The sequence below is a fragment of the Vibrio vulnificus CMCP6 genome, from assembly GCF_000039765.1.
Taxonomy (GTDB): domain Bacteria; phylum Pseudomonadota; class Gammaproteobacteria; order Enterobacterales; family Vibrionaceae; genus Vibrio; species Vibrio vulnificus_B.
The window spans coordinates 576,716-807,401 of the sequence record NC_004460.2 but is presented as its reverse complement, the minus strand read 5'-3'; the positions used below and the strand labels follow the sequence as shown (position 1 = coordinate 807,401).

General features: G+C 45.8%; 198 protein-coding genes and 17 pseudogenes (2 of these 215 cut by a window edge). 101 read left to right on the top strand and 114 right to left on the bottom strand.

What is annotated here, in order from left to right:
- Positions 1 to 735, top strand: partial view of an autoinducer 2-binding periplasmic protein LuxP gene (locus tag VV1_RS18620; RefSeq protein ID WP_011081680.1) — the 3' portion only. It extends 366 nt beyond the left edge of the window; 735 of the gene's 1,101 nt are visible here — the last part of the coding sequence; its start codon lies beyond the left edge, outside the window; its stop codon occupies positions 733 to 735.
- Entirely contained in the window at positions 732 to 3,305 is a 2,574-nt protein-coding gene (gene luxQ, locus VV1_RS18615; RefSeq protein WP_011081679.1) for a quorum-sensing autoinducer 2 sensor kinase/phosphatase LuxQ, read from the top strand. Before VV1_RS18620 ends, luxQ begins: the two co-directional genes overlap by 4 nt.
- On the opposite strand, the gene VV1_RS18610 is transcribed toward luxQ, so the two are convergent.
- Both VV1_RS18610 and VV1_RS18605 read right to left on the bottom strand, forming a co-directional pair.
- On the bottom strand, positions 3,302 to 3,961 hold the full coding sequence (locus VV1_RS18610) for a PilZ domain-containing protein (RefSeq protein ID WP_011081678.1): 660 nt from the start codon (positions 3,959 to 3,961) through the stop codon (positions 3,302 to 3,304). The two genes, luxQ and VV1_RS18610, sit on opposite strands and share 4 nt — an antisense overlap.
- Positions 3,962 to 4,102: 141 nt before the next feature.
- Entirely contained in the window at positions 4,103 to 5,077 is a 975-nt protein-coding gene (locus tag VV1_RS18605; RefSeq protein WP_011081677.1) for a DMT family transporter, read from the bottom strand.
- Between the two features lie 147 nt (positions 5,078 to 5,224).
- Between VV1_RS18605 and VV1_RS18600 the strand changes: the two genes are divergently transcribed.
- Positions 5,225 to 5,686, top strand: coding sequence for an Lrp/AsnC family transcriptional regulator (locus VV1_RS18600; protein WP_011081676.1), 462 nt, complete (start codon positions 5,225 to 5,227; stop codon positions 5,684 to 5,686).
- Positions 5,687 to 6,199: 513 nt separating this feature from the next.
- Here VV1_RS18600 and VV1_RS18590 read toward each other — a convergent pair.
- Positions 6,200 to 6,730, bottom strand: a complete 531-nt coding sequence (locus VV1_RS18590) for a hypothetical protein (RefSeq protein WP_224634645.1) — start codon at positions 6,728 to 6,730, stop codon at positions 6,200 to 6,202.
- Positions 6,731 to 6,918: 188 nt separating this feature from the next.
- Between VV1_RS18590 and VV1_RS18585 the strand changes: the two genes are divergently transcribed.
- From VV1_RS18585 to VV1_RS18545, 9 genes and pseudogenes are all read left to right on the top strand, one after another.
- On the top strand, positions 6,919 to 7,578 hold the full coding sequence (locus tag VV1_RS18585; RefSeq protein ID WP_011081674.1) for an SH3 domain-containing protein: 660 nt from the start codon (positions 6,919 to 6,921) through the stop codon (positions 7,576 to 7,578).
- A 135-nt stretch (positions 7,579 to 7,713) separates the two neighbouring features.
- Positions 7,714 to 8,190, top strand: coding sequence for a hypothetical protein (locus VV1_RS18580; protein WP_043921161.1), 477 nt, complete (start codon positions 7,714 to 7,716; stop codon positions 8,188 to 8,190).
- A gap of 69 nt (positions 8,191 to 8,259) precedes the next feature.
- A complete protein-coding gene (secD, locus tag VV1_RS18575; protein WP_011081672.1) occupies positions 8,260 to 10,104 on the top strand; it encodes a protein translocase subunit SecD in 1,845 nt (614 codons plus the stop codon).
- A gap of 2 nt (positions 10,105 to 10,106) precedes the next feature.
- Positions 10,107 to 11,007 (top strand): annotated as a pseudogene (gene secF, locus VV1_RS18570) (protein translocase subunit SecF).
- A 556-nt stretch (positions 11,008 to 11,563) separates the two neighbouring features.
- Positions 11,564 to 12,303: pseudogene (locus VV1_RS18565) on the top strand (SDR family oxidoreductase).
- Positions 12,304 to 12,315: 12 nt separating this feature from the next.
- Complete coding sequence (locus tag VV1_RS18560; RefSeq protein ID WP_011081669.1) at positions 12,316 to 13,524, top strand: acetyl-CoA C-acetyltransferase; 1,209 nt, start codon at positions 12,316 to 12,318, stop codon at positions 13,522 to 13,524.
- 40 nt (positions 13,525 to 13,564) lie between these two features.
- Positions 13,565 to 13,912, top strand: a complete 348-nt coding sequence (locus VV1_RS18555; protein ID WP_011081668.1) for a phasin family protein — start codon at positions 13,565 to 13,567, stop codon at positions 13,910 to 13,912.
- Positions 13,913 to 13,973: 61 nt separating this feature from the next.
- Positions 13,974 to 15,746, top strand: a complete 1,773-nt coding sequence (gene phaC / locus VV1_RS18550) for a class I poly(R)-hydroxyalkanoic acid synthase (RefSeq protein ID WP_011081667.1) — start codon at positions 13,974 to 13,976, stop codon at positions 15,744 to 15,746.
- Between the two features lie 442 nt (positions 15,747 to 16,188).
- Positions 16,189 to 17,853, top strand: coding sequence for an ABC transporter substrate-binding protein (locus VV1_RS18545; protein WP_011081666.1), 1,665 nt, complete (start codon positions 16,189 to 16,191; stop codon positions 17,851 to 17,853).
- Positions 17,854 to 17,995: 142 nt separating this feature from the next.
- Here the strand turns inward: VV1_RS18545 and nagA are convergent, their stop codons facing one another.
- The 3 genes from nagA to VV1_RS18530 are packed head-to-tail and all read right to left on the bottom strand — an operon-like array spanning position 17,996 to position 20,668.
- Positions 17,996 to 19,132, bottom strand: coding sequence for an N-acetylglucosamine-6-phosphate deacetylase (gene nagA / locus VV1_RS18540; RefSeq protein ID WP_011081665.1), 1,137 nt, complete (start codon positions 19,130 to 19,132; stop codon positions 17,996 to 17,998).
- Positions 19,129 to 20,010 (bottom strand): N-acetylmannosamine kinase, encoded by an 882-nt coding sequence (locus tag VV1_RS18535; RefSeq protein ID WP_011081664.1) that lies wholly within the window; start codon positions 20,008 to 20,010, stop codon positions 19,129 to 19,131. Before VV1_RS18535 ends, nagA begins: the two co-directional genes overlap by 4 nt.
- Complete coding sequence (locus VV1_RS18530) at positions 19,991 to 20,668, bottom strand: N-acetylmannosamine-6-phosphate 2-epimerase (protein WP_011081663.1); 678 nt, start codon at positions 20,666 to 20,668, stop codon at positions 19,991 to 19,993. Before VV1_RS18530 ends, VV1_RS18535 begins: the two co-directional genes overlap by 20 nt.
- Positions 20,669 to 20,942: 274 nt before the next feature.
- Here VV1_RS18530 and VV1_RS18525 point away from each other — a divergent pair.
- The 7 genes and pseudogenes from VV1_RS18525 to VV1_RS18495 all read left to right on the top strand — a co-directional run bounded on the left by VV1_RS18525 (position 20,943) and on the right by VV1_RS18495 (position 28,060).
- A pseudogene (locus VV1_RS18525) lies at positions 20,943 to 21,907 on the top strand (sialic acid TRAP transporter substrate-binding protein SiaP).
- A 62-nt stretch (positions 21,908 to 21,969) separates the two neighbouring features.
- The gene (locus VV1_RS18520) at positions 21,970 to 22,476 is read left to right on the top strand and encodes a TRAP transporter small permease (protein ID WP_043877565.1); all 507 of its coding nucleotides are present in this window, start codon (positions 21,970 to 21,972) and stop codon (positions 22,474 to 22,476) included.
- A 9-nt stretch (positions 22,477 to 22,485) separates the two neighbouring features.
- Complete coding sequence (gene siaM, locus VV1_RS18515; RefSeq protein ID WP_011081660.1) at positions 22,486 to 23,769, top strand: sialic acid TRAP transporter large permease SiaM; 1,284 nt, start codon at positions 22,486 to 22,488, stop codon at positions 23,767 to 23,769.
- Positions 23,770 to 23,806: 37 nt separating this feature from the next.
- Positions 23,807 to 24,703 (top strand): N-acetylneuraminate lyase, encoded by an 897-nt coding sequence (locus VV1_RS18510; RefSeq protein WP_043921160.1) that lies wholly within the window; start codon positions 23,807 to 23,809, stop codon positions 24,701 to 24,703.
- Positions 24,704 to 24,810: 107 nt separating this feature from the next.
- Positions 24,811 to 25,647 carry a MurR/RpiR family transcriptional regulator gene (locus tag VV1_RS18505; RefSeq protein ID WP_011081658.1) on the top strand — a complete coding sequence of 279 codons (837 nt, stop codon included), beginning with the start codon at positions 24,811 to 24,813 and terminating at the stop codon, positions 25,645 to 25,647.
- Between the two features lie 185 nt (positions 25,648 to 25,832).
- The gene (locus VV1_RS18500) at positions 25,833 to 26,987 is read left to right on the top strand and encodes an N-acetylneuraminate epimerase (protein WP_011081657.1); all 1,155 of its coding nucleotides are present in this window, start codon (positions 25,833 to 25,835) and stop codon (positions 26,985 to 26,987) included.
- Positions 26,988 to 26,998: 11 nt separating this feature from the next.
- Positions 26,999 to 28,060 carry a YjhT family mutarotase gene (locus VV1_RS18495; RefSeq protein WP_043921159.1) on the top strand — a complete coding sequence of 354 codons (1,062 nt, stop codon included), beginning with the start codon at positions 26,999 to 27,001 and terminating at the stop codon, positions 28,058 to 28,060.
- A gap of 135 nt (positions 28,061 to 28,195) precedes the next feature.
- On the opposite strand, the gene VV1_RS24080 is transcribed toward VV1_RS18495, so the two are convergent.
- The 6 genes from VV1_RS24080 to napF all read right to left on the bottom strand — a co-directional run bounded on the left by VV1_RS24080 (position 28,196) and on the right by napF (position 32,793).
- Positions 28,196 to 28,330 carry a TIGR02808 family protein gene (locus tag VV1_RS24080; protein WP_011152451.1) on the bottom strand — a complete coding sequence of 45 codons (135 nt, stop codon included), beginning with the start codon at positions 28,328 to 28,330 and terminating at the stop codon, positions 28,196 to 28,198.
- 11 nt (positions 28,331 to 28,341) lie between these two features.
- A complete protein-coding gene (locus VV1_RS18490) occupies positions 28,342 to 28,917 on the bottom strand; it encodes a cytochrome c3 family protein (protein WP_011081656.1) in 576 nt (191 codons plus the stop codon).
- A gap of 30 nt (positions 28,918 to 28,947) precedes the next feature.
- On the bottom strand, positions 28,948 to 29,421 hold the full coding sequence (locus tag VV1_RS18485; protein ID WP_039467535.1) for a nitrate reductase cytochrome c-type subunit: 474 nt from the start codon (positions 29,419 to 29,421) through the stop codon (positions 28,948 to 28,950).
- Positions 29,422 to 29,498: 77 nt separating this feature from the next.
- Positions 29,499 to 31,988: a periplasmic nitrate reductase subunit alpha gene (gene napA / locus VV1_RS18480; RefSeq protein ID WP_011081654.1), complete on the bottom strand. Its 2,490-nt coding sequence runs from the start codon at positions 31,986 to 31,988 to the stop codon at positions 29,499 to 29,501.
- The gene (locus VV1_RS18475) at positions 31,985 to 32,290 is read right to left on the bottom strand and encodes a chaperone NapD (protein WP_011081653.1); all 306 of its coding nucleotides are present in this window, start codon (positions 32,288 to 32,290) and stop codon (positions 31,985 to 31,987) included. Before VV1_RS18475 ends, napA begins: the two co-directional genes overlap by 4 nt.
- A gap of 20 nt (positions 32,291 to 32,310) precedes the next feature.
- A complete protein-coding gene (napF, locus tag VV1_RS24075) occupies positions 32,311 to 32,793 on the bottom strand; it encodes a ferredoxin-type protein NapF (protein ID WP_011081652.1) in 483 nt (160 codons plus the stop codon).
- Between the two features lie 250 nt (positions 32,794 to 33,043).
- Between napF and narQ the strand changes: the two genes are divergently transcribed.
- The 6 genes from narQ to VV1_RS18445 all read left to right on the top strand — a co-directional run bounded on the left by narQ (position 33,044) and on the right by VV1_RS18445 (position 39,105).
- Positions 33,044 to 34,759: a nitrate/nitrite two-component system sensor histidine kinase NarQ gene (gene narQ, locus VV1_RS18470; RefSeq protein WP_011081651.1), complete on the top strand. Its 1,716-nt coding sequence runs from the start codon at positions 33,044 to 33,046 to the stop codon at positions 34,757 to 34,759.
- Positions 34,756 to 35,388 (top strand): response regulator, encoded by a 633-nt coding sequence (locus VV1_RS18465; protein WP_011081650.1) that lies wholly within the window; start codon positions 34,756 to 34,758, stop codon positions 35,386 to 35,388. Before narQ ends, VV1_RS18465 begins: the two co-directional genes overlap by 4 nt.
- Positions 35,389 to 35,533: 145 nt before the next feature.
- Positions 35,534 to 35,779, top strand: coding sequence for a hypothetical protein (locus tag VV1_RS18460; RefSeq protein ID WP_011081649.1), 246 nt, complete (start codon positions 35,534 to 35,536; stop codon positions 35,777 to 35,779).
- Positions 35,780 to 36,061: 282 nt separating this feature from the next.
- Positions 36,062 to 37,066: a response regulator gene (locus tag VV1_RS18455; protein ID WP_011081648.1), complete on the top strand. Its 1,005-nt coding sequence runs from the start codon at positions 36,062 to 36,064 to the stop codon at positions 37,064 to 37,066.
- Positions 37,066 to 37,506, top strand: coding sequence for a PAS domain-containing protein (locus tag VV1_RS18450; protein WP_011081647.1), 441 nt, complete (start codon positions 37,066 to 37,068; stop codon positions 37,504 to 37,506). Before VV1_RS18455 ends, VV1_RS18450 begins: the two co-directional genes overlap by 1 nt.
- 102 nt (positions 37,507 to 37,608) lie before the next feature.
- Positions 37,609 to 39,105, top strand: coding sequence for a bifunctional ADP-dependent NAD(P)H-hydrate dehydratase/NAD(P)H-hydrate epimerase (locus VV1_RS18445; RefSeq protein WP_011081646.1), 1,497 nt, complete (start codon positions 37,609 to 37,611; stop codon positions 39,103 to 39,105).
- 194 nt (positions 39,106 to 39,299) lie between these two features.
- On the opposite strand, the gene VV1_RS18440 is transcribed toward VV1_RS18445, so the two are convergent.
- Positions 39,300 to 39,851: an outer membrane beta-barrel protein gene (locus VV1_RS18440; protein ID WP_011081645.1), complete on the bottom strand. Its 552-nt coding sequence runs from the start codon at positions 39,849 to 39,851 to the stop codon at positions 39,300 to 39,302.
- Between the two features lie 502 nt (positions 39,852 to 40,353).
- Here VV1_RS18440 and VV1_RS18435 point away from each other — a divergent pair.
- Complete coding sequence (locus VV1_RS18435) at positions 40,354 to 41,400, top strand: GMP reductase (protein WP_011081644.1); 1,047 nt, start codon at positions 40,354 to 40,356, stop codon at positions 41,398 to 41,400.
- A gap of 119 nt (positions 41,401 to 41,519) precedes the next feature.
- Here VV1_RS18435 and VV1_RS18430 read toward each other — a convergent pair whose 3' ends face one another.
- Positions 41,520 to 42,551 carry a phage integrase gene (locus tag VV1_RS18430; RefSeq protein WP_011081643.1) on the bottom strand — a complete coding sequence of 344 codons (1,032 nt, stop codon included), beginning with the start codon at positions 42,549 to 42,551 and terminating at the stop codon, positions 41,520 to 41,522.
- Between the two features lie 206 nt (positions 42,552 to 42,757).
- Here VV1_RS18430 and VV1_RS25330 point away from each other — a divergent pair.
- Positions 42,758 to 43,110, top strand: a pseudogene (locus VV1_RS25330) (DNA cytosine methyltransferase); the annotation flags it as partial.
- Positions 43,111 to 43,302: 192 nt separating this feature from the next.
- On the opposite strand, the gene VV1_RS18425 reads toward VV1_RS25330, so the two are convergent.
- Positions 43,303 to 43,911, bottom strand: coding sequence for a phage repressor protein CI (locus VV1_RS18425; RefSeq protein ID WP_011081642.1), 609 nt, complete (start codon positions 43,909 to 43,911; stop codon positions 43,303 to 43,305).
- Positions 43,912 to 44,003: 92 nt separating this feature from the next.
- On the opposite strand from VV1_RS18425, the gene VV1_RS18420 reads away from it, so the two are divergent.
- From VV1_RS18420 to VV1_RS18390, 7 genes and pseudogenes are all read left to right on the top strand, one after another.
- Complete coding sequence (locus tag VV1_RS18420) at positions 44,004 to 44,216, top strand: hypothetical protein (RefSeq protein ID WP_043921157.1); 213 nt, start codon at positions 44,004 to 44,006, stop codon at positions 44,214 to 44,216.
- A 112-nt stretch (positions 44,217 to 44,328) separates the two neighbouring features.
- Positions 44,329 to 44,844 (top strand): phage regulatory CII family protein, encoded by a 516-nt coding sequence (locus VV1_RS18415; RefSeq protein WP_011081640.1) that lies wholly within the window; start codon positions 44,329 to 44,331, stop codon positions 44,842 to 44,844.
- Between the two features lie 588 nt (positions 44,845 to 45,432).
- Positions 45,433 to 46,611, top strand: coding sequence for a replication initiation protein (locus VV1_RS18405; RefSeq protein WP_011081638.1), 1,179 nt, complete (start codon positions 45,433 to 45,435; stop codon positions 46,609 to 46,611).
- A 99-nt stretch (positions 46,612 to 46,710) separates the two neighbouring features.
- Positions 46,711 to 46,863 carry a hypothetical protein gene (locus VV1_RS24865; RefSeq protein WP_155393478.1) on the top strand — a complete coding sequence of 51 codons (153 nt, stop codon included), beginning with the start codon at positions 46,711 to 46,713 and terminating at the stop codon, positions 46,861 to 46,863.
- Positions 46,864 to 47,432: 569 nt separating this feature from the next.
- Positions 47,433 to 48,496: pseudogene (locus tag VV1_RS18400) on the top strand (HlyD family secretion protein).
- Complete coding sequence (locus tag VV1_RS18395) at positions 48,486 to 49,493, top strand: DUF2955 domain-containing protein (protein ID WP_011081636.1); 1,008 nt, start codon at positions 48,486 to 48,488, stop codon at positions 49,491 to 49,493. Before VV1_RS18400 ends, VV1_RS18395 begins: the two are co-directional and overlap by 11 nt.
- Before the next feature lie 60 nt (positions 49,494 to 49,553).
- Entirely contained in the window at positions 49,554 to 51,059 is a 1,506-nt protein-coding gene (locus VV1_RS18390) for a phospholipase D family protein (protein WP_011081635.1), read from the top strand.
- Between the two features lie 442 nt (positions 51,060 to 51,501).
- On the opposite strand, the gene VV1_RS18385 is transcribed toward VV1_RS18390, so the two are convergent.
- From VV1_RS18385 to VV1_RS18360, 9 genes and pseudogenes are all read right to left on the bottom strand, one after another.
- Positions 51,502 to 53,010, bottom strand: a complete 1,509-nt coding sequence (locus VV1_RS18385) for a serine hydrolase domain-containing protein (protein ID WP_011081634.1) — start codon at positions 53,008 to 53,010, stop codon at positions 51,502 to 51,504.
- A 40-nt stretch (positions 53,011 to 53,050) separates the two neighbouring features.
- Entirely contained in the window at positions 53,051 to 54,067 is a 1,017-nt protein-coding gene (gene bla / locus VV1_RS18380; RefSeq protein WP_223370901.1) for a class A beta-lactamase, read from the bottom strand.
- A gap of 129 nt (positions 54,068 to 54,196) precedes the next feature.
- On the bottom strand, positions 54,197 to 55,171 hold the full coding sequence (locus VV1_RS18375; RefSeq protein ID WP_043921155.1) for a CobW family GTP-binding protein: 975 nt from the start codon (positions 55,169 to 55,171) through the stop codon (positions 54,197 to 54,199).
- 68 nt (positions 55,172 to 55,239) lie between these two features.
- A complete protein-coding gene (locus VV1_RS18370) occupies positions 55,240 to 56,904 on the bottom strand; it encodes an amidohydrolase family protein (protein WP_011081631.1) in 1,665 nt (554 codons plus the stop codon).
- A gap of 118 nt (positions 56,905 to 57,022) precedes the next feature.
- Positions 57,023 to 57,132: pseudogene (locus VV1_RS24770) on the bottom strand (IS5/IS1182 family transposase); the annotation flags it as partial.
- 421 nt (positions 57,133 to 57,553) lie between these two features.
- Positions 57,554 to 57,982: an MlrC C-terminal domain-containing protein gene (locus tag VV1_RS18365; RefSeq protein ID WP_011081630.1), complete on the bottom strand. Its 429-nt coding sequence runs from the start codon at positions 57,980 to 57,982 to the stop codon at positions 57,554 to 57,556.
- Entirely contained in the window at positions 57,979 to 58,116 is a 138-nt protein-coding gene (locus VV1_RS25325; RefSeq protein WP_231894857.1) for a hypothetical protein, read from the bottom strand. Before VV1_RS25325 ends, VV1_RS18365 begins: the two co-directional genes overlap by 4 nt.
- 43 nt (positions 58,117 to 58,159) lie before the next feature.
- Positions 58,160 to 58,435, bottom strand: a pseudogene (locus VV1_RS25320) (IS630 family transposase); the annotation flags it as partial.
- A 205-nt stretch (positions 58,436 to 58,640) separates the two neighbouring features.
- Positions 58,641 to 59,723 carry an AI-2E family transporter gene (locus VV1_RS18360; RefSeq protein ID WP_011081628.1) on the bottom strand — a complete coding sequence of 361 codons (1,083 nt, stop codon included), beginning with the start codon at positions 59,721 to 59,723 and terminating at the stop codon, positions 58,641 to 58,643.
- Between the two features lie 433 nt (positions 59,724 to 60,156).
- Here VV1_RS18360 and VV1_RS24765 point away from each other — a divergent pair.
- Positions 60,157 to 60,489: pseudogene (locus tag VV1_RS24765) on the top strand (transposase); the annotation flags it as partial.
- 271 nt (positions 60,490 to 60,760) lie between these two features.
- Here the strand turns inward: VV1_RS24765 and VV1_RS18350 are convergent.
- The 8 genes and pseudogenes from VV1_RS18350 to VV1_RS18320 all read right to left on the bottom strand — a co-directional run bounded on the left by VV1_RS18350 (position 60,761) and on the right by VV1_RS18320 (position 67,308).
- The gene (locus tag VV1_RS18350; RefSeq protein WP_011081626.1) at positions 60,761 to 61,555 is read right to left on the bottom strand and encodes an SIR2 family NAD-dependent protein deacylase; all 795 of its coding nucleotides are present in this window, start codon (positions 61,553 to 61,555) and stop codon (positions 60,761 to 60,763) included.
- Positions 61,556 to 61,771: 216 nt separating this feature from the next.
- A pseudogene (locus VV1_RS24060) lies at positions 61,772 to 62,584 on the bottom strand (transposase); the annotation flags it as partial.
- Positions 62,536 to 62,730, bottom strand: coding sequence for a hypothetical protein (locus tag VV1_RS25560; RefSeq protein ID WP_131070551.1), 195 nt, complete (start codon positions 62,728 to 62,730; stop codon positions 62,536 to 62,538). The gene VV1_RS25560 and the pseudogene VV1_RS24060, both read right to left, overlap by 49 nt.
- A 48-nt stretch (positions 62,731 to 62,778) precedes the next feature.
- Positions 62,779 to 63,816, bottom strand: coding sequence for a sulfate/molybdate ABC transporter ATP-binding protein (locus tag VV1_RS18340; protein ID WP_011081624.1), 1,038 nt, complete (start codon positions 63,814 to 63,816; stop codon positions 62,779 to 62,781).
- A 21-nt stretch (positions 63,817 to 63,837) separates the two neighbouring features.
- The gene (cysW, locus tag VV1_RS18335) at positions 63,838 to 64,668 is read right to left on the bottom strand and encodes a sulfate ABC transporter permease subunit CysW (protein WP_197672412.1); all 831 of its coding nucleotides are present in this window, start codon (positions 64,666 to 64,668) and stop codon (positions 63,838 to 63,840) included.
- A gap of 41 nt (positions 64,669 to 64,709) precedes the next feature.
- Positions 64,710 to 65,558 (bottom strand): sulfate ABC transporter permease subunit CysT, encoded by an 849-nt coding sequence (cysT, locus tag VV1_RS18330; RefSeq protein ID WP_011081622.1) that lies wholly within the window; start codon positions 65,556 to 65,558, stop codon positions 64,710 to 64,712.
- Entirely contained in the window at positions 65,559 to 66,575 is a 1,017-nt protein-coding gene (locus VV1_RS18325) for a sulfate ABC transporter substrate-binding protein (RefSeq protein ID WP_011081621.1), read from the bottom strand.
- Positions 66,576 to 66,738: 163 nt separating this feature from the next.
- On the bottom strand, positions 66,739 to 67,308 hold the full coding sequence (locus VV1_RS18320) for an RBBP9/YdeN family alpha/beta hydrolase (RefSeq protein ID WP_043921154.1): 570 nt from the start codon (positions 67,306 to 67,308) through the stop codon (positions 66,739 to 66,741).
- A 230-nt stretch (positions 67,309 to 67,538) separates the two neighbouring features.
- Between VV1_RS18320 and VV1_RS18315 the strand changes: the two genes are divergently transcribed.
- Both VV1_RS18315 and VV1_RS24055 read left to right on the top strand, forming a co-directional pair.
- On the top strand, positions 67,539 to 68,519 hold the full coding sequence (locus tag VV1_RS18315; protein WP_052298477.1) for a sigma-54 interaction domain-containing protein: 981 nt from the start codon (positions 67,539 to 67,541) through the stop codon (positions 68,517 to 68,519).
- A gap of 704 nt (positions 68,520 to 69,223) precedes the next feature.
- A pseudogene (locus VV1_RS24055) lies at positions 69,224 to 69,638 on the top strand (DDE-type integrase/transposase/recombinase); the annotation flags it as partial.
- 78 nt (positions 69,639 to 69,716) lie between these two features.
- Here VV1_RS24055 and VV1_RS18305 read toward each other — a convergent pair.
- Positions 69,717 to 70,742, bottom strand: coding sequence for an aKG-HExxH-type peptide beta-hydroxylase (locus VV1_RS18305; RefSeq protein ID WP_011081617.1), 1,026 nt, complete (start codon positions 70,740 to 70,742; stop codon positions 69,717 to 69,719).
- The gene (locus VV1_RS18300) at positions 70,743 to 71,981 is read right to left on the bottom strand and encodes an MFS transporter (RefSeq protein ID WP_011081616.1); all 1,239 of its coding nucleotides are present in this window, start codon (positions 71,979 to 71,981) and stop codon (positions 70,743 to 70,745) included.
- A gap of 1,199 nt (positions 71,982 to 73,180) precedes the next feature.
- On the opposite strand from VV1_RS18300, the gene VV1_RS18295 reads away from it, so the two are divergent.
- From VV1_RS18295 to VV1_RS18285, 3 genes are all read left to right on the top strand, one after another.
- Positions 73,181 to 74,386, top strand: a complete 1,206-nt coding sequence (locus VV1_RS18295) for an N-acetyltransferase DgcN family protein (protein ID WP_043921153.1) — start codon at positions 73,181 to 73,183, stop codon at positions 74,384 to 74,386.
- A complete protein-coding gene (locus tag VV1_RS18290) occupies positions 74,383 to 75,465 on the top strand; it encodes an alanine/ornithine racemase family PLP-dependent enzyme (protein WP_011081614.1) in 1,083 nt (360 codons plus the stop codon). Before VV1_RS18295 ends, VV1_RS18290 begins: the two co-directional genes overlap by 4 nt.
- Positions 75,466 to 75,935: 470 nt before the next feature.
- The gene (locus VV1_RS18285) at positions 75,936 to 76,253 is read left to right on the top strand and encodes a DUF1840 domain-containing protein (protein ID WP_011081613.1); all 318 of its coding nucleotides are present in this window, start codon (positions 75,936 to 75,938) and stop codon (positions 76,251 to 76,253) included.
- An 82-nt stretch (positions 76,254 to 76,335) separates the two neighbouring features.
- On the opposite strand, the gene nhaA is transcribed toward VV1_RS18285, so the two are convergent.
- From nhaA to VV1_RS18260, 5 genes and pseudogenes are all read right to left on the bottom strand, one after another.
- Positions 76,336 to 77,679, bottom strand: a complete 1,344-nt coding sequence (nhaA, locus tag VV1_RS18280) for a Na+/H+ antiporter NhaA (RefSeq protein ID WP_011081612.1) — start codon at positions 77,677 to 77,679, stop codon at positions 76,336 to 76,338.
- A complete protein-coding gene (gene hflC, locus VV1_RS18275; protein WP_011081611.1) occupies positions 77,676 to 78,665 on the bottom strand; it encodes a protease modulator HflC in 990 nt (329 codons plus the stop codon). The genes nhaA and hflC overlap by 4 nt, the downstream gene beginning before the upstream one ends.
- Positions 78,662 to 79,720 carry an FtsH protease activity modulator HflK gene (gene hflK, locus VV1_RS18270; RefSeq protein ID WP_232475372.1) on the bottom strand — a complete coding sequence of 353 codons (1,059 nt, stop codon included), beginning with the start codon at positions 79,718 to 79,720 and terminating at the stop codon, positions 78,662 to 78,664. The genes hflC and hflK overlap by 4 nt, the downstream gene beginning before the upstream one ends.
- A gap of 470 nt (positions 79,721 to 80,190) precedes the next feature.
- Positions 80,191 to 81,375: an N-acetyltransferase DgcN family protein gene (locus VV1_RS18265; RefSeq protein WP_011081609.1), complete on the bottom strand. Its 1,185-nt coding sequence runs from the start codon at positions 81,373 to 81,375 to the stop codon at positions 80,191 to 80,193.
- Positions 81,376 to 81,855: 480 nt separating this feature from the next.
- Positions 81,856 to 82,454 (bottom strand): annotated as a pseudogene (locus VV1_RS18260) (tyrosine-type recombinase/integrase).
- A 596-nt stretch (positions 82,455 to 83,050) separates the two neighbouring features.
- Here VV1_RS18260 and VV1_RS18255 point away from each other — a divergent pair.
- The 5 genes from VV1_RS18255 to VV1_RS18235 all read left to right on the top strand — a co-directional run bounded on the left by VV1_RS18255 (position 83,051) and on the right by VV1_RS18235 (position 85,639).
- A complete protein-coding gene (locus VV1_RS18255) occupies positions 83,051 to 83,431 on the top strand; it encodes a hypothetical protein (RefSeq protein WP_011081607.1) in 381 nt (126 codons plus the stop codon).
- Positions 83,432 to 83,434: 3 nt separating this feature from the next.
- A complete protein-coding gene (locus VV1_RS18250) occupies positions 83,435 to 83,800 on the top strand; it encodes a DUF7659 family protein (RefSeq protein ID WP_011081606.1) in 366 nt (121 codons plus the stop codon).
- Positions 83,801 to 83,892: 92 nt separating this feature from the next.
- Positions 83,893 to 84,234, top strand: a complete 342-nt coding sequence (locus tag VV1_RS18245) for a hypothetical protein (RefSeq protein WP_043921152.1) — start codon at positions 83,893 to 83,895, stop codon at positions 84,232 to 84,234.
- Positions 84,235 to 84,286: 52 nt separating this feature from the next.
- Positions 84,287 to 84,730 carry a lytic transglycosylase domain-containing protein gene (locus tag VV1_RS18240; protein WP_043921151.1) on the top strand — a complete coding sequence of 148 codons (444 nt, stop codon included), beginning with the start codon at positions 84,287 to 84,289 and terminating at the stop codon, positions 84,728 to 84,730.
- Positions 84,731 to 85,279: 549 nt separating this feature from the next.
- Positions 85,280 to 85,639 carry a hypothetical protein gene (locus VV1_RS18235; RefSeq protein ID WP_043921251.1) on the top strand — a complete coding sequence of 120 codons (360 nt, stop codon included), beginning with the start codon at positions 85,280 to 85,282 and terminating at the stop codon, positions 85,637 to 85,639.
- 18 nt (positions 85,640 to 85,657) lie between these two features.
- Here VV1_RS18235 and traI read toward each other — a convergent pair whose 3' ends face one another.
- From traI to VV1_RS18215, 6 genes are all read right to left on the bottom strand, one after another.
- Complete coding sequence (gene traI, locus VV1_RS18230; RefSeq protein ID WP_011081603.1) at positions 85,658 to 91,444, bottom strand: conjugative transfer relaxase/helicase TraI; 5,787 nt, start codon at positions 91,442 to 91,444, stop codon at positions 85,658 to 85,660.
- Between the two features lie 103 nt (positions 91,445 to 91,547).
- Positions 91,548 to 91,697 (bottom strand): Hok/Gef family protein, encoded by a 150-nt coding sequence (locus VV1_RS24050; protein WP_118894345.1) that lies wholly within the window; start codon positions 91,695 to 91,697, stop codon positions 91,548 to 91,550.
- A gap of 201 nt (positions 91,698 to 91,898) precedes the next feature.
- Positions 91,899 to 92,249, bottom strand: coding sequence for an endonuclease (locus tag VV1_RS25315; RefSeq protein ID WP_011081601.1), 351 nt, complete (start codon positions 92,247 to 92,249; stop codon positions 91,899 to 91,901).
- A 90-nt stretch (positions 92,250 to 92,339) separates the two neighbouring features.
- Entirely contained in the window at positions 92,340 to 92,585 is a 246-nt protein-coding gene (locus VV1_RS25310) for a hypothetical protein (protein WP_232475371.1), read from the bottom strand.
- Positions 92,586 to 92,856: 271 nt separating this feature from the next.
- The gene (gene traD / locus VV1_RS18220; protein ID WP_011081599.1) at positions 92,857 to 94,950 is read right to left on the bottom strand and encodes a type IV conjugative transfer system coupling protein TraD; all 2,094 of its coding nucleotides are present in this window, start codon (positions 94,948 to 94,950) and stop codon (positions 92,857 to 92,859) included.
- 235 nt (positions 94,951 to 95,185) lie between these two features.
- Positions 95,186 to 98,995, bottom strand: a complete 3,810-nt coding sequence (locus tag VV1_RS18215; RefSeq protein ID WP_043921150.1) for an SIR2 family NAD-dependent protein deacylase — start codon at positions 98,993 to 98,995, stop codon at positions 95,186 to 95,188.
- A 592-nt stretch (positions 98,996 to 99,587) separates the two neighbouring features.
- On the opposite strand from VV1_RS18215, the gene VV1_RS18210 reads away from it, so the two are divergent.
- Both VV1_RS18210 and VV1_RS18205 read left to right on the top strand, forming a co-directional pair.
- Positions 99,588 to 100,853 carry an SMODS domain-containing nucleotidyltransferase gene (locus tag VV1_RS18210; protein ID WP_011081597.1) on the top strand — a complete coding sequence of 422 codons (1,266 nt, stop codon included), beginning with the start codon at positions 99,588 to 99,590 and terminating at the stop codon, positions 100,851 to 100,853.
- Between the two features lie 12 nt (positions 100,854 to 100,865).
- Positions 100,866 to 101,576, top strand: a complete 711-nt coding sequence (locus tag VV1_RS18205) for an SLATT domain-containing protein (RefSeq protein ID WP_011081596.1) — start codon at positions 100,866 to 100,868, stop codon at positions 101,574 to 101,576.
- Positions 101,577 to 101,932: 356 nt separating this feature from the next.
- On the opposite strand, the gene VV1_RS18200 is transcribed toward VV1_RS18205, so the two are convergent.
- Both VV1_RS18200 and VV1_RS24045 read right to left on the bottom strand, forming a co-directional pair.
- The gene (locus tag VV1_RS18200; protein ID WP_043921149.1) at positions 101,933 to 102,529 is read right to left on the bottom strand and encodes a tyrosine-type recombinase/integrase; all 597 of its coding nucleotides are present in this window, start codon (positions 102,527 to 102,529) and stop codon (positions 101,933 to 101,935) included.
- A gap of 139 nt (positions 102,530 to 102,668) precedes the next feature.
- Positions 102,669 to 102,991, bottom strand: a pseudogene (locus VV1_RS24045) (integrase core domain-containing protein); the annotation flags it as partial.
- Between the two features lie 499 nt (positions 102,992 to 103,490).
- Between VV1_RS24045 and VV1_RS18195 the strand changes: the two are divergent.
- The 3 genes from VV1_RS18195 to VV1_RS18185 all read left to right on the top strand — a co-directional run bounded on the left by VV1_RS18195 (position 103,491) and on the right by VV1_RS18185 (position 106,493).
- On the top strand, positions 103,491 to 104,222 hold the full coding sequence (locus VV1_RS18195; protein WP_043921148.1) for a GTPase: 732 nt from the start codon (positions 103,491 to 103,493) through the stop codon (positions 104,220 to 104,222).
- 45 nt (positions 104,223 to 104,267) lie between these two features.
- Positions 104,268 to 105,410: an MFS transporter gene (locus VV1_RS18190; protein ID WP_043921250.1), complete on the top strand. Its 1,143-nt coding sequence runs from the start codon at positions 104,268 to 104,270 to the stop codon at positions 105,408 to 105,410.
- A gap of 336 nt (positions 105,411 to 105,746) precedes the next feature.
- Positions 105,747 to 106,493 carry a KilA-N domain-containing protein gene (locus tag VV1_RS18185; RefSeq protein WP_043921147.1) on the top strand — a complete coding sequence of 249 codons (747 nt, stop codon included), beginning with the start codon at positions 105,747 to 105,749 and terminating at the stop codon, positions 106,491 to 106,493.
- A gap of 143 nt (positions 106,494 to 106,636) precedes the next feature.
- Here VV1_RS18185 and VV1_RS18180 read toward each other — a convergent pair whose 3' ends face one another.
- The 20 genes and pseudogenes from VV1_RS18180 to VV1_RS25555 form a co-directional block, all read right to left on the bottom strand.
- Positions 106,637 to 107,263 carry a hypothetical protein gene (locus VV1_RS18180; protein ID WP_043921146.1) on the bottom strand — a complete coding sequence of 209 codons (627 nt, stop codon included), beginning with the start codon at positions 107,261 to 107,263 and terminating at the stop codon, positions 106,637 to 106,639.
- An 80-nt stretch (positions 107,264 to 107,343) separates the two neighbouring features.
- On the bottom strand, positions 107,344 to 110,151 hold the full coding sequence (locus tag VV1_RS18175; RefSeq protein WP_011081590.1) for a conjugal transfer protein TraG N-terminal domain-containing protein: 2,808 nt from the start codon (positions 110,149 to 110,151) through the stop codon (positions 107,344 to 107,346).
- Positions 110,152 to 110,154: 3 nt separating this feature from the next.
- Positions 110,155 to 111,516, bottom strand: a complete 1,362-nt coding sequence (locus tag VV1_RS18170) for a conjugal transfer protein TraH (protein WP_043921249.1) — start codon at positions 111,514 to 111,516, stop codon at positions 110,155 to 110,157.
- Positions 111,517 to 111,799: 283 nt separating this feature from the next.
- Positions 111,800 to 112,213, bottom strand: coding sequence for a type-F conjugative transfer system pilin assembly thiol-disulfide isomerase TrbB (trbB, locus tag VV1_RS18165; protein WP_011081588.1), 414 nt, complete (start codon positions 112,211 to 112,213; stop codon positions 111,800 to 111,802).
- 21 nt (positions 112,214 to 112,234) lie between these two features.
- Positions 112,235 to 113,026 (bottom strand): type-F conjugative transfer system pilin assembly protein TraF, encoded by a 792-nt coding sequence (gene traF, locus VV1_RS18160; protein ID WP_144011167.1) that lies wholly within the window; start codon positions 113,024 to 113,026, stop codon positions 112,235 to 112,237.
- A 22-nt stretch (positions 113,027 to 113,048) separates the two neighbouring features.
- Entirely contained in the window at positions 113,049 to 114,794 is a 1,746-nt protein-coding gene (gene traN, locus VV1_RS18155) for a type-F conjugative transfer system mating-pair stabilization protein TraN (RefSeq protein ID WP_011081586.1), read from the bottom strand.
- Positions 114,791 to 115,498: a type-F conjugative transfer system pilin assembly protein TrbC gene (trbC, locus tag VV1_RS18150; RefSeq protein ID WP_011081585.1), complete on the bottom strand. Its 708-nt coding sequence runs from the start codon at positions 115,496 to 115,498 to the stop codon at positions 114,791 to 114,793. Before trbC ends, traN begins: the two co-directional genes overlap by 4 nt.
- Positions 115,499 to 115,799: 301 nt before the next feature.
- On the bottom strand, positions 115,800 to 115,982 hold the full coding sequence (locus VV1_RS18140; protein WP_011081583.1) for a hypothetical protein: 183 nt from the start codon (positions 115,980 to 115,982) through the stop codon (positions 115,800 to 115,802).
- Positions 115,983 to 116,386: 404 nt separating this feature from the next.
- Positions 116,387 to 117,367: a conjugal transfer pilus assembly protein TraU gene (traU, locus tag VV1_RS18135; protein ID WP_086016969.1), complete on the bottom strand. Its 981-nt coding sequence runs from the start codon at positions 117,365 to 117,367 to the stop codon at positions 116,387 to 116,389.
- A 23-nt stretch (positions 117,368 to 117,390) separates the two neighbouring features.
- Positions 117,391 to 118,071, bottom strand: a complete 681-nt coding sequence (gene traW, locus VV1_RS18130) for a type-F conjugative transfer system protein TraW (protein ID WP_011081581.1) — start codon at positions 118,069 to 118,071, stop codon at positions 117,391 to 117,393.
- Positions 118,068 to 118,412 (bottom strand): type-F conjugative transfer system protein TrbI, encoded by a 345-nt coding sequence (gene trbI / locus VV1_RS18125; RefSeq protein WP_011081580.1) that lies wholly within the window; start codon positions 118,410 to 118,412, stop codon positions 118,068 to 118,070. The genes traW and trbI overlap by 4 nt, the downstream gene beginning before the upstream one ends.
- Positions 118,409 to 120,708, bottom strand: a pseudogene (locus VV1_RS18120) (TraC family protein). The gene trbI and the pseudogene VV1_RS18120 overlap by 4 nt, the downstream one beginning before the upstream one ends.
- Positions 120,709 to 120,710: 2 nt before the next feature.
- A complete protein-coding gene (gene traV, locus VV1_RS18115; protein WP_043921145.1) occupies positions 120,711 to 121,097 on the bottom strand; it encodes a type IV conjugative transfer system lipoprotein TraV in 387 nt (128 codons plus the stop codon).
- Between the two features lie 12 nt (positions 121,098 to 121,109).
- A complete protein-coding gene (locus tag VV1_RS18110; protein ID WP_011081576.1) occupies positions 121,110 to 122,591 on the bottom strand; it encodes a TraB/TrbI/VirB10 family type IV secretion system protein in 1,482 nt (493 codons plus the stop codon).
- Positions 122,581 to 123,324, bottom strand: coding sequence for a type-F conjugative transfer system secretin TraK (gene traK, locus VV1_RS18105; protein ID WP_011081575.1), 744 nt, complete (start codon positions 123,322 to 123,324; stop codon positions 122,581 to 122,583). Before traK ends, VV1_RS18110 begins: the two co-directional genes overlap by 11 nt.
- The gene (gene traE / locus VV1_RS18100; protein WP_011081574.1) at positions 123,321 to 123,890 is read right to left on the bottom strand and encodes a type IV conjugative transfer system protein TraE; all 570 of its coding nucleotides are present in this window, start codon (positions 123,888 to 123,890) and stop codon (positions 123,321 to 123,323) included. The genes traK and traE overlap by 4 nt, the downstream gene beginning before the upstream one ends.
- A gap of 13 nt (positions 123,891 to 123,903) precedes the next feature.
- Entirely contained in the window at positions 123,904 to 124,206 is a 303-nt protein-coding gene (gene traL, locus VV1_RS18095; RefSeq protein ID WP_011081573.1) for a type IV conjugative transfer system protein TraL, read from the bottom strand.
- A gap of 17 nt (positions 124,207 to 124,223) precedes the next feature.
- On the bottom strand, positions 124,224 to 124,520 hold the full coding sequence (gene traA, locus VV1_RS18090; protein WP_011081572.1) for a type IV conjugative transfer system pilin TraA: 297 nt from the start codon (positions 124,518 to 124,520) through the stop codon (positions 124,224 to 124,226).
- An 84-nt stretch (positions 124,521 to 124,604) separates the two neighbouring features.
- Positions 124,605 to 124,982, bottom strand: coding sequence for a hypothetical protein (locus tag VV1_RS18085; protein WP_011081571.1), 378 nt, complete (start codon positions 124,980 to 124,982; stop codon positions 124,605 to 124,607).
- Between the two features lie 507 nt (positions 124,983 to 125,489).
- Positions 125,490 to 125,639 carry a DUF4760 domain-containing protein gene (locus VV1_RS25555; protein WP_418391213.1) on the bottom strand — a complete coding sequence of 50 codons (150 nt, stop codon included), beginning with the start codon at positions 125,637 to 125,639 and terminating at the stop codon, positions 125,490 to 125,492.
- A gap of 374 nt (positions 125,640 to 126,013) precedes the next feature.
- Between VV1_RS25555 and VV1_RS18080 the strand changes: the two are divergent.
- From VV1_RS18080 to VV1_RS18055, 6 genes and pseudogenes are all read left to right on the top strand, one after another.
- Positions 126,014 to 126,271, top strand: a pseudogene (locus VV1_RS18080) (IMP dehydrogenase); the annotation flags it as partial.
- A gap of 497 nt (positions 126,272 to 126,768) precedes the next feature.
- On the top strand, positions 126,769 to 127,737 hold the full coding sequence (locus VV1_RS18075) for a helix-turn-helix transcriptional regulator (RefSeq protein WP_015728136.1): 969 nt from the start codon (positions 126,769 to 126,771) through the stop codon (positions 127,735 to 127,737).
- 40 nt (positions 127,738 to 127,777) lie between these two features.
- Positions 127,778 to 128,938: a coiled-coil domain-containing protein gene (locus VV1_RS18070; protein WP_011081568.1), complete on the top strand. Its 1,161-nt coding sequence runs from the start codon at positions 127,778 to 127,780 to the stop codon at positions 128,936 to 128,938.
- A gap of 16 nt (positions 128,939 to 128,954) precedes the next feature.
- Positions 128,955 to 129,359, top strand: coding sequence for a TerB family tellurite resistance protein (locus VV1_RS18065; protein WP_011081567.1), 405 nt, complete (start codon positions 128,955 to 128,957; stop codon positions 129,357 to 129,359).
- A gap of 3 nt (positions 129,360 to 129,362) precedes the next feature.
- A complete protein-coding gene (locus VV1_RS18060; protein ID WP_015728135.1) occupies positions 129,363 to 130,286 on the top strand; it encodes a hypothetical protein in 924 nt (307 codons plus the stop codon).
- A gap of 10 nt (positions 130,287 to 130,296) precedes the next feature.
- The gene (locus VV1_RS18055; RefSeq protein WP_011081565.1) at positions 130,297 to 132,156 is read left to right on the top strand and encodes a DNA repair ATPase; all 1,860 of its coding nucleotides are present in this window, start codon (positions 130,297 to 130,299) and stop codon (positions 132,154 to 132,156) included.
- A 29-nt stretch (positions 132,157 to 132,185) separates the two neighbouring features.
- Here VV1_RS18055 and VV1_RS18050 read toward each other — a convergent pair whose 3' ends face one another.
- Positions 132,186 to 132,965 (bottom strand): ion transporter, encoded by a 780-nt coding sequence (locus tag VV1_RS18050; protein ID WP_011081564.1) that lies wholly within the window; start codon positions 132,963 to 132,965, stop codon positions 132,186 to 132,188.
- Between the two features lie 213 nt (positions 132,966 to 133,178).
- On the opposite strand from VV1_RS18050, the pseudogene VV1_RS25305 reads away from it, so the two are divergent.
- A pseudogene (locus tag VV1_RS25305) lies at positions 133,179 to 133,585 on the top strand (IS3 family transposase); the annotation flags it as partial.
- Positions 133,586 to 133,603: 18 nt separating this feature from the next.
- Here VV1_RS25305 and VV1_RS18045 read toward each other — a convergent pair.
- A pseudogene (locus VV1_RS18045) lies at positions 133,604 to 134,568 on the bottom strand (IS30 family transposase).
- Between the two features lie 80 nt (positions 134,569 to 134,648).
- On the opposite strand from VV1_RS18045, the pseudogene VV1_RS25300 reads away from it, so the two are divergent.
- A pseudogene (locus tag VV1_RS25300) lies at positions 134,649 to 135,041 on the top strand (hypothetical protein); the annotation flags it as partial.
- A 141-nt stretch (positions 135,042 to 135,182) separates the two neighbouring features.
- On the opposite strand, the gene VV1_RS18035 reads toward VV1_RS25300, so the two are convergent.
- The gene (locus VV1_RS18035; protein ID WP_011081560.1) at positions 135,183 to 135,704 is read right to left on the bottom strand and encodes an RNA methyltransferase; all 522 of its coding nucleotides are present in this window, start codon (positions 135,702 to 135,704) and stop codon (positions 135,183 to 135,185) included.
- Positions 135,705 to 135,967: 263 nt separating this feature from the next.
- Positions 135,968 to 136,375, bottom strand: a complete 408-nt coding sequence (gene rnk / locus VV1_RS18030) for a nucleoside diphosphate kinase regulator (RefSeq protein WP_011081559.1) — start codon at positions 136,373 to 136,375, stop codon at positions 135,968 to 135,970.
- Between the two features lie 404 nt (positions 136,376 to 136,779).
- On the opposite strand from rnk, the gene VV1_RS18025 reads away from it, so the two are divergent.
- Positions 136,780 to 137,211 carry a GNAT family N-acetyltransferase gene (locus VV1_RS18025; protein ID WP_011081558.1) on the top strand — a complete coding sequence of 144 codons (432 nt, stop codon included), beginning with the start codon at positions 136,780 to 136,782 and terminating at the stop codon, positions 137,209 to 137,211.
- Positions 137,212 to 137,272: 61 nt separating this feature from the next.
- Here VV1_RS18025 and VV1_RS18020 read toward each other — a convergent pair whose 3' ends face one another.
- The 3 genes from VV1_RS18020 to VV1_RS18010 all read right to left on the bottom strand — a co-directional run bounded on the left by VV1_RS18020 (position 137,273) and on the right by VV1_RS18010 (position 140,316).
- Positions 137,273 to 138,256, bottom strand: coding sequence for a hypothetical protein (locus tag VV1_RS18020; protein WP_011081557.1), 984 nt, complete (start codon positions 138,254 to 138,256; stop codon positions 137,273 to 137,275).
- Entirely contained in the window at positions 138,253 to 139,581 is a 1,329-nt protein-coding gene (locus VV1_RS18015) for a sphingomyelin phosphodiesterase (protein WP_011081556.1), read from the bottom strand. The genes VV1_RS18020 and VV1_RS18015 overlap by 4 nt, the downstream gene beginning before the upstream one ends.
- A 228-nt stretch (positions 139,582 to 139,809) precedes the next feature.
- Entirely contained in the window at positions 139,810 to 140,316 is a 507-nt protein-coding gene (locus VV1_RS18010) for a GNAT family N-acetyltransferase (RefSeq protein WP_011081555.1), read from the bottom strand.
- A gap of 189 nt (positions 140,317 to 140,505) precedes the next feature.
- Between VV1_RS18010 and VV1_RS18005 the strand changes: the two genes are divergently transcribed.
- Genes VV1_RS18005 through VV1_RS17995 form a run of 3 tightly spaced genes read left to right on the top strand, consistent with a single transcriptional unit; the run spans position 140,506 to position 141,946 of the window.
- Complete coding sequence (locus VV1_RS18005) at positions 140,506 to 140,868, top strand: YbbD-related protein (RefSeq protein ID WP_481924278.1); 363 nt, start codon at positions 140,506 to 140,508, stop codon at positions 140,866 to 140,868.
- A 10-nt stretch (positions 140,869 to 140,878) separates the two neighbouring features.
- Complete coding sequence (catB, locus tag VV1_RS18000) at positions 140,879 to 141,502, top strand: type B chloramphenicol O-acetyltransferase (protein WP_011081553.1); 624 nt, start codon at positions 140,879 to 140,881, stop codon at positions 141,500 to 141,502.
- A gap of 36 nt (positions 141,503 to 141,538) precedes the next feature.
- Positions 141,539 to 141,946 carry a ribosome recycling factor family protein gene (locus VV1_RS17995; protein ID WP_011081552.1) on the top strand — a complete coding sequence of 136 codons (408 nt, stop codon included), beginning with the start codon at positions 141,539 to 141,541 and terminating at the stop codon, positions 141,944 to 141,946.
- A 64-nt stretch (positions 141,947 to 142,010) separates the two neighbouring features.
- On the opposite strand, the gene VV1_RS17990 is transcribed toward VV1_RS17995, so the two are convergent.
- Positions 142,011 to 143,540, bottom strand: coding sequence for a DEAD/DEAH box helicase (locus VV1_RS17990; RefSeq protein ID WP_011081551.1), 1,530 nt, complete (start codon positions 143,538 to 143,540; stop codon positions 142,011 to 142,013).
- Positions 143,541 to 143,782: 242 nt separating this feature from the next.
- On the opposite strand from VV1_RS17990, the gene VV1_RS17985 reads away from it, so the two are divergent.
- Together VV1_RS17985 and VV1_RS17980 are read left to right on the top strand one after the other, a co-directional pair.
- A complete protein-coding gene (locus tag VV1_RS17985; protein WP_040110936.1) occupies positions 143,783 to 144,211 on the top strand; it encodes a VOC family protein in 429 nt (142 codons plus the stop codon).
- 29 nt (positions 144,212 to 144,240) lie between these two features.
- Positions 144,241 to 144,660, top strand: a complete 420-nt coding sequence (locus tag VV1_RS17980) for a VOC family protein (RefSeq protein WP_011081549.1) — start codon at positions 144,241 to 144,243, stop codon at positions 144,658 to 144,660.
- On the opposite strand, the gene VV1_RS17975 is transcribed toward VV1_RS17980, so the two are convergent.
- On the bottom strand, positions 144,648 to 145,064 hold the full coding sequence (locus VV1_RS17975; protein ID WP_011081548.1) for a MarR family winged helix-turn-helix transcriptional regulator: 417 nt from the start codon (positions 145,062 to 145,064) through the stop codon (positions 144,648 to 144,650). The genes VV1_RS17980 and VV1_RS17975 overlap by 13 nt on opposite strands.
- A complete protein-coding gene (gene dmeF, locus VV1_RS17970; protein WP_011081547.1) occupies positions 145,064 to 145,981 on the bottom strand; it encodes a CDF family Co(II)/Ni(II) efflux transporter DmeF in 918 nt (305 codons plus the stop codon). Before dmeF ends, VV1_RS17975 begins: the two co-directional genes overlap by 1 nt.
- A gap of 594 nt (positions 145,982 to 146,575) precedes the next feature.
- Here dmeF and VV1_RS17965 point away from each other — a divergent pair.
- Entirely contained in the window at positions 146,576 to 147,064 is a 489-nt protein-coding gene (locus tag VV1_RS17965; protein ID WP_011081546.1) for a hypothetical protein, read from the top strand.
- A gap of 123 nt (positions 147,065 to 147,187) precedes the next feature.
- Here VV1_RS17965 and VV1_RS17960 read toward each other — a convergent pair whose 3' ends face one another.
- Positions 147,188 to 148,207: an MBL fold metallo-hydrolase gene (locus VV1_RS17960; protein WP_043921245.1), complete on the bottom strand. Its 1,020-nt coding sequence runs from the start codon at positions 148,205 to 148,207 to the stop codon at positions 147,188 to 147,190.
- 192 nt (positions 148,208 to 148,399) lie between these two features.
- Between VV1_RS17960 and VV1_RS17955 the strand changes: the two genes are divergently transcribed.
- The gene (locus tag VV1_RS17955; protein WP_011081544.1) at positions 148,400 to 149,029 is read left to right on the top strand and encodes a TetR/AcrR family transcriptional regulator; all 630 of its coding nucleotides are present in this window, start codon (positions 148,400 to 148,402) and stop codon (positions 149,027 to 149,029) included.
- Between the two features lie 80 nt (positions 149,030 to 149,109).
- Here VV1_RS17955 and VV1_RS17950 read toward each other — a convergent pair whose 3' ends face one another.
- The 6 genes from VV1_RS17950 to VV1_RS17925 form a co-directional block, all read right to left on the bottom strand.
- Positions 149,110 to 150,051, bottom strand: coding sequence for a Gfo/Idh/MocA family protein (locus VV1_RS17950; protein WP_011081543.1), 942 nt, complete (start codon positions 150,049 to 150,051; stop codon positions 149,110 to 149,112).
- Positions 150,052 to 150,131: 80 nt separating this feature from the next.
- Positions 150,132 to 151,229, bottom strand: a complete 1,098-nt coding sequence (locus tag VV1_RS17945; RefSeq protein ID WP_011081542.1) for an ABC transporter permease — start codon at positions 151,227 to 151,229, stop codon at positions 150,132 to 150,134.
- Complete coding sequence (locus VV1_RS17940; RefSeq protein WP_011081541.1) at positions 151,226 to 152,152, bottom strand: ABC transporter ATP-binding protein; 927 nt, start codon at positions 152,150 to 152,152, stop codon at positions 151,226 to 151,228. Before VV1_RS17940 ends, VV1_RS17945 begins: the two co-directional genes overlap by 4 nt.
- Positions 152,153 to 152,155: 3 nt before the next feature.
- Positions 152,156 to 153,106 (bottom strand): HlyD family secretion protein, encoded by a 951-nt coding sequence (locus VV1_RS17935; protein WP_011081540.1) that lies wholly within the window; start codon positions 153,104 to 153,106, stop codon positions 152,156 to 152,158.
- Between the two features lie 245 nt (positions 153,107 to 153,351).
- Positions 153,352 to 154,215 carry a MurR/RpiR family transcriptional regulator gene (locus VV1_RS17930; RefSeq protein WP_011081539.1) on the bottom strand — a complete coding sequence of 288 codons (864 nt, stop codon included), beginning with the start codon at positions 154,213 to 154,215 and terminating at the stop codon, positions 153,352 to 153,354.
- Positions 154,216 to 154,311: 96 nt separating this feature from the next.
- A complete protein-coding gene (locus VV1_RS17925) occupies positions 154,312 to 155,577 on the bottom strand; it encodes an amino acid deaminase (RefSeq protein WP_011081538.1) in 1,266 nt (421 codons plus the stop codon).
- Between the two features lie 182 nt (positions 155,578 to 155,759).
- Between VV1_RS17925 and VV1_RS17920 the strand changes: the two genes are divergently transcribed.
- The 6 genes from VV1_RS17920 to VV1_RS17895 all read left to right on the top strand — a co-directional run bounded on the left by VV1_RS17920 (position 155,760) and on the right by VV1_RS17895 (position 163,427).
- Positions 155,760 to 157,193, top strand: a complete 1,434-nt coding sequence (locus VV1_RS17920; protein ID WP_011081537.1) for an N-acyl-D-amino-acid deacylase family protein — start codon at positions 155,760 to 155,762, stop codon at positions 157,191 to 157,193.
- Positions 157,194 to 157,268: 75 nt separating this feature from the next.
- Positions 157,269 to 157,661: a RidA family protein gene (locus VV1_RS17915; protein ID WP_011081536.1), complete on the top strand. Its 393-nt coding sequence runs from the start codon at positions 157,269 to 157,271 to the stop codon at positions 157,659 to 157,661.
- A 189-nt stretch (positions 157,662 to 157,850) separates the two neighbouring features.
- Positions 157,851 to 159,368 carry a sodium:solute symporter family protein gene (locus tag VV1_RS17910; protein ID WP_011081535.1) on the top strand — a complete coding sequence of 506 codons (1,518 nt, stop codon included), beginning with the start codon at positions 157,851 to 157,853 and terminating at the stop codon, positions 159,366 to 159,368.
- A gap of 79 nt (positions 159,369 to 159,447) precedes the next feature.
- Entirely contained in the window at positions 159,448 to 161,919 is a 2,472-nt protein-coding gene (locus tag VV1_RS17905) for a beta-N-acetylhexosaminidase (RefSeq protein WP_011081534.1), read from the top strand.
- 78 nt (positions 161,920 to 161,997) lie between these two features.
- On the top strand, positions 161,998 to 163,038 hold the full coding sequence (locus VV1_RS17900) for a lactonase family protein (protein ID WP_011081533.1): 1,041 nt from the start codon (positions 161,998 to 162,000) through the stop codon (positions 163,036 to 163,038).
- Between the two features lie 26 nt (positions 163,039 to 163,064).
- Positions 163,065 to 163,427: a RidA family protein gene (locus VV1_RS17895; RefSeq protein WP_011081532.1), complete on the top strand. Its 363-nt coding sequence runs from the start codon at positions 163,065 to 163,067 to the stop codon at positions 163,425 to 163,427.
- Between the two features lie 134 nt (positions 163,428 to 163,561).
- Here VV1_RS17895 and VV1_RS17890 read toward each other — a convergent pair whose 3' ends face one another.
- Both VV1_RS17890 and VV1_RS17885 read right to left on the bottom strand, forming a co-directional pair.
- Positions 163,562 to 165,403, bottom strand: coding sequence for a putative bifunctional diguanylate cyclase/phosphodiesterase (locus VV1_RS17890; protein WP_011081531.1), 1,842 nt, complete (start codon positions 165,401 to 165,403; stop codon positions 163,562 to 163,564).
- Positions 165,404 to 165,594: 191 nt separating this feature from the next.
- A complete protein-coding gene (locus VV1_RS17885) occupies positions 165,595 to 166,482 on the bottom strand; it encodes a LysR family transcriptional regulator (RefSeq protein WP_011081530.1) in 888 nt (295 codons plus the stop codon).
- Positions 166,483 to 166,585: 103 nt separating this feature from the next.
- On the opposite strand from VV1_RS17885, the gene VV1_RS17880 reads away from it, so the two are divergent.
- The 3 genes from VV1_RS17880 (at position 166,586) to VV1_RS25355 (ending at position 168,516) form a co-directional block, all read left to right on the top strand.
- The gene (locus VV1_RS17880; RefSeq protein WP_011081529.1) at positions 166,586 to 167,779 is read left to right on the top strand and encodes a multidrug effflux MFS transporter; all 1,194 of its coding nucleotides are present in this window, start codon (positions 166,586 to 166,588) and stop codon (positions 167,777 to 167,779) included.
- Between the two features lie 58 nt (positions 167,780 to 167,837).
- Positions 167,838 to 168,188, top strand: coding sequence for a hypothetical protein (locus tag VV1_RS17875; protein WP_011081528.1), 351 nt, complete (start codon positions 167,838 to 167,840; stop codon positions 168,186 to 168,188).
- 193 nt (positions 168,189 to 168,381) lie between these two features.
- Positions 168,382 to 168,516 (top strand): hypothetical protein, encoded by a 135-nt coding sequence (locus tag VV1_RS25355; protein ID WP_011081527.1) that lies wholly within the window; start codon positions 168,382 to 168,384, stop codon positions 168,514 to 168,516.
- 93 nt (positions 168,517 to 168,609) lie between these two features.
- On the opposite strand, the gene VV1_RS17870 is transcribed toward VV1_RS25355, so the two are convergent.
- The 5 genes from VV1_RS17870 to VV1_RS17850 form a co-directional block, all read right to left on the bottom strand.
- Entirely contained in the window at positions 168,610 to 169,215 is a 606-nt protein-coding gene (locus VV1_RS17870; protein WP_011081526.1) for a glutaredoxin domain-containing protein, read from the bottom strand.
- Positions 169,216 to 169,279: 64 nt separating this feature from the next.
- Positions 169,280 to 170,158 carry a DMT family transporter gene (locus VV1_RS17865; RefSeq protein WP_011081525.1) on the bottom strand — a complete coding sequence of 293 codons (879 nt, stop codon included), beginning with the start codon at positions 170,156 to 170,158 and terminating at the stop codon, positions 169,280 to 169,282.
- Positions 170,159 to 170,495: 337 nt separating this feature from the next.
- Positions 170,496 to 172,271, bottom strand: a complete 1,776-nt coding sequence (locus tag VV1_RS17860) for a putative bifunctional diguanylate cyclase/phosphodiesterase (protein WP_011081524.1) — start codon at positions 172,269 to 172,271, stop codon at positions 170,496 to 170,498.
- A 409-nt stretch (positions 172,272 to 172,680) separates the two neighbouring features.
- The gene (locus tag VV1_RS17855) at positions 172,681 to 173,658 is read right to left on the bottom strand and encodes a porin (protein WP_011081523.1); all 978 of its coding nucleotides are present in this window, start codon (positions 173,656 to 173,658) and stop codon (positions 172,681 to 172,683) included.
- Positions 173,659 to 173,810: 152 nt separating this feature from the next.
- Positions 173,811 to 174,302, bottom strand: coding sequence for a protein disulfide oxidoreductase (locus VV1_RS17850; protein ID WP_011081522.1), 492 nt, complete (start codon positions 174,300 to 174,302; stop codon positions 173,811 to 173,813).
- A gap of 466 nt (positions 174,303 to 174,768) precedes the next feature.
- On the opposite strand from VV1_RS17850, the gene VV1_RS17845 reads away from it, so the two are divergent.
- Complete coding sequence (locus VV1_RS17845; protein WP_011081521.1) at positions 174,769 to 175,815, top strand: porin; 1,047 nt, start codon at positions 174,769 to 174,771, stop codon at positions 175,813 to 175,815.
- Positions 175,816 to 175,921: 106 nt separating this feature from the next.
- Here VV1_RS17845 and ohr read toward each other — a convergent pair whose 3' ends face one another.
- Positions 175,922 to 176,344 carry an organic hydroperoxide reductase Ohr gene (ohr, locus tag VV1_RS17840; RefSeq protein ID WP_011081520.1) on the bottom strand — a complete coding sequence of 141 codons (423 nt, stop codon included), beginning with the start codon at positions 176,342 to 176,344 and terminating at the stop codon, positions 175,922 to 175,924.
- A gap of 114 nt (positions 176,345 to 176,458) precedes the next feature.
- On the opposite strand from ohr, the gene ohrR reads away from it, so the two are divergent.
- Both ohrR and VV1_RS17830 read left to right on the top strand, forming a co-directional pair.
- A complete protein-coding gene (gene ohrR, locus VV1_RS17835) occupies positions 176,459 to 176,917 on the top strand; it encodes a transcriptional regulator OhrR (protein ID WP_011081519.1) in 459 nt (152 codons plus the stop codon).
- Positions 176,918 to 177,019: 102 nt separating this feature from the next.
- Positions 177,020 to 177,634, top strand: coding sequence for a fumarylacetoacetate hydrolase family protein (locus VV1_RS17830; RefSeq protein WP_011081518.1), 615 nt, complete (start codon positions 177,020 to 177,022; stop codon positions 177,632 to 177,634).
- Between the two features lie 21 nt (positions 177,635 to 177,655).
- Here the strand turns inward: VV1_RS17830 and VV1_RS17825 are convergent, their stop codons facing one another.
- From VV1_RS17825 to VV1_RS17815, 3 genes are all read right to left on the bottom strand, one after another.
- Entirely contained in the window at positions 177,656 to 177,970 is a 315-nt protein-coding gene (locus VV1_RS17825; RefSeq protein ID WP_011081517.1) for an AzlD domain-containing protein, read from the bottom strand.
- On the bottom strand, positions 177,967 to 178,680 hold the full coding sequence (locus tag VV1_RS17820; RefSeq protein WP_011081516.1) for an AzlC family ABC transporter permease: 714 nt from the start codon (positions 178,678 to 178,680) through the stop codon (positions 177,967 to 177,969). The genes VV1_RS17825 and VV1_RS17820 overlap by 4 nt, the downstream gene beginning before the upstream one ends.
- Positions 178,681 to 178,749: 69 nt before the next feature.
- Positions 178,750 to 179,580, bottom strand: a complete 831-nt coding sequence (locus tag VV1_RS17815; RefSeq protein ID WP_011081515.1) for an AraC family transcriptional regulator — start codon at positions 179,578 to 179,580, stop codon at positions 178,750 to 178,752.
- A 230-nt stretch (positions 179,581 to 179,810) separates the two neighbouring features.
- On the opposite strand from VV1_RS17815, the gene VV1_RS17810 reads away from it, so the two are divergent.
- Positions 179,811 to 180,443 (top strand): LysE family translocator, encoded by a 633-nt coding sequence (locus VV1_RS17810; protein WP_011081514.1) that lies wholly within the window; start codon positions 179,811 to 179,813, stop codon positions 180,441 to 180,443.
- Positions 180,444 to 180,610: 167 nt separating this feature from the next.
- Positions 180,611 to 181,033, top strand: coding sequence for a GNAT family N-acetyltransferase (locus VV1_RS17805; protein ID WP_011081513.1), 423 nt, complete (start codon positions 180,611 to 180,613; stop codon positions 181,031 to 181,033).
- A gap of 59 nt (positions 181,034 to 181,092) precedes the next feature.
- Here the strand turns inward: VV1_RS17805 and VV1_RS17800 are convergent, their stop codons facing one another.
- Entirely contained in the window at positions 181,093 to 182,799 is a 1,707-nt protein-coding gene (locus tag VV1_RS17800) for a phospho-sugar mutase (protein WP_011081512.1), read from the bottom strand.
- A gap of 353 nt (positions 182,800 to 183,152) precedes the next feature.
- Between VV1_RS17800 and coxB the strand changes: the two genes are divergently transcribed.
- Genes coxB through VV1_RS17780 form a run of 4 tightly spaced genes read left to right on the top strand, consistent with a single transcriptional unit; the run spans position 183,153 to position 187,416 of the window.
- Complete coding sequence (coxB, locus tag VV1_RS17795) at positions 183,153 to 184,289, top strand: cytochrome c oxidase subunit II (protein ID WP_223370949.1); 1,137 nt, start codon at positions 183,153 to 183,155, stop codon at positions 184,287 to 184,289.
- The gene (gene ctaD / locus VV1_RS17790) at positions 184,286 to 185,917 is read left to right on the top strand and encodes a cytochrome c oxidase subunit I (RefSeq protein WP_011081510.1); all 1,632 of its coding nucleotides are present in this window, start codon (positions 184,286 to 184,288) and stop codon (positions 185,915 to 185,917) included. The genes coxB and ctaD overlap by 4 nt, the downstream gene beginning before the upstream one ends.
- A 6-nt stretch (positions 185,918 to 185,923) precedes the next feature.
- Entirely contained in the window at positions 185,924 to 186,535 is a 612-nt protein-coding gene (locus VV1_RS17785; RefSeq protein WP_011081509.1) for a cytochrome c oxidase assembly protein, read from the top strand.
- Entirely contained in the window at positions 186,532 to 187,416 is an 885-nt protein-coding gene (locus VV1_RS17780; protein ID WP_011081508.1) for a cytochrome c oxidase subunit 3, read from the top strand. The genes VV1_RS17785 and VV1_RS17780 overlap by 4 nt, the downstream gene beginning before the upstream one ends.
- Positions 187,417 to 187,426: 10 nt before the next feature.
- Here the strand turns inward: VV1_RS17780 and VV1_RS25005 are convergent, their stop codons facing one another.
- The gene (locus VV1_RS25005) at positions 187,427 to 187,651 is read right to left on the bottom strand and encodes a DUF2909 domain-containing protein (protein WP_015728103.1); all 225 of its coding nucleotides are present in this window, start codon (positions 187,649 to 187,651) and stop codon (positions 187,427 to 187,429) included.
- Between VV1_RS25005 and VV1_RS17770 the strand changes: the two genes are divergently transcribed.
- The 4 genes from VV1_RS17770 to cyoE are packed head-to-tail and all read left to right on the top strand — an operon-like array spanning position 187,602 to position 190,874.
- A complete protein-coding gene (locus VV1_RS17770; RefSeq protein WP_043921141.1) occupies positions 187,602 to 188,429 on the top strand; it encodes an SURF1 family protein in 828 nt (275 codons plus the stop codon). The two genes, VV1_RS25005 and VV1_RS17770, sit on opposite strands and share 50 nt — an antisense overlap.
- A complete protein-coding gene (locus tag VV1_RS17765; protein ID WP_011081506.1) occupies positions 188,410 to 188,943 on the top strand; it encodes a hypothetical protein in 534 nt (177 codons plus the stop codon). Before VV1_RS17770 ends, VV1_RS17765 begins: the two co-directional genes overlap by 20 nt.
- Before the next feature lie 13 nt (positions 188,944 to 188,956).
- On the top strand, positions 188,957 to 189,982 hold the full coding sequence (locus tag VV1_RS17760; RefSeq protein WP_043921140.1) for a COX15/CtaA family protein: 1,026 nt from the start codon (positions 188,957 to 188,959) through the stop codon (positions 189,980 to 189,982).
- Positions 189,975 to 190,874, top strand: coding sequence for a heme o synthase (gene cyoE / locus VV1_RS17755; RefSeq protein ID WP_011081504.1), 900 nt, complete (start codon positions 189,975 to 189,977; stop codon positions 190,872 to 190,874). The genes VV1_RS17760 and cyoE overlap by 8 nt, the downstream gene beginning before the upstream one ends.
- A 115-nt stretch (positions 190,875 to 190,989) precedes the next feature.
- On the opposite strand, the gene VV1_RS17750 is transcribed toward cyoE, so the two are convergent.
- Positions 190,990 to 192,063 (bottom strand): OmpA family protein, encoded by a 1,074-nt coding sequence (locus VV1_RS17750; RefSeq protein WP_011081503.1) that lies wholly within the window; start codon positions 192,061 to 192,063, stop codon positions 190,990 to 190,992.
- A 422-nt stretch (positions 192,064 to 192,485) separates the two neighbouring features.
- Between VV1_RS17750 and aroG the strand changes: the two genes are divergently transcribed.
- Together aroG and VV1_RS17740 are read left to right on the top strand one after the other, a co-directional pair.
- Positions 192,486 to 193,538 carry a 3-deoxy-7-phosphoheptulonate synthase AroG gene (gene aroG / locus VV1_RS17745; RefSeq protein ID WP_011081502.1) on the top strand — a complete coding sequence of 351 codons (1,053 nt, stop codon included), beginning with the start codon at positions 192,486 to 192,488 and terminating at the stop codon, positions 193,536 to 193,538.
- Positions 193,539 to 193,848: 310 nt separating this feature from the next.
- Complete coding sequence (locus VV1_RS17740; protein ID WP_011081501.1) at positions 193,849 to 195,411, top strand: methyl-accepting chemotaxis protein; 1,563 nt, start codon at positions 193,849 to 193,851, stop codon at positions 195,409 to 195,411.
- A gap of 49 nt (positions 195,412 to 195,460) precedes the next feature.
- Here the strand turns inward: VV1_RS17740 and VV1_RS17735 are convergent, their stop codons facing one another.
- The 4 genes from VV1_RS17735 to tal form a co-directional block, all read right to left on the bottom strand.
- Positions 195,461 to 197,854, bottom strand: a complete 2,394-nt coding sequence (locus tag VV1_RS17735; RefSeq protein WP_011081500.1) for a putative bifunctional diguanylate cyclase/phosphodiesterase — start codon at positions 197,852 to 197,854, stop codon at positions 195,461 to 195,463.
- Positions 197,851 to 198,459, bottom strand: a complete 609-nt coding sequence (locus VV1_RS17730) for a methylamine utilization protein (protein ID WP_080553533.1) — start codon at positions 198,457 to 198,459, stop codon at positions 197,851 to 197,853. The genes VV1_RS17735 and VV1_RS17730 overlap by 4 nt, the downstream gene beginning before the upstream one ends.
- A gap of 266 nt (positions 198,460 to 198,725) precedes the next feature.
- Positions 198,726 to 200,717 carry a transketolase gene (tkt, locus tag VV1_RS17725; RefSeq protein ID WP_011081498.1) on the bottom strand — a complete coding sequence of 664 codons (1,992 nt, stop codon included), beginning with the start codon at positions 200,715 to 200,717 and terminating at the stop codon, positions 198,726 to 198,728.
- Between the two features lie 81 nt (positions 200,718 to 200,798).
- A complete protein-coding gene (tal, locus tag VV1_RS17720) occupies positions 200,799 to 201,749 on the bottom strand; it encodes a transaldolase (protein ID WP_011081497.1) in 951 nt (316 codons plus the stop codon).
- Between the two features lie 463 nt (positions 201,750 to 202,212).
- On the opposite strand from tal, the gene VV1_RS17715 reads away from it, so the two are divergent.
- Together VV1_RS17715 and VV1_RS17710 are read left to right on the top strand one after the other, a co-directional pair.
- Positions 202,213 to 203,205 (top strand): sugar-binding transcriptional regulator, encoded by a 993-nt coding sequence (locus VV1_RS17715; RefSeq protein WP_011081496.1) that lies wholly within the window; start codon positions 202,213 to 202,215, stop codon positions 203,203 to 203,205.
- 141 nt (positions 203,206 to 203,346) lie between these two features.
- Positions 203,347 to 204,645 (top strand): glycoside hydrolase family 18 protein, encoded by a 1,299-nt coding sequence (locus VV1_RS17710; RefSeq protein WP_011081495.1) that lies wholly within the window; start codon positions 203,347 to 203,349, stop codon positions 204,643 to 204,645.
- A 77-nt stretch (positions 204,646 to 204,722) separates the two neighbouring features.
- Here VV1_RS17710 and VV1_RS17705 read toward each other — a convergent pair whose 3' ends face one another.
- The 5 genes from VV1_RS17705 to moeA form a co-directional block, all read right to left on the bottom strand.
- The gene (locus tag VV1_RS17705) at positions 204,723 to 206,999 is read right to left on the bottom strand and encodes a bifunctional diguanylate cyclase/phosphodiesterase (RefSeq protein ID WP_011081494.1); all 2,277 of its coding nucleotides are present in this window, start codon (positions 206,997 to 206,999) and stop codon (positions 204,723 to 204,725) included.
- Positions 207,000 to 207,028: 29 nt separating this feature from the next.
- Complete coding sequence (locus VV1_RS17700) at positions 207,029 to 207,859, bottom strand: sulfurtransferase (protein WP_011081493.1); 831 nt, start codon at positions 207,857 to 207,859, stop codon at positions 207,029 to 207,031.
- Between the two features lie 12 nt (positions 207,860 to 207,871).
- A complete protein-coding gene (locus VV1_RS24035; protein ID WP_011081492.1) occupies positions 207,872 to 208,183 on the bottom strand; it encodes a hypothetical protein in 312 nt (103 codons plus the stop codon).
- Positions 208,184 to 208,329: 146 nt separating this feature from the next.
- Positions 208,330 to 209,106, bottom strand: coding sequence for a molybdopterin-synthase adenylyltransferase MoeB (gene moeB / locus VV1_RS17695; RefSeq protein ID WP_011081491.1), 777 nt, complete (start codon positions 209,104 to 209,106; stop codon positions 208,330 to 208,332).
- 9 nt (positions 209,107 to 209,115) lie between these two features.
- Positions 209,116 to 210,351, bottom strand: a complete 1,236-nt coding sequence (gene moeA, locus VV1_RS17690; RefSeq protein WP_011081490.1) for a molybdopterin molybdotransferase MoeA — start codon at positions 210,349 to 210,351, stop codon at positions 209,116 to 209,118.
- 175 nt (positions 210,352 to 210,526) lie between these two features.
- Here moeA and folE point away from each other — a divergent pair, with 175 nt between their 5' ends.
- Together folE and VV1_RS17680 are read left to right on the top strand one after the other, a co-directional pair.
- Complete coding sequence (folE, locus tag VV1_RS17685; protein WP_011081489.1) at positions 210,527 to 211,180, top strand: GTP cyclohydrolase I FolE; 654 nt, start codon at positions 210,527 to 210,529, stop codon at positions 211,178 to 211,180.
- A 265-nt stretch (positions 211,181 to 211,445) separates the two neighbouring features.
- Complete coding sequence (locus VV1_RS17680) at positions 211,446 to 212,684, top strand: NRAMP family divalent metal transporter (RefSeq protein ID WP_011081488.1); 1,239 nt, start codon at positions 211,446 to 211,448, stop codon at positions 212,682 to 212,684.
- Between the two features lie 43 nt (positions 212,685 to 212,727).
- On the opposite strand, the gene VV1_RS17675 is transcribed toward VV1_RS17680, so the two are convergent.
- The 3 genes from VV1_RS17675 to VV1_RS17665 form a co-directional block, all read right to left on the bottom strand.
- Positions 212,728 to 213,687, bottom strand: coding sequence for a TDT family transporter (locus VV1_RS17675; RefSeq protein ID WP_086016902.1), 960 nt, complete (start codon positions 213,685 to 213,687; stop codon positions 212,728 to 212,730).
- Between the two features lie 288 nt (positions 213,688 to 213,975).
- The gene (gene clcA / locus VV1_RS17670; RefSeq protein WP_011081486.1) at positions 213,976 to 215,379 is read right to left on the bottom strand and encodes a H(+)/Cl(-) exchange transporter ClcA; all 1,404 of its coding nucleotides are present in this window, start codon (positions 215,377 to 215,379) and stop codon (positions 213,976 to 213,978) included.
- Positions 215,380 to 215,745: 366 nt separating this feature from the next.
- Positions 215,746 to 217,917 carry a vWA domain-containing protein gene (locus VV1_RS17665; RefSeq protein WP_015728089.1) on the bottom strand — a complete coding sequence of 724 codons (2,172 nt, stop codon included), beginning with the start codon at positions 217,915 to 217,917 and terminating at the stop codon, positions 215,746 to 215,748.
- Positions 217,918 to 218,089: 172 nt separating this feature from the next.
- Between VV1_RS17665 and VV1_RS17660 the strand changes: the two genes are divergently transcribed.
- A complete protein-coding gene (locus tag VV1_RS17660; protein WP_086016962.1) occupies positions 218,090 to 218,707 on the top strand; it encodes a hypothetical protein in 618 nt (205 codons plus the stop codon).
- On the opposite strand, the gene VV1_RS17655 is transcribed toward VV1_RS17660, so the two are convergent.
- Entirely contained in the window at positions 218,670 to 219,080 is a 411-nt protein-coding gene (locus VV1_RS17655; RefSeq protein ID WP_011081482.1) for a DNA-binding protein, read from the bottom strand. The genes VV1_RS17660 and VV1_RS17655 overlap by 38 nt on opposite strands.
- A 93-nt stretch (positions 219,081 to 219,173) precedes the next feature.
- On the opposite strand from VV1_RS17655, the gene VV1_RS17650 reads away from it, so the two are divergent.
- From VV1_RS17650 to pepT, 3 genes are all read left to right on the top strand, one after another.
- A complete protein-coding gene (locus tag VV1_RS17650; protein ID WP_011081481.1) occupies positions 219,174 to 220,082 on the top strand; it encodes an aldo/keto reductase in 909 nt (302 codons plus the stop codon).
- Between the two features lie 79 nt (positions 220,083 to 220,161).
- Positions 220,162 to 221,049 carry a DUF6279 family lipoprotein gene (locus tag VV1_RS17645; RefSeq protein WP_011081480.1) on the top strand — a complete coding sequence of 296 codons (888 nt, stop codon included), beginning with the start codon at positions 220,162 to 220,164 and terminating at the stop codon, positions 221,047 to 221,049.
- A gap of 224 nt (positions 221,050 to 221,273) precedes the next feature.
- The gene (gene pepT, locus VV1_RS17640) at positions 221,274 to 222,503 is read left to right on the top strand and encodes a peptidase T (RefSeq protein ID WP_011081479.1); all 1,230 of its coding nucleotides are present in this window, start codon (positions 221,274 to 221,276) and stop codon (positions 222,501 to 222,503) included.
- Between the two features lie 91 nt (positions 222,504 to 222,594).
- Here pepT and VV1_RS17635 read toward each other — a convergent pair whose 3' ends face one another.
- The gene (locus tag VV1_RS17635) at positions 222,595 to 223,053 is read right to left on the bottom strand and encodes a dCMP deaminase family protein (protein ID WP_011081478.1); all 459 of its coding nucleotides are present in this window, start codon (positions 223,051 to 223,053) and stop codon (positions 222,595 to 222,597) included.
- Positions 223,054 to 223,398: 345 nt separating this feature from the next.
- On the opposite strand from VV1_RS17635, the gene VV1_RS17630 reads away from it, so the two are divergent.
- Positions 223,399 to 224,526: an efflux RND transporter periplasmic adaptor subunit gene (locus tag VV1_RS17630; RefSeq protein WP_011081477.1), complete on the top strand. Its 1,128-nt coding sequence runs from the start codon at positions 223,399 to 223,401 to the stop codon at positions 224,524 to 224,526.
- Between the two features lie 9 nt (positions 224,527 to 224,535).
- Positions 224,536 to 227,688: a multidrug efflux RND transporter permease subunit VmeZ gene (gene vmeZ, locus VV1_RS17625; protein ID WP_011081476.1), complete on the top strand. Its 3,153-nt coding sequence runs from the start codon at positions 224,536 to 224,538 to the stop codon at positions 227,686 to 227,688.
- Positions 227,689 to 227,766: 78 nt separating this feature from the next.
- Here the strand turns inward: vmeZ and VV1_RS17620 are convergent, their stop codons facing one another.
- On the bottom strand, positions 227,767 to 229,455 hold the full coding sequence (locus VV1_RS17620; protein ID WP_011081475.1) for a methyl-accepting chemotaxis protein: 1,689 nt from the start codon (positions 229,453 to 229,455) through the stop codon (positions 227,767 to 227,769).
- A gap of 418 nt (positions 229,456 to 229,873) precedes the next feature.
- Between VV1_RS17620 and VV1_RS17615 the strand changes: the two genes are divergently transcribed.
- On the top strand, positions 229,874 to 230,476 hold the full coding sequence (locus VV1_RS17615; protein ID WP_011081474.1) for a beta-phosphoglucomutase family hydrolase: 603 nt from the start codon (positions 229,874 to 229,876) through the stop codon (positions 230,474 to 230,476).
- 75 nt (positions 230,477 to 230,551) lie between these two features.
- On the opposite strand, the gene bamJ is transcribed toward VV1_RS17615, so the two are convergent.
- Positions 230,552 to 230,686: the end of a BamJ family beta-barrel-assembly machinery protein gene (bamJ, locus tag VV1_RS17610; protein ID WP_011081473.1), read on the bottom strand. The gene runs 339 nt beyond the window's last position; 135 of the gene's 474 nt are visible here — the last part of the coding sequence; its start codon lies beyond the right edge, outside the window; it ends in the stop codon at positions 230,552 to 230,554.

The following is a 230,686-nucleotide window of genomic DNA, read 5'->3' as shown; positions in this document are numbered from 1 at the left end:
GCGTTAAAGAGCAAATCGGATTACCTCATTTTTACGCTCGACACGACGCGTCACCGCAAGTTCATTGAGCATGTATTAGACTCTTCCGAAACCAAGCTGATTCTGCAAAATATCACCACACCGGTTCAAGCTTGGGATAAAAGACAGCCATTTCTCTACGTCGGTTTTGACCATGCGGAAGGGAGCATTGCACTGGCCGATAAGTTTAAACAGCTTTACCCACAAGGTGCAAACTACTCAGTTCTTTACTTTTCTGAAGGTTACGTGAGTGATGCTCGTGGTGACACCTTTATACATCAGATGAATCACAGTGACCGATTTGCACTAAAAAGCTCTTTCTACACCAAAGCGACCAAAGCCTCAGGCTATGAGTCCGCAAAAAACAGTTTAGAGCGCTATCCTGATGTGGATTTTATCTACGCCTGTTCTACCGATGTGGCTCTGGGTGCCATTGATGCATTGAAAGAGTTGGGTCGCACAAACATCAAGATCAATGGATGGGGTGGTGGCTCTGCTGAGCTTGACGCGATCGCGGCAGGTGACCTTGATTTGACGGTTATGCGCATGAACGATGATACGGGAATCGCTATGGCTGAGGCGATCAAATGGGACATTGAAGGAAGAACTGTCCCGACTGTCTTTTCTGGTGACTTTGAAGTAGTGACAAAAGAAGACTCGCCAGAACACATCGAACTATTGAAAAAACGCGCGTTTAGATATTCAGATCAGCCATGACAAACGAACAGTTGCAACGCAAGCATCAATCTTTAGCGACGCTGATTACGCGCATCATTTTCTTGGTGCTCGGACTTATTACCATTGGTATCTTCATTCAGAGTTACTACTTCAGTAATAAAATCATCAAGCAGGAAGTGATGCTCACCAAACAGCAGACCTCCGCTTTGGTTAAGAGTCTGTTTAATAATCACCTCTCTATTTTGCAAATTCATCATGACAGCAACTCAAAAAATGAGGCGATACGACGTTTTTTCCTCGATGGGGACGACGAGAAGCTGGAATATTATTTCCTGAGTATGGATCAGGCTGATCCCACTCATACGCCAGAGTTTCGTTTTTTAACCACCGGAGAGGGGCTGCTGTGGGACGACGGCAATGCGCATTTTTACGGCGTTAATGAAGTGCTGCTGGAAAAAATTTCGCAAAGTGTTCTGTTTGGCAACAACTGGCATTTTATGTCATTGCATACCCTGATGGGGCTACGCAATATGCTGGTGAGACGCTCCCCTGTTATCGATACGACAACGGGCGAAGTGCTAGGTCAGTATTACATTTCAGTGGTATTGGACAATAATTTCCCATTGGTCGAAATGCTGGAGTCTGGCAGCAATAGTGACAATATTGTCATGCTCGTTGGGGATAAGGTGATTTCGCATTCTTTGAGTGGCAACGAACCGTATGATTTAGACAGCTTGCTTGCCATGCGTGATGAGCCGAGCGCATTTGATGATTGCTTGATTAGCCAAACGCCCATTGAGATCAATTCCACTGATACCCTCGTCAGTATTCTCGCGATCCAAGAAAATAGCCATGTCGCTTCGCTTCAAAGACAACACTATTTGGGGTTGGCTACTTCTGTCGTGCTGATGTTGATGCTTTCCTTAGCCATTCGCTCTTGGATCCAAAATCGAGTTGCCAATGCACTAGAGTCACTGATGGCTTACAGCCGTTTTGCTGGAACGGGTGAAAAGTATGAGCGCTTTAATGGTTCAGACATCTTAGAATTTGCGCATATTGGCCACACTTTGGAAAACACCTTTGAGCAGTTGGAGTCGCAACGTCGCTCGTTCCAAGATTTGTTCAATTTTGCCCTCTCTCCGATGATGGTTTGGTCGGAAAGTGGTCTTCTGATTCAGATGAATCCTGCTGCAATGAAAGAGTTAGGCATTGAACACGCTTCACCTCAGGATTTCTCTAATCCGTTATTTCAACTGTTTAAACTCAAGCTATCACCGCACTTGAAAATGGCCGCTCAAGGGGCAACGTTGACGGGCATTAATGTGCCGATCGGAGAGAAAATTTTTCGCTGGAACTTATCTCCCATTGTGGTGGAAAACGGCATCAGCGGCATCATTGTGCAAGGTCAAGATATTACAACCCTGATTGATGCGGAGAAGCAGAGTAACCTCGCTAGGCGTGAAGCAGAACAGTCTGCCAAAACCAGAGCCGATTTTCTCGCCAAGATGAGTCACGAAATTAGAACGCCACTCAACGGTATTCTAGGCATTGCTCAGCTCTTAAAACGTTCGGTGAACGACGCAGAGAACTTAAAACAAGTGGATGTGCTGTGTAATAGCGGAGAACATTTACTGGCAGTGTTAAATGATATTCTGGACTTTTCTAAGATTGAGCAAGGCAAGTTCAATATCAAAAAACGCGACTTTAACTTTTACGATACCCTCAATACTTTGGAGAATATCTATCGGCCAATTTGCCGTGAAAAAGGGGTGAGTTTCGAAATCCATAACCAGATCCCACTCGATTGCCAATTGCATACAGACCAAGTCAGGTTGAATCAAATTATGTTTAATCTGATCAGCAATGCAGTGAAATTTACTCCTGCTGGTCGAATTGAGGTTTCCTTTAAACTTGAGAAGTTTGCGCGTTCGGAGCACTCCATTTTATCGATACAAGTCAGTGATACGGGCATTGGTATTGACGAAAGTAAGTTAGAAAGTATTTTCGAACCATTTGTTCAGGCGGACTCACTGTCGACAAGGGAATATGGCGGTAGCGGGCTCGGATTGACTATTGTGAAGAACCTTGTCGAGATGCTGGAAGGCGAAATCTCGGTGCAGAGTGAGCTTTGCAAAGGCTCAACTTTCTACCTTTCTATTCCTGTAGAAAAAGGGGAGTGTGAGGAGCAGAAAACACCAACAAATCCTAAACCGGAGCAGTTGTTTGGTCAGGGACTAAAGGTTTTGTTGGTGGAAGATAATCATACGAATGCCTTTATTCTGAAAGCGTTTTGCCAGAAGTATCAAATGAGTGTCGAGTGGGTACAAGATGGCACCCAAGCTCTAGAGAAATTAAAGGAGCATGCATTCGATTTGATTCTAATGGATAACCAATTGCCTAAGATGGGGGGCATAGAGGCCACTCGCGAAATTCGGGAGACACTCAAGCTAGGAACGCCTATTTATGCCTGTACTGCCGATGCACAGGAAAGTACTAAACAAGAGTTTCTGTCGGCAGGGGCCAATCGAGTGATTGTGAAACCCATTAAAGAGCAAGAGTTGCACGATGAGTTATTACACTTCAAAGCACACTATTGGGTAGAACATTAGCCTAATAATCCGGCATGAAAAGAGAGTTCAAGTAGCTCTCTTTTCAGCTCTTGGCTAAGTAAAACCGACTTCTCAAACTTAATTCCGATTGACCAACCATTGGCAAGTTTACGAATGCTGGCCACTTTTGCTCCGTTGTCTGCTGAAAGAAAACGATTCAGGGTGGACTCAAGCTTCACGATGTCGCCTTTTTTAAATTCGGGTTCGACAAGCGTAAAGAAGGCACAACCAGAGAGTGAAAAATCACTCATACGGCCTTCATACAAGTTTCCATTGTGATTGAGGGTGCATGCCAGATCGATCTTATACCGTTCGTGTTCACGAATGGGTTTGGTTGCCAACGTGGCCGGAAAGCGGAGAAACAGCAAGAAGTCTGGTTTGCTGATGGTCGATAATACGCTGGTTTTAAAGGCAACCACATGGCCAAGTTCCGTATCCGCGATCCCGCGTAAAATCACATCGACGTTGTCGAGTTTGCGCAGGAGCAGTTCTTCCTTATCCGCTAAGTCGATGATCAAATACTGACCAGCTTTTAGGCCAACAAAAAACGCAGGCAAGGTTAATGAGTCTTGTGGGCCAAATTCAAAGGTCGCATTGAGTCGCATCCCCGGTTTTACAAACCGGTGGATATCATCCTTGGTGTAAGTCGAAGGCATCTTTCTTCACTTTCAAAATCAACTCCCTAAACTATAAACCTCGGGGCCTGATATACAAAGGGCATCACTGCGATGCGGGCGACTTTTGTCATGTTTCGTGAACTGTTACGAAGCCCAGAGTTGAGAGTTAAGAGTTAAGAGTTAAGGTACCGAGCTTTCACTTGATGGTTTGACTTGATGGTGTTGTGGTGGTCGGTAGTCCATTGATGAGTCATGCCGCATAAATACATTACTTGCAATGAGACTTCCGCAGCTGACCACGAACAGGGCAATCCAAGTTAGGGGATCTGGATACTCACCAAAAATAGGAATCGCCAAGAGAGTTGCTAATACCGGGGTCGCACTGCCAAATGCCGCACTGCGCTCTGCGCCGAGAATTTTAACGGCGTATAGGTAAGTGAACGCGGCTAACAAACCTGCTCCAATACCCTGAACAAGCAGATGTCCAAAGAGTTCATACCAAGGCCATTGGCGGATTGATGTGTTAAGGAGATAGCTATCCAGCATGCCCAAATTAACCAATATGGCTAGTAACAGCATCGAAGCGAAAGCGATCACACCAGATGCAACAAGAGGATTGAGGTTAGCGACTCGAGCGCAAATGGTAAATATTGCCCACATCAAACTGCCCACTAGGAACAATAAATGCCCTGTGGTTTCCTGACCGTTGGCGTTAAGTTGATTTTGATAAAGACCCAAATGAGGGACAAGAAATAAACCAATCCCAACGACCACCAAGCTAAGGCCAATAACACGGTGTTGGCTTAACGGTTGCTTAAAGAGCAAGACAGCAATGCCAGTAACAAATAGGGGAAGAGTGCCTGGCACGAGTGCGCTGCCGTGCGATACAGGAACGAACTGCATCGCAGTTCCTGCCACAAGCAAATAAGGCAAGCCGCTTCCTACAAACATGCCGAGCCAATAACGAAATGGCACAGAAGCGACGCTTCGCCTTGTTCTAACCACAATCGGCAACAGGCAAATCATAGGAACAACAAAGCGAGTAAATGCGATATCCGCAGGTTGCAATGCAGAGATTGCTCCACCTTTCAGAGAGAGAAAAAAGCCCGACCAAAGCAGTAAGGTGGCACCAATAGCCAGATACCCAAGCAACATAAAATACCTTGCGAAGAAATAAGTTAAATAAATGTTAATTATCAGCTATTGTTAGTAATGTTTTTTGGCAAAATATGTCTTTAGTTATTATATAAATGCCAAAAATTGCTAATTGTTCTTGGTCTAGTGATGATAAATGGCAAGGTAATGGATAGGATTGATAAACGAATTTTGGAATTGCTGCAAAAAAATGCCCAATTGACGGCTGCGGAAATTGCCGAGGAGGTGGGGCTCTCTCCCTCGCCTTGTGCACGTCGCATTAAGAGGCTAGAGAAAGATAAAATTATTCGTGGCTATCATGCTTCAGTGGCTCGTGAACGAGTTGGGATCGCTATGAGTGTGTTTGTCGAAGTAAGTTTAAACAATCACCAAGTCGCTTCGATTGACGATTTTGAGCAAGCTATTGTGGCCATGGATGAAGTGGTCAGTTGCCATGTAGTGTCTGGCGCGTATGATTATTTGCTGGAAGTGGTGGCGAGGGATCTGGAAGGTTATGAGCTTTTTACTCGTAAGCTACAACGTCTACAAAACGTTAAGGATATCCATACTCATTTGGCTATCCGCAAGGTAAAAGAGTCACAACGAGTGCCGATCTACTCATTAAGTTAACTGAGTTGATTGTCTCGCCACCGTGATGACGGCATCTCTCTGTTACACAAAGATAGATTGTGACATCGATTGAGCAATAAAAAACGGAGCCTTTTGGGCTCCGCTTTAGTAACTGTTTCTTAATAGCTGCGAATTTGAGAGATCTCGCAATTGCCGGTTTGTTGATCAATTCGGAATGAGAAAGCAGCTGAATGATATTCGCCCCCATCACTCCAAATGGTCTCGCCAAAGATCTTACATAACTCGAGATCGTTAATTGATCCATACTCTTTGACGTGCCTAACTACTGAAAGTAACTTGCTCTTTGTAACGTTTTGACTATCCATGTGACTCAACCACTTGAAAACCATGTCGTTTTGCATTTTCACCAGCCAATTGTTATGTTTTATGAAAATTTATGAATAGTAAATTACTCAAAAAATCGGCATAAGTAAAGAATTATTGTGAGCTGCGTCGCTATTTTTCATCTGTTTGCTTAAAATTTGCGCACATATGAGTCGGTGATCTTCTAAGTTACTTTGCCTGCTCAGCATAGAGTTGTGCGGTCTCTAGTTGGCGTGCTTCTTTCTCATAGATTTTTCCGAGTTGGGTGAATTTTTGTTCTAAATGAGAGAAATCGTTAGCCAGATCGTTGGATGAAGCACTATACCAAAGCGCGGAATTAAAGTTGGCGGTTCTCTTAGCTTGTTTACAGGCGTTAGCCATGGAGTACCACTGGCTTCCTATGCTTAGTGCTTGCGTTTTTTTCTCAATCAACTGATCTTTGAGAGAGCTGACGGCGTTGGCGTATTGCCGAGCACTACGTATCTGCTGCTCAAATTCGCGATAGTGGACTCTGTCCGCGTGGTTCCACAGTTGGACCAACTCATCTAAGGTAAATTGTTGTGAGAGTAGCCGACGTTGTTTATGGATGGCGAGTAACGTGTTGTATTGCGTGGCTCTTGTATTGTAATAGCCTTCAAGTTCGATTTGGTTGTCCTGCAATGTTTTCCAGCCATGCGGATTACACTGACTCGCTGCAGTGAGAGGGATAGAAAACACCATCAATGATAATGCAATCAGAGCGCACTTAACCATAATCGAGAGTAAATGGTGGGCTGTGCTATACAGTATATGTGATTTTGTGAGAACTATTGGTGTGCTTAATTAGAACGATACTCAAATAACTGGCAAAATAGACATCCGTTTAGCAAGCCCAAACCATTGAGTCATAAGAAGGGTGGTAAGAATCCATGAAGAAAATCATGATCATATTGATTGTTGTTTTACTGCTGATTGGTGGTGGGGCAGGTTACTACGTTTTCTTTATGCAGCCAGATGATGAAGAAAATGTTGAAACGGTAGAGGAGCCAATTGTCCCCGAAAAACCACAGCCAATCATGGAACTGCCAGCCCCCGAGCCTGAAATCACCGACTATTACGTTATTGAGCGCCGAATTGATGTGAGGAATAAACCGGAGCCGCAAGCGCTGATTATTGATGCGTTGTATAAAGGCGAGAAGATCACCATTCTTGAAAAGCAAAATGGCTGGGGAAGAATTTCCGACTATCTAGTTTACGAAGAGGGTGGTGAAGAAAGGGCAGAGTGGGTCGACATGACAAAGCTCTCTGACGCGAAACCGGTCATCGAAGAAATGGAGCGCTTAGAGATCTTAGATGGTTACCTTGTTAAGTCTGATGATTTAAAAGAACATCGCGATGTTTATCGAAAATACACTCAGATGTTGCTTAACGACGGTACCTGCAAACCCGAGGACTTTGAGGAGCTAGGTGGTTGGGTGCGATCGGTGACGTTTCAGAATAGGGATGTCTATTTCATCTACTGCGGGGGGTTAGCCCAAGAAAACAAGATTTATCTCGATGTACAAACGGGCGAGATTTTTTATCGATAATCAGCGTACCTTATTGGTCGGTCGGCTTTTATAGGGTTAACTTTTAGAACTTTTTAGTTGAGCTAAATCACATCCGGGCATACTATGCGAGAGCAGGCAAACTTGCCTGCTCTTTTTGATCTTCAGAGAAGAGTTATGCACAACAGCTTACTGCGATTATTTGCTTTACTGCTTACATTGGTGATGATGCCAGTGGAAGTGATTGCATCTATTGCAGAGAGCAATCAGCGTAATCATGCATCAAATGGTCAATTTACGGTGCTCAAACACCAAATCGGCCACACGACACAAGAAACAACGCAGAGCGAAGAATCAGACTCTTCACCACTGCCAGTATCAGAATCCCACTTCAAAACAGACGCTGCAGGTATTCTCAACGCAGGTCGCTGGAACGTCTCTCAGCGAGAAGAAAACGCATCCGACACAACGCCTTTGATGTTTGGCGATGGGCACGCAAGCCCAGATGCGCTACCAAACGTTCATGTCAATGTTTTCTGTGCCATTGCTCGTAAAGCACTTCAGACTCAGTATCACTACGTCGCCAATCATCGCTTAGCGGGTTGGAAAGAAACCAATGCCATGTATGTGGCACTCAATAGTCAGTTCTCGTAACTCAGTCCAACAAAAACACATTTTATTTTGACTGTATTAACTCTGTCTTTTGCGACGGAGGGGAACTCTATGACAAAAAAACATAAAGCAGCGCAGAAGTTGCTTAACCACTATTCCGCTTGGAAATACGTGGTGTTGATTACGACACTGGTTATTTTAACGTTAAGCGCAATTCCAACATGGTTTGGTGAACAGCCTTCTATCCAAATTTCTTATCAAAATAACGCCAAAGGGCCGACAACCGAGCATTACGACGTTGTACAGCTAAAAGGCTTGCTTGAGCATCAATCGGTTTCAGTCGACAAAGTGACAGAAAAAGAAGGCGTGACGACCTTAGTTTTCTCTGATGAAAATGCGCAAAGCCAAGCGAGAAAAATTTTAGACAACACTCTTGGTGATGATGCCAACATCAGCTTTTCTTATGTTTCTGTGGCACCGCAATGGCTTTCTGATATGGGATTCAACCCTATCAAGTTGGGCCTAGACTTACGCGGTGGTGTGCAATTTTTACTTAACGTCGATGTAGATAAAGCGTTCGATGAACAACGTGATGTTTTATCGGATGAAATTCGTGCAATGCTGCGCACGGAAAAACTTCGTGGCGTTCAGGTTCGCAATACAGACACTGCCCAACTGGCCGTACAAAGCGACAACGCGATGGCGTTGGAAAAAGTGAGCAACTATCTACGCAGCAACTATCCTAACTGGCAAGTTCGCACCCATTCCGACTCATTGGAAGTGAAGCCTTCGGATGCTTATGCTGCGGAGTTTCAAACCACAACCCTCCAGCAAAACTTGAAGATCATGCGTGGTCGAATTGAAGAGCTTGGTATTACTGAAGCGTTGGTTCAACGTCAAGGCGCTCACAGCATTCGTATTGAGTTACCCGGTGTGCAAGATCCAGCGCAAGCGAAGAACGTGATTGGTGCAACGGCGAGCCTAGCATTCTATTCCGTCAAATCACCAAGTGATGCCAGAAGTGGTGATGATTTGGTGCTGCAAGACGCCGATGGCCGCTCCGTCGTGCTTGAAAAGAGACCGGTGTTAACGGGTGAGCATATTGTCAATGCACGAGCTGGTGTCGACAAGATGGGCATGTCGGAAGTCAACATCTCTTTGGATCACGCTGGTGGCAAGAAGATGAGCGATTTTTCCGCCACTCACATTGGTAAGCCAATGGCTACCGTTTATCGTGAATACACCACTCAAGAAAATGGTGATATTGCTCGTAGTGAGCGCGTGATTAGCGTTGCCACCATTCAGTCACAATTAGGCAGCCAGTTCCGTATTACTGGTGCAGGCAGCATGGATGAAGCGCAACAACTTGCGTTATTGCTTCGTGCTGGTTCGTTGACTGCGCCAGTTTCGATTGTTGAAGAGCGCACCATTGGCGCCTCATTGGGGGCTGAAAACATCCAAAATGGCTTTGCGGCACTTGCTCTCGGTATGGGCTTAACACTGACGTTTATGGCGCTGTGGTATCGCCGTTTAGGCTGGGTTGCAAACGTTGCACTTGTTGCAAACATGCTTTGTTTGCTTGGCCTAATCGCCCTGCTACCGGGGGCCGTATTAACCTTACCTGGGATCGCAGGTCTGGTGTTGACCGTTGGTATGGCCGTGGATACGAACGTGATTATTTTTGAGCGAATCAAAGATAAGATGCGAGAAGGACGCAGTTTAGCGCAGGCCATCGATAGCGGCTTTGACAGCGCGTTTGCCACCATTCTCGATGCCAACATTACGACCATGATTACTGCTGTTGTGCTGTATGCCATCGGTAACGGACCGATCCAAGGTTTTGCCTTAACGTTAGGTCTAGGGCTTTTAACCAGTATGTTTACTGGAGTGTTTGCCTCTCGCGCCATGATCAATTTGGTGTGGGGTAAAGATAGTCGTCGTAATGTGAGGGTATAACCATGGTTGAATTTATGAAAAAACACATCCGCGCTATCCGCTACCTAACCAGCGTGATTTCCTTGGCGTTGATGGTGGTCTCTTTAGTGGCATTGGGCCTGCGTGGCTTAAATTTAGGTCTGGACTTTACTGGAGGGATGGTGACCGAAGTGAAGTTGGACGCAGGGTTAACCAATCACCAACTTCTGGATCAATTAAAACCCGTATTAGGTGAGTCAACAACGGTCACTAAATCGGGTGAAGAGGGGAGATGGATTATTCGTTACTCTCTTCCTGAAGGGGAAACTCAAGCACCAAACATTCAGCAAGTGTTAGATGGTGTGTCTCATCATGTCACCACCATCAGCAACAGCGTAGTCGGCTCGCAAGTTGGCCAAGATCTTGTTGATCAAGGTGGTATGGCGTTGTTGATCAGCATCTTGTGTATTCTCGGGTATCTTTGTTTCCGTTTTGAATGGCGCTTAGCGAGTGGTTCTCTACTCGCACTGCTTCACGATGTGGTGCTTGTGTTGGGTTTTTTTGCGATCACACAAATGGAGTTCAACCTAACGGTATTTGCCGCCATACTCGCTATCCTTGGTTATTCATTGAACGACTCAATTATCATTGCGGACCGGATACGAGAATTGCTGATTGCCAAACAGAATGAAACCACGGAAAACATTAACGACCAAGCGGTACTAGGAACCTTCTCGCGCACAATGGTGACATCGGGAACCACCTTAATTACGATTGCCGCACTATGGTTTATGGGCGGTAATGCATTGGAGGCTTCTCGACCGCGATGTTTATTGGTGTGCTATCGGGTACATGGTCATCTATCTCGATCGGTACCGTGTTGCCAGAATGGCTGCATTTAAAACCGGAGCACTATTTACCAGTACAGTGGACACTGCACCATAAAAGAGCAGCATCTTTATTCGAAGTTAATAATAACTTTGGAATAAACCAACAAGACTAAAAATAAAAGCCACAGATAATTGTGGCTTTTATTTTATGCGAGCAAAAAAATGGAAATATATATATGTTCCATTAGTATGAAAGAGAACTTAATTTTGTTGTTTATCATTAAATAGCACTGTGTTTATTGATTTATTTATACTTAAGTATAATGTCTGAGTTTCTGTTCATATCTGTTATGTAACACGCAAAAAGAGAAAATCCCTTTCCTAACAAATGCTTACAATTGCATATCTCAAAAGTGAGTCGTTGTAAGTTATTGTTTTAAAATACTTATCGTCGTCATTAACCTTTTTATAACATTTCATTCCTTATGGGATCTAGCTCAACCTTATGCGCAATTTTTCAAATTTTATTTGAAATGTCACATTTCTAAGTTAGCTTAAATATATAGATAAGTGTCAGTGAAGACACATTGAATAATATTTAATTTGTCAGTTGGTATTATTTGCCAATGGATGTGCGCTAAATTTTTTGCTGTTAAGAATGGAGTTCTTAGATGAAAAAAGTCGCTTTGATCACTGGATCAAAAGGCGGGATTGGTTCTGCAATTTCTTCCCAACTTGTTGAAAATGGTTACCGTTTATTGCTACTTATTACACGGGAAATCATCAATGTGCGTTAGATTGGTTTAATGAAAAAGGCTTTACAGAAGATCAGGTCCGCTTATTTGAACTGGATGTGACGAATACAGAAGAGTGTGCCGACCGCTTGAGTAAGTTACTGGAAGAAGAGGGGACGATCGACGTCGTCGTCAATAATGCCGGTATTACTCGTGATGGGGTGTTTAAGAAAATGACCCCGCAATCTTGGTTTGATGTCATTAATACTAACCTCAACAGTGTGTTCAACGTGACTCAACCGCTCTTTGCCGCCATGTGCGAAAAAGGGGGGGGTCGAGTGATCAATATTTCTTCTGTAAATGGCCTTAAAGGTCAGTTTGGTCAAGCTAACTATTCTGCGGCTAAAGCTGGCATGATCGGCTTTTCCAAAGCCCTCGCTTACGAAGGTGCCCGCAGTGGTGTGACGGTCAATGTCGTTGCTCCAGGTTACACCGCTACACCGATGGTCGAGCAAATGCGCGATGAAGTGCTCGAAGGCATCAAATCTCAAATTCCTATGCAAAGACTGGCAACACCAGAAGAAATCGCCAAAGCGGTTGCTTTCTTGGTGAGCGATGCAGGCGCATACATTACTGGTGAAACGCTGTCGGTAAACGGCGGCTTATACATGCATTAAAGGGATGTTGAGATGGAAAAAGTATTTATTGTTGCGGCCAAACGTACCCCGATTGGCGCTTTTGGCGGCTCGTTGAAAACGGTAGCAGCTGGAGAATTGGCATCTGTTGCCATCAAAGGTGCAATTGAACAAGCCAAAGTGGATGCTTCACTGATTGATGAAGTGATCGTGGGTAATGTGGTGAGTGCTGCGCAAGGTATGGGCATTGGCCGTCAAGCCGCAATCCTAGCAGGTATTCCAGCAGAAGTTCCGGCTTACACCCTCAATATGGTGTGTGGCAGTGGCATGAAAACCGTCATGGATGGCGTTTCTCATATTCGCAGTGGCGACGCAAAAGTGGTGGTTGCTGCTGGTGTCGAAGTGATGTCACAAATCCCATTTACAGTACCTGCAAACGTTCGTGATGGCAACAAGATGGGCCATATGGCACTGCAAGATTTGCTGATTGCTGATGGTTTGACTGATGTTTTCAATCAATACCATATGGGCGTTACAGCAGAAAATGTCGCGAAAGAAGTGGGCATTACTCGTGATCAGCAAGATGAATATGCATTGGCGAGTCAACAGAAAGCAGTAGCGGCGATAGAAGCTGGCAAATTTAAAGACGAAATTGTGCCCGTTGAAGTGACCGTACGTCGCCAAACAGTGACGTTTGATACCGATGAATATCCAAAAGCCAACGCAACGCTTGAAGCGCTAAAAGGGTTACGCCCTGCCTTTGATAAAGAAGGCACGGTCACTGCGGGCAATGCTTCTGGCATTAATGATGGGGCGAGTGCCGTCATTCTGGCATCCGAGCAAGCAGTGAAAGAATACGGTTTGCAACCTATCGCAGAAGTGGTGAGTTACGCACAGTCTGGCCTTGACCCAAAAATCATGGGCTTAGGTCCTGTTGAGGCGGTTAGCAAAGCGCTTGAAAAAGCACAACTGAATACAGCAGACATTGATGTGTATGAGTTGAATGAAGCCTTTGCCGCACAAGCACTAGGCGTGATTCATCAGCTTGCCGATAAACACCAAGTGCCAGTGACATCGATTCAAGACAAAGCGAACCCGAATGGTGGTGCAATCGCGTTAGGGCATCCACTAGGTGCGTCGGGTAACCGAATTCTCGTGACGTTAATTCATGAGCTTCAAAAACAAAACGGTCAGTATGGCGTTGCGTCACTATGTGTTGGTGGCGGTATGGGAACGGCAGTGATTGTGAAAGCAGTTAAGTAATACGGATTAAACAACATCTACAATTGTTAGGAGACACACAATGTATACGGATTTTTTCAAAACTTTCAGTGATCAAACAGAAAAAAATCTTCAGCCATACTTCAAGTTCAACAAGCTTGTGACAAAAAATGTTGAAGTACTGACAGAGCTTCAGCTAAACGCGATTCGCACATACAGCGAAATGGGTCTAGCGCAAATGAAAGCGGCATCTGAAGTGAAAGATGTGACGTCATTGGCTTCTTTTAACGGTCAACAACTGAATGTACTGACTAAGCTTTCTCAGCAGATGCTAGACGACAGCAATAAACTTCAAGCGATTGCTAAAGAGTTCAAAGACGACGTTGAGAAGCTAACTTCGGAAAACCTTAAGACTGTTACCCCAGCGTAACTAGTCCCACTATTACGCCGCCAGTTAGGCGGCGTTTTTTTCCGAATCAGGGAGTACCATTATGTTACAGCACTTCTTTTCGGACTATCTTGTTAAGCTCCAAGAGACCAATCAACAGTGGTGGCAGGATTTTGAAGTTGGCAAGGCAGCCGTCAATTCTCCTTTAAACAAGGCAATGCAAGAAGTGAACTTTGAGGATACCGCGAAATTCTTTGAAAAAGCGGCGAATCAACCACAAGCCATTCTGCAACTGCAAACGCAGTGGTGGGAGCAACAACTGCAAATTTGGCAGAATGTTGCACTATCTGGCAATACTCAAAGTATCATTGAAGCGGACAAAGGGGATAAGCGTTTCTCAAACGAAGCGTGGCAGTCCGAAGCTATGTATAGCTTTATCAAACAGTCTTACCTTTTATTCAGCAAGACCTATATGGATACCATTGACGCTATAGAAGGTCTGGATGAAAAAACCAAAGAGCGCATTAGCTTTTTCTCTCGTCAAGCCATTAACGCACTTTCTCCATCAAACTTCATCGCGACCAACCCAGAGTTGTTGAAATTGACGATCGAAAAAAATGGTGAAAACTTACTCGCGGGGATGGAACTGCTGAGAGAAGACGTTGAGTCGAGCGCAGACATTCTCAAAATTCGCATGACCAACAACAATGCATTTCGCATTGGTGAAGACATTGCGACAACGGCGGGTGACATCGTTTTCCAAAATGATCTGTTTGAATTGATTCAATATCGTCCGTTGACAGAGCAAGTGAACGCCACTCCGCTTTTGATCGTTCCTCCCTTCATTAATAAATACTATATCCTTGATCTCACGGCCAAAAACTCCATGGTTCGCTGGCTGCTAGAACAAGGCCACAGCGTGTTTATGATGTCGTGGAAAAACCCGGGTAAAGCGCAAGCCAATGTCGAGTTCGGGGATTATGTGACCGAAGGGGTCGTCAAGGCTGTGACTGCGATTGAAGAAATTACGGGTCAAGAGCAGATTAACGCAGCGGGTTACTGCATTGGTGGCACTGTATTGGCGTGTACGGTTGGTTACTATGCGGCGAAGCGCATGAAAAAGCGCATAAAGTCAGCGACCTTCTTTACAACGCTACTCGATTTCTCCCAACCAGGCGAAGTGGGTGCTTACATTAATGACACCATCATTAGTGCCATTGAGCTGCAAAATAACGCCAAAGGTTACATGGATGGTCGTTCGTTAAGTGTGACGTTCAGTCTGCTACGCGAAAACAGCCTCTACTGGAACTATTACGTCGACAACTACTTAAAAGGCAGCAGCCCTGTTGACTTTGATTTGTTGTATTGGAATAGCGACAGTACCAATGTGGCGGCGGCAACCCACAATTTTATGCTGCGTGAGCTGTATTTGAACAACAAACTTGTTCAAGACAAAGGCGTGAAAATTGGCGGTGTTTGGATTGATCTCGATAAGATCCGTATACCGAGTTACTTTATTTCAACCAAAGAAGACCATATCGCGTTGTGGCAAGGCACTTATCGAGGCGCGCTTAATATGGGCGGCAATAAAACCTTTGTACTAGGTGAATCGGGTCATATTGCGGGTATTGTTAACCCACCGGCAAAGAACAAGTACGGCTTCTGGGTGAACGACAATCTCGATGAGTCGGCCGACGAGTGGCTCTCCAATGCACAGCATAAAGAAGGCTCTTGGTGGACACACTGGGATCAGTGGTTAACGCAGTTTAATCCGGCTGAAAAAGTGCTTCCTTACCGTCAAGGCTCGGAAGCCAATCCGGTTATCGACATTGCTCCAGGACAGTATGTCAAGCAGGTACTACCGATTACAGAATAACCTTGGCTCCAACCTAAGCGCACTGCATGTAAAACCAGCAGTGCGCTTTTTCTGCTTGTCACCTTTGAAAGACACTCAAGCACTTTTGTGGTGGTTGATGACTCTACATTGATATGCACCTGCATAAAACGCGCACTATTTTCTATTAATTATTCCTATTTTCGTTGCTCCGAATGAGCGACACTGCACACGTGTTTACCTGATTTGGGTAAAACGGCTTTTCTTTTTGAACAAAGACGCTAGTCGATCAATGTTCTTACTGTAGGGGACAGCTATTATCTACCGTACCCACTTTCACAGAGGCTCCATCTAGTTAGAGTCTCTGTGCTATTTTAATAACTATAAATTACCCAATGTTTTGATGAGTCTGCATAAAGTGGGAGCAGACACTGACTGGCTTTATGGTCATCTTTCATCCATTGGCAAAACATAAAAAGCTATTGTGAGCGAAATAAATTTAAGACGATTTCATCAGCTGTTGTCGCGATATGAGTTGTACACCTGTCACTCTGTCAATATCGACGACTTGGAAAAAACACTGTCGACTTCAAGAAGAAACACCTCCATTGTGATGAAGAACCTTTCTGGATCGGGATGGATTGAGTGGCAACCTTCAGTCGGCCGCAGTCGCACAAGCCAACTAAAAGTGGTTTCTTCATTTGATGAGGCATTGTGTGATGTCATAGCAGAAGAGTTAAAGCATGGTCGATTTGCACTCATCACCCGTTTGCTTGAGATCTATGGTCAAGCCACGATTCGCGCTCTGACACAAGCGACAGAAAGACAAAATCAAACGAATGAAGAGAATAATCAATTATTGGTAACCCAATATCCTTGGGTTGATACGCTAGATCCACTTTGCACCATGCGTTTGGCGGAGCTACAGGTGATCAAAAGCGTATACGATACCTTGTTTAAACAAGATGAATACGGAGAATTGAAACCTTCACTTGCGCACGCTTGGCACATTGAAGGAAGAAAACTGCACATATGGTTAAGGCCCGATATTGTGCGTCATGATGGAAAAATACTTTCTGCGCAACACGTCGCGTGGAGCCTAGAGCGACTAAGTCATTCACAAGGGCCGGTATTGCATCTGTATGAAGAGATGGAACAGGTCTTGGTGAAAAGTGCGACACAAATTGAAATATCACTAAGGCATGCGAATCAACTTTTTCCTTATCTTCTTGCGATGCCTCACTCTGCCATTGTCTGTCCTGACTCTGTTAAGTGCGATCAGAGCCATTGCTATTTTGTTGGTACCGGACCGTTTCGTATCGAGCGTTGGAATCGCGACCGACTCATTTTGATGCGCCATAACGAATATTTTGCAGAAAAAGCGCTATTGCACAAAATAACGCTGTCCCACGCTCAAGAGTCTCTGTTCAACGCGATGAGTTTCAATAATGAAGAGGGTGATAAAGAGGTCACTCAAATTAGTGCTTTCTCGTACTTAACCTACCATCGTCGTCAACAAAGTGGCATCTCATCAGACACATGGCAACAGTTATATCATTTTCTTGAGCGAGCCAAAGTGTATTTTGATCGGCAAAACGCGGTTGATGGTATCGATTTCCAGCTGTCTGCTCGTCAATCACGGTTACAAAAGGCGGATTTGATCGCGCCTCCTTGTTTGTCTGGCAGATTAGTACTGGCAGAGCCCAAATGGACCATCCCATATCTCGCCGATATTGCTGCGTGGCTGCATGAGACGATTCGCTCAACCGGATTGGAACTAGACGTCGTTGAGCTAACAGAAATCAGTAGACCCGAAAGCGTACGCGACATCGCTGACGTATTGTTTATTGAGGAGGTGATTGAAGCGCCTCTTGAATACGGGTTGTACGAATGGTTGCTTATCGCATCGGGCCTTCGCTTTGCACTCAATCAAGAGCAGTGGCAATCGCACAAAGCAGAGATTGCGTTGGCCGTGGGGCAGACTGAACCTTTGCCTTTACTACAAACTATTGAGCGAGCGTTGTACCAAGACCACCGTTGTTTACCTTTGTTTGTCGGGCGAGAAGAGATCACTAAAGCCCAGCAAGTCCAAGGTATTCAAGTGCGTAAAACAGGGCTACAGCGATTTCTACAAACTATGGATTGGTGACAAACACTAGTGCATCGATAGGTTGCACCAAAGCGATGATTGGGGACACGAGTTCCGTTCTGCTCGTGGTCAAATGCTCAATACCGATGTCTCTGCGGTTTTCCTCAGCGGCAACGGTATTGGTTCATTTGGTGAATAGCAGTTATTGCTCAAAGAGCGTGCCATCAACCAATACGGCTTGCGTGCTGTAGTCATCACGTAAAATCGTGACGCTGGCACGGTAATCTGGACGAAGATACCCCAAGTCGGTTAAGCCGATGGCCTCTGCGGGATAGGTTGATGCCATGCGCAGCGCCTCTTCCTCAGCGACACCCCACTCAATCAGATTGATGACCGACTGATCCATGCCGATGTGAGCACCAGCCAAATTACCATTGCCGTTGACGAGTGCATTATCTACCACTTGAATGGTTTCGCCATTCAGTTCGAAGAAGTTCTTCTCACTGCCCACGGTCGCCATGGCATCGGTAACAAGCAGCAATTTTCCATGCGGTTTAATGCGTTGAGCAAGCAACACACTTTGTGGATGAACATGTATGCCATCGGCAATAATAGAGCACCATTGATTATCGGCCATGAGTGCCGTACCAACGACACCCGGTTCACGACCTTCAAAAGGGGACATCGCGTTGTAAAGGTGAGTAAAGCCGTGAAGGTACCGCAGTTTTGAGGTTAATTGCTCATACCGGGCGTTACTATGGCCACAGAAGAGAGCAATATCTTGTTGATGGAGCCACTGAAGGACCCCCGCTTCAATTTGTTCTGGTGCCAATGTGATGAGCACTTTCGCTTTCTCTGGCCAAGGAAAGGTTTCAAGCTCAGCAATTGTGGGGGCGTAAAAGAGCTCGTTATTGTGAGCCCCTTTTTTCTCGGAGTTTAGCCATGGCCCCTCAAGATGAACGCCAAGCACGCCTGGTATCTTGTCGTTGAGCGCCGCCTCCGCCGCTTTTAGTGCACGTTTGAGTTGTGCGGGCGTGTCGCTGATTAACGTCGGCAGTAAATGTGCAGTGCCATGCTTTCGGTGACCATGACAAATTTGTTCCATGGCAACGATGTCCGTTTGGGTATTAAACATCACGCCGCCACCGCCGTTGACTTGAAGATCAATAAAACCTGGTGTGAGAGTGGCATCAGGGTAATCGTAAGTGATGACGTCTAGGCTCAATTGATGGCGAGGCACCAAACCCATAATATGTTGTCCCTGCCAAACCAGAGCGGCGTCGTGATGAAAACGGACGCCATCAAATATTCGTTTGGCTGCAATAGCATGTATGGTCATGAAAGATTACTCTCCTCAAATTGAAAGGCAGCGCCAAGTAAGCATGCGTCGTAATCGCCAACTGCCGCTCTCACCTTAACCTGAAACACGAGAGGCTGTTTGTCGATAAACGCTTGTACACGAGCGAGGTAGCCGCGAGCAAGGCCCACACCGCCGCCGATGACCACCAAATCGAGATCCAGTGTGGCTTTTAAATTTAGGCAGAGCTGGGCGATGGCTTCGGCGCTTTGTTGAATGAGTGTGGAGGCTTGTTCATTGTGTTGAGCAAGCTGAAACAGTTCGATATTAGAAATCGCTTGGCCAAAAAGGGCTTGAGCGCCTGCGTTAATTGCATTTCCAGAGGCGATGGCCTCAACACAACCTCGCTGTTGGCAGCCACAAAGTGGGCCATTTGGATCAAGCACCGTATGGCCAATATGTCCGGCAAAATTTGACTTACCCTTATGCAGTTGTTGGTTAATCACCAAACCGCCTCCCACACCTGTCGAGACAGTGATATAGGCCATATTGCGAACATCCAGTTCAGGTGAAAGTTGCAAAAACTCATACCAGGCAGCCGCTTGAGCATCATTGAGCATTTTAACTGGCTTGCCACTTAATCTGTGTAGTTCGCTATGCAGAGGAAAAGGCGTAGGGAAGCTCAATGTGCCTGGATTAATGGCACTTATCCCTTGTTCGCTGACAAGCCCGGTAGTCGAAATACCGATGGCATCAACGTCGCTTAGCCATGCTTGGCAGTGGGCAAGAATCTCTTTCGCTAAGGTTGTTGCATCGTTGACAACAGGGGTCGGAAACTGTTTGCGATGCTGCAAATGCCCTTCGACCACGTTGCCTAAGGCGATTTTTGTACCGCCAATATCAATAGCTAATACTTTCATTATTCTGTCTTACCGCTTGTGTTGCAGAATTAAACCAGTGAGTAACCACTTCCATTCGTGTGATGGCCGAGCCCACCGTCACCGCGACAGCGCCATTTTCAATCGCTTTGGCGGCGAGTTGAGGCGTGTTGTAGCGACCTTCCGCCATGGTAAAAAATCCCGCCGAAGAAAACTGTTTCACCAGTTCCAAATCGGGTTCAGTCGGTTCAATTTCGCCCACGTAGCCAGACAAGGTTGAGCCAATAATATCGACCCCTATTTGCGCCGCCCATTGCCCATCCGCGAAGCAAGAGCAATCTGCCATCGCGAAACAACCACTGTTTTTGATTGCGTTGGCTATCGTTTCTCGGCTCTCTGGTCGCTGACGATCGGTCGCATCAAAGGCGATGATGGTTGCGCCAGCAGTCGCTAGAGCATCCACGTCACAGACGAAAGGTGTGATGCGCACAGGACTGTCCTGTAAATCACGTTTCACAATTCCAATTATTGGTACATTGGTCGCTTGAGAAACATGGCGTACGTTTTCAACGCCTTCAATACGCAGTGCCTTAGCTCCGGCTTGTTCTGCAGCAACTGCCATAGCAACGATGAACTCGGTTTTATCAAGAGGGCTACCGACAACAGGCTGAATTGAAACAACAGTCTGGCCGGAAAGCATAGTTCTTAACTTATTAATATTTAACTGCTTATCTCTCACGATGGGCCTCTTAGTATCGTATTGCGCTATGGAAAATCGCGTTTTGTGCACCCTTTCAAATAGCGTTAGTCCCCGTGCTAATTGATAGTTTTGACGAATTTCTGTTCGCGATCACATTTTGCAATAAGTTGGTTTGAAAATAATCTTCATCGCCATAATAATCCATAACGAAGATTTTTTTCAAACAAAATAAAAATATTTTTTAATGGTGAAACAAAGGGAAAAGGAACACGCGATGAAAACCATGAACCGAATTACACTCGCTTGCTGACTGTGGGATTGAGCCTTTCTGCGAATGCTGCAACGACGTTAAAAATGGGAATGCAAGCGTCGGTTGGCTCAGTGGAATACACCTCTGCCAAGCTGCTTGCCGACACAGTTGAAGAGATGAGTAAGGGTGAGTTGAAGCTAGCGTTATATCCAAGTGCGCAACTGGGCGACGACCGTGCCATGTTACAGCAGCTCTCTATGGGTGACTTAGACATCACTTACGCGGAATTTGGCCGTATGGGACTTTGGATCCCAAGAGCAGAAGCGGTGACCTTACCTTACGTTGCTCGTGATTATGACCATTTACGCCGCATGTTTGATTCCGAGTTTGGCCAAGGCATTCGTCAGGAAATGCTAACCAAGTTTAATTGGCGTGCGCTAGATACTTGGTACAACGGAACACGCGAAACCACCTCTAACCGTCCATTGAAGTCAATTTCAGATTTTAAAGGTCTGAAATTGCGCGTGCCGAATGCGAAACCAAATCTGAATTACGCTAAGTTGTCTGGGGCATCACCAACACCGATGGCATTTTCTGAAGTTTACCTCGCGCTACAAACCAATGCAGTTGACGGGCAAGAGAATCCATTGCCAACCATTAAGACAATGAAGTTCTACGAGGTGCAAAGCAACTTGGCGATCACCAATCACATCGTGAACGACCAGATGGTGCTGATTTCAGAAAGCACGTGGCAAAAGCTCTCTGAGCAGGAACGTGAAATTGTCGCTAACGCGGTGAAACAAACAGGGGAAGCGCATACCGCATCGGTGAAAAAGCAAGAAGCGGAGCTGATCTCTTTCTTTGAGGCGCAGGGTGTGAATGTCACCTACCCAGAACTTGCCCCGTTCCGTGAAGCCATGCAGCCGCTTTACTCAGAGTTTGAAAAGAAAATTGGTCAGCCGATCGTGTCTAAGTTGGCGGCAATGTAGTCACCGCTGGTTGAATCTTTGATGTTTAAACAGGCTGGCTACGGCCAGCCTTGGAGCCCAAGATGTTACGCAAGATCTTCGATAATTTAGAAGAGATCATCACAGTGCCACTTATGGCTGCTCTTCTTGTTGTGCTGACATGGCAAATTGCGACGCGCTGGTTACTTAACGATCCTTCACTATGGAGTGAAGAGTTAGCGCGAGTGCTGTTTATGTATATGTCGCTCATTGGCTGTGCCATCGCTATCAAACGTGGAACTCACGTCAATATCACGTTTTTCTCAGATAAGTTGCCAGAAAAAATACGCCTTTTGTTGGTGTTGTCCTTGGAAGCTGCGGTATTGGTTTCGATATTCGCCATCATTTATTTGGGCTATCAACACGTGGAAAGAACCGCCTTTTTTGAATTGATTACCTTAGGTGTGTCCAGCAAATGGATGAACTACAGTTTACCCCTTGGCGGGCTTTTCATGGTGATTCGTCAATTACAAAAAATGGTCGGTATTGTGACGGAATTTCGTCAGCAGTGCGGTGTCGTTACCGCGTCGAATCATGCAGAGCAAAGGTAAGGAGTGGTTATGGCTGGTTCAATTTTTGGTTGGCTAGGCTTGCTTTTTGCTGGCATGCCAGTTGGCTTTTCTCTGATTTTTGTGGCGTTGGTTTTTCTTATTGTTACCAACAGCACAGGTATTAACTTCGCAGCGCAGCAGATGCTGGGCGGCATTGATAATTTTACGTTATTGGCCGTACCATTCTTCGTCCTAACGGGCCATTTGATGAACAGTGCCGGTATTACTGAGCGAATTTTTAACTTTGCCAAATCCATGGTTGGCCATATCACAGGTAGTCTAGGGCATGTAAACATCATGGCGAGTTTACTATTTTCTGGTATGTCTGGCTCTGCGCTTGCCGATGCCGGAGGCTTGGGGCAGCTTGAAATCAAATCGATGCGTGACGCGAAATACGATGATGACTTTGCTGGTGGTCTCACGGCGGCCTCGTGCATCATTGGTCCGCTTGTTCCGCCTTCTGTGCCATTGGTGATTTATGGTGTAGTGTCCAACACATCGATTGGTGCGCTGTTTTTAGCCGGTGCAATACCAGGCATTTTGTGCTGCGTGGCTTTGATGGTGATGAGCTATTTCATCTGTAAGAAACGTGGCTACATGACCTTGCCCAAAGCGTCGAGAAAAGAGCAGTTCACATCGTTCAAAGAGGCATTTCTTTCTCTAATGACTCCGGTCATCATCATTGGCGGGATCTTTTCGGGTAAGTTCACCCCGACGGAAGCAGCAGTGGTTTCCTCTCTTTATGCGCTGTTCCTTGGTACCGTGGTGTACAAACAGCTGACCTTGACGGGGTTTGTGGAAATTCTTCGCGAAACCGTGAATACCACCGCCGTTGTTGCCTTGATGGTGATGGGGGTAACGGTGTTTGGCTGGATCGTGGCGCGTGAGCAATTGCCACAGATGCTTGCGGATTATTTCTTGTCAATCAGTGAAAACCCATTGGTACTACTGCTACTCATCAACTTGCTCTTACTGTTTTTGGGAACCTTCATTGAATCACTCGCGTTATTGCTATTGCTGGTTCCATTTTTAGTCCCAGTGGCATCGGCGGTCGGGATTGACCCTGTGCACTTTGGTGTTATGGCCATTTTGAACTTGATGATCGGCATTCTCACGCCACCAATGGGCATGGCTTTATATGTGGTATCACGTGTCGGAGACATTCCATTTCATACCTTAACTCGAGGCGTACTTCCTCTTCTGGTGCCATTGTTTATTGTGCTGGCGTTGGTGGCGGTATTCCCTCAAATCACCTTGCTATTGCCTGAGCTGCTTTTGGGTTACGGACAATAACGAACAAAAATAGTGGTTATTTTTTAGGACAAAGATGATGAACAAATTAAAAGGGCTGATCGCCGCTCCTCATACACCGTTTGATAACAATAATCAGGTGAACTATGCGGTGATCGATCAAATTGCTGCATTACTCATTGAACAAGGTGTTACTGGGGCTTACGTATGTGGCACCACCGGAGAAGGCATACATTGTTCAGTTGAAGAGCGAAAAGCGATTGCCGAGCGTTGGGTGAAAGCCGCAGATGGTAAGTTAGACATTATTCTTCATACGGGGGCTCTGAGTATCGTTGATACCCTTGAGCTTACGCGACACGCTGAAACACTGGATATTCTTGCCACTTCCGCGATCGGGCCTTGCTTTTTCAAACCGAGCAGCGTGGCTGATCTTGTCAATTACTGCGCGCAGATTGCGGAAGCGGCACCGTCAAAAGGCTTCTATTACTACCACTCAGGAATGTCTGGCGTGAATCTCGATCTGGAACAGTTCCTCATCCAAGGAGAGCAGCGCATTCCGAACTTATCTGGCGCCAAGTTTAATAACGTGGATCTTTATGAGTACCAACGCGCGCTGAGAGTATCCAATGGTAAGTTTGATATTCCATTCGGCGTTGATGAATTTTTGCCTGCAGGGCTTGCCGTAGGGGCTATTGGGGCGGTTGGCAGCACGTACAATTACGCTGCGCCACTGTATCTGAAGATCATTGAGGCGTTCAACCAAGGGAAACATAGTGAAGTTCAGGCGTTGATGGATAAAGTGATCGCATTGATCCGCGTCTTGGTTGAATACGGTGGCGTTGCGGCAGGGAAAGCCGCGATGCAATTACACGGCATTGATGCTGGTGATCCGCGTTTGCCAATTCGAGCGCTCACTGCGCAACAAAAAGCCGATGTCGTGGCGAAAATGCGCGATGCGGATTTTCTTAATCTGTAGTTTTCATAAAAAGAGGTGCCTCGCACCTCTTTTTTATGATTAAGGTATTAAAAACCAGTGGCTTTTGATACTTTTAAGCAGAAATTTGCGAATACAAAGGGGCTTATGTGGGTTCGCCGAAAAATTTATTAGTCCGACTTCGTTCCAACATGGAACCATTTAGTAAGAAACTGCGTGTTGTGGCGGACTACATTTTGGAAAATGCGCATGATGTGCAGTTTCAAACCATCACGGATCTTGCTCGCAACACACAAACCAGTGAAGCGACAGTCGTACGCTTATGTCGCGACATGGGCTACAAGGGCTATTCCGATTTTCGTATGGCGCTTGCCGTTGATTTGAGCCAAACCGAAAGTCGTCAGCAAAATCATATCGAAGGTGACATTTGCGATGTGTCTGCGCAAAGCGCGGTAGACAGCCTGCAAGACACAGCAAAACTTATCGATCGTAAATCATTGGCCCGCATTGTTGAACGGGTTCATCAAGCCGAGTTTATTGGGTGCATTGGTGTTGGAGCGTCGAGCATTGTTGGGCGTTACCTCGCCTATCGCCTTATACGTATCGGTAAGAAAGCGATCATGTTTGAAGATACCCATTTAGCCGCAATGAGTGCAAGCCGCTCAAGTCAAGGTGATCTGTGGTTTGCTGTTTCCAGTTCAGGTTCGACGAAAGAAGTCATTCATGCCGCTGGGCTTGCGTATAAGCGTGATATTCCCGTCGTTTCTCTGACAAACATCAATCACAGCCCGCTCTCTTCTCTCTCAACTGAAATGCTGGTGGCTGCAAGACCAGAAGGGCCACTAACAGGTGGTGCTTTTGCCTCGAAAGTCGGCGCGCTGCTCTTAGTGGACGTGTTGGTCAACTCTTTATTAGAGAGCTACCCGGAATACAAAGACTCGGTGCAAGAAACAGCAGAAGTAGTCATTCCTTTAATGGCAAATTAATAAACTTTATTTCCTTATCAAAGGCTTACTTATGAGTAAGCCTTTTTTGAATCTTTTCTTAACTTAATTAATAAAAAATATTTTTATTGAAAGTTTGATCAAAGAAATATTTTTTCATTAATCGATAATTAGGATAAATCTTAATCAATCAAGATTGGATTCACATCAATAAGGGAATAAAAACAATGATGAAAACAAAGTACTTACTGTTACCGCTGCTGGCTTCTTCCTCTTTACTCTCTCATATGGCGTTAGCGAACAATCACTGGCCAGATCTGCCCATAGGGGTAAAAAATGGGGTTAGCGCCCAAATAGGCAGCAAGGTTTATGTTGGTTTAGGTTCGGCAGAAAAATCCTTTTATGTTCTGGACACCCAAGCGCCGCAAAACGGTTGGACATTGCTTGCTGAGTTTATTGGTTCGGAACGCAGCGGCGCGACTGCAACTGTGGTTGGTGAAAACATTTTTGTTTTTGGTGGTTCGGGCAAAGCGTCTGATGACGCAAGTTCCCCCATTATTTTTGATACGGTTTATCGCTTTGATACCCAGACGAACCGCTGGCATCAAGTGAAAACTCAAACACCTGTTGGGCTACTTGGTGCTTCTTCTTATTCGCCTGATGGTAAACAGGTGCTGTTTTTCGGTGGTTACAGTAAACCGTTGTTTGATAAGTACCTTGCTGACATTACTCGAACGGATAAGAAAGCTCAGCCTGAACAATGGCAGAAAATTGTCGATGATTACATGGGGATGGAGCCGTTAGCGTATCAATGGAATCGCGATGTTCTGAGTTTTAATCCTACTAACGATAAATGGGACGTTGTGACTCGCTCTCCCTATCTTCCTAATTGTGGCAGTGCAACAGTCATTGACGGCCCGAGTATCACGCTCATTTCTGGCGAAATCAAACCAGGTTTGAGAACCGCGGAAGTAAAAACCTTTACTTACGGTGAATTGCAGCCATGGCAAAGTACCTATGCTCTGCCAGCGGCCAAGGGACAAGCGCAACAAGAAGGAATTGCAGGAGCATATTCTGGAGTGGTGAGTAACACCCTTCTCGTCGCGGGTGGTGCAAATTTTCATGGCGCGAAAGCACAGTTTGAATCGGGCCAGATGTTCGCGCACAACGGTTTGAGTAAAGCTTACAACAGCGAAATATACGCCAAGCAAAAAGGCGTTTGGCAACAAGTGGGTCAACTGCCTGAAGGATTGGCTTATGGCGCATCATTCAGTGTTAAAGGCGGTGTATTGATGGTGGGTGGAGAACGGGCCGATCGCACTGCGAGCACCAAAGTGTACCTTGTTGGCCTCAACAATAACCAAATAGACATCGTCGATTAGCAGGAAGGGTTATGCTCAATATTCGTGAAACATTTCCCGCTTTACCCATTGGCATCAAGAATGGCATTGCGGCAAGAGTCGGCGATCGTATTTTTATTGGCTTAGGCAGTGCTGGTCAGCAGTTGTTCTACTTAGAAGATTCAAAGCGAGAGCGGGGGTGGCAACTCGCCCCTGAATTTCCCGGTTGCCGGCGAAACGATGCGGTCTGCATTGCCGTTGCTGATGGTCTTTACGTTTTCTCGGGGGCAGGCCAACCAGAGGCTACTGTAACTACACAAGTACTGATGGATGGGTATTTCTTCAATGCTGAATTATGGTGTTGGCAAGCAATACAAACCCCTCCTCCTGTTGGACTTCTTGGTGCCAGTGGTTGCGAGTGGCAACAAGGCCAACTGGCGTTTTGGGGCGGCTATAACAAAGAGACGTTCGATTCTTTTGTGGCAGAACTGAGTGATGTCGCGCCCGGTAGCGACGCTCATCGTAGTTTGCTTGAGGCTTTTATGTCTCAGCCAGTCCACGCGTATGGCTGGAATCAGAGCATTATTGGTTTTGATTGTCAGACACATCAATGGCGAGAGCTGAGCATCAATCCATATTCTGCTAACTGCGGTGCGTCTATTCTTCATTATCAAGACAATTATTTATTGATTGAAGGTGAGATAAAACCGGGTCTTCGCAGCGTAACAACTAAGCAGTATCGCTTTTGCACCCATGGTGAAGTGGAATGTAACCGTTTCCCTTCGATCATTGATAAACAGGCATTGCACGAAGGTCTGGCGGGGGCTTTTGCTGGGACAAATCAGCGCCAACTTCTCGTGGCAGGCGGTGCCTATTTTGTCGGTAGCCAAGAAAACTATAAGAAAGGGCAGTGGTATAGCCATAAAGGGCTCATCAAACACTACAGTCGAGATATTTGGTGTTTTGATGGGGAAGGGTGGTCATGTGTTGGTCTGCTGCCTCAGGGGCTGGCTTATGGTTGCTCAGTGATGATGGAGAACACTCTTCTCTTGTTGGGAGGAGAAAACAGTCAAGGAGAAGCAACGAAGCAAGTTTATGCAATTGAACTCGAATAGAGGCAGTGATAAAGGCTGATAGAGAGAGCGAAAACACCGAATAGAAATGGTCTCAGATGCTAAAAAGAAAACCCCAGATGGGAAACCATCTGGGGTTTTGTCATCAACAAAATAGGCAAAAGAGTTGACGAATTCTTAGATGTCTTTGTCTTTACCCAAAGACAGTAACCAGAGTGAGACGGCAGCAACGCCAGCAAACCCAGTTAGAATAATGACAGGCATAGCGCTATAACCAAGAACATGCCAAATAACCGATTCCAGTGTACTCATGCTTGTTCTCCTTATTGCCAGCCTTCAACGCCGTGCATGTCAGGCAGTTTGTGAGCGATACCTTTGTGGCAGTCTACACAGGTTTTTTCGCCAGAAGCCAATGCCGTCGAGTGCTGTTTTGCACTGCGCGCACCTTGTTCAGAAAAGTCCATGTATTCAAACTCGTGACAGTTACGACATTCCAATGAGTCATTCTTTTTCAAGCGAGCCCATTCACGCTCAGCAAGGTGAGCACGACGCTCTTGGAATTTCTCAGGTGTATCGATAGTACCGATGAAGTGGGCAAACAACTCTTTTGATGCTTGCACTTTACGGACGATCTTATCTGTCCACTCATGAGGTACGTGACAGTCGGAACAAATCGCACGAACACCAGAACGGTTAGAGTAGTGAATCGTTTCCTGGATTTCCGCAACAATTGGAGCGTGACAACCAGAACAGAACTCTTCTGAGTTAGTCGCCTCCATACCCGTGTTGAATGCGCCCCAGAATAGAAGACCACCAGCAAATCCCATGAACAGCAAAATACCCGCTGCTGCTTTACTAGGAGTGCTTAGTCGCTTCCAAAACGCTTTAAGTAATTTCATAGATAGCCTCTTTGATTCTGTTGTTGGCTATTACTTGCGCAGTGAGTCAACGCGCTCGAAATCGTTCTCTACAAGCGGTTTAGCATTCGCTTGAGGAACGTGGCACTGCAAACAGAAGTAACGACGAGGTGATACGTCAGCCAATACAGCGTCTTCACGGTTTACAAAGTGAGTCACACTGATTTTGGTTGCGCCCATTTCTTTAGCGTTTTTCCAGCTATGACACGCCAAACATTTGTTCGCGTTGAGTGTTACTTCGTAGCCACGAATATTGTGTGGAATCAATGGTGGTTGATAGATGTAATCACTGTCTAGCGTTTGTTCACGAGGGAACTTCTTAAAATCATCTGCAGGACGTGTGTCTTCAAGGTTGGTTGCGCCACGTAGTGATTCTAAACCACCGATGCCGCCTGGGTTATCCAGCTCAGCTTGTGCAACACCTGCTACCAATGTCCCCAATGAAAGTGCACTTACAGATAACAGTGCCATTAATAGTTTTTTCATCATGTAATCTCCGCCTGATGGCTTAATTCTTTTCAAGCTGCCCTTAAGTCTAAGAGCAGCCTGTGCATTTCGGTCTGTTAAGCAACTTTAGTGATCTTAACTGGACACTTCTTGAAGTCTGTCTGTTTAGACAGCGGGTCAGTCGCATCAAGGATCAACTTGTTAATCAGAATTCGTGCATCAAAGAATGGTACGAATACCAAGCCTTGAGGTGGACGGTTACGGCCACGAGTTTCGACACGAACACGTACTTCACCACGTTTGTTCGAAATAAGAACCTCGTCACCACGGCGCAGACCGCGTGCTTTCGCATCTTCTGGGTGGATGTAACACACCGCGTCTGGAACCGCTTTGTAAAGCTCAGGAACACGACGAGTCATGGTGCCTGTGTGCCAGTGTTCAAGAACACGGCCAGTACATAGCCACATGTCGTATTCAGCATCTGGAGACTCAGGTGGCGCCTCGTAAGGGGCTGAGATGATCAGTGCTTTGCCATCAGGTTTGCCGTAGAAGTCCCATCCAGAGCCTTTCTTCGCATAGGGATCCGAGCCTTCTTTGTAACGCCAAAGTGTTTCTTTGCCGTCAACCACTGGCCAACGTAAACCGCGAACAGTGTGGTAAACATCGTATGGTGCTAGGTCGTGCCCATGGCCGCGGCCAAACTCAGCATACTCTTCGAACAGACCTTTCTGTACGTAGAAGCCAAAGTGGTGTGAATCATCGTTAAGCTGGCGAGCTTCTGACAATGGGAACTTATCCACTTGCCCGTTAGCGAACAGCATGTCGTACATGGTTTTACCACGGTACTGAGGCGCTTTCGCTAGAAGCTCTTCTGGCCACACTTCTTCCATCTTGAAGCGTTTAGAGAACTCCATCACTTGCCACAAGTCAGACTTCGCTTCACCGACTGTGCCAACTTGTTGGTACCACGCTTGAGTACGACGCTCTGCGTTACCGTAAGCGCCTTCTTTTTCGATCCACATTGCTGTAGGAAGGATTAAGTCAGCCGCTTGCGCTGTCGCCGTTGGGTATGGGTCAGACACGACGATGAAGTTTTCAGGGTTACGGTAACCTGGTAGACGTTCACCATTGATGTTCGGGCCAGCTTGCATGTTGTTGTTACACTGAACCCAGTAACAGTTCAGTACACCATCGTGCAGCATGCGGTCTTGAAGAACTGCGTGGAAGCCTGGTTTTGGTGGAATAGTGCCTTCAGGCAGTTTCCAAATTTTCTCAGCAATCGCACGGTGTTTCGGATTCGCAACGACCATGTCTGCAGGCAGACGGTGTGCAAATGTACCTACTTCACGAGCCGTACCACAAGCTGATGGCTGACCAGTCAACGAGAATGGGCTGTTACCCGGAGTGGAAATTTTTCCGGTTAGTAGGTGGATGTTGTAAACAAGGCTGTTCATCCACACACCACGAGTATGTTGGTTCATACCCATTGTCCAAAGTGACATCACTTTGGTGTTCGGATCCGCATACTGTTTTGCAAGTTCAATCAGTTTGTCTTGCGCAACGCCAGACATCTCTGATGCTTTTTCAACCGTGTATGGTGCAACCGATTTTTTGTACTCTTCAAACGAAATGGAGGTCATATTGCCCGAGTTCGGGTTTTTCGCTTGTTTCTGCAGCGGATCATCGTCACGCAAGCCGTAACCGATATCGGTAGTCGCTTGTTTGAAGTTGGTGTGTTTATTAACGAAATCCCAATTTACGGCATCGTTTTGGATGATGTAGTTTGCGATGAAGTTTGCGATCGCCAAATCAGATTGAGGCTTGAAAATGTAACCGCTGTCAGCCAGTTCAAAAGAACGGTGGTAGTAAGTAGAAAGTACGTTTACTTTAACATGCGGGTGGCTTAGTCGGCGGTCAGTGATACGAGTCCAAAGAACAGGGTGCATTTCTGCCATGTTTGAACCCCAAAGCACGAAAGAATCTGCGTGTTCGAAGTCATCGTAACAACCCATTGGTTCATCGATACCGAAGGTACGCATAAAACCAACTACCGCAGATGCCATACAGTGACGCGCGTTCGGGTCGATGTTGTTCGAGCGGAAACCCGCTTTCATCATTTTCGCCGCCGCGTAACCTTCCATTACCGTCCACTGGCCAGAACCAAACATACCGATGCTTGTTGGGCCTTTCTTCGCCAGAGAAGCTTTCCACTTCTCAGCCATGGTGTCGAATGCCACATCCCAAGACACTGGCGTGAAGTCACCTTCTTTGTCGTATTTGCCATCTTTCATACGTAAAAGTGGCTGAGTCAGACGGTCTTGACCGTACATGATCTTCGATAGGAAGTAACCTTTGATACAGTTCAAGCCTTTGTTTACCGGTGCTTCAGGGTCACCTTGTGTTGCAACGACTTTACCGTTCTGAGTACCTACGAGTACAGAACAGCCTGTACCACAGAAACGACAAGGAGCCTTGTCCCATGTGATTTTGGTTTGGTCTGAGCTTGCGATCAGGTTTGCTGCTGAAGCAGGCAGCGTAATGCCAGCTACTGCCGCCGCTGATGCAGCTGCGTTTGCTTTCACAAACGCACGTCTTGTCATTTTCATACTTCACCCTCGATTTGGGAATGTTGTGTTCCAGTGTCTTCGTCCGTGTCATCCAGATCGGTTTCAATTTGGTGATAAACCAGAACCGTGCTGAGAACGTTCGGTAAATTGTTGATGGTTTCAATGGTGTCGGTAACGAAACCTTGGTTTTCGGTTTCCAGAACCACGACGATTTTGCCTTCTGGGCTATCACCATAAATTTCCGCGTTCTCGATGGTTTCGATCTGCGTCTTTATCGTGCCTAAGTGCTCAGGGGCCACGTGTACCACTAAACTTGAAATATGCACTTCATTTAGTGCCATAATTCTCTCTCATTATTCTTTTATTCGTTTATGCTCACATTGATGGATGAAGAAGGGCAAACCGAAACACAAGCGCCACATCCACTACATTCATCAAGGTTTATCTGAGGTTGTGCGACCTTGCCGATTTCCAATTTGAATTGGATAGCCATGGGTTCACACATCTCGCCACAACTGCGACATTCCACGTTGTGGTACGACAAACAGGACTCATTTATTATTGCCTTTGCTTGCCAAGGTTGCGCATCTTTCGCTAAAAAAAGTGACTCGGGACAGACTTCTGCGCAACGGTAACAAAACGTACATTCATCAATAGAGAAATCGACGGTAGGAAAGCCTCCGTCGCCTTTAACAATGATTTGAGTTTCACATTGCTCAACGCATTTACCACATCGAGTGCATTGATCGGTAAACTGCATGCGATCAGCCAACCAGGGAAGACGAATTAAGCCGTCATCGACTTTTTTTCTGGAAAATAATCGTCTTCTTGAAAGGTCTACCACTGTACTATCCTGAGTTTAAGAAACATGACTTAATGTTAGTTCACATTTCTCATTAATAAACTGTCATTTAAGCGCACATAAATTGTAGTTTTTGACATATTTGTATAAATACCCCTTAGGGGGTAATTAAGAGGCAATGTTGTTTTAGATCAATAAATTCCGGCGAGAGTGATCACATATTGATATTGTTAACAGAAAAACGTGAAACGGAGAGGCTTCGCTGCCGTTTTGTTAGTGAAGAGGTTATAAATTGCTAAAAACGGTGAAAAAGTCAGTAACAAGCACGATTGCGAAGGCAATGGGCTTGATCTTGCTGTTATCTATTGCAACGACCAGTTTTGCAATTATCAACCTAGCTTCTAGCTTGAATGATGCCGAGGCAGTCAACGTGGCAGGCTCGATGCGCATGCAAAGCTACCGTTTAGCCCATGATATTCAAATCAATGCGCAGGATTATTCCTCTCACATCTATTTGTTTGAGCGTTCGATATACTCGCCTTCCATGAAAGCACTGCAAAATTGGACAGTGCCTGATGACATTACCCACGACTACTATCGTTTGATCATGCGTTGGCACGAATTAAAAGAAGTGCTGCAAAGTAAAGATAGAGAACGCTACTTGGTTTTGGTCGCTGGCTTTGTTTCACAAATTGACGCTTTTGTTTTTAAGCTGCAACATTTTTCCGAGCAAAAGCTGATCAAGCTCGCTTGGGTCGGTGGTTTAGGCTTGGGTGGGATTTTATTGGTGAGCATTTTTGTTGTTCACTTTGTGCGTCGTGAAGTGGTTACGCCACTCAAGGCGATGGTCACCGCCAGTGAGCAAATTCAATCGCGCTCGTTTGATGTTTCCCTCAATGTCACCAGTGATAATGAAATGGGTATCCTCACCAGAACCTTCAACAATATGGCGGCTGACCTGGGTAAACTCTACCGAGGTTTGGAACAAGCGGTGAATGAGAAGACGCACAAGCTGCAACACGCCAATCAGTCTCTTCAGGTGCTGTATCATTCCTCTCAAGAGCTGACGGCGTCACGCATCAGCCAAGAGAACTTCCAAGCGATTTTGAGACACATTGTGAGTATCGAAGGCATTGTGTCCGCCAAATTAGAGATTGAAGAGATCGGCGAGCGTAACTTGGTGCTCACTGAAGGCCCTAAATGCGTCGGGCGTTGTAATCAAAAAGCGTTAACGCTCGATGGGCAACACCTAGGGTATTTGCATTGGTGCAGCGGTTTGCCGTGCCCAGATCAAGCGTTGATCGACAACTTCGTGCAAATTCTATCGCGTGCGGTCTACTACAATCAGGCGCAAAGACAAGCGGAACAACTACTTTTGATGGAAGAACGAGCGACGATTGCGCGTGAGTTACATGATTCGTTGGCACAATCTCTTTCTTACCTCAAGATTCAGGTATCATTGCTCAAACGCAGTGTCGCGAAGTTGAACGATGAGCCTCAACTAGCGCGCACCAATCAAGTGATTGCAGAATTAGATACTGGACTGTCGTCGGCATATACCCAATTACGCGAACTGCTGACGACTTTCCGACTCACGATTAAAGAAGGCACCTTTGGTCAAGCGCTACAAGAAATGGTGGTGCAACTAGGGGATCAAACGGAAGCGGAGATTCATTTAACCAATGATCTTTCGTCGGTGGAACTGGACGCTCACCAACAAGTGCATTTGTTGCAACTGATTCGTGAAGCCACCATCAACGCCATTAAACACTCTAAAGCTGCCAACATTCGGATCGAATGTTGTGAAGAAGGGGAGTGGGTCACGGTATCCGTGAGTGATGATGGGGTAGGGTTTGATCAGTGTAACCAGAAATTGAATCACTACGGAATGTCCATCATGCAAGAGCGAGCAGCGCGTTTGAACGGATCGTTATCGGTCACCGCATCGCCACAGAATGGTTGTGCTGTAGTGTTAAAATATCAACGTATTAAGGAAACACGAATTTGACGGTGTGTAGAGTAATGTTGGTGGACGATCATCCCTTGATGCGTCGTGGTATTAACCAACTATTAAGCTTTGAAGAGCAATTTGAAGTGGTCGCAGAAGCCAGTAATGGCACTGAGGCCGTTGCTAAAGCGCATGAAAACGAATTAGACCTCATCTTGTTGGATCTCAACATGAAAGGTATGTCTGGTTTGGATACCTTAAAAGCATTGCGAGCTGATGGCTGTGAAGCCAGTATCGTTATCTTAACCGTATCAGATAGCCCCGCTGACATCGAAGCCATCGTAAAAGCAGGCGCGGATGGCTACCTTCTGAAAGATACTGAGCCCGATGAGCTGGTAGAGTTGCTTGAGAAAGCGCACTTGGGCGACAAAGCCTACAGCAGCGTTGTCGCGAAATATTTGCTGCAGCGTGAAGAGAACACCGATGTCTTTGATGAACTGACCGAGCGTGAGCGCCAAATTCTACAAGAAGTGGCGCGTGGTTTTCGCAACAAGCAGATCGCAGACCGATTGTTTATCTCTGAATCGACGGTCAAAGTGCACATGAAGAGCTTGTTGAAAAAACTCAAAGTGCCTTCGCGCACCGCGGCGACAGTGCTGTTTCTTGAACGCTATGGTGAACTAAAGTAACGCAACATGCTTGGTCGATGTTGACGTTTATTGGGCTTCATCTTGCTAATCAGGTTAACTAAGACTTAAGTCCAAGAGATCTCTTTGCCTCATACCGCTACTATGATACCAAGCAGTAACAATAGCGGTAGATGAGAGGGATCACATGGAAGCGGGTTTATACATGCTTGAAAAAGCCATACTGTTGCTAGGCATACTTTTCGTGCTAACAGGCGTTATTCAGTATGGAAAACGCAGCCAAGATTGGCGAGGAATTGCAACGATGTTCTACAAACGCATTCCGATGTCGATCAGTGAGTTTAAATGGTATCGCCTTGGCATTGGTTTGTGTCTGTTTGCAGTGGTAATGCGTTTTGGCCTAATGATCATTTTCCCTGTCTACACTCTTTAATACATTCTCAATCAAAAGCGCCTAATTCGTTGGGCGCTTTCTCTTTTTGTATGGAAAACGAACAAAAGTTAAACGCTTTTCCTTAACTAATTCTTATTTAAAAGATTTTTGTTACCGAGGCCATAGAAAATCGTTCCCACCCTAGAAGTTATTTCGTATTCTCGTTAAATAACGTTCATACTTATAGCGAACAACAATAATAAATACGTCAGTTTCCGTACGTCATTTAGTATCTATCTGTTAAACTTGTTGCAGTGGAATACCTGTCAAAAGGGTGGTTGAATGTCTTTTCCTGTACTCATCTGTGATGACTCAGCGCTTGCTCGAAAGCAAATGGCTCGCTCACTACCTGCTTCTTTGAATGCGGATATTACATTCGCAGTGCATGGTCTTAACGCATTAGAAGAACTGAGCCAAAAACAATTTAAATTAATGTTCCTTGATCTCACCATGCCAGAGCTGGATGGCTTTGGAACATTAGAAGAAATGCGAAACCGTGGTGACAATACGCCCGTTATCGTTGTCTCCGGCGATATCCAACCCAAAGCGAAAGAACGCGTTTTCGCACTGGGAGCTAAGGCATTTATTCAAAAGCCGATCGGCCAAGATGAACTGAAAGCGACACTCAAAGAGTTGGTGGAGCCAGCATCGGTGCCGCAAGTTGTCACGCCAAGAACCATCGAATTGCCGATTTTACGTCGCCGTGACATCTACATGGAAGTGGCGAACGTTTCCATTGGTCGCGCTGCAGATGCGTTGGCAAGGCACTTTGATGTGTTTGTAAACTTGCCGCTACCGAACGTGAATATCTTTGAGCTCAGCGAGCTGCACATGGCGCTGCGCGATTTGGCGGAAAGTGACAACGTTTCCGGCGTATGCCAAGGTTTCAGTGGTGAAGGGATTGCGGGAGAGGCACTCGTCTTGCTCAGCGATTCCAGTGTTGCCGACCTGAAAAAACTGATGAAAGTACCGGCAGACAGCGAAGAACTGGAAGAGCTCGAGCTTCTTATGGACGTTTCCAATATCTTAGTTGGCTCCTTCCTGAATGGCTTAGGGCAGCAAGCGGAAGTGCGTTTTTTCCAAAGCTCTCCTGTCTTGTTAGGTCAGCACATATCAATTGATTCTGTGATTGAAAATACTACCGGCTCATTTACTAAAACCATGACGTTTGAAGTGAGTTATACCATTGAAAATACGTCGATTCGTTGTGACTTGCTGTTTATGTTCGTTGATGAGTCACTGCCGTTGTTAGACAACAAACTCGCTTATCTGATGGAGGACTTCTAATGCTTAATCTTCCTGCAGAATTTGAACAGTTCCACTGGATGGTGGACATGGTGCAAAACGTCGACATGGGTTTGATCGTGTTGGATACCGATTACAATGTGCAAGTGTGGAATGGATTTATGACGCACCACAGTGGCAAACAAGCGCACGACGCCATTGGCAAATCGATCTTTGAACTCTTTCCAGAGATCCCCCAAGAATGGTTCAAATTAAAAACCAAGCCTGTGTACAACTTGGGCTGTCGTAGCTTTATCACCTGGCGTCAGCGCCCGTATTTGTTCCGCTGCCGCAACGTACGCCCAGTGACACAGCAAGCGGAGTTCATGTACCAAAACGTGACTCTCAACCCGATGCGCACACCCACGGGGCAAGTGAAATCACTGTTTCTCTCCATACAAGATGCCACCGCAGAAGCGATCATGGCGCAGCAACATCAATAGCATTTTGTCGAGCAATTTGTGCAAACTCTCTTTTAAGCCAAGGTTTTCCTTGGCTTTTTCGTCTATAGTCATCGTAGAGATTTCAGTAACGCGAAAAATAAGGTGTCTGCCATGGATTTACGCAAAGCACTGTATACCGCAAAGCAAGTAAGAGAAGGGGAAGTGGGCGCTGCCGCCAATGCGGGCGTGACACTCTATGAGCTGATGGAAAGAGCAGGGCGCGCTACATTTGCTGTGATCCTTAACTATTACCCTGCGGTATCACGCTTATGTGTGGTGTGTGGCAAGGGAAACAATGGCGGTGATGGCTATGTGGTTGCGCGATTAGCTCGTCAGCAAGGTTTGCATGTGGTACTTATTCAAAGTGGCAATGCAGAGAGTCTAAGCGGAGATGCCAAACAAGCGCAGCAAGCGTGGCGAGACGCTGGAGGAGAAATATCTGACACCGCCAGCCTCAACGCGGCACTTTCGGACTGCGATTTGGTGGTGGATGCTCTGCTGGGTACAGGCCTAGCAGGCGCTGTTCGTGAAAAGATGGCCAAGGTCATAGACACGGTCAACCTCGCGGGAAAACCGATTGTGTCAGTGGATATTCCGTCCGGACTTTGTGCTGATACTGGCCAAGCGCTTCCTGACGCTATTCATGCCGATCACACCGTCACCTTCATTGGCACCAAACAAGGGCTCGTCACGGGAAAAGCGAGAGCGTTTTGTGGTGCGATACATTTTGCTGACCTTGGCGTCGGTGCTGAATTTTCCAAATTAGTCCCGAGTTTCAAGATGACGATTGAGCGTGATGAGATTGCTCAATGGCGACTTACCAGAGACCGCTGCGCTCATAAAGGCGACCATGGACGTGTTGTGTTGCTCGGGGGTAACCGCGGCATGTCTGGGGCAATCTCATTAGCGGCAACCGCTTGCGCGCGCAGTGGCGCAGGTTTGGTGGCCGCGCTGACGCATCCAGAATCCGCCTTGCCGCTGCAAATTCATTGCCCTGAAGTGATGACGCTGGGCTATAACGAAGACAAGAGAGAGCTCGAAAAGAAACTCGATTGGGCCGATGTACTCGTGGTGGGGCCGGGTTTAGGAACCGATGAATGGGCAAAAAAACGTTGGAACGACATTGCCAATTTCCAAGGGCCAATGGTGTTAGATGCCGATGCTTTGAACTGGCTTGCGCGCTACCCAAACCACAATGATCGGCGCATTATTACCCCGCATCCGGGAGAAGCCGCAAGGTTGCTCGGCTGTAGCGTTAATGAAGTCGAAGCCGATCGATTTGCCGCGATTTCAGTATTGCAAAGCCAATACGGAGGAGTGGTGGTCCTTAAGGGGGCTGGCACTCTTATTTGTGATGGTACACAGACTTTCGCGTGTAGCGCTGGCAACCCTGGCATGGCTACGGGGGGAATGGGCGATGTGCTTTCCGGAGTGATCGGTGCGTTATTGGCACAGAAGCTGCCATTATTGAGAGCCGCATCGCTAGGCGTGCTTTTACACAGTTGTGCGGCGGATATTTGCGCGACGGAAAAAGGGGAGATAGGTTTACTGGCCTCCGATTTGTTCGACAAAATTCGTCAGTTGCTGAACGCTGATTGAACCTATCCCGCAACATTGTGACGACTTGCATTTTGGCAACTTATCTTTCACCGAGTTTGTCCAGTATCGAGTTCACCCCATTTGCCTCAGCGTTAAGGTGAGGCAGAGACAAATGAATATAGACTCAAACCACCACGATGGCGGTTTGAGCACATTGAACAGGCAGAAAGTTCTGCCGCTTGGACCGGAACCGCTTAGAACGAGAACTTCACGCCAGCACTCACTGAGGTAGCGTGCTCATCATTCGGCAGCATCTGATAAGTGACAGCGGCATCTAGCGTTAAACGTTGATCAAACGGAGAGGCTAAGCTCACGCCTGCACTTGCATAAGGTTTAAAGCTGTCATCCGTGGTGGTTTTTTCCGCAGACGTCACCGTGTCCCACTTCGTCAACTCTGACTCAATGTAACTTGCCCCAGCTTTTCCGTAGATACTGAGCGCGCCAAGGTGTTGATCGACCCTCAAGCCCACACCATACGCGTTATAGGTTTGTACAAAATCTTTCGAGTTGGCCGCCACACTGCTGTTTACCGTTTCTACCTTTTTATAACTCACGTCAGCGGAAAGAAAATCGGTAATGCGGTGGTTGTAGCCGACTTGGAAAAAGTAAGCGAGTTCTTCTTCGTTGCCATTGCTTACCATTGTTGCTCCCACGTTGGTGTACATGGAGCCCATTTCCCCTTTTGCGTATGCCGCAGCAGGAAGCGTAGTCACTAATGCAAGAGTGATTAAAGAGAGTTTTTTCATTATCGACACTGCCTTTGTTGTTCATTTGCCGAGCGGCAAAAGTGTTCCTTGTTTATTCCTTAATACCTTACTAAGCAAAAAACAGTCCGCTTTTCATACTAAAAGTTTAGGCGGGTTAACAAAAAAGTGAGAAGGTTGATAAGCAGCGATCACCTCGTTTAGGTCACATCTTGAGAAAAAAACGGATATGGGTGAACAAATAGCCAAAGCATTGCGCAAGCGTTTGCGAACGGTTTCTTAACTAACGGCATGAATTAAAAGATAAAAAAGAAATTAAGAGAGAAATCAGGGGGAGTGGGTATGGAATCTCTGCGATGGTAGCACAAAAAAATTTAAAAAATCAGACTTGTCGAAAAAAAATCGCGACCTATAATGCTGAAAACCGGAGCGTCTGCCAACGCTCCGGTTTTTTTGTGTCCGAAGAACAGTAACCTCGTCTGCCAACTTGGTTACTACGCACTCTGCGATGACACATACAAGTTATGAATCAAGGAATTACACAATGCGTATCGAACAAGAACTTAAGTTAGGTTTTAAAGATGTCCTGTTTCGCCCGAAACGTTCTACCCTGAAAAGCCGTTCTCAAGTAAATTTAACCCGCGAGTTTACATTCAAACATAGTGGTCGTCAATGGTCTGGCGTGCCTGTCATTGCTGCCAATATGGACTCTGTGGGCAGCTTCGAAATGGCGAAAGCACTTTCTCAGCACGGTGTAATGACCGCCATCCACAAACACTACACCGTTCAAGATTGGGCCGATTTCGTCAAAGACGCTGACAGCGAAACCTTGAACAAAGTAATGGTTTCAACCGGCACATCGGAAGCTGACTTCCAAAAAACCAAAGATGTCATGGCGCTTTCCGATGAGCTGATTTTCATCTGTATCGATATCGCCAACGGCTATTCAGAGCACCTAGTGCAATACGTTCAGCAAGTTCGCGCCGCGTTCCCAGACAAAGTGATCTCAGCCGGTAACGTCGTCACTGGCGATATGGTAGAAGAGCTGATCCTTGCTGGCGCAGACATCGTTAAAGTGGGTATCGGCCCAGGTTCAGTATGTACCACTCGCGTGAAAACGGGCGTTGGTTACCCTCAGCTTTCTGCCATTATTGAGTGTGCCGATGCCGCGCACGGTCTTGGTGGCCGTATTATCGGTGACGGTGGTTGTGCGTGTGCAGGTGATGTAGCGAAAGCCTTCGGCGGCGGTGCAGATTTCGTGATGTTAGGCGGCATGCTCGCTGGCCACGAAGAATCAGGCGGTGAAATCGTGCTAAAAGACGGCGAAAGTTACATGAAATTCTACGGCATGTCTTCAAAGAGCGCGATGGACAAGCATTCTGGTGGTGTTGCAGGCTATCGCGCTGCAGAAGGAAAAACCGTACTGTTGCCTTACCGTGGCAGTGTTCACGGCACCATTCAAGACATCCTTGGCGGCGTACGCTCAACCTGTACCTACGTAGGCGCAGCGGAGCTTCGCGAGCTAACAAAACGCACCACATTCATCCGCGTTCTTGAGCAAGAGAACAATGTGTTTGGTAAAGAGAAGTAAGACAACACTTCGGAAATAACGAATTATTAAGAGCCGCTTTTAGCGGCTCTTTTTTTGTCCTAAATTTGGCAAGTGGCGACAAAGTGGCGACAGCCGCAGAAAAAATTTTATGGCGATGACTATAAATTCGCGAGTGGGTTGCGAGTGATCGCCTCAGACAAGTGATCAGGTGCGAAGTGGGCATAACGCATTGTCATGCTTATATCGGCATGGCCAAGGATGTCTCTCAGGACAAGAATGTTGCCACCATTCATCATAAAGTGGCTGGCGAATGAATGGCGCAGAACGTGCGAAGCTTGACCTGATGGGAGGGTAATGCCAAGTTTATTCTTCAGAATGTAGCAGAAAGGCGTATAGCACTCTTCAAACAACTTGCCAGTAGTTGGCTTATGGATCTCGTTATATAGCTCTTCAGCGATGGGTACAGAGCGATTCTTCTTTGTTTTTGTGTTGGTATAAGTGACTTTGAATTTAGTGAGCTGAGAGCCGTTAAGTTGCGCTGCCTCATTCCAACGTGCTCCGGTGGCCAGGCAAAGTTTCACAATCTTGAGCATATCCTTACGATTGTGTTGTGCAACTAGCTCAAGCAACAGGGATATCTGTCCTTCGTGTAAGAAAGCCATGCTGCGTTCGTGATCTTTAAATGGTTTTACTTCTTCTACAGGATTGGCCAGTTTCCATTCACCCAGTTCCTTAAGTTTGCTGAATACCGCCTTAAATCTGGCGAGTTCAGAGTTGAGTGTCGCGATACTCGGTGCACCTTTTTGCCACCTGTGGTCGACAAAACTAATCTGACCATGCATACGCTGACTACGAAATTCCGAATACAACTTGGCATTGAGAAGGGGAGCGACTGGATTACCCATCGCATCTGACATCTTGAGTAGCTTGCTGTACACCACTGCACCATTAGCAAGTGTGACTCCGTAGCGTGTAAACCAAATCTCTATCAGTTGAGTAAGCCTACGGTGATCGGGTTTATCGCCTTCCCAGGGCTTGTCTTCGATCTCTCTAGTCACAAAGCGCTCAAAAGCGGCGGCTTCGCCTTTAGTCGCGAATCGCTTTCTAACTCTTTTGCCCTGGCGACCATTTAGGTAACACTCGCAGAACCAGGGTTTTTTAGACCCATCTTTTAAGTTGCGGATAGACATAGTTAGCTCGTTTTTCTGTATATAAATACAGTTTAAATGTGTTTGTATGTACTGCAATGTTTTATGTCGCGACTTTAAAACAATCCCTCCATCCCTCAAACCGTCTATCTAAAGTAGAGTCCTGTTTTAGCTGCCGTAGCTATAATGTATTATGGCGGGTTGGATACTGTTTAACGATAGAATTAACAATTAAGAAAGGCTCTTATTTGTCAGCTCAACAACGACCAATAATTTTCTTATTTTTCTCTGGTAGTGGATTTTTAGATTTAGGCTTCGAACGCTCAGGTTTTGATGTGCGTTTTATCAACGAATTCCATAGCCTTTTCTAGACGCATATAAGTACTCCAGAGAACAAATAGGCATTCCTGAGCCAAAATATGGTTACTACCATGGTTCAATAGATGATCTCGTAACTGGTGAAGAGGCCAAACATTTAACTGAACTGGTAACAAAAGCTAAGAAAGAAGCACTTACGGGTTTCATTGGTGGGTCACCATGCCCAGACTTGTCAGTTGCAGATAAAAACAAAGGATCTGACGGTGACAACGGCGTGCTAACAGGACCATCATCGATTAACCGAATCAAATGGTGGACTTCCAGGTATGGTCTACCTGAGGCTGTCAAAAAAGGCGCAGGCTTATTGCGACATTCAAATATACCGCTAGCTCGAAGTAGAATCCAGGCTTTCACTACAGGATCTGAATAGCCACCAAATCAGTAGACACTCTTTAACTTGATTTCATATTGCTTTTCATACTTTATCAACCACCAACACAACCCTACCAACAACCTTAACCTCATCCTCTTCAACTGTAAGAGTTGATCCATTAAAGCTAATCGCCAGTTTCTTACCTGGTAAACGCTGGATCTCGTTCAGCGATAGAAGGCCGTCCATATCGACTAGATAAGTTCCGCTTACAGCTTGATGTGTTTCTTTATCAATGATGTAAGTCTTTTCGCCATCGCGAATTGCCATAATGTTAGTGACTGAAGCGTCATCTAATATGGTTTTGTCGAAAATGAGAACTTCATGGGAAACTAGCTCGCCATTGAGAACTTTGTGCGAGTCGATTTCGAAAAGGAGGTTAGATTCAGTTCGCTCCGTTCGATTTGGGAAGGGTTCACCTTCACCAAGCGTCAACCAACGTACCGACACGCCTGTATACATATGAGCTCTAATCACTACTTCGAAAGGACATAGCTCGCGCTTATGCCATGTAGACATTGTTGAAGTAGGTATATTTAGGATGCTCGAAAGCTCACTTAAGTTCTTTGCATCCAGTGCCTTACACAATCTTTCTGTGACATGCTTTCCACCTTGATATTCAAAAGCGGATAGCTGAGCTTGTTTTTCTCGCATATACGATCAATAATCTCTCGCATACGAACTAGTTATGAGCTGCGGCTCGCTAGATCGTTTATTAACATTCAATCACTTACAAGGATACCACTATGCTTTCATATCAAGTAGTCCTAAATACCCCGTATATGACTTACGACCAGTATTCTCAGTTCTCTGGCATGCCCAAACGCACCATCATGGATTGGGTCTCAGACGGTCGCTTACCCATTAAAGAGAAAGCTAAAGCTAAAGAAACTCCTTTAATCAATATGGTCGAGTTACTTGAAATGGCAACAAGAGAAACGTTGCAACGAATGGGATAGGTCATCATGCGCTTATGTTCCTTAATTCCAACCAAGGGACATTGCCCATTGTGGCTCACATTCTTGGTTGGGTTTCGTTTTCATACCATTTTTCTTCAATCGAGTATTCGCTATGGACGACATTGACTTAAGGTGCGACTTTCTTGGTTCTAAACAAAAGGCATTTAACGAAGCGTGTTGTGCTTTTGCGAGAACGGAAAACATGGCTCAGCTAGCAGAACGTCTTGGAATGAATGCGACGATGCTTCGCAATAAACTCAACCCCGAGCAACCTCATGTTCTCAGCTGTACAGAGCTCATTACGATCTCAAAAATAAGTGGGAATCACTCCATTGTGAACGTGTTACTTATAGGACTGGGTGTAGTAACAGCTCATATTCCCCCTGACGAAACTGAAGCAACTTTGTTGCGACGGGCAGTGGATAACGCCATTTATTCCGGTGAGTTGTCTCGTATGGCGCTTGATTGTGTTGGTAAGCAAGAGTTGAGTCGAACGATGAAACATAAGATTGTTCAGACGGCACAGGCCAGTATCAGTAACCATGTTTTGATCATCAATAGCCTTGAAAAACTCAATCAAGATGTCTCTCCATGTATGGAGATTGAGTCTGTCGTCAGGGCAGGGTAAGCGTGTATTAATTTGGAGGAGCGATGTCCGTAGTTCATTACCATAAACCATGCCCAGATAAGTATTCTCGCTTGTTGACAGAGAACGACATACGCAGAGGACTTATAAATATCAGGCAAATTCGACATGAGCTCTATCGGCGTCAACTTTCCCCGTTATTACAAGAGCAGCAGAGCTTAATTCGCCAGTTACACCACACACTTCATTTGTTGGCGCAAGTGCGTCTGCGAATACGTTTACTTGGTGTCGAAAAGCGAATAGACAAGATCAGAGAACGTTGGCTTTAGGTTTTATACATTAGCCTGATTTGTGCCAATGGCTCCTCCTAACTTGGGAGGGGGCTAGACAAGGTAAACCCTGTGAACCATCAAGGATTTGAGGCCTTAAACCATAAGGCAACTCAAGAATGTACCCATTCTCTCAATTTAGTCTTAGAAAGTGACGCTGAAGAGGGCATTGCTATCAATGTTCGATCGAGAGATCTAATTAAACACAATTCAGCCAGCATGATGATATTCACCACGATGACGGTAGTGCTTGGCCTTGCACTCTCTGACGCACTCAGAAGCAAACTGTGTTGAATTTATTATGACGGTGATTCGTTCTGACCAGGCTCATATCACAGCCCAATTGCATTCGTTGAAAACACGCTTGATTGAGGAAGCGCCTTATTTTTCGAGGTGTAGTGATAATAAAACCGCTATGCTCGTTAGGCCACGTGATTACGCTGTAAAGTGGCCATACATGCAAGTTAATCGAAGAGATATGAAGGCTTGGATGGTGTTCGATATTGATCATGAACACCGTGTCTTGCCAAATCCCTACATCTGGCAAGATGAAGGGTTGCCACCGCCGAACTTGATTGTGCGCGATCGCACCAGCAACAAAGCCCATCTTTTTTATGCCATTGTGCCTGTTTGCACCAGTGATAACGCAAACGCCAAACCTATCGCTTATTACCAAGCCATTTATCGAGCGCTTGCATTAAGGCTAGAGGCTGATTTGAGCTACTGTGGTCCAGTGGCCAAAACGCCTTTTCATGCTGACTGGCTGACGACCGAACTCCACCGAAGTGTTTTTGAGCTTGGTGAGCTTGCAGATTTCCTTGAACTAGAGACAGATCGTTTGTGGCAACGAAAAGCACATGATACTTCCTACTCCCGAAACTGCACATTGTTTGAACACACCCGCCAGTACGCTTACAGCATTGTTGGCAAGGCACGAGAGCGGGGATGTTATATCGATTTTAAAGCACGGATCGAGGGGTTTGCACGCTACAAAAATGTTAGCGCTATGCCGGAAAGTCCACCGTTGCCAAGTAGTGAGGTTCAGGCACTAGTGAAAAGCGTATCTCGTTGGACTTGGGATAAGTATTTTGCCAGAGCAGACTGTCAGCGCGGCGTGATGAAACTGGATAGAGGCTTAAGTTTGCATGAAAGGCAGCGAAGAGCAGCCAAGAGAACGCACCGGATACGCCGAACGAATACAGCTCGTCGTATTGTCCATGCCTGTCAACGTCTACTACGGAGCAACCAACCACTTACGATTGGTAGCGTGGCTCGTATGGCTCACCTGTGTCGTCAGACAGTCAGTCGTTATGTTTATTTACTTGAACGAGTTAGGTCTGCACTTGCTATGAGCGAACGAAATGGGCCGATTTGTCATGTTAATGATGCTGTACATCAGATATCTGCTCCTGTTGAGCCGTACCTTGTGGGTTATGTGATGAAGCAAAAAAGCACCTTGTCTAAGCTGTCATTTCCTTGAACAAAAGCAGTTGCAACCAAAAGGTTGTGATGTTCTGCGCAACTACGTAGTTATAAAACGGTATCTAATGGTAAATTCAAACGTTGATTGGAGAGGTATATGTCATCTTTACAAGACAACCACCTAGTTGAAGTGATGAGTTTTATTATTGATTCTGTTGCCATGGAAACAAAAGCTACAGGTCGTGCTGAAATCGGTATTTATTTAATGAGCTTGGTGCTTGCGGAGTATCAGAGCGATGCGACTCAATAGCCCTGAAGCGACACTGTCTAAAGGGAACTCAGCATAGAGATAACTGACCTCGTTACGTAGCTTTAAGAAATTAGGCCCGTAATTGGTGAGCATAACTTTGCAATAGAAGCGGTGAGAGAAGGCTCTAGAAGTTGACTCAAAAGTGATCCAGCTTTGTTGGTGCTGATTCTATTGATGTTTAAGAGCCATATTTCTATCGCTCTTAAAATTTTAGCTTGAGAACCTACATAGGGTTTTCTGCTGGACTGGGAATAGAGCCAGATGTGCAAGTGACCCTTGAGAGGAACTTCCTATAACTTATTTGTGTATTATATATGTAATACATCTTTGTGTTTGTTATGAAAACTAACGCTATTAGTGCCGCAAATCCAAAAGGTGGGGTTGGGAAAACAACTTTAATCGACATGGCTGTTACTTCGGCTCTTAATGGCTGTACCTGTCGTGTGGTACAACAATGCAAGAAGGGAGGTGCATCCATCACATCAAAGCCGCTTGCTTGGCATGTATTAAATGTTCAATTAAATGGTATACTTTCGCAAATTAGCGTAACGCAAAATAGAGAATTACTGATGTCTGACACGCAATCATCATCGAGAAAACTAAGTATCTACATTATTACCACGATTTTAGTAATTTGGCTTTATAGTCTTTGGGCCGACAGGGTTACACCAATTACCAGCAGTGCACGGATCCATTCTTATCTTGTTCAGATCGCACCTGAGGTAACAGGCAATATCATTGACGTTTCAGTCAGTGACAATCAGATCGTGAATGCCGGCGACCTTTTGTTCCGAATCGATCCAAGAAACTACGACATTGCTCTTAGAGCGGCTCAAGCAGAGTTGGAGTTAGTCGGTCAAAGTATTGGCGCAAATACTGCGGCCGTAGAGGTTGCACAGGCTAGAGTTGTAGAAGCTCTGGCTGCGAGAAATAATGCTCGTGAGCAAGCAGCCAGAACGGAAACACTGGCTAAGCGGGGGGTCTTAAGTAAGGCAGATCTGGACAATGCACTAGAATCAAAAACTCGCGCGCAAGCTGGGCTGGAGGCCGCGGAAGCTGCATTAGTGCAAGCAAAACAAAACTTGGGGCCTGCTGGTAATAACAACCCGCAAATTCTCGCGGCGATGGCCAAACTTGAAAAAGCTCAGCTTGACCTTCAAAAAACCAATGTTACTGCGCCTTCAAAGGGAGTTGTGACTAATGTCCAACTCACGAACGGACAACGCGCTAATGCTGGCACGCCATTATTAACATTCATTGACCCTCGTGGCGTATGGATCTCGGCCCAGTTACGAGAAAACTCTCTTGAACATATTCGAGAAGGACAACGTGTCGATATTGTATTGGATGCGCTGCCAGGTCGTGTCTCTCCGGAAAAATTGACAGCATTGGCTGGGGGACAGGAGGCAGTAATAATGTAGATGCCACTACAGGTTTTTTAGTCGCAGATAACAAGGCAATCAGTGCCCAGCGTTACCCTGTTAATATTGTCTTTGATGACGTAGAGAGACTTTCAAACGTCCGATTTGGTTCTCAAGCTACCGTTGCAGTCTATACTGAGAAAAGCAAATTTGGTGAGTGGCTAGCAAGCATTTGGATGCATGTACTGAGTGTTTGGACTTATGTTTCGTAGCGCCGCGAATCCGGTGCTTCGTTTGGTTTTAGCACCATCAATACTGCTCTTTTATCTCTCAGCACATGGAGCGATTTTGCCCATACTTGCCCCAATTTTTGTGGTGATTTTTTTAACGATCATGCCATCAAAACCTCCCGTAGATATGCTGATTAAGCTTCTTGCGGTTATGGTATTTGTCAGCCTTGGTGTTGTATTGTTAGGGGAACAGCTCATCGATTCTCCAACGGGCTACGGGCTTTATTGCTGGGCGCTTTTATTCTGGAGTTTTTACCGAAGTCACGAAAATCCCAAAGACATTTTGGCCACATTTGTCTTATTGGTTGTGATTATGATGAGTGTCATCAATCTGCAATTCGGTATATCAAGTTTTGGCTTGCCAGCACTGATGCTTGAAGCGAGTGTCATCGCGTTGATCGTCACTTACTTTAGCTTTTTGCTGTTCCCAGGCGATGAAAAAGAAATAAAGACTGATGAAGAGGACCCCAAAGGAGCAAACTCCCACCTGGGGCTTATCTTTTTCAAAAGTATTGCAATGGCCTTAGTGATGGTTGCGCTTATCGCTTCAGGAAGCTCCCAATCCATATTAATTGGTATTACCATCAGTAGTATGATTAGGGTGCCATTTTCTGATGATCACCGCTTATTTAGTCGGAATCGTATCACGACCACCGCTATCGGTATACTCTTCACGCTCCCAATGGTTCTGCTTTCGATTGTTGGCTGGCCTACATGGGCACTGTTCGGCGCTACGTTGTTTTTAGGCTTGCAATTGGCTTGCTTCGCTATGCGCCAGCGATGCCGTATGAGTATCTATCAACTCCTGTTTACCAACTTTTTTGTTCTTGTCAGTCAGGTTTTAAATTATCAGGGAGATGACCCATTCTCCTCTCACTTGACGCGATTAATATCAATCGCAACAGCCATTTTGATTGGTTACTTGATACTTAACCTTACTCAGACTACTTCTCACTATGTGGTTGATAAAGTAGATTAATCGTCATTACTTGGGTTCAACTTTGACTAACTCGTTCTTAAGGAGTTTTTTTTGAAATGGATGCGTGTTCTAGTTGTTGCTAGCTGTTTTGGATTGCTTGCGTGTTCAGCTTCCAACCCATTAGTGACTGAAAAAAAGCTTAGCTACCACTCTGGCTATCAGGAAGGTAGCACTCTGGCCAAATATTATGAGCAGCTTCGCCCTGAAACGGTGAAAGACAATTTAACCGGCTTTCACTCTCTCAATAATGGCGATGACGCCCTACTCGCCCGAATCGCCTTGATTACAAGTGCTCAGCACTCGTTGGATTTGCAGTACTACCTGTTTGGAGATGATGAAACAAGCAAAATCATCACATGGCGGCTCTATGAAGCAGCGCAACGCGGCGTCAAAGTGAGACTTTTGCTTGACGATATGCAGCGTCGGGACGACCAGGTCATGGCGCTGTTGAATGACCATCCGAACATCGAAATACGTCTGTTCAATCCATACACCAACAGGTTTTTCCGGGGTTTATCTTTCCTCACCGATTTTTCTCGACTCAATCATCGTATGCACAATAAATCGATGACTGCCGATGGTGTGGCAGCTATTGTGGGTGGTCGGAACATCGGCAACGAATATTTTTCATTTTCCACCCAAGTTGAATTTGGCGATTTTGACGTGCTGCTTTTTGGTCCTGCGGTTGTTGAAACAGCAACTCAGTTTGATTTGTACTGGAACAGCGACCAAACACAATCTGTCAGTGCGCTTGTTTCGCTCTCTGATTACGAGACGCAATATGCCTTGGAAGACCTTGTTGATGTGAACGCATTAGAAGCGCCTTTTAGAGACGGTGAATATGACATCAGCCAACTAGAGCTATTTGAGCACCTAAAGCACGGTACGCTCAAGCTTTACTGGGGTGAAGCAGTACTCTGGTATGACTTACCAGACAAGGTAGAAACCCGTGATAGTCAGGTAGCGGAACAACTCGCCGAAAGACTAAACAATGTAACTGACTCCATCTTGATCATTTCTCCTTATTTTGTGCCCACTGAAGCAGGTACCCTAGGACTGAAAAGGTTGGCGGAGAGCGGAGTGAAAGTTACGATTGTCACTAACAGCTTGGCTTCAAATGATGTTTTCGCGGTTCATGGCTGGTATGCCAAATATCGAGAAGAATTGCTGGAAAGTGGCATTACCCTTTGGGAAATTAAAGCCAGTGCAGAAATCAAACGCCAATGGAGTTTGATCGGGAGTCAGCGAGCAAGCCTCCATGCCAAAGTCATCGTCATCGATGATGCTGATTTTATTGTTGGATCGATGAACTGGGATCCTCGCTCAGCCTATATCAATACTGAAATGGCAGTTCATATTACACATCCTGAATATGTTAAAAAGGCCACTGTTCAATTAAACAGTGCGTTGCCTAAAGACGCATATTACGTTGAGATTCGAGAGGGAAATTTACATTGGACAGATTTAGGGAATGGTAAAGTTTATGACAGCGAGCCAGAATCTAGTATCTGGAGAAGCATTGGAGCTTGGCTCTCTGGTGTTTTACCTATTGAAGGTATGCTTTAAATATAATCATTTCTTAAATATGGGTTGGTCCGTATTTTTACTCGTGCTGATAGAACGTTCGGTTCCAGCAAGAATTTTTCGTAGCTAGCCCTCTTCAGGCTGAAGTCATCAACGCCATTATTCCCACGGACTGCAAGTTTTTCATCAAGGGCCAATGGTTACTTGTCTAGCCCAATCATGATGGCGAACTTTCAGCTAATAAAAATCAGCCTTAGTTGAGATGCTTTTGACCGATCATCAACCAAGGCATCATGATTTTCTCATTGCCTTAAATGTCCTCTGCTCCTTCTGACTGATGCTTTGATATCTCAGGGCAATTTGTTTTTCTTCCATCAAAACACCCATGTCCTTATGGCGTGTTTTGATGCTTAAGGGTATTCATGCAGCTAATAGATGTCTGTCAGAAATCATTATCCGCGTGAATTAATATCTTTTGCTCATCCTACTTATCGAATACCGATCCAGATAGGTCGAACTCGTTAACCGCACCTTCACCGCGAATAAAGATTCTGTGGTTGAAGCGCACGTAGTTGAGTTCGCCAGATGGGTCTTTCAGCAATTCACCAAGTGCTCCCTTATTCGGACCTTCGGTGATGATAAAATAACCCTCGGCCGTGTTTTCTACATTGGCAGGGGCAGGATCCGCTCCTTTAGTCAATGCTGAAAACTGGACAAACACATATTTGTCGCCATCTTTACGGATCTCAATGTTTTGGGAATTACCCTTAAACACACCGACGAAGGGGTCGAGCACAGACGGAGTCGCACCAACGGAGACCGGAGAGTTGGATTCGATTTTCGTAAAGGCTTTGACCATTGCGTTAGCCACTTTTTTGTAAGCTTCAGCTCCGCGATCGCTGTGAACCAAAACCACTACGGCAAAGTCGTGATCCGGGATCAACTGCAGAAAAGAACGCGTACCGGGCCAATTCCCCCCATGGCTAGGGCTTGTGGTCCCATCGTAGTCGTGGACGAACCATGTCAGTCCGGTAAAGTCTCCGGTCGAAGCCTCGACCGCAGGTGCGTGGGCATAATCCAGCGCTTTTTTAGACAACAACTGCTTACCGGAGGCATCCTTACCGTCTAGCTGAAAGCGGGCGTATTTAAGCATGTCGGCCACCGTAGAGCGGAGTGCGCCGGAGGCTGCGGACTCTCTAATCAACGGAATGTAGTACGGCTTGAGTTCACTTATGCTGCCTTTCCCGTAGATCGGCGGATGGCCCCATGCGTAATCTTTAGCAGGAGGGGTAGCATCGTAGTTAAAGGATGACGAATTCATGCCGAGCGGAGTTAACAGATTCTCTTCGATCAGTGTCTCGATCGGCTTTCCACCGACATGAGACACTACATGTGTAGCGAAAGTGATACTGGTGTTGTTGTACATCCAGGTTTGATCGAACGGATAGATCTGCTGTGCGTAAGCCCCTTGAAGCATTACTTTCTCAGATATCGAACCACCTGGAGGAACACGAAGGAACCCATGGTCGCCATACCAGCCAGCACGATGATGGAATAGGTCAACAACCCGCGCTTTAGATGTCGCCTCGGGATCTGAAACCCTCCACCACGGCAGAATATCGACGACACGTGCGTTTAAATCCAGAATGCCCTGTTCGGATTGCTGCATGGCTAGGGTCGCAAGGAAGGTTTTGGTCACAGAGCCAATTTGAAATTGTGTATCAGGGGTAACGGCCTCGTTGGTGCCTACCTTGGTGATACCGAGTCCGGCACTGTAGGTGTTAGGTCCATGAATAACACCGACAGCAAGTCCCGGTATGTGCATTTCTTTGATCATTTTATTGACATCGGCAACGACGGCATTGAAGGTTGCTTGGCCTTCTTCCTGTGTCATTTTATTATTTTGATGTGCCAATGCCGGCTGCATTGTCAATAAAGACGAAACTATTACGGTAGGTAATAATTTCATTTTCTTCTTAATGGCTTGATCCATATTTATACCTTTTTAAGCACTAACAGTTGAATTTAATTCGTTACTTTAAATAATAAAAATCGTATAACGTTCGGGTAATTTCTGCAATAGCTAGATCACGATCAGCTTCCGATGTTGTGCTGCTCTTAGAATATACGACTATCGCAAAACGTCGACCATCGGGTAGCGTTACAAATCCCACGTCATTGGCGACACCGCCAATTGTCCCTGTCTTGTGGGCAACGAGGGTTCCTTTTGGTAGTAGACCTTTTAGCCTTCCAGCACCAGTGCGTGTACGTGACATGACATCAAGTAAAAATTCGCTGCTTTTCTCACTTAACACTTTACCGCTGTCAATTGCCAGAAGTAATTCCAACATGGCATTAGGCGAGCTTTGATCTCGTAGATCTTCTTGTTCGAACTTAAGGTTTCTAAGTGGTTGTTTTGACGCGAGCGATGGGTCTTGGGCAAGAGCCTTTGCAAGTACAGATGAATAGGCCTTGTCGGGTAAACCATAGAAGTCCCTTAAAATTTCACTGGTATACCGATCAACTCGTAAATCAGTAATACCAATATTTCGCATCACTTTAGTTACTGCTTCAGGCCCTCCTGCAAGTTTTAGACAAATATCTGTCGCTGTGTTGTCACTTAACGTTATCATTGGTTCGATTAAATTGGCGATAGATAACTTTATACCTGGGTGCACGAAGTTCACCGCGATAGCACCGTCACCTGTCACCATGGTTTCTTGTGGGACATCAATTAAATCGGAAAGCTTAAGCTCGCCTTTATCAATCCGCTCCAGTAAGGCGACAGCAATAGCAACCTTGTAGGTACTGGCCATCACAAACATTTCATCGCCGTTTACTGTTATTCTCTCCCCAGAGCCAATTTCTTGAGCAGCCACACCGATGCGGCCAACTAGCCTCTGTGAAATTGTCTCAAGTTTCTGCGAAACATCTTTAAAATTATGCACATTAGCAACTGCTGGCTGAATTGGAACTAATGACGAGATAAGTAAAGTAAAACAAAGCGCTATACTTCGATTCATAAACCTCTCCATGGTTAGTTTTTTCATTTATCATCTTAGTTATTACGATTTCTTGATTCAACTTCGATTTAGCTCTAATAGCTCTTTATCACACCATTTTTCATTGGTTACATTTGGTTACATTTAACTGCATTTATTGAGCCAATAAACTTATTGTTAGATCACAAGAGCGTCCAATTTCTTGCGCATAACATTCCTATCTAATCCCCCTTTAGGGCCGATGAAAACAAGTCGAGTCGCTCTTTTTTCACCCTCTTGCCATGGATCGCCAATCGTCACCTGTGCACGTTGTCCTGTGCATTGGAAAATACAACGGTGATCGGGTTTATCATCAAGGTTTAAGATGCCTTTCATGCGATATGCATCGATAGAAAACTGCTGCAACAGAGGGTACAAGGCTTGCAGTGAAAGGGGATGCTCTGTTTCAAAACTGAATGTTTCAAACTGATGGCTAACGTGATCACAATGGTCATCATGACAGTGATGGTGCTCGCCACCATGTTCTCTGTTATGGGATGAAACCTGAAGCCTCTCTGGTACTTCAAATAAAATAGGTAAATCGACTTTACCAAACTCAATTTCAACCAGCTTTGCAAATGGCGCTTGTACCTGACACCATTGTTTAACTTTTGCTAGCTCTTCTGGCTCTACTAGGTCGACTTTATTGACCAAAACAATATCAGCGACTTGAATTTGCTGTTCAGCTAATTCTGCCATCTGTTTTTCGAGCGTTAGTACATTTTTAGCGTCAATGGTGGTGATAATCGCATTGAGGGGCGCATGCTGTTGTAGTTCTGGATCTTCAAAATTCAGCGCCACTTCTTTTGGTTCTGAAATTCCAGAGGTTTCTACCACAATGTGATCTGGACGTTGTTCGAGTGCTAATAAACGCATCACAGAAACCACTAAACCTTCAGCGAGATTACAACAAACACAACCATTTTCTAGGCTGATCATATTGTCGCTTTCAGACTTTACCAGTTCAGCATCAACATTTATCGAACCAAAGTCATTGACGATAACGGCCATGCGCATTCCATTGGCATTGGTCAGAATATGATTGAGCAGGGTGGTTTTACCTGCCCCTAAAAATCCGGCTAAGATAGTGACTGGAATTGGCTTTTTACTCATCGACATTTCTCTATATCATTTCATGAAAAAGCTCGACTTGCGCCGAGCTTAATTATATTGAGAGTTAATTATGCAATAACAGGGTTGCGAATGGGTTCACCCGGATTTACGCCTAACTGTAATTCACCATTTGCAATGATGGGCGTACCGTTAACAATGACATGATGCATACCTTCAGACAGTGCATTAGGGGCTTCGAAAGTCGCAAGCACTTTGATATCTTCAAGTTTGAATATCACTAAATCTGCATCTTTACCTACTTGAACACGGCCTTTATTTTTCATTTGTGGGACGCTGTTTTCTATAATGCGACAAGCGTTTAAGCTACAACGCTCCATTGCCTCAATAAGCGTAACCGCTTTGTATTCGTTAACATATTTACTAATGAAACGGGTAAAACAAGCCAGTGATCTTGGGTGAGCGATGGCATCACTAGGGAGTGGCCAAATATCACCTTCGATGACCTGTCCTTTTGAGTCCATCCAAGGCATAGCATCTGAAGCAATAGCTGCACCGGGAAACAGAACTGAACGATCCATTTTTTGACGATCGGATGGATTATCATCAGGTTTTAAGAAATGCATTACTACCACTTTGCCTGGGTCATTTGCTTGAAGCTCTGTGATCTTTTCTTGTGTTAATGGTTTCCCATTGGCTTCCATGTAACTTGCACTTGGTACTCCCCAGCGCGCTAACCAATCATCACCACGGAAAACTTCTGCGCCAATCAGTGACGAACCGGCACCGTAAGGGTAAGCTTCGGCAGTTACATTCAAACCTCTATCAATCGCTGATTGCACTAAGTCCGCACAATCATCAATATCTTGCACAGAGGTACTATTCAGGTGACAAATGTGCATGTGTGCACCAGTCGTTGCAGATAAACTGATCAGTTCTTGATAAGCTTCAAAGCTGGATTTTGGTTCTGCACTGTTTAAGTAACGAACGTGCGTATAAGTTGGCATATTATAGCGTTTGGCGAGCTTCGCTAGCTCGTAGTACTCTTTATGGCCATAACCCGGAGCATAACCTGCGTTAATGCCAATGCCTAAACCTCCTTCTTTCAGACCCTGCTCGATATCATTGAGGATCTGTTTTAGCTCATCTGGTGTTGCTAATGTATTTTGCCAATTGTTGTATGAAAATGCTTTTTGGAACCAAACAATCGTACCATCAGCTGCTGGCATTGTTGGTTCTTTTGCCATAACTCGCGCGTAGGTCCAAGCAACCGAAGCGCCGTAGTTAAGAGGTCGACCTTCTTTTGCGGTATCATCGTAGAATTTAGAGATGGGTAATAAACCCGATTCCATTTCCAGTTGGGTGGTAACACCATCAAATGCTTGAGCGCGAGCCGCAGGAAGCTGTTGACCATGTGCATGTAAATCAACGAAGCCCGGAGCAACGACTAAACCTTCAGCATTAATTACTTTGGCACCTTTCAAGGTATTTGTTGAAATAGCAGCAATACGCTTACCTTTGATCCCCACGTTACGAATCGCATCTAAGCCCGTTTCAGGATCAACCACACGACCATTTTCGATAACAATATCAAAAGGGCCTTTTTCATTAGGCATTAGGGAAATATTCTGTACAGCCAGTTTGTCAGAAGCCGCATGTAGAACCGAAGCAAATGGAAGTGTTGCTGCGCCAAAGGCTAATTTAGTCAACGTAGAACGTTTTGTATGGTCTATCTCATGAGATTCAGACTTTTCAGTCAATATGTCATCCTTCATTTTTATTCCCTTATCTCATTAGCTAAAGTTGATTGAAATTATAGTGTATCTCGTGGTGTAAATGAGTTCTGTTAACTTAATCAAGACATTATTGACGAACGCTAAGTGTATCAGGCTAACCATTTTCCCCAAACGCAGTACCCTCTCTGGTGGGATGAGCCAAACGGGGCGTTTAAATCGTGTTTCATCGTGACAATACCTTGTGTCATATGCGCCATCACCAGATAATGGATCTTGGTGCAAATTGAGTATGTTGAAGAACATTTTCAAGCTGTGGCTGTCTAGTGTCGGAGTACAAAAGTCACTTGTTGTCTTTTTGAGATCCTGTTTGGGTCATTGTGTGCTGTTATAGCTGGTACGAAAGGGCTGTTTGACATTCGAGGCTACATCCTTGGCTACCACCATAGGCTTCAAGGGAATGATCTGTTTTAAAAAGGAGGGGGCCCCGTTGATGATGCATCGCTCGTATTATATCGGCGATTGAACCAGCTCAATTTCACGTACGTTTCGTTGATTGGATATCATCAATGCTATGTTGTTAATAGTGATATGTTGGAAGCTGTGTTGAGCGCTTGTTTTAACGCGTTGGCGAAAAACCCAGCACTCGTGAGATTGCCCTGATTATGGCTAAGTTAACAGCAGTACTCCGTCAAATATTAAACGTTGCGTTTTTATCTAAAGGGTACACAGGCGCTGTTAACTGAGTATGTTCGAAAATAGTCACATCGCGACTGGTGGCCCCTGGAACATCAACGATCAGTAACTTGTCGGTGAAGTTCTTATAGAAAGCTCTATAGTGCATGCCGCTTTTCACACCAATAACGTCATATTCTTGAATCGCGATACCATGTGGGCGTCCCTGTGTATCATCATACGTCTGGCATAGGCCTGATATAACAATGACATCCACCGTATTCTCCGCTTCAATGACCAACCTAACGGTAGGGCCAAGCTTAAATGGGGCGTTGCAAGCGGTCCCGCCGCGAACGATCTCATCGCCATCCGAAATGGACTTGACATAAGCTTTGGTTTTAATTGGTTCACCTGCCAATTTCTCAAACTTACCACCGAGGCTCACATTGGCATTTTGTGGTAGGCAACGGTAGGGTGCGATTCTCCTGCTAAGATTGCAGCACCACCACGGCCAGCGGTACTCATATCCATATGAGGATATTCTTTACAGGCGTTGAAGAAGTTCATGTTGTCCTTCATTTTTTCGGTGATCTTACCATGGAGGTCACCGGACCAAACGATCCCAACGTGAACGCTGATATCCCAGACTTTGAGGATTCAGTGCGATTAAAGCAGTCAATACAGCGGCAATTTGAAGAAATGGGAGCGTCGCGGCTCTACCTCGAGTTGAGCTTTCCAAGCCATCGATGCCGCATTTCGTGTACCAGTTAATCCAGCGTCCTATAGAAGAGCGAGCTGAAACCAGAATCTTCGAGACTGTGGTAACAGAATGTCCATGAGAAAGAAATAATATGGCATTCAAGCGTCGGTAATGGTCTTTATCCTTAGTCTTATGCATCTTTTAAGTGATACGACGTCGCTCAGCGCGGTCAGGTAAATTTAGAATCATGGGAACTCGGTAACGGTTGCGGGTTTGTATGTTTGGCTACTGATCAGATCGCTCAAACGGTACCGAGTTCCCTTCTTTTTACACACCAGTGATCTACATTTAGGAACAGCTATTTAGCGCCTTTATATTTCGATTTCGAATTTTCAACGATCTCTCAGACTTGCTTGCTTTCTGACTCTACCCATTGCATAAAAACTTGATATCCTGTAGCTAAAAATGCCGCACCAACGAACATACCCAGTATTCCTCCAGACATGACCCCACCTACAGCGCCAATGAGTATTATAGGCATTGGTACATCCAACCCTCTTCCAAGAATAATCGGTTTTAGGAAATTATCGATAAAGCTTGCAGCAATAATTAATACTGTGAAGATAGCATTGTGTGCTGTTCCACTATCTCCTGACCACAAGACTGCAACAGCGACCAGAGCCACTACGGTCACAGGGAGCTGAACGATAGCAAAAACTAAGGCGATTAATGTAAACAGAGAAGCCGCTGGAACGCCTGCTAACGCTACGATAGCACCAAATATCATTGCTGTTAAAAATGCGATTCCAATAATGCCAACAGCGACCTGCCTTAGAGTTGCTGTTGTTAATTTATGCAGTGAGGGTCCTTTGATCGGATCTGTAAAACTTATAAAAATCTTACGTATTGATGCTGATGCGGGTTCAGCCCAAGCTAACATTATCCCAGCAATGATCACAGCACCTATCAAGACAAATACGCTCTTAGCTGCGCCCGCCGCACTATCGAATACCCAACCGAAAATGCTTTTTATTTGAGGCTGATGCTTGTCTATGAAAACAGGCAGATTGACAGCGGCTTCATCCCAGGCTGCATATACTTTTTCCCCGACTAATGGCCATTCTTTTACGCTGTCAGTTGGCTTCGACACGGCTAGTGTGCCATTTCGATAAGAATCGAGAGCTTCTAACGTTTTAGACGCAAATGAGTTACCAACCATTGCGGTAGGCGTTCCAAGTACAAGCACGCCAATCACAGCGACTAAAGTAGCCGATCGGCTAGATCTTAAGCCCAGTTTACGTTCAATAGCCAACTTAAGAGGGTAAAGTGCAATAGCCAATACCAGAGCCCAAAGTAAAATAGGTAAAAAGGGTAAAAACGCCCACCAACAGACAATAACAATAAGCGTAATTGCTGCGAATCGTATCAATGAAGTACTAAATGCTTTCACTAATACCTTTTCTAAGTTCTCATTTGAATTATTCAAGTCTTTCCTCCTTTTCTATTCCTAGAACTAATTAAACGGTTTGTCTGCGTATGGACTTCGGCTAACACGTGATCTGAACCAGTAGTTAGACTGGACGCTTCATTAAACGAAATTGTGATTTTCAGCGTTAACTTGGCGTGGATGCCCAACAACTGTGCCTTCTTGTCCAATTGTAATCAACCTATATCACCTCAGCTTTTATCCGGTTTCCAATTTTTTATTGGTTCAACATATTCTCACTGGCTTCACGATTGTCATACTCCTGACTGAAACGCAATGGCGTTGATACTCTGTCGCCTACCTGCACATAAGGACATTTCACATGAAAATACTAGTATCGCGGAGCTTTTTTAAAGTTATTGTAGTGGTACGGTGAATTTGGCCACCTGATTAGAGGTGTTAAGATACACCTCATAAAATGACAGGTGAAACTATGACCAAGTGTATCAGACGTACTTTCAGTGCGGAGTTCAAACTCGAAGCAGCGCAACTTGTTCTCGACCAAAACTATACAGTTGTTGAAGCTGCAAAAGCCATGGGTGTGGGTAAATCGACAATGGATAGTGGGTAAGGCACCTCAAGTAAGAAATAAGAGGAATGACTCCTCAAGCCTCTCCAATGACACCAGAGCAAATTGAGATACGGGATCTGAAGAAGAAACTTACACGCCTTGAAGAACACAATAAAATATTAAAAAGGCTACTGCTCTCTTGATGTCGGATTCACTGAACAACTCTCGATGTATCACGGCCAACTCAGGTCCCATCAATATAATGGTGGTCTAACCCCTAATGAGTCTGAACGACGGTATTGGGCAAACTCTAAAACCGTGGCCAATTTTAGTTGACCACTACATAAATGGCTCTGCCCCGAAATGTTTTAGTTTTAGTCGAACCATCCCCCAACATGCCGAGCCGCATTTTTCCCTTAGAATATCTCATCTGAAATGCCCTCTAGTTTGTATAAACCAACTTGAACGGAGGGCTAAATGTACATCTCTGAAGTCTGGAAAATCGTTTTCTCATACTTCTCGAGTATTACACAAACTGTTTCAAAAACTCTTCAAGTGCTTTACCAGGATCATCAATTTCTGAATTAATCATATTGATTCCCCATTGTTCAAGCACTGCTTCCTGAACAGGATTTGGACGTGGAGAGAAGACGTAGGACTTAGGCTGAGCTCCTCCACAGTAGTTACCTTTCCATAGCTTCGATAGTTTATAGAATAAAAGTCTTATGTTGATATCAGATAAACTGTAACCAATGAAAAGAACCGTTTTTCCGAGCACATCAGCCCTAAGTTTGAGGTCTAAAGGTGATTCGAACTCTAGTCGTTCGAAGTAACTCGATTCATCAAGAACTATTGATTCATCGTCATCAAAGTCTCCATGAAACTTAATGACTTGTGTCTGGTCTTTTTTCACCTCAATCATGTCCGATACAGACGCTATTTTTATAAACTCTTTACCGTAATGTTTTAGCGACGCCTCTATCCATCTGTCGTAGTTTGTCGTATAGATAAGAGGGAAATTTGCTTTGGCAATATATTCATGAATCTTGGATGCTTCCAGTGCCACATTTGCAGAGTTCCATTCGGTGTCCATCCAGCTACGCAGGGGACCGATTCTGCCTTTTTGGATTCGATAATATTCGACTAGCGCAAGATCATCTCCAAATGTTTTATAAATATCAGGATCATAGCCTAACTCTTCGGAAATATGGTTGATAAGTTCAGACCATGAAGGAAGACCAAGGTTCATTGATACACCAGCCCCAACGAATAAAATGACATTCCCTCTCTTGTAAGCTGCTAGTAGCTCTCCATTTATCACTAATGTTTCCCTTTCTGCAATAACTCTTTGAACTGGTCAAAAACTAACTTTCCCATATAAATATCATTTTTTTGTCAACCGTTTATAAAAATGTTGAGTTTTCTACTTCTGGGGTGAAAATGCAACCCCATTGAAAGTTACGCTCTAGCTTAGTTTCGGAGCGGCTTTTTTGCGTAATTCGGACAGAAAACCAAACCGCCCGAAATTAAACAATTCTTATATACCTAAACAACTTGAAGTTGCAGGTAGGCGGCAAATGAGTGAACCCCATGAGCATAGGTACGCTATGTGATTGGGCCGGGCTGGCGTGCCAGTGAACGAATGCAGCCAACACCGCTGCAGCTTCAAGTAGGAAGGGTATACAACATACTGAGTTTCAGGCATACCAAGCCCTGTAAGCTTGTTCAGCGCTTTAATCATGGCGTAAGTTTCACCAACCGGAGCATTGTAGTTTCTCAAGCTTAACTTCCCACCTAGCAACTGCTTCACTCGATACATGGCTGTTTCTGAGAGTTAATGCTTGTGATAACCATACCGCTTTCTCCACTTCTTGTAGGAGCCATAGAGCTTTTGGCAACCCACCGCCAAATTGCGAGGGTGTCCTTACTCCCAGAAGGCTGCCCCTTCTCTTGGTGAGATAAGCGGAACAGTTCGCTTAATCCATATGGCATCTTGGCAATTCCTTGTGTCGTAAGCACCATCTTCAGACTACATGCTTCCCATTAGTTCCATGGCTCTTAACCTTCCATTCACCTTCGCCATAAACCTTGAGACTAGTGGCATCAATGGTCAGATGCTGTATCGTACCTCTGGTTTTAGTTTTAAATGAAATCTCAACCTGCTTGGCTCGACGGCTTATACATGTGTCATGCGGACAAACAAGCGGTATGTTAGCCAGCTGAATACTGAGTCTAGAATACCTTGCAGCGGTCTCAATGGCATAGAGAAAACGCGTTTTACCATCAGTGCAGTATTAATTTCTAGGTCGCTGAATCGACGAGGCCTGCCGCGCTTGTTCTGTTTGCTTTTTGAGCTAACCATTTGATGTTGGCAGCTTCGTTGAGAATCTTTTCTGCCATCATCAGTAAGTCCTCTCCGGGGGGGGGCATGCCCAGTAGGCGCTTACCTTTACCTACATAGAGCGGTAAGCCTAATTCTTCTTCTAATTCTTTGATGTTACGACTAACACCAGAGTGAGAGGTATAAAGTGCATTTGCGACTCACTAGGCAAATTGAGAGACGGTTTTTGGGGTGAGCCACAGATGTCTCTTAGCTTGGATTTCGTCTAGTACGGGATCATGATTGGACAACTCCACTTCCACCAATTGCTGGTTATCTAAGCTGTAGGCTTCCAATCGAACCATGTTCCCTAGCGCTAATTTTCGCGCTACTGCCACGGGGATGGCATCTGGCCGATGTTGTGTATTCACAGCAAAATCGTGAGGCCGGCAGTAGATTCTCTTGGCTTGCTTTCCATGGGTTGAAACAACGTCGCTCGGAGTAAAAGAAAGGCCGTTGGAATCTTCGAGATACAGTCGATTGGATGAACCGACAAATTGGTAAACAAACTCGGTACGTGGTGTTCGGTAGATTTCTTCAGGCGTGCCAATTTGCTCGATTTGTCCCTTGTTCATCACGACGATGTGATCAGCAACTTCCAGCGCTTCCTCTTGATCGTGAGTCACAAATAAGCTTGTTATGTGCAGTTCATCATGCAGTTTTCGTAGCCATCGGCGCAGCTCCTTGCGTACTTTGGCATCCAGTGCCCCAAAGGGTTCATCCAGTAGCAACACTTGTGGCTCTATGGCTAACGCTCTTGCTAAGGCTACCCGTTGACGTTGACCTCCAGACAGTTGCGCTGGATAACGATCAGCCAACCAATCCAACTGCACCAGTTGCAGCAGTCGGTTTACTTTCTGTTTAATTGTGGCTTCATTAGGACGACGGGCTTTAGGTTTAGCACGTAGGCCAAAGGCCACATTTTCAAAAATAGTCATGTGGCGGAACAGCGCGTAGTGTTGAAACACAAACCCGACTTGACGTTCACGGATGTCTAACCCAGACACATCACGATTTTGGATCGCAACGGTCCCGGAATCAGGGCGCTCTAAACCCGCGATCACCCGCAAAAGGCTCGTTTTACCACAACCGGAAGGGCCAAGCAGTGCCACGAGTCCCCCGCTGGGAAACTCAATACTGACATTGTTTAATGCGGTGAATTGTCCAAAATGTTTGCACAGCCCTGAAACTTGGATGCTCATAATGATGCCTATTGAATTCGGTTATTTTTCTTGGTGCAAATTGCGTTGCAAAATTTCTTTAATGATCAGGGTGACGATTGCCAATAACGCCAATAGAGAAGCGCAGGCAAATGCCGCCGTATATTGATATTCGTTGTAGACCACTTCAACATGGAGCGGTAGTGTGTTGGTGAGCCCGCGGATATGCCCAGATATGACAGACACCGCGCCGAAGTCGCCCATTGCTCGGGCGTTACACAAAATGACGCCATAGAGTAATGCCCACTTAATGTTGGGTAATGTGATGCGGTAGAAAATATGCCAGCCGGACGCGCCTAATACTCTGGCAGCTTCCTCTTCATCGGTTCCTTGTGACTGCATTAGCGGGATCAGTTCACGGGCAATAAATGGAAATGTGACAAAAACCGTTGCCAACACGATACCAGGAACCGAGAACGCAATTTGAATGTCATACTGCGTCAGTGTTTCACCAAACCAGCCTTCACTGCCAAACAGCAGAATGAAAATAAGACCAGCAATGACAGGGCTGACGGAAAACGGGAGATCAATTAACGTCATCAATAAGCGTTTACCGATGAACTCAAACTTTGTTACTGACCAAGCGGCTGCCAGACCGAAAATCAGGTTTAAAGGCACAGCTATAGCGGCAACGAGTAGGGTCAGTTTGATCGCGCTCAGGGCATCGGGTTCAGTAATCGAGGCTAGATACACATGCCATCCAGAACGAAATGCTTCATAGAGCACCATCAAAAGAGGAAGAATGAGAGTAAAAACCACAAAGACTAATGCAATTGCGGTTAAGGTTTTTCTCACCCAAGCACGTTCAGTCGTTGCAGACGGATGTACTGTCATAGTTGGCCGAGGTGAGATCAGACTTAGAGCCGTGCTGTTGTTCATGCCATTACTCCTTGATGTTTTCTCTCACGCAGTTCCAGCCAGCCTTGTAAAGTGTTAATCACAAAAAGAATGACCAGAGAAAAAGCCAGCATGGCACAAGCGATTGCTGTCGCACCAGGATAGTCGAACTGCTCTAGTTTGGTGACAATCAGTAGCGGGGTAATTTCAGAAACAAACGGTAAGTTACCTGCGATAAAAATCACTGAACCGTACTCACCCACACCGCGAGCAAACGCTAAGGCAAAACCTGTCAGAAGTGACGGCAGTAGATGCGGAATAATCACACGGCGGATGGTATACCAACGGCTCGCTCCCAAAGCAGCAGCGGCTTCCTCCAGCCCTTGCTCAAAATCTTCCAAAATCGGCTGCACCGTTCTGACGACAAACGGAAAACCGATAAATATCAGTGCTAGTGTGATCCCCAGCGGGGTGTAAGCCACTTTGATTCCGGCTTGCAATAAAGGACCGCCAATAGGACCGTTTGGGCCGTAAATAGCGACTAATGCAATGCCCGCTACCGCTGTCGGTAAAGCAAATGGAAGATCAATCAACGCGTCAACAATTCGTTTGCCACGAAAAGAGTAACGTACTAGCACCCATGCGACTAAAGAGCCAAATATTAAATTGATCAATGCAGCCACAAAAGCCGCACCAAAGGTGAGCTGATAAGAAGCAACGACTTGCGGATGTGTCACGACGGCCCAAAATTGTGACCAACTGAGTGTCATGGTTTTACCCACGAGTGCCGCCATGGGTAGTAAAACGATCAATCCGAGATAGAACAGGGTGTAACCCAGACTCAATGAGAGTCCGGGGATCACTGAATATTGTTTGAATCCTTTCATTTATTTTTGACTCGGTTGGTAAATTTCATCAAACACACCACCGTCATTGAAATGCGTTTGTTGTGCTTTTTGCCAACCACCAAACTCGTCATCAATCGTGATCAGATGGACATCGGGAAAGAGAGCTAGGTCGTTTTTCTCGGCATATTTTGGGCTTACTGGACGGTAGAAATGTTTCGCGGCCAATTTTTGTGCTTCAGGGCTATAAAGGTATTCAAGATAAGCTTGGGCTTCTTTGGCTACACCATGTTGATCAGCATTTTTGTCAACGACCGTAACTGGGGGCTGAGCTAGGATACTGATAGAAGGTACGACGATTTCAAATTCACTGGCACCTTGCAGCTTCTCTGTGGCCAGTAAAGCTTCGTTTTCCCATGCGAGCAGAACATCACCAATACCATTACGAACAAAGGTGTTTGTTGAGCCTCTCGCGCCTGAGTCAAGAACCGGAACATGCTTGTACAAGTCTCCGACAAATTGGCGAATGTTTGCTTCATCTCCATGATACTGTTTAGCCGCATAAGCCCACGCGGCCAAGTAGTTCCAACGTGCACCACCGGAGGTTTTGGGGTTAGGAGTAATTACTTCAACGCCAGGCTTGATCAAGTCTCCCCAGTCTCGAATGTTTTTGGGGTTGCCTTTGCGTACCAGAAAGACAATAGTCGAAGTATAAGGTGCGCTAGCATGAGGGAACTGGTTTTGCCAATCGGTATTGAAGAGTTGCGTACGAGCTTGTACCGCATCAATATCGTAGGCTAGAGCCAGCGTTAAAACATCTGCTTTTAGTCCATCAATCACCGCTCGAGCTTGTTTACCTGATCCTCCATGTGATTGACGGATCTGAACATCAATTCCCGTTTTTTCTTTGTAGTCTTGGCTGAAACTTTCATTAAACTCACGATAAAACTCTCGAGTTGGATCATAGGAGACATTGAGTAAGGTCTTGGTCTCTGCCAACAATTGCCCGCTAAAACCAGCCAATGCGGCGATCAGAGTGATTCCGACTATTTTTTTCATAATGATTCCTTTTAGATTGAGTCCTTATCTCAATTACAAAAAGAATGCCACTTTTTAAGTTATTGATTTAAATAGTTAAGTTTTATTTTGTTTTGTTAAATTCTATTTTTCATAACAAAAACCACTAAATACAGTGGTTTTTCATTGAATAAATGGACGATATTCATCTATCTGCTTGTGTGATGTAAATGAGGCTATCAAGGAGCACCTTTACTTTGGGATAGGGGCCATGTCCAGACTCAATATTAATGTGCCCGGCATATCCAGCGTTGTGAAACAGCATTCCCCACTTTAATGACAACTCGTGTGCGTCCTTATAATCCATCCACGGATCATTCTGGGAAGCAACGATGAGACCAGTAATTCCTAGCGGCTTATCTGGTAGAGCGGCTGAAATGGTTGGGGAAGTCGGAAAATCGTTGATGTGTCCATCTTCCGTGAAGCGAAGGGGAGAGGCTGGCGCAACAAGTAAAGCCGTATTCACCATGTGCCTCTGCTGTTTTATTGCCAGTACAGCAGCAAGGCAACCAAAACTGTGAGCAACAATGGTCACGGGGTGTGTTTGCTGGGCAAGATACTCGCTGATGTGTGTAGACCAATTGAAAAGTGCGGGTTGGTGATAGTCAATGGCCTTGAGACGCTGCGCATTAGGATATTGCTTTTCAATCCATGTTTGCCAGTGGCCTCTCGGATTGCCTTTGTAACCAGGGACGATGAGAATGTTACCTTTCATAGTCATTTCCATATTGTCTTTGAGGTGGAGCAGTCCCTAATCAGATCTTGTGCCATTTCTACTGTTGGCAAGTAATTTCCCAATAAATTATTGATAAATAGAAATTAGTTTTATTGAGTTGAATCTTTAATATAATCTTTTATTTGATTTGGTAATTAAAAATTATTTATATATAACATTTATTCCATTTAATCTCGCTGATAATCTCTGAAATCGATGGAATGCTCACCATGATTATTGGATACAACAAAGGCTTAAAACGTGCGATACGTGAAGTTGGATTGGTCGCACAAACTGACTCAACTGCATTAATTCTTGGCGAAACAGGCTCGGGAAAGGAACTCATAGCGCGTTATATTCATCAACACTCCTCAAGAGCTAACAATAGCTTCATTCGTGTAAACTGTGGTGCTATTCCGTCGGAGCTGATTGATTCAGAGCTTTTTGGTCATGAAAAAGGAAGCTTTACTGGGGCCTCATCGAAAAAAAAAGGTTGGTTTGAAAGAGCTAACGGTGGAACCCTTTTTTTAGACGAAATTGGAGAATTGAGCCTAGCGGCACAGGTTCGTTTACTTAGGGTGCTTCAAGAAGGGACTCTAACGCGTGTTGGTGGAGAACAAGAGATCAATGTGAATGCCCGTATCGTTGCCGCAACTCATCGAAATCTAGAAGAATCTGTTAAAGGCGGTATCTTTCGTGAAGATCTTTGGTTTCGAATTAATGTTTTTCCTATTCGTTTACCAGCGTTGCGAGACAGAATAGAAGACATTGCTGATTTAGCAGAGTACTTTGCCCAGAAAGCATCCAATAAACTAGGACTTCCCTTGGCCTTACCCACAGAGTCACAAATTAGTTACCTGAAAAAATACGAGTGGCCAGGTAACGTGCGGGAACTTCAGGTCATCATTGAAAGAGCGGCAATACTGGGTCAAGGTGCATTTTTGGCGATTGAAGAATCGCTCGTTCTTCCTCAGGCATCTATAGACAATAATGGTAAGGTTGCTAATCAGGTAAGAGAGCCAATACGTACAAATGGAGTTTTTCTGACTTTAAATGAAGCGTTAAAGCTGCACATTACTAAAGCGTTAGTTCATTGTCATGGCCGAGTTGAAGGGCCATTTGGGGCGGCACAACTGCTGGCAATTAATCCGAATACTCTTCGCTCAAAAATGAAAACTCTGGGAATTAGCAAAACGAATTACTTTAAGTAGATATTGGTTCTGTGGAGTAACGTAAATAGTACAACTTATATGCAACTTGGTTGTCTTGTCTTGAACAGTTTCACGGCTTGCAATCGCCCAACACTTTACTAGACCAAGGCATGCCGATCATTCAAGCTGCTGAGCAGTTTAAAGTGAAATCTCCAACGATTGAAAAATGAGTACATCAATTTTTGAATGGCAATACAACGCTTGGGAGGATGGCACTTATGAAACCGTTCAAAAGCTAATACAATGGCGAAGACATCTATGCGTTATATGATGAACCTTTAGCGTTATGATCGTAAGTGTCGCATTGTTGGGATGAACCTTTTAAATTTGGTTGTATGAATATTATGGCGTTCATACATGACGTGTAAGGAGTTATGAGATTTTGAGTTTTCTCGGCACTAAACCGCACCAGCAGTGTTGGACACCTCACGAAGTGACTTTCGATACTGAAAGTTATCCGAATTTTCTAAATTCAGGTTATTACTCTAAATAACTTTTGACCCTTTTCTTGTTTGAGTAAATAAACATTTACACACTTAATATTAGTTTGGTATATCAGAACTAATGACACGATGCAGAGTTGCGAGACTGATTATTTCCGTGGTTCATCCCTGAAACACATACAAAAATCACATAGCTTGTCGATATGGCTTGAGTTGCTTATAAGGAGAGAGCAAGATTGGCTTTAGAAAAAGTTAATAATTCGCCAAGAACTTAATATGACGGTGAAAGAGGCTTTTGACAATAGCAAACGTCCTTACGACTCAAGGCGTATCCAAAAAGAACTGGCGGAACACGGTGACAGCTATAATGTTAAAACCATTGCAGCTAGCATGAAGCGCCAGGATTTAACGCCGAAAGCGGCACGCAAGTTTAAGTGTACAACGGACAAGCAAACATAAAATGCCTGTTGCTCCGAACATGCTGCGCTGGCTCAGAATTTTAACGCAGAGGCTCCGAATGACCGCTACACTGATCTTTGATGCACTATCAATGGCTTTGTTTCGTCGTGGATTCTTGGAGTAGATTATCGTTCACCGAGATCGAGGTTCCCAGTATTGTTCAAAAGACTGTCGAGATCTTATAACTGCTTATAATTTTGAGCAAAGTATGAGCAGATAAACATTACTGTTGACGACCAATGAATCGACAAAGGAGCCCAGATGAGATGGTTCTGTCTTTGCTCGCCGACTGACACTAAACTTTATATTTGCACTCTTCTACCAAAACGACGCAATCTTTCACAATTCTGTTGCCGAATTCCGTAAGTTTTCCTGATTTCTCTAAGACTTCAACCGTCTGATAAAACTTGTCGGTGAATGGCAGTTCGTTATTGGCTTCATTATAGTGGCTGCTGATCTGATGTGTCTCAAGATGAACGTCTGGATTTTTTAGTAATTGGTTGAAACCGTAAATGGTCCTTGCCAAGACAAACATCGCGTGGAACACCCCACTAATCGGTCGCTCATCTTTCCTAAAAGGTGTGTAAAAAAGACCATCGTCGTCTGTAATAATCGGGTCATGATGCCAAAGTTGATACAATAGGTTGTGCGCGGATTCGTGGATAATATGTTCTGCCAAACGGCTCCAGTGTTCAGAGGATTTATCAAGATAGCGAATATTGAACATGCCCAGCATACTGAGATAACTACCAGCATTAACACAAGGAGAACTCATGATGTGTATTTGAGAGACGACCGTTTTTATTTCGTCATATAGCTCAGGACAGGAACATTCGATGTAGTTTAAACACTTTTCCACTTCAGCCCGTGTGTAGCGAAACTGAGATTCGCTAGGAACAGTGATCCCTTGATTACGTTTCTTAAGATGCTCGCCATAGCACTCCAAGTGATCATCAGCGATTAAGTTTTCTAAAACCTCATTCGTAAACTGATGATATCTATGCCCATACAAAACAATCTCTATCTTGTTTTCATTGACCGGACTCAATTCCGACAGCAAGTGTGTAAAAAGAAGTTCAGGCTTCCAATGCTCACTCTCAATATTTCTGATCATGTATTCATGATATAAAAAAGCTTGTGGCATATTTTGACGAAACGACACTTGTTTTCGACCTAAGACCTCTTTGAGATCGCTTTCTTTAACGTCAAAGAAGCCATGTATATAAATTAAACTCTCTGCTAATTCTTCTAGATTGCATTTAATGATCCAATCCGCTCTCTCGGCACTTGGCTTTGCCCAATTTGCAGTTGTTATTTCCATTTATTTGAAGGCCTGTGGGTAATGAGTTGTGTAGTAGTGGACCAATTCTTCGTCTTTTGTTTTTAAAACCGCCACACTCTCTTTTGAAAACACAATAAAAGTGAGTGATAAGACAATAAGAACGCCCATAAACATCACCAGACTATTAATATCCAGTTGTGTGTTATCAATGAGGTAGCTAAACGTAAAACTGCCTAATGGTATGCTCAAGATACAAAGCGTAAAGATCGCAGATTCTATCCTAGCCTTATAGTTTGCAGGTACGGCATGACCTCTAAGTGAGCTAAAAGGAATACCTTTGATGGTGAGTCCCATCCCTGAGCTGAAGAGTGCAAACGCTTTTATGTATGTGTGTTCAAATGCAGCGAAAGCCACTACCCCGACACCAATTAAAAGTCCACCTAAAAGAACTTGGTGATATCGGTTCATAAACGAAGCCGCTCTCATCGCCATCGTCCCTCCAGCTATCATTCCAACTGCGATCGCAGACTCAAACAGCACAACATAACCAATGTTGTTATTGAGACTCTGTTGGACATAGATTGGTATAACAATTGAAATTAGTGGGGTTAGAATGAAATTGCCGACCATCGCTGAAAAACAAAACATCACTTCAGGTTTTAATGTGCTTAAACTTCGAAAACCTTGAGTAAGCTGGGAAACTCTTTTCCCAGAAACCTCTCCCTGCTCAGGCGAAACACTAGGAAGACGCACCGATAAAATTAGGACGAGAGACAGTAAATAGAGTGCTGTTGTGACAAACAAAGATACTTCTATACCAATCGCATAAATGACCCCACCACCAATAATGACACCTATTATCACTTGCAAAGAGTTCAACGTTGCAGCCAAACCAATGGCCTTTGTTAACCTGTCTTGACTCACTAAAAGGGGGATTACGGCATTAGGGGCTGCTGAGATTGCACTATTGAATATGGAGAGTATTGAAACGAGTAAGATACAAATGAGCAAGGAGCTATTGAAGGACAACAGTAGCGTTGCCGCCACCGCAGAGCCGATGCTCGAAATCAGTATGATGGTTTTCTTTGAGTAGATGTCTAGGAAATAACCTGAAACCGGCAAAAATAGAATATTAGCAATCCACATAATGGCCACTAAAAGTCCAACACTTTCTGCTTGGCCAAATGACTGCACTAAAGCCCATATCACGATAATCGTCGTACTTCGAAAAGCAACGATGGAGGCTAAGTGAGAAAAAATATACAAGTAGTAGTTCATCAAATAACCTCCAAAACTTCTTTCGATTAGTTCTCTACCACTTTAAGAACAGGAGAACCTTTCTTTTTTACAGAAAAAAGTTTTGATTTATCTAGCTTTTTCATGATGTCTTTCCTCTTTCTACGTTGATTGGATTACAATCTTTCGATTGTTAAGTAATTGTTAGCTGCAATATCGTTATACCGAGTTTTCAAACTTCAGTGCAAGTTGGTTCGTACAAAAAATAATCAACAGTAGACATTTAGCCCAAAAACGTCCCACTTTGGTGATATTTCTATTTTTAAAATAAATGAAATGGAATCAGATAAAATAAGAAAAGAAGAAGCACATCGACAAGGTTAAAAGATGACTATAGCTGGCACTTCTTTTCAAGTAGAACAGGGGTAGTTTGTTCTACCTAGTTTTTCGTTCACAAAAAATAACGTTCAAAGAACACTATATTTAATTTTCTCGGAAATAAAGCGCTAATTAACATTGACAGTAAATGCAAGAAATATTCATTTACACATAAAAACAAATGCTTACGTTGTATAATTGTACTTTGTAGCTCGTCGCAGCAATTTGATATTTATATGATTATCAGCGACATAAGTTTCAGTTCACAGCCCATTCGCACATATTAAGTCAAGTTAAATCCACCCTGTAAATGTATAAATGACAAAACATTAGCCGCACGGATTGTTTCCTTGAAAATATTTATTGCACTCTCACTCCTTGTTTTTTCTTTTTCCACTTACTCATCAGATCACCTTCGATTGGCCACTTACAACTCGAAGTTTTTATCGGCCTACATGAACAAAGTTAGGGTCATCAACTATCAAGAAACGGTCCCTAGACTCAATGCAGACATTATTGCCCTTCAAGAGGTCAGGGATCGCTACGCTTTAGAGCGCTTTTCCCACCTGATCAATGCAACATCATCATCGACGATGAAAGCACAGATGACATGAACTTGGCTTTTGCGATTCAAAAAGGCCTCGATTTCCGCTTGGCCTCAGGCAACATCTCAAATGCAGATGAAAATATCGATTTTGCTTTTCCAAAATCAAATAGTCATTTTATTGATTAACCAACAAAAGTCTTGGAAGTGTGTTAGCATGGTTGCTTACCCTACCGCTTAGTAGGGACTTCTTTTCTTTTCCGAACTCACATCTCGGCACTCCTTAGTAGCCCCCTAAGCCTTACTGCAGGCTTTAATTATGTCAATTTCAACTAGAAAGTTAAGAAACATCTTTCAATTAACTAGAACCGAACATATAAAAAACGACCATAGCCCAACTCGTCCGGAACCTTGGACGCCTCTTTGTCATAAAGTTAATCCGACGACGCCCACTGCAATTATTTACTGTGAAGGTAACTTTGGTAAAACCGACGGAAAAACAGCGAACGGTTTGGTAAGACACTCTCCCAATTATCGAATTTTGTCGGTGATTGATAGTGAACTTTCAGGCTCTAACTCTGGAGAAATACTTGACGGTAAAAAAAACACCATTCCCATCTTTTCAGACCTAGAAGAAGCCCTGCGTCACACAGACATCGCTCCTAGCTACTTTATTTTTGGAATTGCACCATCAAATGGCTTACTTTCTGACACCGAAAGAGACATCCTTCTAAAAGCTATGTCTTGTCATATAAACATCATTATTGGATTACATGAATTTCTAACCGAAGACCCTGTTTTTATTGAAGCCAGTCTCAAATACAACGTCCATATCGTTGATGTTCGCAAACCCAAGAACAACGAAAATATGCAATCATTTAGTGGAAAAATACACCAAGTCAAATGCCCTAGAATTGCGGTAATGGGGACAGACTGCGCTTTAGGAAAAAGAACAACTGCGACTATTTTAACCAACGAGTTAAGAAACAAAGGGCTGAATGTCGTTATGATAGCAACGGGGCAGACTGGCATTATGCAAGGCGCTCCCTACGGTGTTGCGCTAGACGCCGTCTCTTCTTTTTTCTGTGCTGGTGAGTTGGAAGCGGTCATTGTGAAGGCCTATGAGAATGAAAACCCCGATATCATCATCATCGAAGGCCAAGGGGCATTGAGTCACCAAGCCTTTTCTACCAGCTCTCATATATTACGAGGCTGCTGTCCAACGGCTGTTATTTTGCAGCACGCCCCGAAACGGGCGTATCGCGTTGATTTCCCAGAACTGCCAATCCCGTCAGTAGCCTATGAAATCAATCTTATTCAGGCCTTCTCAGACACCACTGTGATAGGATTAACACTGAATCACGAAGGGTTGTCTTCCGATGAAATACTATCAGCAATCAGTGCTTATTCTGCTGAGTTGGGCCTACCGGTGACAGACCCATTGTCTCAACCTAAAGAACATCTGTTACAAATGATCTTCTCAGCCTATCCTTTGCTAGAAAATACTAGAGCAGAACTAAGGTGAGGTACCCAAAGCTAGATCTCGATTGTTTTAAAATTCATCATAATACTCAGTATCTCATTGAACGACTGGCTTTAAAAAATGTGTCAGTCACACCTGTGACAAAATCCTGTTTAGGCCATCCCATCATTGCTCAGCTTCTCATTGATGCTGGTGCAAGTACACTAGCAGACTCCAGAATCGAAAATATCCAAAGAATGGTCCATTCTGGGATTACGGTACCCAAAATGCTCATTCGTACCCCAATGCTGAGCCAAACAGCGAAGGTTGTAGAGTATTGTGATATCAGTTTGAACACTGAAATCCAAGTTATTCAGCAACTCTCCCGCGTTGCAAAACAAGTGAATTCCAAACACGGCGTGATAATCATGGTTGAGCTTGGGGATTTAAGAGAAGGAGTGATGCCAAGTCGTCTCATTGGTTTTATTAGTGAAATCATATCTTTACCTAATATAATCATAAAAGGCATTGGGGCGAATCTTACCTGTCGCTACGGCATCACACCGGATGACAAAAAAATGAGACTTCTGTCTGATCTCGCTGATGGTATCGAAGCCGTATTTGGTATCAACCTTGAGATTATTTCCGGAGGCAACTCCTCTTCCATCAATTGGGTTCTGGCTCATCAAGGGAGAACTCGCATCAACAACTTGCGACTAGGGGAAGCCATTTTTCTCGGTTGTGTGCCTAATGAGCAACAACCGCTCGGAGGTCTCCACACAGATGCGGTCACATTAACTGCTGAAGTGATCGAAGCCAAAATTAAACCATCTCTGCCCTGGGGTAATCGAGGCGTAAATGCATTTGGTGAGAAGGAAGCACTCCAAGACCGAGGATCCGTTGCACAGGCGATTCTTGCCCTAGGCCGTCAAGATGTTTGTGTTCAGGGGCTGCACCCACCTGACGACATGAGTATTGTGTCATCGAGTAGCGATCATCTGATCATTGAAACAGCCGAAGAGTCTCTAATTGTTGGAAATAAAGTGCCATTTAAACTCGATTACAGTGCATTTTTATCCGCGATGTCTTCAAGTTCAGTGCATAAAGTGTTTAACCATCGTTGCCTAAGAAAAGGCTTATGAGGGACACGGTCTCTGGATTCCGTCTAGAAGGGTATACGTAGCAGATGTTCATTTAACATGTATACAATACCGTCAAATCGCTCCCAAATAAAAGCGAAAGAGGACTCCAATACGGTAGATTGCCTCAATACCATCTTTTTACTTAAGGTCATGAACTCATTCTAAGCGGACTAAATGAATAATACTTTCATAATGTCTTGAGCGATATGCTGTTACTCGACTTCTCCATATAGACTCAATGGGAGAAGAGCTTTATCTCAGATTTACACCACAAGGTGATAACAAAACGCTCCTTATCAAGTAAACAAAAACAATGTGTTTTGCCCCTTTCCAAACAAGCTAAAGTGGTGAAAAACACGCAGGTAACTGGACGAAAAAAATCTTATCTCTCCCCTAGGTTAAGGAACGTAGGGAGATTTGCTCCCGTTACGATTTGGTTTAGTAAAAGACAAGCGACAAGAGGTTTTATGATGTTGGTAAATTTTAGTTGTAAAAATCATGCAAGTGTCACAATGTTTGGGGACGTGGCCCAAGAAATGATAAAAATGATGGGACATAGCGGAGCTATACCAGGCGCAATTCTCGCACCAAACATTCCAGAAGCGTTGAAGCAGCTCAAAAGCGAACTGAAACAAGAAAACATACGACGCCTTAATCTTGTTGAAACACAAGAAGAAAATGAACACTCAGAACATTCCGTCTCGATTATTGTTCGAGCCTATCCATTACTTAACTTATTAAATTCGGCAATAGCGGGGGAGTGTGACGTTATGTGGGACACACTTTGATGCACATAACGACGCCTCCTCCCATACCTTTATTTAAAGGGGGACAGTAACTCGGTTGTGTGTGTATTCGTCACGATAGAGCTTAAGTCCTCTTCTGTTTTTCTCTAGCCGCGAAATACCGTAAACAGAGGAAACCAATTAAAGCCGAAGTAATGGACGCGATGAAGATACCCAATTTCGCAGCATTTATTTGGTCTGGGTTATACGCTAGTTCCGAGATGAATAGTGCCATAGTAAAACCAATACCAGCCAACATACCTCCCCCAAATACCATTCCCCAATTCAAATTTTCAGGCAATTTCGCGATCCCTAGCCAGACAGCAATCCAACTAAACAAGACAATACCGATAGGTTTACCAAAAACAAAACCCACAAAAACAGCCAGCGTAATAGGAGACGTTAGGTTTACACTGGTCAATGAAACTCCCGCGTTAGCAAGAGCAAACAACGGTAAAACAACAAACCCGACCCAAGGATGAAGCAACATTTCCAGCCGCTCTACAGGTGAAAGCGTTTCTCGTGCAGCCGCCGCTGCGGTTTTTAAGATCTCTCCTTCTCTCTTGTCACCACTCCATTGTTGACTAGGTGAAGATGGCACTAAAGCCTCCATAATGATAAAAAGATGCTGCCTACTCATCCATTTATTCGTGGGGGTTAGTAAGCCGAGAATCACTCCTGTAATTGTTGGATGAACACCAGACATATCGATAACCAACCATATTGCTCCGCCGACAATAGAAAAGAGTACAAGACTACGGACCCCTAAGAAAGCCATCGCACGGACAAGCATAAAGCCCAACAACGCATAGGATAACACCAGCCAGTCAACCGCTTCTCCGTAACCAATAGCGACAACAAAGATCGCACCGATATCATCCACCACGGCCATTGATAACATGAATATCCGCAAACTGCTTGGAATGCTTCGCCCTAAGAGTGCAAGACATCCGATCACAAAGGCGGTATCCGTTGCCATGACCGTCCCCCAACCATGCTGACCGGATTCACCGTACTGTAGAAGTAAGTAAAAAAGAGGCGGGGTCGACATGCCTCCAAGAGCAGCAGCAATGGAAAGGAGAGCTAATTGGGGATTGCGAAGTTCACCTAGCACTAACTCACGCTTAAGCTCCAAGGCAATAAGAAAGAAAAATAGGGTCATTCCGGCATCATTGACCCATTTGTGTAATGAACGCTCAAAAACTAAATCACCAACCGTCATCCCTAGCGAAATCTGCCAAAAACGAGCAAACTCCTCACTTAAATGTGAATTAGCCAATAAAACAGCTAAGAGCGTTGAAATAAACAGTACAATTCCAGCGGCAGATTCAATATGAATAAAACGGTATATAGGACGAGATAACCAATCAATGTACTCTATTGGTAGCCGGGTCAGATTAATGGCTGCTCTCTTCTTTCTTTTAGTCATTGCTTTTCAGCCGTGCCATTTAAGCTGCCTTCAACACCATTAAGAAACTTGAATAATTCACTATTGGTAGACAAAACCAGTGTTGTGTTTTCTGCCAGGACAGTTGAGTAAGACTGCATCGTTCGTGTGAACTCATACAGACGTGTTGCTTCAGGGTTTTTATTGTAAGCTGACGCATAAATTTCAGCAGCTTTCGCATCGGCTTGCCCTCGAATCTCTTCTACCTCTCGATAGGCCTCAGATTGAATCATATTCAAATCTCTGATCCGGTCACCTCGGATCCTTGCTGCTTCCCCATTGCCTTCCGACAAAAAACGTTCTGCAATTTGACGACGTTCACTGACCATTCGCTCGTAAATTTTGGGACGAACACTCTCATTGTAGTTAATACGTTTGAAACGAATATCGAGCAGTTCAATACCAAAAATTTTTATTTTTTCTGCCGCTGCTAAGAATATTTCTTGTTCTACTAATTGACGACCTTTTTGAATAGGCACGAGAGCGCCAATTTTTAACGCTCTTTCAGCCTCGCTCAGTAAGGGGTCTCGCAACGGTTTTCGATTTTTGTTTGTTCGGATTATTTCTATCAGTTCATGTTTTGCCACTGCATTTCGCGTTTCACTACCCAAAATATCGTCCAGCCGTGATTGTGCACTGCGCTCATCTTTGAGACGTAAGAAGTATTGAAGCGGATCGATAATTCGCCACCGAGCAAATAGGTCTACAGAAATATACAGTTTGTCTTTTGTTGGCATATCAGAAGGTCGTCCATCCCACTCCAAGACACGTTTATCGATCATGTTTATTTCTTGAATGTAGGGTATTTTTATCTTCAATCCTGCATTCACAATAGGCGTCCCGATAGGCTTGCCAAACTGAGTGATAACGACCTGTTGAACTTCATTAACCGTGTACAATGCATTGTATAGGCTAAGAGACACACCCAAAATCAATGCGATTACAAGCCCTACGTTAATCGGTTTCATTTTGCATCTCCTTGTATTTTATTGAGATCAAGCAGGGGCAAAATACTGTTGGTTCGCTCATCAATGATAATCTTGGTGTGAATATTCGGTAAGACGACCTGCATTGTTTCAAGATAGATTCTTCGCAAAGTCACTTCAGGTGCTTTAACGTACTCAAGCAGTAAAGCATTGAAACGAGCCGTATCCCCCTCTGCCTCATTAATGCGTTTTAAGCGATAACCATCAGCTTCTCTGATTCGCTGATCTTTTTCTCCTAGCGCTAAAGGGATCACTTTGTTGTAATCTCTACGAGCTTCGTTAATCAGTTTCTCTTTTTCTTGTTGAGCTTGATTTACTTCATTGAACGACGCTTGGACAGGTTGAGGTGGGTTGATGTTTTTCAACTGAACTTGGTCAATTCTGATCCCTAAGACATATTTCGTAGAGAGCGCTTGCATTTTTGATAGAGCTTCGGACTCAATTTCTTGCCGACCTATGGTGATCACTTCATCCACAGTCCTATCTCCTACCACTTCGCGCATCACAGATTCAGAAACATATCGAAGGGTCTCACTAGGCTCACGGACTTCGAATAGAAAATGGATGGGTTCAGAGATTCTATACTGCACCACCCACTCGACAAGAGCGGCATTTAAATCACCAGTCACCATTTGCATTTCTTGATGCCGAGAGTTGACTCGCGGATTTTGGTGAGGGTCACTTGCCCCTGGAGTAATAAACCCAAACTCTTGTTTGAGCTGTCTCTTCACAGGCACTATTTTTACGGCATCGATACCAAGTGGCATCTTTAAATGAAGCCCTGCAGGTACACTATGAACATATTTCCCAAACCGCTGTATCACCGCAACAGAATCGCTCGGCACTGTGTAAAAGACGCTCCAGGAAATGGATGTTAGAAGGAAGACGATAAGAGGAATAAATAAACTTGAACACCTTCCGTTTGGAAGCCTTTTCTTAAAATGATGAAAGAGAGTGTAGAAAGCTTCACCAAAATTAGGAGGATCTTGTTTTCCGCCCCCCCAGGGGTTTCGCGAAAGATGAATACGTTGGCTCATGAGCATGCCCTCCGGCTGTAGGGGGAACATTTTTAACCCACTCGGTTTATGCATTGAGGGATAGCCCGAAGTAACAAGGCCATATTTCGTGTCATGTTCCAAAGCTTCTCTAAACGTTTTGTCCAGGAGTGCAACTAGATGCTTTAACAAAGAACTACACGTTTAAAAGAGAGGAACAATTGCTTTTAAACGCCTGTTTTTCATCAAGTCATCCGCTTTCAAGATCTACTCTTACCTACCAAGATAAAAATGGAATCCAATAGGATAAATGTGAAAAAGCCACTTTTAGTAGTAGCGCTGAACGTTTTTCAAGAAAAATCGGAAGAAATACAAAAGAACCCTTCAATATAAGGTCACTAAGCAGGCGAAAAATATGCCTGTTAAGCACAAATATACTGAATAAATTCAGTATATTTGGCGAAAACAGTGAACAACATATTCACTGTTTTACTCTGCTAAAATTCAGTTAACTAGATAGTGATAGAATCAAGATCTAACTCTGGGAACATGTCCATCACCATTTCAACTAGAACTTCATCTGAAACAGTAAACAGTTCTGCCACTGGACGATGATACTTGTCGACATAGTGAGAAATCACTTCCGCGGTAGATTGCTCATCCAAACCTTGACTGTTTAATGTAATGCCTATAACGGGTACACCTGCAAACAGCTCTATTAGCTCTATTTCTGTATCCAAATCAGGCATAAAATATTGCTCACTACCACTCAAGTAGACTCTCGTTGGAGAGTGTTGAAGGATTACAGCATGTGGTTGCGAGCCACGGATAATCGATGCACTAGTACAAAAACAGGGGTGGCTTAATGCACCTTGCCCTTCAATCACAATGACATCAGGTCCTTCTTCTTCGTATGCTTCAACAACAATGGCTTCTAACTCTCCAACGCAATACTGTGAAGGTATGGCTTCAAGTGCGATCCCATAGCGTGCTCCTTGGATCAACCCCGTTTGCCCTGTGGCGATCATGACGACATTTAAACCGTATCTTTCGAGGACTTTCGTCAACGCCAATGCAGTGGTACGTTTGCCAATAGCACAATCCGTACCCATGACTAAAATCCTTGGGCAAAGAACTGTTTGGAGACGGTTCGCAAACAGCTGAAGTTCATCTATTGGCCTTGGTTTGATAACATCAATAATCCGAACATGATTCTTTTTGGCCGCTTCCATAAACTCTGGGTCGTCCGTTAAAAATTCATGTAGGCCAATCACAATGTTCATCCCCAATCTCATTGCGGTGAGGATTAGCTGTCTTTCTTCAAGAGATAAACGCCCACTCTCAGGAGAAAGGCCGTAAATAAAGTATTCCGGAATCCAATCAGAAACCGCGATCGCTTGACTTAAACTAGAACAAATAGGAACGCCATTGTCATGCCCATAGAGATAAGCTCCACTATCTTGGCCTGCTTTGGTACTGTCGATAACAGATACGATCTTGAACCGATTCGACTCACGTACTAGCCCGTTAGTTGTTTTACCTTTAGACTCACCAAAGAAGCCCTCGCAGTAGACAACCGCAGTCTCCCTTTGTTGCCTCAATAAATTGGGTTTAGGTAACGCTCTACTTCTTGGTAAAGAGTACAAGTTTTCTACGTTGCTCAGTTTTGAGCTCATTTTACGTGTTGGGTGTAACATGATTTACCTAACTTCGTTAGGCTTAGAAGGGCACGATGGGGAGGATAGTCAATCCAGAATCAACAAAATGTCCCACTAAGCTGTGGGGGTTCACGAACTAGCCTACCATAGTTTTCGATACTTAATACTTAATTTGTACATTTCTTGCTCAATATTGTTTTTTTTAAGAACTTCCGACCATTTTCAATGCGTGGAGGCACGCCAAACTTCATTACGCTCACTCAAGATCTTACGAGAATCGTTCATCGGGATCATGCTAATAAAATAGGTCATTGTGGGCGGCAGTTGATTAATCTGGCGCATCTACTCCATATCCAAAAACTGGTCTCATATTTCGATATCGAGTAAGAATCGAGGGTGACTCTGTGTAAATATTGCGCACCTGATAGGTTGGTAGCAAAGTTAAAACACTCGGCATCAGGGGACCAATCGAGGCAGATATGTTTAGCCAGTCCACAGCCACATCGAACCAATACTTAGCTAGATATCAGTATCTTCTGAAATTTTGAGCGCATCTTCGATTTCTACCCCTAGATAACGGATGGTGTTATCGAGCTTAACGTGCCCTAACAGCAATTGTACCGCTCTAATATTCTTTGTCTTCGCATAGATAGGTGTGGCCTTAGTCCTGCGCATAGAGTAAGTACCATAATGAGTAGAATCCAAGCCAAGCGTACTTGCCCATCGTTTAATAATGCTGGCGTAATAGGAATAACTCATTGGTACTCCTTCACGCCTGGGACTAGGAATTAAAAGTCTTGGGGTGATAACTGACTCACAAATAACCATTGACTGAGTGCGTGCTGGGTTTTGGATGTGATTTCAAATTGCACATCTCGCGATGTTTTACTTTGAGTCAGTAAAACTCTCGTCATAATGATGCCAGAAGAGGATACATCACAAACCCGCAATCTGAGTAAATCACACGAACGTAACTTACAGTCTATGGCAAGGTTTAATAGTGCCAACTCCATAAGGTTACCTTCAATTTCTAAATGCGTTCGAATCCGCCAGATATCTTCAAGCTTAAAGGGCTTCTTCTGTCCTAATATCCGTTTCTTTGTATTAACAGTCACCATACATCACCTCCATGGTTACTTACTTGAGTGACCTATTAATTTTAGAAACCGTGATTTCAGATAATTTTTTCTAATGATGCGTAGCAAGTTTGAAAAGGTATAGAGTATTTGAACTAATAGACTTTGGGGCAAAAATAGCTTAGAAGTTATGTCCGTTTAAATTTAGTGTCACATAGCAATTTTGCATGTAAGCATTATTATTGGCGTTCTCCCTCCGGTCGGTTCATTCCGTTGCTACGCTCCTCCCTCGATAACTTGATCCATGTTCATCGAGCAAGCTCGATGTGGCTCTAAGTTCCTGCGGACAATCACCCAGCGCCTTCGTTACTGCGTAGCTGCGCCTCGTACCTCCTCACGTAAAACCTTTCACTGACTTCGATTAAGTTCGAGTAAGGGCTCGGTGTCTTATGTGCCGATTTTCCTTTCAACTCGCATCATTTGATGGCGCTCGCAGGCTGTAAACCATCCTCACCCAGAACCCTCTTTGCAAGGTAGGGCGAAGCCGCTGAGCGCCCTTGCAAAGAAGAACCCTGTTTGAGGAATGGGGCAGCCAAGCGGCTCCATAAAAGTGATACTCAAACAGAAGGAAACTCCTTATGGCACAACGACACTCAACCCCAACTCTCTCTAAATCGAAGGTCAGCGACCAGCGTTTCGCCGCTGGGCACGAAAGCTCACCAAAAAATGATATCTCTTGTCATTTTCTTCAGCAGTTACCGGCTTATCTTGACCCATCAAAGGTGGTCAGTGTGGTCGTTCGTGGGGAGCACTTTGGTTCATGGGATACGCCGCGTGAGCAGTGGGAGGCGGGCTTTCAAGTCATGGCTATTGAGTCAAATGGTAATGAGAAACACGTTAAGAACTTTCTATCCTCACAGCTTTCAATATCTGCAATTAAACAAGAGTGTGGCGCAATTGCAAAAGCACTTTCCGCCACATTAATAGATACCACCATTAATTTTAATGTTGAGGCTTAAGCTATGAAATATCTATCAGATTACACCCAACAACCACAAACCGATTTATTTGATGAGCTAGGCGCGTTCTTCGCGTTTTCTAATAATCAGTTCGATTCAGCTAAGAAAAAAGGCGTTGAGTATGTCTCTCTCGGCATGGGAATGATTGTGCCTAAGAATAACGCTAAAAAATTGATTGAGCGTTTAGATGAAATTCAAAAAGAAGGGATTAAGCAAGACATTGCCGAAAATGGCAAGGAGACAATTATTCGTCGTGAACTCTCTAATCACGAGTGTTTTTATACCAATGATATTACCGACTGTGTAGAAAATCTCGAAGAGTATGGTTATTCATACGACGACATTTATCAAGTGTATAGACAGTGGTGAACGTACTACGAATAAACCAGAAATAAAAATCCTTAACGCTCAGCAAAAATTCGCTAAGGCATGTTCAATTATAAACTATAGGAAACTTAAAAATGAACGCATTAAAGAATACTCTAAATCAAAAAGATTTAAAAGCGCAAAATTATGTGTGTACGGCTGTTCCGTTTGAGCTTGGAAAAACGGTAATGACACAAGGTGTAGCTGATATAATAGAAAATAACAGTGGTTCACAGGGTAGTTTGTTTATTGCACTTACTCGCCATAAAAATGGTGACTGGGGCTCTATCTGTATTGATGATAAAATAACGAACGATGAAGCTACCAAAACAGGTGAACGTGTTTTATCTAAATATAAGTTATGTGGTGAGCGTATTTGGGTCATTACAGAAAGAGATAGAAGTGTTACCACGGTTTTGCTGCCTAGTGAATATTAATCTCTTAAAATATACGATAGAATAGAGTCCTGACGGACTCCATTTTTTGCTTATGAAAAAAACATGCTTACTATTGCTTATTTTTCCTAGTGCGGTTTCGGCCTTTTGTTTTGAAGAGGCCGGACAGCATTATAACGTATCACCTGATTTACTTAGAGCTATTGCGCAAGTAGAAAGCAGTCTTAGATCCAACGCTTACAACGAAAACAAAAATCAAAATGGTGAAATAATAAGTCGTGATTATGGATTGATGCAAATTAATTCGTCTTGGTTTCCTAAACTTGCTGAATTTAATGTCGATGAGTCCAATGTTTACGAGCCGTGTTTTAATGTATCGCTTGGTGCTTGGGTATTAGCGTCTAACTTTGCTAGTCATGGTTATAACTGGAACAGTGTCGGTGCGTATAATGCAGGATTTTCTAAACGCACCGAGAGCGCCCGAAGAATATACATCCAAAAAGTTCAAGCCGTTTATTTTTCTCCAAACTTCAAATAACACACCTTGCACCATTGTGGTGCAATTGACATCTTCCTGATCTCCTTTCCAAGCCTGGCACATGTTGCTTGTTCTCTCCGATTCAATCGCCACCGATCGGCTTTTAGCTTCGCACTGGCTGCAACCCCTCCGCTCAAGATGGTTAACCGATGAGTGATCATTGTTAGCGTCGTAGGGTCTTTGAGTAGGAACCACACCCCACGGCGGATTGATTTTCAATCCGAATGGTTGTCTGTAGAAAAGATAAAGACTTTAAAAACAATGAGATAGTTTGCTTTGGTGCTTAGTCTTGAATGGTGAAAAAATTTTCAAATTTTCCACTAAAATTAATCATTTTTATCAATTGAATTCTATGTAGTTTAATTGACATGTCATTTATCCTTTTAATGGTAAGGGATACAAGCTGATTCAATGATTTTTAATTTAAAGTTCATTGAATTTTTATTTATCCCTTTTGTGGTATGCCTTCAAGCTCTAGAGGTTGAATTTGATTCATTGAAAATCCATTGATAGTGTAATGAATTTCAATGATGGAAAATGGTGGAAAATATGAGTCGTGCTTACCCATTACAGAGCTCATTACGAGGTCAATTAAAGCAAGATTTCATCAAATTCAGAGACAGAGAAAACCTTTCGGATGCCGAAGCTACTCGGCAGCTTTTGACTTTGGCTTTACGGATCAAGCTGAATGATAGTGATGAAGGCCGTCCTTCAAACAGAGAGCTGATGGAGGAGATTTATCGGGTTGTTCGCCAGTCCTCTGCGATAGGGGATGTTATTCATGGTCAGACATTTAATGGTGAGAAGTTATTTAAAGATCAAAAAGAGTCTCAACCCGTTAGGCGCCAAGTTAAAGCCGATATTGATAATCAGGTGGATTCATTTCTTGAAGGCAAAAAAAAAGGGTAGCCTAATGGCTACCCTTTTTTATCGTTCTAACTCTCTGTCTAAATCTAGATGTTTGTCTACGTCTTGAGCTTTATTTAAGTCAATATCTTGTTGAGGTGAATGTTCTTTATGATCAAAGTGCTCTAATTCTTTACTCTCTCGCTCATTATGTATAGACGAAATAACATCTTTATGGTCACTATTAGGCTGTTTCAACACACTATCATCAATGGCAATATTGAGGTTGATGTCTTTATCCTGTCCTTCAAATTTATGAATGCACTCAGTGATTTGCTTGAGCATATCTTCTTCGGTAACAAAGTTAATATTAGGAGAAGAGAATTTTTTAATGATCTTCTCCATGTTGTTTGAGTTGATATCTAAGTTTTGATTGGTCAACACAATAATGACATTTTGTCGTATTTCGTCAGGCGTTATATTTTGAATGTCATTTTTATGATTGACATTGATGATGTCATATTGGCCGTGAGTATGCTCATTTATTATGAACGACTGCTCAATGCCCGTACTAATAATCGTTGTGTTTAAATCCTGTCCTTGGTTAAAGAGAGTCATTTGCTTCGATTTGGTCCCTAATACTCTTGGGTTCACATCCATATCACTGTCTTTATTAGCATCATGGTCAAGATAGGTAATTTCAATCGCTCGTGTTTCTCCTTTCTGGTTGTGAATGTTTGCAATCATAGCAGGGTGGAACGCTTTATCTTCTGACGAGTAAACTGCGGGATGGAAACGAACGTTGTCGTTCTCAGCGTTTTTAACACCTAACTTATGGAGGTATTGCTCAGCTAATGTTCCTTTTAGCTCTTGGCTTTCTTGTAAATAATCTTTCGATCGTTGTTCAAATTGAGCAATGTGTTTTGGTGTTGTATTCATAAGCTTGTCGTGATCCTTGTTAATTGCAACTTGATAGTGTTCAGGATTATTTAAGAGGTGATGAGCCTCGTTCATCGCCTCTTTGTAACTGAGGTCTTTATGACTCATCATTAGATTAATCAGCGAGCCTTTTTCTCCTGTTGTGTAATCTTTGAAATAACCGCGATAGTCCCCCGTTAAACTGACTTTAATGGCGGACTTGCCCGTACCAAACGTTAAATAGTCTCGATCGGATTTCGATTTGTTAGGCGCTCCTAATAGGTGGATGGCGAGGCTTTCTGTGTATTTTGGTAACTCAGAGTTGATGTGCTCTCTGAATTTGTCGTAATCGAAATCGCCATTTTTGTTTTGATAACGAACGTCTTCATGAGGAAGCGCGTTGCCATTAAAATACGTGGTCGATTGAGGGGCGATGTGCTTAACGGTTTCAATCGCACTGGCTTTGTTGACCTCTTTGGATAACCAGCTCTTCATCATCTGTTTGGGGTTATCGGTGTAGAGTCTGACGTGTTCACTTGCCCTTGTTAAATCGATATAAGCACGTCTTAGGTTAGTTAGAGCACCTTTCCCTTTGATAGAGGTAATGACGTTTTGGTACGTGGCACCTTGCGCCATATCTGCGGTTCGGGTATAGGCGTAATCCCAATGGCCATCCTTAATTTTTTCGGGATCGATCGTGAGTGATTGTCCATTTTTGGATTGGGCAATCACGGCGTTATTGTCGGCTTGAACAATGTGGTGCACGACGTTGGCCTTAATGCCGCGAGTTTTGTCTGTAAAGCGGGTGATGATCTTATCGCCTGTTGATAACGGTTTATGCGAAACCGAAAACAGAGCAGTAAACTTATGATCGCGATGCCTTGGTAAAAAGGCGCTTTCTTTCCCTGTCTCGTGGCTCTTTACCACGACCACACCATGTTCAGAATCGACTTTGGTGATGGTTCCGTATTGCCCTGGCTTGGTACTGAGCACAAGCCCTTTTTGGTACGGCATCATCGTTTTGAGCTCTTCGCCACTGGCGCCGATAGAACGAAGTCTTGGCACAATGACATTTTCTTTGCCTAACTCGTTCTTTTTTATTAAGCCGTGGCGAATGTGTTCAGTGATGGCATCTCGCTCGTTGTTCGTGTAAGCAATGATAAGCGTATTTTCGCGCGTTTCTTGAGTACGTGATAGGTAATCTTGTGCGACTTCATAAGGAAGCTTCTCAGTCGCGATTTGCTGCGCTTTTCGAGGGTCTTGAGGGTTATCGGTAAGTGTTGAAATGACATGTTGCGTTTTTCCTTGTTTATCCGCGCCTTGTTGACTGAGTTTGTCGAGCGCACTGTCGGGTTGTTTATCGAGAATGTTGTGCACTGCACCTAATGTTGCTTTGTTGCGCTGACGAATGATGTCGGTCATTTGCTCTGACTCGATGATCTGCGCGGTATCGATGATGCCTTTTGTCATGGCCAGCTCGAACGGCTTACCCGCATTCAGAGACAGTAGCTGCTCTTTATCACCTAATAACACAGCTTTAGATTGGCTTTGCAGTACCAAGTCAGTGAGCTCCTTCGCTTGTTTATTGCTGACCATCGAACTCTCATCCAGAAAGAATAAGGTGTTTTTATAGTCTTCTGGTGAGGCACGGCCCTGGCGAATATCGGTGAGTAAGCTCTCCAGTGTTTGCGCTTTGACACCTTTACTTTCCAATTCCCCGACAGCTGAGTGAGTGGGGGCAAGACCAATAATTTGATCAGGTTGGTTTTTTCCCGCTTGGGCGATGAGTTCGATGTTGGTTTCGAGCATTGTGGACTTACCCGTACCGGCTAAACCTTGTATGGCCACAAAGCTGTCTTTTGTGGTGGAGATCAGATGAATTGAATTTTTTTGACCATGAGTGAGACAAGATTGAGCCTCAAGGTAGGAATGTACCTGTTTTGAGGTGGCAAAAGGGGAGTGTTGCCCCTTACCTTGTTCAATATTACTAAGGATATGCTTCTCGGTTTCGATGGCTGCCTCTGTCGTCCAACGTGTACCGTCACTGTATTCTGCAGAAAGGGTGTCACTGCGCTCCGCCAGCTCGGCCTCAATGTGCGCTTTGGTGATGGGGCTATTGGTTTCCTCAAAAGCAAAACGTACCGCTTCAATCACTAGCTCTTTTTGAGTAAATCCGGCCTCTTTTTCTGACAGGTGGTTTAGGGCGAAATCGACTGCTTTCTGTGAAACAGGCGCGTGTTGCTCTTTCGCGAGTACACCAATGGCGTGTTCAATATCGTGTCTGAGGGTAGACTCTGTGGCTTCAGAGAGATAGCGATCATTGATGTGCTGAGTGTGCAGGACTCGTTCGATGGCTGAGGGGCGAACTTCTGCTTTTTCTAGAGCTTGTTGCGCTTTCTCAGGATGGTCTGTGAAAATGTCTAAGCGAGCACTGCTCTCTGTTAGGTCATTGAGTAATGCTTTAGAGAGCGTAAAGGCTTTTCCCGACAGTAAGGTATGTTCTCTGGGCTCAAAGTGATTAGCTGAGTGAGCATAGTCATACGTGAGTGGCGCGTCTTTCAATTTATCTAGAGGGAGCGTACTTGATTGTCCTTGTTGATTGGTTAGCGTTAATGAGTTTTTAGTGATGGACGTGACAAGGTAATGGTGTCCAGCTTCGAGCTGAGAAGGAAAGTGCTTATTTGTGGCCAGAATACGTTCACCTTGAGAGATCTCAAGGGCGTCTGGTTTGTACAATTGCATGTTCATAGATTGAAACGCTTTAGACGAAGGGTCAAAAGTGCTTGCTTTACCGTCCGTTTTGCTCAAAACCTCTAGGGTGTTAGAGGCTTTATCGACACTGGCGATCACGAAGTCGTGAGGTTTTCCCTTATCCCATTGTCTGAGGGTCATACCGGATTGGTAATGCTTTGCAAATTGTTGTTGTGGCTTTGAAAGGTAATGAGGTTGCTGGGTGAAGACAGTGACACTGGTGCGTGAGAGTTGGCCATCGTTCTTCAAAGCGGCGCGTATCTCATTGGTTAATCGCCGTTGTTCGACTCCAGAGGTTGCCAATACTTGAGCATTGGTTTTGTCGGGCAAGTCGGCGTAAGTGAGAGCGATGTTGTGATCCTCTCGATTATGCAGTCGCACGACGCTATCCGCTTGTTTGCTGTTGACCCAGGTGTGCGTCGTGACATTTCCTTTACTGTAAAGGTCGATAGCGCTGTGCGCTTTCATGCCTTGGCGGTTTGAGACACGGTTAAGTAAGATAACTTTACTGTTGCTGTTACCGGCTTTTTCACTGAGTGAGAGCAGTTCATTCGCACTCATTTTGTTTGCGTTATCGACTAAAATAATGTCCTTGTTGGTCAGCGGGTGCTTAGAATCAAGTAGACCTTGTAAGGTATGACGCTGATCGTCTTGAAATAAATGCTTAACCCAAGTGACAAAGGTGTGGCTTTCTCGGGGGATGTTTTGTTGATTATGGCGGTGGTGTTGGGTGTTTTGAGAGACAAGCTGTACTCGCTTACCACTGTGGTTGCCTGCGTTAAGTAGGTTTTGCGCGATTTGCTCGGAAGAACCAAATACGTTGACCACGTGAAACTGTTTGGTTGAGCCATAAAGGTCGGCCACTTTTTGGCGATTATCTTGGGCAATATTGAGACGGTTTAGGGTCGGTTCATCGATATTAGTGCGCATGTTATGAGTCCGTCCCTTAGTGATGTCCATGAGTGCTTTTTCGTTTTTCAGCATCGTTTGGGAGGTGTAGTGTCCTTTCTCAGCCAGTGGTACAAGCTGGCCGTTTTTTATCCACTCGTCGGCGACTTGCTTTAAATCAATCGCATTGGCTTGCTGTGTTCCTTTAGTAAAGTCTGAGGCCGCGACCTCAATCACTTTCTCAAGGCTCAATGAGGTTGAGTACTGCCCCAAGTGCGTCATTGCATGTGAAAACGCTTCATGGGCTTGCTGCATGGCATGGCCGCCTTTTTGAGGCATTGCTTGGCTTTGTTTGACCAAAAGGGCAGGGTCAAAACCTTCACCTTTTACGGTTTGTTGCCATTTGTGGTTTAAGGTCGAATCGCTGTGGTAAGTTTTTCTCTGTCGGGTATCAAGGGCTGCGGTGTCTCTACTTGCTTGGGTATCATGGCCAAACTCCATTACCTGTTGGTCAATTTGCTGTTTGCGTGTTGAGAACGCTTTATGTAATGACTCCGGGACGCCATCGATATCAAATTGAGCGTTACCGAGTCCTTTTGTTTGGAAACCCAATTCTTCGGATTCTCTGGCGAACTGGCTTTGGTAAAGGGCAGTGTAATACTTCTGAAAGTTATAGATGCGCTCGCCACTGCCATTAATGACGCCGCCTTTCTGTTTTAAGTTAGACGCGAGTGTACGTAAGTTGCCTTCCTGATCTCGGGTCATATTGGCAGCGAGGGCATGGGAGTGAACTTGTGGATCGTTGTTGCGACTGGTTTTATGACGAACGACCGCAAAAATCATGGACTGAGTATTGTGAAACTCGCGTTCGCCAGCTTCGTTGGTGTGCGTGGCCTGAGCTACGTCCTTCTCTAACTCTGAGAGGGCAAATTTCACCGCGTTGTTGTGCGCTTCAATCAGACGTGAATCCCCACCGACCAATGCGAGTATACTGGCGTTTTTAGGAGCAGAAAAAGTGAGATCGAATCCACTTTTATGGTCTTCTCGCTTGCCCTTAATGGTTTCATCATTGAGTGTGCCAGAAAGGATAGTCTCTAAGGTTTTTTGTTCTACAGGTTTACCAAGCAATCCTGCTTCTTGTGCTAATTTTCCATGCCAAAAGGTGTTTTCACCTTGTTGTTTTTCCTTGAGGTAATAGTTGTCGCTAGCGTCTTTTTCGAGAGAGGTGTCCGGTAGGTCTTGGGTGTTTTCTTCGTTTAAGTAGTATTGAGCAGCGTTAGAGGGAGATCTTAAAGGGCTGATTGACATCATTGTGGTGTTTCCTTTACGGGAACCACCAAGAGTAGGGGCGCTTAGAAACCAAGTTCACAAAGAGATAAAGGAAAGGACAAGAGCAAGCTCTTGCCCTTTGACCTTATCTTACTTCGTAGGCAAGTTTAATGCTTAAGTCATTTTGCTGATCTTTGTATCGGATATCGCAGAGCGAACCGGTATAAAGTGCAGTGAGAATGACCGCCGTGATGCAGACCACGACTAAGGCTGCGAGAGCCGTTTTTTTAGGCATAACTTGCCTCCTATGAAGTAAGAGGCTATTATCAAGTTGCTTATACATGGTAAAGGCCTCGTTTGAATTTATAGTTCATTCGGGGCTTTTTCATATCCATGTTTTGGCTAACGCTTCGACATGGGTATGTCTAAGCGCCCAGGAGCATTGTAACAAAATGCAGAGGGATGGCTACTCTGGTGATTGTTTAAGGGGAGAAGGTTAATTACAACGTTCGGCAAGGATAGGATTGGCATTGCCTTGTTGTTGTTTTATTCGTTGAGCTCGCTGACACTCCACTTTCGTTGTTGGGTATTGTTTGTCCCAAGCTTGCATTAACTGCCTTTGCGCTTTACTCATCGAGTATCGAGGGTAGAGCGCTTCAAAATATAAGTATGTGCGAGCAATCGCGCCACGTGCCTGCTCAGGCGGCTGCACTTTCCTACCATCAATAGGCACATCGCATTGACCAAAGCTGGACCTTGCATGGGGCAGCAATGTGAAGTTGTAGTTTTGCCTTGCCGCATTGACACTGCCAATTGCAGGGTAGAGGTTATACAGAACCGATGGCATCAGATGCTACTCGGTATTGACCTTTTCTGCCCACTTACGGCCTTTAAAGGCTTTTGCTTTCCTATTGACGCATTGGGCGTGTCCTTCGTGCTATTCAATAAAGGTTTGGCCAAAGTTTTCAGCGGGTACAACGTGCTCGGCTTCCCAGCGTTTCAATCGATTTTTGTATTGAGTTGTCTTAAACCCACCAGGGAGCGAGACGTCTTTTTTCGCGTTAAATGTGGCATCGGAATAGAGCGTTTTACGCAGCTCTGTGGTGGTGTACACATGCTGTTGCACGATCTTCTTGGCGGTGTTGAAAGAGGTAATGCTGGTATTGCCGAGTGGTTCTGCCACACAGGCTCCCGAGACGATAACCAGTAAACACATTCCGAAGATATGTCTTGTCGTCATACGTTGTTTTCACTCTTAAAGTGTATCTTTTCCCCAAAGGGCTTCCCAAGCTTGTTACTCTTCAATTTGCTCAATGCGATCTCGAATTTTTTTCAGCTCGCTTTGCTCTTTTGTGGGCTTTTTCCTTGAATAACCTGGCTCAGGCCTGCTTTTGAAAGGGGTGAAGGTCTTGGGTGTCTGTTATTGTTTAATCCTTGTTAGCAGTAAAGGAAACCTAGTCGTAAACTTCTCCTATTTCGGCTTCTTGAGAAATGGCGGCTTCTTCAATATTGCGCTGAGCTTCCTCTTGATAGGCTTGCTCCTGTTTGAGTTGTGGATATTGGTTGACCAGCTCGCTCACTGTCTCGCTTTTTATCGCTTGTTGAATGTGAACGGTTTCTGCTTTCATCTGCTCTTCGTTTTCAAAGTTCGTCTCTTGAGCATCCGTTAGCTTATGACGATCTTCTTCGTTCAGGTATAAGCCAGGCGCAACACATTCATGGTAAATTGCCTGTTCATATACTTTGCTCATTGCGGATGAAAGTACAATGGTGCGTTTATCAAACGCTGGACAAATGTCACTCATTTTGTCGAATTCTAGGTCGAGCCTAGTGATAAGATCAATGCCAGGAGAGCGCAGATAACATTGCAGGTCATCTAAGGCTTGGATTTCACTAGCAGATACGACAGGGCGTGTAATGGTTTGGTGGCCAAGAGAGACACCGTCACGCAAGGTATTTGCGCCGTAAGAGACATTTTCTTTTGAGACATCGACTTCTTGTTCACCCAAGTCTTTAGCAGAGATACGCGCCATAGGCTCAGACGGGGCTCGAAAGAAGAAGCGTGTGTTAAGTAAATCAAACATCTCTTCAGCGGCATTCTTACCATAGGTTTTGACGAGCTGCGCATACGACTGGATACCAATCAGATAGCATCCCCCAAACTTACGAACTTCGGCAATGATAGAGCCCAGCTCAGGCAACTTATGCAAGCTTGGCATTTCATCCATAATGACCCAGATACGACGTTCTTCGTCTTCTTTCAGTCCTAAAATGGCATTGGAAGCAATGGCTAACCACATCGATATCAGTGGTCTTAGTGAAGCATGTTGCTGCGCATTACTGGAGAGAAACAAAAAGCCTTTTTGGTTATCGTCTTGAACCCAGTTTGTGATTGAAAACTTTTGTCTGAGCTTATCAGGGCGCTCTTGGTGATTAAGACCATCCAAAAAGCGCAGGCTTTTGATGTAAGTGGCCAATACCGATTTGATGGAAATCGCGGTTTTCTTAATGTCCGTTGAGACAAGAGAAGCGGACTCTGTACCTTCTAAGAAGTTGCCAAGTGTTTCCAGCTCAGAAGTTAAGATCAAACTGAGTAATCGCTCAGTGGTGCAAGGTTTGTTATCTTGACTCATGCGATAAGCGGTAGAGGAAAAGATTGTTCTGGCAGAATCGACCCAGAACGGGTCGCCTTCACCATGTTGAGGGATTAATGCGGCGGCCATGTTTTCAAAATCCGGCGCCTCGATGGCATCACTCCATACATCCCAGTTAGCGCAGCGTTTATCAAAGGGGTTGAGGAGAACGTCGGTCGCTGGGTTGTAGAATTTACTAGTAAAGGTGCATCCCTTATCGTAGATGATGGCTTTATCGCCCTGAGCGCGTATCCAACGCACCAGTTTGCGGATCATGATGGATTTTCCCGCCCCTGTGGTGCCATCAATGAGTAAGTGCTGAACTTCGAAGTACTGCTTTAAAAGCGCATGACCATCGATTTTAAAACTCGATATTGACCCATCCCCATAGCCTCGTTTCTTCTTGGCTTTTGCTCGTGCTTTGAGCTTTTTGGTGATGGCTTCTGGCGGGGCTAAGCGAAAGCCTCGGATATGAATATCTTCACTCTGTTTTTCGCCTTGCTCTTTAAAAAAGCGTAAGGCGATCATGAAGATGGCCATGCCTATCACTAAAGCAATCAGAAAGTAGATTTGAACGTTGTGCCAAATGGTGGCGTGGATATCGAGGAGAACAGAGTTTTGCAGTTGATAGGCGAGGGTGTCGGTGTAGCGCTCACCTTCCCAAATGGTGGTGACAGGGCTATCGAGAGGCTTCCCTAGCTTTGCATATAGAACATTACGGAAGTAATAAAATTCGCCCCACAAAGCATTAGGAGGGGAATTTAGGTGCGTCAGTAACAAAGTGAGCGCAACTACGCCCCAACCAATGAATTTCACAAGTTTATTGTTCACTTGAAAGAACATGGTAATGGCGTGAAAGGTCACTTGTCCTCCACGAGTAAAGTGGTTGCTTTTCTTGCGTGTAGGCGTGTGCATAAATGCTCCTTTTTAGTAAAAAGAGAGTAAGGTGGAGTAGTTTAAATTCAGGTAAATAAGATATGAATGAGTAAAGCACTAACAAAGAAAGGGGGGCTTTCGAGCTAGAAAGCCCCAAGGGTAAAATTCAGTCTATGAAGGTTCTGGACAAAAACGCGTTAGGTATATCGCTCTAACGCGCCTTACTCAGATAAGAAAAAGTAACTTAAAATCTCAAATATTTGTTAAAATTGGCTCACCTTGCATCCCATTTTCTTTTGAGTTCGATAAAGCGTTCATCATCACCTAACTCACTATTAGCTTCTATCATTTGCTCTAAATAGTCCCCAATGCCGTAAGGCCATTTGTTAACATCATCAGGTAATACAATGTTCAGGAGTAACAATAGATCATTAGGATATTTTTTAAGTACGTTGTCATCATTCAGGTAGATGTGGTTAGCACGTTCGAATTTCGTTAAGAACGGAGTGATTAGGTTTACAATTTCAGGGAAGTGTTCTTCCGACCAAAATGCGATATCACAAAGGCGTTCTGATACAGCGGGGGATTTAGCAGCAAGCTGTTTTGGCCAAACATTTGAGATAAGTTCTCTGAATGCTAGTAACCAATGCTCTTTGTCTTCACTCTCTCCATGCCTAGCTTGCCATAATATTCCACACCTAAAGCCATCACTTGCTTTAATTAATACTTCTTTTAATTCAAGATCAGATACCCACCTTTTATCCTCATCCTTAATTTTCCAAGCTGAGAAAATTAATCCCACAATAGCATCCTGATGACCTCGGGTTTCAACTTCTCCTGAATATGCCAATTCCAGAATACTTGGCTTCAAAATGGTGAATAGTTCTTTCCCGCGAACTTCTCCCCATAAAACACCAGCCCAAAATGCCTGACGATCTTCTCTGGAAGAAGAGTTTAAGGTAGAAAGCAAGTTACGTTGAGTCCAGTCAGGATCAACCCAAAAGCACCAACTTAAACTGCGGCTAAGTATAACCATTGCGTAACGATGTAAATCATTAGGTAAAGCTAATAATTGGTTGAGTAATAACAATAAATCCCCAGTGAAGCACTCTCCAGATTCAAAAGTACGGCCATACTGTGATTTCAGTATGGCACTGGTTAAGTTTCCAGTTGGTGAGTTTATTGACTCCATGGCCCAATCAGGAGCTTTACTACCTCGTATTATTGAAGATTCACCGTTAGCAGGTTGTATCGACATTGCATCAACTAATTTAAACGCTAATTTATAGTATGTAGCATAATAATTACCAGCAAGTACGCTAGTAGACTGCTCAAACCAGCTTGATACTGAACGAAGTATTTTTGCCAAGTCATTACTGGTAAAACCAGACAAACGCTCTGCAATTAACACCATAAATCGGGGTTTATCATTCTTACGGGCTTCAGCATAAAGGAAAGTATCCCAAGCCCAGTCCACAATGTTTCCCTTTTTTGCCGAACAAGTTAAAGCGCTGAAAGCTCGAATCGGTTTTTCTTGTGATAAACCTAGAAATGGGTCTTCATCAATCAAAAAATCAGCTTGTCTACCAGATAATTCATATGCTCTTTCAAGGATTGAGTCTATTGGTTCATCTGCTAACAAAGAATAGTCTGTATTTTTGGTTACAATACCGCCGCGAACTTCAAAAGAGCACGCTGCATCTTTTGCATGCTCAGGCTTCCATTCCGGCGCATCATCTCTTAGCCTATCAACTAACTTATCCGTTGCTATTGTTAACTCACAACCATTTTGTTTAAGCCAAGTTACTCTATCCAGAATATTTCTCGCTTTCTGTTCCTTAAATCTACTTTCATCTTTGGTTTTCCAAAGTTTAGGTCCTTGCAATATTCTATTTTCTATTGTGGAACGGCGACATTGGTCGAGTTCTTTCCATCTAGCTACGAAAGCTAGAAGCAAGTCTCTAGCATGATAACTATCCCAAAATGCTTCGTCTGAAAGTTGATTTAAAGTAGTAATAATACTTTCATTAGGCACAAGATTGGTTTTCCCTAACGCCCAAATCTTTAACCTTGCAAAGATAGTACTGTCATCGCATGGCCACCTTGAAAGCTCCTTCCGAGCAGCATCAAGGTCAATCAAAACTAATTTCTCTAAGTAAGAAACAAACAGCAATACCCATGCAGATAGACCGTAAGTTCGACTATACGAATCCTCTGTTTTCTTCTCGGGTGTTAACGAACAACTCAGGCTCAGGCCATATCCTCCTATTTCTTTTTCTAGTTCAACAGCAAGCTCTAGATTACGTCTCAGGACTTCAACGGTACGAATTATCCACTCATCAGGAATTTCTAGCCTTCTTGGTAGTTCTGAGTAATGGACATCTAAATGAATTAAGTCTTTTAAACTAATCTGCTCCCAGTTGATCTCATTCGGGGTGCGGAAAGGCGGCGAGACCTTGATGAATGGTTTCGTTACCTTTTCAAATTGCCGTAATTTTCTGGGACACCAGCCATTATTCTTTATTGCTCTTTCCAGAGTAAACCAATCGCGGTGTCCTCCTTTATCAGTTTGTTCAAAGCCATCCAAAACATAGCTCCATGCCTCATTGAGTGTACTATCCATATCTTTAGAACGACGCTCACATTCTGACTTAAGTACAAACTGAACCCAAGGATGAAGACATTGCTGCTTCGTAACCCACCAGATTACTTCTGGCTGTTCCGCCACTCTGCTCAACCAATATGTTAATGCGTTGAGCCTTTGAGGCAGGGTTGAAAACTGAGGGGAACTGGAATCATCCCCTCTAAATCTTATAGAACGTTGGTCTTGTGTTCCTTTAATGTCTTGTGAGTTAAACTCAAAAGCATCCCATGCTCCTGTGGGAACTTCACGTTTGTTATAAAAGTCATTAGGGTCAACATGCTGTGGTGTATGATCCGAATCCAGAGAGTAAAAGTGAAATGGGTCTACCATCTCAGTTAGGTTTTCTGCACCGGATAAATTTTTACGAGGAGTTTCATATCTCAATTCAGGATCAAACACATGAAGCCAAGTGGCAGGAGCTAGTATTTCACTATTAGCAAACTTTTTGGCTCCTTCGGTTGTAGAAACAATATGTGCAATCTGACCGCGTTCAAAGGGCAGTAAGAGGTGAGGCCCCATTCCAGCTTTTGTGATTATTCCTTGATACCATGCATCCGGATCAGAAGCCCGCTCGGCCCAAGATTCCAAAGTGTTCCAAAGCGCGATATGTCCATTTGTATCGTCATACGCAATCGCTTTTACCCCTTTATGGTGCCACTTTGAGCTAGCGTAACTTTCATCACCAGATTGAAATGCGTATATATCGTTGAGATGGCTTGAGCTTTTATTGAGTGCTTCTAACAAATACTGAATTGGCGGATCGTCCGCAGAATAACCGACAAAAACTACGACATATTTTTCCAATATCCCTTTGACAAATGAGGTAGCCCAACCATTAGCCAAGTAAGCATCACCAAATTCAGAACTTGAGAGGACAAAGCCGTTGCTTGCAGCACCTGTACCATCCTCGTTTACTTTGCCATGAAGGTATACCGTGCCATTAAAATCAATTGGATGATTAAGATCAGGCAGTCTTGGGGGCATAAAGGTATTTATATCTGGTTTGCAAAGATCAAATAAGCGATCAAAGTTAGTTGTTACCAAACGTACGATACCATCGTTCGTTGTAGCTAGTTTAAGCATCGTTTGATGTGCGCTTAGGTCAACTTCTCCCTCAGGTGTGAGAGCCTTAGCTACTGATTTATATATATCTCTCGTTAAGAACTCTCGCTCCAGCAAACCAAATATTCTATCAGCCGAAACTACCCCTTCCACGCCAGTACTAGCGGTTATTTCTTTAGCAGCCTCTATAAGCTTCAAGGCAGGGCTGCTGGTTTCTACACCAAGCTCAGATGTTACAGATGAAGCTAGCCCAAAAAAGTCGGCAAATCCCGCTTTTGCTCTTGAAACACCTGCACCACAAAAAAATACCACCCGACCTTGGTCTCTGGCTAATAAGAGTTCATCAGGTATTGAAGGTCCATTTTCGAGGAATCGCATCATGTTTCCTTTTGTGTTTAAAGTTCTAACTTTTAGGTGTTGTGACTTAAGCGATAATTAATCGCATCAATAGCGGTGTCAGTGCTCCTATTGGTAATAGCGGCATTAAGAACACTAATATGATTACAATATCATATTTAGCTTAGAAAGCTCTGACGAAATGCCCTTTGTTCGGATAAGAAAAATTAAGTCAAATGGCTGTTTGTAAACTCGAGGAGCAGAAGTAAGGCAGCGCATTTTGGGGCACTTCTGAGTTACGAAGTGCCAACTGTGAAAGTTCTGGATAATACTGAGTTACAGCATCTTCTAAATTAGTTAATCGTGGATTGCCTTTGGTGTAGCAAAGTTGTAACTCATGTGTATCGGCGGGACAAGCAGGAACAAAGACAAGCGTTTCTTATTTACCCAAAGAATTCTAATCACCGCAAAGTTACATTGATAAACAACTCAACAAATAGTGGTATCTCTTATTATTCGCATCGCACATGTAGTGTTTACCAGTCTTCACAGACACAGTATATTGATAGGGAGGATTGTTTTACCAAACAATGCCCCCATGTAATACATGGACTTAACTACATGAGGGTGACATATGACGGTAAGACGGGATTTCAGTGTGTTTTTGGACAACTTGAAGATCAAGAACAAGAACAAAATTTCGAGTCGCTATGAAAGCATCACGAAGAACCTCAATGAACAGTTTCGAGGTTTGGAAAACGACAAGACAAGTTACAGTCTTCAGGCTGGATCGTATGGTCGTTACTCTGGAATCCAAGGTATTTCTGACCTTGATATGCTCTACATACTCCCACCTAGCACTTGGCCTACCTACCGCAAAGACCCATCAAAGGCACTAGACCACGCCAAAGATGCTATCAAGAAGACATACAAGACAAGTAAGGTAAAAAAAGACCGCAACGTGGTGGTAGTTGAGATGCAGGACTTTACCTTTGAGGTGGTGCCCGTATTCGAATGGCAGGGAGTTTTCAAATATCCTGACACATATAACGGCGGCTTATGGCGCAAGTGTAACACTCGTGCTGAATTACAAGCATTTAGGGAGTTGAACACCGAGCGTAAAGACAACCTACGTAAGCTTGCGAAAATGATTCGTGCTTGGAAGGCCAGAAACGATATTCAGATGAGTGGCTTTCTGATTGATACTCTCTGCTACAACTTCTTCAAAGATAACACCGATTACGACAAAGCTAGTTTCGGTAGCTTTGACAAGATGGTGCGAGATTTTTTCCAATACCTCACCAAAGAGCCAGAGAAAACGTACTACTACGCATTTGGCAGTAACTCCCAAGTCGGTATAAAGAAAGCATTCCAAGCTGATGCGCAGATAGCGCTGGAAAATGCCATTGAAGCCATAGAAGCCAGAGAGAGCGGCTATGAGGATAAGTGCAACCAGCGATATAAGGCTATTTTTGGCACTAAGTTTCCTAATCGTGAAGCCAAACAAGCGGCGGCGGTTAATGAGCAGTTTATCGAGGAACTGTTCGATCTGGATATTACCAACCAAATTATCATTGATTGTGAGGTTAAAAGCGACCTGATGACCAGAATGTTGTCATCAATAAAATTTGTTGGGGAGCGAATTCAGCATCAACGGAAACTGCACTTCTTTGTAAAACAAACCGACATCGGAGAAGATTATGAGGTGAAGTGGAAGGTGCGTAACCGTGGGGATGAGGCTGACAAGCTGAGGAATCACCGTGGTGAAATCATGGATGATGACGGTAGCAAAACTCGTATCGAGACCGCTAATTTCTATGGCGATCATACGGTTGAGTGTTACGCTATCCGCAACAATACGGTGATAGCACGACATGAAATCACCGTCCCAATCGAATAGGAACAATAGTTTATGACGGAACAGACGATTAAGAAGCAAGTGGCTAGAGAGTATTACAACGTACTCTACAGCGCCAAGCTTCATTTTGCGTCATTCGATATCTGCGAAAAGCTTCCTACGATTATTAGCGTAGTTTCGCTGTCTTTTGGTGTGCTTGGTTTGGCATTTGCAGAGTTCAACAGCAAGGCTTTAGCGGCTCTGTTGCTTATTATCGGTATTATCGGGATCGTCCTTAAGCCAAGAGAGCTTCAGAAAGAGCAGTATGAAGCGACAGGGATTAGCTTGACTGATATCAGCAAGAAACTAGAGCGCATTTACTGCGAAGTTGACATACAAGATACCAACTCTGTTGCCAAAGCAAGAGCTGACCTAGCTCAAGTGCAGGCTGATCATCGAGCTGTTGACACCATGTCTCCTGTGTTGCTGTCCTCATGGTATGCCCATTACAAAGTCTTTTCTGAGCACAATAGCGACTGGATGAGCACTGAACTTGCTCTCGGCTTTAATGACAAAGTTCCTCTAAGCCTGCGTGCTGTGGTCATTGGTGCCATAGTAGCTGCCTTGCTATGGCTAAACCCATTTTGTATCACAAGCAAGACTTGGGCATGGGTTTCTGAGCCTTGTGTGGGATGCTGGCAAGAACAACCCGCACCGGAATCACAATCAGCTTTAGTCAAAGATGCCACACCAGAACCAAATCCGGATAGTGAAGCGACTAAATAACAACATGGGGGACACGCAATGTGTCCTTTTTGCAATGTCATGAGCGCCAATGCCGGAATTGCCCTAAGCGGATAATGGGTTTGATGTCGCTCTTCATTCATAAATAACATCGTTTTCGCCGTTTCAATGTTCACATAGATGGCGATAGCGAAACCAACTCAGCTAAACACATCATGAGTTAATCCCTCGGTCATTGCCCAGCCAATAGATACCTAGTAAGGCCTTGGATTTGTCGATACATTTCGATTAGGAAAAGTAGTTCGTTCCTCTATTTGCTTCCTGCTAATGACAAGTCTATCTAAAACATATAGGGGCACAGGCTTTTCAGGAGAAAAGCCTGTAACAGCTCCTATCTCTCAGCAGTCTGTTTTCTCAGACAACCTCAGAGCGTCTTCTAGCTCAACGCCGAGGTATCGAATTGTGTTATCAAGCTTCGAGTGTCCAAGTAAGATCTGTACAGCCCTGATGTTTTTCGTTCTGGCATAGATTAAAGTGGCTTTGGTGCGACGCATGGAGTGAGTACCGTAATAGTCAGCATTCAATCCAAGCTTTACAGCCCAGCTCCTGATAATTGAACGATAGAATGAGTAGCTGATGGGTTGCCCAGAGCGTCTGCTACTCGGAAATAGAAAACTGCTTGCCTCTAGGGATGCTGCAAAAATCCATCGGCTAATACTTTGCTGTGTTCTTGGTGTTATCTCATAGTGGACATCGGTGCCCGTTTTTTGCTGGATGCACTGAACCCTGTCATAGATAACTCCTTGCGAAGACACATCGTAAACGTGTAGCTTTAGCAAATCACTCGCTCTTAACTTGCTATCTATAGCTAAGTTCAGTAGCGCGAGCTGCATTAAATCGTTTTCAATCTCCAGCCTAGTTCTGATCCGCCAGATTTCTTCAAGCTTAAATGGCCTTTTTATGCCACTGCATTTTCCAGAAGAAAACTTTCTCATGATGACCTCCTCTCAGTGTTTTTGGTCAACATGAAGTTTGGCAGTCACATTTAGTAGGGTTCAGGAAGATCTGAAACGTTGGTGGATAAAAACGTTTTATAGACGCCTGTGGGCATTTGTCTATTTCTGCTAAAAACTCTTCATAATTAATTGGCTTCATGTCATTGTTCGCCGAATGCAGCTTTTCGAGGTTGTAATACCTCATGTAGGCTGAGACATCCTCCTTCATATGCTCTCTGGTTGGTGCACTTTAAACAACCAGTCGTGCTTTAAACTTCCGAAGAACCGCTCGACCACGGCATTATCCCAGCAAGCACCGACATCTCCAATGCTCGCCCACATGCCATAACCCTGTAGTTGTTTGCGATATTGTCTGCTCGGATACTGGGAGCCCCTATCGCTGTGTAACACAAGCCCCTTTGCTGGTCGCCTCAGGTTACGTGTATTTGTCAATATCTTGCTAAATTAGTCTTTCATGAATAACTATGAATGCGAGAAGTCTCTTAACTTGTAGTTCAGCTCATCTGGCGCAGATCTAACCGGTACATCATCGTCAGTTGGAAATAGTAAGAATCTCAAATAAATAAAAACACCCGTAATACTTGTTAATTTCAAAAGGTAACATTTTATAAATGATCGTGTAACAACGTGATAACCAGGGGTATTATCTCTGTGTTCTTGATTTGAGTTGCATATCGTGACCAAACTCTGAACATAATATTATTTTTGAGGATTTGAATATGAACGGAAAACTAAGAACTGCTTTGGCGCTAAAACTTCAGAAGCAAGATATCTCTAACCAACCTCCAAGACTCGTACGATCAAATGCTGCCTTTGAATCGAATCCAGTCCCGTCAATACCACACAAAAAAGAGTCTCGCTAACTAGCTTGCTCCCCCACTCAATAAGGCACTCAAGAAAGTGTATCAGTTAAGGAGTCAACTGAGAAAAGGAATTGTCTATGAATAATATACAAAACAGTCTCTATGACTTATACGATATTAAAGGTGTGAGTCTTTCAAAAGAATACAAAGATTGCATCGAGAAGTATTTAGTATCTGATTTGTCATTCACTTCTGAGATGATGAATGGGTTGGCTCGAACTATTTTTCAAAATAAAAAGATGATGGCTTACTACCTTTTGCACAACGCGATAGATGAAGCTAAAGGTGCAGCAAGGTTGCGAATGATCGCAGAGCGGTATGCTGATGATGAATTAAGGCAGCGTATGTTGCGTCATTATAATGATGAAATGAACCACTCTACGCTGTTTGCCAGTCTTATTCCTTTAACTGGGTACGAGACAGAAACACATGAACATGAAGTTCAATTTGAGTTAGACAAAGTCATGAACTTTGACGATGACCTTAAGACATTCCTGTTTCGGGTTCACTCTATTGAAATACGTTCATGGCGTTTACTTGTACTACATTTGGCCATCATTGATGAGTCGGACGATGATTACATGAAACAAATGCGTCCAACGATTCAAAAAATCTTAGAAGATGAAATGCAGCATGTGTGTTACACCGCACAATATGTAAGTTGTTGGTTACATGCTGAGCCACACCTAAGTAAAGTCTTTATCGAATGTATAACCCACACGAACAAAGAAACATGGGACGACCTTTCTTCGATGGCTTTGTTCATGCGTGACCATATTCAAGATTTTCTTTTGGGATCGGTAGCTTAAATGACCGACTTGCTTCGACTTTTAACATCGCGGAGTGCATTCGCGATGTTGGTGATTATTGCTATCGCGTCAGTAATAGCGAATACCGGATGGCGAGTCGTTATGAATAACTTTGCCGTCGATACTGTTGGTATGACTGGTGCTGGTGTGGGTGTATTGCAGAGTGTTAGGGAAATCCCTGGTTTACTCTCATTCACCGTATTGTTCCTGTTGTTCATTGTCTCTGAACAAAGAGTCGCGGTACTGTCGGTTGCAACATTAGGGCTAGGTGTTGCAGCAACCGGCTTTTTGCCTTCGATTTATGGCTTCTATTTCAGTACGACTATTATGTCTATTGGTTTCCATTACCTAGAAGCGGTAGACAAATCACTGTCAACACAATTGTTAGCTACCGAAAGTTTTAGTGAATCAATGGGAAAGATTCGCTCCACCGCATCTTTCTTCTCGATGGTGACTTTTTTAGGCATTATGGTCGCTAGCTATCTTTTTGATGTTTCCGATAAGGCAATTTTCTTTACTTGTGGGGCAATATGTTTCTTGCTGGCGGTCTATTTGGTCACGTTTCAAGAAACTCATACAGAGGTTAAGCAACGCATCAAACTGCTTATACGACGCGAGTACACGACGTATTACATTCTGACGTTTTTGAGTGGGGCAAGAAGGCAAATCTTTGTCGCATTTGCTGGCTTACTAATGGTTACCAAGTTTCACTATACGATCGCGATGATGGCCGCTTTATTTATGATATCTAGTTTAGCAACGACTGTTGCTCTACCTTATGTCGGACGCTTTATTGACCGTGTAGGAGAAAGGCAAGGTTTGATCATTGAGTATACAACGTTAATGTTGGTGTTCTTATCTTACGCATTTGTAGATGATCATTATGCGGCAGCCGGACTATACGTTGTCGACAGTATCACTTTTAGTTTTGCGATAGCCCTAAATACTTATTTTAAAAAAACAATTAGGGAAGATGAAGTGGCTTCAACTGCGAGCTTGTCATTCACCATTAACCATATTGCAGCGGTGTTCCTACCGTTTTTGTTGGGAATCATTTGGATGTCTGGTTATCAATGGGTGTTTGTTGTAGGAGCAGTGATCGCTTTGACCAGCCTCTTGGTGTCGTTGACCATAGGCACGAAACTGCATCAGCGGTTTAATGGGTTTGATGAGTTACAGAAACAGTAGTAGATGCTAAAAGATCGACTAAATTTGCCAGTTGAAACCATCACATTTTTTATGCACTTTTGAAAACATGTATTTCCCATTCGTTTGATACGAAACACGCTTTGGGGCAAATATGGTTTAGGGTACTCTCCGGCTTTTTGGTGGTTTTTATGTGTAGCTTCGGCACACCTGGACATAGTCGATTCGGTTACGGATTGTACTATCTGCATTATGGTGGGCTGGGCAGCTTCGGCTAGCCGTATCCTTGGAAGCGGTAGAACTAACCCTGTTCAGTTCACCACCCGAAGATTAGTCCCTTTGAGTGGTGATTATATGTATCATTCCAAGGAGGTCAGTATGACTAATCTAACTATCCTTTCCAAAAACATTCGTGTACTCGACAACTTGTACTCGCTGAATGATCTACATAAAGCGAGTGGTGGCCATCAAAAACACAAGCCTGTTCAATTTCTTCGCAATCAGCAAACCCAAGAACTGATTAATGAAATAGACCAAAGCAGGAATTGTTGCTTTCGTGAAAAATCCCAAAGTGCGAATTCACACTTTGCCGTAAATACCAAGCGTGGCGGTTGTAATTCTGGTACCTGGGTATGCAAAGAACTGGTCTACTCATACGCAATGTGGATTAGCCCCAAGTTCCATCTCAAGGTGATTCGTGCCTTTGAGAACATAAGTAACCATCAAACACCGCCACTACCGTCTCCAATACCCTCGTCTGACTTCTCACTGAATGATCTCATCTACGAACTCGCCCAAGTCAAAAACGTCACCACCCAGAATATCCACTTTCATTACAACTCGGTCTTCAACACCAACGCTTGGTCACAAGAGCAAGGCTTCGAGCATGCGCTAGCAAAAAGAATATTAAAACAGGATTTAGCCAATGAGTTACGTACTCAGTCACCTCAATTGCAGCGACTTAAACAACAAGCCAAACAACACGGCTTAACGCTAATAGATGAGCAAGAATACCAAGGATTTCAAGGCCGGATGCGGATGCAACAGCAGCAGATTGATAGGCTAGCCGATGATGTTATGGCCTTAAGCCGAAACCACAACGCTCTGATGAATCAGGTGTTGTGAAGCGTGGAAAGAAATCACTGCGTGACACCGCAAGCGTCACGCAGTAAGCAGGGGCTGAAGAGGGTATTCGTTGCATGGAAGACAAAACACCGACATAGCTAGGCGGTTTTCTGTATTCAACTAATAACGTCAATAGGTATGATTTATGGGGGGCTTACTCGGACAACGATTCCTGTAGTGAATACGGGTATAGGCCCACTTTTATCGATAGAGAAAGCGGTAGGTGCAATCTCTATTGTCCAGTTTTTCTCGTTACTTTCGCATGCAAATAACCCAAAATATTGCTCAGATATAAATAAAGCTTCTTGAATGCTCTTAGGGTTATCTGAGGCTGGAACGGATGTGTGTGCTGAAGAATATAAAAAGGATGTTGAATTTTTATACAGCACCCATGTATTGGTGCCTGAGTCATAAAAGAATTCCCCTTGGATATTTCTTAAACGATGCAATCTCCCTTTGCAATATCGGTGTGCGTAGATAAGAGGCTTCATTAAATGCTCTGTGTCTAGCGGACTTGTAAATGCTAGGTAGCGTATATCGTTTTCCCAATAGATGTTTGCATTACTCTGAATCTTTTGAGTTACTGAATGAAAAGTATTACGAAAGAGAAACACTTCTTGATCCCCACTGATCGGTACTTCAAGTCCCAATAAGGTTGGAGTTAGTGTCGCTTTAAGGTAATCATAGGCTGAGCTAAAATCATTAGCAGTGTGTGAAACGCACGCATTTAATGAGAAGCAACTTAATATAACTGCGAATGTCTTTTTCATAACAGGCTCTCCATGAATAAACTTAGATTCTGCGCGCATTGCTACTTATAGTGTATGCCTGTATAAATAAACAGTGATGGTTATCCATTGCTTTTGGAATGGGTATCATATAACTGATATCCCTCATGAGGGGGCCGGTCCGTATCCATTTTGGGTGGCGAGATAATCTTATCGTCTACCGTTTTCTTAAGGTCTGCATTCGGATTAGTGGTTGAAGTGACGTTCTGCTCAGCTTCGTTTTGCATCTGTCCTCCGGCCACTAACGCATTGCCTTTCACGTTACGGTAAATGTCATTGTCATACAGCTCGTTACTTCCTTGGTAGTTAATCATATCGATCGTTACCTCCTCGATCTTACCTTTCGCTCTTTCTGAGCCACTGTTGACCCCGGCTTTCTGCTCACTAGTCGAGGTTGGCATGTTCCCCAGGTTGCGAGGTTGGTACATATCAGCCAGAGCCTCGATATCACTCTTGGAGGTGGATACCCCGAAAGCTTTCTGGAATTGGTTTGTACGTGTGTAGTCATCAAATTCTCTACGCGCATCTTTCAAATCTTCTGGCTTAGTGGCGTTCATTAGGCGCGTGATTTCTCCTTTATCATCAAACTTCGACTCTAGGTATTTTTGGAAACCTGTTACCGCACTGGCACTAAAGTTGACCGAGTTTGTATCAAGGCGAGATTGAATGTTCTGCAAGCTATCCACTTCCGCATTCGATTCGCTGACCGATGCTGCGCTGCTTTGCAGACGTTGATGGCTAAGCGCAAAGTCATGGGCGTATTGCTCCACCGCGCTGCGGTTATCTTTGGTATCAAGCGTGCGACCTGCTCGCTCCATTGAGGTCGCGCCTTCACTGTATTGCTGCGTCGCTTGTTCAAGAGCTTGTTTCTGCTCAGCGCTCATGTTGCTGTACGCCTCACGTTGGTCGGTGCTCCATTGAACGCCGGCACTGGCGCCACTGCCAAGCACAGTTTGACCTGGCGTACCGATGGTGACACCTGCATTGGCTGAAATGGCATACGCTCTGGCTTGGTTATGTGACCAGCCCATCGTCTGTGAGATGTTATCGATGGCGGACTCCATCTTCGAGTAAGATTGGCTGATTTGACCTTCGGTAGCGGTGCTATGGCCATCCCCATACGAGAGGCTGCGTGTCCAGTTATCGTTCCAGCGGTCGCTTTGCTGCATGCTGTTGGAGAAGAAATCGGTGAAGGTATTCATACTCTGCTTTTGCGCGGTCAAGGCACTGGAGTATTGATCGTGAATGCTGTTTTGTAGCATGCTTGAGGTTTGGGCTGACCACACGGGCCTTGAGATGGCTTCTTGTGCGTTATAGAGCTTGCTTCCATCATCATTTTGTAGAGTGGTGATGGAAGCGCCATCTGGTTGTTGAATGGTCGCCATGCCGGTTCTTAACAGTATGTTGTCATCAAACTTATTGGCACTGGTGTTATTGAAACTGTGGTTTTGCATCTGCAAATTGCCAAAGTCCATATTACCGGTTGAGCTTGCCGCGCTGACCCGGGCGTTGGTGCTGTTAATCATTCCTGCCAACTGGTAGTTCATGGCTTGCGCCGCTGCAACGCCGCCTTGCAGCACTTTTCCGGCCAAGACCGGAATGGTCATCATGAGAAAGCCTGCCATGTAGCCAAAGCGTGAGTGGAGCTCATCAAGGGCATTCGCATTAGAAAGGGAGAGGCCATTCATAGGGTCGGCGGTGGCGTTTGATGAGAGTTCCAATGGCCAAACCATCAGGACATTTAAAATCGCGAACAGTGGAGGCCAGGTCGCTAAATACGCAAAGGTCTTGATGTAGTTGACCAAGACCATTTTAGTGAGTGCTGGAATGAGCGCGGCGGCGGCAATCATAAAGCTTAAGCAACTGAACAGGAAAAACAGCATGGTATGCATCATGGGAATGAACTCACGTGCTTGCATGCCAAGTGTTGCCCACATCGAGGTTTGCTGCATTTTGTTGGAGGTGTAGGCGTAATTCATGGCACTGGCATTCGGGTTGAGCGCATGAATGCTGCGGCGCATCGCATTTATCGTCATATTTTGTCGAAGCACGTCCACGGCGTTATTGCTGATGCCAATAAAGTCCTGATAACTATTTTGCAGCGCACTGCGAACGTGAGGGGCATAGGTCGCCGCTTTGGCTCCATGAAGATACGTGCCAATCAGATCAAGCTCCTCTGCGGACGCGACGCCGAATTGGCTTTTTAAGTCCGGATAGATTTCTCGGCAGGTTTTAAAGTCCTGACTCATGCCGTTTATCATGACGCCGCGAAGGGGGCTCATTGATTGCCCATCTAGAAAACCAAAAATATCAGGGGCGCTCAGTAAGGCTTGCCAGGTGTATTTACGATTGATTTCGATGTCCCCAATAATGCAGTTTTTGAAAAAGTCATTCCAAGTTCGGCGCACTTCAATATCTCTTAAATCCGCTTGTCTGGATAACTGATACAACTCTGATCCAAACATCATGCCTGCCCGACCGTAACGTTTATCGTCGGTGGTCATAAAAATGGTTTCAACGGCTTCGGTTACACCCATCATCAGGGTGCTGAAAAACCAAGTGGGGACGGCGACAAGATAAGGCACATTGTCCACGGAATAGATGCCGCTTGGTTCGGTTTTGTCGATGATTTGGACGCGTGCGGTTTGTTGCAGCAGCATCGACGGGACAAGGGTAAAGATAATCGCCCAAACATAAATATGTTTGGTGTTGCGTGTGGTAAAAAAAAGCACCATGGTCATAATCGCCCCAATCATTAAGGCGATGGAGGTCATGGAGGCAAAACTAGCCGATTGAAAAAACGCGGCGATGGCGTTGAGTGCGCGTTGAAGCGTCTCGCCTTGGGTGTAAACGTAGTATTCGAGAGTCATGAGTTACTCCCCGAAAGTTAAGTTTTGTTGGAGTTGTTCGTTGAGTTTTTGCCAGGCTTTTTGATCATTGCTTTTATGCGCTTGGATAAGCTGCTCTTGTTCGAGCAGTTGTCTGGTGGCTTTGTCGGCCAACCCATCGGTGAAGTGTTTCGCTCTGTCGATATCGCGGGTAATAAGTGCAATGTCTTTGTGGTTGACTTGCGTGTTCGCCAGTGAGGTCTGTACAATGTTCAGCATATTCGCTAAGTAGCGATTGAGTAACTCAATGGCAATGAGTCGTGAGTAAGCAGCAAAGTTTGGGTAACGGTTAGCGCGTGTCGCACTGATGAAAATGGCTTGTATAGGGGTCTCGGTGTACTCAAGAAATGACTTTTGGGTGCTCGTTAATGCGCTGTCGTTGGCAATAGCCGTATAAAGCTGCTCCAAAAGGGTTCGAATGCGCTCTTGAAGCCCCTTTGATGAGGCTAACGTTAAAGTCGCTTGGTTTGGGTTTAAACACTGCTTACGGTCAGTGTTATCACATCGGTAATAAGACACTTCGCCCCCTTCGAGTAACGCTTGAACTAAGTTATTGTTGTCGGCCAGCAAGCTTGCGTAATAACGAGGTTGACCACTGGCGTCATAGATGTACGTACCCGATAAGCTCATGAGAAATTCCGCGAGCGGCGTATCACTGGAAAGAAAGCTGTTTTTTAGCGTGGCTGACCACACGATGTTGTGATTGGTCTGGGTTAGGTCTTCCAGTGTGGGGTTGTTTCGTGCATTGGCCAGTTGGGCATTTGCCTGACCGCCTACACCACACTCTTGCTGCGCGGAGACCCAATCCGAGAAGGCATTGTTATGTGTACCCATGGTTGCGCAGATGTGCTTTTTCGTTTGAGGGTTGTCAAATGCGCCCGCAAGGCCACTCACGGCTGCTTGCGCGGTTTCACATGAGTTGATGGATTGGTTGAGCCATTTATCGGCAATGTTTTGTAAGTTGTCTCGGATTTGCTTGATTTGAGGCGCCCAGGTTTGCAGCGCTAAATCGACGGCAAATGGCACCGCATTTGAGACGACCGCTTGGCCAAACTGAACCAGTTGGTCTGAGTTGATGTGACTGAATCCCCCCATAAAGGCATCGATACCGCCACACCCCATACTGACTGATGGGACGGTCGCAGAGATCAATTGAGCGTTTTGTATCGGGGACCGAACATACAAAGAGCCGCCATTATAGTAGTTGGCAGCTTGGCCTTTGTAAGCGTTTGGGTTAGACACGTTAGTGTGATAGCCCAAATCGCTAAAAAAATTATCCAGAGAGCCACTGACACCAGCGGCTTGTACTTGATAGGAGAGCATCAAGTACAAGGCAAGATATTTCATTAGGTGGAGTGTTTTTCCCACAGTTATTGTGGATAAAGAGGCATTCATATTTCGACTTCCTTATTTATGGAAATGGTCGTCAAATAACCTTGTTCACGTTTCACATATGAGACTGATAAGGTAATAAATTAAGTATCAAATTTTCTCTTGGTAGTCAGGGCAAAATGGAGTAGATGAGAGAGGTCGGGGCGGACAGAGGGGCTAGGTTTACTGTTTGCCCTTGGTTATGGCTGCTTGTTATTGCGATGATCTTGCTTAGTGCATTTTACTCGAAGTAACAGGATTACTGCATCGCTTCCAATATGGTTTTATCACTCAATATGCCCTTAACGCTTTGTTCTAGTTCGTCGTAAGTCACATCTCCAATCGATACTTTGACAAACTTTCGGCTGTTGACGTTGATTAAAAACGTCGCTGGCACCGTGATGTTTCTTGGGTTCTCAAAGAACAGTTGGCTGAGTTCCGGTGTGGCCGGAATAGGAACGGGATACTCCGTGATCGGTCGGTTATCGAGTGAGAAAACGTAAGTTTGTAGTTGCGCTTGCTGAGTAAAGGTCTTGAACTTAGCGGCAAACTTGTGGCAGTAAGGGCAGTCACTGCGATAGAAAAAGACCATCGCATACTGATCTTGCATGACGGCATAAGTGGGCGAGGCCGTGGTTATGAATAAAAGGCAAAAGAGCGCACGTTTGAGCATAGTTTTTCTTCCTGTGTGGCGTTAAAAGTCAGGGGATTGGTAATTGGTCGCGACGTTATAGAACCGTCCCAACAAATCGTTTTGTGAAATAAACCCGTAAGCGAGGGGTTTAAACTCTGAGGTGGTTGGATTGACCAAGATCAGGGCTGGGGTAAACGGCACGACAACTTTGTCATTATTGAGGCGATTTTGACGGATGTTGTCGATAAACACGCCGTCATTACTCACGCCGAGCAGTTCAAGCTTGTACCTATCGGCAAATTGCTGCATTGAGGGAGCCAGACTCTGAGTGAGCGGATCGTCACCTTCATAGACAAAGAAAAAGCCCCAACCTTCGTTTTTCATCTTCTCCACCATATCGATTTTCTTTTGGCGCTCTTGTTGGTGATAGGTACTTCTCGCGGCTTGCTCCACAGGGCGATCTTTGACGTAGGAGTACTCTGGATACTTGAGTAGCAGTTTTTTAAACGTCATGCCTGTTTGGGCCGTCTTCTCACCAATGAAGTGATTGAGCTGCATCAGTTTGAGATATTTCTGTTCATCATCGGGGTGAATGGTGGCATCCGCCTTTACCTCCTCATAAGTCTGATGAAACCACTGCATCTGCTGAGTGGCGCTCATCACGGTAGTCTTCGTATTTGAAGGTAGGGGTGTGGGCACTGGTTTTGGTGAGGATGGAAGGTCTTTGGGCTCGTTATACCATTTCCAGCCTTTCGGGGGGGAAGGGTTGGCAAAACTTATCTGGGTGTTACTTAACGCCCAGGTAAACAGTGTCAGTAGCCATGCTAATTTTGTCTTATGTCGGTATTTCATCATCGCTTCCTTTACGTATGGACTATTGCCCATACGCACTTTGCAGGCGGTTTTGGATTTCGGTGGCGGAAGGAAGGTTTGTGTTATCGTGCATATCCTCATAGAAATCAGAAAAGTCGATGTGCTCGAAGTTGATTTGCTGAAGCTGCTCAGGGGTGATAGGTTCGCATAACGGATCTTTTGCTGAGCCTAAACTGATACCAAGTTGACCTTTTACGCCTTGCTCTTGAACGATGCGAGCGAGCTTACTGTCGTAGACGCAATACCCCTTCTTTTTGCGAGTGCAAACCCCTAAGACTTTATTGGCGCAATACTCCCCTAATGCAATCGTGATACCTTTCTCTTTGGCTTGTCCGAGGGCTTCCTCTTCTTCATTGCATTTATCAAGGCCAATACCCGTTCCCCAGCCCCCATCTTTACAGCAGTCGGCAACCCCAAAGGCTTTGTCAGTACATTGCATGCCTTTTCCCGTAAAGATTAAAGGTGGATCGCCTAATCCTTCTGCGGCTTCTGAGATAGCTGCCAGCCCGGCCGCTGATTCATTAAAGTCCTGGGATTGAGTGGGTGTGCCGTCATAACAATCGCCATCAAGGCAAAAGGTGGTGTCGAGGCATTGTAAATGGGTGGTGCTGCAATTTTTTTCAGGGCATGACTTTTGAAGCTCTTGCTCAATACACACGCCATTTTGCATCAGGCTGCAACGGCTTGAGGTCGTCTCACAATCACTGGCAAGAGTCGAGCAGGTATTCGGTCGGTCGCATTGGTGGTTAACTTGATATTTCCAACAATCGAGTGTGGTTGGAATGCCATTAATTATGCGAGTTTCTCGACCTTCAATGCATTGCTGGCTGGTGACCGTGCACGAGTTCATTAGAGTGCATTGTGTTCGCCAGGTCATGGTGTTCTTGATGCAGTTACCACCGGAGAGGGTGAATCCATTTGAGCAGCTTAATGTGGCTTTGATAGTCTGTTGGACAGGGCCGCAGATTTCATATCTTCTGCTCCAGTTGGTTCCTTGACACGATCCCCAGCTTGTCGAGCTTTTGAGTGCTCCCATACGATAGCCTTGGCTAGGAAGAACCCGCTGACCATTCCATGTGTAGCTTGTTCCTCCAGAAGCGCAGTTACTGTTGCCACCTCTTTGAGACACCATATTGTTCCCATCGTAACGGCACTGCTCGATGGTGCGTACACAATTGACCCCTTGCCTTGTCCAGCCCGCTGGGCAACTGTAGGTGACATTGCCAGTAACAACAGTCGCAACGGGTACTTTTGTACAAGGGACGTTGTTGTTCGTTGGGCGATGACACTGCTTAGGAATGCGTTCGATGATGCATTGGGAGCCACTCTCGCAATCCACATAGGTATTAGAGATGCCATGGGTAATTTCATACGCATTTTCCTGACCCAATAGTGCATACTGGTAAGTGGGGGTGGATTTTACGTCTGGTCGGCCTTTATCAAAGTTTTCTTGCATGGCGCCTGCGGTGTCGTTGGAATAGAAATCTGCGGTTTTTTGGGTATTAATAGTGCTGTCATTGAGCCCTTTTTGTGGCGGATTATTCACTTGGCTGACACACTCTGCCCCGTCACAATAATCCGCGATATTAAGATTGCCATTGGCTTTATTGGGAATGCCTTGTTGAGCATTTTGCGCCCAACCCAAGTTGTCTTGATACTGTTTCTCTTGCTCAGCAATAGTCAGATTGGAGGCAATGGCATGAGCGTTGAGCAACCACGACAAACACACGACTATGATGACTTTCATCGTTTTATTCTTTGAAGTACTTGGCGAACAACGTCGGGATTATCTCCGTTGGCAAGGTGCTCCAATGCGTTTGGAAGAGACACGTTGCCTTTTACGATGTCGTAATCACTTTCACTGCAAGGCTGCTTGGGTAAGCAGCGCCCAGGCTTTACTGCAACAAACGTGGGCACTTCTAGAATGTTGAAGGTCTGAAACCACTCTGGACTGATAGCGAAGCCGCTGTTTATCGGTTTCTTTTCGTTTGTTTGTAACAGGGATTGAATGTTATTGACGGTGGTCATGAAGCCGTCAGGTAAAACCCCTCGAATAACCAAAGGTACTTGCCAAATCTCACTCTGCTTTAGCAGCGCTTGAAGGCTGCTCTTTGGCATGGTGAGAGAGACAAAGATCATTACACCCGCGGGGGCTGCGTTAGGGTTTTCTGTCGGCGTGGGGATGTCGATAATGTCTTGTAGTGAGCTCGGGTCAAGCTTCTCCTGCCACTGCATCGCTTGCTGCCTAGCATGCTCAATAAATTCATGGCTGGCTTGTTGTTGTGTCTCAATGGCCTGTTGGGCTTGCTCTGAGGGCTGTAGCGAAGATGTTTGTTGTTCAAGCTTAGCGAGCGCTTTGAGCTCGTTTTGAGTATAACCGATGTTTGCCAGAGCAAAATGACTATAAAACAGGGTCAATAACCCGATTAAACATGATCGCATGTATATCATGGGATTTCCTTAAATTTGGGTTCCCCCTATAGGCGTATCGCGTAAGTAAGCAAGAACCGCTGTGTTTTCCCATTGAGGGGGGAATTGTTGTCGCATTTGCCATAAATCGTAAGGTGTCCAACCTTGTCGCGGGGGAGGGAAGCAGGCAAGTTGATGGCCGTCAGGGTGCTGAAGTTTCATTAGGCTGAATTTATGTTTAAGGAGGAGTTTTCGGGCTTGTTCGCAATCTGTATCAGTGATGAAGTTCATTGTGCTCCTCTACGTTAAAGTGCATCCCTTTAATGCATTCGTAGGGCAGGCTTTAAAACCGCCCTGTTTTATCTTCTTGTGAGTAAGAAGGGGTGAATACATACTCTAACTCTTGGTTGAGAAGCTGAGTAACGTCGTTTAGTGTTGGCTCGCCTTCAACAATTTTAAAATTAACGATATCGATGTCAGTGTTTTGAGATGCCGCATTGACTTCCTCGGTAATCAATAGAATCATGGTTAACCTTTTTGTAGTGATGTTATCCACGCTTGACGTGGTACTCCTTTTGTCTCAACAAGAGCTTCGCTCGTTATCGCAGCCAAAAGCGAGCGTTATTCAATAAGAGAGAGTGCCCAAGCTAGTGTGCTTAATTGGTTATCGATGCACTGCATTTCTTGCATAAGATCATGAGCACCAATGGCTTTTCCGTTGAGACAGATGGACACATATTTCTATACCAGTTCGCTTTGCTCAGGGTGCGTGAGCTTCCCGTGAGCGATTGCCTCAAATCGAAGCTCTTTTGATGAAGTGATGTACTGTGACGCCTGACCAGCGGCGACGAACGTTAAAATGATTGCGGTAACACTAACGCTTTTAGAAGTGCTTTTATCCAGCTTGGTAACGCCATGAGAGATTCCTTGCTATAGAAATACGCAGTTACGTTTACGCCATTGGACATAACCAAAGTTATCCCCAGTAGTCGGGTTATCGTGTCCCATTTCCCATATAGCTGTTGTAGTGGTGTAAGGGTGGCACCATCCTGCATCGGGGATCGGGGCGCTCATCTGATAGCGGTAACGAGATTTGGGTAAAATAGGCGTTGGGTATTGATAACAAATTGCGCCATCTTCCCCGAGTGTTTCCCACACAATGCCTTGCCTGTGCAGTTTGTAATTCAACCTTTCCATGATGAGTGTACCCGCTTGGACTGGTGTATCTCGGTAGTTGGTATTGCCTGTTAACGGATAGGCGCTGCCTTGAGAGCCTAAACACCAAAATAAAGCGTCAAAAGGTAATACTGAGTTAGTGGTGGTCGCAATGGCTTCGGGGACACAGGCGAGCTGCGCGATGGGGTTGCCAAATAAAATGGCTTCAGGGTTTAAGATGAAAGAAAGTTCATCATCATCCCAAAGCGGATCGAGCTCCGTTAAATACGCGACATCAAAGGCATCAGTTGCCATACAGGCCGTAGATTGCATTAATTGCAACCAATAGATTACCGGGTACTTGTACCAATGAGCATGATAAACCCCCCCGTCGCTGCTGGCTGATTCCCTTGCTGTCGTGCGACCTCCTAACTTTTGCATGTTTGCGCCACTTAACTCCATTCCCATATTGACCATGCAGTAAGGTACTCTCGTAACATCGGTCAATGCATACGGCTCCCAGTAGCCAATGTTCAAGCCAATCTGTACGAAAATAGGGGGAGGTTTGGGGCAGTATGAGATAGGCATCGTCGGGTTGCGAGTGTCAGGATAATTTGAGGGAATGACAGGCACAGAGCCTACGGTCATCGGAAACATGCAACTCCAGCAAATATCACTGATAGGGTTAATAAAGTGCCCTGAGCACGTTGCTTTTGCTTGAGCAATAGAGCTTGAAAGTAAGGTTCCTAATAGCATCAATATTAAGCCGAGACGGTTTATCATGGTTTGGGCTCCTCGTTGCTGACGTCAAACTCCGTCACTTTCCAGTGAATACCCGATTGCTCAACCAAGCTTGGTACTGCTTTAATGTGCATCTTTTGGGATAAATCCCCTTGTTGGTCAAAGTAAATGCGACTGTTGAGATGCTCTGAGGCTTGATTGGGGCTACCTCCTGTCAGTATCCATTTGATGGGTTTATTGGATTGAAAGGTCTGAGCAAAGGCCAATTGCTGCTCATCGCGTGCATCAAAGAAGATCAAAACATGGGAGTACTCAAATTGGTTTGGGGGACGACTGTGCTCTGGCCAAGTGGTTGTATCGAAGGGATTAATGCGTGTCCCTGCTTTCGCAAAGACTTGGCCCTTGGCATCGGTTAAGTCCTTAGCCAGCGTTAAACTAGGGTCAACCAAAAACGTGTCGGGGGTGGTGGTAGTGGTGAGTGAGAGCGGTGGCGGGGTCTCAACACTCTCAGCGACTCTTTGAGCAAACTCTTGCTGCATATCCGCCAGTTTGCCCGATTGTTCAAACCCCTTTAAACGCTGCTCTATCCAGACCAGCATATCGATTTCACCGATAGGGAAAGTCGCCCCGATACGACCTAAATCTTTGGCTCCAACATGGGGCTGAAATAAGAGCGCTACGCCCCAGAGGGCGAGCGCCGTCATTTTTTTCATGGTCATTCCTTGTCTTGGTAGTGTTCGATGATGGCCCTTTGTATCTGAGGGGTCACATCCACTGCCCCGCCGACGACAGCCGCACTGACTAACGCAATGGTGTTGTGCTGCGCGTTATACGCCTCGATTTCTTCGTGCATAATGCCGGCAAACTGCGTTAATCGCTTGGTTTGCTCTTCAAGACTCATCTCTTTTTTAATGAGCGCTTGGTGGTAGGCATTGAGGGTGCTTTTGACATCAACACTGACGAAAGTGGGCGAGGGTTGACTGAGAAAGGTGTGAGCCGTCAGCGTCGAAAGAGCGCTGATGCTCACCATCATCGCAATCATTGACAATGGCTGCTTCATGCGGCCTCCTTAGCTTTGAGCGCGTGTTCAAATTCGGCAATTTCCTTACCGTAAAAGTGCTCCGCGGTGGCGTTAATGGCCTCCATGAGCGGCATGCCTTTATTCATCAGGTTTTCGCAGAACTCAAACTCATGAGGTTCGGTGCTTAAACAGGCGCGTGAAAAAGGGTCAGAAAACATGCGGTGATACGAGGTATGCCCACCGGCTTTGACGCGAACACAGCTGTAACCTGCGTCACTGGCTCGCGGAAAACTTTTAATGATCCGCTCTTCCATCTCACTGAACGCTTTCGGGTTGTCGGTTAAGAACTTATCGAAGCCGTCACCTTGTCTCAGTACCATATGGATATCGCTGTTATCGTAACTGGCCCGGGCTTCTTCATTGGCAAAAAAGTCGATAATGCCTTGAGTAACGGTGCAAAATGAGCCACCAAACTTACGCGCTGTGCGATAACCGGTATTGATGAAGGTTCGGGTCTGAGCGTTAGCGCCACTCATCAAGCTCCAGGCTTCTTCAATGATGCACATCTTAGGCGTAGAGCGAGAGCCAGACAGGTACATCTGTTGGTTGATAGAGACAATCAGTGCAAAAATGACGGGACGCAGAACGTCTTCGTTGAAACCATCGAGCTCTAAGGTGGTGATGTCGATGGTTGGGTCGAGCATGGACGGTTTATTAAAGGTGTCGCCATAAATACCGTTGCTGCAATATTTGTTCAACTGCACGGCGATATCATGGATACGGCGATCATCGTTATACTCTTTTGACAGCTCGAACAAGGCCGTTTGAACATCGTCCACCAAGGTTTTGGTGTGTTTTCGCTCCCAAGCGCGAATGATGGCATCACCAAGGACCGCCATCTGGTAGCTTTCTAGCTCTTGATAAGGCGAGGCGATAGTGGCGAACAGCGCGGTAATGTTACTGAGTGCTTCTTTGATGGGATCTACGTTTTCATGTTGCCCATCGTCGTTGACAAATTGCAGGGTTTCTTTGGCTTGTTTTGCGCTGTCCATCACTTTACCAAGGTGAGTGAATGGATTGAGGTAGATGTTTCGGTGATCGAGGTAGGAGCCTCCGAGCATAAGCGTGAGCTTTTTGTAACTGGCGCCTTTATCTAAAATCCAACATTTACCCCCATACGCATAAACCGACTTGGCCATGCTTTGCACGAAGAAGCTTTTTCCTGCGCCAGAGCCGCCTGAACATCACGACGCTGATGAGTTTGATTGGTAAACAGAGTTAAATTGAGCACCATTGAGCTGATGGTAAACTCTTTGTCACTGAGTCCTTTTTGCAACCCTTTACGCTCTTCCAGTTCATCTTTGGCCGTTGGCATAATCATAGCCAGAGACGAGCCGACCGTTTTGGTGAGGTCTGAAATCTTGCGGTTATTGTCATGCTCAAAGTTTCCCGTTACTTCTTGACGAAAGTTTAAAGTCAGGACGTGGGGACACGTGACATGCCTGGCGATATTGCGGATCGATGCAAAACACTCAGGTAGCGCGTAGAGCCGAAAGTCGCTTGGGGTTCGGGCGAGTCCCATACAGACCGTTCGTGTGCGTGTCTCTATACCCTCATGGTTAGTGTGACGAGTGGCGATATGGTTGCGATGAATAAGCAGCTCAGTATCACTCGACATCACTTGTTGATTGATGGGGTCATAACGGTTGTAGGGGCGCTTGATAGGGCGCGCTTGCATCGCATCAAAGTTTAAGATGTCGCCAGTAAAGGTAATAAGCCCCTCTGGTGTCAGCCTTTGAGTATCAATGCCAAGCTGGGTGAAGGCCGTTTCAATGGTTGCTCGTAAGTCGCACAGCGATTCATCGTCTTTTGTCGTGGTGGAGACAAAGAAATACGCTTCGTAATCACGGAGATCAAAATGGTGACGCTGTTTGTGGAAAAATCCTTGTGTGGCTGCGAATTGCGAATATTGCGCCTCTTTGGCGGCGAGGGTTTCGCAAATGCCTCCACGCTTGCTCATGAGCGCTTGATTGGCCTCAATATAATGCGCCACTTTGTTGTGGCCAAGAAGCGACAGTTGGTAATCCCATTTATCCCCTTGAGGAAATTCGCACACTAACTTATTGAGGGAATGAATGAGCTCATCGTTAGCACCGCCTAAGATGTTGAGCTTAAACCCAATGCCATGGGCCGCTCGATTTAGGAAAATCTTGGTGTTATTGTCGAAGGTGCGATAAGGGAGCTCATGATGGAAATGATTTTGATGCTTTTTGACGTCTTGATAAAATGCCCCCAACGTACCCGTTTTGGGCTTTGAAAAAAAGTTTCTGAACATAATCAGTCCTTCCAAATGGCGCGCACTGGGCTACCTGTCCAACGGCTGTCATCGAGGATGACATAGATATCTGTGGTATCAATGTAATGACCGTTTTTATCAATAAAAGGAAAAACGGTGACTTTTTTCACTACATCATTCGTTCGTGTTGGCTCACCTTGTCGTGTGCGTCTCGGTAAGGTCATAAAATCTGTTGGAACACGATGAGTTTGTTCAGTGGAAGTTTGGTTTTCTGAGCTGGCGTAGAGTTCTATATTTCGACGGGCTTCGTCCATGGTGGTGCAGCCTGGTACGCCGCCAACTTTCGTGCAGCTATAATCTTCGCCGAGACCTGCTGCGCAGCCTGTTAAGAGCAGTGCAGCAAAGAGCATTGATGAGAATTTAAACATACTCATATTCCTTTATTTGCGGCCAAATGGAGTTGGGGGAACCTCAATGCCTTGTGTAGACAACTCTTTCGCCAATGGATTAAGGGGGGCATTAGTGATCACATCGAGGATTTGATTCGATTGACTCGACATGCTTTGCTCTGCCAATTGCTGGCGTTCGTACTCTTCGGCCATAAGAGGATCCAGCGGGAATCCTTCTAAGAAGACAATATTGACAACGGCACCTGGGTTGATTTCCACGATGGGGTGATAGAGCTCTGCAAGACCAATGTAGTAATCGGAGAGTTTTTCTCCCACACTTGAGGTAGCATTGCCGAGTAAGTTCAACGCTGCATCTTGGCTGTTGATGCTTGAGGTTGTACCGAATGCTGAGGTGGAGGTGGTTTGTGAGAGCGCTTGACCTGTCTCGCCGATGCCATTCAAAATACCGGCAATCCCCGCCATTTGAACAATCTCACCATTTTTTAAGATGGTGGTGCCACGTATGCCGTTGCGTCCAAAGTTAAACGCCGTTCCTTTGATGGCGACGTCTAAGATATGCCCTTCGTCTTGGATACAGCTCAAGCGGTTAGTGCGGATAATGCCGCGGCTTGACGATATCTCACCGTAGGATGAACCTGTAATGGTGCAGTTGCTGAGCTTGGATTTTTCCCCATTGGGTAAGATACCTTCATGAATGGTTTGAAAGACCACGGGGGTCGTGTCTCCTTGGCCAAGCACTCCGGCATTGGTGTCAGCGCCTCCTGTCACCACTGCGGTGACAAAGGTTCCAGTTGGCACATAGTTCTCAGTGGTGCGGTGATAGGTTGTTTCATCGCTTTCCCAAAAGAAATTAAAGCTATCAAACTCATTGCGATTGAAAGGGATTTGCTCTGAGGGCTGATATTGCATCTGCGCCATATCGGGGTTGTTGTTAGAGGAGGCAATAGGTCTAGGCGGAAGCTTGTGCTGTCCAAATGTTTCTGAGCTATTCATCGGCCTTTGGGTGTGGATGGTGCTGTATGGTTCGGTATTGACTAACTCCGAAGTGTTATGTTCGAGTTCATCAATACGGGATTGAAGCTGCGCTTCTTTATTTCGAAACTCTTCACGTACTTGTTCCTCAACTAAGCGAGCGGTCTTCTCTTTTGCTTGCTCGATTTTACGCTCGGTCTCTTCTTTATGAGTGCGCATAGATTTGGTCAAATCCGCTATTTGCTTTTCTAGGGCAGACAGCGTTTTTTGCTGTAGGGAGAGCGCCGATTGGTTGTCTGTTTCGACAAAATCTTGCTCAATGATGGCACCAAATTCGACAGGTTCTTGATGGCTTTCTTTTTGTGTAGGGGGAGGCGGCCTAGTGTATTTATACAATGCTAGTGCGGCAAGGAGCAGGGCAGAGACGGCGATAATGGTGACGGTGTTGTTTCTTGATGCGGTGCGCTGATTAATCTCGCCACCTTGCTCAAAGTCGCCATCTGTGTCACTAAAAAGGCGTTTTCTCCAGTTATCGAGCATGATTCACTCCTCCTCCTGTCACTACATACAAGTGCGTGGTTTGATTTGGGCCGAGTTCAAATGTATCCAGCGCCGCGCTTCGAGCGGCGTAACTGTAGAACTGTGTGGTTGTGAGTGTGACGGTGTCACTGGATTTGTTCTTCACCTCGTAAATGATGCCCGAATAATCCCGGCCCACGAACACGGTTTGCGGAGTGACGGGCAGTAAGGAGTCCTTCTTAGGCAGGGTATTAGGGTCTACCGGATGAAGGCTAAATCCTGAAATCGGTGTGCCTTTTTCTTTCCATGTCATCATGGCTTTGGTGAAGTTAGCGATGGCCGCTGGGTAATCAAAGCCGCGCTCAAATACGGAAGGTTGAGATAGGTGACGGTCGGTTGGTGTAAACGCAGTGACGATGCCTGGCGTGGCTTTTGGGGTAATGAACAGTGCGAAAAGACGCCCTTTTTGAGTGAGAACGTGGGCGGTAAAAGGGAGCGCAACATTCAGCTTTAGAGACACCGAGCCCGTTTTATCTTTTTGGATACCGTTAGTGGTACAAAAACCGTGAGGGCAGGTGATGTTAAGGATTTTATCGTCTTCGACCACGAGGCGGTTGATGTTCACAGACGATAAACTCACGGGAATGGTGTCGCCGTCCGCAAAGGGAAACGTGGCCTTTTGTACATTGCTTGCTAATGCGAAAGGGCTAAGAGTGGCGATAAGCACGCTCATTAGCCATGATAATGGTTTCATTCTTTTGCTCCTTGTTTCTTGATGCCAATGAGTTCAATCACGCCGTTGCTGTAATCCATTTGAACGGTGTAGGTTACAAGCTCTGATGGCAGTGTGCGATCGCCAACGGTTTTAGTAAGGTGGCCCGTCTGTTTGAACTGCCTATTTTCAATCGAAATTTCAGTTCGCCCAGGCAGGGCGTCAAAGCGACTGGTCGTGTTGTACTTTTTAAGATGCTCGGCATCTTTGACTAGGACCGGTTGAATCGTTGACCAGTTTTCTGTAGGCACATAGTCGAGCAAGAGGCCGTATTGTCTAAAGACATTCGCAGGTGTCACGTTGAGCTTGAGCTTTAAAAAGTATTCGCCCATAAGCTGAAGGTAAGGCGCATCAATGGCCGTATCTGAAATCGTAAATGCTTGTGAAATCGTAGGGGGAACGAGAGTTCGACTCTTTTCCGATAAGGTTTTCGCCAAGCTAAGACCTAAGACCACGTTCACGAGCATTGATGCCGCAAACCCAAAGACGAGGAGAAAGTTCAGTAACTTACTCAGTGCAAGTAAGTTACCTTGGTGTTGGTTATCCATAAATGTGCCCCTCTTAAGAGAGCCAGTAACGCTTTTGCGCTGCGGGAGTGTGTTTGAAGACACTGTGATTGAGTGAGGTGTTCCCCCACCAGTAGAGGGTTAAGGCGATGATGTTTTCACCGTACTGAACTTTGATATACCGAAGTCCTATAAACCAAATGGCTGCAAAGATAAGGCCTATCAAGTATTTACCGGCTAAGAAGAAGAGCACAAAGAGAAGAAACCCGGGCAAGACTTCGTCTCGGGGTAAACCTGATATGCGCTTGCCTTTGCTGAGGTGTTTTGGGATAGCAAAAAAAAGCTGTTGGTTGTCCATACATCACCGCCCGACTTTTAAGCTAGGCCAACCAGTGGCTTAATGACTTCCCAGAAAATCATACCGCCAGCAAAACCGCCAATGGCGGCGAACCAGTTACGTGTCGTGAAACCGAGAACCGCGGCGCCGAGAGCACCTGCGGTTAGCATGGCCATTTCTGCCGCTGAATCGTCACCTGCGGTTGATTTGATGGTGGCTTTACCACCTGCAAACAAGTCAGTGGCAAAGGATGGGGTAGCGAAGCAGAGTACTAATAAGGTGGCGAGCAATAGAAAAAGAAGGTGGTAGGTATGTTTTTGATTAATAAGAGGCATAAATGGCTTCCTTATTTGAGTTGAAATAAAAAAGACTCAACGCTGGAAGACGTGGAGCCATTTGGGGATTAAAAAGTGATGAGATTAAGCGGCTAAATGATCGCGTACCCACTTAAGGCCTCGGTTGCGACTGATGTGCAGTTTCCAATTCGAAGTACTCAAGGGCTGTCTCTTTTTGAGTTTTTTACAATAGGTTTTGCGCTGCTTGGCATCCATAACCGCCGAATTGACGAGATGGGGTTTATAAGGCTTGTGGGTATATGTTTGTTCTTTAACAAGAACGCAGTGGGGCAGAACGACTGGAAAATGAATGGGGTCAGGGCTATCAACAAGTGCGGCAAAGGTTAATCGATTATCAATGCGTCCAATAGGTTTGGCCGCAATGAAAGTACCTTGTTGGTCAAGCGTTTTGCCAATCAGTTCCATGGGTTCGTCCTTGTAATATCCATAGACGATGATCATAGGCACTCCTTGTAGTAGGGCATTGTTGTGTAGACTGTAAAATTCACACAACAATGGAGCCCCTTACAGAGCTCGTGCTACAAACTGGCTTGTGAGTTTGTGTAGTCAAACTCAACCTTTAAGGTTTAAGTTAAAGGCTTAGGTGATATTCCCAATTAACTCCCTCAGACCGAGTGATGATGCTTGCATTGATACTCAGAATACTGGCATTGGTCTGCGCCTCACCTAACAGGCGCCTGAATTTGGTTAGGTTATTTAAGCTGTCCTGCGCCCATCTGTGGCGCTTTCAGCAGAAAGAGCAGCCGACTCTTTTAGTTATGTATTGGATTCAAAAGTAAACGCGAATGACGCTTTGTTTTCAATCATTCCAATATCAATGCAATCACTATGCGTGAAAAATGAAAGTGCAAGCAATGTATGAAAATACCGAAATCGCACAATGGTATTTGTTTGGGATTTTAAATATCGGGCCAAAGCATCACGTGATTCTTATAGTGCTTGGCTTACCTATTTGTGGTCTTTGTTGTCCCTTTTGATTCGCCAGTTTAGAGCTAACCAACAGAACTTGGTGTAAACGCGCGGGTTATGCTTTTGCCTAACTTCGATATAGGGCTGAAGGTGAGTGAACAAGAAGAACACAGTATTGCCATGTGCCATAAAGAAACTGGGTTACACCTGCCATTGAGAGCCTCTAAAAACGGAAAAGGAGTGCTGAATGGCACTCCTCTTGTGGGATTTGATTGCCACTACAGGTATGTTGCGTGCAGTATAGTGGTAAGTAATAAGATTTTACCATGCCTCTTCTTTATGCTCACTTAAGCATAGTGATGAGTATGTGTCTTTTTGGAATTATGACTTTGGGACTGTTTATTAGTTGGTCTAGTGCTCGTATGGATATTTAGTGGCGGCAAAAATGGCGGCGCCCATTGAAAAACAACGTAAAAGAGAGTGCTTATTCGCCATATTTTACCTTGTTTTATACATGTATATTCCATTAAGTATTTGTTTTTAAAAGGTTGTTTTGGTTGCGCTTGAGGTTATACGGCATGTCTTCAAAGAGCGCGATGGACAAGCACTCTGGCGGCGTCGCAGGCTACCGAGCAGCGGAAGGAAAAACCGTACTATTGCCTTACCGTGGCAGTGTTCACGGCACCATTCAAGACATCCTTGGCGGCGTGCGTTCAACTTGTACTTATGTAGGCGCAGCCGAGCTTCGCGAGCTAACAAAACGCACCACGTTCATCCGCGTTCTTGAGCAAGAGAACAACGTGTTTGGTAAAGAGAAGTAAGCCGACACTTCGAAAATCACAAACTATCTAGAGCCGCTTTTGCGGCTCTTTTTTTTCCAAAATTTGGTAAGTGGCGACAAAATATGGATTTGTGAGCGTATTATAAGTGATGGTTTTGTCTTCCTAGGATATCGGATTATCCGGAAATGTGCTCCTAAAGGAAACACATAAGTCGTTCCCACGATACCAAGGGTTAAACTGATGCGTTAGTAAAAGAGCTTTCAGGGTATTTCGTAGCAGCCATTAGTTAGCCGAACCTTTGATAGTCTTCCAGAACCCTCCCGAGAGTAAGATGAAAAGGACTTTGTTGCCGAAATCAGTGTTTTGCATCCGACATATTCTGACGCAGCTAGCGGTAAAATTATCATAAACGATATGAGTATGATTTCTATCAAAAAACTCTAATATAAATCTGGCGTAAATCACGCAATGTATAGCGTCTTTGTGATAGTTTTTGCTATTCGACGCACGAGATGCAGTATACAAATGAGCTTAAAATGAAAAAAAAGTCATCTCTGAATGAATCTCTGAACTTGGCCCTTGAGATCCTTAAACGCATTCCCAAGTCTAGGTATATCACGGTTAAAGAGCTGCATAGTCAGTTGGCTGAGGTAGGCATTGAACGCGATATCCGAACTTTACAGAGGATCATGGAAACCTTATCAGAGCAGTTTAACCTTGACCGCAATGACAAAAGCAAACCTTATGGATATAAGCTGACCCAAGCCAACGCGGTACTCAGTCTGCCGACCCTCTCGGCCCAGGAGTCCCTGCTGTTTCACTTGGCTCGGGAATACCTGGCGGGCCTTTTGCCGAGCAAAGTGTTGGCTGCCATGAGCGGGTTCTTTTATGAGGCGGACTACCAGCTTAATCCGGCCTCACCTAACAAAAAAGAGCGAAACTGGCTGAAGAAGGTTAGAGTTGTAAGTGAAAACCAGCCTCTGCTCGCCCCGCATCTGGACGAAGAAGTACTCAGGATCATCAGCCAGGGTCTGTACGAAGACCGGTGGTTGAGCCTTGAATACACCAACAGCAAAAACGAACCGAAAAAAGCGACCGTTATGCCACTTGGTATCGCGCAGCAGGGTAACAGACTTTACCTAGTCTGTCGTTTCGAAGGTTACACGAATGAGCGAACTTTGGCCATCCATCGGGTGAGCATCGCGCACTTGTCCACCTTCATCTTTGACCGCCCGGTGGATTTTGACCTGGCAAAATACGATGCGGATGGAAGGTTTGGCTTTGGCGAAGGTCAGCAGTGTCGACTGCAGTTCTGTATCACCAAGTCAGATGGTTACTTTCTGCGCGAAACACCGCTGTCAAAGGACCAGCAAGTCGTTGAGCGTGATGATTCGCTGCACATTAGCGCGAGTGTGATTGATTCGCTTTACCTGAAAAAGTGGCTAAACAGCTTCGGCGACAATATTTGGGATATCGAGCTCCAGCCGATGGCATCGGTCTCCTGATACTCAACAACAAAGTAAAAACCTGTGTAAGGGAACAATAATGGAAATTACGTTAGAGCTACTATTTTGGACATTGGTTGGCTGTGCTGGCTTGGTTGTGCTACTTCAAGCTATCTCGATCAACAAAAAGCATCAGATGCAGCAATGGGCACTCGATGAATCTGAGCGGGTAAATGCCAGGTTTGATCAGCACTGTGCGCAAATGGACAGGCAAGCTGGTGAGCTAAGCCAACATCTCAGCGATAAAACGGACCAGTTGCTCAGTGTGATGAAAACCGCTGCTGGTGACACAATCCAGCACGTTACTGCTGAAGTTAGCCAGCAGGGAGAACAAGTGATAGCGCGCCTGTCCGCTGCGGAGAAGGAAGTGGTAAGCGGGCTGACTCAGCTCTCTTCACAGCTTGCCGAGACTGAGGCTGAGCTAAAAGGTGCAGCGCTGGCGCTGGATCAAAAGTTACAGGAGCAGCACACCAGCACGGGGGCCAACTTGTCTGCGATACAAGCGAGAACCGATGGACTGATCGCGCAGCAGGCAGCAGAGCAGCAAAGGCAGATCGCGGCTCTACATGCATTGAGCCAGGAGCAGCACCAGGAAAGCCGTCATCTACACTCTGAGTTGGCACGCACCCAAGCGGAATGTGCCCAGTCACTGACAAAAAAACAGAGCGAAGAGTTTATCCACGTGCAGAAGCTGGTGGGCCAGTCCCACAGCAGCCTGAAAGCCTTGTTGCAAACGCTTCATCAACTGGATGATAAGCGTGATTTCACTGCCAAGCAGGCCGGTATTGCCCAGCTTGAACAGTTAACCACCCAGATCCAGCAGTTACGGGTCGATAACCTGGTGAGCCTGACCAATGAACTGGCCAGGCATCAGGATCTGACGATTGACACGGACGATTTCGTCAAGCGGCTAGGCGATTGCAAAGTGACCCAGATCGAGGACAAGCACTCCGGTCAGGTGACGCAGATTTACTATAAAAACGGCAAAAAGCGCAGCAGTGATACCTTTGCCGGTACCCAGCTCAAATACCAGATGACGTTTAATGAGGACGGAAAACCGGCGCGGGGTTGTGAATTCGACCAGGCCGGAAACCTGGTGTTCGAATACCTGTATGACGATGCCGGTGAAATAAGCAAGCGCATTGAGACGGTCTATGACCCGAAAGGCAACGAAAAACAAAAACTAGAAACAGCGTACTAATTATTGGGGACAACACATGTACTTATCCGAACTGAATATTGGCGAGAAGAAGAATTTCCTGGAACTGGCGAAATATGCCATGGGGTTGGACGGTGAGCAGAAGGCCGAAGAGCAGATGATTTATCAGTCGTTCGTGCAGGAATGTGGTCTGACGGAGCATACCCTTACCAAGCAGGACAACATTGAGTCCGTGATCAAAGTGCTGGCAAAATCAAAAGGGAAAAGCAAACGCATCATACTGGTTGAACTGTTCGGGATCCTGTTGGCCGACGGTGAAGTGTGCATCGAGGAAGAGGCGTTTATGGGCAAGCTCAGCGACGCACTAGCGATCGACGGCTATGAAGCGAAGAAGATGCAGCGTTGGGTGAGTGCCATGAACGATATGGTGGCGGAAGGCTACGCCATGATTGATAAGGAATAATGTATGGGCTTATTTAGCGGCTTAGGAAGTTGGTGTTCAAGCAAAATTAGTGCGGCAAAAAGTAGCGTATCGAGAGCCTTTGGTGCTGTAAAGCAGGCGTGCTCTAAGGTGTGGAACGCCTTTACGGGTCAGCACTATGCCGATGAAGCGGAATCAATCATTGCCGAAACGGAAAAACGGTTTGCCGATGCCAAGCAGGTTTACGAGCAAGAAGTCAGGCAGATATCTGCCAGTATCGAGACTAAGATCAGCCGGATCAACCGTCAGAAGCAGGACATTTACGTGATTCACTTCGAGCGTTTTATCAAGGTATCAAAGCGGATGCACAACGTTACGGTTAAGGGGCAACCTTTTGAAGAGCTATTCGATGACCGCATTCTGGAGATTAAACCGCAGCGTGGTGTCAGGGCAAAATCCGAGATCATGTTGATTGATTTTAATCAGATGGGCCTGTTGGATACACTGGGCATGGTGCTGACTTTGGGCTTCTTTTCGCGTAAGAAAGCCAAAGAGTCGCTCGAGCGTGCCAAGCAGGAGCGTACGCGAGTAGGTGAAGAGATCATCAAGCTGGAGGCACAACAGAAGCAACTTAGGGTGATCGAAGAGTCAATTGATAACGTGGTGGTGTATTTCGATGAACTGGTGGTCAACTACAGCAAGTTACTGGACCGGTTCGAATACGGAATCCAGACCCAACGCATGCATCAGATGGCCGAAAACAGTGATGTGTTTGCACACAAACTCGATTTTAAGCGTTTGCCGATTGTTCACTTAGAAGAGTTTCGTGCCTTGTTTAACTTGTCGATCGTCCTGAAACAGATGGCAAGCCTAGGCTACTTGTCAGAATCGGGTGAGTTCATTGCCGCCGACAGCGAGAAAGCTAAAGCGGTGTACGAGATGTCTCAGTCACACTCTTTGTGCGCATGAGGAGGTAATTATGGCAAGCAAGCACGATTTTGAGATCGAGTCATTCTCCAGTAGCGAGCTAGTTGAGCGGCTTGAGGGCTGCTCGCCACTGCAGGCCTGCAAAGTGTTGCTCGATGTCGAATTGCACGATCAGCGAGACAGCCTAGAAGTGTTACAGAGCATTGAGGAGCAAGTAGCTGACAGTCAAGCGGGCATCGGCGAGTCACTGGTTAAGCCGATCCTGCTGAACGTGTGTGACGGCCTGGTCAGCCACCCGAAACTCAAGTTGTCAAAAAAGGGGCTTACAGCCTCCCGGTTGGTGAATGAGTTACAGAGTTTCAGTTATGATGCGTCGGCGAGCATGGCGGTCGATCATCGGCTCGATAAACAACGTCTGGACGAGCATACGCGAAAGCAGCGAGACGATAAGGGGCCATACAAAGGTAAGCGGAAGATAGTCGAAGATACCGATAAGCTCGATGACTACCTGGACAGACGTATCAAAAATAACCGGCGCATCGAAAGTGAGCTTGAAGTCAATGAACAGGGGCAGAAACGCTATTTATACCGGCGAAGCGATGCGCTCAACCAGGCGAAAAAAGAGCAGGGGAGCAACTATTCCAAAAGTGAGATTAATGTTGATCACCAAGTTCCGCTGAAACATGCTTTTGAGGAGTATGGTCAGAGTAAAGCAATTTCGCTCGATGATCTAAAAATGGCGCTCAACCAGGACGCGAATTTTAAGAATATTTCCGGAAAGCTTAACACGTCAAAAGGAGATAAATCCTGGAGTGAATACCAGCAATGGGTCGAGAACAAGCGAGGCCGGCTTGAGGATAAGCAAAGAGCGGGGACCCTATCCAAGTCGGAGCTGCAGGAGTTAAATGACCTGCCGACGAAAAAAACGCTGGATAATGCCCTGGAGGCGGAAAAAACAGCCAAGGCGGCGATCGAAAGTGATCTGAACAAAGTGGTGGCCAACAAGTTAAAAACAGATCATGGCATAGGAAAAAAGCTGGCGAAGGAAGCCTACAGTCAGGCGAAAGATGAGCTGGAAGAAAAGGGGATTGGTGAGCTCATCATTCTCATCATTAAGCCCATTTTCTTTGAGCTGCGAGACATTTTACAACATGGCGTGCTTTCCGGGCTTGAGACCGATTCCAAGTTAGATGCGATAGGTCTACGGTTTAAGAGAGCGTATCGTTACATCACGGCGAACCTGAAACACATCGGGTTTGATGTTATCAAGGACGCACTGAAAAACTTTGTAAAGTACCTGATCAATGCGGTTGTTAACCTGTTTGTTGGAATGTTAAAACGGGCGCTGAAGATCATTTCTGAAGGATTCAATGCCATGATTCAGGCGGTCAAGATCTTGTTCAGTGACAGCACTCCAGCTCAAAAAGCCGATGCGATTACCAAGTTGCTTGCCACGACCGTGGTTACCTATGTGAGTTTCACCTTTGAGCAGGTGATATCACCGTATGTCGACATGATCCCTGTGGTGGGTGAGCATCTCAAAGAGGCGACCAGCATCATGGTGTCAGGGATTGGTTCAACCTTGGTGGTTTGGCTGCTTGATCAGGCCGATATTTTTTCAACCAAGGCCGAGTTGCGCACTAAGCGGGTAAAAGAAGTTTTTGAGATGAGAATTCAGCAAATCAAAGACAACACGGATGCGTTTGAAGAGGCGTCGATAGCCAAGCTGGCCCAAGATAAACTACAGTTTCGTTCGCTGACTGAACATCTATCAAGAGCCATTGATGATGACAGTAACGTCAACTCTGACGTTGAAGTGATAGCCGATTTCATGAAAATCGATCTTAAAATCAGATCCAGCGATGATTTTATGGCCCTGCTAGAAAACAATAATACGCTGGAAATCGCATAACCCACAACGCCTCTGAATCAGAGGCGTTCTTATCCAATCTTTTTGTTTATCTCCGTAAGTAGCTGTTTAATCTCACGATTTTCTCGTCTTAGTTCAAGAATCTCCCGCTTGATATCATCATTGTTGTCACTGACCAGTTCATCAACGAACACGGCATTCGCCAGAGAGACCGCAATAAAGCCTCCGCTGACCAGGACGATGATGGTAAAGGCATTGACGCTTGCGTGCAGCAGGGGATGGGTAGTTTTATCGATAGAGTCCGGCAATGCGCCCCAGTTTTCAATGGTAAATATCTCAAAGACCGTGTTGAGTGATGTTAATGGAGTACTGAAATATTCGGGAACGCTGGAGGAAAACAGGATAAATCCAATAAGTGAAAAGAAGCACAGCAGGCAGAAAAGCAGGATCAACACCGCTTTGGAGCTTTTGATCGCCCGAGCTAATCCACTCAGAACTTGTGAACCGTTTGGAACGATCTTGAATACGCGGATAACCGAGATTAACCTGAACACTCGTAAATATATCACACTATCGATATTGGATATGGGTATGGCAACTAGGCTGACAACCAGCAAAAAAAAGTCAAACTGACAGGATGGAGACTGAAAATATTTTTTCCACGACAGCACGTGTACTCTCAAGAAAAATTCCAGCGAAAAATAGATCAAAACACAAATGTCGATGTACTGAAATATGTGGTTTTCGTACAGGTGCTGCGTAAAAAACACCAGCAGTGAACTGATCACGACATACGATGAGAGTCGATCTAAGCTTTTTAAAGATATCGATCCTTTTGATAATACAAACATAAAGTTGATTCCTGACTTAAGGCAGATATTTTATCATGAATTAGCCCCAGCTAAATAGCTGTTCCTAAATGTAGTTCATTGGTGTGTAGAAAAGAAGGGAACTCGGTATTGAGCCGAACCAGCAGTTTTGGACTCCGAATTAACTGAATACAATCACTAACGAGGTTAACCATGATAAACAAGAAAAACGTATACTCATTTTCCTGAATTTATATGACTCTAGCAGAAAAAGTGGTAGCAGTTATGGCGGCGAGGCTCCTCTCGTTAGACTAATCCCAGATCTAGGCTTGGCGTCGGGCCTTGAAGAAAGACACCAGTACCTGTCAGTAGAAAAAGATCTAGGATCTGAAGTGGCCAAGCTAAAAAGGCAATTGGCTGAGCAAGTTGAAGAGTTATATAGTAAAAAGGCCGCTACCTACTTCTCGAAAAGTCTAGATTAGATTGCTAAGAATTTATGCTCGAACACCTACTTTGCTTCAATGTTGTCCGTATGGCTAAGGTGTTTGGGGTATCTCGAATCGAGTATTATTGCTGGATATAGCACCGTCACAAGGTTCCAGCGCGAGGTTAATCGCCAAGAGCATGATACCACGGTCAAGGAGGTGTTTCTTAGTATCAAGTTTGAAGTGCGACACTTTCTACAGATGCGCATGAATATACTCCGTTGGTGTCCTATACCCAAGTCTTTTGCGTGGGCGCGTATTTAATTTGTGGGCAATTTCATTGCAGAACTTCTGTGTCACGTGTGACATAGAAGTTCGTTTTGGTAAGTATTGTCGTATCAAGCCATTGGTGTTTTCATTAGTGCCTAGCTCCCATGAGTGATATGGATTTACAAAGTAAAACAGACAGTTATGATTTTTTTTCTAGTTGCGCATAACCATGAAATTCAGTGCCGTTATCCGCAGTTATCGTCTTAAAAGGCAAGTCAGAGCGGGTCATGATTTTGCTCATTCTTACGTTGAGCGACTCGCTTGTTCTGTCGCCCATTTGCCCAATAAAAGTATAGCCAGTCATTCTGTCGACTAAAGTCACGATACAGTGCTTGGTTCCTCGGCCAACGACGGTATCAATTTCCCAATGACCAGGCTCTTTTCGATGCTCAGCATTTGCTGGTCTTTCGGTAATATGACGTTTTGCAGCTAGCCGTCCACGGCTGTCTTTTGAGTTATGCCTTTTACGCCTTTTCTTAGTGGATTGGCGTAGGTGCTTCCATAATGTTCCACCGAAAGTTTTGTCGTTCCAAACGTACTGATAAATGAGCTCGTGGCTCATTGTTGGATAGCCTCTTCCCCTCAGGTATCCGACGATTTGGTCAGGACTCCAATCCAGTCGTAGCAAGGCTTCAGGTAACCTGAAGTCAAGTTCGGTATAGCGCTTATTTCTGCGCGAGCGACTCAGCCGGTTGCGAGCCATTTGTTGGGCTCTCCACGCCTGATAGGAATACCTTTTAAAGTGTCTGTTGTATCGGGAATTGCGTTCAATTTCTCGATAGATAGTAGCTTTGTGACGACCCAGTTGTTTAGCTATTTTAGCGGTACTAATTCCTTGCTTTCTGAGTGCAGATATATCTTTCGTTCTCAGTGAGGTGCGTGTATTTCATGTTTTTTACTTCTTGGCGGGAGCAAACTTCATGATTATCGCATCTCACTGTTTTTATGTTCAGAGGTGTCGTACTTCGTACTTGAATCCAAGTTTGATAACATCGAAGGCCTATGTGATGTGAGGCGCATTTAAAAAGAACTAACTGAGAACGGTGATAGCTATAATATTAAAAGCATTGCAACCAGTATGAAGCGTCAAGATTTGACTTCGAAAGCCGCATGCAAGTTTAAGGGAATAGCGTACAGCAAGCATAAAATGCCTGTTGCTACGAATCTGCTGGGGCACACTTGTGTTGAGTACTTTTTCCATTCAATGAGAGTAGGAGCAATCAAATATGACCTGAACATTGCGCAAGGTGATGTGCGTCAAGAAATCTTCGAATATATAGAGGTTGATTATAATCGGAGGAGAAGGCACAGTGCTCTTAAGTATCTATGTCTAGTTAACTTTGAACAACAAAATGTAGCTTAATGAAGTGCTCAGTCTTTCTGGAGCAGATCACTAAGTTTTCGAAGCAGCAACACTCAGGCTCGCGAGATTTACGCCATGATTAGAGCGCTAGACAAGCTTGTTGATTACGGTATGTCTAACCATTGATATTGAGCACTTGCCCTAATCGCAGCTCTCTTTAACTCGCAAACGGTTTTTGTTATCGCGATTAGCGATGACTTGTGCGTGGTCGTCTATCGAGTCGAGTGTTTTTGCTAAGCGATCGTACATCACCACATTGACTGTTGCGGCGAGATTCATGCAGCCGTGAGTGGGGATATAAACAACATGATGTGCTTTGTCGACCACCTCTTGCGGCAGTGAACCATCTTCCGGGCCAAACAGATAAATGGCTTTTTCAGGATGGGCGAAATGCGGCAGTGCAGTGGCGCCGACCACCAACTCGACACAAACGATCTCGACATCGCCGTCAAGGCTGGCGGTGAGGTCTTCCATCTCCAGTAAATCAATCCGCTCATGACTATTTTGTGTATCGGTCTGAAACCTAGCTGCTCGGCTATAACGGGTGCCGTTGTAGCGCACCTGAGCGGCGTTATAGCAACCTGCCGCGCGCATCACTGCGCCGACATTGGTGGGGCTTTTGGGATTGTGTAGTCCAATTATGACTGTTGGCTCAGTTGTCATCGCTGTCTTTCTACTTCTGTATTGCTGTTGTTGAGCTGGGTGCTCACAAAGGGCGGGATTATCGCTCTAACGGGGCAGGAGCGCTAGTGATGAATGCACTTCAGGGGAGATTCAAGATGGAGCAATGAAAGCGTCAATGCGAATTTGCCTTCTTTCAACTGAAAGCGATACAACAGTCATTTGGTCAAGAAAGGTATTGTGATACCTCGAAAATCATACACCATTACCATTAAGAGCCGCTTTTGCGGCTCTTGTCTTAAGCATTACAAATGAAATTCGCCCATGCGCTCTGGTTGGTAAGTCACTTCGAGAATTTCGATGGTTTTTTCTGCGCCGCCGGGCATTGGCCATGTGAGCTGCTGGCCGACAGAAAGGCCAAGCAACGCGCTGCCAACTGGGGCAAAAATAGAAACGTCATCGGGGTTACGAACTTGGTCTGGGTAGACTAATGTTTTCTCCATGACTTTGTCACTGCCGACAAACGTAAAACGCACCGTTGAGTTCATGGTAACGATGTTGTCGGGCATCTGTTGTGGTGCGAGCACGTTGGCTCTATCTAACTCATTTTCCAGCTTCTCCAATTCTGGTGATAAGTTCGCCATCTTTTCAAGAAGTGCGCTAATACGATCCATGTCTAGCGTTGATACGCAGATCGATTCAGTGTTGGACATTTATTCCTCCTAAACGCAATACCGCCCCAACAAAAGTCAGGGCGGCATAGAAAAATCCAGATTGTTGTGCTTCTCAATGGGAGTAACACAAATTTGTCGTGCCATTCTAATCAATATGAATGAAGTTTTCTATGTTTCGGTTGTTTTCATACATGAAAGTGGGAGGTGGTGAGGCAAACAAATTGAGTTAACAGTGTGATACCCCCTTCCTACTTGAAGCTGTCGCGCTGTTGGCTTCGTTCCTTCTCCCCAATTACTTAGTCTGTCTATGCTCATAGGGATGAACTCACTTGCCGCCTACCTACAACTCCAAGCAGTTTGGGTATTAATAAAATTAAAGGTTTCATCGGCTGCCGTGCGATACTCTGCGCTCAGCATAACGGGTAAACAGAAACGAGAAAAAGATGAAGATTGATTTTACGGCAGGTCCTTTAGGTGAGGGTAAGCAGCGTCAACTCAGTGCTGGGTTTGAATCTCACAGTGAAACGCAATTGGCACCGCCTTACCAAAAAGAACGTTTTAATTGGACTGTGGAGGATGAGCAGGGCAACCTCATCGCTGTGTTAACGGCAGACTTACTCTGGGATTGGCTCTACATTGATGAGCTTTGGGTTGATGAGGCATGCCGAGGTACGGGAATGGGCAAAAAGCTGATGGCTCAAGCAGAGGAGTACGCGAAACAACATTCGTTATCTGGTTTGTGGCTCTGGACACAAAGTTGGCAGGCTCCACAGTTTTATCAAAGCTTGGGGTTTGAAGAATTCACGCGCTTTGATGATTTCCCAGCAGGGCATAGCCGAATTGGTTTAAGGAAGTCTTTGGCAAAGCGCTCATAAGAACCCTTACAGTTGAGTAAAAAGGCACTGACGTTAAGCTGTGAAGTGCCTTTTGCTTGGCTTAGGAAGAGAAAAACATACGGCGAAATTCACTGACTTGCTGTTGGTAGTAATTTTGCCAGTCAGATTCAGGCCATTCTGCATGGCTGGTGGCTCTTTGTTTGTTAAGGTGCGATTGCAGCTCAGCAAGGGCGGTTTGGTAGTCTTGTACTTGCTGCTGTTGCTTAGCGACCGTTTGTTCACGAGCTTGAAGATTGGCACGCTCTTCTTTGGACAGATAAGTTTGCTCCAGAGTTTGACGAATAGCGGCTTGCTCTGCATCGCTAAAATGACTTGGGATGAGCGAAATACCTCGTTCATATTTGGCACTATCGTTCACTAGTCCTAATGATTGTTCGCGGTTTTGCCACTGCTCCATCAAACGCTGAAAATTGGCTACAAATTCCTCGGGATCGCTTTGGCGAATGGATTCGGTGTCGAGACTGAAATCGTAAAGCGCGAACTCATCGGCAAACAGAATATCTGCCAACTCGCCCCAAATCTCCCTCGCTTGTGCTTTAAGTTGCGCGATTCGAGCGCTTAAGGCTTGCTGTTTGTCAAATAGCAGATCGCCTAAATGGCGTTGCCATTGTGCGTTCAATTCTGGGTATTGAGAGAGTAGCGCAAACAGTTCCGCTGAGAGATAAGGCGATAACGCCATCAATTGTTCTTCGCATCCTTTCTCTGGTTGGCATTCGAGCCAAAAGGCGTCCAGTTCAGCAATCAATTCTTGGCCTTGAGCTTGTTGGAGGATTTCCGCCAGTAACTCGCTTGAGGATGTTTTGTCGGTTTGCTTTCGCGCTGAAACGCTATTTACATTAGTGGCAACCATCGTGTCTGTTGGTTGATGATGAATGGTGTCTACACTCTGAGATGATGTGGCCTCCACTCGTTGAGCAGAAGTGGCGGCATTACTCTCGTTACCAGAGAACAGCGTGATAAAACCCATGCCCGCGGTAAGCGCGGACAGGGTGATGACAAAAACAAGGATGATGGTACGCATCATGGCTTGATCACGGTAGAAACTGGGAAGTGGTCTGAAAGGTTATAGTGTTTCCATAAGCTTTCTGCCGTTGAGCGGGGGATGTCTACATGGTTGTTGTTATCGCCTTTCACTGCGTACTCGTTACTCACCATCACGTAGTCGAGATATTCCACGTTCTCGCCACCAGAGAGAGGCTCGCCTGCAAAATTGTTGATACGAGGATCAAATGTTGATTCGGTGTAGCCTGAGTAGTGCGGTTCAATCGCGCTTAAGTTGGCGATCATCTGTTGATAGTCACTTGGGAACTTACGCTTATTGACGTTGAAGTCGCCGCTGTATACCACGGTCTCATTGGCCGGAATCTTTAATGACTGAGCGAGGGCGCGCATCTGTTTGAACTGACGCTGGCGGTAGTCGCGCGCAGTATCGGTATCGTATGACGCGGTATGTGTGGCAAACACATGATAGGCTTCACCGCCTTTAATCACTTCAGCGTAATTTACCCCTTTATCGGCAAAACAATCGGTACCTGTGCAATCAGGAAAAACAAACTGCGCCTGATTCACAATCGGATAGCGGCTGACAATGATCACGCCACCGTCATAAATGTTAAAGCCATCCTTATCCAACATTTTGGTTTGATAAGGGTACTCTTTGGCCAGTTCACGCAAAAAAGCATCGCGGCCATTGGCAAAAACCTCTTGTAATGCGAGCACATCATAGCCTTTAACATAGTCTGGGATGAGCTCAAAACGCTCACCAATATGGGATGCAATCGCAGGCAGAGCCCAGATGTTGTATGTCATGATCTTAAGATGCTGATCGTTGTCATCGGCCACCTCGTAGACCTTGCTTGGTGTGATGGTGTAGTGAAGATCGTCATAACGAGCGGTGGCGGAGGATTTAAACGCCAACTCCACTTCACGTTCCCCAAACGCCCAAGTTGGTGAGCGATGGACATTGCGGTCATCTTTAAGAGACAAATTAACGTCGGCTGCGCTAACCCCATATTGAATCGAAGAGTTGTACCAGTGCCCCCTCATTACCTGATTGAGGGAAATACTTTCGCCTTTCGGGTTAGAGACCACGGTTTCAAAGCGGTAGGTATGATTGGTTTTCACTCCTTCCCAGCGGTTAAAACTAAGAACCGATTTGGTCTCCCAAGGGCCAAGAGTTTGCACATGCTGTTGCCATTCATCACCATATTTGAGTAAGTCGCTGCCATCGTGTTTGACTTGGATGGTTAACGGTTGATCAGAGTTGTTCGTTAGGTAAACGTCGGTATCTGCCAGAGCAGGCATTGCGATTAAGCCTGTAAGGATCAGACTCCACTGCGTTATTTTCATCTTTCTTATCCATAAGTTAGGTTAGAGCGATTATTCTTATTTATAAATATTACTCACACGTTAAATATGGATGACAGAAGTGTGTTTGCGGATAAATGTTAAATAATTGTGATCTTTGTTCCTTGGCAAGACAAGCAAATCAGAAGGCCTTAAGCATGTAGTTAAGCCTTCTACTTTTCTCAAGGGGATAAGTTGAAACGGTTATGATGGCATGGCTCAACGCAGGCTCTAACCCACAATGCCGTATAAATTATTCTCCATGCCATAGAGTTCTTTAGTGCCAAGTTGGCTAAAGCCGAGTTTTTGCAATAATCCATTGGAGGCTTGGTTGTCTGGTAGCGTGACGGCCAAAATCTGCTCCAACTGATACCGTTCAAAAGCGTCTGCCAATACTGCTTTGGCGGCTTCTTCTGCATAGCCTTGGCGCCAATGTTTTTCTAAAAACGCGTAGCCGAGATCTGGGTGTTCCAACTCTGGTCGTTTTAGCACGCCACACATGCCAACGGGCGTGCCACACGCTTTGAGCACCACCATGCTTAAACCAAAGCCGTAGTGTTGGTAGCTGGCGATGGGGCCGTTGGTGAGGTATTGAATCGCATCTTCGGTGGTGCGCACGTTTTTATCAGCAATGTAGCGAATAAACGACGCTTGGTTGAGCAGTTGGATGATGAAATCGCTGTCACTAAGCTCAAAATGGCGAATAATCAAACGCTCGGTTTCACACAATAGTGCCATGCTAATCTTCCTCATTGTTTTTAAACGCGTTGGCACTGTACGCCTTATTACCAATAGAGAAAAGCAGTTTAGTTCTTACCAATCTTTGACAGAGCGGTACAAACGCCAAGTCGTTTTTCTTATACAATTTCGCTGAATGTTTTGGCGATTTTTGCTCGCTTATTATCACTGAAATAAATGGATAGACCAATGAAAGTGCGTTTTCTTCTTTTGCTCCTCGTTTTAGCGGGCTGCTCTGATATAGTTCAAAGCCACTATGATAATTACCAGCAGGCTCAAGCGGATCAACTCTTTGAAAGAGGGTGGCTGCCAGATGTTCTGCCTGTGTCGACCACGCAAATTGAGGTGGCGAATGATCTGGACAGCAACACCTCTCAAGGTTCGTTTGTCATTGCAGAGAAAGAAATGGCGCAGTTTCTTAGCCAGCTACAGCCTTTAGAGACCGCATATCAATATCGATTTGAATCGGACAATAGTGTCTGGATTTTTACACTGGAAGAAGCGGGTAAGGTACGTTACCAACTTAGCGAATACCACAGTGAGATGAAATAACGAGAACAAGATGAATTACTTTGACAGTCCATTTTCGGGTAAGCCTATCCAAGAGCAAATTACCAATCCTAATATCATCGTTGGACGGCATAGCTACTACTCTGGCTATTATCATGGCCACGGTTTTGATGATTGCGTGCGTTACCTAAATCCAGAGCGAAATGATGTGGACAAGCTGATTATCGGTAGCTTTTGCTCAGTTGGCTCAGGCGCGGTGTTCATGATGGCAGGAAACCAAGGCCATAGAACGGATTGGGTCAGCACTTTTCCTTTCTTCTACCAACAAAATCCTAACTTTTCAGAAGCGAAAGATGGCTTTGTAAGAGCTGGGGATACGCGCATTGGTCACGATGTATGGATTGGCTCGGAAGCGATGATCATGCCAGGTGTGACGATTGGAGATGGCGCGATAATCGCCAGTCGCGCGGTGGTGACCAAAGATGTGGCACCTTATGAGGTAGTGGGTTCAAACCCTGCTAAACACATCAAATTTCGTTTTTCTCCCCAAGAGATTGAGATGCTGCAAGAAATGCAATGGTGGCAATGGTCAGATGAACAGCTTGGCCAATGCATGGCCTTGATGTGCTCGGCAGATATTGAAGGTTTGTATTTGTGGTGGAAGCAAAGCCAATAATGGTGTCACTGTAATCTGGGCAAGGATCCTAAAAACATGAAAGCTAAGCCCGTGAATGAACAACTCGTGGTGATTGCTTTGCCGTCCTTGATTCATCGTATTGGTGGGGAGACGACAAAGCACTTGAAAAGCGTGGCGGCGGATCATGGTTGTGAACTTAAGCGCGTTCGTCGATCTCGCCATTGGCAAATTGCTGGCGAAGCCTTAGCACTTCAGGCGTTTTATGACCAAGTAAGGCGCTTGGAAGAAAACTCGGCCAGCTATTTAGTCAAAAAAATGCAATTGGCGTTGGCTTCACACAGTGAGAAGCTGGAGCCACTGGAAGACAAATTACAGCGTTTGGTGATGGAAAATCCGGCGATTACCTTGGCGGAGTTGATGTCGCAAACGCACTGCAGCTTATCACAAGCAAGGAGTGCACGTTTTTCTGCTGAGGGTTTGTAAGCTGGGATGACGGGGATTGGAATAAGAGAAGAGCCACAATGTGTGGCTCTTGTCGTTTTAACCGTTAAGCGCTTTGTGGACGTGGCTTACGACGTTGAGCCGATGGCTTGCCATTGGCAGGCTTGCTGTTACCAGTTTTCGCGCTGTTTGGTTTGGCGTGACTTGGCTTGCCGTTTGTTTTGCCATTCGCGTTGTTCGCAGGTTTCGAGCCCTTTGTATTTGGTCTCTTACCTTTGTTGGTTGAATCGTTGTTACCTTCTTTTGGTGCAGAGAACTGACGTTTGGCTTTGCCATTGCCACGGTTTTGCCCTTGAGGTTTGTCTGCAGCTTTCGCCTTTTGGTTGCCTTTGCTGCTCGCATCACTGCCTGCTGCTTCCGCATTAGGTGCTTTCGGTTTCTTTGGCTTCTTCGGTTTTTTCGGCTTAATTGGGCGCGTATCCAGTTTAGACTCTGGTACTGCGTTGGTTGGTGCGTAACCTTCCAGCGCTTTACGAGGTAGCAGTTCTTGAATCAAACGCTCAATGGCAAACAATTCAGGCGCTTCGAGCGCACATACTAGAGAAATTGCCTTACCCGTTTCACCGGCGCGGCCAGTACGGCCAATGCGGTGTACGTAATCTTCCGCCACTTTTGGAAGCTCAAAGTTCACGACTTGAGGAAGCTGAGGAATGTCGATACCGCGTGCGGCGATGTCGGTTGCTACCAATACGCGAACCTCGCCTGATTTAAAATCCGCCAACGCTTTGGTACGTGCACCTTGGCTCTTGTTGCCGTGGATAGCAGCGGCAGTCAGGCCTTGATCGGTAAGGAAAGCCGCGAGGCGGTTTGCGCCATGCTTGGTGCGAGTAAACACCAGTACTTGTTGCCAGTCACCGTCTTTAATCAGCTTGGCAAGCATCGCTGGTTTTTTCTTTACGTCTGCTGGGTAGATGCATTGCTCTACGGTGCGAGCCGTTGAGTTGGCTGGGTTAACTGAAATCTCGATAGGGTTGTTCACCAAGCCTTTTGCCAGTTCGCGAATTTCGTCAGAAAACGTGGCTGAGAACAGCAGGTTTTGGCGTTTTGCAGGCAACAAAGCCAGAATTTTGCGGATATCACGAATGAAACCCATATCCAACATGCGGTCGGCTTCGTCCAGTATGAGCACTTCGAGCTGATCAAACTTCACTGCATTTTGGCTGTACAAGTCCATCAAGCGGCCTGGTGTTGCTACCAACACATCAGCACCTTTACGCAGGCGCAGCATTTGTGGGTTGATTTTCACACCACCAAACACCACTGCACTGTTTAAATCCAAATGGCGGCTGTACATAAAGACGTTTTCTTGTACTTGCGCGGCTAATTCGCGGGTCGGCGTTAAGATAAGCGCACGAATGTGGTTTGCACGCACACGTGGCCCCTTCGCCAGACGTTCAAGAATAGGCAGCGTGAAGCCCGCAGTTTTACCTGTTCCTGTCTGTGCCGCCGCCATGACATCTTTGCCTTCTAAAATAGCAGGGATGGCCTGCAATTGGATGGGAGAAGGGGTGTCATAGCCTTTTTCCTGAATAGCTTTAAGGATTGGTGCAGACAGACCTAAGGAGGTAAAACCCATGTATGATTCTCTATGTTAGTAAAGTCAGGGCCGACGATTTCGCTATCAGCCAAAAGTGCGACATTCTGAGGCTTTTAAGGGGGGACTTCAACCGATAATTCTCCTTTCTCGAAATCCGTCATTTGGGAAAGTTTGTGTGATCAATCTCTCTTTTCTGTTTTCGTCTTTAAATTCATGCTTTACCTCAATTTAACTTGAGGTTTTAGGCTGTTCTTTGTCAGTTAAGTGCAAGGAGCAAAATGATGAAAAGCTATGTAGAACACGCCAACATGTCGGTGGTTGATGCGCAGAAAACCATTAACTTCTTAACCAGTGCGATTCCCGAATGGCGAGTGCGTGGCGGGGGAAAGTTGGACAACTGGTTTGGCCGCGCGATCGAGTGGTTCCATGTTGGCGATGAACACAGTTATATCGCCATCAGCACTGGTGGAGAGGGGGATGCAGCGAATTGGACAACGGCTTTCACGGGGGTAAAGCATATTGGTATCGTGGTACCCAATGTGGATGCGGTGGTCGAACGACTCGCGTTAGCGGGCTACGCTTTAGATCATTGGGGTGGCGATCATCCACATCGCAAGAGCGTTTACTATCTCGAAGATCATGGTTTCCAGTTCGAATTTGTTGAGTACTTTAGTCAAGAAAATGATCTGAAAAACGATTACACGCTATAACTAAAAATAACCGAAAGGAGAGAAACGTCATGGAGAAGGCGAGGCCAATTCAGTTGCAAGCGATTGATCACATTGTGTTGAGGGTGGTGGATCTGCCCAAGATGCTGGCATTTTATTGCGATATTTTAGGTTGTGTTGTTGAGCGTGAAGTGGCCGAGTTTGGTTTAACTCAGTTGCGAGCAGGCAGTGCACTGATTGATCTGGTCACGGTGGACAGCAAGCTCGGGCAACAAGGCGGCAGAGCGCCCGAGCAAGAAGGGCGAAATCTGGATCATTTCTGTTTGCAAATTACCCCTAAAGATGAGCAAGAGATTCTCGATTTTCTCATTCAAAACGGGGTGAAGGTGGAAGATTTCGCCGATCGTTATGGCGCGCAGGGATTTGGCCGTTCCATTTACCTCTCCGATCCTGAGGGCAATACGGTTGAGCTAAAACCTCAAAACTCTTGATTCATCTTCTCAAGACAAGAGAGCAGCAGTGCTTGCTGCTCTTCGTCGATATGGCGTGTGAGCTCGCGAACCAAATCAAGATGCAGTTGATTGTGTTGGCGGTGAATCACTTGTCCTGCTTCTGTTAGCTTGACCACGATGGCACGTCGATCTTCTGGGAGTGCGCAGCGCTCAATCAACTCTGCTTTGACCAGTTTTTCTATCTGCACCGTCAGTGTGCCTGTCGTGATGCCAAGCTTTTCTGCCAGTTCTTTCATTCGCAACGCGCCATGACAGCCGAGCACTTCAATGGTGTGAATTTGCGCCAATGAGTAGCCGGTTTCTTTCACCACCGATTGCTCCCACGAAGACATCTTGTCGTAGAATTCAGTCAGAGTTTGATTGAGTTTTTCTAAATTTCGCATTACTTGGCCGGTTGCAGTTCCAACGTGAGGTGGTGAATCTTATCAAATTTTTCCAGCATGTGTTTATATTCCTCATACGAGGTTTTGCTGTGATCCACCAAGCTGATGATCGCGCCGTAATGGTGGCCGCTGATCCGCCACACATGCAAATCGGTCACGGTGGCATAAGGGCTTAACGCGTGTTTAAGCTGCTCGATATAATTCGATTCAATGCTTTCGTCAAGCAAAATGGGCGCTGTTTGTTTCACCAGTCCGAAGGTCCATTTACCAATCACCAGTGCACCCACGATGCCCATCAATGCATCGAGCCAAATCCAGCCGTAGAACTTACCAATGATGAGGGCCGCAATGGCCAAGATTGAAGTGAGGGCATCCGCCAAAACATGAAGATAAGCGGCGCGCAGATTGTGGTCGTGATGGTGCTCATGCGCATGTTCGTGGTGATGGTCATGATGATGATCGCCGTGATCGTGATGATGGTGATCATGCAGCAAGAACATACTGGCGACATTGACGGATAATCCAACCACTGCCACCAAGATCGCTTCATTAAATTGAATACTTTCAGGATTAAACAGGCGGTGAACCGATTCCACCACCATCAGCAAGGCGACGATTCCTAAAGCAATCGCGCTGGTAAAACCACCAAGCACGCTGACTTTCCCCGTGCCAAAAGAGAAACGAGCACTGTGCGCGTGTTTTTTCGCATAGCGATACGCAAAGAGGGTGATGCAAAAGGCCGCCGCGTGCGTCCCCATGTGCCAACCGTCAGCCAGTAGTGCCATGGAGCCGTAAAGGGTACCCGCAACAATTTCCGCCACCATTGTAAAAAGGGTGAGTAAAAGAACGTAAAAAGTGCGTTTTTCACCCTGTTGATTGTGTGTGGTAAATCGGTGGCTTTGAGAGCAAGCAGACATAAAAGAAAATCCATTTGTTTGATAGTCAAAATATTTGAAAATCAATTTAGTTTGATTGTCAAAGTAAGTCAACGATTTGTTGCGTGCAGAAAACGCAACAAGCCACACTGTGTGGCTTGTTGGTCAGGTTATCGGTGGTTGAGGTGCAATTTATGCAATAAAGTGCATTTACGATCGCATTCGCATTTATTAACAAATAATCACCCTTAAAGTGTAGTAACATATTATCCTCAAAATTTATAGAGGATATATTAAATGGAAAAGTGTCCAGCTGTTGTAGTTATAGTTTTCGATGTGAGATCTTGAATATAATTTATCATTAATGAAATCTATTAATTAGATAGCAATGTGGTATTTTTATATTCAAAGTATTTGATGTGAGTTTATTTAAGATGTAAGTGGTTCAGTTTATATCAGAAAAATATCTGTGTTTCGAACTGTGATGTATAAGAATAAATAAACAAAATCGAACCGTGAACTTGAAACGATTAAGTTAAATCAAATATATGATATAGCGACTTATCAAGCAGTAATTCACACTTCTGATAGGAAGCAATACAGATTTTGGAAAGCTATTTCTGATGGGTGTAAACTATGAGGAATGTTTTGTTTTTGGGTTTTTTATTGATGTTTTTGCCGTTTTTTGCAAAAGCGGATATAGAAGATCAAATGTATTCTGACTTGAATTTATCAATTTCAACCTTAGGTGAAAAAATTGAGCATTGTAGAAAAATAGCGTTAGAAAACAAGCCAAGTGAAAGTACGATTTCATACTTAAAAGATAAATCGGATTCTTTCTTTTCAATATTGCCCTACGTAAATTATTTGGCGATGGAAAAATGCACGTTGGAGCAAAAGAAAAATTTGGCCTATGTACTGCTTTATGTGAAAAGCAACTCTTCTAGAGAAACAACAATCAATCTAATAAAATCAACTGAAAAATTGACGTTTAGTGTAGACCATTCTCAAAAAGTCAACTTTGAATCACTAGACCAAGAATCCAAAGCGTTTATTTTGTCGAATGACTTTTTTTCAAAGCCTTTTGATGTATTAGGCTTATTTGAAAAAGTTACTGAAGAATAATGGCATACAAGGCGTTTCAGAGAGGCTTGGTACGCCTAGCACTCCCTGCTTACGCTTGGCATGCTGGCTAAGGTGCGATGCAGTCACTTTGGTCGCGTGTGCCTGCATCCTCCATGTGTGGCTTTAGCCGTTATCTTCTAACCACCAGGGTTTGAGTGGTGATTCTTCATTAAGCACAAGGCGCTGACCAATCTCTGGGCTGATCATCGTCACGCCTTTTTCTTCGCTGATCTGTCGCGCTTTTTCCATCGGTTCATGCCAATCGTGCATTGCTAAATCAAAGGTACTGTTGTGAATCGGCATCATTTTCTGGCCTTGCAAATCAAGATGCGCTTGAACGCTCTCTTCAGGGAACATGTGAATGTTCGACCACAAACTGTTGTACGCGCCAGTTTCGATCATGGTGAGGTCGAACGGGCCGTATTTTTCCCCAATGGTTTTGAACCCATCAAAGTAGCCAGAGTCACCACTGAAGAAGAGGTTTTTCTCACGGCCACGAATGACCCAACTTCCCCACAAGGTGCTGTTACTGTCGGTTAATCCTCGGCCTGAAAAGTGCTGGGTAGGCGTGAACACGTACTCAGTTCCGTTGACTACGTGGCTTTCCCACCAATTAAACTCAACGATTTTGTGCTTGTCCACGCCCCATTCTTGCAAGATCACGCCCACTTTCAATGGCACAAGAAAAACGCCCACTTTGCTCGCCAGGGTTTTGACCGTGTTTTTGTCGAGATGATCATAGTGGTCATGACTAATGAGAACCACATCGATGTTTGGCAGCCCATCGAGCTCAATTGGAGTTGGGTGAAAGCGGGCAGGGCCAAAAAACTGTACAGGTGAGGCGCGTTTACTGAATACCGGATCCGTCATTACCAATTGACCGTCCAACTTCATCAGCACACTTGAGTGACCAAGACGATAGAGCACATCTTGCTGCTCCTCAAGCAACTGTTCCGTCGTGATGCTATGCACTGGCAGTGCAAATGTGGGTTTCGGTAAAGCTCGTTTCGTCGTGAAGTACGCTTTGACGATTTCAAAGAGGTCAGAACCGCCATTGAAATTGGGGTCACTATTACGAAATGTCTTTGGATAAAGGGATTTCTCTGCCTCAGCAGTCGAGCAGGCGGTGAAGATCGAACTCATGGCAATAGCTCCTAACACAGTCAAAAAAGTGATTTTGATAAGTCGTTTGTTCATTGTGTTTTCATCGTCCTTCTCACCACAAAAGAGAGTGATTTAATGTAAACTACTCGGTGTAGTTTACATTTTGGGCGTGAAAAGTAAACTACTTGGTGTAAAATAATCACATCTTTCGACAACCTGAGCAGTAACACCATGATTGAAAAGAAAAAGACGCGAAGTGAAGAAAAGCGAGAGGCGATACTCACGGCGGCTAAACAAGCGTTTTTGGAATTTGGTGTACAAAACACCAGTATGGATAAACTGGCTGCGTTAGCAGGGGTGTCGAAACGAACCGTTTATAACCATTTTTCCTCAAAAGAAGCCTTGGTGATGGAGCTGCTATCCGTTTTATGGAAGAGCACGATCACGGAGGATGAGTTGGTTGCGCTCAGTAAACGACCTTTGCAGGAACAACTGGTGAGTTTGCTGTGCCAAGAAATCAATGTGATTGCTCAGCCCAGTTATTTGGATATGGCGAAGGTGGCATTAGGCCATTTCTTGTTTAAGCCAGAAGAGCTGAAAGCGCAAACCAGCAGCATGTCAAAACAAGACACCGCACTCTACACGTGGCTAGCAGAGCAAGATAAAAAAGGTCGTTTGAAGCTAGAGAGCGTGGAACTCGCTCGAACCCAGCTTCACAGTTTGATCAAAGGCAGCGCCTTTTGGCCGCAGCTTATTGGCAGCGCCGAACCGCTCACGGCTGAGCAAGGAGAAGCACTGGCAAAAAACACCGCAGCACTGTTTTTAAGTCATTATGCGGTGAGTGAAGAGCACGGTAAGTAAAGGCGAGATTTCCGCACGTTAAGGCGGCGATACGATCGCCGCAGATTCATAGGGTCAGCAGACTTTAGCGTGTACGCGTGTTACAACGCTTTGGCGATCTTTTGGTAGATCGCCTCTGCCAATTGATGGCTAGCGATATTCCGTTCCACAATCTCACTGGCCAGTTGACCACGTTCCACCACCTTGACCCAATCTCCAAGCATCGGTGTAAAGCCTTTACTGGTGAGCATTGGTGTCCAATCTTTTAACGCCAATTTGGTTTGCTGGCCTTGCTGCCAAAGGTGGCCTTCACAAAATGAGTCAAATTCAACGGCGCGGTTTTGGTAGCTAGCCGCCACACGTTCTGTGGTGACGCCAAACTGACGGTTCATCGACGCGTGTAACAAGGTTTCTCCAGCTTGCCATTGCACATCCACTCGTGCGAGTTGAGTGCCCGCCATTTGGTAGGTTAGGTAAACATCTTGCAGATCGGCTTGGCGACTGAGATTCACGCTGTCGAGAGGGTGGATGAAATCATCAAACAGAAAAGTACGCAGCTCACCTGGAAGATCGAGGCGATGTTTTTCCCAGCGCAGCGAACGCAGCGCCTCAAATCCCTTGCCTACTCTATTTGTGGTGTCGAGTTCAGGGATGGTTTGATTGAAGAGTGGAATATGACGACGGTTAAACCCGACATACAGAGGCTGACCGTGCTGATGAGCGATTTCATACAGCGTTTCAACATCGTGAGCGTTGTCTGCCAGTGGCTTGTCGACAAACGTTGGGATGCCCTGCTTAAGAAAATAGCCTGCAATGTCGGCGTGCACGCTGGTAGCCGCGTGAATCATTACCGCATCAATGCCCATTTTGGTGAGCTGACGGTAATCACTACAATATTCCGCAATTCGGTATTGTTTGGCCAATTGTTCAAGCAGCGCGCCATCGCGTGTGCAGAGCACCGGCTCGATATCCGCCATTTGAGTGATCACGGGCAAATACGCTTTCTGCGCAATATCCCCTAAGCCAATCATTGCAATTTTCATGGTAATCCTTGTTGTTGGTCGCGGTCGTTAGAACGAGGGGAACGAGCGCCCCTCGTGACAATTGAACACCATGTCGCGTATTAATCCAACGATTTCTTGAAGCGTGTCGAGGCAATGATCAGCCCAAGCAGGGTAAAGCCAATCATCCATAAAGTGTCACGCCACAGGTCGAACAAATCAGCGCCTCGCAAGACAATGCCGCGAATCATCCGCATGAAGTGAGTGGCGGGGAGCACTTCTGCAATCCATTGGGCCGCCACGGGCATGCCCTCGTAGGGGAACATGAAACCCGAAAGTAGGATGGAAGGCAGCAAGATGAAAACCGTCATTTGCATGGCTTGCAACTGTGTGTTGGCGATGGTGGAAATCACCAGCCCCAAGGTAAGACTCGCGGCAATAAACAACAAGGTACCCAACAATATTTGCGCAACGGAACCATTGATAGGAACGCCAAAAATAACGTGTCCAAGCCCTAAGATGATGAACACCTGAATCAAACCGACAAATATGTAAGGGACGATCTTTGCCACCATCAGTTCAAACGAACGCACCGGCGTTGTGATCAGCAGTTCCAAGTTTCCGCGTTCTCGCTCACGCACAATGGCGGCGCTGGTGAACAAAATCATCGTCATGGTGAGAATGACCCCAAGTAGCCCGGGAACAATGTTTACTGCTGAGCGACGGCTTGGGTTGTAGTAGAGCGCCACTTCAAAGGTTTGTGTTAGTTTCGGGCGGATCTGAAAATCAAAATCTGTCAGCGGCATCGTTTGTAAGCCAAGAATCGCCGCGCTGATCATGGTATCTGAACCATCGACAATCCATTGACCTAACGGTCGGCCTTGCGCCATGCGTTGCGTTAAATCATTCGGCAAAATCAACGCCGCACGTACGATGCCATCTTGAATCGCTTGCTCGGCTTCTTCTGCGGTGGCGTAGCGTTGAGTCACACTGACCACTTGCGTGACTTTGACCGACTCGGTAAGAATACGCCCTGCAGTACTTTCGCTTTGATCCACCACCGCGACAGGAATGTCGCGAATGTCGGTATTAATCGCATAGCCAAACAATAGCAGTTGGATCAGGGGAATCATCACCACCATTCCAAAGGTAATACGATCGCGCGAGAGTTGGCGAAATTCTTTGACCATAATCGCTTTCATTCGATAGAGCGCATTCATTGGCGGCCTTCTCCTGTTACGGACACAAACACATCTTCCAAACTTGGTCTGGCAAGATTCATTTCCGCGTTTTGTAAACGAGGAAACGTGGCTCTTAGCCACGCTATTGGGTCTGCCACGCGTTGATCGATCAAGACGCGTAAGCGAATGCCTAATTGCGCTGCAGAACGCACTTCTGCCAAAGGCAATAACTGCTCTTTTAACGAACGTAAGTTGTCCGCTTTGACCTCAACAATGTTAACGCCCATTTGCGCCATGAGCTCTTCAGGGGCTCCATCTGCGCGAATCAAACCTGCTTCCATAATGGCAAGTCGGTGGCAGCGTTCCGCTTCATCCATATAGTGTGTGGTCACCAAGATGGTGGTGCCTTGGTCACAAAGATCGAACAACTGCTCCCAGAACTCGCGGCGGTTTTCGGGGTCAACCGCCGAGGTGGGCTCGTCAAGAAACAGCAGCTCGGGTTTATGCATGGTCGCTGCGGCCAAAGAAAGGCGCTGCTTTTGGCCGCCACTCATGCCTGAAACCCGTTGCTTGCGGCGTTGATCCAAGCCATAAGTGGCGAGCTGCTCATTGATCCGCTGAGTTAGGGTTTTCTTGTCCATACCAAAAATCTGGCCAATGAACTGCAAGTTTTCTTCCACAGTGAGGTCATCATAAAGAGAGAACTTTTGCGTCATGTAGCCGATCTTCAAGCGGAGTTTTTCTGATTCCTTGGGAATCTCCAAACCGAGCACATCAACGTTGCCTTCGCTCGGGCTGAGTAGCCCGGTGAGAACACGGATGGTGGTCGATTTTCCACAACCATTTGGGCCAAGAAAGCCGTAGATGCTGCCTTTCGGCACGTTCAGCGTGATGTTGTCGATGGCAGTGAAATCGCCAAATTTTTTCACCACGTTTTGCGCCTGAATTGCGTATTCAACCATGGCTTACTCTCCGTTGAGATCAACCTGTGCTGGCACGCCGGAAGGGAGGGCGCGCGCAGCTTCAGTAAGATCCACTTCCGCTAAATACATCAAGCGTGAACGCTCTTCCTCGGTGAGGGCGTAATAGGGTGTGAAAGAGGCTTCGTTCGCCACCCAACGCACCGTGCCTTGCTGAGGATCGCTCACGCCATCGACATGGACCGTCACTTGTTTGCCGGGCACGAAGTTCACTCGATAAGTGGCAGGCACATAGACGCGCGCATAAGGAATGCGATTGGCTTGAATGACCGCCACAATGCCACTGACAGGCACGCGCTCCCCTAGGTTATAGGGCAGATTGTCGAGAATGCCATCTCGGGTCGCGACGATGGTGAGTTCGTCGAGTTTCTGCTGCTGTAAGACCACATCGGCTTGAGTGGCGGCCAGTTGTGCCTTGGCCTGTTCGATGTCTTCTGGACGTGAGCCAGCGGTCAGCTTGCTGAACTCCTCATTGGCGGAATCCAGTTCCGCTCTTGCCGAATCTCGCTGTGCGAGAGCGGTGTCTTTTTCTGACTGACTGATGAGCTTTTTCGCCACCAGTTCCGATTTACGTTTGAAGGTTTTCTGCGCTTCGATTAACTGCGCTTCGGCGCGGGCAACGCGAGCTTGTGCTGAAGCAATGTCCTCTGGTCGTTCACCGTTAGTGAGTTTGAGTAGATAGGCTTGCGCTTTGCTTTGTTCAGCGAGGGCGCGGGCTAAGACGGCTTGTTGATTTTTGCTATCGAGCTTAACCAGCACATCGCCTTGCGAAACCATCTGACCTTCCTTGACGGGAAGCTCTCGAATGATCTCATTGGCGGTGGTGGTAAAGGTGACGCGGTCACGCTCAAGTGTACCAAGTGCTTGAGGCGTGGATTCGGTCGTACAAGCGGTGAGGGCAAGTAGAGCCCATACGCAGATCAGTCGGTTTCGCATGCGATCGTCCTAACAGTAACGGTAGTGGTTAATCAATCAACAGTGTAACGCTGGGTGTGGTTGCTGCTCTAGCAACTTAATTCTGCAAATATTCATCAAGTGATGAATTAAATGCATTTGCCCTCATGAGTATAGTAAGGGTTTGAATTAATGTGATTTTTAAGGTGAGAAACGGGATTAAGCTCGCAGGAGGAATATAAATAGAGCGACACCGAATGTCGCTCTATCTGATTTACTGGCTGTGCCTAATCACCCAAAGGCTGCCTATCCCCGCCGCCACGATGTGAGTCTAATGCCACTTTTAAGCGGCGCAGTTTGTCACGTGAGCGGCGTTTGTTTTTCACCGCTAACGCCATAGAAAGTACATCGACAAGGGCCAGCATGGCGTAACGTGAGGCGGAAGGCTTGTAGATAAAATCCGTTTCGTGATGCTCTATCGGCAAAACCACGTTTGCTTGTTCAGCCAATGGAGTGCCTTTTGGGGTGATGGCAATGATTTTCAGGCCGTAATCGCGAGCCAGTTGCGCCGTCTCAACGATCACTGGGGTGTAGCCTGTCGCTGAAATCAACACCATGACGTCATTAGCATCAGCGGTAGCGGCGACCATGCGTGTCATCAAACCATCGTGGTAGGCAACAATGGCAAAGCCCAAACGAAACAGGCGATGTTGCAGTTCCTGAGACGCAATGGTGGAACCACCACCCATGCCGACACTGATGATTTGTCTTGCACCATAGAGCCACTCAACGGCTTGATCAATATCTTGTTCATTAATCAAAGCACGGTTGATATCGAGTGATTGTTTGATGGATTCGTAAATCACTTGATAGCCACTTTGATCAGGCGGTTCGAGAATAAATCGTTGGCCCACGGTGAGTGATTGCGCCAGTTTGATCTTCATTTCGCGCACATTCTTACAACCAATCGCTTTGGCAAAGCGCGTAATGGTGGCCTCGCTGACATCGGCGCTCTGGGCCAGTTCAGTAATACTCGCATTGGCGGCGGTTTCAATGTCATCCATCACCAATTTGGCGACTTTCTTTTCTGCCTCGCGTAATGCGCTAAAACGTTCGGTAATTTGAGAAATAATATCGACTTCTAAACTCAAGGGATTGTCCTACGTTGCCAATGACCGCAGTAAAACTGCGGTCGCAAGAATAGCGTAATTTGCTCTAAGTTGCTGCTTTCACATCGCACAAATTCATCAGAAGCGGGTTTCTACCCAATGGCTCACTTGATAGTGTTCATCGCGAATGGCCAACGCGCGCCATTTGTCGATGGTGAGGCAAGGGTGAGAGGTGGAGAAAACCAGAATATCGCCGACATCGAGTTCGCACTCTGCCGGGATCTCGACAAACGTGTGTTGATCCATGATCGCGATTGATGTCACGCCAGCAGCTATTGGCAACGGCTGACCGTCGCGAAACGCGCGTTCTAACGTGGGCAGGCCAGCATCAAATGCCACATCGCGTTTACCCATGCCCACCACAAGACGCGTTGGTTCTGGGCGAGAAATAACATGTGCCCATAGCTCAAGCGCAGAGAGCAAATCCCCACCAAGATCGCACGCGACGCCCTGATTTTGTTGGGCTCTTTGCATCACGTTTTGCTGTGCGGTTTGGTAAATTCCTGTGTCATGGATGGCGTAGCAGCCAGGGCGAATGACGGGGGTGAGATCGGTAAGGCCGCTAAATTGCTCCGCCACAACGTCATACCAAGCTGAGCCCGCACCAGTGATGATTGGCTGTGATGCGATCAATTGAGTGCTTTTGAGCTTGCGAGCCAAAGAGATCGCATTCTGCAAGAAATGGCAAATCTCTTCCTCGGCATTTTCACCATGAATCACCCCTTCGTACACCTCGATGCCTGCCAACGCCAAATGAGGCAGTGAGTGGATTTCGTTAGCGAGTGAAAGCACTTGTGCTTCGCTTCGACAACCACAACGGCCGCCATTCACTCCCAATTCAATGAAAAGATGAAGTGTTTGCTGGCGTTGGGCAAAAAAGTGCGAAAGGGCGCGAATGTTCCGTGATGAATCCACGCAGCAGTACAGGTGAATCTCAGGATCTTCGATGAGTTGACTGATGATGGCCATGTTGGCTTTGCCCACCAGTTGATTCGCGATGATGATGTTTTTCGCCCCAGCCATGGCAGCCACTTCCGCCTGCGCCGCGGTGGCAACGGTGATGCCCCACGCGCCATGTTCAAGTTGTTGGCGGAAGAAATCGGGCGTCATGGAGGTTTTGCCGTGTGGGGCCAGTTTCACGTGGTGGTGATTGGCAAACTGTTGCATCCACTTAAGGTTATTGTTGAGTGCAGACGCGTGAATCACCGCACTCGGCAGGCTCACTTCGTCCAACGATAAATTGCATGCTTGAGGTTGAATTGCTTGGCTTTTTTCACCAACAGCGGGGCGTTTAACAACAAAGTTATGATAGTTTCTATCATGATTTTCATAAGGTTTTTTCATGGTTATCTACTTCTAACATGATTTAAGTGATTGATATTTTGAGTTTGTTTGTTTCTAAAATAGATCTTGTGATAGAAAGTATCAAACTTTTCGTGTTTATTTGTGTGTTTTGTCACTGATTAATTTTTAGCAAGATTTACTATGACATCAGGTTAAAGAGTTGAGCAGTAGAGAGACGTAGAGTGTTCGATACCATAATTCGAAATGTGGAAATTTTTGATGGCACCGGTGGGATGCCATTTGTGTCTGATGTCGCCATTCAAGGGCAGCGAATTGCTCAAATTGGTGATAGTCAATATGCGTCTGCGGCTTGTGTGATTGATGGCCAGGGCTTGGCGCTAGCACCGGGATTTATCGATGTTCATACTCATGACGATACCAATGTGATTCGTTATCCAGAGTGTTTGGCTAAAGTCAGCCAAGGGGTGACAACCGTGATTGTGGGTAATTGTGGTATTAGTGCCAGCCCGACGATTTTAGCGGGTGATCCGCCTGACCCGATGAACTTGCTTGGCGAGCAAGCCGATTTTAAATACCCGACTTTTGCTCATTACGCTGAAGCGGTAACACGCGCGCAACCTGCCGTGAATGTGGCGGCGTTGGTTGGCCATACGACACTGCGTAACAATGTTATGGATGATTTGTTACGCGCCGCATCCGATGAAGAAATCGAGCAGATGCGACAAGCGCTCGCTTTAGCGATGGAGCAGGGGGCGCTGGGGCTAAGTTCAGGTTTGGCTTATGCCAGTGCTAAGCAGGCGACCGCCGATGAAGTGATGCGCTTAGCACAAGTGCTCGGCGAGTATGAGGGCATTTATACCACCCACATGCGTACCGAATTTGAAGAGATACTCAGTGCGATGGCGGAAGCCTTTGAAACGGGCCAGTTTGCTAAGGTACCTGTGGTGATCTCCCATCTTAAATGCGCGGGCGCGGGCAATTGGGGACGCACTGTTGAAGTGGTGGATCTGATGGAAAAAGCCGCTCAACATCAAGATGTCTCTTGCGATTGTTACCCTTATTCGGCCAGCTCTTCCACTTTAGATCTGACTCAAGTGACAGAAGAGATCGACATTTTTATTACTTGGTCGAAAAGCCAGCCACAGTTTGCCGGCAAGATGCTTAAGCAGATCGCTAAGGAGATGGGCTTACCTCTCATGGAAGCAGCCAAAGCGCTACAACCTGCTGGAGCGGTGTATCACTGCATGGACGAACAAGATGTTAAGCGAGTGTTGAAATACCGCTTAACCATGGTGGGTTCGGATGGATTGCCGAACGATCCTCATCCACACCCGCGCTTGTGGGGCACTTTCCCGAAAGTGCTCGGGCATTATTGCCGAGAAGAAAAACTCTTTTCCCTGCAAGAAGCGATTCACAAAATGACGGGAATGTCTGCTAAACGATATAACCTCAGTGAACGAGGGGTTATAAAACAAGGTGCATTTGCTGACTTGGTTTTATTTAATCCGAGAACAGTGAAAGATACCGCAACTTTTGAAAATCCCATTTCGTTAGCGCAAGGTATTGAACGGGTATTCGTGAATGGAATACTGGCTTATTTTAATGGTCAGGTTTCAAAACACAGAAACGGTGTTTTTATTTATCGAAATAAATAACGATTTAATTCAAATAAAGTTATTTGATAAATATTAAATTAATGAAATTAAGTAAGAAAGTAATGGAGAAAAATAATGTCAATTAAACGATATGGCGTAGAAGGCGGCGTGGGCACAGGTGGTCAGCATTTACCCTTTGCACGAGCAACCGAAGCGGGTGGTTTCCTTTACGTCTCTGGCCAAACACCGATGATTGATGGTGAAGTGGTTGAAGGTGGCATTGTTGATCAGTCTCGCCTCGCAATTCAAAACTGTGTCGACATCATGAGCGAGGCGGGCTATACGCTAGAAGATGTAGTACACGTTAAGGTTGTGTTGACCGATGCACGCTATTTCCAGTCGTTCAATAAAGTGTTTAAAGAGTTTTTTGGCGAGCATCCACCTGCGCGTATTTGCATGGTGTGTGACCTTGTGGTGGATGTCAAAGTGGAAGTCGACGTCACGTGTTATCGAGCCGACCGTCGCTAATAAATATCAACGCACTTATTTGAGTTAATCGTCACAAAGACAAACTCACACGGTGCCGAATTTGAACTCTCCTTGTTATTCTTATTCGGCACCTTCACTCCCTGAAATAAAAATAATCATGCCTGCCAAAGTAGAAGGACAGGGATATTTTATCTGAAAGATGGACTTAAATTACCTGAGAGGTGTTCAATGAATAGCACACTTTTTTTAACCGGATTTGGAATATATGTGCTTTTCCTTATTTGGCTCGGCTGGTTTGTTTCACGTAATCAAAAATCAGGAGAAGATTTTTTATTAGGTGGTCGAGGTTTACCGTTATTTCTCGTCTTAGGCACCACAGTTGCCACCATGGTGGGAACGGGTTCCAGTATGGGAGCGGTAGGCTTTGGTTATGCCAATGGTTGGGCGGGAGCGCTCTATGGCATTGGTGGTGCCGTGGGCATTCTTCTTCTCGCTTTGTGGTTTGCCCCTGTTCGTAAACTCAACTTTATGACCATGAGTGAGGAGTTGGCCTACTATGTCGGTGCGAACCGCATCGTCAAAAATGTGGTCGGCTTGTTGATTTTCATTGCATCGATTGGTTGGCTTGGCGCGCACATTCTTGGCGGTGGCATGTACCTTGCGTGGATTGCCGACATTGAACTAAGCACCGCGAAAATTGTGATTGCGGCGGCCTTTACTATTTACGTGGTGATTGGCGGTTATACCGCCGTGGTATGGACCGATACCATTCAAGCCGTGATCTTGTTTGTTGGCTTCATTCTCATGGCGGTCTTGTCTGTGCAGCACATTGGGGGCCTAGATAATCTCTATAGCGCGATGGACCCAGCGGCAGTCAGCTTTTTGGCCATCGACAAACTCGGGTTGATCCCGGCGATTTCATTGTCTGTCGTGATTGGTGTGGGCGTGTTAGCAACGCCGTCGTTCCGTCAGCGTATCTACTCGGGCAAAGATGTTTCAACCATCCGTCGTTCGTTTGTTGGCTCGGGCGTGTTGTACCTGTTCTTCTCAATTATCCCTGCCATTATCGGTATGGCAGCGCATGCGATTAACCCAGAGTTGACCAACTCAAACTATGCGTTCCCTTACGTGGCTGCCACGGTGTTGCCTGTCGGTGTGGGGATGATTGTGCTTATTGCTGGCCTTTCGGCCACCATGTCGAGTGCCAGTTCTGATGCGATTGCGGGCGTGTCCATCCTGCTGCGTGATGTGTATGTGATGTTCACAGGCCGTGTGCCAAACAAAGAGTCGATGCTCAACTACTCGCGTCTGGCGTTAGTGGTGGTGATTGGTTTCGCCTTGCTGTTTGCTCTCACCTCAAACGACATCATCAGCTACATCACCAAAATGATTTCTACAGTCATGTCTGGCATGTTTGTCTGCGGTATGTTGGGGCGTTTTTGGTCTCGTTATAACTGGCAAGGAGCCTTAGCAACACTGGCGGGTGCGTCTGCTGCTTCCGTGACGGTGATGATGAGTCCGAGCCTGACCACGTTTTGGGGCAACCCGGTGATCCCATCGTGTTTGGTGGCATTAACTGCCGGTGTCGTCGTGAGCCTGCTGACGCCAGCAAATCAAGTCTCTGCCGAAATGGCACGCGCCATCTTAGACGATGAACGCGCTTTGATGGAAATGGAACTCTCCGACAAAGGCGAGCTGGATCGCGACGAATCGCTGGCAAATCGTCAAGCGGCGCGCGAGCTGTAATCTCCCTCTTCTAATCTCTGTTCGATGAGTTTCAGTGATCTTGCTCTGAAACTCATCGTGTTAGCACAGGAACCTCAAGATGAACAAAGCTACACTGGCTCTACTGATTTCAGGCGTACTGATGGCACCGATAACGATGGCAATGGCTCCCAATACCGATTTGGTTTTAATGCCTTACCCGCAAAACGTTGAGTTAAGCGAAGGCAAGGTGACGCTGGATAAAGCGTTCAGTATTTATATCAAAGGTTACGACTCACCGCGCGTGGCGTTTAACGTTAAGCGCACCATGGAGCGGCTCTATCGACAAACTGGCTTGCCGATGCTGAATTGGCAGGCAAAATCCGAACAAGAAGCAACGTTGGTGATAGATATTCAACGTGCCCCAAGCAGTGCGGTGCAAAATATCGACAGCGATGAGTCATACCAATTGAAGGTTGCAAATGGCAAGATTTTGCTTTCATCCACTGAGCCTTATGGCGCGTTTCATGGCTTAGAAACCTTACTGCAACTGGTTTCGACGGATGCCAATGGCTACTTCGTTCCCGCCGTTGCTATCTCTGATGCGCCGCGTTTTAAATGGCGTGGGGTGTCGTACGATACTGCGCGTCATTACATCGAACTGCCGGTGATTTTGCGCCAATTGGATGCCATGGCCTCAGCGAAAATGAACGTCTTCCACTGGCATATCTGGGATGACCAAGGCATTCGTATTCAACTGGAAAACTACCCTCGCTTATGGCAAGCCACCGCGGATGGTGATTTCTACAGCAAAGATGAAATTCGCCAAGTGGTTGAGTACGCGCGTAATCTTGGTATTCGTGTGATCCCTGAAATCTCGCTGCCTGGCCATGCTTCGGCGGTCGCGCACGCCTATCCGGAATTGATGTCTGGCCTTGGTGAACAGTCTTACCCTCAGCAGCGTGGTTGGGGTGTGTTTGAACCTTTGATGGACCCAACCAATCCAGAACTCTACACCATGTTGGCAAGCGTATTCGATGAAGTGGTCGAGCTCTTCCCAGATGAGTATTTTCACATCGGCGGGGATGAGCCGAACTATCAACAGTGGCGTGACAACCCGAAAATCCAAGCGTTTATCAAACAGCATCAATTGGACGGCGAACGAGGGCTGCAATCGTACCTGAATAGCCGAGTCGAGCAGATGCTGAACCAGCGCGGCAAGAAAATCACAGGCTGGGATGAAATTTGGCATAAAGATCTGCCGAAATCGGTGGTGATTCAGAGTTGGCAGGGGCATGACAGTATTGGCCGAGCGGCCAAAGAGGGCTATCAAGGCATTTTGTCGACGGGTTATTATCTCGATCAGCCTCAACCCACCAGCTACCATTATCGTAATGACCCGATGCCGAAGGGGATCACCGTCGATGATCAACTGCATCAAGGGGAAAAATTTGTCACCTACGATTGGGTGAAGCCTCGCAATAAAGGAGGCCCGCGCAAAGGGAATCTCACCATCATCGAGGGTGCTGACGGCAAAGTGCGTGCATTTACCGATTACAATGGTAAATCGCGTGAAGAAGTGTATGTATTGGAATACGTCCCCGGAGTGCTATTCCGTGGCCATTTTGACAACTTCATGTCCTACACTGAATTCAATTATCAGTTTGCTGGTGATCAACTAAAAGAAGGCAGCTATCAGCGTATTGGCAATGTGCGTTGGCCAGCAACTGGCAATTTGGTGGCCTCTAGCGAGAGAGAAGTGACGAGCATTCCGCAACCCAATGGCGGTTATCCTGCTCAACTGACCAAACAAGAGGAGCCATTGATCCTCGGTGGTGAAGTGACCATTTGGGGTGAAAATCTCGATTCGATGACCATAGAACAGCGCTTATGGCCACGCAGCTATGCGATTGCCGAACGACTTTGGTCAAGTGAATCGCTCACTGATGAAGCCAGTATGTACCGTCGAATGCGCGCGCTGGATAGTTGGTCGGAAATTTCTCTTGGCCTGCGTCATCATGCGGATGCTCGGATGATGCTTCAGCGTTTAGCCAATGGGGCAGATGTTGCGCCGCTCATCACGTTAGCCAAATACACGGAGCCTGCACAATATTATGCGAGGCACTGGGAGAAATGGATTTCTACGCCAAACAAAGGGGATTTGTACAACCAATATGAACGCTTAAATCGGTTCGCCGATGCCCTCGTGGTAGAAAGCTATGCGGTGTATGACATGGAAGCGTGGGTGCGTGGCTATCAGCCAAATGGCAATGCGCAAAGTCCGCAAAGCAAGCAGGCGCTTGAGGAGCTTTCTGAGCATTATCAGGCGGTGAAAGGTGCGGCGCGCCAATCTCGTGGGATTTTTGCTGCCAATGTGGCCTCACGTGAGAGTGTGGCGATCGCAGAGGCAACCATAGCGTTAGCAGAGCTGGGTCTTGAGTTGGTGGAAAAAGCGCAACAGGGACAAGTGCTTTCAGCTGCTGAGCGAGCGACTTATCAAGCGATATTGGATAAGAATGCGGTCATTTTTGATGAAACCATTGTGGCGATAGTAAGACCAACCGAGCAGCTACTTCACAAAATTGCACCTTAGTGTAGAAAAGCCGTTGCCGCCTGTGACGACAGGCGGCAAGGTAACAAGATGGCTTAACGCAAAGGAAGCGCAAAAAGAATGACACAAGGTATCTTACATTTTTACGTTGGCACCTATACCGATGAACCCAGTATGAGTGACGGCGTGGCTCAACTGGAACTCAATACTGAAACGGGTGAGTTGATCCCATTTAACGAGCTGGCGACGCTACGCAATCCGTCTTATCTCACACAAACTTCGCGAGGCTTATATACCTTCAATGAAGTGGCGGTTGAAGAGAACCCACAGTTGATGCAACTTGGTTGTGTCGACAGTAGCGCAATGGCGATCAACGGTAGCTACCCTTGTCATTTAGATATTGACCCGACCCAGACGTTTTGTGCCGTCGCAAATTATGGTTCAGGCAACACCTCCATATATACGCTCGATGTGTTAGGTGCGCCGTCAGAGTGCATTGCTGAGCTTTATGTGGAAGGTGATGGCCCAAATCGAGAGCGACAAACATCACCACACGCGCACCAAGCGACGTTTCTACGCCATAGCCCTTTTTTAGCTGTGGTGGATTTGGGTACCGATCAGGTGCATTTCTATCAAATTAATGATCAGCAGCAAGCCTTTACTTTGCATCAGTCACTTAAACTTCCTGCAGGCACCGGCCCTCGTCACCTAGTCTTTAATCAGGCGGAAACTCGTGCCTATTTGCTGTGCGAATTGACCGAAACTTTGCTGACGCTAGAACGAGCAAACGAACGTTGGGCGATGGTTTCAGAGCAACCTTTGCTGCCGGGTGAAGAAAATGGCGCTGCGGCTTCTGCCATTCGATTGTCTTCCGATGAGCAATTTCTCTATGCATCCTGCCGCCGACAAAATAAAATCACGGTTTTTGATGTTAGCCAAAGCGAGCCTAAATGGTTAGAGGCGGTGGATTCTCTTGGAGATTTTCCGCGAGACTTTGTGTTGTCGCGCAATGGCAAATGGTTGCTGGTGGCGAACCAGCATAGCCATAATGTGGTCAGCTATCGTCGCGACCGCCACACGGGCCGATTAACCGCAACGGGCTTCAGCTGCCAAATTGGTAGCCCGGTTTGCTTAGTCGAGCATCAAGAACCCTTTAAATAAAATCAATCTGATAAAGAGAAAATACGATGACAATTCACCGCATTAACCCATGTAAACGCTGGTCTGATATTACCGTCTTCAATGGCATTGCGCATTTTGTGGAAGTGGCTGACAGTGATACCAACGCGGACATGAAAGGCCAAGTGGAGCAGATTTTTGCTCAAGCAGAAGCGCAATTGGCGAAAATCGGCAGTGATCGCTCGCGTATTCTTTCGGTGACCATTTATGTGACTGATTTTGCCAACTTTGATGCGCTCAATGAAGTATGGGACAACTGGTTTCCTGAAGGCTGTGCACCAAGCCGTGCTTGTGTCAAAGCAGAGCTTGCTGACCCAGACTACTTGGTTGAAATGACCTTTGTCGCGGCAGCGGGTGAAGCATTTCAATAATCGCTGAGTGCTGACTTAGCAAGGCGAAATCCACAAAGGTTTCTCCATGAGAAAAGGGACGAAATATCGTCCCTTTTTCACAACTCTGTTTTCATAGCCCTGTTGCGAGTTCGCCAGCGGTTGAATAAGGCAAGCTAAGAGGCGCTTTTGATCTGCTTGGCACTCAGTTTGTCTACGATTCGGCTTGGTTTCATTGGACGAGAATAGTAATAGCCTTGGATCTGCTCGCATCCCATATCGACCAATTTTTTCAACGCCAGCTCTTCTTCAACCCCTTCAGCGACTAAATTCACCTTAAGTTGTAAGGCCAGTTGTGTGATAAGCCACACCACGCGCTCAGCGGTGTCGTTACAAAGCATATTACGTATAAAGCTGGCGTCGATTTTTATCGTGTCGATGGGGTAGCTGTGAATGTAATTCAAGCTTGAGTAACCCGTGCCGAAATCGTCGAGTGCCACTTTGAAACCGCGATCTCTTAGTGCATCCAGCACCATGTGCTCTTTACCCGTTTGAGTCAGTAACACCGTTTCTGTAAGTTCAATCACGAAATCACGGGGATCGAGATGATACTTTTGCATCATCTTATTGAGGTAATTAAGGTATCGCTCTTCATCATTCAGTTCATACGCAGAACAGTTGACGCCAAGTTTCACCCGATAACCTAACGATTCTTCCAAGTAGTTTTTTGCTCGGCAAGCGAGCTCGATGATCCGCTCTCCTAACTGAACAATGAGCCCTGATTGCTCGGCGGCATCAATAAACTCAACGGGCGAAATTGAGCCATATTCGGCACTGTCCCAACGCGCCAACACTTCAAAATAATCCCAACGTGGTTTATGCACGTTGACGATCGGCTGAATCGCCACGTAAATCTCTGTTACCTCATCGATAGGCTTCGCCAGTTGCTCGCGTATGGCTTCGATTAACTGTGTTTTTCGATGGTATAGCGCGCTTAAATGGGTGTCATAGCAGCGAATACGATTGTTAGGGTGCTTTTTACACTCTTTCATCGCAAGGCTGGCGTTGAGAAATAACTCATCACTCGTAATAAGACGTTGGCTTGCTTTGGCGATGCCGATGCTGATGTCAAATCGAACGTGATTGGCGTTGTCTTGATAGCCAAACGCAATCTTATTCAGTATGTGCTCGCACACCTCCTCTGGCGTTTCGGAATAAGTGATAAAAGCAAACTCATCACCCGCCACTCGGTACGCCAAGGCAGGGGTGGGCAGTGCGGATTGAATGGCATGCGCAGTAAACTTGATGATTTGGTCACCAATGTAGGTGCCGTGAATGTCGTTGATTAATTTGAAGTTATCGATATCGATGCAAACGAGGCTAAATGGGCGATCGGATTGCTGGGTAAGGGTTTCCAAGGTATCCGAAAGGCAACTGCGGTTAAGTAATCCGGTCAAATTATCGTGTGAGACTTCGTAACTGAGTTGATTCACCAACTGATCAGAGCGATCACTTAGCCACTTTTCTCGTAAACCGTGAATAATGATGTTGGCGTATATGCGGTGATATTTGAGTATTAACTGAGGGTCGTGAGGTTTAAATCCAAATGTGGAAACCAGAATACCCAAAATATCGCCATTATGGCCGCGCAGTGGAATGCCGACAAACGCATGCACGCCCGCTTCGGTAAATTCTAGCCCTTCTTCTAGTGAGAAATAGCTGTCAGGGACGTTGTCTTGAATCAGATGACAGTGCTCGATCACCTTGAGAGCGATGCGTTCAAATGGCGTATTTTCTAAGCTATAACGCGCAGCGTTAACGTTGCTTCCCTCTTTTGCATAAGCCAAGGTATTGGCATGGTTGTGGTGCAGATCTATCTCTACGATACAGGTGCAGTACGAGCTTAAAGTGGAATGCAGCTTGAGCGTAACTTGATTGAGCAGCTCGCTACCGTCGAGAGATAGAGTATGAATAAGCTCATCTAAATCGATGCAAGCTTGGAGCGTTGAATCATTCATCTGACGTTTCTCTACCTGATTATTATAATAGTGACACTTTTGTTGCATAACGTTGCGAAAACAATCTAGATATGCATCACGTTAAATATCGTTCAGGTAGTAGAAGTTTGCAATGAAGAAAAATCAGATTTGCTAGGAAAGTGTTATCTCATAGCCAGTTACTGAGCAGAAAGAGTTAGCACTTTTTTGCTCTATACGGACTTTTCTTGCTGTAGCCGCTCTTTAAGGTAATCCAAAAACAGTTTTGTTCTTGTGTGCTGATAGTCCAGTTTGGGGTAGTAAGCGTAAACGGTGGCTTCGTCTGCGTGCACGTTTGGCAGAACAGGAACCAAAGCGCCAGTACGCAGCTCTTCTTTGATCATCACGTTATTACTGAGCAGAATGCCCATGCCTCGTTTTGCACCGTGGAAAAGCGCTTCTGGATTGGTTGTCGAGAAGTTGCCACGCAAAGTCATGCGTTTACCATTGTTGAGTTTCAGTTCTCGACTCGGCTTTTCTCCCCAGATCAGGATATTGTGATTCACCAACTGCTCTGCGTTCTCCGGCATACCGTATTTTTCAATATAGCTGGGGGCCGCAAAAAACGTCGCTTTATGTTCAAAAAGCGCGGTTGCTTTAAAGCTCAGGGAGTTCAGCTGTTCCAACTCTCGGCTGATAAAAAGATCTAGGCTCAGCTCAGGCAGTTGCCCTGGTAATGTGGTAAAGAGCTGGATTTTAATATCTGGGTATTTTTCTAGAAAATCATCCAGATAGTGAACTAAGAACTTAGATCCGACGGCAAGGGTTGCGCCAATTTTCAGTAATCCAGCTGGGCTTAGGTTGACGGATCGCGTCTCATCTAAAACCGATTGCCAGCCATCGAGTTGCAACTTTGCGCGCTGATAAAACAGAGCGCCCGCTTCGGTTTGGCTGATGGATCGTGTGGTGCGCTTAAGCAACTGAACACCAATTTTCTCCTCTAACCACTGTATCCGCTTGCTGATGGCGGAACTGGTGGTGTTCATTTTACGCGCTGCCGCGTTAAAACTGCCTTCTTCCACCACTCTGATGTAGCTGTTTACGCTTTGAAACCAATCCATATTCTTTCCTTTAGGGAATTAATCTCTTTCCGATTGGGGAGATTATCATCAATCAAAGGCCAATATAAACTGTAAATAATTTGATGTAAGAGAGGAGAGGGGAATGCTGAAGTCGTTACAAAAAATGCCATTGCTTTTAGCGATGATGATCATCGCGACAGGGCAAGTGGGCGTGGCCATTTATTTACCGTCTCTTCCCCTTATTAGTCACGATCTCGGATTGACACAAGCTGACGTACAAAATGTCGTGACTTTCTTTCTTGTTGGCTTTGGTGCATCACAACTCTTTTATGGCCCTTTGTCTGATGCGATTGGTCGACGTCCAGTTTTCATTCTTGGCCAAGGGATCTACTTAGTTGGCACTGTCATCTGTATCGCGTTTTCATCCAGTATTGAAGCGTTAGAGTTAGGTCGATTGTTGCAAGGATTAGGGGCGGGTAGCGCATCGGTGTTGGGGCGTTCTGTATTGCGAGACAGCTACGAAGGGGCACAATTGACCAAAGCGCTCTCTTATATTTCGATTACCGCATCGATCATGCCGATCATTGCCCCGGTTTTTGGCGGCTGGATCGCCTTTCATGTCAGTTGGCAAGCGGTGTTCGTTTTTGTGTTGTGCTACTTATTGGCGATATTTACGTTGGGCTATTTTGTGTTGCCAGAAACCTTGCCTTACGCCAAGAGACGTTTTCGTCCTTTAACCGTGTTGGCGACTTATCGCACTTTGGCGACTAATCCGCAAGTGATCGGCAGTGCCAGTTTTAACTGGATGAGCTACCTTGTTAGCCTTGTTTCGCTCTCGGTATTCCCTTTCATGATGCAAGGAGAGCTTGGATTTTCTGCTGCTGATTATGGCAGCATGATGATCATTCCATCTGCTGGTCTTTTGCTTGGTAGTGTTACAGTCAATGTCTTGTTACGCTATTTCGAGGTGAAGAGGCTGCTTGCCGCCAGTTTTGTTCTTGTGGCTCTGTCTGGTTGTGGGCTCATTTGGGCGCCTTTTAGTAGCGTTAGCTTGATCGCTGCCTTTACCGTGATGAGTTTTGCTCAAGGAATGTCATTCCCTCTGTCGATCAGCTTGCTCCTTGCCCCTCACAAGCAAAATGCGGGATCTGTTTCTGCGTTGTCTGGCTCAGTGCAGATGGTAATGGCAGCTCTGCTCGGTGGATTTTTGGTTGAACACTGCGTTCGAACTCAGGCTCAATTAGGATTGTTTTATATTCTAGTTGCGATGGGATGTTTTGCGGTGTTGCTGCTCAAGGGCAAAGTGATGACGACGCCGGAGGTACAGAAAGTCTAACTTGATTATCTCACCCCCCGTCACTACAATGCCGCGCAGCAGTTAATGAGGGTTACCCATGCAACAAAATGAATTTGAACAGTTGGTTAAGCAGGTTTGCCAGCAAGAGAACTTACCTAAAGCACTAGAGCTTCTAAAAGCGTGTGACGATGAGGAAGTTGCAGAAGCGGCAGCATCGCTTTCAGGGCAATTTGCTTTGGCAGAAGTGGATGGCGAAAAACGAATCTATCACGTGACGTTACAAGAAAACGAAGCAGGTGAAGAGACGGAATACGTTGAGCATGTAATGAACGAAGGTGAGCACTTGGTGAAGTTTGCCGCTTGGTTCTTTGATGTCATGTTCGAGATCAAGGCCAAAGAGACCTACCAAGCTGCAGGAAAAACCTATCAGCAACCGAAGCGTAGCTAACGCTAGCGGAATCGCTTTTTTAGAACGCTCAAAAAACGGCAATGTTACTGCCGTTTTTTTGTTTTCGTGATAAATGTTTTTTATCTTTTCATGAAATAAAATTACCAAATAAACGTGATCTTCGTCTTGTTATCTGATGGTTTTGTAGTAATATTACACATGAAAACAGAAGAGAAAACATTGGAGAATCAAGATGGGTTATGAATTAGGCGGTGCTTACATCGGTCAAATGATGGCAAAAGACGCAATGCACAAAGCTATGTATGGCAAGACAGCGAAGAAGAAAGCGTCATTTATCAGCCGCATGCTAAAGAAAATGGCAAAATAACAGCAAGCTTAAAGCGTTATTTTGTAGTAAAGTTTCAAAAAAAACCTGGCATCGCCAGGTTTTTTCTTATCTGCTTATCTATGGTCAACTTAATCAGTTTGCCATCTCCACCACATTGTTCGGAACGACATCAAGCCCACGCTCTTTAAGATAGACTTCCAGCTTGTCGCAACCCCCAATGTACGAACCATCTAACCAAATTTGTGGTACGGTGACGGGCGTTTTTTCGCCAATAATGGCTTTGACTTCTGGAATCATACGATACAGCGCGGCGCTTTCTTTGACGACATCGTGATATTGGTAGTGAATGCCCGCCGAATCCAAAAGCTGCTTGGCTTTTACACAGTAAGGGCAGGTCGCTTTACCAAAAACAATATTCCCTTTAAGGGTGTCGCGCTTTGTCCACTCTTTGATCACAGATTGAATGAGCACGCCACGGTTAAGGGCTTCACCTTGGCTAATCACTTTGCCTTCAACCACCAAAATAGGCGCATGCCAAGCGCCGAGCTTTAACGGCTCCCACCAGTGAGAAAGCCAGTCTTTGACTTCCAATTCAACAGGAATACCGTTAAGTTCATTGGCAAACGTATCGGTTAAGATATCTTTGGTTAACGTACACTCACCACATGGGATGTTGACTTTAAATGGTCCCCAACTTCCCGCCCAACGGTACAGGGTGATTTTAATCGCTTCACTCATTAAATATTCCTCAAAATCGCTCTATTAGTGTAGTAGAACGCACTGGCGATGTTTTCCTTTCACGCTATTTTGTTTTTTTGGTTTCCCAATGAGTAATAAAGGCGACAGAAGCAATAATGATGAAGGCACCAAGCCAAAGTCTGCCCGGTGGCACCCAACCAAATACAAGCCAACCTGCAAGTACGTTCAATGGCAGTTTAGCGTGATCAAAAGGCTGAACAAAGGAGGCATCGGCACTGGCATAAGCTTTGACGATGGCCCATTGTGCCAGTGCAGTCATGCAGCCCGCGGCAAAAAGGATCAGCCAAATGGTCGTACTGCTCGGCATTGTGAAATCAGGAATCGCCAGCATGATGTTGAATGGCGTAATCAACAGCAGCAGATAAACCACCATGGTGGAGGGTGGATCGTTGACCGAGAGCTTTTTAACCATCAGTGAATAACATGCCCAAAAGAAGGCAGCGCCGACAGGCAGTAAGGTCGCAAGATGAAAATCATCCGCCCAAGGCTCAAGAATGATCATCGCACCAATGAAACCGAACAGCGTCGCGCCCCAGCGTGCCACACCCACTTTCTCTTTCAGAAGCAGCCCTGAGCCGATCGTCGCAAAGAGTGGGGAAGTCATTAATAGCGCGATGCCTTGCCAAATCGGCACCGGATAAGCGAGTGCCCAAAGCCAAAGCTGGATACCGATAACCGACAAAAAGACTCGCAGTGCATGCCAGCCAAAATGAGAGGTGCGCAGCGATTGGCGAATGCCCAGCGTTTTTAAGTACGGCAAAATCACAATTAAAGCGATGCCATATTGAATCAGCGCAACAGTGGTTGACGGAATGGCAAATTGAATGCTGGCAACTTGCGCCAGGCTGTTGACGATAGCGAAAGCTAAACCAGCGGTCAGCATCCACGACGCGCCAAGAATTGGGTGGTGTTGAGATTGCATAGATAATCGAATTCACAAAAAAGTCCGAGAATCATACGTTTTCTGCATGGCGAAGCCAAATGTTTTGCGGCGAACGGGGTAAAAAGAAGCCCCTGAATTCAGGGGCGCAAATGCGGATTAAAGGACGTACCTCGGTGAGGAGGATAAGAACGAGAAGCACAAACGCTGCCATGCATTTGTACATCTATCATTGCAGAAGCTGTGCCAGTTTTTAAGTTGTTGATTTTGTTAGTTTTGGATTTTTGAGTATCCCAAAGCCGCACCATAACCATTCAAAAGGCGACAATCATGGTGCAAAGGAAACATGGTGCAAAAGGAAACATGGTGAAAGGGAAAGCTAAATTTGCAGTAACTGGCGGTTAAACTCTTCCACATCAAGGGGTTTGGAGTAGAGATAACCTTGGAACTCATCGCATTGCTCGCTGACAAGCAATAAGCGCTGCTCTTCGGTTTCCACGCCTTCTGCGATGACTTTTTTGTCCATGTTGTGGCCAAGTTGAACAATGGTTCTGACCAGCATGTGATCGTGGTGATTGTCGACACAATCATCAATGAAGGCTTTGTCGATTTTCAACACGTCAATGGGCAGTTGTTTGAGATAGTTCAACGAGGAGTAGGCGATGCCAAAATCATCGATTGCAACGGTGACTCCTTCACACCGCAAATTATGACAAATCTCGATGAGCTTCTTCGGCTCCTTCATTAGTACCGTTTCGGTGATCTCCAGTTGCAGATAACTGGCGGGAAGGTGAGACTCCGCCAGAGCGGTTCTGACTTGCAGTTCGATATCGTCATGAGCAAATTGTACGGTTGAGACATTGACCGAGACAGGGATCTTGTAGCCCAAATCCAACCATTTCTTGGCTTGTTGACACGCCTCGAGAATCACCCAGCGACCAATTGGAATGATCTGCTTGGTTTTCTCGGCAATGGTGATGAATTCAAAAGGTGTTATGGTGCCTAGTTCTGGATGTTGCCAGCGAATTAACGCTTCAGCGCCGGTAATTTCTCCTGTTGTGATGGATACTTTTGGCTGATAAACCAAGGAAAACTGTTTCAGTTCAATGGCTTTGTCGAGCTCTCGTTCAATCTGGTGTTGACGGATGGTTTCGTCCAATAGGGCTTCGTCGTACCAACGGACTTGGCCGCGGCCACGTGTCTTGGCTTTTTGCGCCGCAATGTCGCTGTTTCTTAGCCATATATCGAGGTTAGTCATGGACTCATTAAACAGAGCAATACCGGTCGCGTAGGAGATTTGATAAGAGCCTCGTTCCAGTTCAAACGCTGCTGTAAGTGCTCTTTTGAGTTTATCGAGCAGCGCATCGACTTCATCATTAATGCTGTGTTTCTCGTACACCAGCACAGCGAATTCGTCCCCTTCCATACGATAGACTTGGCCAAAGCCAAGGGTGTTTTTTCGCAAACGACGAGAAAAGCGTTTTAACAGGAGATCCGCTTGTTCGTGGCCAAAGCTCTCGTTGATCTCTTTAAAGGCATCAATATCTATTTTGAGGAGCGCACAGTTTCGCCCTTGCTGAGCCAAACTTTCGACCTGATTCAGATCCGAGTAAAAGGCTCGGCGGTTTGGCAGTTGCGTCAAGTAATCCGTTCGGCTGTCTTCTCGGTATTTGGTTAATTGCAGGTAAAACTTCTGCTGATAGTAGACCATGATGGACGCGAAGGTGGAAATCACCAACAATTCAATGGCATCTTCAATGAGCTCATCCAAGCCCTCTGGTGGAACCGTATAAAAATAGCTTGCCGTCAATAATAAGGCGACGACAAATGCCCAAATGGTTCCGGGGAACAATAAAAGATAGCAAAGCGGGAGGAGAATAAATGTCTCTTCAATGACGTCAATATCGAGAGGATCGACGATGCCGCCGACAAAAAGGTAACTCGTGGCGATCAAAGCGCACACATATTTGATTTTGTGGGATGGAGAAAAGAGCGCCACAATCATGGTAATGGCAAACAACACGTAAGACCAAGGCAATAGGGTGTGTTCGTTCACCAAGGTTTGCGTGATCAACAATACCGCCACAATATAGGCGGCCTTTAATATCAATACTACTTTCGAGTTTGCCACGATTTTACTTCTGCCATCTACCATAAATATCCTCGGTTTGGATTATATAGTATGGTGTTTTGTTGTGCTATATCAAAACGCTTTTATCTCTATCTGGTCGGCGCTCAGACAAGATGATTGATAGATTTCCATTAAGTATATAAAACAAAATGAAAATCACCTCTAAACTAGCACTGTTATTATCGCGATAAATATAATTAACTTCACAATTACAAATTAATTCGAGTCGATTCACACAAGATATACCCAAACAACTTGAAGTTGCAGGTAGGCGGCAAATGAGTGAATCCCCATGAGCATAGATACGCTATGTGATTGGGGTGAACGAATGCAGCCAACACCGCTGCAGCTTCAAGTAGGAAGGGTATAAGTCTAGGGAAGAAAAAAAGCCGGTAGGGATACCGGCTTGAAAAGGCTCGATGAAAACAAGCATTTAGAAATCGTAGCGTACGCCAAGTCGAAGTGTGTCTTCCCCAGAAGTGACTTTGCCGTTTACGTCTTTTACATCATCAAGCTTGTTGAGGTAGTAAGACAAGTAAGTGCGAAAGTTGCTGTTTAGCTTGTAGTAACCCACCAACTCGAGACCTTTAGTTGCGTCCGATTTAGTACCGTTATCGTCTTCTTCGGCGAAAGTGTACATCGCGGCAACGCTAAATGGTTTGCTGATTTTGTACTGAACCGCAATTTCGTAGGCGGTGAATTCTTGTTTCGCTTTGTCATCGAGATCACCCGTCGAGAAAGTCGCACCTAGATAAAGATCGTTTAAGGTATAGCCTGCACCGACAAGGATCTGGTTTTGGCTACCGTTGCCAGCACCGTTATCACCTGTGGAGTAAGCCAAACCCAGATCCAGACCGATAGGAAGAGAGTAAAGGCCACTGATGCCCATCAGGTCGCTATTGTCAGCGTCGCTTGCTGAATAAGTGGCTTCAATTTGTAGAGCATCGAAGCTGCCGCGATAGGCAAACGTGCTGTCTGTTTTGTCTGATGACGCATCAATGAACTGCTGCACGCCAGAAAACTCGGTAATATCCGTCAGGTCTGAAACGATGACAGAAGCCATATCTTGCTTACCAACAGAAAACGCACCTGCGTTTGTCTTCACACCTGCGTACATGTAACGGTTTTTGAAACTGCTTTCGCCTGTTTTCTGCTCAGCTTCGTAAAAACCAAAGGCTTGTAGATCGTTACCAAGGTCAGTGGTGCCTTTTACGTTAAGACGCGCACGAGTGCTGTCTTCCATGGTGCCGTCGATCTCAACACCTTTGTCGGTACCAATGAAATCACCACGGAACTCAACGCGCCCACCAATTTTTAGCTCAGTACCGTCTGTTTTATAAACGGTTGCTGCGAAAGATGACCCGGTGACCACTGCGGATAGGATTGCGGTTGCTAAAGCTGCCTTTTTCATTTCTCAATTACCTTTTTATATTCAATGGGCTTACATGCCCGATTCCTGATGCAGCTAAGGTACTGATTAAAAATGAACAAACGATTTCTATTTCATGACGCTTTCGTTGTGCTTGTATTGCAGTTCAATGAATGATGAGGACGAAAGAATAGCTAGCTCAACCATAATCTGAGCCATAGGCCAATCGGAGAACTGACGCCTGAGGTAATAAACTCAATTTTTCCATTACGCACAATCACAACGGTCGGGGTGACTTGTACCCCCCAATCACGGCTAATTTTGCCAGTTGGATCATTGATGGTGTCGTAATCATACTGTTGTGATTGCAAATACTGATTAACGCTTCCTTCGTCTCCCGACTGCATCGCCACACTGATAACGGGGTAGGAATCTGCGATCTGGTTGATCGTCGGACTAACGAGTTTGCAAGGACCACACCAGGTTGCCCAAAAATAGACAACCACAGGGGAGCCTTGACTGGCGCTCAGCAAGTCAACTTGTGTCCCAAGTGTTGTCATGGCGGAAAGGGGGAGCGCGTTGTCTTTTGGCAGATTTCTCGAATAGTAGAAATCAAGAGCGATGGAGACAATCAATACCACCGCCAGCACGGGTAGCCACTCTTTTAGGATTTTGACGATTTTCATAATGGGTTTCTCATTGAGCTGTTACATGGGCCTCATGGATTGCGTGCGCTTTACGATATGGATTCAATCTCTCTGAAACTTACATCTCGAGGTTACTTGGGTATAAGACCGGCGTTTTCCAATTTCTCTTCATTAAAGAAGGGAGAAAGTATTTCTGTTTGTAACATCATTATTAACATTTCGGTTGTTTTTCTGATTTTGCCAATCGTTTACTCGGTTTGCTTTTGATGGGGTGTAACTATTTGTAACATCAAAATAACTCATTTTGTTTTTGTGTTTTTAAATTTAAACAATTGAAAATTAATGATTTATTATCTTTATGGTCAATTTATATTATTTCACTGGGTGGTTTGTTGTGCCATCGCATAAAGTTCTCGCCAGATGTTAACCAGAAGTAGCTGAATTCTAAGGTTCTCTACCTGGTTGGAATATACATGTTATGTGTAATAACTAATGGAACTTAAAAATGAACAAAAACATTTTGGCTCTTGCTGTTGCTAGCGCAACATTCGGCACTCAAGCAGTTGCAGTGGAAGTTTACAACAACGATGGTACGACTTTCTCTATTGGCGGCCACGTTTCAGTTGCGTTGGAAGACTCCAAGCAAGGTGACCTAGGTGTGACAGCGGTTTCTCCGCGTATTAACTTCAATGCGACTCAAGATCTCGGCAATGGCTTTACGGCTGATGCAAAAGGTGAGTGGTCTATCAACTACCTAGATGGTGGTGAAAACGCACTTTCTACTCGCTTAGGTTACATTGGCCTGACGCATGAAAGCCTTGGCCGCGGTGTTGTTGGTACTCAATGGGCACCTTACTACAGCGTTGCAGGCGTGGCGGATATGCCAATCGCGTTCGCGAACGATTTCATCTACCAAGACCATGGTAACCTAGGTACCGGTCGTGCAGAAGAGATGGTCAGCTACGCTAAGGCGTTTGAACTAGGTGAAGCGGGCAAGATTGGCTTAGGTCTTGGCTGGCAAGGTCGTAAAACAGGCGAATTAAAGTTGTCTGAAACGAACACGATAAAAAATAACTACGGCAACCGTGCGCAAATCGCATTGAACTACAGCATTGCCAATGTGACTGCAAACTACGCGTACAACACGGGTGACGTGAACTACGGTGGTGGTGTAGGCACGAAAACGTCTGAATCTCATGTTATCAGTGCCACTTACGGCTCATACGGCAAGGGCTTATACCTAGCGGGCGTTTACGCAATGAATGAGTACATGAACTCTGGCGACGGTAACCTACTGAAAGACACGTCAGCTTACGAAGCGCTAGCGGCTTACACGCTAAACAACGGCATCAACCTAAGCGTTAACTACGAATCTGTGATTGATGAAGAGCTAAGCAAGCGTGTATACAGCACGTCAGCGGTTCAAGCTGAGTACAACTTCACGCCGAAGTTCGTTGGTTTTGCTGGCTACCAGTTTGACCTACAAGGTTCTGGTGACTACAAAGAAAAAGCAGACGACAAATGGATGCTAGGTGCTCGCTACTACCTATAAGCGCTAACATTTTTTAGCCGTCCAATTGTCCACTCATGTGGAAAGCCAGCAGTGTCACTGCTGGCTTTTTTATATGTTGAAGCGTGATTCGCAGTGCGTGCCTTACTTAAATTGCGACGCCATTGACTGACAACTGAACGTCAATATTGCCACGAACGGCATTAGAATAAGGACACACTTGGTGAGCCGTGGCGACTAATTTCACCGCCTGATCCGCAGGCAGGTCGATTTCTGCTGCCAGTGAGACCGTTAGGGCAAAACCGCCTTGTTCATTCGGGCCAATGCCTACCGTCGCAGTGACAGGCGCTTGTTTAATCGCTATTTTTCCTTCGCGGGCGACATGCAAAATCGCATTAGAAAAACAGGCGGCATAACCTGCGGCGAAGAGCTGCTCTGGGTTGGTGGCAGCACCTGTTCCGCCCATTTCTTTCGGGTAGCTTAGGTTGAGTTCCAGCAGTTTGTCGTCAGTACTGACAAGGCCGTTTCGTCCAGCAGAAGCGGTTGCGGAAGTTTGGTAAAGTGTTTTCATGGTCGATGTTCCTTTGTTATTTGAGTTGTGTGCAATCTAATTGTTTGCAATCTTATATCGATCCTTTTGTTGTTTGCAAGTATATTGTGCACAATTTATTTTGTGAGGTGAGTGATGTCTGAACAAACTATCCGTTGCCAAGGGGATTCTGAAGCGCAACTTTTGCTGGAAAATCAAATATGTTTCCCGTTATACAGTGCGGCTAATGCAGTGATCCGTGCCTATCGACCATTACTTGAAGCGTTGGATCTGACCTACTCACAATATCTGGTGTTGTTGGTCTTGTGGCAGCAAAACGGCATCAATGTGAAAGATTTAGGCGTCAAGCTTCATCTTGATTCTGGCACCTTAACCCCGCTATTGAAGCGCTTAGAAGCAAAAGGCATTGTTGAACGTCGCCGCGGTCAAACTGACGAGCGTGTGAGAGAGCTGTTTCTCACGGAAGCAGGCAGAGCTCTGAAACAGCAAGCTCAACAGGTGCCGCAAAACATGCTTTGTCGTATCGATCTCAGCATTGACGAGTTGGTGACATTGAAAAGTTTGTGCGAAAAAGTGCTCGAAAAGCTCAATTGATGGATCGAGCTTCTCATTTTGGATGATTCTGTGATTGGATTCTGAGCACTTTATCAGTGGCTAGTTTAGAATCGCGTTTTTGTGTTTGTTCAGGGAAGAGAAATGAGCCATATCCACTTCAGAAACAAAACCTTGCAACCGGGCAAAGTGCTCTGCGTTGGGCGTAATTATGTTGAGCATATTGAAGAGCTGCAAAACACAATTCCCGAACAAATGGTGCTGTTTCACAAGCCGGCGTCGGCAGTCACCAGCACATTGCATTCTTTCCATCAAGAGCCGCTTCATTATGAAGCCGAGATCTGCTTTGTGATTGAAAACGGCCAGTATGCGGGGGTTGGCATCGGCTTAGATCTCACCAAACGACAGACACAAAGTTATCTCAAAGCAAAAGGCCTCCCATGGGAGCGAGCGAAAGCCTTTAACGGTGCTGCGGTACTCAGCCGCTTTATCGAACTGAAAGGCATCGCTAGCGACGATCTCAACCTCGAACTGTTTATTAATTGTGTCCGCGTACAAAAAGGGCATGTCAATCAAATGCTGTACTCACCGCAAACGGTACTGGAAGAGCTCAAAGGTTACGTGACATTGGATGATGGCGATGTCGTGATGACAGGCACACCTCAGGGGGTGGGCGAAGTGCATAAAGGCGACGTGTTTTTAGGTCGCCTTAAATGTGGTGACACCACCTTATTGGAAGTTGAGTGGGTGGCCTGTTAACGACCATTGAGCAACGTCCAACTAGAATACCCACAATTTTAAAAGCAAAAACAGGAACATACTGACAATGGTAGTGAGCAGTACGTTTTTGCTGCGCCAAGCGATCAACGCCGCGACAAACGCCGCCAGCAGATAGGGGTTTTGCAGTGAAAGCTGCAACTCGCCCTCTGGGATAAACACGATAGGTGCCCAAATGGCGGTTAGTACCGCCGGGCTGGCGTAGCTTAAGAATCGCTGTGTTTTGTAGCCTAGCTTCAATGGCAAACTCGGTTCCAAAAACAGATAACGACTAGCGAAAACCAACACGGTCAGCGCTAAAATGGTTAGCATGATCATAATTTGCGAGCTCCTAATTGTTCTGCCAAATAGCCAGCACTCATGGCTCCGATGCTGGCCATCATTAATGCCCCTTCAATCTTCAAGAAGTGAAGCACCACCGAAAAAATGAGTGCCGTCACCACACTGACCAAGACAGCAATGCTCTTGATGCTGGGGACCACAATGGCGATAAAGGTTGCGGCAACCGCGAACTCCAGCCCGAGATCGTTAAGTTGTGGGAGAAACTGGCCCGCCAAGATACCGCCAAACGTGGCTGCGTTCCAAAAGAGATAAAAGCTCAAGCCTCCTCCGAGGGCATACCATCGGTCAAACTGCTTGTCTGGTTGATGACCGACCAAAGCAAACAACTCATCGGTTAAGAGAAAGCCCAACGACAAACGCCAGCGTAAGGGTAGAGGAGCGATTTTACTGCGCATCGAAACGCTATAGAGAAAATGGCGCGAAGTGATAAAGAAGGTGGTAAGTAACATGGTGGCAACGCCAGCCCCTGCTTTGATCATCCCCATCGCGACGAGCTGGGCAGAGCCGGCAAACAAAATAGCCGAAAGGGCTTGCCCTTCCAAAGCCGTGAGACCGGAATCGATGGCGAAAGAGCCCGCCAGCAGTCCCCAGGGAAGAACGGCAATACTCAGTGGCATCATCGCCATGGTGCCTTGTAGAAAACGCCGAGTTTTCGAGTGGTCGGCGTGAGAAAGTGTGGTATCCATTTTATGACTCATCGTGATGTTTTCTTCAGCCTAAAGTGATGGTGATGTGCAGGCTTGTACAAAATTGCCTCACGCCAAATTTTTCACATATTGCCCAGGCGTCACCCCCATCGCCTTTTTAAAATGGCGGTGGAAATGGCTTTGATCATGAAAACCGCACTCTTGGGCTACATCCAAAATACGTCGGCCTTGGCGCAGTAGTTGTTTGGCAAGCCTTAGCCTTTGCTGTATCTGATAGGCATGTGGCGGGAATCCATAGCGTTTTTGAAACTCGCGAACAAGATGAAAAGGGCTGATACCGCCCAGCCTTGCCAGCTCTTCTAAGGAGACATCAGCTTGCGGAAAGTCATCAAGAAACTCTTTAACCAAGGTTAATTGACGCTGCGCTGCCGGATTGTTTTGAGGCGAAATCCGATGGGTACTGTGTTTCGCCGCGAGTTTAATCAAGGTTCCATACACCAAGGTTTCGCGCAGTAAGCGATTGTCCGAATTGGCTAAGGTGTCAAAAACCAGCCGAAGCTGCATGGCTAATTCAGGGTCGTAGACCACAGGCTGCGGAAAATAGGGGATGGCGATATTCGGTGCATTCAGTTCTTCACTGAGTCTTTGAAACTGCTCTGGCACTGGGTACATGGCTTTGTACTCCCATCCACCTTCAGTGGCGGAATGCCCGTTGTGCACTTCGTCCGCGTTAACAAGAATGATGCTGTCTTGCGGCGCAATATGGTTACCCCCGGTGCGGAAAAAACGTTGCGCGCCTTTTTCAATCACGCCGATGGTATAGCCTTCATGACTATGGCGAGAAAAATTTTGCTTCTCATATTTGGCATCAAGTAACTCCAATCCCCCCAGTTCTGAGGCAATTTGGAAATGCGCGACTTCCTTACTGTTCTTTTTCATTGTTTGCCTTGTCCGTTGAGATGATTTGAGTGTACGCCAAACATTCCCCCCATTTTTGTACAAAATTGCTCTCAATCCTATCGCTCGGCACAATTTAGCGGAACACGCTGGTTGTTTTCGTAGGATTGGTTATTAAATCGGCAAATGATGTTTGTGATGGAGGTATATCTGGTTGTTGTGGGGCTGTTTCGGTAAAATCCGCGCCCTTGTTCCAAAAGACCAGAATAAAAATGATCGATATTACTATTTTGCCTGTTTATTTAACGGCAGTGATTGCATTGTTATTGTTGCCAGGCCCAGACATGCTGCTGATTGCCAGTTCAAGCATGAGTTACGGTAAGAAAGTTGGGCTATTTGCCAGTTTGGGCAATGCCACGTCGGGGATCATCTTAACCTTGCTGGCCGCGATGGGCGTTTCAGCGTTGATAGCCATGAGCCCTTTGGCTTTGAAAGCCCTCCATTTACTGGGCGGTGCGTACTTGCTCAAAATGGGTTGGGACTGTTTGCGAACTTCTCCAGCTCAAGCGCCGCAATCTCAGCATGACAATGCCATGGCATTGACTTACTATCAACGCGCATTAATGAGCAATTTGCTCAATCCGAAGGCGTTGGTTTTCTTTGTGATGTTTTTGCCTCAGTTTGTGTCGAATAACATCTCTGCCTCTTCTGGTGAACAGATGTTGGCGTTAGGCCTGCTTCTCAATGTTTTGGGTTTATTGTTCAATTTTGTGTTGGTTGCTTTGGCTGGCACGGTTGGTAAGAAGCTTTTGGACAATGCCACGTTCCGACTTTATCAGCACAAAGTGATGGGGGCGGTATTTGTTTTCTTATCTCTTTGGATGTTATTGAATTTTAACTCGTGATAGATTGTTTGACCTAAAAGCCAGCGCCGCTGGCTTTTTTCTTAACTAGGGCTCGCAATAACTAGAGCTCGTAAAAACCAAAGTTTGCAAAAACTAAAACATGCAAAAAGCAAAGCAGTAATGCTTAAGCTTAGATTTGCGGGTAACGATCACACGGGAGGAATGCAATGGACTTGAAAACAGAATTTACCTTTGACCTACAAAATGAAGAATTTGAAACCATTCGTCAGGGGATTCGTGCTTACAATGCTCAACATCTTCCTGATGGCGAGGTAAAAAAGATCGGCTGTTTTGTTCGTAATGAGGAGGGCAATTTGGTGGGCGGCCTAGCGGGCGATTTGTTTACCAACAGCGTCTTTGTGGAATTTCTTTGGTTAGATGAACACTACCGTCAACATGGCTTAGGCAGTCAATTGATGCAGCGTTTGGAACACGAGGTAAAACCACAAGGGGTGACGGATATTTGTCTTGATACCTACAGTTTCCAAGCGTTGGATTTTTATCTCAAATTGGGTTTTGAGCAGGTTGGACAATATAGCGATTACCCAGCAAAAGGCATCAATAAGTACTTCTTGCAAAAAGTCATTTAATCATTAGACCGGTTTAGTCAAAGAGCACACTCATACGTCGAGTGTGCTCTTTGTTTTTATTACGATGACAAGCTTTGTTGATGGGCAGCAATAAGCGCGTTCATTTTGCTCTCGGCCTTAAACTGTGCGGTTTGGTAATCCAACTCAGCAGGGAAATCGCTAATCACCTCGTAGTAGCACTTTAGTTTCGGCTCAGTGCCTGAAGGGCGAACGATAACGCGTGAGCGATCTTCAAGGTGATAGATCAGAACATCGCTGGCCGGCAGGTTAATCGCTTCTGTCACGCCATTGGTCACGTATCGCAACGACGCTTTGAGATCTTCAATCACCGTTACCTTCTGCCCTGCAATGGTTTTCGGCGGTTTGGCTCTCAGCTGGTCCCCGATGGGTGGCGAATCAGGCGATAAGGCAATACTGCGCTGCGCGTTAAAATAGAAGCCATGTTGGCGATAAAGTTGCTCTAATTTGTCCCACAAAGTCAGGCCATTTTCTTTAAGATGTGCCGTGAGCTGGGCAAACGCGACCAGTGCTGACAAACCGTCTTTATCCCAAACTTTATTGCCCACGGTGTAGCCCAGCGCTTCCTCATACGCAAACAAGAACTGCTTGTCATCGCTTTGCTGAGTCATGGCTACATTGGTGAGCCACTTAAAGCCCGTGAGCGTTTGGTAGTAGTGAGCTCCGTGCTGTTTGGCGATGTCAGCCAACAAGCGGGAAGAGACAATGGTGTTACCAACCAACTGCTTGCTGGCATCCACGCTGCTGAGGAGATAATTGGCGAATAACGCGCCCACTTGATCTCCTGTGAGCATTTGGTAGTTACCATCCGGTTTGCGAACAGCAACGGCAAAGCGGTCGGCATCAGGGTCATTGGCACAGGCAATCTCTGCATCGACGGTTTTTGCTAGATTCATCACCATATCCATCGCCCCAGCTTCTTCTGGGTTAGGGAAGTTGACCGTCGGGAACGTGCCATCAGGCTCCCGTTGTTCAGGTACGCTCAGCACGTGAGTGAAACCGGCATCGGCCAGCAGTGTCTCAGCCATCTCAGCGCCGACACCATGCATAGCGGTGTACGCGATGGAAATATCAACCGCATGGCCAGATTTTAACAATGGGTGAGTGTTCATCGCTTGGCGATACGTTTGGTAGTAATCCTCTTTGAGCCAAACCAAAAGGCCGTGTTTTTCCGCATCACTCAATGACATGAGAGGGATAGGTTTGTGCGTCGCTTGCTCAATCTCGGCGGCAATACCCGCATCATGAGGTGGAATGATTTGCGCGCCATTTTCCCAATACACTTTAAAGCCGTTGTATTCCGGTGGGTTGTGGCTTGCGGTAACCACTACCGCTGCTGCGGCATTAAACTGTTTGACACCAAACGCAACCACTGGGGTTGGGGCCACTTTATGGGTGAGGTAAACCTTAATGCCCAAGGCGGTGAGTACAGCGGCCGTGTCGTGAGCAAATTGCTTCGAATCGGTTCGGCCATCATAGCCAATCACCACGCCACGAGCAGCGGCATCACGAATCGTCTCGATGAGATAATGTCCGAGTCCTGTCGCGGTTTCTTGAATTACAAGTCTGTTCATGCGATTTGGTCCCGAACCGACTTTTCCACGTAATCCGGCGGTACCAAATTCAAGCCTGCCGCGAAAACGGTCTTGCAATTCTTCCGTCATCTTCTCATCAATGAGGTACTGAAGTTCTTCACGGGTGCGTGGATCCGGATCTCTGGCCAACCAGTCAGTGACTTGTTTTAGCATACGATTTTTCCTTACTCTCTCTGTTTTCTTTAAATTAAATGATAATAAATATCATTTCCGTGATGCCAAACGATTACTGAAATCATAAAAATTTCATTTGTTCTAAAGATAGACAATTTCTCTACCTTAAGTGTTCTTATTGACAAGATTGTTTGTTGTTTTGTGGATATTTTCTTGAAGAAAGCCATAACTGAGTCTAGCTTTTTAACATAAATATAACAAAGAGTGTTGAAATCAGGGTTTTGCCCTTTTTTTACTGGTTTGTTCGGTAGTTGCAGTCCGAAATGATCAATCTCAACGTTGGCGCGGTGAGTCAGAGGAGATAGCTTTTGAAGAAACGATTTCTCACACTGATGGGGCTGTTTGACCTGATGCTAGTCGGCTTCGGTGCGCCAGCCATTGCATCGCAAACAGACTTCAATATGACCCAAGGAGTCACACAGATCAGTCAGCAGGTGTATGAGTTGCACATGCTGATTTTTTATATCTGCTGTGCCATAGCACTGATTGTGTTTGGGGCCATGTTCTATGCCATTTTTAAACACCGAAAATCGAAAGGGGCCGTCGCTGCGCATTTTCATGAAAGCACCAAAGTGGAAGTGATATGGACGGTGATTCCGATTTTGATCCTCGTCGCGATGGCGATTCCAGCCACCAAAACGTTGGTGGCGATGGAGGACACATCTCAATCTGATCTGACGGTTAAAATTACCGGTTCTCAGTGGAAATGGCACTACAGCTATTTCGGGGAAGACGTTGAATTTTTCAGTTTACTGGCGACCTCGCAAAAGCAGATCGATGGTCTTGAAGTCAAAGGGGCCAATTATTTGTTGGAAGTGGATAATCCTCTGGTTGTCCCCATCAATCGTAAGATCCGTTTTCTTCTCACTTCTGATGATGTCATTCATTCGTGGTGGGTGCCCGATTTTGCGGTGAAGAAAGATACTATCCCCGGTTTCATCAATGAAGCATGGACACGCATCGATCAGCCCGGGGTATACCGTGGCCAGTGTGCTGAGTTGTGTGGTCGAGCACATGGTTTTATGCCCGTGGTGGTGCATGCTATGGAAGAGAACGATTTTGAACAATGGCTTGCCAATAAGAAAACCGAGTTAGCCGAAGCGAAGCAAGCGGCAGCATCGGCACTGACGCAAACACTGTCGCTGGATGAGTTGATGGCTCAAGGTGAAGCGATTTACAGCGCGCGATGCGCGGTTTGCCATCAAGCCAATGGCATGGGGATCCCCGGAGCCTTTCCCGCCATTAAAGGCAGTGCGATTGCCACTGGGGATCGCGACAAGCACATCGACATTGTTCTTAATGGTAAAGCAGGAACCGCAATGCAAGCTTTTGCCAATCAGCTTTCTGAGCAAGAGATTGCTTCGGTGGTCACGTATCAACGCAATGCCTTTGGTAATGACACAGGTGATGCGGTGCAAGCGGCTGACGTCAACGCCCATAAAGCGCAGAGTCGCGGGGAGGGACAATGAGTCAATTTGAAAAACCGGTCAAATCTGCGTCGGCAGAAAGTGAACTGTCTAGTGCTGTGGCGGTGGAAAGCGACGCTCATGAACATCATCAACCTTCTGGCATAGGCCGTTGGATCTACTCCACCAATCACAAAGACATTGGCACGCTCTACCTTTGGTTTAGCTTCATCATGTTTTTAACCGGTGGTGCGATGGCGATGGTGATTCGCGCCGAACTCTTTCAACCGGGTTTGCAATTGGTAGATCCGCAATTCTTTAATCAAATGACCACAGTTCACGGTTTGGTGATGGTGTTTGGTGCGGTCATGCCAGCCTTCACTGGCCTCGCCAACTGGATGATCCCGATGATGATTGGTGCGCCGGATATGGCGTTGCCAAGAATGAATAACTTGAGCTTTTGGATTTTGCCTTTTGCCTTTTTAATCCTCATCGGTTCGCTGTTTTTACCCGGCGGCGGCCCTGATTTTGGTTGGACTTTCTATGCGCCGCTTTCGACCAAGTATGGCCCCGATAGCACGGCACTGTTTGTGTTCTCTGTGCACATTATGGGGATCAGCTCCATCATGGGCGCGATCAATGTGATAGTGACCATCGTCAATATGCGTGCTCCGGGTATGACCTGGTTTAAGCTACCGATGTTCGTCTGGACTTGGTTGATTACGGCGTTCTTGTTGATTGCTGTAATGCCAGTGTTGGCAGGGGCTGTCACCATGGTGCTGACAGATAAGTATTTCGGCACCAGTTTCTTTGACGCGGCAGGTGGTGGTGACCCTGTGATGTTCCAACACATCTTTTGGTTCTTCGGCCACCCTGAAGTTTACATCATGATTTTGCCGTCCTTCGGTATTGTCTCCGCCATCATCCCAGCGTTTAGTGGCAAAAAGCTTTTTGGTTATCACTCAATGGTTTACGCAACCTGTAGTATTGCACTGCTCTCGTTTGTGGTGTGGGCACACCATATGTTCACCACTGGCATGCCGGTATTTGCCGAGCTGTTCTTTATGTATTGCACCATGATGATTGCGGTTCCGACTGGGGTTAAAGTGTTTAACTGGGTTGCGACTATGTGGCGCGGCTCGTTGACGTTTGAAACACCGATGTTGTTTGCGATCGCCTTTATTGTGTTGTTCACCATTGGTGGTTTCTCCGGCCTGATGTTAGCGATTGTTCCTGCGGATTTTCAATATCACGATACCTATTTTGTAGTGGCCCATTTCCACTATGTGCTGGTTTCTGGTGCGGTGTTCTCCATCATGGCGGCGGCCTATTATTGGCTGCCCAAGTGGACGGGGCATATGTACGACCAGCGGCTTAGTTTGTGGCATTTTTGGTGCTCGGTGATTTCGGTCAATATCCTTTTCTTCCCAATGCATTTCCTTGGCTTGGCGGGGATGCCACGACGTATTCCGGACTACGCGATTCAGTTTGCTGATGTGAATCAGATTGTCTCGATTGGCGGATTTGCGTTTGGCTTATCGCAGCTTATCTTCCTCTGGCTGGTGATTAAATGCGTCAAAGGAGGCGACAAAGCCGCAGCCAAACCGTGGGAAAGAGCGGAAGGGTTGGAGTGGACAGTACCTAGCCCAGCCCCACATCACACCTTCTCGACACCACCCAAAGTGGATTGAGGTGACATGATGACTGGGGGAAGATCGAACCGCATTCTCACTCTTAAGCTGACGATGGCGGCTTTGGCGATGTTTGGTTTCGGTTTTGCGTTGGTGCCTCTGTATGACGTGATGTGCGATGTGCTTGGCATCAATGGTAAAACCGATAATGTTGCCGTGGCGGCTCCGGTAGGGTTGCAGATTGATACCAGCCGAACCATTCGCGTCGAGTTCATGGCGCATGTTGCACCAGATATGCCGTGGAGCTTCAAACCACAATCGGTCACTCTTAATGTGCATCCGGGGGAAGTGATTCAAACGGCGTATTTGGCGCAAAACCTCAGCCAAGAGATCTTAGTTGGTCAGGCCGTGCCGTCGGTGTCTCCGGGGCAGGGGGCGGCATTTTTCAACAAGATTGAGTGTTTTTGTTTTAATCGCCAACCCATTGAAGGAAATCAGTTGGCACAGATGCCGTTGATTTTCTACATCGAACCTGACTTACCCGCCGAAATTCACACCTTAACGCTCTCTTACACCTTGTATCGCTTACCCGTTGAACAAGCCGACAGAGAGAAACTCGCGCAATTATCTGGACTCAAGGAGGCAACCAATCCACTGCCTCAGGGAGCTGAGCTATGAGTAACAAACATCCGTCATATTATGTTCCTGCCCAAAGCAATTGGCCGATTCTTGGGGCTTTTGCGCTCTTTATGATTGCCGTTGGGGCTGGCATGACCGTTCAGGGAACGCAAATCGAAGGACCCGTGGGGCCAATTGGCAATGTGATTTTAATCGTCGGTTTTGTCACCTTGCTGTATATGCTGGCAGGGTGGTTTAGCAACGTGATCACCGAATCACTCACCGGAAAATACAGTGAGCAGATTGCCCGCTCGTTTCGACAAGGAATGAGTTGGTTTATTTTTTCTGAGGTGATGTTTTTCGGCGCGTTTTTTGGTGCGCTTTTCTACGCAAGAATGGTGGCAGTGCCATGGCTTGGCGGGGCAGACAACAATGCCATGACGCATGAGATTTTGTGGCCAAGCTTTGAAGCCCTTTGGCCTCTGACCACCACACCATCTGGTCAAGAAACACAAGCAATGCCATGGCAAGGGATCCCTTTGGTTAATACCATCATTTTATTGACCTCATCGATTACCCTGCATTTGGCGCATACCAGCTTAGAGAAAAATCAACGTATGGCGTTGATTGTTTGGTTGGAGATCACCATCGTCCTCGCGGGCTTCTTCCTTTTCTATCAAGTAGAGGAATATGCCCATGCTTATCAGGAAATGGGGCTGACACTGCAATCAGGCATTTATGGCAATACCTTCTTTCTCTTGACGGGTTTTCACGGCATGCATGTGTTCTTAGGTACGACGTTTTTGATCGTGTTACTCGGACGCATCGCCAAAGATCATTTCACGCCGAAAGATCATTTTGCCTTTCAAGCGGGTAGTTGGTATTGGCATTTTGTTGATGTGGTTTGGCTCTGTTTGTTTGTCTTTGTCTACGTTCTGTAATGCTATCAATTTAGTATGGTCTTGGGTTGGGTTCTACCCAACCCGTTGTTAACGCGATCAGCAGAAACAGCACCACCAATGCAGAGAGCATCACTCTGCGCCCCAAATAGTGGCTCATGGATTTCCCATTGGGAGAAGAGTCGGCACGCACCATATGGAATAGGGCTAAACCCAAGTTGGCAATAATGAACAATAGTAAAAGAACCAGTATCAATTTGAATAGAAATATCGGCATAGTGACTCCGAAAGCTGCGTTGATCCGATCGCCCGGCGCCATTGTCGCCGCATTGTTAACTTTGGTCGTATTTACCCTGTTGGTCAAACTGGGTTTATGGCAGCTTTCGCGTGCAGAGGAAAAATCGCAACTTGAAATGGAGTTACAACAGCGTGCTTTGCAAGCGCCGCAGCCCTTACTTGATGTGCTCAATGTGGAACACGCAGCCGCGTTTTCGGTGACGGGAGTGAGAGTGGAAACCAATGTCGCGCCAAGTGCGTTGCCCATGGTGCTGCTCGACAACCAAACGTGGAACGGGAAAGTGGGTTATCTCGCTTATCAGGTGATGGCATTGATGGATGAACCGGGAAGTTATCTGCTGGTGGAGCTCGGTTTTGTCGACGGTGGTTTACAACGCCAATCTCTCCCCAAAGTGCAAGGCTTTCGCGAACCTCTGTTTTTAACCGGGCGGTTGTATCAAAAATCCGTTAACCCATTGAGTGACCAACTCCATTTAGAACTGAGTGATCCCATACGAGTGCAAAACATGGTGATAGCGGATCTCGGCAAGCAACTCAACGTCAGTCTCATACCGACATTGTTTCAGCCTGATAACCTCACCCATTGGCCCTATCCTCAACCTTGGCAGCCATTGAATATGGGGAGTCAAAAGCATTTTGCCTATGCGATGCAGTGGTTTGCGATGGCGTTGGTGTTATTGCTGATCTCTTCGATGATTTTTGTTCGCTACTTACGCATTCGCCGCAAGGAGGTGTCGCATGATTTCCACACAAAATAGAGGCCGTTTCATTCTGCTACTGTTGGTTCTTATCTTTGCTTTGCCCGCCATTGTCGCGAAAGTGGTATTGGAACAACATTGGTATCAATCCGGGGTCTCAAACAAAGGGGAGTTGATAGAACCCTATACCACCTTACAAAGTCTCGGGCAGGTGAATCCATTTCATGGAAAAGGGTGGCAACTGGCGTACTTGCTGCCCACGTCTTGTGAAGCACTTTGCCAGCAGCAACTGCATCTCTTAGGCCAAAATCATCTCGCTTTGGGCAAATATCAAGAGAGAGTCGAAGCAGTAGTTTGGGCATTTTCTCCAACAACAACTAATCTTAAATATGAGCAGGTTGTGATAACAAAACAGATTGAAAGCGTTTTGAAACCGGGGGATATGGTGATCGTCGATCCGCTAGGTCAGTTGGTGATGCGCTACCCACTGAACGCCACCAAGTCACTCATAGAGCAAAATAAAGAAATACTCTCAGATCTGAGGAAGCTGCTTAAACTTTCGCGAGTTGGTTGAAGGGGAGGGAACCATGAATCTTCATCGGATTATGGTACAAATTGCGTTGGTGTTAACCTCGGTGGTGATACTACTTGGTGCTTACACGCGGCTTTCGGATGCGGGGTTGGGATGCCCTGACTGGCCAGGCTGCTATGGCCATCTCACGGTGCCGAATACTGCGGCGGAACTGAGCGTCGTGGAGGCTAATTTTCCCGGCATGTTGGTTGAGCCAAACAAAGCGTGGCTGGAAATGATTCATCGCTACTTTGCAGGTAGCTTAGGCATTCTCATTTTCGCCATTACGTTGCTCTGTCTGTTTAAAGCCAAAGCACCGAAGGTGGTGCCGATTGTGCTTTCATTGTTGGTTGTCGCTCAGGCGTTGCTAGGCATGTGGACGGTGACCATGAAACTCATGCCAGTGGTGGTGATGGCGCATTTGCTCGGCGGCTTCTTACTGTTTGTGTTGCTTGCGATACTCTATTGCCAACTCAAACCAACCGAATTTATGGTGGATTGGCAGTTTGTCGATCCAAGGCTACGGTTTTTCTCATTTTTTGTAATCGCTGTGGTGGTTTTGCAAATCCTTTTAGGTGGATGGACGTCATCCAATTACGCGGCACTAATGTGCAGTGAACTGCCGATTTGTGAAGGGGATTGGGTAAGCTACCTAGATTGGAAGAACGCGTTCGATTTTTGGAATTTAGGCCACCACACCTACGAGTTTGGCGTTTTGGAATATCCAGCCAGAATGACCATTCACGTCACGCATCGTATCGGCGCCATGGTCACGTTTTTCTGTGTTATGACCTACTGCTTTTGGCTCTATCAACAAAGCGAACCTATCGTTCAGCAACTGGCCATTGCGATTGGGTTGGTTTTGCTGGCACAGGTGGGGTTGGGCATCAGTAATGTTCTCTATCAGTTACCACTCTCTGTCGCGGTAGCTCACAACCTGGGTGCCGCACTACTGATTATGTTGGTGAGTGTAAGCAGCTACGTGCTTTGGCAAGAACAGCCAGGTATAGAGCTCAATATCGAGGGGTTTAAATATGAGTAAAACGTTATCCGTCGACAAGTCGCAGTTACGTTCTCCATGGAGTACTTACTGGACCCTCACCAAGCCCAAAGTGGTCGCGTTGATGTTATTGACGTCGGTGGTTGGTATGAGCTTGGCACCTCATGAGCACTTTACTTGGCATCAGGCATTGATCGCTTTGGTCGGCATTGCGCTCATGGCGGGATCGGCGGCGGCGTTTAATCATCTGATTGATAGAAGAATCGATGCCAAAATGGCAAGAACGTATCGTCGGCCGCTTCCTAAAGGGGATGTCAGCCCTTTCAATGTACTGTTGTTTGCGCTTCTCATCGGTTCGTTAGGGTTTCTATCGCTAATGCTCTGGGTAAACAGCCTCACGGCCTATCTCACCTTTGCCAGTTTGTTGGGCTATGCGGCGGTTTATACGCTCTATTTAAAAAGAGCAACCCCTCAAAATATCGTGATTGCAGGTATTGCTGGCGCGATGCCGCCCTTATTAGGCTGGACATCGATAACGGGTGAGTTACATCCTCACGCATGGGTATTGGTGATGATCATTTTCATTTGGACCCCTCCGCATTTTTGGGCGTTGGCGATTCACAGAAAAGAGGATTATGCCAAGGTGAATATCCCCATGCTGCCAGTCACGCATGGTGTTGAATACACCAAAACGTCGATTCTTCTTTATGCCATTCTGCTGGCGTTGGTTTGTATGCTGCCCGTGTTGGTTGGAATGGCCAGTTATCTCTATTTATTCAGCGCCCTAGTGCTGAATGTCTGTTTTGTTCGGTATGCAATAAAACTCAAGTTTCGAGCCGAAGAACGCACCGCGATCGAGATGTTTCGTTTCTCTATCTACTTTTTGTTGCTGCTGTTTTGCGCTTTATTACTTGATCAGCAACTGGCCTTGTAAGTCGCTACTCATCTTCTTTGTCTAGTGATGGAGAAGCACGCTGAGAATCGATGTGATGGTTGCTAAGATGGCAAAAAGGGAGCAATTTGCTCCCTTTTGTCATGATGTTACAGGCTTACTGTGCTGGTTGCTGTAGCTCTTGGTACTCAAAGCTAGGAATAGTCACTTCTACACGACGGTTTTGAGCACGGCCTTCAGCCGTTTTGTTTGAAGCGATAGGTTGAGATTCACCTGCGCCACGCACCTTAAGCTGCTCTGCTTTCACGCCTTGCTCGACCAAGTAATCCGCGACCGCTTGAGCGCGCTGCTCAGAGATACGTTGGTTCACTTTTTCAGAGCCGGTTGAATCGGTATGACCAACAATTTCAGCTTCTGCATCTGGGTATTTAATTAATACTTCAGCCAATGGAGTCAACGCTTGTTTACCGCCAGCAGACAATTTGCTGCTGCCTGTCGCGAATAGCTCTTGGTTGTATTGCTGATTAGAGAATTTGGTCACCCACTCTGGTTTAGGTTCAGGTTTTGGCTCTTCAGCTAAAAGAATCGGTTCAGCAACTGGCTCTTCTTGCTTCACTTCTTCAGCAGGTCTTGGCTCTACTGCCGTTTCATTAGCAGCCGCCGCCGCAGTGGCTGCTGAGCTAGCACCGCCAAACAGATAGGTAATACCGATACCAAAGAAATTCGCGTCCATATCTTTCACGATGTCATCGGACATATCTTGATAACGCTGGTACTCTGCACGCGCCTTAAAGCTTTCGGTTAATGCGTATTCAAGACCCAAAGAGCCAGTAGGAACAAGGTCTTTATCATCGCCATAGATCATGTACGCCGCACCAATTTTGGCAAAAGCATCGAGTTTTTCATTCAGTGGTAGGCTGAATTTAGGCGCCAGTGTGTAAGCGGCCAGTTTTGCTTCAGAGAAATAACCGTTAGAGAAGTTTGTTTCATGTTCACCAAGAAGGTCGATTCCTAGCTCAGCAGAGATATGTTTGCTGAAGTTGTAGCCGTAATAAAGGCCAAAACCTGCGGAATCGTCGTCACACGGAGAGCTTACGTAACAAGCGTCGTCTAGGTTTACATAGCCAATTTTGCCTCCGAAATAGAGATCTGACCATGCTGCGTTCGCTGTTGCTGAGAAAAAACCACTGCTAGCGAGCACCGCGGATAGGGTGACGGCTAATTTTTTCATATATTTTCCTTACTGATCTCAGGCTGAATAATTTCCTTTTGCTCACAAGATGAGCACATTGAATGCGATTAGCGACGATAAGTTGTACGTAATATGCATTCAAGTTGTTTCATTCTAGTAACAAAGTGTTTCGTAACATATACCTAGCCATAAAAATGCATCTAAAGTCTCATTTGTGAGGTGAATGGTTGTGAGCTGTTTCCTAGTTTTGAGATCATGAGCTTAGAATCCTCGCTTTGTGTAATTATTTTTTTACATTAAGTGTAAAGCGTAAAATTCTTTAAAAATTTGCCTTCTTTTAAAAAAAGTGCTTGCGGTATTGTTTTTCTGCCGATAAGTTACTTGCCTATACCAAGAAGAAAGGGCGGTCGGTAGCCGTATCCCTAAAAATTTTCGCCCAGAGATAGTGATAGGAAGAAGCAATGTTCCAAACAGATGATGTAAGAATTAATAACGTTAAAGAGTTACTTCCACCAGTAGCTGTTTTAGAGAAGTACCCGGCGACTGAAACCGCTTCTTCGACAACTTTCCAATCGAGAAACGACATTCACAACATTCTCATCGGCAAGGACGATCGCCTGCTGGTTATTGTCGGCCCTTGCTCTATCCACGATCCTGTGGCCGCGGTTGAATACGGCAAGCGTTTGAAAACGTTGCGTGACGAGCTCAAAGGTGAGCTCGAAATTGTTATGCGCGTTTACTTTGAAAAGCCACGTACCACTGTGGGTTGGAAAGGTTTGATTAATGACCCGTACCTTAACGACACCTACAAGTTGAATGATGGTTTACGCATGGGCCGAAAACTGTTGTTGGATCTTACCGATATGGGTCTTCCAACGGCGAGTGAGTTCCTTGACATGATCACACCACAGTATGTGGCTGATTTGATCAGTTGGGGTGCGATTGGTGCACGTACTACGGAATCTCAGGTTCACCGTGAACTGGCGTCGGGTCTTTCTTGTCCGGTTGGTTTTAAAAATGGCACGGATGGCAACATTAAGATTGCAAGTGATGCGATTCGCTCAGCAAGTGCTTCTCACCATTTCCTATCGGTAACGAAATACGGCCATTCTGCTATCGTTGAAACCGCGGGTAATCCAGACTGCCACATTATTTTGCGTGGTGGTAAAGAGCCAAACTACAGTGCAGCGCATGTTTCAGCAGTAAAAGAAGAGCTAGCTACATCGGGTTTACCACAAAAAGTGATGATCGACTTCAGCCACGCCAACAGCTCCAAGCAGTATAAGCGTCAAATGTTGGTGGCCGACGATGTCTCTGAGCAGCTAGCGGCCGGTGAAGAGGCAATCTTTGGGGTGATGATCGAATCACATCTTGTGGAAGGTCGACAAGATCTTGTTGATGGTAAAGCGGCGACTTATGGTCAGTCGATTACCGACGCTTGCATCGGTTGGGAAGATACTGAAACTGTGCTTCGCCAATTGGCAAATGCAGTGGCAGCTCGTCGAGCGAAATAGCCCTGTTTAGCCACCCATTGTGTTATTGAGTAAGCCAGCGATTCGCTGGCTTTTCTTTTTCAATGTGATGCGTAATGAAAAGGGCGATAAGAGTCCTGCTTTTGCGAGCCATCGAGAGGGGGCTAACTTCTGTATATTAAATTCACTCATGTCTTTTGTTCTCATTTTAGCTCACACCATATTGATATTAAGAAACTGGATGTGTGTGAAATGTGTTGGTTAGTTTAAAATTTGATATCAACATTTTGTAATAATGAGAAATATTGTGTATATATCTGCCCACAATTACTCTTCATAACAAAAGTTTATAATGTCAGCACTTATTTCTAATTCAGCTCATGAAACCCTCTTAAAAGAGCACGAACAGCTCGTTTCTACGACCGATTTAAAAGGTGTGATCACCTACTGTAACGAGGCATTTTGCCGAATCGCCGAATTCAGTGAACAAGAACTGCTGGGTGAAAACCACAATATTGTGCGTCACAGTGATATGCCCAAAGCGGCGTTTGGCGATATGTGGCAAAATCTAAAGCAAGGGAAAGCTTGGCGAGGTATCGTGAAAAATCGAACCAAGTCAGGTGGTTTTTACTGGGTTGATGCCTATGTGACGCCCATTTATGAAAATGGGGTGATGTCTGGCTATCAATCAGTGCGCGTCAAGCCAAAACGCGAATGGGTAGAGATCGCTTCCAAAGCCTATCACTCTTTACTGGATGCGGAGCGAAATGGCCGGCAGTGGTCACTCAAACTGAATGATTCACTTAGATACGCGATCTTGCTGGGTTCTATCTCGGCACCGGTGCTTGCGCAAATGCTGAGTTTAGATGGTACGTATTCTACTTTGGCCAACTGGATGCCTTTGACAACATTGGCACTGTTGTTTAGGCAAGAGTTAATTGACACACCTCAGCAGTTGAAGGCGCTACAAAGTAAATTTGATAGTGTGAGTCGTCTGATTTATTCCGGCAAAAATCAATTCTCTATTGCTGATTTTCATATAAAAATGGCGTCTGCTCGCATTCGCACAGTTCTGGGGCGCATGACGGATTCTGCTAGGCCTTTACAGCAATTGGCAGATGATTTGAGTGCGACGACAGAGGAAGTGTCGCAAGCGTTGAGTCAGCAGGCGTCGGATATTCGCCAAGTTCAACAAGCGACGGACTCGATGGAGGTGGCGGCTCAATCGGTAGTGAGTAGCACGCAAGACGCTGATCGCCTAATCGAAGAAACAACTCAGCGCTGTGTTGCAGCAAAGCAAAGTATCGATCAAACCCATCGGAACTTAGAACAGCTGATGTTGCAGGCTGAAAAAGCGACAGCAACAACGTATCAGTTATCCGAACAGGCACAGAAAGTCAGTCAGTTTATGGAGGAGATTGGTGGTATTGCGGAACAAACGAATTTACTGGCTTTGAACGCTGCGATTGAAGCCGCAAGGGCCGGTGAGCAAGGTCGAGGTTTCGCGGTGGTCGCTGATGAAGTTCGTGCATTGTCGGGCAGAACGTCAAATGCCACACTGCAAATTAGAAGCAGTATCGACACCATGCTGGCAACCATCCAATCTTGGCAAAACGACATTCTAGAGAATAAACAGCAAACGGAATCGTGTTCAGAAGTCGCTGCAATCAGCGCTGAACGATTATCGGAGGTGGAGCAAATGATGCGCTCTATGAGCCAATTGATGGCGACGGTGGCAGCGTCGGCGGATAATCAAATGCAGCTCTCCAGTCAGGTGAATCAACACATTCATTCGATTGTGACCACTTCGGAACAAAATCTTGCAGCGACCTATTCAGTGGAAGAAAACAGCCAGAAGCTGAAGTCTCGAGTGGACGATTTCTATCAGCTTGCCTATCGATTTGAAGAGAAATAGGTGCAGCGGTGATAAAAGCAGCCCCCGTCGCTGCTTGATTCGCCGGGTTCTAACCTTTTTTCTGCATATTCTCCACCGTGTATGGGTTCGATTGCATCCACTCTTCTCGCCATGCAATAAATTCTTCCAAGGCTATTGGTTTGCTTACACAATAGCCTTGTATTTCATCACAGCCTAGCTCTCTAAGTGATGTAAATAGGTCGTAGGATTCGACGCCTTCTGCCACCACCTGTAACCCTAGACTGTGTGCAAGGTGGATGGTGGAACTCACGATCACCTTATCGTTTGGATTTTCCAACATGTTTAGAACAAACGATTTGTCGACTTTCAATTCATTGACGGGTAGCCGCTGTAGATAGCCAAGGGAAGAATAGCCGGTACCAAAGTCATCGATAGAGAGATGAAAGCCCATTTGAGACAGCTGCAGCAAGGTCAGTTCTGATGTTTCTGGATCCTCCATGATGGCGCTTTCTGTGATTTCTAAACAGAGGCCACTGGCAGGGACATGGTATTCGCTGAGCCAGTGTTGTAAATCATCGAGAAGCTGTGGGTTAATCAAATCCCATGTCGAGAGATTGACCGAAATAGTCAGTTGACCGGAGAGTGGCTGTAACTCGCGCCAATGCTGAATCACTTGTTGGATCATCCAGCGTGTCAGTTCCCTTACATAACCCGTTTGTTCAGCAAAAGGGACAAAGAAGAAGGGGGCAAGCAGGCCTCTTTCAGGATGTTGCCAGCGAATCAGCGCCTCTGCCGACGACACCACTTTGGTCGTGGCCATGACTTTGGGTTGAAGATAGACGCGTAACTCATTTTGTAATAACGCCCGCCTCAACTCTGACAACAGAGACAGATTCTCGGGAATGGCGGTGACTAAGGCGCTGTCGTAGAAAACAACCTGTTCTTTTTTGCGCTTGGCGCTGTACATGGCGATCTGTGATGCGTTAAGTAAGCTATCAACGTCCCCGCCATCGCTTGGCCAAGTGGCGACTCCGATAGAGACACTGATATCAATTGGGGTATCGTTGACATAGAAAGGGATATCAAGACGTTGTTTGATCCTTGTAACACTGTCAGCCAGCTCATCACTGCCGGTTTTTATTTCACCCACAAACTCGTCACCACTGATTCGAGCGGCAAAAAGAGTAAGGCTTTCCGAGGTTAACGTGAGTCTTTGCGCCATCTCTTGTAACACCGCATCGCCCACATGGTAACCCAATACATCGTTGATGTGCTTAAAGCGGTCTAGGTTGATGGTGATGACCGAAATTGACTTGAGCGATGGATGGGCCAGCTCTTGTTTCAAGTGTTGTCGGAAGTGTTCCCGGTTCGGAAGATGCGTCAAAGTATCGAAGTAAGCGAGTTGAGTGATGGTCTGTTTTTGCTCCTGAAGGCGTTCGCGCATTTGATCAAATCCCCGAGTCAGTTGACCAATTTCATCAGGACGCTGTGTACCTTCAATCGTTGCTGTGTAGTTACCGTCGGCCAGCGCTTCGGTTGCTTTGGTGAGTGTGATTAAAGGGCGGATAACGCGATGAGATAAGGCAAGAACGGCAAGAGTAAAGAGCACAATCGCCAATCCAGATACCCATAAATATTGAGACGCCAGCTTGTCAAAGCGAAGGCTTGCTGCATCCAAAGATTCAAGGAAAACAACGTAAATCCAATGCTGATTCGGCAGCTTTTCCGTCAGAGTTTCGGTAACGAAGACTCTGTCGGCGATGGCTCGATCCTGCATAGTTGAACTCGCGGTGGGGCGAAGTTCGGCTAAGGAAGAGAAGTAGGCTTTGATTTGCGCTTCGTTTGATACCACGTAAATGTTTGATGAATCACTGAGGGATGAAAGTAGCGCAATGTCGACGCCAGCCAATTGGCTTGCAAGGCTGATACGCTGATGGGTGATCTCAAAACCAAACAGCACATAGCCAATAATGCGCGGTGCTCTGATTGGCGCGAGGACAAACTGGGTCGGCTTACCTTTGTAGATCATGAGATGGTATGGCCTAGCGGTAGAAAACTGTTTAATCGCGGTGACGAGCTCTTTGCGTGAGGCTTCGGAAATGTCGTCTTCAGACAGCGCCTGCAACGCCCATTGATGATCGATAAGCACAGCAATAGAGGCATCCACTCTGGCGGCGTTATTTTGCAGTGCTGAGGTAATGGTCTGTTGATCTTGGGTGGCTACCGCAGTGCGAAAGCCAAAATCAGACGCCAGTAGGTCGGCGTTTTCTTGTAAACGGAAACTGGCTTGAATCAATAACTGATCCCATACTCGCTTCGAAACTTCGAGTGTTTCTCGTATCTCTTCGCGAATGTGGGCATCTACCGTCACTTGCACCAATGCGTAACTAACAAATTGAATTGAAATGAGAAAGGCAAGAACGAACGTGATAAACCGACGGGAAAGGCTGGTGCGTAGGTAGTGACCAAATAGCGAATTCACAGATTCCCTCCTAACGCGGGCATCACTATTTCGACAGCAGCATTGTTTGCCGTTAAGCGTGTGCCTTGAGTGACGAGGGGAGAGCCAAAGGGTAACGCAGAATGCCACACTTCAATCTGATACGTATCGGCTTGTTGCTGAGTGAAGTGTACTTCGCCTTGATTGTCTGTTGTGGCAAAGAGTGGTGTGTCGGAGACTAAAATCCATGCCAGCATGCTATCGTGAATATTGCAGCCAATCTCGACAACTCCCGCCTTATCAAACACGACAGGTTTTTCTGGCCGACCTGAATAGAGTTTGAGTTCAAATGTTTTTGCATTTGAGAACGAGTAAACGTGGTGCCGAACTCTATCACGATTAGGAAACTCAACGGCACTGCCTTTGGTGATCACCAGTACATTCGGGGTAAAAGTTCGGTGGTTCTGGCTTAATTCGGCTACTGGCATCGGCTGGAGAGACTGAAGAAGCGCGTCTGACTTGAGAAACACGACCGCGTTTTCAAGAGGTTCCCCTTGCTGAGTGAATACCCGTACTGTCAAATCCTCGGCGAAGCCGGGCAAGGAAACTAGAGACAACCACAATAAGTGAATAGTTCGTTTGTTCACGATGGTACTTCCTCAATAGCTCATTTGTGTTTTTGGATCTGTGCATCGCTTTCGTGACGGCTTGATAGCGGTGATGTTTTAACTATAGATGAAAGATGGCAAACAGAATGTTTGATGCAAGTAGAAAGAAACTTGTGCGCTTTTTTGGCCAGCGAAAAGGAGGGCGAAATAGACTGGCGAGTTAGCCTAGTTAGGTTTAGTAAGGATAATAAAAAGCCCCGCTAAATAAAGCAGGGCTTTGAGTTTGATTTGGTCAGAAATCGTGATTACGCGAGAAGTTCTTTCGCTGTGTTCACCACATTTTCTACCGTAAAACCGAACATTTCGAACAGTTGATCTGCTGGTGCAGATTCACCGAAGGTAGTCATGCCGATGATGCGACCGTCGAAGCCAACGTACTTGTACCAGAAGTCCGCAATGCCCGCTTCGATAGCGATACGTGCCGTTACGTCTGATGGCAGTACTGCTTCACGGTAAGCCGCGTCTTGCTTGTCGAAAGTATCAGTAGCTGGCATTGAAACCACGCGTACTTTCTTACCTTCAGCTGTTAGTTGCTCAGCCGCTTTCACCGCTAGCTCAACTTCTGAACCCGTCGCGATTAGGATGAGCTCAGGCTTACCATCGCTGTCTTTCAGGATGTAACCACCTTTGGCGATGTCTGCCACTTGCTCAGCGCTGCGTGGTTGTTGTGCTAGGTTTTGACGAGAGAAAATCAGTGCCGATGGACCATCTTTACGTTCAATTGCTAGTTTCCAAGCTACCGCAGACTCAACTTGGTCACATGGACGCCATGTGCTCATGTTTGGCGTTAGACGTAGCGATGCGATTTGCTCAACGGGTTGGTGAGTTGGGCCATCTTCGCCAAGACCGATAGAATCGTGCGTGTACACTTGGATGTTTTGCACTTTCATCAGAGCCGCCATACGCATTGCGTTACGTGCGTATTCCATGAACATTAGGAAGGTTGCGCCGTAAGGTACGAAACCACCGTGCAGCGCGATACCGTTCATGATCGCAGTCATACCGAATTCACGCACACCGTAGTGGATGTAGTTACCAGAGAAGTCGCTTGCTTCTAGTGACTTTGAACCCGACCACATGGTGAGGTTAGAAGGCGCTAGGTCAGCAGAGCCGCCCATGAATTCTGGTAGCATTTTACCAAACGCTTCTAGCGCGTTTTGCGATGCTTTACGTGATGCGATGTTCGCTGGGTTTGCTTGAAGATCGGCAATGATTTGGTTTGCTTTCTCTTCCCACTGCGCTGGCAGTTCGCCATTTACGCGGCGTTTGAACTCTGCTGCAAGCTCTGGATATGCTGCTTCATAAGCTGCAAATTTCTCGTTCCACGCTGCTTCCTTAGCTGCGCCTGCTTCCTTCGCTGACCATTCTGCGTACACTTCTTGCGGAATTTCAAAAGGACCGTGCTCCCAACCTAGTTCTTTACGTGTCGCTGCAATTTCTTCAGCGCCTAGTGGTGCACCGTGACAGTCGTGTGAACCCGATTTGTTTGGTGAACCAAAACCGATGATAGTCTTAGTACAGATTAGAGTTGGGCGAGGATCTGCTTTAGCGGCTTCAATTGCTGCGTTGATCGCTTCCGCATTGTGACCATCCACTGCTGGGATGACGTGCCAGCCGTAAGCTTCGAAACGCTTAGGTGTGTCGTCAGAGAACCAACCTTCAACGTGACCATCGATAGAGATGCCGTTGTCATCCCAGAATGCGATCAGTTTGCCTAGACCTAGTGTACCAGCAAGAGAGCAAGCCTCATGCGAGATACCTTCCATCAGACAGCCGTCGCCCATGAACACGTAAGTAAAGTGGTCAACGATGTCGTGGCCTTCTTTGTTGAATTGCGCTGCGAGCGCTTTCTCAGCCATTGCCATACCAACCGCGTTGGTGATGCCTTGGCCTAGCGGGCCAGTTGTTGTTTCGATGCCCGGTGCGTAGCCGTACTCTGGGTGACCTGGAGTCTTAGAGTGCAATTGACGGAAGTTCTTTAGGTCGTCGATAGATAGCTCGTAACCGCTCAAGTGCAGTAGCGAGTAAATCAGCATAGAGCCGTGACCGTTAGACAGTACGAAACGGTCGCGGTCAGCCCATTCAGGGTTTGATGGGTTGTGGTTTAGGTGGCCGCGCCAAAGAACTTCAGCGATGTCCGCCATACCCATAGGTGCGCCTGGGTGGCCTGAGTTTGCTTTTTGTACGCCGTCCATGCTGAGTGCGCGGATTGCATTAGCGAGTTGTTTACGATCCATAATAAATACCGAATATTATTTGAGTCAAAAGAGGAAATAAGTAGGGGAACGTTTGCGTTCCCCTAGTTTGATTCTGTGTGATTACAGTTTCGCTGCAATCATCGCTTCTAGTTTGCCTTGGTCAACGGCGAAGTTACGGATACCTTCTGCCAGCTTCTCAACCGCCATTGGGTCTTGGTTGTGCTCCCATAGGAATTCCGCGTGAGTCATTGCTGCTGGACGCTCTGCTGCGCCTTTAGAGTCAACCAGTTTCTCAACCACTTCACCTTCAGCCGCTTCTAGCTCTGCAAGTAGAGCTGGCGCGATAGTCAGACGGTCACAACCAGCCAATTCTAGGATCTCACCGATGTTACGGAAGCTTGCGCCCATAACGACGGTTTTATAGCCGTACTCTTTGTAGTAGTTGTAGATCTTAGTGACAGACAATACGCCTGGATCTTCTTGAGCTTCAAAATCACGGCCTTCTTTCGCCTTGTACCAGTCCATGATACGACCAACGAATGGAGAGATCAGGAATACGCCCGCTTCTGCACAAGCACGCGCTTGAGCGAATGAGAATAGAAGAGTCAGGTTACAGTTGATGCCTTCTTTCTCTAGGATTTCCGCTGCGCGAATACCTTCCCAAGTAGACGCCAGTTTGATCAGAATGCGATCGTTAGTGATGCCCGCATCGTTGTACATTTTCACTAGTTGGCGAGCTTTCGCTACGCTGCCTTCCATATCGTAAGATAGGCGAGCATCCACTTCTGTAGAGATACGACCTGGGATTGTTTTTAGGATTTCTTTACCGATGTTTACTGCAAGCATGTCGCAAGTGTCTTGGATCTGCTGTGCTTTGTCATCGCTTTGAGTTTTTGCATACTCGATAGAAGCATCGATCAGAGGTGCATACTCAGCGATTTGAGCAGCTTTAAGAATCAGAGAAGGGTTTGTGGTTGCATCTTCTGGTTGGTATTTCTTGATTGCATCAATTTCACCAGTGTCTGCTACGACAGTTGTTAGCTTGCGAAGTTGCTCTAACTTGTTGCTCATAATCGATCATCCTATATAACGGGCTATCGCTCGGTGTACACACCCAAGCCAATACATTTGTAAACTGACTAGCGAATAGTTTAGTGCGATTTTTACAATGCACGCTCTATTCATCAGAAAAAATTTAGCGACCGAACATTTGTTTTGAACATTTGCTCGATGGCTGAGTAAATGATGTGTTCATATTTATCCTAACGTGTAGGAAAGTCAATGGTTGAATGAGCTTTAAGGTGATGCTCATCAACGTTTTTTTTCGCGCAAAATCGAACAAACAACAATTAAACGTTTGCCCTTACTCGGTAAGGTTTAGTGAGTGAAAGTCATTAACAAAATCTTTACTGAGAAAATGTCATTTCAATGAGCAAAAGTTGCGGTTAGAATCGTGTGTAACATATGCTAAGTCAATGAGCATATGCTCAATGGCAGATTAAAATAGCACTCTGAAATGAGGGTGAGAGTAAATATGAGCAGTTCAAACCAAGATATATCGATTGAAAGCACGGATCTTCTGACTGAGATCTCGGTCGCTTACTATCAGGATGGCGCTACTCAGGAAGAGATTTCAAAGAAGTTTTCGGTTTCTCGCGCCAAAGTGGGCCGAATGCTTAAGCAAGCAAGGGACGAAGGGATCGTCGAAATCACCGTGAAGTATCACCCGGTGTTCAGCGCCAAAATTGAGCAGCGTCTAATTGAACGCTTTGGTGTGAAGCGAGCATTAGTCGCGCTTGACCAACCCCACGAAGAAGCACAGCGCCAGCAAGTGGCCGGTTTGGTCTCGAACTACCTGACGAGCACATTAAAAAATGGCATGGTGGTTTCGGTTGGGCAAGGACGAAATGTCTCTGCGGTTGCGCACCACGTTGGTGTCATTACTTCCCGCGACTGCAAATTTGTCTGTGGGATTGGTGGGATTCACCCTCGCGGCGGTATGTTTAACGCTGACCATATTTGCCGCCAGTTGGCGAAAAAATATGGTGGCACATCAGAAACACTCTATGCGCCTGCGTACGCAGAAAACCGTGAGCAGAAAATGGCATTCATGCAAAACGCGACCGTGAAACAGACTCTCGATCTCGCACGCAAAGCCGACATCGCTCTGATTGGGATTGGTGACATGAGTGAGAACAGCTATATGGTCGATCTTGGGTGGTTTACCCCCGATGAAGTGGTGCAGTCTCGCTTACAGCAAGGTGTTGTGGGGGATTTCGCAGGTTATGACTTTTTTGATATTTATGGCAACGTCGCGAATACCGTGATGAGCGATCGTGTGATTGGTTTAGGTATTGAAGAGTTTAGGCCGATCTCCCAAGTCATCGCCATCGCGGCTGAGAACAGCAAACCCTTGGCACTGCTTGGTGCGCTAAGAACGGGAGCTATTGACGTTATTGCCACGAGCGTGAGTAACGCGCTTACCGTACTGAACCTTGACGAGCAAATGCAAGGTAAAGCGCAATAGCAGATCAGGTGGCATATTTTTATGCAATTTGTGCAATCAGGCTGTGAGATTTTATAAATGACTCGCAGCCTGATTTGATTTGATTTCTAAGCTGAAAATAATCCCGAGGAGTAGCTTTAAACCAGTTACTTGGAGGGACTTATGAAAAAAACATTGATTACCGCTGCTTTGTTCAGCGCGTTTGCTGGTAGCGCTGTTGCGCAAGAAAAAGTGGTTGCGGGTTACTTTGCCGATTGGCAATACGCGAATGCTTCAAATCCTTACACGGTGAAAGATATTCCTGCAGAAAAGCTGACTCATGTTATCTACGCCTTTTTAAGCATGTGTGGTCCTCACACTGGAGCATCAGAGACAGTACAAAAGTTGGTAGCCAAACAGTGCGAAGGCAAAGAGCCATTCAGTGCGATTGTCGTTGATACCGAAGCCGCCCTAGAAAAAGACTTCGGCAAGGTATCGGTGAAGGTGCCATTCAAAGGCCATTTTGCCCAGCTTGCGGAACTGAAGAAACAGCACCCAGATCTTAAAATCCTTCCTTCTTTTGGTGGCTGGACCATGTCTGAGCCGTTTCATGCAATGGCCAAGGATCCCAAAGCAATGGCGCAGTTCTCTAAAACCGCCGTTGAACTTATCAAACAATATGACTTCTTTGACGGCATTGACTTGGACTGGGAATACCCGGGCGGTGGTGGCTTAACCACGTCCCCTTGGAATCCTGCGACGAAACTGTCTGATGAACAGAAAGCGGCAGAGCGTGATGCTTTTACTTACTTAGTCAAAACGTTGCGTGCCGATCTTGATGCGTTAGAAAAGAAAACCAATCGAGAGTATGAACTGTCAACAGCGGTTGGTGTGGGCGCGAAAGCGGCACAAATCGATTGGAAAGCCGCACAGCCCTATCTCACCAACATGTTTGCGATGACCTATGACTTCCTCGGTGGGTGGGGGCAGCAGACCGGACACACCACCAACTTGCATGCCACAGAACGCAGTTGGTGGGGCATGGGCGCAGATGTTTTCATCAATCAGATGATTGAACTTGGCATTCCAAGTGAAAAGCTCGTGATTGGCGCGGCGTTCTATGGCCGTGGATGGCAGGGAACAAAAGACTATGACGGTCAAGCGCCGAAAGGGGATCTGCTCTCTGAACAAGGGGCGCAATTTGGCACTGGCGAGAATGGCTACTTCATGTTCTGGGATCTGGTGAAGAACTATGGGGAGAAACAAGGCTATCAGTACAACTACGACGAACAGTCTCAAGCACCTTATTTGTGGAACCCAGAGAAAAAAGTCTTTATCTCCTTTGAAGATCAGCGCTCGATTAAAGCGAAAGCACAGTGGGCGAAGCAATCAAATCTAGGAGGCATCTTTACGTGGGAACTCTCTGGTGATCCAAGCGGTAAATTGGTTGATACCATGCATGCTGAAATGACGAGCAAGTAAAGTTCAATCATTGGCTTTGATATAAAAACCCGCTGCTTTAGCGGGTTTTTGTTTCACCGTAATTGGGTAATGAGCGTCTATTTTTCCGTCTGTTCGTCCAGATAGCTTTGCAGTTGCTCGACATTGAGCGGTTTCGCGTAGTAGTAGCCTTGCAACAAGTCGCAACCACATTCCGCCAGTTTGTTCGCTTGCAACTCCGTTTCTACCCCTTCGGCCAACACTGCCATGCCAAAGTTTTTCCCGATAGCGATGATGTTTTTGACCATGTTGAAAGACTTTGCGTCATTCTCGATGTTGTCGACAAAGCTCTTGTCGATCTTCAGCTCGTCAATGGGCAGATCTTTTAGCATGCTCAACGAGGAATAGCCGGTACCAAAATCATCCAGAGAGATTTTGAGCCCTTGTTGGTTCATTTCATTACAAATGGGTTTGAACTGCTCAAGATCTTCAATAAACAAGTTTTCCGTAATTTCGAGAGTAATGCGCTTTCTATCGAGTCTTGCCGTGTCGATGGTGGTGAGAAGGTGCTCAGCAAAATCCTGCTGAATAAACTGTTTTACAGAGATGTTGATTGAGAGATTCAAGTCTTGACGTTGTGGCAGCACATAGCTCGCAATATCACTGACACTGCGTTCAATGATGAATTTACCCAGTTTAACCATGAGTCCTGAGCTTTCGGCGACAGGAATAAACAGATCGGGTGGGACAAAACCGAGCTCTTCGTCCTGCCAGCGAACCAAGGCTTCGACACCATGCAGCTTGCCATCCATATCAACCTGAGGTTGGTAAACCATAAAGAGCTTTTGTTGTTCAATCGCAAATCTTAAACGTTGTTCAACTTTCGTTTTGTATAAATGCTGCTCTTGCATTTCAGTGGTGAAAATATTGAACGAGTTACGCTCTTGTTTGGCACGATACATCGAGATATCGGCGGCGCGAAGTAACGCGTCGAGGTCATTGCCGTGAGTGGGATAAACGGCGATGCCTACGCTACAGCTTAATAGGAACTGAACGTCGTTAATCACATAAGGCTCGGCCATTTTAGCGATCATGGTAGTCGCTAATGACTTAAGTAACGCAGGATCGCTCTCTTTTACCAATAAAATGAATTCATCGCTGGCTTCACGCACCAACAAGCGTTGGTCGTTGTTGAATGAACCTAATCGTTGCGTGATTTGTTTTAGAACTTGGTCACCAAAATCGTGACCATGAGTGTCGTTGACACTTTTAAAGTTATCCATATCAATGAACAGCAGTGAAAAAGGCGACGTTTTATTTTTGAGCCAACTGTTTACGTTATTGCGCAAATAGAGTCTGTTTGGCAGGCCAGTTAAGGTGTCGTGTGTCGCTTGTTTGTTTAAGCGTTCAATGGTTTGTTGTTCGTTGTTGGCGATCGAGCGCACTAAGCCGTAAAACGCGAGCTGTAAGATAGTGAAGATCAGCAGGTAGAAGCCGAGTTGGCTGTAAAACTGTTGACGAATAAAATGCATTTCAGTAGCAGAAACGGCCCAAACTTTATAATCCGACAGGTATTTCACTGTCATTAGATAGGAGACTTGGGGGCCATTTGTCGTCACTGTGACGGCTTTTTGAGAAGCTTTGAGTTCCGGTTCGGAAAGCGATAACTGAGAAGCCGCCGCGGCGATGACCTCTTTGTAACGATGATCGTCAATGGGTGCATCGTAACGATTGACGAGGGAGGCGTCGGCAGAAACAAAAGTGCGGTACAAGTCTTCTCGTATCAGGCTCACAATATTGTAGGGGTTCGCATGAATATTGTTGCGAAAAACCAGTGTCGACTCGACTTTTAGTCCCGCGGTCATGACGGCTTCCACTTCACCGCGCTGATTGCGAATGGATTTGCGAATGGGAATCACCAAGGAATCGATGGCATCAAAATAGTAGGTATGCCCCAATACCATACGATTGGAATTGAGCGCTTCGATGAAACCGATTTTTGTCGCGGGGTTGGCGATTAAGTTTTCTGCTCGCGCTAAATCGACATTGCTGCTGACCGCGATAAAGTCACCATTAGGATTAGCAAGGCCAAAACCAGCAATAATAGGATGAATACGCATCAAGTTATCGAGTAGCGGCCGTATCTGCATGGCTGCCGTCCGAGTGAAATCGCTTTGCTCGACTAATTGATGCCCAACCACTTCGAGTAGGGACTCTTGGCTTTTGAACAGTGAGTCGACGGAAGCCGCAAAAAGTTCAAGTTGCAGCAGTTGCTTATCTTGGTATTTCTGTAGGTTGGAATGATAGAAATTATGGCCAAAAAGGATAAAAAGCCCCATGGTAACCACCACGAGGACCCAATATAGCAGCCAAATATTTTTCTTCATTCCAGCCATTCTTTGCCTTCTGTTTGACGCTGTCTTCGTTAAGGTTCAATAGGTAATTGAGGGTTGGCTCCCCATTCCGTCCATGAACCGTCGTAGACAGACAAATTTTTGTAACCGATTAGGTATGCGCCTAATAACAAAATGCATGCAGTGACCCCCGAGCCACAACTGAAAATGATCGGTTTACTCTGGTCTAATGGTAGCGACTCGAAAGCCTCTTGCAAACCAGACAAAGGTTTAATATGGCCTTTGTCCATCAGTTGTGAAAACGGCAAACACAGGGAACCCGGAATGTGGCCACTGCGTATACCTTCTCTGGGCTCTGGGACCTGAGCTAAAAACCGTTCCATAGATCGTGCATCGACAATTGAGGCGGAGCGCAAATTACTGTGCTTCAGAACAATATCGGCATTTAAGAAATAATCTGGATCGATTTGTCCATTGAATGTACCAATCTGTGATACTGCTTCAAAGTTGTCTTGGGTTTCAAAGCCTGCGTCAATCCACGCTTTCAGGCCACCATTGAGCACTTGAACGTTATGATGTCCCATCGCTTTTAGCATCCACCAAGCTCTTGGCGAGGCGTAAGTTCCCGCGTTATCGTAGACCACGATATGGCTATCATTGTTTAGACCGATCTGTTGTGCTTTAGCATTGAAGGTTGCTTGATCGGGCATCATATGAGGCAAAGTACTGGAAAGATCGCAGAACTCGTGGTCGTAATCGAATCGACGAGCACCAGGGATGACCTTGCCGAAAATCTTAGGTTCAGCATTGGGGATCGTGAACTCCATGCTGGCATCTAAAATGACCAAATTTTTTTGATGTTTAATCTCATTCAGTTCACTGGCAGAAATAAGCGGGGACATAGAGTGATTTCCTTATGGTTTCTGGCATTCGATAAAGTGATAGCTAGGTTGCTCGGTGAGCGCATTTGTTCCTTTGGCTAAAAGCACTTGCGCAGGTGGCTGACAATTATTGTCGGGTTTGACCGTCAATCTCAGCACGCTGGAATCGGGGAGCTTGACCGTTAAATAACGTCGATGCCCATCTAAAGATTGAGTTAACGTATTGCTAAGCAGTATTGCGTGAAGCCTCTCATTGTCCGGCTTATCTCTGAGCAGGTGTTGCAGCAACAGAAGCAAAACGATGCCTGACAACAGTAATCCAAATCCTTTTATGAGTGGTCTCATCGAATGCTCGTCAAAACAATTGGTTATTAGCGTTTAGGGCCAAGATAAAACAATTTCCTTCCGTTGTAACCATTTCCTTCCATCGCAACCACGGCACAAGTGGAGCGTTAAAAAAAAGCCCTCGACAATAGAAGAGGGCCTTTCAATCAAGTCTGGCTGGTGCGTTGTGAATCATCGTTGCACACTGGGCAAGCGGGCAGTTTCATGAGATTCATTTCTCGCCAAGACATCGTCATGGCGTCAAGGATCAAAATTTTACCGCTTTTGGGGGTACCAAAGTGAGCCAACACTTTAATCGCTTCCATGGCTTGTACGGCGCCTATGATGCCAACGACAGGTGCCATGACCCCCGCTTCGACACAACTCAGCGCATTTGAGCCAAACAGTGCGCTAAGACATTGATAGCAAGGCTCGTTAGCGTTTTGATAGGTAAAAACACTCACCTGACCTTCCATGCGAATCGCAGCGCCGGATACCAATGGCGTTTTGGTCGCAAAGCAGAGGCGATTCAATTGATTGCGTGTCTCCACGTTGTCACTGGCATCCAACACTAAGCTGTGGTTTTTAATCAAAGTTTCAAGCTCAGAGTCGCTAAGACGCTGCGCCACCGTTACCACTTCAATGTGAGGATTCAGCTCTCGTAGCGACTGAGCGGCGGACTCGACTTTTTTACGCCCAATATCAGCATCGTGATGCAAGACTTGGCGCTGCAAATTCGACAACTCAACAATATCGTCGTCAATCAATGTCAGCTTGCCGACACCCGCTGTCGCCAGATATTGACTCGCAGCGCAGCCAAGACCACCAGCACCCAAAATTAAGATGGAACTTTGTTTGAGAGCTTCTTGGCCTTCAAAATCAAACTGACGTAGGATGATTTGGCGGTTATAGCGCAGCATTTCCTTATCGGAAAGAATCTCCACCTTCAGCTCCTAAAACAGGGTTGAGTTAAACAATTCGATATTGACGGTTTCACCGACTTCAACACGTCCACGCTCTCGCTCTAAAACCACAAAACAATTTGCCAAGCTCATTGAACGAAACGCGCCGGAGCTTTGATTTCCTGTCGTTTCGACAAAGAACTGACCATTTTCAATGGTGTAAATACCGCGTTGGTAGTCGGTACGGCCGGGTGCCTTTTTAAATGCCGTACGTGTTGTGGCAGGGATAGACTCCGGAGCTTTCCATTGCGAATGGCCCGCCAATTTGGCCAGCATCGGCTGAACCAAAACATACATAGTTAAAACGGCTGAAACGGGGTTACCTGGCAGACCGCAGAACCACGCGGTGCTGAGTTTGCCAAAAGCAAAGGGTTTACCCGGCTTGATCGCAAGTTTCCAAAAACCGATTTCGCCTAGCTGTTCCAAAATGTCTTTGGTGTAGTCGGCTTCGCCCACGCTTACGCCACCAGAAGTCACTACCACATCCGCTAGTGATTGGGCTTTTTCGAAGGTGGCTTTCAATGTTTCAGGGCAATCAGGAATGATGCCGAGGTCGATGGCTTCGCAGCCAAAGTTTTCAATTAGCGGCTTAATGCCGTAGCGGTTGCTATCGTAGATCTGACCTTCCAATAGTGGTTCACCGAGCGATTTGAGCTCGTCACCAGTAGAAAAGAAAGCAACACGTGGTTTTCTGACCACTGTGACGTGGCTGATGCCTAAAGAAGCAATCATTGGAATATCACGAGGCGTGAGGCGAGCCCCTTGGGCCAAGACTAAGTCACCCGCTTGGATATCGTCGCCTGTTGGTCGAATGTTTTCGTTCGGCTTAATCTGGCACTGTTGGATGACAATACCTTCGTCGCTTACTTCGGTGTTTTCCTGCATGATGACGGCGTCACAGCCTGCCGGGATTTTTGCGCCTGTCATGATGCGAATGCAGCTATTTTGCGGCCATTCCCCGTCAAAAGGCTGGCCTGCAAATGACTTGCCCGCAAGCGGTAGTGGTTGGTTGTGCTCTAAATCGGCAATGCGAATCGCGTATCCATCCATTGCAGAGTTATCAAAAGGAGGCACGTTAATAGGGGAAAGAATATCTTCAGCTAAGACATAACCAAGCGCTTCAGCAAGCGGTAGTTTTAACGTTGTTTGAATCGGTTTAATGCGGGAAAGCATTTTTTCCATCGCATCTTCAATTGGCATTAAGCCAGGTGCATCACAACAGCCCATATTGAATTTCCGTTGAATTATGGTTTTAGCGCACTTTAGCACAAATCGATGAGTGGCACGAATGACCCTCAGTAAAATATGGGTGTAATTATTCAAAAATCCGAGTATCCTTGTCAGCCATCCTAAAGGGGTATTCTTCCCTTTATGAGAGTCTTGAGATGTAAGAGGAAGTGGAATGTCAGGTCTTAGCGAATCCGCCCAACTGGTTAAACAAGCGTTAGAAAAGCGCGGTTTGGAAACGCCGATGGTGCCGAACCAATTCAGTCGTGAAGAAAAGAAAGAGAAAATCGAACACCACATGCGTGAGATCCTTTCTTTGCTTGAACTGGATCTGACCGACGATAGTTTGGAAGAGACGCCAAGACGCATTGCTAAAATGTACGTCGACGAAGTTTTTTCCGGCCTTGATTATCAGAACTTCCCTAAGATCACGGTGATTGAAAATAAGATGAACGTCAGCGAGATGGTTCGAGTGAAAGAGATCACCTTAACCAGCACCTGCGAGCATCATTTGGTGACCATCGATGGCAAAGCGGCAGTGGCCTATATTCCTCGCGGAAAAATCATTGGTTTATCTAAGATCAACCGCATTGTTCGTTTCTTTGCGCAACGCCCTCAGGTGCAAGAGCGCATGACACAACAGATTCTAGTGGCGTTGCAAACCTTACTCGAATCGGATGACGTTGCGGTAACCATCGACGCAACACACTATTGCGTGAAGTCTCGCGGCGTGATGGACGCGACCAGTGAAACCACCACAACCGCATTGGGTGGCATTTTTAAGAGTAACCCAGCGACACGAGCCGAGTTTCTGCACGGTCTGCGTTAATGCAAGTGAACACTCAGTTTGATAAAGGATGGCGAAATGCCATCCTTTTTTGTATTGAGTTAATCGTTAAGCAAGCAGCAATATAAATATTTATGGAATTGCGTGTTGACAGTCACATTCGTTGCTTTTAGTATGTGCGCCCAATGAACGACTACAACTTGTAATTGTTTGTTTTAAAAGAAATACCACGCTAAGTTCAGCTGATCTCGGTCAGTTGTCTTTCTATTTTTCTAATAATAGAAAGACAACAAATTTGAGAACCAGCATGACGACACAAAGCACTATCATCACTTCCTCTATTTCTACTCAAGTACCCGAAAACCATTGGCAAAAGAAAGCCATGCTAAGTGTCGCGTTTTTGATGGCGACGACGTCTGTTGGCCCCGGCTTTTTAACTCAAACCGCTGTCTTCACCAACCTCTACAAAGTCGACATGGCGTTTCCCGTTTTGGCTTCGATCTTTATCACCTTTGGTATCGTCATGAACTTATGGCGTATTGTTGGTGTTTCTGGCCTGCGTATCCAAGATATTGCGAACAAAGTGGCGCCGGGGATGGGGTATGGCGTAGGTGTTCTCCTTGCGCTTGGCGCTGTGGCGTTTAACTTTGGTAACGTCAGTGGTGCTGCATTGGGCATCAATGTGTTAACGGGCGTAGACACGACGTGGGGAGCTCTGTTTACGGGATTGATCGGTTGCTTGCTATTTGTGGTGCATAACGCTTCCAAACGAATGGACCAAATGGCGCGATACCTTGGCTTGTTTATGATTGTGCTGATTGCGTATGTTGCCATGACAAGCCTACCACCAATGGGGGAAACCCTAAGTGCCGCGGTGATGCCTACGGATATCGGCAGTTTGCTACTGCCTACACTGACTATTGTTGGTGGTGCTGTTGGCGGTTACTACACAGGTGCTCAACGTTTGGTCGATATTGGCTTGAAGGGCAAAGAAAATGTACCGTCTATTACATCAACGGCGTGGGCGGGCATTTCTATCGCAGTGGTTATCCGAATTCTGCTATTTTTGGCGGTATTTGGTGTTATCGCAACAGGTGCGACATTGGACACGGCGAACCCCGCTGCTGATGCTTTTCGACAAGGCGCTGGTCAACTCGGCTACTTCATCTTTGGTTTGGTTCTGTTCGTCGCTTCAATCACATCGGTGGTTGGCAACTCGTACATGGCGATCTCACTGATTAAGACGCTGTTCCCGTTTGTCGCAAGAAACGAAAAATCATGGTGTGTGGGTTTCATTGTTCTAACCTCACTTGGCACCGTATGCATGGATATGCCTATTCTTCTGCTGATGCTGGCAGGTTTAGTGAATAGCATTATTCTCCCTGTTGTACTGGGGACCGTTTTGTTGGCAACAAGACGCAAAGATATTGTGGGGGACTACCAACATCCGATGTACTTGACGTTGACGGGCGTAGCGATTGTTATCGTAATGGGGGCATCCAGTTTAACGAACATCGGCAACTTCATCGCGAAGTTTGTTAGCTAGAGGGACTTAGGTAAATAGCGAATGGCCTCAAATGAGGCCATCATTATATTGGATTTTTGTTGAACACCTCAGGCCAATACATCTTAACGTAGCCAGCAGATACCCACACAACAAGCACGGTGGCAATGCTCAGTTCAAGAAAGCCAAAATCATGCAGCCATGCCCATTGAGGGTGGGACTCGGCAAAAAATGCGGTTAAGCGATGCATCGCAATGGCACTGATCACCGATGGGAAGGTAACGGCCGCGATGGAGGGTTGGAACTTCAATCTCAGTAATCGAATGTAGCACAGGTAAATCAGCAGAGTCATGGTAATGGCAATGCCCGCTAAAGCGCCTGTGAGGATAGGGTCTGGCTCTTTGAAGTTCACCAAGTATGCGGCTAGCGAAAGGTTAACCGGAGCGGCCATGATGGCTAATGTTGGCCTTGCTCGTTTAGGCAGAGAGCCAAAAAACACCAATCGGTAGAGAACCAGAGGCAGTAGGAAGAAATAGATCCCAATGCAGACCATAGCCAGTGTTTCTGAAAAGACATTGTGTCCAAATTGAGAACCAGCCAATGAGCTGCTAATCAATCCCACAGGATAGAGGAACCAGCTTGGCACAATATTGGACATCTTGAAATTCATGATTTGGAAACTGAAAAACAGCACCATCATGGTAAAGTGCAGCAAAACCGCCATAAACCAAAGAGGGTAGGCGATCAACGGAGATACGACCGCCAAATAATCACACAACACCAACAGCGCCATACTCATCGGAGCCATCAAACTTCCACTCAAAGGATGACGAATATCGTTGAGAAAGGTTTTAGCGTTGGTGGCGTATTTGGCCAATACAGGTAAGAGTAATATCGCACCAAAAGCCGCAAGGAAAGGACGAATAGGTACGCCAACTTCTGGTAAATAGAGCGCCCAAGCTTGACCCAAACCAATCATGCCCAACGCTAATGCAGCTTGAGAAGGGGGAACACTTTGGACTTGAACTAGCCTTCTCCAATTCAGCGAAAATTCCATTTGCGAATTTAACCTCAATTCGACGCACTACCTTTTTTGAGTGAGGATCCGTTCCCACTTAACCATGACTTAATAGAAGAATCAGCACCACTTAACCATGACTTAATAGAAGAATCAGCACCATTTAACCGTGCATTCAAGAAATCAGATGCGCATGAGAAAAATGGGCTCAGGGATGGTATCAACTTTGTGTGGTTGTTGCTTGGAAAAAATCGAATTCAGCGCAAAAAATCGGGATAAAGTCATTTATCCCGATGCATTATTAGTGAGGAATCTTTACGAGTTTTGTTGCTCTGGCAGATCTTGCTGACGTAACTTATCGTTCTTGATGGTTCTGTGTAGAAGCTGGCTATAGATAGGTTTACCGCCACAAATTTGCGCACAGATTACCGCGCCGAGACTGGTAATGATCAGTGGCAAAATGAGGTAATAGTTGTTGGTCATTTCAATCACGAGCAGAATTCCCGTAATCGGAGCGCGAACCGTGGCGGCGAACAAAGCGCCCATACCCGCAATGGCGAACATGCCCGGCTCGATGGGAAGATCGGGAAGTAGAATTTTCGCTGTGGCACCAAATGCATAGCCAAACAGCGTGCCCAATGCCAACATAGGCGCAAAAATCCCGCCGGGTGCACCTGAGCCAAAACAGATTAAAGTGGTCAACACTCGTCCAACAAAGAGCATCACCAGCAGAGAAACGCTGTAGTTGCCGTTAGTGACGTCTGGAATAAGATGAATGCCGCCGCCCGTCAACTCGGGAACATACAGCAACAGCAAACCAAAGATGCCACCAAGACAGGTTCCGGTGATCAAATAGCGTTTGCGATCATTTTTGTGCAAGGCAACGAAGGCGTCTTGTGCAACAGTCACCAGTTTATTGAACAGCACACCAAAAACGCCAAATAGTCCGCCCAATAACAAAAAGAGCCACAAAGCTTTTAGCTCGGGTGGTTGATATTGCGGCATGGTAATGACCGCATCTTGGCCGTTGATGGCACGAAACACGATGTTGGCCATGACCGCAGAAATAATCACGGCTCGAATAGAGATCAGCGAGTAACGAAATTGTGGGCGCATCTCTTCGACCACGAACATGATCCCCGCAAGAGGAGCATTAAACGCGGCGGCCAAACCACCTGCCGCCCCTGACGCAAGTAAAGAGTGGCGAGTGTCGTCATCTTTCACTCGGAAAATATCCGTGACCATGCGACCAACGGCGCCGCCCATCTGAACAGTAGGCCCTTCTCGGCCCAGCACCATTCCTGAACCCAGAGCCCCCATGCCGCCAAAAAACTTCACGGGGATGACTCGCCACCATCTGACAGGGCGGATATTGTCCATCGCCCCCTCGATTTCTGGGATACCTGAGCCAGCTGCCTCTGGCGCAAAGCGATGAACCAGAAAATACCCCACAAATGCAAGCGCTGCACTGATCAAAATTGCCGCAAGCCAAAGGGGCAACAAATGACCAATTTCACTCTTTAACCACTCCGTCCGAGTCTCAGAAACAAAATGCACGGCGATTTCGAAATAGGTTCCAACCAGTCCTGCCAATACGCCAACCAGTGCCGCAAGGAAGAGCACAGAAATCGGGGTTGATCCGTGTGAGAGAAACTGATTAATCGCGTCCTTGGGTACTTTTACTAATACGGACTGAATGATTCTCTCACGTTTGGTCATTTACCTTCTCCGACACGAATAGTTGAAGCACGAATTATAAGCCTGACCACTGTTACGCCTTAATCAGTAAAGATGCAAATTAGCTTTGCAGAAATCGTATTTAACGATGCACTAAATGTGATGGAGGTATCATTAATAAACAGGTGTATCACTTGCAAATTCGCCAATCTGAACCACACTTAAATCGTAAAGCAACATGCTGCTCGATAAGGAGGGATTTGAGGTTTTACACACAATTTGGATGGAATCAAAACTCTACTGTAGTTCCTCGTTTTTTGTCAGGGATGCATCTATAGTAATCCCAAATCGCAGACTCACGATTGAGTAACGAGGTAAAGGCGCACTGCTAGGTGCGCCTTATTAATTTTAGAGTTGAATATAGTTGTAGGCGATGACAATCTCAGCTCCTGCTGCTGGAATAGCCGTTCCGCGGAAGCTAATACTGTTTGTTTGAGGATAATAAGTCCAACCGTTTACTTTGTCTCGGGTTACTTCTACACCATCGACTTTAACTGAAAGAGACGTGGAAATGACTTTACTTGCGTCGTTTATCCCGAGTTTATACCCCACAGTTGACGCTCCAGCATTGTTCGCAATATCGGTCATAAACTGTTTGTACTCGGTTTTCTCATTGATATTGAGAACCAAACCGAGGCTTGTTTGAGATAAGTCATCATATTGACTAACACGAGCATCACTTGGATCAACTATGGAATACACACGATAGCCATTATCTACAAACAGATTGTTATTGACGTCAAAATCTCTTGTCGGATATTGACTTTCTTCATCACTCATAATGATAACTGACAGAGAGGCTCCTGCTCGAGGGTAACCCGCAACGGCAACAGTTCCTGTAGTTGGAGCTAAAGCCATTTCTGCAAAATAGATACCTCTTTCGTATCCGCTACCGTTTGTTCCGGGTTTAAAGTCTAAGGCAATTTGCTCAGGCTCGTGAGTAAATCCATTCCCTCTTAGAGAGTCATTATCAGTTGTAATTGTTCCCACTTTATAATCGAGACCTGAAGCAGAAATTTCATCTAGAAACGTTTGTGTTAGAGTACTGATCTCATCTTGTTCATCTCCCATACTTCCAGAATTATCGATCACAAAGAGAAAATCTGCTTTTGATACTGTCTGCTCAATAGCAGTGATAGTATCGTTTTGTACTTTGATCGTTGCATTTACTGGCGCACGAACACTTTCAGAGGTGGTTGTATCGATCAGTGTTTCGTATTTACTAAAGAGTTCTTTAGCAATAAGAGTACTCGTCATTACCACATTATCTTTTTGTTCATCGAACGAAAGCACAATGTCGAACTGGAATGCGTTGGTATTTTTTTCGTTGTTATCGGCGACGAGCTGGTCAACAACTCCACCCACTTTGTTGGTTCCGATAGTTTGTAGAATCAGCTGGAGTAAGGCCGTAGTTTGTCTAGTTTCACTTAAGGAAATGTTATAGCGAGCAGATATGTCGCCATTTACCAAAGTTTTTTTCGATATTTCAGTGACGTCGTTGCGATAGCCTAATGTTGAATTCAATGACCTCATTAGTGTGTTAAGGATATCAACTGTTGTTGAGCCCTGTGATAGAGAAGGTCTTTCACTGGTAAAGCCAATCAGTTCTGTACCTACTGGTGTTGGTATGCCTGATTTTTGAATTTGCTGTGGAACTTCTCCATACATAACCACTCCTTTAAAATCACCTGTGATGTTTTGGGTCGAGTAGCCTTCAGGGAGTAGTACCTGAGTATTGTCCATCACCACGGATTGAGTTTTACTCGGCGCTTCAGCAATGGTGACGTTGATTTTTTGTGCATGCAAAGTGATCGAGCCATCTTGATGGACTCTTTTTACTTCTAATTTAGCACTCATTACACCAGATGTATTACCTGCGGTAAGTGCAATGACTTGGGGCTGATTGACTGACACTGGGCTAATGATATTATCGTCACTGTCGTACCAAGTCAGAGTATCATTATCACTTAAGTTACTGATGGTGGCTGTAATCGTTGTCGTTTCACTAGGAAGTATTACGGCAGGAGACGCAACAATTGCATTGATTAAAATGTCAGGTGCGATATATTCGCCGTCACTACATAAAATGTGCTCTTCAGAAATTTCTTGCTCACTTAGTTTGTTATTATTGTCAGCATCAATACCAGCAATAACTAATTGTCCACCTAAATTGCATCGAACGTCATTTTTAGCAATAGATAGAACAGAGACAAGAGCATCATTGTTTACAACTAGGTCTCCATCTATGACCTTCACTCCACTGTTGCAGTATGTGTGGCTTTGTAATACTTCTCCATTTTCAAGTATTTTTGAATCATCTTTATCTAGACCAAGATCTATTTTAATTCCACCTGAAGTACATATGGAATCGTTTGTGGGTACAGGGGTTGCTTTGACCAGTGATGAATATGTTTGTGTTGGTGGTGTTGCTGAATCTGTCGCGCTTGAGTTTGAATCTGAGCCGCCACAACCGTATAAGCCAAACAATGCTATTGATAAAACTGACAATTTTAGTTTCATGGTTTCCTACCTTAGTTATAAGATAGGCTGGATTTTATGGAGCAATATCACATTATCAATGTTTGTTATCGCATAATTAATAATTTTAATGAATGTGTTGTTGTTTATTTATTGCCCGTCTCATGTCTGGGTGGTTTTAGGTGATAGATATATAAATATAAGGAGCGAACCTATGTTTCATAATATGTCTAGATATTGCTTTTCTCCAATTTTGCTCGCTAGTGTTTTAATTTCTTCACGGATTTTGTCTCAAGAGACTGAATATTCAGTGCTTATCTCACATAGTCTTATGGGGGAAATAGCATTGATCAGTGAAACTACCGTTGTTGAATCGCCATTTTTTGACTGTTCACAAAGCGAAGTAGAAAAAAGGTATTGCGTTGACGAACTGACCTACTATCAGCGACCTTTCTTTGGAGAGTTGCAATTAATGGATTCGAAAAATATCTATATGTTGCAAACAGCGTTTGACTTGATCGCTTGGTCGCAATTGCAGTTGAACCTAAGAAAAGATTTGATGCAGATTGCCGAGGTTTCCGTGTCGGGTGACTCATTCGATGTGCAAGCGCAATTATCGAAAGCCAAGACTCAAGAAGAAAGAAACCTTGTTGATAAAAATTTGGTCATTTTTCTCAATAAATACCGAACGCATTCACAAACACAACGTTGGCTCCCAGCTTCGCAGTATCACCTTCAACAACCCAGCGTGTTAGCCGAAATCAGCCATGATAGCGAATGGATAACCATGGTGATTACTCGTTTTTTGCCGCCAACGAAGAACGAGAAATGAACGCGGCCATACCTTCTTGATCTAAAAAACCATCTGCTTTCTTGTGCGCACGTAGGTACTGATAGCCAGCAATAACTTGTTGTTGGTTTGGCCATTCTTGTTCGTTGAGCTTTTGCCCCGTCACGTATTGATAAGCCATTTTAAATGCCTGTTCATCAACGACTTCTGCTTGTCGGTAAAGATAGCCGCAGCCTGTGGCTAACCACTCTAATGAACAGTTGGCTCGCATCGCAATTTGATTGGCTTTGGATAGACTAGGCTCGGTGCCTTTTAGGTACTTGCGAATCAGGGCTTCCGACAGGTCTACACGGCGAGCGAAACCACTGACGCTCTCTTGGCCAATTAAGCTGGCTAATCTTTGGGCAAAACTCATCAATTCGTACTCCAGTTCGAATTCCTTGGGTTTACGCGTTGAGTCGACGGCAAAACAAGTCTAGGATTTAACAAGATAAATAAGGAGTACGCAATGGTAGCGAAAGTTGTAACTGCGCCACAAGGGCCAGAGTTTTCGGAGCTGGTTCAAGGTTATTGGCGTTTGGCTGAATGGAACATGACCCCTCAACAGCGTTTAACATTTCTCAAGCAACATGTCGAAATGGGCATCACGACGGTTGACCATGCAGACATTTATGGACAATACGAGTGTGAACGCCTATTCGGTGAAGCGCTGGCGTTAGACAAAAGCTTACGTAGCGATATTCAAATCGTGACGAAATGCGACATCAATTTATGTGGGGCAAAGCACCCAGATCGTAAGGTTAATCATTACGATACCAGTGCTGCGCATATTTATCAGTCAGTGAACAACTCGTTGGAACGTTTAGGGGTGGATGAGCTGGATGTGCTACTTATCCATCGTCCTGACGCGTTAATGGATGCCGACGAGGTAGCGGAGGCCTTCAGTGAGCTGCATAAAGTGGGCAAGGTGAAGCACTTCGGTGTGTCGAACTTCTCTCCCCGTCAATTTGAGTTGCTTCAATCTCGATTGAGTAAGCCGCTGGTGACTAACCAAGTGGAAATCAATCCTCTTCAGTTTGACGTAGTACACGATGGCACTCTGGACCAACTACAGATGTTACGTGTTCGTCCAATGGCTTGGTCGTGTTTAGGTGGTGGCGCACTGTTTTCCGGCCAAGGGGAGCAGGAGAGTCGCGTGCGTCAAGAGCTAGAGGCGATTCGCGAAGAAGTCGGCGCACAGAGCATTGATGAAGTAGTGTATGCGTGGGTGAGAAAGCTACCGTCGCTACCGATTCCTATCATTGGTTCAGGCAAAATTGAACGTGTTCAAAGTGCCGTGAATGCATTGAAAATTGAGCTAAGCCGTGAACAGTGGTACCGAGTTTGGGTGGCTTCTAAAGGCCACGGTGTGCCATAGAAAAAAGAATCAGTGGCGGGTGAACCGTCACTGATTCACCCGCGTATAACGCATCGCTTGGGCGAGAAAAGGATGTTCGATGACACTAGGATGTGGAAGTTTAGGTCGAAATAAAACCACTTGGCGGACGTTGAGTTATCTTGTTTTGGCCTTTATTTTATTAGGCTGCTCCAATAAATTTCTATACACCAACCTCGATTGGGTGGTGCTCGAATATGTCGATGACTATGTGACATTGGAAAACGAGCAAGAAGCAATGTTGGACGAACGCTTGCAGCAATTGCTGCGCTGGCATCAAGAAAAAGAATTGCCGCTCTACGCCAAACAACTACAACAGTTGGAAACGGTCACCTCGGCACAAGTGTCCGCTGAATTTGTTATCAAACAGCGAGCCGCCATTAAACAGCACACAGTAAGGCTCGCCACGCGAGCTGCTCCAGATATCTATGCTTTAACACTTTCCCTCAGTGCCAAACAAGAGCAAGAGTTATTGAATAATTTGGCAAAAAAATATCAAGAATTGGATGAAAAATACGGCGGCTGGTCGGAGCAAGAACGTCGGCGTCGTTATGTTGAACGCATTGAAGAGAGCCTAGAGAAGTGGATTGGCCGTTTAAACACAGAGCAAAAAGCGCTGGTGGTTCGTTGGGCCGGTGAACTGCAAATCACCACGCCACATTGGCAAGAGCACAGGAATAAAATGTTGGAAGTTGTTCGCCAACTGTTAAACAACAAGCATGATCCCCACTATCTACATGAAAATTTGATGCGCCTTCTGTTGCAACCAGAGAGTTACTATAGTCCTGAGTTAAGCGAGAAAGTGAATTTCAATATTGCGTTAGCCAACCAGTACATTCCCCAAATCAGCCAAACCATGAGCGATAAACAGTGGCGACATTTTCGTTCTGAAGTAAAAAACTGGCGTGACTTAGCGAGTGAGTTGAACAATCAAATTGTTGGGCGCTAACAGACAAACGCTATGGAATGGTTTGCGTAATATTCCTCGTCAATGACAGAAAAACTGATTCAAAGCAATTTCTCATCTTTTCAAGTGCGTAAGATAGTTGCGTCGGGTTGTTCATACCACACTAACTTGTGCCTTCACTCTATGCCCGACAACTCGTAGAGCAGGTGTCTTCATCATAATGACTATATTCACCACTCTCGTTGGCTAAGAAGAAGAGAATTGCCATGAAACATTTAGTACAAAGATTTATTCGCTATGTGACGTTTGATACTCAATCAAACCCTAAAAAGAAATGCTGCCCAAGCACGTCTGGACAAATGAAATTTGCAGAGCATCTCAAACAAGAGCTGCTTGACCTTGGTCTCGGTCAAGTTGAGTTGGATGAGCATGGCTACTTGATGGCGAAGCTGCCAAGTAATGTGGCGTACCCAGTTCCAGCGATTGGCTTTATCGCACACATGGATACCGCGCCAGACGCCTCTGGCAAAAATGTGAAACCGCAGATCATAGAAGATTATCATGGCGGTGACATCGCGCTCGGCATCGGAGACGAAGTGCTTTCTCCGGTGCAGTATCCTGAGCTGCATGCGCTACATGGTCACAATTTAATTACCACAGATGGCACTACTTTGCTGGGTGCCGATAACAAAGCTGGTATTGCGGAAATCTTATCGGCCATTGAGATGCTCATTGAAAATCCAAGCATTCCGCATGGCGACATTTGTATTGGCTTTACGCCTGATGAAGAGATTGGCCGCGGGGCGGATTTGTTCAATGTTGAACGCTTTGGCGCAGAATGGGCCTACACCATTGATGGCGGGCCGCAAGGCGAGTTGGAATATGAAAACTTCAATGCATCCAGTGCAGACGTTATTTTTCATGGTGTGAGTGTTCACCCCGGGACAGCAAAAGACAAAATGGTGAACGCAATGACATTGGCATCGCAATTCCATTGCCGAATGCCAGCAGATGAAACACCAGAAACCACCGAAGGCTACCAAGGTTTTTATCATCTCAAATCAGCCGAAATGGGTGTGGCGCGATCAGAGCTAGGTTACATTCTTCGAGACTTTGATCGCGACGGCATTGCTCGCCGTAAGGCGTTTATGCAGTCCCTAGCGGACGATATGAACACTCAGCTTAAGCATGGCTCGGTTGAGATCCGCTTCACCGACAGCTACTACAACATGAAAGAGAAAGTTGAGCCTTTCCCACATGTGATTGAGTTGGCGAAGCAAGCAATGGAAGTGTGTGACGTTGAACCTATCATTAAGCCTATCCGTGGTGGAACGGATGGAGCTCGTTTATCCTTCATGGGATTGCCTTGCCCAAATATTTTCACGGGTGGGTACAACTTCCACGGTATTCATGAGTTTGCGTCAATAGAGCAGATGGAAAAATCGGTTCAGGTGATCGTAAAAATAGCCGAACTAACAGCGAAAAAATACGCTTAACGCTTCTGTGAGCATCAAAAACTAGCCCAGCATTGCTGGGCTATTTTCTTAATGATTATTCTCAATAACGTGCTGTTTAATGGCTGAGTGATCAACGTACGCCTTCTTCGCCTAGTTCATTGACAGGAAGCCAATTTACTTCGACACCTGCTTGATTGAACATATCTTGGCTTACGGCAATTTTGTCACCCCAGCGGGAAAGAAAATCTTCCGATTGCTCAGGGCAGTGCACGCGCGAAATGCCCGTTTGAATAATCTTTGCAGCACAATTTGGGCAAGGAAAGTGAGTGACCCAAATTTCACATCCGTCCAAATCACGCTTAGAAAACAGAATGGCGTTTTCTTCGGCGTGCAGTGTTTTGAGGTATTTCAATTCACGCTCGTCGGTGTCGACGCTATCGGAAACACCGTGTGGATATCCGTTAAAGCCAACAGAAACGATACGGTTCTGTTTGGTGATCACCGCACCCACTTGAGTGGATGGATCTTTACTCCAAGAGGCGACTAATTCTGCCATTTGATAGAAGCGTTTTGCCCATTTAGAAATCATTCATTACCCTCTCTTCATTAGGCTGTTGGCTGAATAATAACGTATTTTATTTAAAAACATAGTCATCCCTAATGATATCTGCTGAAAAGCGTTCTCTGCACTCATCAATCCGATGGAAAAAACGGTTCTTTAGCCGGTGAATCTTGCTCATGTCCCTCGTGCTTCAAGGGATTCGGTGTTACATCAGTTCAACAACTCGGTGCAGTTGATAACCTTCTTTTCTGCTCGTTTCAGACCTTTACAGTTTGAAACAGTTTTGATTTTTTATCTGATAGTTCTCGGACAATTCTTGTAGCAAGCTTGCGTATTTTAAACAAAACTCCGTTTTATAAGTATGGTAAATGTATGAAATTAAAACCAATTGTCGGACTTGTTGTGGCTTCGGCTCTGTTGGCAGGATGCGAGGACAAAACGCTTCAACAGCGTAATACGATGGCGCCTCTGGTCGTGACGCAAGAGGTACTGATGTTAGATTACCAACCCAGCAACGCCTATATCGGGCGTGTGGAAGCGGTTGAAGATACCAACATTACCGCACAAGTCTCTGGCTATCTGAAAGCTCGCCATTTTGAGGAAGGCCAGTTGGTTGAAAAGGGGGCGCTACTTTACACTATTGAACCATCGTCGTTTGAAGCTCAGGTTGCCAGTGCGAAGGCGTCACTGGCTCAAGCGAAAGCATCATTGAAGAAAGCGGAGTTAGATCATCAACGTGGCAAGAACTTGCTGCCACGTGGCAGTATTTCGCAGTCGGAATTTGATGCTTTGACTGCTGGTCTTCTGGGCGCACAAGCGCAGCTTGAAGCGGCAAATGCACAGTTGAAATTGGCAGACGTTAACCTTTCTTATACTCAAATTCGAGCGCCATTTTCAGGCCGCATTAGCGATTCCAAAGTCAGCACGGGAGATTTGGTTTCTCCTTCTGCAGGCATCTTAACCACCTTAGTCAGCCTTGATCCTATTCATACCGCATTCAGCATTAGCGAGCGTGAGCGTTTAGCTTTAGGCATTGAAAGAATTAAGGGAGATGGCTCTACACCATCGGCTGGTGTAGAAGTCCAGCTGCAACTGGAAAATGGTAAAGAATATCCGCATTTAGGGCGCTTGGATTACTTAGGTAATCGCATTGATACCAAAACGGGCACCATTGCATTGAGAGCGGTGGTGGCAAATCCCGATCATCAATTGCTGCCGGGTCAACACATCAAAGTCAATTTGCGAGAGAAACAAGCTAAGTCGGTGGTGGTGGTGCCGCGCCGTGCAGTGCAGACGGATCTTGAAGGGCATTTCGTGATGGTTATGACCCTGGGGGAGGTGGCAGAGCGTCGAAATGTCTCTTTAGGCGCACAAGTTGAGCAAGGTGTGGTGATTCGTGAAGGCTTGACGCAGGATGATGTCGTTATCACCCAAGGATTGCAGCGTGTGAGAAACGGCATGCAAGTGCGTGTGCAAACGCCAACCGAATCGAAGCAGTAAGGAGGCGTTATGTTAAGTCGTTTCTTTATTCAGAGACCCAAGTTTGCACTGGTGATCTCAATTATTCTCACGCTGGCTGGTGCCATTGCTCTGGCAGTCTTACCCGTTGCGGAATACCCCAAAATTAGCCCACCGTCGGTGAGCGTGACCGCGTATTACACCGGCGCGAGCGCCGAGGTAGTGGAACAGGCGATTGCGGATCCGATCGAGACCTCGGTCAACGGTGTGGAGAACATGATCTACATGTCGTCCAAGAGTGCCAACGATGGTTCGTACAGCCTAAACGTGACCTTTGATGTCGGCACCGATCCAGACATGGCACAGGTGAACGTGCAAAACCGTGTCGCCCAAATTGAGTCAAAGCTGCCGCAAGAAGTACGCATGGTCGGTGTGACAGTGAAAAAACGCTCTCCGGACTTGTTGATGGTACTGAACTTCTATTCGCCCGACGGCAAATATGACGATCAATTCTTAATCAACTACATCAACCTCAACGTTAAAGACCAACTTGCGCGCGTTAAAGGCATCAGTGAAGTAAACGTGATTGGTGGCGGTGAGTACGCGATGCGCGTTTGGCTTGACCCTGAAAAAATGGCCAACCTCAAGCTCACCACCTCGGATGTCTACTCGGCATTAAGCCAGCAAAACGTCCAAGTTGCCGCTGGGCGTATTGGTGCTGCGCCCTACAATAACCCTCAGGAAGTTCAGTTCAACCTAGTCACAAAAGGGCGTTTGGAGAGCGTTAGCGAGTTTGAAAATGTAGTATTGCGAGCCAATTCAGATGGTTCAAGCGTTTACTTAAAAGATGTCGCCAGAGTGGAATTGGGGAAAAAGTTCTACGATGGCAACGGTAAGTTCCGTGGGCGCGATGCGTCGATCGTAGCACTGTCGCTGCAATCTGATGCTAATGCGCTAGAAAGCGGCCAAGCGGTGATGGAGCTGCTTGAACGTTTAAGCGGCAATTTCCCTGCAGGGATGGCGTATGAAACCAGCTACGACACAACGGTGTTTGTGGCGGAATCCATCAAAGGGGTGGTGAAGACCCTGATTGAAGCAATTCTATTGGTGATTGCCGTGACCTACTTGTTCTTGGGGAGCGCACGTGCAACGTTGATACCGGTTGTGGCGATCCCTGTCTCACTGATCGGTACTTTTGCGGTTATGCTCGCCACCGGCTTCACCATCAACACCGTCACGCTGTTTGGTTTGATCTTGGCCATTGGTATCGTGGTTGATGATGCGATTTTGGTGATCGAAAACGTCGATACGACGATGGCGAAGGACCCAAGTATCTCACCACGCAAAGCCACTTTGATGGCGATGAAAGAGGTGACCGGGCCAATCATTACCTCTACGTTAGTACTGTTGGCGGTTTTCTTGCCAGTGGCGATGCTGCCGGGTATTACCGGCATTATGTACCGCCAGTTCGCGTTGACTATCTGTATCTCGGTGGTGATCTCGTCGATCAACGCCTTGACCTTGGCGCCCGCACTTTGCTCTTTGGTGCTTAAGCAGGGGGGAGAAAACACCGCAAATTGGTTTAAAACCTTCAACCGTGGTCTCGAGCGCGTCACTGAACGTTATGGCCAGGTGGCGGGATTCTTAGTGAAAAAATCACTGTTACTGGTGGCTTTTTTCATGGTTGCTGTCGCTGCGGTGGCGTTTTTTGCCAAAACCACGTCTACCGCTTTTGTACCGCAAGAAGATAAAGGCATCTTGCTGGTGAATGTGCAACTGCCAGACTCTGCTTCTTTGTCTCGCACCGAAGAAGTGACCAATCATCTTCTTAATATGGTGGAGCAAGAGCCGGGAGTGGATGGTGTGACGGTGGCCAATGGCTTTTCGTTTATGACGGGAGCTGCCGCTTCGAATGGCGCTTCACTGTTTATCAAGTTGCACGATTGGGAAATGCGCAACGGGCTAAATGGAAACCACTCGGCGAATGCGATTGCTCAGCGTATTAATGGCCGAGCAGCAATGGAGCTGCCACAGGCAGTTGTGTTTGCTATGGGGCCACCGGCAGTGCCGGGAATGGGCGCCGCTTCAGGTTTTGAGTTTGCACTAGAAGATACGCTGGGCCGAAGTCGAACCGATTTAGCGATGGTGATGGGAGAAATGATCCAAGCGGCGAATCAAGCGCCTGAAATTGCCTATACCTTTAGCACGTTTCGAGCGAATGTACCGCATTACTATGTCGATATTGATCGTGAAAAAGCGCAGCAACTAGGCATTCCGCTGTCGTCGATCTTCCAAACGTTACAGGGCAATCTTGGTTCGATGTACGTGAATGATTTCACTATGTTTGGCAAAAACTTCCGTGTGACGATGCAAGCCGATAGTGAACATCGCAGCAGTATGGACGATCTGTCGCGTTTCCACGTTCGTACCTCCTCTGGTGAAATGGTGCCACTCAGTACACTGTTGAGTTATGAACAGGTGTTTGAGCCCGATGTGGCATGGCGTTACAACATGTACCGCAGCGCCATTATTCAAGGCCAACCTGCACCGGGCTATTCCAGTGGCGATGCCATTGCGGCAATGGAACGTATTGCGGCAGAGCTGCTTCCTCAAGGTTACACCTACGAGTGGACTGGTATGGCGTATCAAGAAGTATTGGCAGGCAACCAAGCGATTTACGCTTTTGCACTGGCGTTAATTTTCATCTACCTGTTCATGGTGGCTCAGTATGAAAGTTGGACCATCCCGTTGGCGATTATTTTGGTGGTACCCGTGGCGACGTTAGGATCGTTCCTTGCGCTGAACTTAACCGGGACACCACTGAATCTCTATGCTCAGATAGGTTTGGTTCTGCTCATCGCTCTGGCTGCCAAGAACGCCATCTTGATTGTGGAATTTGCCAAGCAGCAAAGGGAAGACAAAGAGGTGGCCATCGATGAGGCTGCCGTTCAAGGTGGTAAATTGCGCTTCAGGGCCGTAAACATGACATCTTGGTCGTTTATTTTGGGGATTTTCCCGCTGATTTTTGCAGCAGGCGCTGGTCATGTGAGTCAAAACTCGCTGGGCATTTCTCTTGTTGGCGGCTTGCTGTGTGTGTTATTGGCCGGTACCTTCTTGATCCCAGGTTTCTATGCGTTGGTGCAAAGAAAGCGGGAGCAAGCACACGGAGGCAGCACCAAGCTCATTCCATTGGATGATGAATAGTGCGAAGAATCTTCTCTTCTGACAGATAGTAAAATGCCCCAACTGAGTTGGGGCATTTTTTTATTAGCATGAATGCTATTAACGTTGCCGAGTTTTAAACTGAGCGACCGCATTGTCCATCGAATGCGCTTGTTCGGAGACAAGGTCAACTTCTCTCAAACACTCTTGTGCTGAGTGCATGTTGTTTTCCGAAATGGTGTTCAGCTCGGTAATGGAGCCGCTTACTTGGCCCATAACCACACCTTGCTCTTCAATGGCTGAAGCGATGCGTTCAGAGTTGGCCTGAATATTGGTCATATCATTGATGATCTGGCGCAGGCTTGAATCAAGCTGCTCAGATGCATGTAGGGTTTCTTGGCCTTGTTCATTACATTGGTCGATATCTGATACCACTTTAGCCATTTGCGATTGGATCGCTGAGACCACCTTCGTGATCTCTTCTGTTGACTGATGGGTGCGGCTGGCTAGAGCACGAACTTCATCCGCAACCACGGCAAAGCCTCGGCCTTGTTCTCCAGCACGAGCTGCTTCGATTGCCGCATTAAGCGCCAATAGGTTAGTTTGCTCTGCTATGCCTTGAATGATCTCGACCGCGCCGCCAATTTTTTCGACATGGCCATTCAGTGAACCAATCGACTGTTGACTGTTAGCTAAGATGCCCGTCAATTGATCGATGTTTTTCACGGTCGACTCCACGACGTTACGGCCAGATTCCGCATTCTTCGCCGCTTGTTGTACACCTTCCACCGCAATATTGGTGCTTTCAGAAATCTCACCAATGGTTGCCACCATTTCTTGAACAGAGGTGGCCATCGTGCTGGTGTGATCCGCTTGAACGTGGAACTGCTCGATCACGCCTTCAAGCTCAGTGTGCATATTATTAGTGCTGCTGGTGAGCTGAGACGATTTTTCTTGGGAGCTGAAAATCAGCTGTTCGATTTTTTCCAACAAAGTATTCAGTTGTTGGCCAATCATCGTTAACTCATCGTTTCCTTTCAGCTCGCTTCGTAAACCAATGTTGTTGCTTTCAGAAATGGCTTTAATCGTGGTGGCAAGGGCATGGACTTGATTGTTAATCGAGCGAGAAATTTGCAAGATAACAATCACCAGCAGCGCCAGCAAACCGAGCGTGATGATCTGTTTTACCACACCCATTTCTTCTTCTTGAGTGGCATTGGCTTCATTCAGTGCTTTAGAAAATGATTTAAACTGCTCTTCAACTTGGTGGGAGAGATTGCGAACATCGCCCAGCAAACCTTTGTTGTAAGCGACACCAATAACCACACGCTGATTCACCACCTCTTTAGCGGCGCGAGTCAATGTTTGTGTGTTGCTAAGACCGGCAAGGAGGTTCTCTTGCAGATCCCCTTTGAGCGTCGCACTATTAAACTCGATGAGTTTCAATAATTGGTCGGCATCGGCATTCTGTTCAACGGCGTCCAGAGCAGTAAAGTAGCTGGCGAGCAAGCCTTGCTCGTTAGAAAGCCCTAAGGTTTGAGAAGCGGCAACAAGGGTCTGGAAGCCTTTCTGGTACTTGAGTAAGTCTTGTCTAAACTGGGCGCTGGATGGAAGGTCATTGGCGTCCAAAATAGCTTCCAACTGCTTTTCAGTGTTCACAAATATGTCGACGTTTTTATCAAACGAGCTGAGATATTTTGCGTCGCTTCGCAATAAGAAATCTTTTTCGTTTCGACGTAGGTTGAGGAGACGAATTTCCAAGTCACCGACCAACTTAATGGCCTGCTGTAATTGGTTGGATTTATCCACAAAGTGGTTTGAGGTGAATAGAAGGGTAATGATACCGAGAATGGCCTATTGCACCTAACGCATAGAGCTTCTGCTTGATAGTCATACTTAACACCTTTGATATGTAAGCAGTATATAATTTGGCGAGATTATACAGCGCTCACTTAAATTGACTAAATTATTAATAACTTTATTTGCACCTAGCTCTAGTTTTTTATCTTTATAACCCACTGTTAAATGGTTAGTTTTAATTTTGAGACAGTTCCAATACAGCGCCATTACCAAATACTAACCTTAATAGTGCATTTTTCCTTTTTGTTCACTTTTGTCTCTTTCAAAGGCCAATTTTTCATTAACTTTCTACGTACGGATTCCTAAAGATTCTTATAAGTGTAGAATCGTTTAATCAAAAATCACGAAATAAGAAAGAATTAACCTCATGAGTGAAATCCCTTTTAACGGCTACACCGGCTTTATTTTTGATATGGATGGCACCTTAATTGACACTATGCCGGCACATCTTATCGCTTGGGAAAAAACAGCAGAGCATTTTCAGTTTCCGTTTGAACAGCAGTGGATCCACAGCTTGGGAGGCATGCCGAGTTTTAAAATAGCCGCAGAGATTAATAAAAAGTACGGTTTATCGCTGGTAGCAATGGATGTTTCTCAATTCAAAATGGCAGCTTTTGCGGCATTGGATGAGCACGGAGACGCGATCGAATGTACACACCGAGTCTTAGAAAAGTATTTGGGTCAAAAGAAAATAGCAGTGGGAACGGGCAGCCAAAGAGAGAGTGCGATTCGTCTGCTGGCCAAAGCCAACTTACTTGATAAATTGGATGCGCTCGTCAGTGCCACAGAGGTGCAGAATCACAAACCGCATCCAGATACCTTTTTGTTGGCAGCGCAGCAATTGGGGCTGCCTGCAAATGAGTGTGTCGTTTTCGAAGACACCGAGCTTGGAAAGCAAGCCGCTCATGCCGCGAAAATGGACTGCGTGATGGTGGAAAATGGTGAGCTGGTGTTCTATCCGGTGAACTAAAAGCGCTTTGCAGCGAAAAACCACAATGCCACCTGTTGGTGGCATTGTGGTTGATGGTTTTGCATGCGTTTGGTGTTATTGAATTTCCAATAACTCAACATCAAAGATCAACACACTGGCTGGTGGAATTGGGCCAGAGCCGCCTTTACCATAACCTAAAGTGCTAGGGATAAAGAGGCGTACTTTCTCACCTTCAACCATATATTGAAG

What these genes read in the sequence shown, in the direction of transcription:
- luxQ (WP_011081679.1), top strand. Translation starts at nt 732, where the DNA reads ATGACAAACGAACAGTTGCAACGCAAGCATCAATCTTTAGCGACGCTG.
- VV1_RS18610 (WP_011081678.1), bottom strand. Translation starts at nt 3,961, where the DNA reads ATGCCTTCGACTTACACCAAGGATGATATCCACCGGTTTGTAAAACCG.
- VV1_RS18605 (WP_011081677.1), bottom strand. Translation starts at nt 5,077, where the DNA reads ATGTTGCTTGGGTATCTGGCTATTGGTGCCACCTTACTGCTTTGGTCG.
- VV1_RS18600 (WP_011081676.1), top strand. Translation starts at nt 5,225, where the DNA reads ATGGATAGGATTGATAAACGAATTTTGGAATTGCTGCAAAAAAATGCC.
- VV1_RS18590 (WP_224634645.1), bottom strand. Translation starts at nt 6,730, where the DNA reads ATGGTGTTTTCTATCCCTCTCACTGCAGCGAGTCAGTGTAATCCGCAT.
- VV1_RS18585 (WP_011081674.1), top strand. Translation starts at nt 6,919, where the DNA reads ATGAAGAAAATCATGATCATATTGATTGTTGTTTTACTGCTGATTGGT.
- VV1_RS18580 (WP_043921161.1), top strand. Translation starts at nt 7,714, where the DNA reads ATGCACAACAGCTTACTGCGATTATTTGCTTTACTGCTTACATTGGTG.
- secD (WP_011081672.1), top strand. Translation starts at nt 8,260, where the DNA reads ATGACAAAAAAACATAAAGCAGCGCAGAAGTTGCTTAACCACTATTCC.
- VV1_RS18560 (WP_011081669.1), top strand. Translation starts at nt 12,316, where the DNA reads ATGGAAAAAGTATTTATTGTTGCGGCCAAACGTACCCCGATTGGCGCT.
- VV1_RS18555 (WP_011081668.1), top strand. Translation starts at nt 13,565, where the DNA reads ATGTATACGGATTTTTTCAAAACTTTCAGTGATCAAACAGAAAAAAAT.
- phaC (WP_011081667.1), top strand. Translation starts at nt 13,974, where the DNA reads ATGTTACAGCACTTCTTTTCGGACTATCTTGTTAAGCTCCAAGAGACC.
- nagA (WP_011081665.1), bottom strand. Translation starts at nt 19,132, where the DNA reads ATGACCATACATGCTATTGCAGCCAAACGAATATTTGATGGCGTCCGT.
- VV1_RS18535 (WP_011081664.1), bottom strand. Translation starts at nt 20,010, where the DNA reads ATGAAAGTATTAGCTATTGATATTGGCGGTACAAAAATCGCCTTAGGC.
- VV1_RS18530 (WP_011081663.1), bottom strand. Translation starts at nt 20,668, where the DNA reads ATGCTTTCCGGCCAGACTGTTGTTTCAATTCAGCCTGTTGTCGGTAGC.
- VV1_RS18520 (WP_043877565.1), top strand. Translation starts at nt 21,970, where the DNA reads ATGTTACGCAAGATCTTCGATAATTTAGAAGAGATCATCACAGTGCCA.
- siaM (WP_011081660.1), top strand. Translation starts at nt 22,486, where the DNA reads ATGGCTGGTTCAATTTTTGGTTGGCTAGGCTTGCTTTTTGCTGGCATG.
- VV1_RS18510 (WP_043921160.1), top strand. Translation starts at nt 23,807, where the DNA reads ATGAACAAATTAAAAGGGCTGATCGCCGCTCCTCATACACCGTTTGAT.
- VV1_RS18500 (WP_011081657.1), top strand. Translation starts at nt 25,833, where the DNA reads ATGATGAAAACAAAGTACTTACTGTTACCGCTGCTGGCTTCTTCCTCT.
- VV1_RS18495 (WP_043921159.1), top strand. Translation starts at nt 26,999, where the DNA reads ATGCTCAATATTCGTGAAACATTTCCCGCTTTACCCATTGGCATCAAG.
- VV1_RS24080 (WP_011152451.1), bottom strand. Translation starts at nt 28,330, where the DNA reads ATGAGTACACTGGAATCGGTTATTTGGCATGTTCTTGGTTATAGCGCT.
- VV1_RS18490 (WP_011081656.1), bottom strand. Translation starts at nt 28,917, where the DNA reads ATGAAATTACTTAAAGCGTTTTGGAAGCGACTAAGCACTCCTAGTAAA.
- VV1_RS18485 (WP_039467535.1), bottom strand. Translation starts at nt 29,421, where the DNA reads ATGAAAAAACTATTAATGGCACTGTTATCTGTAAGTGCACTTTCATTG.
- napA (WP_011081654.1), bottom strand. Translation starts at nt 31,988, where the DNA reads ATGAAAATGACAAGACGTGCGTTTGTGAAAGCAAACGCAGCTGCATCA.
- VV1_RS18475 (WP_011081653.1), bottom strand. Translation starts at nt 32,290, where the DNA reads ATGGCACTAAATGAAGTGCATATTTCAAGTTTAGTGGTACACGTGGCC.
- VV1_RS18460 (WP_011081649.1), top strand. Translation starts at nt 35,534, where the DNA reads ATGGAAGCGGGTTTATACATGCTTGAAAAAGCCATACTGTTGCTAGGC.
- VV1_RS18455 (WP_011081648.1), top strand. Translation starts at nt 36,062, where the DNA reads ATGTCTTTTCCTGTACTCATCTGTGATGACTCAGCGCTTGCTCGAAAG.
- VV1_RS18450 (WP_011081647.1), top strand. Translation starts at nt 37,066, where the DNA reads ATGCTTAATCTTCCTGCAGAATTTGAACAGTTCCACTGGATGGTGGAC.
- VV1_RS18440 (WP_011081645.1), bottom strand. Translation starts at nt 39,851, where the DNA reads ATGAAAAAACTCTCTTTAATCACTCTTGCATTAGTGACTACGCTTCCT.
- VV1_RS18435 (WP_011081644.1), top strand. Translation starts at nt 40,354, where the DNA reads ATGCGTATCGAACAAGAACTTAAGTTAGGTTTTAAAGATGTCCTGTTT.
- VV1_RS18430 (WP_011081643.1), bottom strand. Translation starts at nt 42,551, where the DNA reads ATGTCTATCCGCAACTTAAAAGATGGGTCTAAAAAACCCTGGTTCTGC.
- VV1_RS18425 (WP_011081642.1), bottom strand. Translation starts at nt 43,911, where the DNA reads ATGCGAGAAAAACAAGCTCAGCTATCCGCTTTTGAATATCAAGGTGGA.
- VV1_RS18420 (WP_043921157.1), top strand. Translation starts at nt 44,004, where the DNA reads ATGCTTTCATATCAAGTAGTCCTAAATACCCCGTATATGACTTACGAC.
- VV1_RS18415 (WP_011081640.1), top strand. Translation starts at nt 44,329, where the DNA reads ATGGACGACATTGACTTAAGGTGCGACTTTCTTGGTTCTAAACAAAAG.
- VV1_RS18405 (WP_011081638.1), top strand. Translation starts at nt 45,433, where the DNA reads ATGACGGTGATTCGTTCTGACCAGGCTCATATCACAGCCCAATTGCAT.
- VV1_RS24865 (WP_155393478.1), top strand. Translation starts at nt 46,711, where the DNA reads ATGTCATCTTTACAAGACAACCACCTAGTTGAAGTGATGAGTTTTATT.
- VV1_RS18395 (WP_011081636.1), top strand. Translation starts at nt 48,486, where the DNA reads ATGTTTCGTAGCGCCGCGAATCCGGTGCTTCGTTTGGTTTTAGCACCA.
- VV1_RS18390 (WP_011081635.1), top strand. Translation starts at nt 49,554, where the DNA reads ATGCGTGTTCTAGTTGTTGCTAGCTGTTTTGGATTGCTTGCGTGTTCA.
- VV1_RS18385 (WP_011081634.1), bottom strand. Translation starts at nt 53,010, where the DNA reads ATGGATCAAGCCATTAAGAAGAAAATGAAATTATTACCTACCGTAATA.
- bla (WP_223370901.1), bottom strand. Translation starts at nt 54,067, where the DNA reads ATGAAAAAACTAACCATGGAGAGGTTTATGAATCGAAGTATAGCGCTT.
- VV1_RS18375 (WP_043921155.1), bottom strand. Translation starts at nt 55,171, where the DNA reads ATGAGTAAAAAGCCAATTCCAGTCACTATCTTAGCCGGATTTTTAGGG.
- VV1_RS18370 (WP_011081631.1), bottom strand. Translation starts at nt 56,904, where the DNA reads ATGAAGGATGACATATTGACTGAAAAGTCTGAATCTCATGAGATAGAC.
- VV1_RS25325 (WP_231894857.1), bottom strand. Translation starts at nt 58,116, where the DNA reads ATGAAGGACAACATGAACTTCTTCAACGCCTGTAAAGAATATCCTCAT.
- VV1_RS18340 (WP_011081624.1), bottom strand. Translation starts at nt 63,816, where the DNA reads ATGAGCATCCAAGTTTCAGGGCTGTGCAAACATTTTGGACAATTCACC.
- cysW (WP_197672412.1), bottom strand. Translation starts at nt 64,668, where the DNA reads ATGACAGTACATCCGTCTGCAACGACTGAACGTGCTTGGGTGAGAAAA.
- cysT (WP_011081622.1), bottom strand. Translation starts at nt 65,558, where the DNA reads ATGAAAGGATTCAAACAATATTCAGTGATCCCCGGACTCTCATTGAGT.
- VV1_RS18325 (WP_011081621.1), bottom strand. Translation starts at nt 66,575, where the DNA reads ATGAAAAAAATAGTCGGAATCACTCTGATCGCCGCATTGGCTGGTTTT.
- VV1_RS18320 (WP_043921154.1), bottom strand. Translation starts at nt 67,308, where the DNA reads ATGAAAGGTAACATTCTCATCGTCCCTGGTTACAAAGGCAATCCGAGA.
- VV1_RS18315 (WP_052298477.1), top strand. Translation starts at nt 67,539, where the DNA reads ATGATTATTGGATACAACAAAGGCTTAAAACGTGCGATACGTGAAGTT.
- VV1_RS18305 (WP_011081617.1), bottom strand. Translation starts at nt 70,742, where the DNA reads ATGGAAATAACAACTGCAAATTGGGCAAAGCCAAGTGCCGAGAGAGCG.
- VV1_RS18300 (WP_011081616.1), bottom strand. Translation starts at nt 71,981, where the DNA reads ATGAACTACTACTTGTATATTTTTTCTCACTTAGCCTCCATCGTTGCT.
- VV1_RS18295 (WP_043921153.1), top strand. Translation starts at nt 73,181, where the DNA reads ATGTCAATTTCAACTAGAAAGTTAAGAAACATCTTTCAATTAACTAGA.
- VV1_RS18285 (WP_011081613.1), top strand. Translation starts at nt 75,936, where the DNA reads ATGTTGGTAAATTTTAGTTGTAAAAATCATGCAAGTGTCACAATGTTT.
- nhaA (WP_011081612.1), bottom strand. Translation starts at nt 77,679, where the DNA reads ATGACTAAAAGAAAGAAGAGAGCAGCCATTAATCTGACCCGGCTACCA.
- hflC (WP_011081611.1), bottom strand. Translation starts at nt 78,665, where the DNA reads ATGAAACCGATTAACGTAGGGCTTGTAATCGCATTGATTTTGGGTGTG.
- hflK (WP_232475372.1), bottom strand. Translation starts at nt 79,720, where the DNA reads ATGAGCCAACGTATTCATCTTTCGCGAAACCCCTGGGGGGGCGGAAAA.
- VV1_RS18265 (WP_011081609.1), bottom strand. Translation starts at nt 81,375, where the DNA reads ATGTTACACCCAACACGTAAAATGAGCTCAAAACTGAGCAACGTAGAA.
- VV1_RS18255 (WP_011081607.1), top strand. Translation starts at nt 83,051, where the DNA reads ATGGCACAACGACACTCAACCCCAACTCTCTCTAAATCGAAGGTCAGC.
- VV1_RS18250 (WP_011081606.1), top strand. Translation starts at nt 83,435, where the DNA reads ATGAAATATCTATCAGATTACACCCAACAACCACAAACCGATTTATTT.
- VV1_RS18245 (WP_043921152.1), top strand. Translation starts at nt 83,893, where the DNA reads ATGAACGCATTAAAGAATACTCTAAATCAAAAAGATTTAAAAGCGCAA.
- VV1_RS18240 (WP_043921151.1), top strand. Translation starts at nt 84,287, where the DNA reads ATGAAAAAAACATGCTTACTATTGCTTATTTTTCCTAGTGCGGTTTCG.
- VV1_RS18235 (WP_043921251.1), top strand. Translation starts at nt 85,280, where the DNA reads ATGAGTCGTGCTTACCCATTACAGAGCTCATTACGAGGTCAATTAAAG.
- traI (WP_011081603.1), bottom strand. Translation starts at nt 91,444, where the DNA reads ATGATGTCAATCAGCCCTTTAAGATCTCCCTCTAACGCTGCTCAATAC.
- VV1_RS24050 (WP_118894345.1), bottom strand. Translation starts at nt 91,697, where the DNA reads ATGCCTAAAAAAACGGCTCTCGCAGCCTTAGTCGTGGTCTGCATCACG.
- VV1_RS25315 (WP_011081601.1), bottom strand. Translation starts at nt 92,249, where the DNA reads ATGCCATCGGTTCTGTATAACCTCTACCCTGCAATTGGCAGTGTCAAT.
- traD (WP_011081599.1), bottom strand. Translation starts at nt 94,950, where the DNA reads ATGCACACGCCTACACGCAAGAAAAGCAACCACTTTACTCGTGGAGGA.
- VV1_RS18215 (WP_043921150.1), bottom strand. Translation starts at nt 98,995, where the DNA reads ATGCGATTCCTCGAAAATGGACCTTCAATACCTGATGAACTCTTATTA.
- VV1_RS18210 (WP_011081597.1), top strand. Translation starts at nt 99,588, where the DNA reads ATGACGGTAAGACGGGATTTCAGTGTGTTTTTGGACAACTTGAAGATC.
- VV1_RS18205 (WP_011081596.1), top strand. Translation starts at nt 100,866, where the DNA reads ATGACGGAACAGACGATTAAGAAGCAAGTGGCTAGAGAGTATTACAAC.
- VV1_RS18200 (WP_043921149.1), bottom strand. Translation starts at nt 102,529, where the DNA reads ATGAGAAAGTTTTCTTCTGGAAAATGCAGTGGCATAAAAAGGCCATTT.
- VV1_RS18195 (WP_043921148.1), top strand. Translation starts at nt 103,491, where the DNA reads ATGAATAATATACAAAACAGTCTCTATGACTTATACGATATTAAAGGT.
- VV1_RS18190 (WP_043921250.1), top strand. Translation starts at nt 104,268, where the DNA reads ATGTTGGTGATTATTGCTATCGCGTCAGTAATAGCGAATACCGGATGG.
- VV1_RS18185 (WP_043921147.1), top strand. Translation starts at nt 105,747, where the DNA reads ATGACTAATCTAACTATCCTTTCCAAAAACATTCGTGTACTCGACAAC.
- VV1_RS18180 (WP_043921146.1), bottom strand. Translation starts at nt 107,263, where the DNA reads ATGAAAAAGACATTCGCAGTTATATTAAGTTGCTTCTCATTAAATGCG.
- VV1_RS18175 (WP_011081590.1), bottom strand. Translation starts at nt 110,151, where the DNA reads ATGACTCTCGAATACTACGTTTACACCCAAGGCGAGACGCTTCAACGC.
- VV1_RS18170 (WP_043921249.1), bottom strand. Translation starts at nt 111,516, where the DNA reads ATGAAATATCTTGCCTTGTACTTGATGCTCTCCTATCAAGTACAAGCC.
- trbB (WP_011081588.1), bottom strand. Translation starts at nt 112,213, where the DNA reads ATGCTCAAACGTGCGCTCTTTTGCCTTTTATTCATAACCACGGCCTCG.
- traF (WP_144011167.1), bottom strand. Translation starts at nt 113,026, where the DNA reads ATGAAATACCGACATAAGACAAAATTAGCATGGCTACTGACACTGTTT.
- traN (WP_011081586.1), bottom strand. Translation starts at nt 114,794, where the DNA reads ATGAAAGTCATCATAGTCGTGTGTTTGTCGTGGTTGCTCAACGCTCAT.
- trbC (WP_011081585.1), bottom strand. Translation starts at nt 115,498, where the DNA reads ATGATATACATGCGATCATGTTTAATCGGGTTATTGACCCTGTTTTAT.
- VV1_RS18140 (WP_011081583.1), bottom strand. Translation starts at nt 115,982, where the DNA reads ATGATTCTATTGATTACCGAGGAAGTCAATGCGGCATCTCAAAACACT.
- traU (WP_086016969.1), bottom strand. Translation starts at nt 117,367, where the DNA reads ATGCTATTAGGAACCTTACTTTCAAGCTCTATTGCTCAAGCAAAAGCA.
- traW (WP_011081581.1), bottom strand. Translation starts at nt 118,071, where the DNA reads ATGACCATGAAAAAAATGACGGCGCTCGCCCTCTGGGGCGTAGCGCTC.
- trbI (WP_011081580.1), bottom strand. Translation starts at nt 118,412, where the DNA reads ATGAAGCAGCCATTGTCAATGATTGCGATGATGGTGAGCATCAGCGCT.
- traV (WP_043921145.1), bottom strand. Translation starts at nt 121,097, where the DNA reads ATGTTTAAATTCTCATCAATGCTCTTTGCTGCACTGCTCTTAACAGGC.
- VV1_RS18110 (WP_011081576.1), bottom strand. Translation starts at nt 122,591, where the DNA reads ATGCTCGATAACTGGAGAAAACGCCTTTTTAGTGACACAGATGGCGAC.
- traK (WP_011081575.1), bottom strand. Translation starts at nt 123,324, where the DNA reads ATGAAACCATTATCATGGCTAATGAGCGTGCTTATCGCCACTCTTAGC.
- traE (WP_011081574.1), bottom strand. Translation starts at nt 123,890, where the DNA reads ATGGATAACCAACACCAAGGTAACTTACTTGCACTGAGTAAGTTACTG.
- traL (WP_011081573.1), bottom strand. Translation starts at nt 124,206, where the DNA reads ATGGACAACCAACAGCTTTTTTTTGCTATCCCAAAACACCTCAGCAAA.
- traA (WP_011081572.1), bottom strand. Translation starts at nt 124,520, where the DNA reads ATGCCTCTTATTAATCAAAAACATACCTACCACCTTCTTTTTCTATTG.
- VV1_RS18085 (WP_011081571.1), bottom strand. Translation starts at nt 124,982, where the DNA reads ATGATCATCGTCTATGGATATTACAAGGACGAACCCATGGAACTGATT.
- VV1_RS25555 (WP_418391213.1), bottom strand. Translation starts at nt 125,639, where the DNA reads ATGGCACATGGCAATACTGTGTTCTTCTTGTTCACTCACCTTCAGCCC.
- VV1_RS18075 (WP_015728136.1), top strand. Translation starts at nt 126,769, where the DNA reads ATGAAAAAAAAGTCATCTCTGAATGAATCTCTGAACTTGGCCCTTGAG.
- VV1_RS18070 (WP_011081568.1), top strand. Translation starts at nt 127,778, where the DNA reads ATGGAAATTACGTTAGAGCTACTATTTTGGACATTGGTTGGCTGTGCT.
- VV1_RS18065 (WP_011081567.1), top strand. Translation starts at nt 128,955, where the DNA reads ATGTACTTATCCGAACTGAATATTGGCGAGAAGAAGAATTTCCTGGAA.
- VV1_RS18060 (WP_015728135.1), top strand. Translation starts at nt 129,363, where the DNA reads ATGGGCTTATTTAGCGGCTTAGGAAGTTGGTGTTCAAGCAAAATTAGT.
- VV1_RS18055 (WP_011081565.1), top strand. Translation starts at nt 130,297, where the DNA reads ATGGCAAGCAAGCACGATTTTGAGATCGAGTCATTCTCCAGTAGCGAG.
- VV1_RS18050 (WP_011081564.1), bottom strand. Translation starts at nt 132,965, where the DNA reads ATGTTTGTATTATCAAAAGGATCGATATCTTTAAAAAGCTTAGATCGA.
- VV1_RS18035 (WP_011081560.1), bottom strand. Translation starts at nt 135,704, where the DNA reads ATGACAACTGAGCCAACAGTCATAATTGGACTACACAATCCCAAAAGC.
- rnk (WP_011081559.1), bottom strand. Translation starts at nt 136,375, where the DNA reads ATGTCCAACACTGAATCGATCTGCGTATCAACGCTAGACATGGATCGT.
- VV1_RS18025 (WP_011081558.1), top strand. Translation starts at nt 136,780, where the DNA reads ATGAAGATTGATTTTACGGCAGGTCCTTTAGGTGAGGGTAAGCAGCGT.
- VV1_RS18020 (WP_011081557.1), bottom strand. Translation starts at nt 138,256, where the DNA reads ATGATGCGTACCATCATCCTTGTTTTTGTCATCACCCTGTCCGCGCTT.
- VV1_RS18015 (WP_011081556.1), bottom strand. Translation starts at nt 139,581, where the DNA reads ATGAAAATAACGCAGTGGAGTCTGATCCTTACAGGCTTAATCGCAATG.
- VV1_RS18010 (WP_011081555.1), bottom strand. Translation starts at nt 140,316, where the DNA reads ATGGCACTATTGTGTGAAACCGAGCGTTTGATTATTCGCCATTTTGAG.
- VV1_RS18005 (WP_481924278.1), top strand. Translation starts at nt 140,506, where the DNA reads ATGAAAGTGCGTTTTCTTCTTTTGCTCCTCGTTTTAGCGGGCTGCTCT.
- catB (WP_011081553.1), top strand. Translation starts at nt 140,879, where the DNA reads ATGAATTACTTTGACAGTCCATTTTCGGGTAAGCCTATCCAAGAGCAA.
- VV1_RS17995 (WP_011081552.1), top strand. Translation starts at nt 141,539, where the DNA reads ATGAAAGCTAAGCCCGTGAATGAACAACTCGTGGTGATTGCTTTGCCG.
- VV1_RS17990 (WP_011081551.1), bottom strand. Translation starts at nt 143,540, where the DNA reads ATGGGTTTTACCTCCTTAGGTCTGTCTGCACCAATCCTTAAAGCTATT.
- VV1_RS17985 (WP_040110936.1), top strand. Translation starts at nt 143,783, where the DNA reads ATGAAAAGCTATGTAGAACACGCCAACATGTCGGTGGTTGATGCGCAG.
- VV1_RS17980 (WP_011081549.1), top strand. Translation starts at nt 144,241, where the DNA reads ATGGAGAAGGCGAGGCCAATTCAGTTGCAAGCGATTGATCACATTGTG.
- VV1_RS17975 (WP_011081548.1), bottom strand. Translation starts at nt 145,064, where the DNA reads ATGCGAAATTTAGAAAAACTCAATCAAACTCTGACTGAATTCTACGAC.
- dmeF (WP_011081547.1), bottom strand. Translation starts at nt 145,981, where the DNA reads ATGTCTGCTTGCTCTCAAAGCCACCGATTTACCACACACAATCAACAG.
- VV1_RS17965 (WP_011081546.1), top strand. Translation starts at nt 146,576, where the DNA reads ATGAGGAATGTTTTGTTTTTGGGTTTTTTATTGATGTTTTTGCCGTTT.
- VV1_RS17960 (WP_043921245.1), bottom strand. Translation starts at nt 148,207, where the DNA reads ATGAGTTCGATCTTCACCGCCTGCTCGACTGCTGAGGCAGAGAAATCC.
- VV1_RS17955 (WP_011081544.1), top strand. Translation starts at nt 148,400, where the DNA reads ATGATTGAAAAGAAAAAGACGCGAAGTGAAGAAAAGCGAGAGGCGATA.
- VV1_RS17950 (WP_011081543.1), bottom strand. Translation starts at nt 150,051, where the DNA reads ATGAAAATTGCAATGATTGGCTTAGGGGATATTGCGCAGAAAGCGTAT.
- VV1_RS17945 (WP_011081542.1), bottom strand. Translation starts at nt 151,229, where the DNA reads ATGAATGCGCTCTATCGAATGAAAGCGATTATGGTCAAAGAATTTCGC.
- VV1_RS17940 (WP_011081541.1), bottom strand. Translation starts at nt 152,152, where the DNA reads ATGGTTGAATACGCAATTCAGGCGCAAAACGTGGTGAAAAAATTTGGC.
- VV1_RS17935 (WP_011081540.1), bottom strand. Translation starts at nt 153,106, where the DNA reads ATGCGAAACCGACTGATCTGCGTATGGGCTCTACTTGCCCTCACCGCT.
- VV1_RS17925 (WP_011081538.1), bottom strand. Translation starts at nt 155,577, where the DNA reads ATGAAAAAACCTTATGAAAATCATGATAGAAACTATCATAACTTTGTT.
- VV1_RS17915 (WP_011081536.1), top strand. Translation starts at nt 157,269, where the DNA reads ATGTCAATTAAACGATATGGCGTAGAAGGCGGCGTGGGCACAGGTGGT.
- VV1_RS17910 (WP_011081535.1), top strand. Translation starts at nt 157,851, where the DNA reads ATGAATAGCACACTTTTTTTAACCGGATTTGGAATATATGTGCTTTTC.
- VV1_RS17905 (WP_011081534.1), top strand. Translation starts at nt 159,448, where the DNA reads ATGAACAAAGCTACACTGGCTCTACTGATTTCAGGCGTACTGATGGCA.
- VV1_RS17900 (WP_011081533.1), top strand. Translation starts at nt 161,998, where the DNA reads ATGACACAAGGTATCTTACATTTTTACGTTGGCACCTATACCGATGAA.
- VV1_RS17895 (WP_011081532.1), top strand. Translation starts at nt 163,065, where the DNA reads ATGACAATTCACCGCATTAACCCATGTAAACGCTGGTCTGATATTACC.
- VV1_RS17890 (WP_011081531.1), bottom strand. Translation starts at nt 165,403, where the DNA reads ATGAATGATTCAACGCTCCAAGCTTGCATCGATTTAGATGAGCTTATT.
- VV1_RS17885 (WP_011081530.1), bottom strand. Translation starts at nt 166,482, where the DNA reads ATGGATTGGTTTCAAAGCGTAAACAGCTACATCAGAGTGGTGGAAGAA.
- VV1_RS17880 (WP_011081529.1), top strand. Translation starts at nt 166,586, where the DNA reads ATGCTGAAGTCGTTACAAAAAATGCCATTGCTTTTAGCGATGATGATC.
- VV1_RS17875 (WP_011081528.1), top strand. Translation starts at nt 167,838, where the DNA reads ATGCAACAAAATGAATTTGAACAGTTGGTTAAGCAGGTTTGCCAGCAA.
- VV1_RS25355 (WP_011081527.1), top strand. Translation starts at nt 168,382, where the DNA reads ATGGGTTATGAATTAGGCGGTGCTTACATCGGTCAAATGATGGCAAAA.
- VV1_RS17870 (WP_011081526.1), bottom strand. Translation starts at nt 169,215, where the DNA reads ATGAGTGAAGCGATTAAAATCACCCTGTACCGTTGGGCGGGAAGTTGG.
- VV1_RS17865 (WP_011081525.1), bottom strand. Translation starts at nt 170,158, where the DNA reads ATGCAATCTCAACACCACCCAATTCTTGGCGCGTCGTGGATGCTGACC.
- VV1_RS17860 (WP_011081524.1), bottom strand. Translation starts at nt 172,271, where the DNA reads ATGGTAGATGGCAGAAGTAAAATCGTGGCAAACTCGAAAGTAGTATTG.
- VV1_RS17855 (WP_011081523.1), bottom strand. Translation starts at nt 173,658, where the DNA reads ATGAAAAAGGCAGCTTTAGCAACCGCAATCCTATCCGCAGTGGTCACC.
- VV1_RS17850 (WP_011081522.1), bottom strand. Translation starts at nt 174,302, where the DNA reads ATGAAAATCGTCAAAATCCTAAAAGAGTGGCTACCCGTGCTGGCGGTG.
- VV1_RS17845 (WP_011081521.1), top strand. Translation starts at nt 174,769, where the DNA reads ATGAACAAAAACATTTTGGCTCTTGCTGTTGCTAGCGCAACATTCGGC.
- ohr (WP_011081520.1), bottom strand. Translation starts at nt 176,344, where the DNA reads ATGAAAACACTTTACCAAACTTCCGCAACCGCTTCTGCTGGACGAAAC.
- ohrR (WP_011081519.1), top strand. Translation starts at nt 176,459, where the DNA reads ATGTCTGAACAAACTATCCGTTGCCAAGGGGATTCTGAAGCGCAACTT.
- VV1_RS17830 (WP_011081518.1), top strand. Translation starts at nt 177,020, where the DNA reads ATGAGCCATATCCACTTCAGAAACAAAACCTTGCAACCGGGCAAAGTG.
- VV1_RS17825 (WP_011081517.1), bottom strand. Translation starts at nt 177,970, where the DNA reads ATGATCATGCTAACCATTTTAGCGCTGACCGTGTTGGTTTTCGCTAGT.
- VV1_RS17820 (WP_011081516.1), bottom strand. Translation starts at nt 178,680, where the DNA reads ATGGATACCACACTTTCTCACGCCGACCACTCGAAAACTCGGCGTTTT.
- VV1_RS17815 (WP_011081515.1), bottom strand. Translation starts at nt 179,580, where the DNA reads ATGAAAAAGAACAGTAAGGAAGTCGCGCATTTCCAAATTGCCTCAGAA.
- VV1_RS17810 (WP_011081514.1), top strand. Translation starts at nt 179,811, where the DNA reads ATGATCGATATTACTATTTTGCCTGTTTATTTAACGGCAGTGATTGCA.
- VV1_RS17805 (WP_011081513.1), top strand. Translation starts at nt 180,611, where the DNA reads ATGGACTTGAAAACAGAATTTACCTTTGACCTACAAAATGAAGAATTT.
- VV1_RS17800 (WP_011081512.1), bottom strand. Translation starts at nt 182,799, where the DNA reads ATGCTAAAACAAGTCACTGACTGGTTGGCCAGAGATCCGGATCCACGC.
- coxB (WP_223370949.1), top strand. Translation starts at nt 183,153, where the DNA reads ATGGGGCTGTTTGACCTGATGCTAGTCGGCTTCGGTGCGCCAGCCATT.
- ctaD (WP_011081510.1), top strand. Translation starts at nt 184,286, where the DNA reads ATGAGTCAATTTGAAAAACCGGTCAAATCTGCGTCGGCAGAAAGTGAA.
- VV1_RS17785 (WP_011081509.1), top strand. Translation starts at nt 185,924, where the DNA reads ATGATGACTGGGGGAAGATCGAACCGCATTCTCACTCTTAAGCTGACG.
- VV1_RS17780 (WP_011081508.1), top strand. Translation starts at nt 186,532, where the DNA reads ATGAGTAACAAACATCCGTCATATTATGTTCCTGCCCAAAGCAATTGG.
- VV1_RS17770 (WP_043921141.1), top strand. Translation starts at nt 187,602, where the DNA reads ATGAACAATAGTAAAAGAACCAGTATCAATTTGAATAGAAATATCGGC.
- VV1_RS25005 (WP_015728103.1), bottom strand. Translation starts at nt 187,651, where the DNA reads ATGCCGATATTTCTATTCAAATTGATACTGGTTCTTTTACTATTGTTC.
- VV1_RS17765 (WP_011081506.1), top strand. Translation starts at nt 188,410, where the DNA reads ATGATTTCCACACAAAATAGAGGCCGTTTCATTCTGCTACTGTTGGTT.
- VV1_RS17760 (WP_043921140.1), top strand. Translation starts at nt 188,957, where the DNA reads ATGAATCTTCATCGGATTATGGTACAAATTGCGTTGGTGTTAACCTCG.
- cyoE (WP_011081504.1), top strand. Translation starts at nt 189,975, where the DNA reads ATGAGTAAAACGTTATCCGTCGACAAGTCGCAGTTACGTTCTCCATGG.
- VV1_RS17750 (WP_011081503.1), bottom strand. Translation starts at nt 192,063, where the DNA reads ATGAAAAAATTAGCCGTCACCCTATCCGCGGTGCTCGCTAGCAGTGGT.
- aroG (WP_011081502.1), top strand. Translation starts at nt 192,486, where the DNA reads ATGTTCCAAACAGATGATGTAAGAATTAATAACGTTAAAGAGTTACTT.
- VV1_RS17740 (WP_011081501.1), top strand. Translation starts at nt 193,849, where the DNA reads ATGTCAGCACTTATTTCTAATTCAGCTCATGAAACCCTCTTAAAAGAG.
- tkt (WP_011081498.1), bottom strand. Translation starts at nt 200,717, where the DNA reads ATGGATCGTAAACAACTCGCTAATGCAATCCGCGCACTCAGCATGGAC.
- tal (WP_011081497.1), bottom strand. Translation starts at nt 201,749, where the DNA reads ATGAGCAACAAGTTAGAGCAACTTCGCAAGCTAACAACTGTCGTAGCA.
- VV1_RS17715 (WP_011081496.1), top strand. Translation starts at nt 202,213, where the DNA reads ATGAGCAGTTCAAACCAAGATATATCGATTGAAAGCACGGATCTTCTG.
- VV1_RS17710 (WP_011081495.1), top strand. Translation starts at nt 203,347, where the DNA reads ATGAAAAAAACATTGATTACCGCTGCTTTGTTCAGCGCGTTTGCTGGT.
- VV1_RS17705 (WP_011081494.1), bottom strand. Translation starts at nt 206,999, where the DNA reads ATGGCTGGAATGAAGAAAAATATTTGGCTGCTATATTGGGTCCTCGTG.
- VV1_RS17700 (WP_011081493.1), bottom strand. Translation starts at nt 207,859, where the DNA reads ATGTCCCCGCTTATTTCTGCCAGTGAACTGAATGAGATTAAACATCAA.
- VV1_RS24035 (WP_011081492.1), bottom strand. Translation starts at nt 208,183, where the DNA reads ATGAGACCACTCATAAAAGGATTTGGATTACTGTTGTCAGGCATCGTT.
- moeA (WP_011081490.1), bottom strand. Translation starts at nt 210,351, where the DNA reads ATGGGCTGTTGTGATGCACCTGGCTTAATGCCAATTGAAGATGCGATG.
- folE (WP_011081489.1), top strand. Translation starts at nt 210,527, where the DNA reads ATGTCAGGTCTTAGCGAATCCGCCCAACTGGTTAAACAAGCGTTAGAA.
- VV1_RS17680 (WP_011081488.1), top strand. Translation starts at nt 211,446, where the DNA reads ATGACGACACAAAGCACTATCATCACTTCCTCTATTTCTACTCAAGTA.
- clcA (WP_011081486.1), bottom strand. Translation starts at nt 215,379, where the DNA reads ATGACCAAACGTGAGAGAATCATTCAGTCCGTATTAGTAAAAGTACCC.
- VV1_RS17665 (WP_015728089.1), bottom strand. Translation starts at nt 217,917, where the DNA reads ATGAAACTAAAATTGTCAGTTTTATCAATAGCATTGTTTGGCTTATAC.
- VV1_RS17660 (WP_086016962.1), top strand. Translation starts at nt 218,090, where the DNA reads ATGTTTCATAATATGTCTAGATATTGCTTTTCTCCAATTTTGCTCGCT.
- VV1_RS17655 (WP_011081482.1), bottom strand. Translation starts at nt 219,080, where the DNA reads ATGAGTTTTGCCCAAAGATTAGCCAGCTTAATTGGCCAAGAGAGCGTC.
- VV1_RS17650 (WP_011081481.1), top strand. Translation starts at nt 219,174, where the DNA reads ATGGTAGCGAAAGTTGTAACTGCGCCACAAGGGCCAGAGTTTTCGGAG.
- VV1_RS17645 (WP_011081480.1), top strand. Translation starts at nt 220,162, where the DNA reads ATGACACTAGGATGTGGAAGTTTAGGTCGAAATAAAACCACTTGGCGG.
- pepT (WP_011081479.1), top strand. Translation starts at nt 221,274, where the DNA reads ATGAAACATTTAGTACAAAGATTTATTCGCTATGTGACGTTTGATACT.
- VV1_RS17635 (WP_011081478.1), bottom strand. Translation starts at nt 223,053, where the DNA reads ATGATTTCTAAATGGGCAAAACGCTTCTATCAAATGGCAGAATTAGTC.
- VV1_RS17630 (WP_011081477.1), top strand. Translation starts at nt 223,399, where the DNA reads ATGAAATTAAAACCAATTGTCGGACTTGTTGTGGCTTCGGCTCTGTTG.
- vmeZ (WP_011081476.1), top strand. Translation starts at nt 224,536, where the DNA reads ATGTTAAGTCGTTTCTTTATTCAGAGACCCAAGTTTGCACTGGTGATC.
- VV1_RS17615 (WP_011081474.1), top strand. Translation starts at nt 229,874, where the DNA reads ATGAGTGAAATCCCTTTTAACGGCTACACCGGCTTTATTTTTGATATG.